We start from the raw sequence: 227,355 nt of genomic DNA, 5'->3' as shown, positions 1-227,355 counted from the left end.
TCCAGAAGCGCAGTATTTCCTTGAAGAACAGAGTGCGGAAGCCGACGGAAACAAAATTCATTGTGCGGCCCCTGATTGTCCGTCGCTGACGATTTGCAAGAAAATATCCTCGAGGTCGGCCTGCTGGAGTTGCATCTCGTCGATGACGGCGCCGCTCTCGCGCAGGCGCCCCAGGATCGGCTCGACTTCCGCATAATCGTTGACGCGCAGGCTGTACTTGTTGCCCGCACCATTGCCGTGTTCGTCATGCGACACCAAATGGCGCAAGTCCTGGGGCAAGTCGCCGCTTTTCAGGTGCACGATCAGCTGCGAACCGGACACGCGGCGCAGCAGCGCGCTCATGGTGTCGAGCGCGACCACCTTACCGGATTTGAGCATCGCCACGCGCTGGCACATGGCTTGCGCTTCTTCGAGGTAGTGGGTGGTGAGGACGACCGTGTGGCCGCCTTCGCGGTTCAAACGCGAAATGAATTTCCACAAGGTCTGGCGCAGCTCGACGTCGACGCCGGCGGTCGGCTCGTCGAGGACGATCACCGGCGGCTTGTGCACCAGCGCCTGGGCCACCAGTACACGCCGCTTCATGCCGCCCGAGAGCGCGCGCATGTTGACGTCGGCCTTGTTGGTCAGGTCGAGGTTGTCCATTACCTCGTCGATCCACTTGTCGTTATTCTTGATGCCGAAGTAACCGGACTGCAGGCGCAGCGTTTCGCGCACGGTGAAGAAGGGATCGAAGACGAGTTCCTGCGGCACCACGCCAAGTTTCTTGCGCGCTTCGCGGAAATCGGTGACGACGTCATGGCCGTGAATGCTCACGTTGCCGACATCTGGGCGGATCAGCCCGGCGATGGTGGAAATCAGTGTGGTTTTGCCGGCCCCGTTGGGGCCCAGCAGGCCGAAGAACTCGCCCTGCTCGATCGTCAGAGAAACGCCTTTTAGGGCCTTGAAGGCCTTGTAGCTTTTCTCGACGCTGTTAATCTGGATCGCTGTCATTCTTCTTCGGGAGACCGAGCGGGGAAACGACCCATTATAGGGGAAATCGGGAATGGAAGAGGCTGGTGGGGTGGCAATCGGTCGACGCATAAACGTAGGGTGGGCGGCTACGCCGCTCACGCGTTCAGCAAGTGGGTGCTAAAACGCAGCGTGGTTTTGCACCCGCCAGTTGAACGCGTGAGCAAGGAACCCGCCCACCCTAGGTGCTCACCCGCGCGCCAGCACCCCGTCGAGCCCGTACAACTGCGTCAGCGCATCAATATTGCCAGGCACATTGATGAAGGTGAGCGTTTGGCCGGCATCGCTTGCGCGGCGCTGCCAGGCGAGCAGCAAGGCCACGCCGGACGAGTCGGCGGTGCGCACACCGCCGAGGTCGAACACGGTCTCGCCGGCCTCGATCGCGACGCAGCCCTGCTCCAGCGCCGCCTGGGCGGTGTCGAAGGTCAGGGCGTCGAGCGACAGCATCGGATTTGCTTCGGCCATGCTTACTTCGGGGCCTTCAGCGGCTTGCTCGCCAGCTGCTTGTTGCGCTCGGCCAGCTTGGCGATCAGGCCATCGACGCCCGACTTGTTGATTTCAGCGGCGAAGGTGCCCTTGTAGGTCTCGACCAGCCACGCGCCGAGCACGTTGATGTCGTAGATCTTCCAGCCGCCGGCGGTCTTGGCCAGGCGATAGTTCAGGGTGATCGGCTCGCCGCGGGCGACGTTCACCTGCGAACGCACTTCGACGTCGGTGTCGGTCGCGGCCGAACGCATCGGCTTGAACTCGACCGTTTCGTTCTTGATCTGCGACAGCGCGCCCGAGTAGGTGTACACCAGCAGCGTGCGGAATTCTTCCGACAGGCGCTTTTGCTGGTCCGGGGTTGCCGTGCGCCAGAAGCGGCCGGCGGCCTGGGCGGTCATTTTCTCGGCATCCACGTGCGGCAGGATTTTCGAGTTGACCAGTTCCATGATGCGGCTGCGGTTGCCGGCCTGGATGTCCTTGTCGGCCTTGACGGTCTCGATGACGTCGGCGCTGATGCGCTTGACGAGCACGTCCGGCGCTTCGGTCTGGGCGCGGGCAGGTGCGGCGATGACGGTGGTGGCGAATGCGATGGTGGCTGCAGTAGCGATGAGTTGGGCGATTGGTTTCATGGGCTCTCTTTTTTGATCGTTTGCGGTAATGTTGGAGTATGCACCGCTTCCAGCCGCGCACGCTCCAACGTCATATCTGCATACAATTCTTACGGTTCGTCTTACTTGGCTGGCGGATTGCTCGCTGGCGCGGGATCGGCCACCACCTGGGTGTTGGGCGCTGCCGGCGCTGCTGGTGCTGCCTGCGCTGGCGCATCCTTGGCCGGGGCCGCTGCATCCTTGGCGGCTGCCGCGGCGTCGTCGGCTGCCTCTTCCGAACGCGCGCTTTCGCCGTCGCGCACCTGGCTCTCGCGGCGCTGCATGTAACCGTCGCGGATGAAATCGTAACGGTCGAGGGCGGCATCTTCGAACAGGTTCGACGCGTCGAGCAGCGCGGCGCGCTTGTCGATCACGCGCGTGCCGATACCGATATTACGCACATTGACCGGGGTTTTATAGGCCCAGATGTCGCCGGCAAAATCGGCCGGCAAGGCGGCGGTATCGCGCAGCGTCGATGGGCCCAGGATCGGCAACATCACGAACGGACCTGGAGGAATGCCCCAGACGCCGAGCGTCTGGCCGAAATCTTCATTGTGTTTCTGCAGTCCCGCTTCCGAGGCGATGTCGAGCAGGCCGGCAAGGCCGAAGGTCGAGTTCAGTGCGAAACGCGTGAAGTCGGTCATGCCGGCTTCGCCCTTGCCTTGCAGCAGGTTATTTACCGAACTCCAGGCATCCGACAAATTGCCGAAGAAATTGCTCACGCCCGTCTGGGCAAAGCTCGGCAGCACCTTCTGGTAGGCGGTGGCGGCCGGCTTCAGGGCCACACGGTCGACCGCATCGTTGAATGCAAACGAGGCGCGGTTGAATTTTTCCAGCGGGTCTTGCGGATTGGCTGGTGTAGCGCAGCCGGCCAGCGTCACGCAGGCAGCCAGGGCCAATGCCAGGCGTGTGCCGCGTGGAGCGGTAGTCGTGTTCTTGCTTTTCATTCGCCTTCCTTTCCTTCGGCCGCTTTGCTGTAGATGAACTGATTGATCAGGTCTTCCAGCACGGTGGCCGATTGCGTACGGTTGATGCGGTCACCGTCGACCAGGTTGGCCGTTTCGCCGCCCGGTTCGATGCCGATATATTGTTCGCCCAGCAGTCCTGCGGTCAGGATCTTGAGGGATGAATCTTTTGGAAATTTGTAGGTCGGGTCCAGGTCAAGCCGGACCATCGCCTGGTAAGTCTTGTCGTCGAAGCTGATGCCGCCGACCCGGCCCACGACGACACCAGCGCTCTTGACCGGCGCCTGTGGCTTCAAGCCACCAATGTTGTCGAATTTTCCGGTGACGGTGTACGTCTCGGCAAATGAGAGCGAGCTCATATTGCCAGCCTGGAGTGCCAGAAACAGGATGGCGGCGGCGCCCAGCAGGACAAACAATCCGACCCAGACATCGATGATTTTACGGTGCATAGTATTTCCTAATATGTAAGCCGTCTGTGCGCGGCCATACCAAAACAATGATTGACTCGGTTGCTACATGAACATCAAGGCGGTCATGACAAAGTCAAGGCCGAGGACGAGCAAGGACGCGATGACCACCGTGCGCGTGGTGGCCCGGGCGACGTCGGCCGGGGTCGGCTTGACGTGATAACCCTGGAACACGGCGGTGAAGGTCACGGCGACGCCGAATACGAAACTTTTGATGATGCTGCTGACGACATCCCGGTTGACATCGACACCGGCCTGCATCTGCGACCAGAAGGCGCCTTCATCGAGGCTGAGCATCTTGACGGCCACCAGGTAGCTGCCCATGATGCCGACGGCGGAAAACACGGCGGCCAGCACCGGCATGGCGATCACGCCACCCCAGAAACGGGGCGCCAGCACACGCTGCACCGGGTTGACCGCCATCATTTCCATGGCCGAGAGCTGTTCGCCGGCCTTCATCAGGCCGATTTCCGCGGTCAGCGAGGTGCCGGCACGGCCCGCGAACAGCAGCGCGGTGACGACCGGGCCGAGTTCGCGGATCAGCGACAGGGCGACCAGGGAACCGAGCTTGTCTTCGGCGCCGAACTGGAGCAGGTTGACGTAGAACTGCAGGCCCAGCACCAGGCCGACGAACAGGCCGGACACGATGGTGATGAGCAGCGAATAATTGCCGATGAAATGGATCTGCTCGGTAATGAGCGTCGGGCGGCGGAAGGCGCCCGGCGAGAACCGCAGCAAATTGAAGAAAGCCCGCGTCGCAAAGCCCAGGCTTTCGATCGATTCGCGCACGGTCGCGCCGGCGCTTTCCAGCAGACGTAGGATACTTGGCAGGATCATCGCTTCGCTCCCAGACCCAGGTCGTCGGCCAGCGACTTGCCCGGATAATGGAAGGGCACCGGCCCGTCCGGCTCGGCATTGACGAACTGTTTCACGTACGGGTCGGTCGACACGCGCAGCTCGGCCGGCGTGCCTTCGGCAACGATCTTTCCGGCTGACATGAAGTAGACGTAATCGGCGATGGCGAAGGTTTCGTTGACGTCGTGCGAGACGAGGATGGACGTGGAGCCGAGCGCGTCGTTCAGGTTGCGGATCAGGCTGGCCGTCAGGCCCATCGAAATCGGGTCGAGGCCGGCGAAGGGCTCGTCGTACATGATCAGTTCGGGATCAAGGGCGATCGCGCGCGCCACGGCCACCCGGCGCGCCATGCCGCCGGAGATTTCGCCCGGCTTCAGTTTCGAAGCATTACGCAGGCCGACGGCATTGAGCTTCATCATCACCAGGTTGCGGATCAGCTCTTCCGACAGATTCGTGTGCTCGCGCAACGGGAAGGCGACGTTCTCGAAAATGGTGAGGTCGGTAAACAGCGCGCCGAACTGGAACAGCATGCCCATGCGCCGGCGCAGCCGGTACAGGCCCTCGGTGTTGAGTTTATGCACGGCCTCGCCGCCGACCCGCACTTCGCCGCGTTGCGGACGGATCTGTCCGCCAATCAGGCGCAGCACCGTGGTCTTGCCGCAGCCGGAGCCACCCATGACGGCAATGAGCTTGCCGCGCGGGAAGTCCATGCGCAGGTTCGACAGGATCTTGCGATCGCCGTAAGCGAACTCGAGATCACGTATTTCTACAAGATTAGGCACAAGGGGGGATAACCGATTTTGGGAATCTCGTATTGTAGTGCAGAAACCACAACGCCTGCTTGGCACACCCTCGTTTTGAAAAGCCGTCCGACGCGTCTCTACAACACAACTAACCGAAAAGTCAGATATTTGGCGCATCCAGGGTGGGCTTTTCAGCCCACGCGCAAGCTAGCGTTCAGTTAGCTTTCCGCGTGGGCGTAAGTGCTCCCTACCTTGGCAATACGGACGAGCCCATCAGGAACTCATCCACCGCCCGCGCACACTGCCGCCCTTCGCGGATCGCCCACACCACCAGCGACTGCCCGCGGCGCATGTCGCCGGCCACAAACACTTTCGGCGCCGAGGTCTGGTAAGCCGTCTCGCCCTCCACCGTCGCACGGGCATTGCCGCGTGCATCTTTCTGCACGCCGAAGGCGTCGAGCACCTGCTGCACCGGCGAGACAAAACCCATCGCCAGCAGCACCAGATCGGCCGGCATCTCGAATTCGCTGCCGGGCACTTCGGTCATCTTGCCGTCCTTCCACTCGACATGGCAGGCCACCAGTTTTTCGACCTTGCCCTTGCTGCCCTCGAGCCGCTTGGTCGCTACCGCCCAGTCGCGCTCGCATCCTTCCTCGTGCGAGGACGAGGTGCGCAGGCGGGTCGGCCAGTAAGGCCACACGAGCGGCTTGTCTTCGAGTTCCGGCGGCTGCGGCATCAGTTCGAATTGCGTCACCGAGGCGGCGCCGTGGCGGTTCGAGGTGCCGACGCAGTCCGAACCGGTATCGCCGCCGCCGATCACGACCACGTGCTTGCCGGTGGCTTTCAGTTGATCCTTGAGCTTGTCGCCGGCATTTACCCGGTTTTGCTGGGGCAGGAAGTCCATGGCGAAATGCACGCCCTTCAGTTCGCGTCCGGGCACCGGCAAGTCGCGCGGCTGCTCGGCGCCGCCCGCCATCACGACGGCATCGAATTCCTGATGCAGATCTTCCGGAAAAATGGTGTCGCGCGCCATGTTGCTGACGGTCGTCGGAAAATCCTTGCCGATCAGGACGCCCGTGCGGAAGACGACGCCCTCGGCCTGCATTTGCTCGACCCTGCGGTCGATCAGGCTCTTTTCCATTTTGAAATCGGGAATCCCATAGCGCAGCAGGCCGCCGATGCGGTCGCTTTTTTCGAACACCGTCACGGCATGGCCGGCGCGCGCCAGCTGTTGGGCGGCAGCCAGGCCGGCCGGACCCGAGCCGACGACAGCGACCCGCTTGCCGGTGCTGACCAGCGCCGGCTGCGGCACCACATAGCCGCGTTCCCAGGCGGCGTCGGCAATCTTGCGTTCGATCGACTTGATGCCGACCGGCTCGTCGTTGATGCCGAGGGTGCAGGCCGCCTCGCAGGGTGCGGGGCAAATGCGGCCCGTCACCTCCGGGAAGTTATTTGTCGAATGCAGGTTGTCGCTGGCCGCCTTGTAATTGTTGTGATAAACCAGGTCGTTCCAGTCCGGGATCATGTTGTTGACCGGGCAGCCCGTATTACAAAACGGGATGCCGCAGTCCATGCAACGCGCGCCCTGCAGCTTGGCCTGGCCATCGCTCAGGGTGATCGTGAATTCCTTGTAATTCTTGACGCGCGCGGCGGGGTCGAGGTGGTCTTCTTCCTGCCGTTCGAATTCCATGAAGCCGGTGATTTTGCCCACGTGTTTTCCTTTTTAGGCCGCGATTTCGATTTTGTCGTTTGCTTCTTCCATGCTGCTGTTGTGCATTTCTTCCAGGGCGCGCTTGTAATCGGTCGGGAAGACTTTCACGAACTTGGCGCGGCTGTTGGCCCAGTCATCCAGGAGCTGGCGGGCGCGCGTGCTGCCGGTGTACTTGAAATGGCGTTCGATCAGGCGGCGCAGGATGGTGTCGTCCGACTCGCGTTCGCCATCGCGCGCCTGGCTGTGCCAGCCGGCCACGTCGCCCTGCTCCTTGGTCCCGAGCACGCGTTCGAGGTTGACCATGGTCGTGTTGCACTTGGCCTCGAATTCGTCCTTCGGGTCGTACACGTAAGCCACCCCGCCCGACATGCCGGCGGCAAAATTGCGTCCGGTTTCGCCGAGCACCGCGACGGTGCCGCCGGTCATGTATTCGCAGCCGTGGTCGCCGCAGCCTTCGACCACCGTCACCGCACCCGAATTGCGCACCGCGAAGCGCTCGCCGGCCACGCCATTGAAATAGGCTTCGCCGGAAATCGCGCCATACAGCACGGTATTGCCGACGATGATGTTGTCCACCGCCCAGCCGCGGAACTCGGTGTTCGGGCGCACGATCACGCGCCCGCCCGACAGGCCCTTGCCGACGTAGTCGTTGCCCTCGCCCACCAGGTCGAGCGTGATGCCGGCAGCCAAAAAGGCCGCCGCCGACTGCCCGGCCGTGCCGTGCAGCTGGATGTGGATGGTGTCGTCCGGCAGCCCGGCGTGACCATAGCGCTTGGCCACTTCGCCGGAGAGCATGGTGCCGACCGTGCGATTGACGTTCTTTACCGGCGAAATGAAGGAGACGCGCTCGCCCTTTTCCAGCGCGGCCCGGGCCTGGGCGATCAGCTTGTGGTCGAGCGCACGGTCCAGGCCATGGTCCTGCTCGCTACTGTGGAACAGATTGCGTGGCAGGTCGTTCTTCGGTTGATAGAAGATGTTCGAAAAATCGAGACCCTGGGCCTTCCAGTGGGTGATCGCCTTCGATTTGTCGAGCAGGTCGACGCGCCCGATCAAGTCGTCGTAAGTGCGGATGCCGAGCTGCGCCATCAACTGGCGTGCTTCTTCGGCGACAAAGAAGAAATAATTCACCACGTGTTCCGGCTTGCCCTGGAACTTGGCACGCAGGATCGGGTCTTGCGTGGCGACGCCGACCGGGCAGGTGTTCAAGTGGCATTTACGCATCATGATGCAGCCTTCGACCACCAGCGGCGCCGTCGCAAAACCGATCTCGTCGGCGCCAAGCATGGCGGCGATCACGACGTCGCGCCCGGTCTTCATCTGGCCATCGGCCTGCACCCGGATCCGGCTGCGCAAGCCGTTCAGCACCAGGGTCTGCTGGGTTTCGGCCAGGCCCAGTTCCCAGGGCGTGCCCGCGTGTTTCACCGACGACAGGGGAGAGGCGCCGGTGCCGCCATCGTGGCCGGCCACCACCACGTGGTCGGCTTTGGCTTTCGAGACGCCGGCCGCCACCGTGCCGATACCGACTTCCGACACTAGTTTCACCGAGATCGACGCGCTCGGATTGGCATTCTTCAAATCGTGGATCAGCTGCGCCAGGTCTTCGATCGAATAGATGTCGTGGTGCGGCGGCGGAGAAATCAGGCCGACGCCGGGCACCGAAAAGCGCAAGGACGCAATGTATTCCGACACCTTGTGGCCGGGCAGCTGGCCGCCCTCTCCCGGCTTTGCGCCCTGCGCCATCTTGATCTGGATCTGGTCGGCCGCGTTCAGGTATTCGGCCGTGACGCCAAAGCGGCCCGAGGCCACCTGCTTGATCTTCGAGCGCAGCGAGTCGCCGTCTTCCAGGGGCATGTCGACCGCGACCCGGTCCGAACCGAGCACTGAGGCCAGCGTCTCGCCCTTGGAAATTTTAATACCCTTGAATTCGTTCAGGTAACGGCGCGGATCTTCGCCGCCTTCGCCCGTATTGCTCTTGCCGCCGATGCGGTTCATGGCGATCGCCAGCGTGGCGTGCGCTTCCGTGCTGATCGAGCCGAGCGACATGGCGCCGGTGACAAAGCGCTTGACGATGTCTTTCGCCGGCTCGACTTCGCCCAGCGGAATCGCCTTGCTTGGATCGATGCGGAATTCGAACAGGCCGCGCAGGGTCAGGTGGCGCCGGCTCTGGTCGTTGATCAGCTGCGCATACTCCTTATAGGTGCTGAAATTGTTGGCACGGGTCGCGTGCTGGAGCTTCGCGATCGCGTCCGGCGTCCACATGTGGTCTTCGCCGCGCACCCGGAAGGCGTATTCGCCGCCGGTATCGAGCGCGTTGGCCAGCAGCGGGTCGGCCCCGAAGGCCAGGCTGTGCAGGCGCAGCGCTTCCTCGGCCACCTCGAACAGGCCGATGCCTTCCACGGTCGACGAAGTACCCCGGAAATATTTATCCACCAGCGATTTGTTCAGGCCGACCACTTCGAAGATCTGGGCGCCGCAATAGGACATGTAGGTCGAAATGCCCATCTTCGACATCACCTTCAATAGCCCCTTGCCGATCGCCTTCGTGTAGTTGTAGGCGGCGACATCGGGCGCCATTTCGTGCGGTAAATGTTGAGCCAGGTCGGCCAGGGTTTCCAGCGCCAGGTAGGGGTGCACGGCTTCCGCGCCATAGCCGGCCAGCAGCGCGAAGTGGTGGGTTTCGCGGGCCGAACCGGTTTCGACCACCAGACCGGTCGAGGCGCGCAGGCCGCGCCCGACCAGGTGCTGGTGGATGGTCGACGTGGCCAGCAGCGCGGGAATCGCCACCAGTTCGTTCGACATGGCGCGGTCGGAGACGACCAGGATGTTGTGGCCCGATTTCACCGCGTCCACCGCTTCCGCGCACAGCGAGGCGAGCGAGGCCTCGATGCCGTCCTTGCCCCAGGCCACCGGATAGCAGATGTTCAGTTCGTAGGACTTGAACTTGCCGCCGGTATGCAGGCTGATATTGCGCAGGCGCGTCATGTCGTCGAAACCGAGCACCGGCTGCGACACTTCCAGGCGCATCGGCGGATTGACGTTGTTCGTGTCCAGCAGGTTCGGCTTGGGACCGATGAAGGACACCAGCGACATCACCATGCTCTCGCGGATCGGGTCGATCGGCGGGTTGGTCACCTGGGCAAACAGCTGCTTGAAATAGTTATACAAAGGTTTCAGCTTGTTCGACATCACCGCCAGCGGCGAATCGTTGCCCATCGAACCGGTCGCCTCCTCGGACAGCACGGCCATTGGCGCCATTAGGAATTTCAGGTCTTCCTGGGTATAACCGAAGGCTTGCTGGCGGTCCAGCAGCGAAATCGCCGCCTTTTCGCCTTGGGCCGGGGCGTGGATCTGTGTGTGCGTCTGTGAGGCGCTCAGCTTGATTTCATTGAGCTTGATGCGCACCGACTTGATCCAGGCTTTATACGGCTTGGCATTCGAATAGGTGTCCTTCAATTCCTTGTCGTCGATGATGCGGCCCGCTTCCAGGTCGATCAGGAACATTTTTCCCGGCTGCAGACGCCATTTCTTGACGATGCGCGATTCCGGGATCGGCAGCACGCCAGACTCCGAGGCCATCACCACCAGGTCGTCTTCGGTAATCACATAGCGCGCCGGGCGCAGGCCGTTGCGGTCCAGGGTGCCGCCGATATGGCGCCCGTCCGTAAATGCCATGGCCGCCGGGCCGTCCCAGGGCTCCATCATCGCCGCATGGTATTCGTAGAAGGCCTTGCGGTTCTCGTCCATCGAGGTATGGTTTTCCCAGGCCTCGGGAATCATCATCATCATGGCCTGGGCGATCGGGTAGCCGGCCATGATCAGCAGTTCGAGCGCGTTGTCGAAGCAGGCGGTGTCGGACTGGCCCTCGTAAATCAGCGGGAACAGTTTCTGCAGGTCGTCGCCCAGCACGGCCGACTTCATCATGCCTTCGCGTGCACGGGTCCAGTTGAAATTGCCCTTCACCGTGTTGATCTCGCCGTTATGCGCAATCAGGCGGTAGGGGTGGGCCAATGGCCATTCCGGAAAAGTATTCGTCGAAAAACGCTGGTGCACCAGCGCCAGGGCCGAGACGCAGCGCGGATCCTGCAGGTCGCGGTAATACACGCCGACCTGGTCCGCCATCAGCAGGCCCTTGTAGACGATGGTGCGCGCCGACATCGAGGGCACGAAGAACTCTTTACCGTGCAGCAGTTTTAAAGCCTGGATGGCGTGGCCCGATGACTTGCGGATCACATACAGTTTGCGCTCGAGGGCGTCGGTGACCATGATGTCCGGGCCGCGGCCGATGAAAATCTGGCGGATCACCGGCTCCTTGGCTTTGACCGTCGGCGACATCGGCATCGCCTCGTCCACCGGGACATTCCTCCAGCCGAGCACGACCTGGCCTTCGATGCGGACGGCACGCTCGATTTCCTGTTCGCAGGCGATGCGCGAAGCGTGTTCCTTCGGCAAGAACACCATGCCGACGCCGTACTCGCCGGGCGGCGGCAATTCCACGCCCGCCTTGGCCATCTCGTCGCGGAAATACTGGTCGGGAATCTGGATCAGGATGCCGGCGCCATCGCCCATCAGCGGGTCGGCGCCGACGGCGCCCCGGTGATCGAGGTTTTTCAGGATCAACAAGCCCTGGTCGATGATCGAATGGCTCTTGTTGCCCTTGATATGGGCGATGAAACCGACCCCGCAGGCATCGTGTTCATTGGCGGGATCGTATAAACCTTGGGCAATCATGGGCGACTCTCCACAGCATTTTCGGGGTATGAAAGTCGAGAATAGTGCAATGCAGCAGAGGCAGCAAGGGAAACAATTAGGGTCGGAGTCGGATTAATATAAAGCCCGCCTCGCAATTAATTTAATGGGGACACAGCCAATTGACGACAAAAACTGGCCAGCTCTTCAATATAAATTCGTTTTCAATGGCATGTGACGGCAGAATCTTGCGGGCGCGTCTCCCAGCCGACAGCGGCTTGCCTCACGGACCGGCGGGTCGTGGCATCGCGCTTGCGCCGGCGACGCTGCGCCGCATCAAAGCGGGTTTGCGGGTGGGGTCTTGAACGGGCGACCGCGCTTTGCGGGCAGAATGCGGCGCTGGGTCTTGCGTTCGAGCTCGCGTTTGAAGGCCTGCGAGCCAAGCGGCTGGCCGCTGTGCACAGAGGCGGCGATCTGCTCGAGTTCATCAAGCGCGATTCCCTGCTGTACCAGGTCGATATAGGCCGCTTCGCGCTGGAAGGGGGTATTCCCGAGCGCCCAGAACAGGGCATGGTCGGTGATGGCGGGGTCGGGCTGCAGGCCCGCGTGATGGGCGTAACTCGACCAGGCGTACTTGCCCGGATCAGAGGCCTGGCCCTCGCGCAGCGGCGCCAGCTCGATGAAGCGGCTGCACATCAGGAAATGGCGGTCGGTATCGACGACGGCGGTGCGGAAACGCCCTTCGAACAGGCCGCCGGCGCGCGCATATTTGCTGTTGTACCAGGGAACGTAGAAGCGGCCGAGCTTTTGCATCATCGCCGCCAGTCCCGCCGCCGTCTCGGGCGTGGCCAGCAGGTGCAGATGACTTGGCAGCAGGACATACGCGTGCACTGCCACGCGGTAGGCACGGCTCGCTTCCCGCAGCCAGCCGAGAAAGCGCGCGTAATCCTCGGGCTCGCGGAACACGGCTTGCCGATCGTTGCCGCGCTGGACGATGTGGTGGGGCTGCTGGGGGAGGATCAGGCGCGGTTGGCGGGCCATGGGGTAGGCAAGAAAGAGGCGGTGAAGCCTATTCTAGCGCGTCGGCCTCACCCTGTCCCCCATTTACGAACCAGCAGCGTCTAGTCGCGCTAGTCACGCCAATATAAACCCGGCCGACAAGCTGTAGCCCTCGCCATAGGCACTGCGTAGCGGCAGTTCCTGTCCCAGCGCCGTGCGCGTTTTCTTGCGCAGGCGGTAGACCAGCATGTCGACCCGGCGGCTGGCGTCGGGATCGTCGCCGCCCATGCCGGCCACGATGGTGGCGCGCGGCACCGGGCGGGTGTTGATCGTCAACAGGTGCAGGAAATTGAATTCCTTTTCGGTCAAGTCGATGACTTTGCCCATCAGCTCGAGTTGGCGTGCGCTCACGCGCAGGGTCCACTTGACCGGCGCAGGCGCCGGTTCGGCCGGCTTCACGCGGCGCCCCAGCGCTTCGATATGGGCAGCCAGTTCCGGAAACTTGATCGGCTTGGTCAAGTAATGGTCGGCGCCCAACTGCAGGCCGAGGATGCGGTTGTCGAAAGCCACGCGCCCGGTCAGCACCAGCAAGCCGATTTCCGGATACAGCTGGCGCATGCGCGGAATGACGGTAAAGCCGTCTTCGTCGGGCAGGCCCAGGTCGAGTACGACCACGGCGGCGGGGGTGCGCGTCAGCGCCGCCCACATTTCGGCGGCCGACGTGGCGACCGTTACTTCATGTTCCAGTTCACGCAAGAACTCGGCCATGTCCCCTGCGTAATCGTTGTTGTCTTCAACAATCAGGATCTGCGTCATCGATTGGCCATCTTCTCTGTTTCAGGTTACCTGTCAATGGTGTCAGGAGTGTTGGCATCAATACCCGCACGGCGACGATTATCACCGCCGCACTGTTTTGGTGCAAGTGCTGCGGGTAGTTTTACTACGCCCGCGACCGGTAACCAGATCCGGAACTCGGCTCCGCCTCCGGCCGGACTGGTGAGGTTCAGGACGCCGCCGTGCACTTCCACGATCGAGCGCGCCATGTACAGGCCCAGGCCGCTGCCCGGCATGCCGCTGGCATTTCTGCCGCGGTAAAACTTGTCGAACACGCGCTCGCGCTCGCCCGGCGGCACGCCCGGTCCGTGGTCGCGCACGCTCAGTTCGAGGCCGCTCGCGGCGAGCCGTCCGCCGAGTGCGATGTTGCCCTCCGGCCGAGAATAGGCGATGGCGTTGTCGACCAATACCTTCAGCGCCAGGCGCAGGCCTTCGGGATTGCAACGCAGGGATTCCGGCAAGTCGCGCGTGCGGATGCTGGCCTGGCGGCCGGCGGCACGCACCTGGGTCGCGCATTCGTCGAGCAACTGGCGTGGCGCGAGCGAAGTCGCCGGACGCTCGCTGCCGATCCCGGCCATGCGTTCAGGCGACAGGTAGTCGTCGAGCATGGCGATCAGGCGGTCGGTGGCCAGGGCAATCTTGCGGTAGCGCGCGCGCCGGCCCTCGTCGGCCTGGCTGCTGGTCGCTTCCAGGCGCTGGATGGCGCCATCGATGGTCGACAAGGGCGTCCGGAATTCATGGTTGAGCATGCTCGCAAAACGTTTTTGCTCGGCTTCGCGCAGGCGCCGCGCCGACAGGTCGCGCAGCAGGCCGACCAGCGCCACCGGCTCGCCCGCGGCGTCGCACATGATCGAAGAAATGATTTCCACCGGAACCGGATAACCCTGGGCGCCGTGCAGCTCGGTTTCGCGCACCAGCCGCAGCCGGCTGCGGTCGCCCGCGCGCAGGCGCCGCAGGCGTTCCGGCAAGCCAAGGCACAGGGTGGCAAGCGGTCCGCCGGCGCCGGGCCGGACCCAGGCCGCCACTTGGTCCGGGGTAGTGCCGAGGAGTTGTTCGATGGAGGGAGTCAAGTAACGCAATTCGCCGCTGGCGCAGTCGATGATGAAGGCGATATCACCGCCAAGCTCGGCAATGACACGGAACTGCTCGGTCATGTCCAGGCTGGCGCTGCCGGAACAGTCCTTACTCGCGCTGCGCTTCATCCAAAACCTTCCATGAATTGTGGAACTGCGCCGACTGGACAGTGGCGCAACGACGGAGTATATCGCCGCGTATGCCTATCTGTATAGGCAGCCTTGGGATTCAGGCAATGTATTAAAGAAGGAAGAGGCGTAAAGACATAAAATTTTGTTAGGCGACTAAGCGCCACGTCAAAATCTTGTTCACAATCCTGGCCCCGCGGGCAGCATTCAGGAGGCTGAGATGATTATCTGCGAGATATTGAACAGAAGGGATGCAAGCTGCGGCAAGGTGGCCGCAACCCGCACTAGATAAGCCTGACCACCGCCCTTATTGCTCTTCCAGCGGCGCGAAGATGGCCTGCAGGTCTTCTTGCGTGAGCGCCATTTTCTGCGATTCGCCTTCGGCCAGGATCGAATTGGCCAGCTCCGATTTTTTCTGCTGCAGCTGCTGGATCTTTTCTTCCAGCGTGCCCTTCGCGATCAGCTTGTAGACGAACACCGGTTTGTCCTGGCCGATGCGCCAGGCGCGGTCGGTGGCCTGGTTTTCCGCCGCCGGGTTCCACCATGGGTCGTAGTGGATGACGGTGTCGGCCGCGGTCAGGTTCAGGCCGACGCCGCCGGCTTTCAGGCTGATCAGGAAGATCGGCACCGCGCCCTGCTGGAAGGCGGCCACCTGGGCCGACCGGTCGCGCGTCTCGCCGGTGAGGATCGCATAGCGGATGCCGCGCGCGGCCAGTTCTTCCTCGATCAGCGCCAGCATGCTGGTGAACTGCGAGAACACGAGAATCTTGCGGCCTTCTTCCAGCAAATCGTCGACCATCTGCATCAGGTCGACCAGCTTGGCGGAGATTGCTGTCGTGTTCTTTTTCGACGGCATCGATTTCACCAGGCGCGGATCGCAGCAGACCTGGCGCAGTTTCAACAAGGCCTCGAGGATGACGATCTGGCTGCGCGCCACGCCCTTGCGGTCGATTTCCTCGCGCACCTTCTTGTCCATCGCCAGGCGCACGGTTTCATACAGGTCGCGCTGGGGGCCGGTCAATTCGACGCGGCGCACCATTTCCGTTTTTTCCGGCAGTTCCTTGGCGACATTGTCTTTCGTGCGACGCAGCAGGAAGGGACGGATCCGTCGGTTCAGCAACATGCGCCGCACCGGGTCGTCCTGGCGTTCGATCGGGTGGCGGAACTGGCTGTTGAAACCTTTTTCCTCGCCCAGCAGGCCCGGCAGCAGGAAATGGAATTGCGACCAGAGTTCGCCCAGGTGGTTTTCCAGCGGGGTGCCGGTCAGGCACAGGCGGTGGCGCGCGTCGAGCGAGCCGGCCGTTTGCGCCGCCTTCGAGCGGGTGTTCTTGATGTAGTGGGACTCGTCCAGGATCACCAGGTGGTAATGGTGCTCGCGCAGCTTTTCTTCGTCACGCGGCAGCAGCGCATAGGTCGTCAGCACGATGTCGGCTTCTTCGATCCGGTCGAACAAATCCATCCGCTCCTTACCCTGCAGCAGCAGCACTTTTAAATCCGGGGTGAAGCGTGCGGCTTCTTCCTGCCAGTTGGTCATCAGGCTGGTCGGTGCGATCACCAGAGCCGGGCTGGTCAGGCGGCCGGCTTCCTTCTCGGTCAGGATGTGCGCCAGCGTCTGCACGGTTTTGCCGAGGCCCATGTCGTCGGCGAGGATGCCGGCCAGGTCGTATTCGCGCAGGAACTGCATCCACGACAAGCCGTCGAGCTGGTAGTCGCGCAGCGTCGCTTGCAGGCCGGCTGGCGCCGCCACCTTTTTCACCGAGCCGAACTGGCTCAGTTTGCGGCCCGTCTCGCGCAGCTGCTCGCCGCCGAACCAGCGCATCTCGACGCCGCGCGCGAGTTCCTCGAGGCGGCTCGCGTCCAGCGTCGACAGGCGCACCCGGTTCTTGATCTTGTCGTTGAAATACAGTTCGCCCAGCGTCGCCAGGATCGGCTTGACGCGCGACCAGGGCAGGGCTACCCGCAGCCCCTCGGGTAATGTTGCCAGCATTTGGTCGCTGTCGCCATGGGCGGCCAGCACGGCCGGGTCAAAATCGGCCGGCGCATTGCGGATCAGTTGCACCAGCACCGGCAGCAGCGGCACGCGCTTGCGATTGACGACGATGCCGAGTTCCAGCTCGAACCAGGCCTTGCCGGCTTCTTCTGGCTCGTCGATCTCGGCATACCAGTCTTCGACCGCGACCACGTCGTAGCGGTATTTGTTCGATTTCTGCAAGTGCCAGCCGGCATCCGACAAGGCGTCCAGCTGGCTTTCGGCAAAGCGCAGCCAGGCGGCCTGGCTTTCCAGCTGCAGCGCGCCGGCCACGCCGGACAGCGGCGTGGTGGCCGGCTTGCGGAAACCGAGCTCGCCGAGTGCGTCGAGCGCGGCGCTTTCCGCAACGGCATCGCGCGCGATGATTTCGGTGACCTCGCCGATCTGGCGCACCACGCGCTGCGACGGATCGAAAGAAATGCGCTGGCCGTCGTAATCAAAGGAGAGCACGGCGAAATCCTGCCAGCGCTGGGCGCCGCTATCGGCCAGGGCCACCGCGTCGAGCAGCAGGAAGGGTTGCGGCTTGACGTCGTCGCGCAGGCGCTGGGTCAGCGGTTGCGGCAGCGGCATCAATTCCTGCAAACCATGGGCCAGCAGCAGTTGCGACACGCGTTTCTTGTCGGTGCCGGTCAGCACCGGGGCTTGCGCCACCAGCGCCTGCAATTCGGCCAGCGAAATATCGACGCCGCCGCGGTTCAGGGCCAGCGGTCCGCAAGACAGGTTGTCGATATACCAGGGCGGATCGGTCGGCAGCATGTAGTCGATCAGGTCGGCGCCCGGGTGGTTGGCGGCGCCGTTCGCCGGTTCCACCGACCAGCCCAGTTTTGACGCACGGCCTTCGTCGCGCCATGCCAGGTTCGCCTGGCGGGTCGGCCCGGCCTGCAGCGGATACACGAGGCCGTTGGCCATGTCGGCCCAGGAATTGGCCCACAGCAGCTTGCCCTGGCGCAGCAGCAAATCGAGCAGGATGGCGCCGACTTTGCCCTTCGGTTCGGTCGCGCTGGTGCTCTGCGAGGAACCGCTGCGCATGGCGATGAAGAAGCGCACCAGGTCTTCGTCCTCGCCCTCGAGGTAGGCCGGCGGCGCGGACAGCAGCGAAAACACTTCGTTGACCGGACTGGCGGCGGCCACTTCGCCGTTCGGGCGCAGGCGTGCCTTGCACAGGCAGACGGCGACATGGCGCCCGCCGCTGGTGGGGGCCATGACGTAGACGAATTTGTACAGGGTCGCCTTGGGATCGGCGATTTCGACATTCAGTTTCGGCTGCGGATGGGCGGCAGCCTCGACCCGTTGCAGCCAGGTCGTCACCGGCGCGGGCAGTGCGGGAGCGCGTGCCGGCGTCGCGCGCGGTGCCGGAGCATCGCCTGCGTGTTCGCGTGGGTAATCAACTGTGTGCATGGGTCTCTGAAGGGTGTATTAAAAAAAACAACAACCACCATTATCTCTCATACGGGCACTTCAGTTTTGTTCGTGATCGCACGTAGCCGAGAAATCTTTACTGTGTGAAATTCTCGCCACGCTGAGCTGTCAAGACTGGCGCTTCGCACAGGTTTGCGTATGATTGCCCGCCTGACTTCCTTAAGCCATTTACGCCATTCACGGATTTGCCCCATGCTGCCTTCTATCGAACAACGCCTCGCCCTCGAACTGGCCGCCCGCCCGGCGCAAGTCGCCGCCGCCATCGCCCTGCTCGACGAAGGCGCCACCGTCCCCTTCATCGCCCGCTACCGCAAGGAAGCCACTGGCGGACTCGACGACATCCAGCTGCGCCTGCTGGAAGAGCGCCTGCGCTACCTGCGCGAACTGGAAGACCGGCGCGCGGCGATCGTCGCCTCGATCACCGAGCAGAACAAGATGACGCCGGAACTGCTGCAACAGATCGCGCTGGCCGAAGACAAGACCCGCCTCGAAGATTTGTATTTGCCGTATAAACAGAAACGCCGCACCAAGGCGCAGATCGCAGTCGAGGCCGGCCTGGCCCCGCTGGCCGAGGCGCTGCTGGCCGATCCGATGCGCAATCCGGAAACCGAAGCGGCGAACTATCTGCGCGAAGCCTTCGCGAATGGCGACGGCGTGAACAACCCCGGCGTGCCGGATACCAAAGCGGCGCTCGATGGCGCGCGCCAGATCCTGATGGAACGCTTCGCCGAAGACGCGACGCTGCTGCAGGCGCTGCGGGAATACGTGGGCGAGCACGGCGTGGTCGAATCGAAGGTCGTCGCGGGCAAGCAGGACGAAGGCGAGAAATTCGCCGATTATTTCGATTATTCCGAGCCGCTCGCGAGCGTGCCCTCGCACCGCGCCCTGGCCTTGCTGCGCGGGCGCCGAGAAGGCATCCTCGACGTCGTGCTGCGCCTCGACACGGAAGTGGAAAAGCCGAAATGGGACGCGCCCCTGAATCCTTGCGAAGGGCGCATCGCTGCCCGCTTCGGCATCAAGGGCCAGGGCCGCCCGGCCGACAAATGGCTGCAGGACACCGCGCGCTGGACCTGGCGCGTGAAAAGCTTCATGTACATCGAGACCGAACTGATGGGCGCGCTGCGCGAAAAAGCCGAGCTCGATGCGATCCAGGTGTTTGCGCGCAATTTAAAGGCGCTGCTGCTGGCCGCGCCGGCCGGCCAGCGCGCCACCATGGGCCTCGACCCGGGCCTGCGCACGGGCGTGAAAGTGGCTGTGGTCGACGCCACCGGCAAGGTCGTCGACACCGCCACGATTTACCCGCACCAGCCGCGCAACGACTGGGACGGCTCCCTGCACGTGCTGGGCCAGCTGGCGGCGAAACACGGGGTATCGCTGATCTCGATCGGCAACGGCACCGCCTCGCGCGAGACCGACAAGCTGGCCCAGGACCTGATCAAGGCGCTGCCGGAACTGAAACTCACGAAAATCGTCGTCTCGGAAGCAGGCGCCTCGGTGTATTCCGCTTCGGAATTCGCCTCGCGCGAATTGCCCGACATGGACGTATCGATCCGCGGCGCGGTGTCGATCGCGCGCCGCCTGCAGGACCCGCTGGCGGAACTGGTGAAAATTGACCCGAAATCGATCGGCGTCGGCCAGTACCAGCACGACGTGTCGCAGACCCAGCTCGCGCGCTCGCTCGACGCGGTGGTGGAAGACTGCGTGAACGCGGTCGGCGTCGACGTGAACACGGCCTCGGCGCCGCTGCTGGCGCGGGTATCGGGGCTGTCGTCCTCGGTCGCGCAGAGCATCGTCAGCTACCGCGACATGAAGGGCGCGTTTACTTCGCGCGCGGCGCTAAAAGCGGTGCCGCGCCTGGGCGAAAAAACCTTCGAACAGGCGGCCGGCTTCCTGCGCGTGACGGGTGGCGAGAATCCGCTCGACGCGTCGGCGGTTCACCCGGAATCCTATCCGCTGGTGCAAAAAATCCTGCTCGACGTAAAACGCGACATGAAGGCGCTGGTGGGCGACAGCGCCCTGATCAAGACGCTCAATCCGGCAAAATATGCCGACGACAAATTCGGCGTGCCGACCGTCACCGACATTTTAAAAGAGCTGGAAAAGCCGGGGCGCGACCCGCGTCCGGAATTTACGACCGCGACCTTCAAAGAAGGCGTGGAAGCGATCAGCGACCTGCGTCCGGACATGATCCTGGAGGGCGTCGTCACCAACGTGGCCGCCTTTGGCGCCTTTGTCGACATCGGCGTGCACCAGGACGGATTGGTGCACATTTCGGCGCTGTCGAATACGTTCGTAAAAGATCCGCACACGGTGGTAAAGGCCGGCCAGGTAGTGAAAGTGAAAGTGCTGGAAGTCGATCCGAAGAGGAAGCGCATCGCATTGACCATGCGCTTGACCGATTCGGCGCCGCAGCCGGGAGCGAAGATCGAGCAGCGTGGCGACCGCACCGATGCCAAACGTCTGAATCAGCACCAGCGCCAGGAACGGCCAGCGGCGAAGGCCGATGCAGGCGGTGCGATGATGGCGGCGTTCGCCAAGTTGAAGAAGTAAGTTTTTACCGGAGTGGACGGCGATGCCGTCCACCGTTCAAGCGGCCCTCACCCAAAGAACGACGCCATCTCCGGCCCGCGCTTGGTCAGCACGCCAATGAAATACAGTCCCAGGCAGGCCATGCCGATATAGTTCATCTGCTTGCGCGGCATCGAAGGCTGGCCGGTCTTCTTGATGTGCAGCGCGTCGCGCAGCAGCACCACCGCATAGATCGTCAGCGCCAGGCCCTTCAGGAACACGCCCAGTCCCTCGCTCGTCAATCCCGCATACAGGTCGTATACGCCGATAAAGCCGAGCACGGCGGCGAGCAAGAGGTTGAAGCCGGCCGAAGGCGCGGATTTGGGAACTTGTTGCATGACGAATCCTGAAAAGTGACAGAAAAGAAACCGCTGGATCATACCGCAATCGCGCCTACCCCGGCAGGCGGGTGCGGCACACCGGCGGCGTCGATTTCTTATAGAATGTCGCCATCTCCCCTAATTCAAACCGAAGGCAAATCCCATGAGCGACGTACAAACCTGGATCAAAGACACCGTGACCAATACCCCGGTCGTGCTGTTCATGAAGGGCACCGCGCAGTTCCCGCAATGCGGCTTTTCGGGCCGCGCCATCCAGATCCTGAAAGCTTGCGGCGTGAATAACATCGCCACCGTCAATGTGCTGGACGATCCGGACGTTCGCCAGGGCATCAAGGATTACTCGAACTGGCCAACCGTGCCGCAGCTGTACGTGAACGGCGAGTTCATCGGCGGCTCCGACATCATGAACGAGATGTACGAATCGGGCGAACTGCAGGCCATGTTCCCGAAGAATGGCTGATAACGGACGGCCGCGCCGGATCGTCGTCGGCATCACCGGCGCGACCGGGGCGGTCTACGGTGTGCGGCTGCTGCAGCGCCTGGGCGCCATCGACGGCGTCGAGACCCACCTCGTGGTCTCGGACGCCGCATCCCTCACGCTGCACCAGGAAGTGGGCATGCAGCGGCGCGAGGTCGAGGCGCTGGCCCATGTCGTGCATAAAAATCGTGAAATAGGCGCGACGATTGCCAGCGGCTCATTCCAGACCGATGGCATGGTGATTGCACCCTGCTCGATGAAGACCCTGGCTGCCGTGGCGCACGGGCTGTCGGACAACCTGGTCGCGCGGGCGGCCGACGTGGTCCTGAAGGAACGCCGGCGCCTGATCATGATGGTGCGTGAAACGCCGCTGAACCTGGCGCACCTGCGCAATATGACGGCGGTGACCGAAATGGGCGCCATCGTGTTTCCGCCGCTGCCGAGCTTTTACCAACGCCCGGCCAGCATCGACGAAATGGTCGATCACACGCTCGACCGCGTGCTCGACCTGCTGGGCATCGAAAATGATCAAGCCCCGCGCTGGCCCGGCATGCGCGACTAGCGCTGCATGTGGTGGTCGCTGTCGGCCTTTTTCAATTCCCTTGCTTCCTCCAGCATCCTGCGCTGGGCAATGCGCTTGCGCATGACCTCAGCGTGTTGAGCGGCCGTCATTGGCGGCGCGGTCATCAGTTCCTTCAGCTGGGCGGTGTTCATGTAATTGCTTTTCATTGGCGGCACAATCCTCGGCTGTAAGACGAATTGATTATGCGCCAGTGAGGGCGATTTGTATCGCCTTATTCGGAGGAAAGTTTGTAAGCAGAAACGCAGGTAGCAAGAAGGATTTCGCTTACTTCTGGGCCGACGGGTGGTTGATCCGTACCAGCATCCGGATGAATTCCCGCGCCAGCTGGCGGTGGTGCTCATCGAGGCGCTGCAGGTCGGCGATCAGCTTGACATCGGCCGATTCGAAACGCGCGCTGGCAGGTTCTCCGCCCTCGCCCGGCGCCTCAGGACCGCCGAAACGCAGCCAGTCGGCGGGCACGCCCAGCCATTGCGCGATCATGCGCAGCTTTTCCTGGGTCGGAATGGCTTCGCCCACCAGCCACTTGCGGGCTGCGTGCACGGTGATCGGCCGTCCCTCGAAGCGAATGTTGAATTCGCGCGCCAGACGGGTCGGGCTGTCCGGCGAGTAATGGGCATTCTTCAGCGCTTGTTGGAGACGCGCGCTAAAGCTCTCACGTTCATTGGTGGAGTTCATAATGTCTGTATTTCACGCTCGACCATAAATATCGGTTGCCTGGCCCTGAAGACCAATTGTGACACTTATTTCGTCATCGCGTAACAAAGATGTGGAAATTGATGAGATTGTGTGCTTGTTGCCGAATCATGCCACAAAATTTCCGCTAAGTACGATTCTATCGTGCTGTACGCAGGTGAATCAGCGTGCGCAAGGGCAAAGGGCTTGCAAATCGCATCAGATCCGCTGGAAACGCAGGATGCCGTCGGCGCCAGCGACGCGTTTCAGTACGCCATCGTTCCACAGTTTATGCAGGTGCGCGAGCGCCTCACCCAGGGCAAAGCTGAGCTGGTGCGCGTCGAGCTGGCGGCGGAACATGATCGGCACGATATCGGCCGCGCTGCGCGCTGCGCTGCAGGCATCGCGCACCTCGGCCAGGCGCGCCACATGGTGCTCGCGCAACTGGGCGATGCGGGTATGCAGGCCACGGAAGGGGCGGCCGTGCGAGGGCAGCACCAGGGTATCCTCGGGCAGGCCGGCGAACTTGTCGAGCGAATCGAGGTATTGCTGCAAGGGGTTGCCTTCGGGTTCGACGGCAAACACGGACACGTTCGTGGAAATGCGCGGTAGAACCATGTCGCCCGAAATCAGTACGTTCAGTTCGTCGCAGTACAGCGCGGCATGTTCCGGCGAGTGGCCGAAACCGGTGATCACGCGCCAGCGCCGGGCGCCGATCGTGACGCTGTCGCCGTCCTGCAGCCGTGTATACGCCGCCGGCACGCTCGGCACCAGCGACGGATAGTAATTGCGGCGGCTGCGCATCTGCTCGAGCATGGCGGGGTCGGTCAAACCGTGGCGCTCGAAGTGCGGGATTGCCGACGGACCGTCGACGCCCGGCAGCGCGGCGGCCATCATGCGCGCAAAACCGAATTCGCCGGCCGTGGTCCAGAACGGCGCTTTGAAACGCTCGCACAGCCAGCCGGACAAGCCGACATGGTCCGGATGGCAATGGGTGGCGAAGACGCGCAGCACCGGTGCGTTTGCCATGAGCTCCGTAAAAATGCTTTCCCAGGCGGCCCGGGTCGGGTCGCTCGCCACGCCGGTATCGATGACGCTGAAACCGCTGCGCCCTTCGCGCTCATCCGCCAGCAGCCACAGGTTGATGTGATCGAGCGCGAACGGCAGCGGCATGCGCAGCCAGGTCAGTCCGGCCGCGACTGCGCGTCCGGCGCCTGGTGCGGGCAGGTCATCGGCGAAGGGATAGGCAAGCTGGGACTCGAGCGGATTCATGTTCGGGCAATCTTTCGTATTCGTGGCAATGCGGGCGCGCTACAATGTGTTTGACGTTGACGTAAACGTTAACCGGGACACACCGCAACAGATTCTAAGCGATTCCGCGATCTGCCACTCTTACCCTGCATTCATGGCCACCACCTATACCATCGCCGAACTGGCGCGCGAATTCGACATCACCGCCCGCGCGATCCGTTTCTACGAAGACCAGGGGCTGCTCAGCCCGAGCCGCGAAGGCGTGGGCGGACGCAACCGGGTGTACACCCCGCGCGACCGGACCCGGCTGAAACTGACCTTGCGCGGCAAGCGCCTCGGCCTGACGCTGTCGGAAATCAAGAGCATCGTCGACATGTACGAGTCGCCGAAAGACTCGACCGCCCAGATCAACCGCTTTTTAGGCGTACTGGCGCACCAGCGCGAAACGCTCGAACAGCAGCGCGCCGACATCGAAATGGCGCTGGAAGAAATTGAAGCCCACGAAGAAGAATGCCGCCGCCTGCTGGCGGATGCCCAGCCAGAATTGACCGACAGCGCCGCCTGAAGCGCGCTGCCCTGCCCCGCACGCATCGGCAGGGTAGACCCCGCTACTTGACGTTTACGTTAACGTCACTCAGGGGTATGATTCGAAGTGATAATTAACCCGTTCACCGGAGACGACATGCTGCATCTTCCAGGCTTGACCTTTGACCATGGCGAAGACATCGCCGCGCTGCGCGAAGCAGTCCAACAGTTCGCCGCCGCCGAAATCGCGCCGCGCGCCGCCGAAATCGACCGCACCGACCAGTTCCCGATGGACTTGTGGAAGAAGATGGGCGAACTCGGCCTGCTCGGCATCACGGTCAGCGAGGAATACGGCGGCGCCGACATGGGCTACCTGGCGCACATCATCGCCATGGAAGAGATCTCGCGCGCTTCCGCCTCGGTCGGCCTGTCCTACGGCGCCCACTCGAATCTGTGCGTCAACCAGATCAAGCGCAACGGCACCGAAGAGCAAAAGCGCAAATACCTGCCGAAACTGATCTCCGGCGAGCACATCGGTGCACTGGCGATGTCCGAGCCGAACGCCGGCTCCGACGTGGTCAGCATGAAGCTGCGCGCCGAATTGAAGGGTGACCGCTACATCCTGAACGGCACCAAGATGTGGATCACCAACGGTCCGGACGCCGACACCCTGGTGGTGTATGCAAAAACCGACCTGGAAGCGGGCCCGCGCGGCATGACCGCCTTCCTGATCGAAAAAGGCTATAAAGGTTTTTCGATCGCGCAAAAGCTCGACAAGCTGGGCATGCGCGGCTCGCACACGGGCGAACTGGTGTTCCAGGACTGCGAAGTGCCGGTCGAAAATATCCTCGGCGGCCTCGGCAAGGGCGTGAATGTGCTGATGTCGGGCCTGGACTTCGAGCGTACCGTGCTGTCGGGCGGACCGCTGGGCATCATGTCGGCCTGCATGGATTCGGTCATCCCCTACATCCATGAGCGCAAGCAATTTGGCAGCGCGATTGGCGAATTCCAGCTGATGCAGGGAAAAATGGCCGACATGTACTCGACCATGATGGCTTGCCGCGCCTATGTGTATGCGGTCGGCCAGGCCTGCGACCGCGCCGACAACCCGGCAGCCATCCGCGCCCTGCGCAAGGACGCCGCCGGCGCCATCCTGTACAGCGCCGAAAAGGCGACCTGGATGGCCGGCGAAGCGATCCAGACCCTGGGCGGCAATGGCTATATCAACGAATACCCGGTCGGCCGCCTGTGGCGCGACGCCAAGCTGTATGAAATCGGCGCCGGCACCAGCGAAATCCGCCGCATGCTGATCGGCCGCGAGTTGTTTGGCGAGACGATGTAAATAACGGGATCGCGCGCGAGACGAACGATGACACAGGTTGCGTTCCCTAAACTGCTCTCTTCCCGGATTGCATTCGACATCGCGCGCACCATCCTCGATGGCTTCGACAAGCACTATCGGCTGTTTCGCGAAGCAAGCCAGGCCGCCCGCCGCCATTTCGAACGCGGCGAGTGGGCCACGGCGCAACAAGCCGCGCGCGAACGCATCGATTTCTACGACAGGCGCGTCGGGGAAGCGGTCGCGGTGCTGGAAAGCACCTACGCGCCGGACGAATTACTCGACGGCGTGTGGCGCGAAATCAAGCTGCACTACATCGGCCTGCTCTCGGGCCACAAGCAGCCGGAACTGGCCGAAACCTTTTTCAATTCGGTCAGCTGCAAGATCCTGCACCGCTCGTATTACCACAACGATTTCATTTTCGTGCGCCCGGTGATCTCGACCGAGTACATCGAGACCGAGGAAGCGCTGCCGACCTACCGCGTCTACTATCCGCAAGCGGACGGCCTGCGCTTCGCCTTGCAACGCATCGTCACGAATTTTCAGTTGAACCTGCCCTTCGCCGCCCTCGAGCGCGACGTCGCCCTGGTCGAGGCGCGCATGGTCGAACATTTCGGCCTCGACCAGGCGGAAGCGAACCAGCAACTGCACGTGCTGTCGAACCTGTTCTTCCGGAACAAGGGCGCCTATATCGTCGGCCGCGCCGTGAATGGCGGGCGCGAATACCCGTTCGTGATTCCCGTGCTGCACAACCGCCGCGGCGAACTCGTGCTCGACACGGTACTGGTCGACGCCGGGCAGATCGCGCTGCTGTTCTCGTTCACCCGTGCCTATTTTTTGGTCGACATGGAAGTGCCGTCGGCGTATGTGCAATTCCTGCGCAGCCTGCTGCCGCGCAAGCCGCGCAGCGAGATCTATACCGTGCTCGGCCTGCAAAAGCAGGGCAAGACGCTGTTCTATCGCGATTACCTGCAACACCTCAAGCACAGTTCGGACCGTTTCCAGAGCGCGCCCGGCATCCGCGGCCTGGTGATGCTGGTATTCGAGCTGCCCTCCTTTCCCTATGTATTCAAGGTGATCAAGGATTTTTATCCGCCGCCGAAGGAAACCACGCGCGCCCAGGTGGAGCAAAAATACCTGCTGGTAAAGCACCACGACCGCGTCGGGCGCATGGCCGATACGCTGGAATATTCCAACGTCGCCTTTCCGCTGGCCCGGTTCAGCGAGGAATTGCTGGCCGAACTCCAGCACCATGCGCCTTCGCTGGTCGAGATCGAAGGCGAGCGCATCATCGTGAAACACGTGTATATCGAGCGCCGCATGGTGCCGCTGAACATGTATCTGACGCAGGCGGAAAAAGCGGGAGATGATGCGCTGATCGAACACGGCATCCGCGAATACGGCAATGCGATCCGCGACCTGGTCGCCGCGAATATTTTTCCGGGCGACATGCTGTATAAAAATTTCGGCGTCACGCGCCAGGGCCGCGTCGTGTTCTACGATTACGACGAGATCGAATACCTGACCGACTGCCAGTTCCGCGACATTCCGGAAGCGCGCAACGAAGAAGACGAATTATCGGCCGAACCCTGGTACCCGATCGGCAAGCACGACGTCTTTCCCGAACAATTCGGTCGTTTTTTGCTTGGAAATAAGAAGATTCGCCACCATTTCATGCAACAGCACGCGGACTTGCTCACGCGCGCCTGGTGGCAGGCGCACAAGGACCGCATCCTGGCCGGCGAGGTCGCCGACATTTTCCCCTACCCGCAGCACATCCGTTTTCATGGCGCGCATGCATGAATGCCGTCTATCCCTCGTTAATCAATCACCCTGTTTGGAGACTTACCCATGAATGATCCAGTCGTTATCGTTGGCGCCGCCCGTACCCCGATGGGTGCGTTCCAGGGCGATTTTTCCTCGAAGAGCGCGAGCGACCTCGGCGCGGTAGCGATCAAGGCCGCGGTCGAACGCGCCGGCGTCGATGCCGAATCGGTCGAGCACGTGTACTTCGGTAACTGCCTGATGGCCGGACAAGGCCAGGCTCCCGCGCGCCAGGCGCTGATCAAGGCAGGCTTGCCGCTGTCGACCGGCGCCGTGACGCTCTCGAAAATGTGCGGCTCGGCGATGCAGGCCGCCATCTTCGCGCACGACCAGCTGGTGGCCGGCAGCGCCGACATCGTCGTCGCCGGCGGCATGGAGTCGATGACGAACGCCCCTTACCTGATCCCGAAGGCACGCGGCGGCTACCGTATCGGCCACGCGCCGATGTTCGACCACATGATGTACGACGGCCTGGAAGACGCCTACTCGCGCAACGAGAAAACCGGCGAAGGCCGCTCGATGGGCACCTTTGCCGAAGAGTGTGTGGCCACTTACCAGTTCACGCGAGAAGAGCAGGACCACTTCGCGATCACCTCGGTCAAGCGCGCCCAGGCGGCCAACAACGATGGCAGCTTCGACTGGGAAATCGCACCGGTCAGCGTCGCCACCCGCAGCGGCGAACTGCTGGTCGAAAAGGATGAAGGCCCGCTGAAAGCCAAGCTCGACAAGATCCCGACCCTGAAGCCGGCATTCAAGAAGGACGGCACCGTGACGGCCGCCTCGTCCTCGTCGATCAACGACGGCGCCGCCGCGCTGGTGATGATGCGTGAATCCAAGGCGAAGGAACTGGGCCTCGCCCCGATCGCCCGCGTCATCGGCCACGCCACCCACGCCCAGGAACCGAACCTGTTCACCACTGCTCCGATCGGCGCGATGCACAAGCTGTTCAAGAAGACCGGCTGGACCGCTGGCGACGTCGACCTGTTCGAGATCAACGAAGCCTTCGCCGCGGTGCCGATGGCCGCCATGCGCGACTTGAACATCGCCCACGACAAGGTAAATATCCACGGCGGCGCCTGCGCCCTGGGCCATCCGATCGGCGCCTCGGGCGCGCGCATCATCGTCACCCTGCTGGGCGCCCTGAAGAAGACCGGCGGCAAGCGCGGCGTGGCCTCGCTGTGCATCGGCGGCGGCGAAGCCACGGCGATGGCGATCGAGATGGTGTAAATATTACGGCGTGGAGTCGGGACTCCACCCTACGGACGTGGTTTTCGTAGGGTGGGCTCTTGAGCCCACGCGGTCGGAACCGAAACAAACCGCAACATCATTCCTGCCGGGAGCACAACCATGCCTACTGCTTTGATCATCGGCGCCTCGCGCGGCATCGGCCACGAACTGGCGCGCCAGTACCGCGCCGACGGCTGGCGCGTGATCGCCACCGCCCGCAAGCAAGCCGACCTCGACGAACTGGCCGCGCTCGGCGCCGAGCCGCTCGAACTCGACGTCACCAGGCTCGAATCCATCGCCGCCCTCGGCTGGAAACTCGACGACGAAAAGATCGACGCCGCCTGGCTGGTCGCCGGCCTCTATGGCCCGCGAGACGACGGTTTTCCCACGCAGGAAGACTTCGACGCCGTGATGCACACGAATGTGCTGGCGGCGATGCGCCTGCTGCCGATCGTGGCGCCGCTGGTGGCCGCCGGCGCCGGCAAGCTGGGCGTGCTGTCCTCGCGCATGGGCTCGATCGGTGCGCGCAGCCACCCGAACGCTTCGCTCTACCGCGCCAGCAAGGCGGCCGTCAATTCCGTGCTGCGCGACACGGCCCTGGCCTGGGGTCCGCAGGGCGCCACCTGCATCGCCTTCCATCCCGGCTGGGTGCAGACCGACATGGGCGGCGCCGGCGCCGATATCACGGTCGAGCACAGCGTGCGCGACTTGCGTGCAACACTGGCGAACGCGCTGCCGGACGCGAACGGCACATTCCTGAACCACGACGGCGCCGCCATTCCCTGGTAAGCCGCATCACAAGACAAACGAGACACCATGATCCTGACCGAAGAACACCAGATGATCCGCGACGCCCTGCGCAGCTATGCCCAGGAGCGCCTGGCGCCGAATGCCGCCCGCTGGGACAAGGAACACTATTTCCCGAAAGAAGAGCTGAAGGAGCTGGCGGGCCTGGGTGCGTTCGGCGTCGCCGTGCCCGAACAGTACGGGGGCGCGGGCCTCGACTACGTGTCGCTGGCGCTGGTGCTGGAAGAAATCGCGGCCGGCGACGGCGGCACCTCGACCATCATCTCGGTCAACAACTGCCCGGTGTGCTCGATCGCCATGATGTACGCCAGCGAAGCGCAGAAGCAGCAATGGCTGGTGCCGCTGGCGCGCGGCGAGATGCTGGGCGCCTTTGCCCTGACCGAGCCGCACACCGGCAGCGACGCCGCCGCCCTGCGCACCACGGCCACCCGGGTCAGTGGTGATGCGGGCGACGAGTACGTCATCAACGGCACCAAGCAGTTCATCACCAGCGGCAAGCACGGCGACGTTGCCATCGTCATGGCCGTCACCGACAAGGCAGCAGGAAAAAAAGGGATCAGCGCCTTCTGGGTGCCGACCGATGCCCCCGGCTACATCGTCGGCGGCCTGGAGCACAAGATGGGCCAGCATTCGTCCGATACGGCGACGATCCTGTTCGAAAATTGCCGCATTCCCGCCGCCAACCTGATCGGCGAAGAAGGCATGGGCTATAAGATCGCCCTGTCGGGCCTCGAGGGCGGGCGCATCGGCATCGCCTCGCAATCGGTCGGCATGGCGCGCGCGGCATTCGACGTGGCGCTGGCATATGCGAAAGAGCGCACCAGCTTCGGCAAGGCGATTTTCGAGCACCAGGCAGTGCAGTTCCGCCTGTCGGAAATGGCGATGCAGATCGAGGCCGCGCGCCAGCTGATCCTGCATGCGGCCTCGATGAAGGATGCCGGCCTGCCCTGCCTGAAGGAAGCGGCGATGGCAAAACTGTTCGCCTCCGAGATGGCCGAGCGCGTCGTGTCGAACGCGATGCAGGTGCTGGGCGGCTACGGTTATGTGGCCGACTTCCCGCTCGAGCGCATCTACCGCGATGTCCGCGTCTGCCAGATCTACGAAGGCACCAGCGACATCCAGAAAATCCTGATCGCCCGCGCACTGTGAAGGAAAACGCGCGACCGGGAGCAGAACCGGTCATCCGCCCGGTGGAACGGGGCGACCTCCCCGCCCTGTTCGCCTATCTCGACGACCACCTGCGCGACAACGGCAAGGACGGTATTGGGCTGTTCCAGCCGATGACGCGTGCCGACTCGGGCTTTCCGATCGAAAAACGGGCCGGCTTCGTGGTCGGCACCGGAGCGGCGCTCTTCGAGCCGGGCTGGCGCCGCGCCTGGTTCGCGCTCGACGACGCCGGCTATATCTGCGGCCACGTCGACCTGCGCGCCCGCCCGGAACAACTGGCGCGGCACCGCTGCCTGCTCGGCATGGGCGTGCAACGCGACCACCGGCGCCAGGGCCTGGGCAGCCGCTTGCTGGCAACGGCGCTGGCCTGGGCCGGCGCGCAGGACGGCATCGACTGGGTCGACCTGGAAGTCATCTCGCACAACCTGGCGGCGCGCCGGCTCTACGAGCGCAGCGGCTTTGCCTTCGCCGGCGAGCTGCCCGACCTGTTTCGCATCGACGGCGAGCAGCTCGGTTATGTGTTCATGACCCATCGGGTCTGAAGTCCCGCTGCCTCAAGGAGCTTCATCATGTTTTCCGGCCTCAGTGCATTTCCTTTAACGCCAATGAATGAGGCGGGTGTCGACGAAGCCGCGTTTGCGGTTCTGGTGCGGCGTCTTGCCGAAGCGCGCGTCGATTCCATCGGTGCACTGGGTTCGACGGGAAACTATGCCTATCTTGACCGTAGCGAGCGGGCGCGGGTGGCCAGGCTGGCGGTGGAGTGTGCCGGCGACGTGCCGGTGATCGTCGGCATCAGCGCGCTACGCACACGCGATGTGCTGGCGCTGGCCGAGGATGCGCAACGCGCAGGCGCCAGCGGCGTCCTGCTGGCACCGATGTCCTACCAGAAGCTGTCGGCCGACGAAGTCTTCGGTCTCTACCAGGCAGTCGCGCCGGCCCTGTCGGTGCCCCTGTGCGTCTACGACAACCCGGGAACGACGCGTTTCGAGTTCAGCGATGCGCTGCACGGCCGCATTGCAGGACTGCCGAATGTCGCCTCGATCAAGATCCCGGGCGTGCCCGCGGCAGCCGGCGCCGCCGCGGCCCGTGTGGATCGACTGCGCAGCCTGATTCCGGCGCATGTCACGATCGGCGTCAGCGGCGACGCCAGTGCGGCAGCGGGCCTGGGCGCAGGGTGCGACGCCTGGTATTCGGTCATCGGCGGCCTGTTCCCGCATACGGCACTGGCCATCACGCGCGCGGCCCAGACTGGCGACGCAAGCCTGGCGGGCCGGCTGTCAGGCCGCTTGCAGCCCCTCTGGGACCTGTTCGGGACATACGGTGGCAGCCTGCGCGTCATGGCCACGGCCTGCGAGCTGCTCGGCCTGGCCACGGGCCCCAGCCTTCCCTTGCCGCTGAAAGCCATCGACGCAGCCGACCGCGCCTGCCTGGCCAGCCTGATGGAAACGCTGGCGCTGGACTGAATCAGCGCACCGCCGGCTCCAGCAGCGTCACTGTCTGCCGCTCGGTATCGAGCCGCGCGCGCAGGCCCACCGGAATCGTGAACTGGTTGCGGATGTGGCCGATCGAATAGCCGGTCACCGCCGGCACTTTTAGGGGCTGCAGGTGGATGTCGAGGGTCTGGTCCAGGCTCAAGGAAATGTCTTCGTGCTCGGGGCCACAGGCCTCGCAGATGCCGACCATCACCGCCGCCGCCTTTGACAAGCCGCCGGACAAATCGAGCTGGGTCAGCCAGCGGTCGATCCGGTAGGGCGCTTCATTGACTTCTTCCAGGAACAGGATGCTGCCCTTGAAATCGGCCGCATAGGGCGTGCCGGCCAGCGCCGCCACCATGCTCAGGTTGCCGCCCATCAGGGTGCCGGTCGCCACGCCCTCGTGCACGGTGCGCATGGCGAAATGCGGCTCCTGCAGCGCACGTTGGCTGTTTTCGAGCGCCATCGAGATCGTGTATTCGGGCTGCGGATCCTGCAGCACCGCCAGCATGTGCCTGGTCGAATAATCGCTCATCGTCGACGAGGCCACCGGGCCGTGGAAGGTCACCAGGCCGGCATGCTTATAGATTGCCAGGTGCAGCGCCGTGATGTCGGAATAACCGAGCAGGATCGTCGGATTCGCGCGGATCAGGGCGTAGTCGAGGTGGGCCAGCAGCGAAATGCAGCCGGAACCGCCGCGGATCGGCCAGATCATTTTTATTTCCGGGTCGGCGAAGGCCGCATGCAGGTCGAGCAGGCGCTGGTGCACGGTGCCGGCATAGTTGCCGTTCACTTCGCGCAAAAAAGCGCCTTCGCGCACCTTGAAACCGAGGCTTTCGATGTTGGCGCGGGCCTTGGCGATCGATTTTTCGGTGGCATAGCCGCCCGGTGCGATCAGGGCGACAGTATCGCCCTGGCGCAGGCGCGGAGGTTTAATCAGGGGAAGTTTCATGCGGGGACGTGTCGAAGGCCGGCGTGGCGCGGCCATGAGCGGCACCGGCAGCAACAGGCCGGCAGCGAGCAGGGAAGCGAAGGCACGGCGGCTGATGGTGTGCTGGGTCGGCATGCAAAGGATCGAACGATAAAAAAACGGCCCGCGTTGTTTCCGCGGGCCGCTCGATTTTACGCGCTAGTGGTGATCAGAAGAACCTGTAGTTCGCGGTCAGCGTGAACGCACGGCCACGCGGATCGGCGACACGCGGCTCCCAGCTGCTGCCGGCGCCCGAGTTGCTGTCGTAGGTGATCGCGAACGGTGGATCTTCGTCCAGCAGGTTTTTCACGCCGGCCGTCAGGGTCAGGTTCTTGATGCCGGTGTAGTTCACGCTGGCGTGGAAGACCGAATACGCATCGACTTTCGGGTTGTAGTTCGACGGCACGACACGGCCGCTCGCCACACCCGGCAGCACCTGGTCCAGGTAACCTGCGCGGTACACGTTCTGCAGCAAGCCGCCCCAGTTGCCGCGCTTGGCGCTGATGTAGGCGGTGTGCTTCCACTTCAGGCCAAGGTCGCCGGTATAGCTGAACTTGCCCACTTCGCTTGCGCCGAATTCGGCATTGCGGGTGGCGCGGGATTTCTTCTCCAGCAGGCGCGAGCCGTCGATGCCGGCGCCCCAGACGGCGCCGCCATAGACGCCGCCGGTACGGGCGCCGAGTTCCAGGCCGCGCGTGATGCGCTCGCCGGCATTGATCCAGCGCTGGTCGACCGCGATCAGCTCGCCGGCCGGGTTACGCAGGAAGGAATCGCCGAACAGGTTGTAGTTGGCCAGCATGGTCGCCAGGTTGAACGAGTCGATCGTGTCTTCCTTGCGTACTTCCCACAGGTCGGCGTTGAACGAGGTACGCGCCATCGGCTCCCACACCACGCCCAGCGAAGCCTGCTTGGCCGTTTCCGGGCCCAGGGTAGCCTTGCCGCCGGTGTAGGTGACAGGGTTGACGGCTTCGCAGCCCGGCTTGGTCGAATCGACTTTCAGGGTCGGGCACTTGGCCGGATCGGCCAGGTCCTTGCCCGCATACGGCGACTCGGTCACGCCGTTGAACAGCTGGTTGAACGACGGTGCGCGGAAGCCCGTGTTGTAGGAACCGCGGAACAGCAGCGAGGCGATCGGCTGGTAGCGGAACGACACTTTCGGGTTGAAGGTGCCGCCGAAGCCCGAATAATGGTCGCGGCGGCCGGCGAAGGTCACTTCCAGGTCTTTCGTGACCGGCACCAGGATTTCGGCATAGATCGCCTTGATGTCGCGGTGCACGTTGTTCAGCGAGTTGGCATCGTCGAACGGCGCGTTCAGGATTGCCGGGCGGGCATTTGCGGCACGGGCGTCGCCGTTGAACTTGTACTCTTCGCGGCGCAGGTCGGTGCCGACCGCGGCCATCACGGAGCCGGCAGGCAGCTTGAAGATTTCACCGGACAGGGCGGCGTCGAACTGGGTCAGGATGGTTTCGCCGCCGTACAGCACGACGCCTTCGGCCGAGGTCGAGCGGATCAGGTCGATCGCTTCCTGGGTCTGGGTTTCGCCAGGCAGCAGGAAGGGGTTGATCTTGCCGGTGCCGAGCGCGTTGGCCAGGGCCAGCGTGTAGTTGTAGCCGGTGCCGAGGGTCGACTGCGATTCGCTCGAGGCGCGCGACAGGCCGACACGGTAGTCGAAGGTGCCGAAGCCGAAGTTCACCGGACCGTCGGCGCCCACCTGCAGGCGGCTGGCCTTGGTTTCGGTTTCGATTTCACGGTTGCCGCAGTCCATGCAGCGCCAGCGGTAGGCGATCGGCAGGCCGCGGTTGGCGGCAATCGTCGGGAACACCGCGACCAGCGCGTTGTAGACGCGGTTGTACTGGGCGCCCGTGCTCGGGTAGAACGAGGTGCCCCCGAAAGTGGTGGCGCCCGGCGAGATCTGATTCGGCGAGAAGCGCTTCGAGACGTCCGTCTGCGAGCCGACCAGTTCGGCGAACAGCTGGTGCTCGCCCAGCTTGAAGGTGGCGCGTGCCAGGCCGTTGGTGCTCTTTACCGGCTGCTGCAGGACGGCGGCGCGGCCGGTGTCCCAGGCGCAGCCATAGGCGGCGCCCGGGCTGTCCCACAGCTTCTCGTCATACGCGCCCATGCCGTCGATGCTGTTGCAGCCGGCGCCACCCGGCAGGTCGAGGATGCTGATGCCGTTATACGAGACGGTGCTGCCCGGCAGGGTCGGGCCGGTGCCGGTGCGCGACAGCAGCGATGGGGCAACCGTGGTGGCGAAGACGTTGGCCGACGGCGAGCCGCGCGTATCGACCGAGACGCCGCGGTCCGGCTGGAAGGTATTGACGAAGTCGCGCTGATCGCCGCGCAGGGCTTCGTTGCGGCTGTGGGCCGCCGTCACCAGGATATTGAAACCGTTGGTGTCGAGGTCGCCGAAGCCGCCGGTCAGCGAGGCGCGGTGGATGTTGCCGCCGCCCGCTTCGGTGATGTCGGTGAAGGCCTGGGCTTCCAGGCCTTCGTAGTTCTTGCGAAGAATAAAGTTGATGACGCCACCGATGGCGTCGGTGCCGTAGATGGCCGAAGCGCCGTCTTTCAGCACTTCGATGCGCTCGACTGCCGCCATCGGGATCGAATTCAGGTCGACTGCCGAGCCCTTCATGCCGTGGGTCGCGACGCGGCGGCCGTTGAGCAGCACCAGGGTCGAGTCGGCGCCCTGGCCGCGCAGGTTGGCCGAGGAAGCGCCGTTATTGCCACGCTGGGCGCCCGTCGTGACGTCGGCGTTCGACGCCAGGTTGTCGGAACCGTTGCCGTTGATGTTCAGGGTCGCAATCAGCTGCTCGGCGGTGACGATGCCCTGCTCTTCGAGCTGCTTGCGGGAGATGACTTCGATCGGCAGCGCGCCTTCCTTGGCGATGCGCTTGATGCTGCTGCCGGTGACTTCGACGCGTGCCATCGGGGTGGCTTGTTGCAGTTCTTGCGCAACTGCCGGGCTGACAGCGCCGATCAGGGCAATCAGATGTGCTAGCTTCTTTAACTTCACGCGTCTCTCCTGGGGAATATTTGCGATCTCGAACAGGTCGCTTTTGTCATCGCAATGTCATTACATTACGGTAAGGTTCGTTCCGAGGGTACGCCCGGTAACAGGCGTCATCCAATGAAATTACCCGCGGGAAGTATAACTTCCCGGAATGTAAAGAGAAGGAATTTTGCTATTTGTTGGGCGCGCTGCGACCTAAGCGTGCTCTTTCTGCCACATCGATGTCGAGATAACGCCAGGGCGTCAATTCCACGGGATGGCGCTTGTAGTTTTTCAGCCACGGGTGGCGGATATCGGCCGAGACCGCATGGGTCAAGGGGACCCAGGGGTTGTAGGCATGGATCAGCTGGTTCATCTCGATGTACAGCTTTTGCCTTGCCGGCCCGTCTTTCAATAGCCGCGCGGCTTCGTAGCGTTCGTTATAGGCGGGCAAGTTAAACCGCGCATAGTTGGCGCGGCCCGCGTTCGGGCCGTAGAGCAACTGGTAAAAATTCTCGCCATCGGGGAAGTCGGCGATCCAGTTACTTTCGAACATCGTCACCTTGCCCAGGCGCGAGGCCTTGATGATCTCGGTTTTCTTGTCCGACCTGAACACCACGCGCAAGCCGATCGCGTTCAGGCATTTTCTCCACAGCTCGTCGCGCAGGCGCCCGCTGACGGTCGCTTCGCTATGCATGGTGAGTAGCAGCGGCTTGCCGTCGGGCGCGCGCCGGAATCCTTCGGCGTCGCGCTTGCCGTAACCGTGACGGTCGAGCAAGGCATTGGCCAGCGCCGGATCGTAGGGCACCGGGCTGCGGTAATCCGGATCGTAGCCGAGCACGTTCGGCGGCAGCGGCGACTCGGCCTTGATGGCAAAGCCGCGTTTCAGCAGCGCGATGTCCTCGGCACTGTTGTAGGCCAACGCGATCGCGCGGCGCAGGGCGATCCGGTCCCGGGTATAGCCGCCGACCACGGGGTCGTTCATGTTCATCCACATGTAATAGGTCTGCAGTACCGGAAAGCGCGCCAATTGCATGCCGCGCGCGCGCAACTCGGGTTTTAGTTGTCCGGCGCGGATCACCATGTCGGTCATCGATTCTGGCACTTGCTCGAGGTAATCGTAGTCGCCGTTCAGCAGTCCCAGCATGCGGCCCTGGAATTCCTCGGCAATCTTGATCTCCACCCGGTCCACGCGCGGCAGGCGTTTGCCCGTCAAGGCGGCCGCGATGGCACGGTCTTGCGGATCGGTGCCGGGCGTGGCCTCGAACACGGCGCTGGAGTCCGGATTGGCCAGCAGCACGATGCGGTCGCTGCGCCGCCATTCGCCGATCATGAAGGGTCCGGTACCGACCGGATGGTTGCCGGCCTGCGCAGGATAAGCCTCGATCACTTCGCGTGCCACCACGCTGGCGGCCGGGGTCGCCATATAAAACAGGAAATTGTTGTCGGGTTCCTTCAGGCGGATGCGCAGGGTATAGCGGCTGGTCGCCTCGAGCCCGGCGACCGGCGTGTCCACACTGAAATTGCTTTTGAGGACTTCGTCGCCGACGATCTTGCTGTCGAACATATACGACCACGGCGACTTCAGGCTCGGGTCGTACAGGCGTTTCAGGCTGTAGACGTAGTCAAGCGCCGTCATCTCGCGCCGTTTGCCCTTGAAGGCCGGGTCCGGCGTGAAAAGGATGCCGGGACGGATGCGGAACGTATAGGTGCGGCCATCGGCGCTCACCTCGGGCATCGCGCTCGCGGTATTCGCGCGCAGTTTGACCGGGCGCGCCAGGTAGTCGTAGCGCAGCAGCGGGTCGAACAGGTTTTCCAGCAGGGACAAGGTGGCGATGTCGGATGCGGCGGCCGGGTCGAGCCCGGTTTCGCTGGTCGACAGGAACACCTGCAGCACTTTTTGCGGCTGCGGCTGAGGCTGTGGCTGTGCAAGGGCAGCGGCAGCAGCGGGCAGGGCCAGGGTCGATGCGAGCAGCAGGAAGGAAAGCGCGGTACGAAGTGTCATGGCTAGGGGTCGTCGATGAGCTTGCGTATCATATGCGCGACAGGTGGAGCGGGCAAACGAAACCTTGGCGCATAAGTTTTACACATGGCGCGAATGCATTCTTTCATCCTTGCAGCTTGCTCTGCGCCTATACTCTCCGCTGCACAATGGTGCGCAGAAATGCCCTGACGCTTCGTCGGCGGCTGGTGACCTGACTCTTGGCATAGAACACATGGCATTAAATTACATCTGGACTGGTTTCTTCCTCGTCGGCTTCGTCGCCGCGCTGGCCCAATGGTTGTTCCTGGGCGACGCCGAGATCTTCAAGCGCGTCGTCGACGGCACCTTTACTTCAGCCAAGATGGCGGTGATGGACATCGCCCTGCCGCTGGCCGGCGTGATGACGCTGTGGCTCGGGATCATGAACGTCGGCGAAAAGGCCGGCGCGATCAGCCTGTTCGCCCGCATCATCGGTCCCTTCTTTTCGCGCATCTTCCCCGAGGTGCCGCGCAATCACCCGGCCAACGGCCACATGGTGATGAATTTTTCGGCCAACATCCTCGGCCTCGACAATGCCGCCACGCCCTTCGGCCTGAAGGCGATGGAAAGCCTGCAGACCCTGAACCCGCACAAGGAGACGGCCAGCAACGCCCAGATCATGTTCCTGGTGATCCAGACTTCGGGCCTGACGGTGATTCCGCTGGCCATCATGGCGCAGCGCGCGATCCTGGGCGCGGCCAACCCGGCGGATATTTTCATCCCGACCCTGATCGCCACCTTCTGCTCGACCTTCACCGCCATCGTCGCCGTCAGCCTGAAACAGCGCATCAACCTGCTCGACCCGGTCATCTTCGGCTGGATCGGCGGCCTGACGGCGGCCATCGCCGGCATGGTGTTTTATCTGACCCACTTCCTCGACCGCTCGCAGATCGGCGAGGTCTCGGTGCTGGTGGCCAACCTGATCCTGTTCTCGATCATCGCCGCCTTCATGACGGCGGCGCTGCGCAAGAAAGTCAATGTGTTCGAAGCCTTCATCGAGGGCGCCAAGGGCGGCATCGAAACCTCGCTGAAGATTATTCCTTACCTGGTCGGCATGCTGGTGGCGATCAGCGTGGTGCGCAATTCGGGCATCCTGGGCCTGATCGTCAGCGGCTTTACCTGGGTGTTCACGCAGCTCGGTCTGCCGACCGATTTCGTCGGCGCGCTGCCGACCGCACTCATGAAGCCGCTCTCGGGCAGCGGTTCGCGCGCCATGATGATCGATGCGATGACGACGTATGGCGTCGACTCCTTCGTCGGGCGCCTGGCCTCGATCCTGCAAGGCGCGGCCGACACCACCTTCTATATCGTGGCCCTGTATTTCGGCTCGGTCGGCATTCGCAAGACGCGCTACGCGATCGGCTACGGCTTGCTGGCCGACTTCGCCGGCGTGGTTGCCGCCATTTTTGTTGCCTACCTCTTCTTTGGTTAAGGAGTACGCATGTTCCGTCACCTCGTCCTCGCTGCCGCCGTCCTTTCCTGCCTGCCCGCCGCCCGCGCCGAGTTGCCGGAACCGGTGCTGCGGCTGCTGGCCGAACACGGCCTGCCGCCCACTGCGGTCGGTGCGCTGGTGCTGCGCGGCGACCAGACCGTGCTGGCGCACGAAGCCTCGCGCCCGCTGCAGCCGGCCTCGACGATGAAACTGGTGACGACCCTGGTCGCCCTCGAACACCTGGGGCCAGTGTTTCGCGGACGCACCGAGTTGCTGACGAATGCAGAAGTGAACAAGGGCGTGCTCGAGGGCGACCTGGTGCTGCGCGGCGGCGCCGACGCGGATCTGTCCGGCGAAGTACTGGAAAGCATGCTGCGCGCGCTCCAGAATGCCGGCATCCGCCGCATCAAGGGCGACCTGGTGCTCGACCGTGCGCTGTTCAACCCGGCGCGCAGCGATATTGGCCTGCCGCCCTTCGACGAGTCGCCGGAAGCCTATTACAACGTCATTCCCGATGCGCTCCTGATCAACAAGAACATGTTGCAGATCGACATGCGTTCGACTGGCAAGCGCATCGCGCTCGACATGCAGCCGGCGCTGGCCGGCGTGACGATCACCTCGAACATGACCCTGATCGATGGCGACTGCGCGAAATGGGAAGACGGCTGGAAACTACCGGAAGCGCTGCGCGGCAAGGACGGCAAGCTCAAGGTGGTGCTCAACGGCAGCTTCCCGATGGACTGCGCCAAAACCAACAGCATCAACGTCGTCGACCGCGACGCCTATATCGACGGCCTGTTCCGCCTGAAATGGAAACAGCTTGGCGGCAAGCTGAGCGGCAAGACGGTCGAAGGCAAGGCTGCGCCCGATGCGCGCCTGCTGGCCGAACACAAGTCGCGCGCGCTGCCGGAAATCGTGCGCGACACCAACAAGCCATCCGACAACGCCCTGGCGCGCACCCTGTTCCTCTCGATGGGTGCATTGGAAGCCGACCCGCTGCTGGGCAGCAAACCCTTGCCGCCGCTGGCCGGGCAAACCACGCACGCCCGCGCCGACGCCGCGGTGCGCAGCTGGATGCGTGCGCGCGGCATCGACGACACGGGCCTGGTGATCGATAACGGGTCCGGCCTGTCGCGCAGCGAGCGCATCAGCCCGCGGCAGATGGGGGACTTGCTGCGCGCCGGCCTGCGCAGCAACTGGGCGCCGGAATTCATGTCCAGCATGCCGATCGCGGCGATGGACGGCACCATGCGCCGGCGCCTGGCTGGCAGCGCGGCTGCCGGCCGTGCCCGTTTGAAAACGGGGACGCTGCGCAATGTCGTGGCGGTGGCCGGTTATGTACCGGATGCAACAGGGGTGCAGCACGTGGTCGTGGCCATGGTCAATGACGAACTGGCCGGCGATGGACGCGGGCGCGCCGTGGTCGATGCGCTGGTCGATTGGGTGGCACGCTCAGGCGCACCGGCGCCGTAAGCTCGACGCAACCACCGAGCTTACCGAAGTTTCCTTGCCTGCTGCGCAATATTGCCGCGTTGGCACGCAAATACAACGCTTATGCTGCACGCGTTGTCCATACAATCGTCAATTGTTACACTCTTTTGTGCACATCGGGAAACATTTCCCGACGCTGCTGTGCGTAGCCGAGGCATTCGCTTCGAACCCAACAAAAAGAGAGAGAACATGACGCGACGACCTGCCTGCCATCCTTTCCGCCAAACCCTCCTCGCGACCGCCCTGCTGGCAGCCCTGGCGCCCGCATCCGCCCAGGAAGCGACCGCTCCTGTCGGCGCCGTCCCCGTGGCCGCGGACGAAGCCAACCCATCGCGCGTGGTGGTGCTCGGTTCGCGCTCGAGCGCCAAGACCGCGCTCGATACCGCCGCGCCCGTGGGCCTGATCAGTGCGAAGGACATGCAGACCGCCGGCCCCCTCGAGCTGGGCAAGCTGTTGCAAACGCTCGACCCCTCGTTCAACTTTTCCACCACGTTCATCAGCGACGGCACTGACATCATCCGCCCTGCCACCCTGCGCGGGCTCGGTCCCGACCAGCTGCTGGTGCTGGTCAACGGCAAGCGCCGCCACCAGCAAGCGCTGGTCAATGTCCAGCAGACGATCGGCCGCGGCTCGGCCGGCACCGACATCAATGCGATCCCGATGTCGGCGATCAGCCACATCGAGGTGCTGCGCGACGGCGCTGCCGCCCAGTACGGCTCGGATGCGATCGCCGGCGTGATCAACATCGTGCTCAAGTCGCAGGTCAAGGAAACCCAGGTCAGCAGCTCGATCGGCACCACCGCCGAGGGCGACGGCGACCTGATCTCGGCCAGCGCGAATACCGGCTTCGGCATCGGCGACGGCGGCTATGTCAACCTGTCGGTCGAAGGCCGGCGCCGCAACGAAACCAACCGCGCCGGCGTCGACACCCTGCGCGTGGATCCGCCGCGCGTGACCCAGCGCATCGGCGACAGCCTGGCCAAGGATGCCTTCTTGTGGGTCAACTCGGCATTGCCAACCAGCAAGGACGGCGAACTGTATGCCTTTGGCGGCGCCTCCAGGCGCACCGGCGATTCGGCCGGATTTTACCGCTCGCGCGGAGACGGCCGCAACGTGCCGTCGGTCTACCCGAACGGCTTCTTGCCGAACATCATCACGACCGTCAAGGATGCCTCGTTTGCGGTCGGCTATCGCCACACCTTCGCCAACGACTGGAAATTCGATGCCAGCGTGAACCACGGGCGCAGCCAGCTCGGCTTCCACGAGCGCGAGTCGATCAACATCAGCTACTGGTACGAACCGCGCCCGGGTGGCGGCATCTATGCCGAATCGCCCCTCGAAGCCGATACCGGCACCCTGAAATTCAACCAGACCACCTTCAATGCCGACCTGCGCGGGCCGATCGAGCTGGGCGGGCGCAAGCTGTCGCTGGCGGCCGGCTTCGAATACCGCACCGACAACTACAAGATCGAGGCAGGCGACCCGGTGTCCTACCAGTATGGCCGCACCAACAATCCGGCCATTCGCATCCTCGACCAGAACGGCGGCATCGCCGCCTCGGGCGCTCAGGGCTTCCCGGGCTATACGCCATCGACCGAAGTCGATGATGGCCGCCACAACATCGCCCTGTATCTCGACGCCGAGCACAACCTCACGGATAAACTGCTGGTCGCCGCTGCGGTCCGCTACGAGAAATACTCGGACTTCGGGAATACCACCACCGGTAAACTCAGCATGCGTTACGACCCGACCCGCATGCTCGGCCTGCGCGGCAGCGTGTCGACCGGTTTCCGTGCGCCTTCGGTACAGCAGAAGTTCTACAGCTCGGTCTCGACCAACCTGAATGCGGCCGGCGTGCTGACCGAAACCCTGACCGCGCGCGAAGGCAGCGCCGTCACCCGCGCCTTCGGCATCGCCCCGCTCAAGGAAGAAACCTCGAAGAACGCCAGCGTCGGCATCGTGCTGCGCCCGCTGCCGAACTTCTCGGTCACGGCCGACCTGTACCGGATCGACATCGACGACCGCATCGTCTTCTCGAGCAATATCGCGCCGGAATCAGGCACCTGCGCCAGCGCCGCCGCCTGCCCGATCCGCGCCATCCTCGATCCGCTGAAAGTCGGCCAGGCCCAGTTCTTCACCAATGCGATCGACACCAGCACGAATGGCTTCGACGTCGTTGCCGAGCACACGACGCGCTGGCCCGGCTCGGCCCTCGTGCTGTCCGGCCAGCTTGGCTTCAACAAGACCGAAGTCAAGGCACGCCGCTCGCAGTCGCCAGTGCTCAGCGGTGCGCAGCTGTTCGACGACGCCCAGGTGACCCTGATCGAACGCGGCCAGCCGCGCCAGCACCATGTGGTTGCCGCCGACTACACCACCGGGCCGTGGAACCTGAATACCCGCGCCAATTACTTTGGCGAAGTGCAGGGACAGGGCTTTACGGCGCCTTTCATCCAGACCTGGGAAGCGAAGTGGCTGGTCGACATGAGCGTGCGCTATGCCTTCACCAAGCGCCTGAGCCTGGCCGTCGGCGCCAACAACCTGTTCGATACCTACCCGACGGAGTGGGACAAGGAACGGGCCGCCCCCTTCCCGCAGCTGGGCTTCACCCACTGCTGGGAAACCTGCCCGATCGGCATCAACGGGCGCCAGATGTACGCCCGCGTCGACTGGGCATTTTAAATCCAGCCTCGGACCGCTCCTTGCCCTAGCTAGCGTACGGCAAGGCGCAGCCCGGGCTGTTTTACAAGGCGCGCACCTGCGGAATGAAACGCAGGTTGTCGAAGATGCCGATGAAGAGCGCATCGCCGTCGTCGAAGCCGGCGGCGGCGCCGCGCAAGGCCGCCAGTTCCGCCGGCAACAGGCGCTGCGTCAGCGCCGTCGTGGCGGCGATGGCGGCATAGGCCAGCGTCAGCGGGTATTCGGCAGTGTTCTTCAGCCCCGCATGTCCCCCGTAGGCAATCCGGTAGATGGCGTCCAGCACCTTCGAGTGCAGGTAGCTGACACCGTCGCGCAGGTCGATCTCGCACGGCCAGTCGAGGTCCTCGCCATCGTAGGATGGCCCGCTGGCGACATACAGGTCGGCGGTGGCGCCCTTGTCGTCGCGGATCGGGTTGAACAGGCCGAACCATAGCCCCTGGTCGCCCGCGCGTACCACGCCCTCGCGCATCGCCGCAGTCATCCAGCCCTTCAGGATGGGCAAATCCGCATCGAAACCGATGCGGCGCATGCGTTCCCAATCCGCGTGCGGAAACTGCCGCTCGCACTCGTCGATGACGACCTGCATGCGCTGCCCGATCGTTTCCCCGGCAGCGATGGCGCCGATCAGCGTTTTATACAATTGCTCGAAGTCAAAAGGTGGCATAGGCATTCCATCAAGTGGGAGGCAGGACCGCAGTCGCTGCGGTCCTGGTCGTTCATGTCTGATCGATGACATCAGGGCCGGGCCGTATCGCCCGAACGCGGCGCGGTGCCGACCGGTTCCATCCAGGGCGCGCCGGCGACGTCGGGCTTTGCTTCCACCAGCGCCACTTGCGCGTTCGTGGATTGGCGGATGGTGCGGACGATGTCAAGCATGGTTTTTTCGACGTATTTTTCGGGCGTGCCGAGCACCATCCCGGTGGCGCGGCGCGGCCAGGCGAGCCAGCCGCCTTCCTTTTTGCTGAAGGCGGCATACATGTCGAGGTGGTAGCCGCTCTTGTACGGATACAGGCAGGCAACCACCTGCACGTCCTGGCTGCCGCGCACTTCCGGCGTCGCCTTTGCGGTCCAGCTGGCGCCGTCGCAATTCGGTCCGCGCGCCGTGCCGGGTGCGTCGGCCAGCTTGAAGCGGCCGGGCTGGTCCTGCCGTTCAGGGGTGTCGGGCAGCGGGGTGGCAAGCGTGGCGTTGCTGAGGTTGCGGCTGACGCCTTCGCTGGCGGCGCGCGCGACCGCCGGCCCGGGGGCATCGGTCTTGATGTCGAATACCCGAACGTATTCCACCGTCCTTTCCTGCGCGGCAAACATCTGGCCGCCCCCCATTGCGCAACCTGCCAGCGCCGACCCCGCGACGGCGGCCACCAATATGCTTTTCATTACGCACCTCTCTTGTCCGTTGGAAGAATCGTTGGTGCGACAGAGAGAAAGGCGGGCTCAGGAGTCAAGTCCCGGCATCAAGCTCTCGTCGGTATTGAGAGATTGTCCGGGGTGCAGAGTGAAGGAAGGCTGAGATAACTCAAGTGTGCGCGTGGGCGCGCGGCGATTTGCCTAGAGAGAGTAAGAGCGCCTGAGAAAGCCCCCAGGGCAAGGCGCATTCGTCGAAGACAGTACGCCAGTACGGCGAGACGGATGCAACGCCGCCATGGGGGTTTTATCAGGCGTTCTTACAGTACGCGGCGGAAGGTGGTGCGTACGCGATCGCGGTCGCCGCAATCGAAATGCCACCACTCGGTATTGATGCCGAGGAAGCCGGCGTCCAGCATGACGCCACGCAGCAGGCGGCGGTTGGCGAGCTGGGCCTGGTTCAATTCTCCGCTCGCGAGAAACTGTTCTTCCAGCGCCGGGTGCGACAAGGCGGTCATGTCGTCGAAACCGGTGCCCATGTCGAGTTCCACGCCGGCGGGGTCGAGAATGGTGAGGTCGAGCGCCATGCCGTACGAGTGGATCGAGCCGCGCGCCGGATCGGCCAGGTACATGCGCAGGCCGGTGCCGTCGAGCGCATCCCAGAGCTGCTGCTGGACGCGCTGCGGGCGCAGGGCGTCCAGCACGAGCAAGGTGTGGCCGGGCGCGCGCGCGGCCAGCGCGGCCACCGCCGCTTCCAGCGCGCTGGCGCAATCGCGGTGCAGCCAGGCGCAGTCGAAGGGCGAATACAGGTCGCGCCCGACAAAATTATTCGTGCCCGCATAGCGCAGGTCGACTGCGATCCCGGCAATCGTTGCCAGGCGCCGGAATTCCGGGCTGGCGGCGATGTCTTCGCTGGCCAGGCCGGGAGCGGCGCTGCCGACCTCCTCCATTACGCGCATCCTCCCTCGAGGCAGGCGCGGGCCGTGGCGCCGATGGCGTTCGCCAGTTCGCGCGCGCCGTGCGACAACGGCGCGTGGTTCGCCGTCAACAGGTAGAGCTGCACCGGCAGGGCCGGCGCCCATTGGCGGCATTGCACTTTCCCGGCCGCGGCCGAGGCGGCCGTGAACGGGTCGAGCACGGCCGTGCCGGCGCCGGCTTCGACCAGCGAACGCGCGATCTGGTAAGTCTGCACCACGGTGCGAAACACGGGCGTGACGCCTTCGGCCTCGCAGGAAGCGACCACCATTTCGCCGAGCGGGTCGTTGTCGGCCAGGCCGATCAGTTCGCCCGTCAGGTCGGCCGCCCCGAAGGGCCGCGCGCATTCGGCCTCGCTCCAGGTGCCGGCCGGCGCCATCACGGTCAGCATGCCCTGGGCGATCGGTTCGGCGACGATGCCGGGGTGGCGCGGGTCTTGCAGCGACAAGGCCAGATCGGCTTCGCCCAGGCGCAGGGCGTTCACGATTTCGCTGGTGTGGTAAGTCGCCAGTTCGCAGCGGGTCTGGGCAAAGTCGCGGCGCCAGGCGGTCATCGCTTGCGGCAGCACGCTGACGGCCAGCGTCGGCGTCGACACCAGGCGCACCGTCTCGACCGCGCGGCCCTTGAGGCTGGCGGCGAGGCGGCGGATGCCCTGCAGGTCGCGATTCAACTTTTCGGTCTCGAGGAACAGGCGGTGCGCTTCCGGCTTCGGATACAGCTTGCCGCGCACGCGCTCGAACAGCGGCATCCCCAGTTGCAGCTCGGCGTGCTGCAACACTTTCGTCACCGCCGGCTGGGAAATGTGGAGCACCTGGGCGGCGCCGCTGATGGTGCCGACTTGCATGATGGCGTGAAAAACTTCGATGTGGCGCAGGCGCATTGCTTCAATCCTTCAACGAGACACCCGCGCAAGGCGCGGATGGGCCGAAGGATACAGGGAAACCGGGACGAGGGCGACCGTCATCGTGTGCCGGTTCAATGCGGGCTGGTGACTGTCGGCGGCGTCACCGACGCAGCCGGCTCCGGCACCGGGGGCACTGGCGGGACGGCCGGCGCCGGCGACACCGGCGGTGTCGGCGGCGTCGGCGGCACGCCCGGATCGAGCGGCACACCCTGCTCCGGCTGGGCCGGCCGGAAGATCGGCAAGGGCGCCGGCGGCACCGGCGGCAAGGGGGCCGTGGCCGGCGTGGTCAGCACTTCCAGGATGGCCGCGGTCTCCGCGTCGCCGTCGCCCGCGAAGTTCGACGGCCGGTATTTCATCTGGAACGCGGCAATCACGGTACGGGTCGCCGGGTCGAAGCTGCCGCTCTGCGCCAGCGCAAAGCCGTGGCTCGCCAGTTTCTTCTGGAACCAGGCCGCGTCCGGGGCCTGGATGTCGAACACCTGGCGTACGGCGGCCACGCGGTTGGCGTCGGGCCAGGCCACCAGGCCGGCCCGCGCCAGCTGGTACCAGGGAAACATCGGCCCCGGGTCCTGCTTGCGCAGCGGCGCGATGTCGCTGTGGCCAAGGACGTTTTCCGGGGCGATCCCGTGGCGCTTCACGATACCGGCGATGAGCGGAATCAGGGTGTCGATCTGCGACTGCGGAAACGGCGGGAAGACGCGGCCATTCGGCGTTTCCTTCCAGCCGGCATTCACGATTTCGATGCCGATCGAGCTGTTATTGAGCTGGGTGTAATTTTTCCAGCTCGAGTTGCCGGCATGGTAGGCGGCGCGCGTTTCGTCGACCAGGCGGTAGACCGTCGGCGTCGGGTCGTCGGTCACCAGGTAGTGCGAGCTGACCTGCTGCTGGGTCAGGATCTTGAGCGAGGCGGGCTTGTCGGCCACCGTGTAATGCAGCACCAGGAAGCGCACGCGGCTGGCCTGGCCGACTGCCGTGTACGTCGTGTCGATGCCATCGTTCGGTGTGGTGGCACAACCGGCCAGCAGGGCAATCAAGAGGGTCACTGCAAGGTTTTTCATCACATGTCCATTTTACTGAGTCTGTTGCTGTTCAAATTCATTTCGGGCCGTCCAGCGCCGCCAGGCGCGCGGCGGCATGGTGGGCACGGGTCGCGGCCTGCTTCAAGCCGGTCCCAGGGGGCAGCGCGGCGCGCATCGCCCCGGCGATCGACGGGTGCAGTGCGGCGGCGCGGCCCGACAGCACCAGCGGACGCGGGCCGAAGCGGCGGATCAGCGCATGGCCCAGGCGCGCCAGTTCGCGGCCGGCTTCCAGCAAAATCGCCGCCGCTGCCGGATCCTGTTCGCAGGTGGCAGCCACGGCCAGCGCCAGCTTGCCGACCTCGCCCCGCTCCTGCCCGTAGATGAACTGGCGCGAGAAGGCCCAGTCCGATCCACCGACATGATCGAACACCGCGTGCGCCAGCGGCGAATCGACCCAGCAGCCGGGCTGCTCGTCTTCGTTGCGCCAGATATGGCGCAGCGCTTCGCGCGCGATCCAGAAGCCGCCGCCGCCATCGTCGAGCACCACGCCACGCCCGCCGGCGCGATGAAATTGCCCGTCAACGTCGATGAAGGCGCCGATCGAGCCGGTGCCAGCATAGACCAGGTAGCCTTCGCCCGGCGCAAAGCTGGCGCGGTAGGCGATATCGATGTCGTTGCAGACGGCAACCGCCTCGGCTGCGATGCCGAGCAACTCGGCGATCCAGCACTGCAATTGCGCGCCGTCGCCGCCGAAACCGGTGAGTCCGGCACGCACGCGCGCCGGCCGGCCATGCGCCAGCACCGCGCGCGCCAGTTCGGCAAAACTGGCGTGGACGCTGGCGCGGCCCTCGGGTGTGCCCATCTGCAGGGCCGACAGGCCGGCGACCGTGCCCTCGGCCAGGATCGCGCCGCCCTGCGCCGCCAGCGCCCAGCGGGTCTGGGTGCCGCCGGCGTCGATGCCGAGGCCGAGGCCGGAGTCGATAGGGGTAGTTACCATGGGACCGTGTTACTTACCCCAGACCAGCAGGCGGTCGCCTTCGATGCCGAGACGATCGACGGCGCCAACGAACACGGCGTCGACCGCGCCGAGGCGGGCATCCTGCTGCAGCGTCCAGTCGGTTGTGGAAGCCGGCACCACATTGAAACGCCATTCATTGCCGTAACGCGCCCACACCGTGTACAGCGCGTTCGCCTTGCCGGGGGCAAGTGTCAAACCGATCCCCGTGCCCTTGCGGCTGGCTTTGACGCGCGGCAGGCCCGGCTTGACGTTGCCCAGCCAGGGCGTGGCCGGCACCAGGGCCGGCGTCGCATAGCTGCCCGTGCGCAGCTGCTCGCTGATGCCTTTGCGGTTCTGCATCAGCGCGACCATGCTGAAGTGGATGTGGCCGGCGGCCTGCGGGCGGGCCCGGGTCGCCTCGATCTGGTCGACGATTTCCTGCGGCTGGTAATCCTTGGTGGGCGCGCCGATGCGGCTGGTGAACAGGCCCGGCCACATGTGGCGGCCCAGCGTGTTCTGGCCGATCCAGTAGTCGAGCAGCACATCATAGGCCTGCGGCTTTTGCGCGCGCGGCCAGTACAGCTGCGGCGCCATGTAGTCGAGCCAGCCTTTTTGCAGCCACAGCTCGGCATCCGCATACAGCTTGTCGTATTGCGAGAAGCCGGCGATGCCGGGCGGGCGCCGGTCGGGACGGCCCAGGCCGAAGGGGCTGATGCCGAAGCGCACCCAGCTCTTTTCGCGGTGGATGCCCGCGTACATGTTCTCGATCAGCTCGTTGACGTTCTGGCGGCGCCAGCCGGCGCGGTCGAGCTTGCCCCCACTGGCGAGGTAGCGCTCCCAGCTCGGCGTGTCCGGGAAATCGAGCTCGGCTGCCTTGGCGCCCGGCTTGCCCGCCGGTGTCCCATCCAGTGCCGCTTCGTTGCCGGCCACCGCGGGCGTCGCTTCGATCGGATACGGATAAAAATAATCGTCGATGTGCACGCCGTCGATGTCGTAGCGGCGCACCACATCCAAGACGACGTCCAGGGTCTGCTTCGACGCCGATTCCTCGCCCGGGTCCATCCACATGAACTTGCCGTAGCGTCGCACCGCCGCCGGATTCGCGCGCGTGATGTGGTTCGGCGCCGCCGGCGAGCGGGCGCCGTCGTGGCGCGCGCGGTAGGGGTTGAACCAGGCGTGCAGCTCGAGGCCGCGCGCATGCGCTTCGCCGACCCAGAACGCCAGGGGATCATACATGGGCTGCGGACCCTTGCCCTGGGCGCCGTTCAGGTATTCCGACCACGGCTCGAGCTGCGACGGATAGATCGCGTCGGCCGACGGCCGCACCTGCAGCACGATGGCGTTCATGTTCATCGCCTTCGCCTTGTCGAGAATGGCGATGGCCTCCGCCTGCTGCTGGGCCGCGTTCAGGTTCTGCCTGCTCGGCCAGTCGATGTTGGCCACGGTGGAGACCCAGGCCGCGCGGAATTCGCGCGGGGCGGCGGGCGGCAGCTTGCCGCTGGCGACGATGGTGCCGCCCGGCGCCGGGACACCCGGTTTGGCGAGCTTCTTCGGGGTCGTACAGCTGGCCAGGAAGCCGCTCATTGCCAGTACGCCGGCCAACGCCAACGCGCGTTTTTTCAGATCAGGTTGCACTACTGCTCCCTCTTTCATAAATCGTTAATCCTTATACTTTGACGAACCACTTGCGCCGCCACATGGCCCAGGCGATGCCGAACATGCAGGCGTTGAACAGCAGCGCGTACAGCAGCGAGGTGTTCACGGCGCCCAGCGGCAGCGCGCGGATCGGCGCGTACAGCATGCGGCCGAGCGCCAGCGTCGTGCCGTCCGGCTGCGCCAGCTTGATAAAGCCGAGCATTTTGACCAGCAGCCCGGAGAACGCGAAGATGAACAGCGCATTCATGCCGTAGATCTGGAACGGGCGCGTCCAGCGCGCTGCCGCCGCGCGCAGCGCCGCATGGGGATTCACGTCGAGCAGCCAGAAGAAGGCGGAGAATACCAGCAATGCCCAGCCCGTCATCAGCAGGCAGTAAGAGGGCGTCCACAGGCTTTTGTTGATCGGCATGAGGATGGCGTCGCAGATCACGCCCAGCCAGACCAAGAGCAGGCCGGCCAGCATCAGCCAGACGGTCTGTTCCATCCGGCTCAGCTTGTTCAGCAAGAAACGCCCGGCCAGCACTCCGAACAGCTGGCTGCACAGGGCCGGCATGGTCGACACCAGGCCTTCCGGATCCCAGGTTTTTGATTGCACCCACATGTGGCCGTCCAAGACCATGCGGTCGACCCAGGCGCCGAAATCCCGCCCCGGTTCCAGCACGCCGGCGCCGATCCCGGGCACCGGGTAGAACAGCATCAGCGCGCTGTACAGGGTCAGCAGGGCAAAAATGATGATCAGTTGCAGGCGCCAGCCGCAATACACGACGATCGGCGCGGCCAGCAGCGTGCACAGGGCAATCCTTTGCAGCACGCCCGGAATGCGGACGGCGCCCCAGTCGAAGCGCGGGATCAGGTTCAGCAGAAAGCCGATCAGGAAGATCAGCAGCGCGCGCTTCGCCAGTTTCAGCAGCAGGCCCGGTTTATTGGCGCCTGCATCGGCCAGCCGTCCCAGCGACAGAGCCATCGACACCCCGCCGATGAAGAGAAAAAAGGGAAAGATCGTGTCCGTAAAAGTCCAGCCATGCCATTTGGCATGGGCCAGTTGCGAATACAGGTGGCTCCAGTCGCCCGGATTATTCACCAGCACCATGGCGGCGATGGTAAAGCCGCGAAAGGCGTCGAGCGAAGCCAGGCGGCCGGGCGTCTGCTTAAGCACCAAATTAAGCACCAATCACTTCTTTCCGAACTCCGGATCGATCTTCACCAGCGCCGCCATGATAAAGGCCGGTATCGTCGCCAGGCAGGTCCAGATGAAGAAGTTTTTATAGCCCAGGTATTCCTGCAGATCGCCGCTCCACATGCCCGGCACCATCATGCCGAGCGCCATCAGGCCGGTGCAGATGGCGTAGTGCGCCGTCTTGTGCTCGCCATCGGCGACCATGATCATGTACAGCATCATCGCCGTGAAGCCGAAGCCATAACCGAACTGCTCGACCGCCAGCGAAGCGCAGATCAGGTAAAAACTCTGCGGCTGGGCCTGCGACAGGTAGACGAACACCAGGTCCGGCAAGTGCACCGCGAACACCATCAGCCACAGGCAGCGTTTCAGTCCAAGGCGCGAAATCAGGTAGCCGCCGGCGAGGCCGCCCAGGGTCAGGGCCAGAATGCCGATGGTGCCGTAGGCAATGCCGTACTGCGCCGTCGTCAAGCCGAGGCCGCCTTCACTGAGCGGATCCTTGAGGAAAGGCGCCACCAATTTCAGCAGCTGCGCTTCGCCGAGGCGGAAGGTCAGGATAAAGCCGAGGATCAGCCAGATGTCGCGCTTGCGGAAAAAGGCGCTGAAGGTGCCGAAGAATTCGCGCAGCGGATTGGCGCCGGAGGCGACGGCATGGTCCGCTTCCGGGCGCGGCAGCACCATCTGGTGCCAGGCAAAGGCGATGGCGAACACGCCCGCCAGCACGAAGAACACGATCGACCAGGCCTGGTGGGTGTCGCCCAGGGTCGTCGCCAGGTAACCGGCCAGCACCACCAGCGGTCCCTGCCCGGCCAGCGTGGCGAGGCGATAAAAGGTGCTGCGCACGCCGACAAACGCCGCCTGGTCCTTCTGGCGCAGGCCCAGCATGTAAAAACCGTCGGCCGAAATGTCGTGCGTGGCCGAGCTGAAAGCCATCAGCCACATGACGGCCAGGCTGACCGCGAAGAAGGACGGCAAGTGCAGTACCGTCCCCACGGCCACCATGGCGGCGGCCACTGCCAGTTGCAGCGTCACCGTCCAGCCGCGCTTGGTGCCGAACATGTCGACCACGGGCGACCACAGCGGTTTGATGACCCAGGGCAGGTACAGCAGGCTGGTGTAGAAGGCGATGTCGGAGTTGGAGACCCCCATGTCCTTGTACATGATGACCGACAGGCTCATCGCGACGACATACGGAATGGCCTGGGCAAAATACAGCGACGGCACCCACAGCCACGGACTTCTCGCTTGCGATTTTTGCATAACTCTTTCGTGTTCGGGCAGGGATGGTGGAGCGGGGCTGGAGCCCTGCCACTCGGGACTCTGTCGCTGTTAGTCGGCTAATGCCTGGCGAACGCTGCCGTGTGCGGATTCCAGCAAGGCCCGAGCCTGTTCGACACTGGTTTTCCGGGACAAGGCGACGATCGCCGTCTTGACGTGGAAATCGCACTGTTCCAGCACGCTTCTTGCCGCCGCCTCGTCGGCGCCGGTAGCGAAAGCCGTCAGGCGGATGGCGCGCAGCACCAGCTTGGCGTTGGTCGCCTTCAAGTCTACCATCAGGTTGCCGTGAACCTTGTTCAAACGCACCATCAAGGCGCTGGAAAAGGTGTTCAGGGCGATCTTCTGCGAGGTGCCGGCTTTCAGGCGCGTGCTGCCGGAAATGACTTCCGGGCCGGTGTCGAGGGTGATGCCGATGTCGGCCTCGCCGGCGACCGGCGCATCCGGGTTGTTCGCAAAGCCGATCGTCAGGGCCCCGGCCGCGCGCGCGGCGCGCAGGGCGCCCAGCACATAGGGCGTGGCGCCGGAGGCGGCGATCAGCAGCACGACGTCGTCCGCGCCGACCTGCACCGAGCGCAGGTCGGCCGCGCCCTGCTCGAGGTCGTCCTCGGCGCCTTCGACGGCGACGAACATGGCGTCGTTACCGCCGGCCAGGAGCGCGATGGCGCGGCCATGCGGCCAGGAAAAAGTGGGATACAGCTCAACGCTGTCGAGCACGCCCAGGCGACCCGAGGTGCCGGCGCCGACATACACCAGGCGCCCGCCCGCTTCCATGCGCGGCAAGGCGGCAGCCACGGCGGCGGCCAGCTGCGGTGCGGCGGCGCGCACGGCATTGACCGCATTGAGCTGGTCGTCCACCAGCACGTTCACCAGTTCCAGGGTCGGATACTGGTCGAGCAGGGTGTGGTCCTGGGACGGGGTTTCGGTGTTGAGCATGGTCGCGTCAATCTCCGGAATTATCAATGAAACCAGTGTAATACCAATCCGGCAAGCATTCCCATGAAAGGAAAGGCCGTCGTTATGACGAAAAGTTATGCTGCCTGTTTATGCTGCTTACTATGCGGGACTACGGCGCAGTTCCGCCACGAAATCATAGTAATCGCTGCGGCAATAGGAATGCGTCAGCTCGACCGCCACGCCCGACTCCAGGTAGCCGACACGGGTGATGAACAGCACGGCCTGCCCTTCCGGCACGCCCAGGCGCGCCGCGAGTTCAAGCGATGCGTTCATGGCGCGGATGTGCTGCAGTGCGCGCACCGGCATCTGGCCGCTGGCGTCGAGGTGGGCGTACAGCGAATTGGCGACATCCTGCGGCTGCGGCAGCACGGAAGCGGGAATCACGCTGGTTTCGTAGGCCATCACGACTTCGTCGGCCAGGCGCAGGCGCTCCAGGCGCGCCACCCGCGCCCCGGGCGACAGGCCCAGTGCCAGTTGCTCGTCGGCGTCGGCCGCCACCACCTCGCGCCGCAGCCAGCGCGAATTCGGCGTGTAGCCGCGCTGCTGCAACTGTTCCGAAAAGCTCGACAGGTTCGACAGCGGCTGCTCGATGCGCGGCGCAATATAGTTGCCGGAGCCGCGACGCCGTACCACCAGTCCCTGCTCGACCAGCTGGTCGATCGCTTTGCGCGCCGTCACGCGCGATACGCCCTGCTGCTCGGACAGGGTGCGCTCCGAGGGCAGCGCCTGGTCGGCCTGGTAGCGGCCGTCGCGCACGTCCTGCACCAGCTTGCGTGCCAGCTGCATGTACAGCGGCGAATTGTCGTTGGCGTCGACCTTGAAGTCGGGAATCGGATTGCTCATGTTCATAATGGGATGGCTCGCGGCCCCAGTGTAAGGCAGAGCGGTTCAGGCAGCCTGAAAATTGTTCCGATATTATCCGTGCTCGGCAACATAAAAAAGTGACAAGGGACTGGCATGAACGGAAACAGGAGAACACTGCTCGGACTGGCCTTGCTGGGCGGGCTGGAGCCGCTGCTGGCGGCAACGCCGTCCTCAAGTGGCGGTCGCAAGGACAGGCTCGAGCGCGAGCTGGCCGCCATCGTCACGGACCCCGCCTGCGAACTGGCCAGCCTCTCGGTGCTGGCGATCCGCAAGGGCAAACTTGCCTACGAGGGCCAGTTCGGCCGGCGCTGGATCGGCAACGGCGCAAGCTCCGATGCTCCGGCCACCCGCGACACCCTGTACCGGATCGCCTCGGTTTCCAAGCTGATGACCACGCTCGGCCTGATGCGCCTGGTGGAAGCCGGCAAGTGCGCGCTCGATGCCGATGTCTCCGCCTACCTCGGTTTCAACCTGCGCAACCCGCATTTCCCGCAGCGCGCGATTACCCTGCGCCAGCTCTTAACCCACACGTCCTCGCTGCGCGACGAAGCCGGCTATTCCTTTCCGGTCGGCAGCGCCCTGCGTGACTTCGTCGTGCCGGGCGGGCGCCTGCACGGCGAGGGCAAGATGTGGGCGACCAACGCAGGGCCGGGCGACTATTTCACTTACTGCAATCTCGGCTGGGGCCTGATCGGCACCCTGATGGAGCGGGTGACGGGCGAGCGCTTCGATCGCCTGATGCAAACGCTCCTGCTGCGGCCGCTCGGGCTGACGGCCGGCTACCATGTCGCCGAATTGCCGGCGCCGGCACAGGCCAAGCTGGCCACGCTCTACCGCAAGCGCACGCTCGACACGGAAAAGTGGGATGCGGCGGGGCCGTGGATCGCGCAGGTCGATGACCTGCGGTCGCGCGCGCCGGCGCCGCCTGCCGGGATCGACGCCTATGTCGTCGGCGACAACGCCACGCCCTTCAGCCCGACCGGCGGCCTGCGCATATCGGCGCACGGCCTGGGGACCGTCATGCTGATGCTGATGAACGGCGGCATGCACCGGGGCCGGCGCATCCTGGCGGCGGCCACGCTCGATCGCATGTTCGCGCCCCAATGGACGGCCGACGGCAAGGGCGGCAACGGCGACACCCTGCACGGCTTGTTTAGCGGCTGGGGCCTGGGCAATGCGCAGTTCCCGGACCAAGCGGGCCGCCGCCTGGTCGAGGGCGGCTTCGATGCCGTCGGCCACCTCGGCGACGCCTATGGATTGCGCTCGATCTTCGCGTTCGACCGGCAACGCAAGAACGGCATGATCGTGCTCGTCGGCGGCAGTTCGAGCGACCCCGAGCTTCACAAGGGGCGCTATTCGGCGCTGGCCCGGTTCGAGGAAGCAGTGCTGAGCAGTCTGTTCCAGCATGCCATCCTCTGAATTCGCATGACTGCCGGTTATGGCGTGGCGTTCCTCTTTCATTGGCCGTATGCGCCCGCGCGCCCTAAGCTGTTTCCTTCGCTTATCGAATAAAAAACCATTGGAGTGCAGCAAGGGATGCAGCAGAAGATGCAGCAAATAAGCGTGATCGGTGGCGGCGTGGTCGGCCTGACCTCGGCCTGGTGGCTGCTCGAGGCCGGCTTCCAGGTGACCGTGCTCGAGCGTGCGCCGCAGGTGGCGAACGGCGCCAGCTACGGCAATGGCGGCCAGCTGAGCTACCGCTATGTCGCGCCGCTGGCCGATGCCGGCGTGCCCCTGAAAGCCATCGCCTGGCTGTTCCAGGAACACGGCCCGCTGCGCTTCAAGCCCGAATTCGATCTGCGCCAATGGACCTGGCTGGCCAGTTTCCTCGGCCAATGCAATAGCGCGGACAACCGCCGCACCACCGCCAAGCTGCTGCAACTGGGCGAACTGTCGCGCGCCGGCATGCAGGAACTCGGGGCGATCGTGGCCCCCGACGATTTTGCCTGGCGCGACGCCGGCAAGCTGGTGGTCTACCGTTCCCCGAAAGTCTTCGCCCAGGCGGCCGCCAAGGCCACCGCCGGCGCCATCTGGAGCGCAGACGAATGCGCCGCGCGCGAACCGGCGCTGGCGGCGGCGCGCGGGCTGCTGGCCGGCGGCATCTATAACAGCGGCGAGGCGGTGGCCGATTGCCACGCCTTTTGCACCGCGCTGGCCGACCGCATCCGCGCCCACCCGCGTTTCAAAGGCTTCGTGCAGGCCGAGGTGACGCGCATCGTCGTTGCCGGCGGCCGGGTCACCGGGCTCGACACGAGCGTCGGCCCGCTCGGTGCCGACGCCTTTGTGCTGGCCGCCGGCATCCAGAGCCGCGACCTGGCTGCCGGGGTGGGCATCAAGTTGCCGTTGTACCCCTTGAAAGGCTACAGCCTGACCGCGCCGATCCGCGCCACCGACACCGCGCCCGACATCAGCGTCACCGACTTCGAGCGCAAGGTGCTGTATGCGCGCATCGGCGACAAGCTGCGCGTGGCGGCGATGGTCGACATCGCCGGCGAAGACTTGAGCCTGCCGCCGAAGCGCATCGCCAGCCTGACGCGCCAGGTCCGGGAAACGATGCCGCACGCGGCCGACTACGACCGTCTTGAAACCTGGGCCGGCCTGCGCCCGGCCACCCCGAACAGCGCCCCGATCATCGGCGCCTCGCCGCTGCCCAACCTGTGGCTGAACGTCGGCCACGGCCCGCTCGGCTTTACCTTCGCCGCCGGCACCGCCCGCGTGCTGACCGACCTGATGCAGGGAAAGGCGCCGCCGTTTGCGCTGGACATGCTGGCGCTGCGGTGAGCATGCGCCTTCCAGTTGCACTGCTTGCCGCGTGCGCGTTGTGGAGTGCCGCCAAGCTGGCCAGCGCCGACCAGGGCTTCCAGATCGTCCTGCCGAGCCAGGCCCTGCCAGCCGAGGTCCTGGCCTCGCTCGACACCCAGCTCGCCATCGTGGCCTCGGCCGGGCTGCCGCCGCAGGTGCTCGCAGCGATGCAACAGACCCCGATTTTCATCGATCCCGCTCTGGACGAGAAACACGGTGTGTTCGTCGTGCGCCGGGGCGTCGGCAGCATTCGTCTGAGCCCGATGGTGTTCTCGGCGAAGCGGCCGATCCTGCTGCATGAATTGCTGCATGCGTATCATTTCAATGTCCTGGGACGAGAGCGGCCTGAAATCGGGCAGGAATACCAGCGCGTAAAAAACAGCAACTTGTTTCCGCCGCGTTTCCAGGATGCGCATTTCCTGAAGAACGACAAGGAGTTCTTTGCCGTTACCGCTACCTTGTACCTGTTCGGGGATCTTCAGCAGCCACCGTTTACTTGCACGGCATTATCGAAGCTGGACATGCGCTACCTGGCATTCCTGAACGCCCAGTTTGGCCCCCATCGATGCCCTGCCCTCGCACAGCGCGGTGACCAGTAACATTGCGCGCAAGGGGGCTGTCCTGAAACCGGAGCTGCCCCATGAAGACTCGCCCTTATCTCCTTAGCGCCGTGGGCGCCCTGATGCTCTCAGTTGGCGCGCAAGCAACGCCAGTCATCAGCCATTTTCCGGCCACCGGCCTCGGCAATTTCCTGGCCGAAAAATTCGACCTCGCCAGCATCCGCAGCTCTTTCGGGCCACGGCGCACGCCCGCAACGCGCACGTTTGCCGACCTGGGGCTTACACCGAGCAAGGCCAGCGACGACAGCGTGAGCTTCGAGCGGGAACACTGGTTTCATGAACTCAGGGTCGTCGAGCGCCGCGACGTCAACGGCGACGGCCTCGAAGATTTGAAGGCCTGCTTCGTCGACCGCGCCCTGGCCGGCCCGACCTACCACGCCACCAGGGCGCTCCTGATCACCCGCTACGGGCCGGACGGGTATGCAATCGCCTTGAGCTTCGATGTCGACGACGCCTGCAGCAAGCCCGCCTACCTGAGCGGCCCGAGCGCGCGCTGAGGCGCCTGCCCTGCCCTGCTACACTGCGGGCCATGTCAAACGAAGAAAATCCGACGCCGCGCCTGCCGCCGCGGCCCCCTGTCCACGGCTCGCCGCAAGAGCTGCACGCCAGAAAGCAGGCGCGCGCAGAAAAGGATGCGCTGGTGCGTGGGGTCAGCTCGATCCACGCGATGCGCGAGGCGATCCGGCATGCCGCGCGCACGCTCCCTGCGCTCACCGACGTGCCGCGCGTGGCCAGCCTCGATGCGGCCGCCTTCCGCGCGCGCGCCGCACAAGGCCTGCCGTTCATGATCACCGGACTGGTACAACGCTGGCCGCTGGCCGCCCTGACGCCGGCGGCGCTGCGCGAGCGTTTCAGCCACCTGCCGGTGCGTGCGCGCGTCGGCGATTACATCAATACCGCATTCGCGCCGGACCGGGCGATGCAGGACATGTCGATGCTGGACTACCTGGAATTGGTGGCGAACGGAACCGAAGGACTGCCGCCCTATCTCGGCAACCTGGAATTGCGGGAATTGAACGGCCTGTGCCACTGGCCCGGGTATTTCAGCAAGATGGGGCCGCCGCGCTTCTGGCTCGGCCCGGCCGGGACGGTGACGCCCCTGCACTGCGACTACGACGACAACATCTTTGCGCAGGTCTGGGGCAGCAAGCGCATTTTTCTGGCGCCGCCGCACCACGATGCCTTTCTCTACCCGAGCGAGGCCAACGCGATCCTGTTCGGCTCGCCCTTCGATCCGGAAGCGCCGGATTTCGAGCGCTTTCCGCTGGCGCGCCAGGCCGCTCTGGTCGAATGCATCGTCGAACCGGGCGACATGCTGTACGTACCCGCCGGCTGGTACCACCAGGTGCGTGCCTTGACTTTCTCGCTGTCGGCCAACCGCTGGGCCAGGGCGATGCCGCTGGCCTTGCACGGCGACCAGGCGCTGCTGCGCCCGCCCGGCTAGCCTTCGCCGGTCAGCGGCCCATGCCGCCGCCGCCCGGACCCATGCCGCCGGGACCGCCAGGGCCGCCGGGACGTCCCATCATGCCCGGCCCCTGGCGCCCGCCGCCGCCGAAGCTGCCGAAGCGGTAGGACAGGCCCACCGTCACCATCCGGCCGTTGGCGTGCGCCACGCTGTATTCGCGCAGGCGCTCGGTCTCGGTGACGATCTCGGTTTTCTGCGAATCGAAGACATCGCGCACGTTCACGACCAGGCTCATCGCCGGGCTGAGGGTGCGGCGGTAGGTGAAATCGGCGGTCTGCACCGGCTGGCGGTAGCCTTCGCCGAACAGGACCTTCCCTTGCGCATTGACCATCAGCTGGAACTGGTTAGTCGGGTTCAACTGGTAGCTGACACGGGCGCGGCCGCTGAGCGAGGTCGCGGTGCGCTTGTCGCCGGTGGTGCCGGAGATGCCGAGAACGTTCTGCTCGGTGTAGGCCAGATTGCCGCTGGCGTTGAGCTGCAGTTTATCGGTGGCGCGGCCGCTGAAGGTGAATTCGAGGCCGCCCGAGCGGCTGGTGCCCTCGTTGTCGCGGGTCGTCAGCAGCACGTTGTCGCCGATGAAGAAGCGGCGCTCGGAAATCAGGTCGCTGTCGCGCCGCGCGTACAGGCGCACGTTGGTGTCGACCTTGCCGAGCTTGGTCTCGACGCCGAGTTCGAGCGAATCGGTATTCGTCGGCCGCAGGTTCGGATTGCCCGACGACACGTTGAAATCGTCGCGGTAGACGACAAAGGGATTCAGGTCGGCCGCGCCGGGCCGGCGTATGCGGCGTGCATAGCTCAGGCGAATGGCGGTGTCTTCCGACCAGTCGTAGCTGAGGAAGGCGCTCGGGATGGCGTCGAAGTAGTCGTTGCTGGCGCGCACATTGGTCGTGACCTGGTTCAGGTCGACGTCGGTGTACTCGCCGCGCAGGCCGCCCTGCACGCCCCACTTGCCCGACAGGCGCAGCTGGTAACTGCCGTAGAGCGCAGCGGTGAGTTCGTCGATCTCGAAGCGGTTGGTGCGGGCGGCGTTGACCGATTCGACCAGGCTGCCGTTGGCGATGTTGATAAACGCGTTGTCGAACACATTGCTGTTGCGCGCGACCTTGTAGCCGATCCGCAGGATGCCGTGATCGCCCGGCCGGTCGTAGTCGCCGGTGAGGTCGATCACGCGCGTTTCGGTGTCGCGGCGCTGGCGCGTCAGGTCGGCGCTGGCGCTGGCCGGGCGCACCGTATAGATGCTCGACTCGCGGCCATCGTTTTCCGCGGTATTGCCGGATACGCGCAGGTCGAGTTTCAGGTTTTCACCTGGCAAGCTTCCCTTGTGGTCGTAACGCGCGCCCAGGCTGTAGTTGCGGTTGCGCCCCTCGCCCTCGGTCGAACGCAGGTATTGGCTGTCGACGGCCCCCAGGACATTCGTGCCGCGATAGCGTTCCAGGCCCTGGCTATCGTTGTTGGTGCCGCCGAGCATGGTGGACAGCGCCAGTACATCCTTCTCGCCGATGTTGTAGCTGAAGGTGCCGTTGACGCCGACGTTCTCGCTCTCGCTCTCGCCATTCGACAGCCGGCTGCTGCTGGCGACGCCGCCGGTGGCGTCGATTCGGTCGCGATCGATTTCGCGGTCGAATTCGTTTTTATTGCGCGACATGTAAACGCCACCCTGCACGCTCATGCGGCCGGTCGTGTAGCTGCCGAAACTGTTGGCATTGAAACGGCCTTCGGTGCCGAGGTTGGCGTTGACCGATGCGAAACCGCCCGGGCGGCGCTCGCGCCGCATCACCAGGTTGATGATCGGGCCACCCCCGCCTTCGTTGCCGAACTGCGCGCCCGGATTATTCAGTACCTCGATCGATTCCAGGTCGCCCGCCGGCAGCGCCTGGATCGCCGCGGCCCGGTTCTCGCCCTGCATCATGGCCGATGGCTTGCCATCGATCAGGATCTGGACATTGCTGCGGCCACGCAGGGTGACCGAACCGTCGGCGTCGACGCCCACCGAGGGCACCTTATTCAGGGCGTCGCCGACCGAATCGGTGGAGGTGGCGGCATCGCTCTTGACGTCGTAGACCTGGCGGTCGATCCGGTTCGAGGAACGGGTGCCGGTGACCGAGACGGTCGCCACGCCCGGCGCAGGCTGGGTAGCGTCGGCAGCGGGCGCAGGCGCCACCGGCGACGGCTGTGGCGACACCGCCACCGGCTGTTGTGCCGGCGCTAGGCTTGCCCGCTGGGTCGATGCTGGCGGCGCAGCGGGCGCCGTCTGCGCGCCGGCTGCTGCCGGCGCCAGCAGCGTACCGGCCAGGACGGGCCCCAGGACGAGGAAACGATGGCGCTGCAGGAGGGACGAAAGGAGGTCGGGGCGGTGGGTCGATATCATGGACAGGCGTTGGCGCTTTGAAAAAGTGAGCGAACGCAATTGTCTCATGTAACTAGTGCAAGGATTCCCCGCGACACGAACGCTCATTATGTCGAGCGTTTCGCGGACGCCTCAGGAAGGGCTGTGCGCCGCCACCCGCGTCAGCCGTATCGTGTATTGCTGCGCCTTGCCGTCGACATCCCAGCGCTGGATTGCTTCCAGCGTATCGGCATCGACCCGCCGCCAGTCGAATTCGCTGGGCGCCTTGAGCGGGGCGAAACAGGCGCTGTCGGCGCCGATCTCGGTGGCGCGCCAGCTGAATTCGCCCCATTCCGACACGACTTCGCCGTTGTCGAAACGGATGGTGCTGCCGTCGGAGTGCTGGTCGAAGCTGTGGTCGGGATAGCGGCGCGAGTGAAACACCCCCGGCTCGGGCCGGACGTATTCTTCAAAAAATTCCTTGCCGTCGGCGCTGACACCCCGCCAGCGTCCTTCCAGAAATCTGAGCTGATCAAAATCGTCGAAGCTGAACATGGCGAGTCCGTCGTGTGGTTGCAAAGTAGGCCAAAGCTACCGGATCGACTATGATTGGGGCGCGCAATTACCAAAAACGCAACATAAACACGAATAGCCCCATGAACCAGTACACGCTCGAACAAAAATTCTTCCTCTTTCTGCTGGCGATCGTCACCCTGGCCTTCGGCTGGATCCTGTTGCCGTATTCGGGGGCGGTGTTCTGGGGCATCGTGCTGGCCATCCTGTTCTCCGGACTGTATCGCCGGGTGCTGGCCATGACCAAGGGCCGGCCGACGCTGGCGGCATTGATCACGCTGGCCTCGATCGTGGTGATGGTGATCCTGCCGCTGTCGCTGATCGGTGTCTCGCTGGTGAACCAGGCATCGACCGTGTATGCCATGATCAGTTCCGGAAGTATCGATTTCGGCATGTATTTCCAGCGCATCATCGCGTCGCTGCCGCAATGGGTGATCACGGTACTCGAGCGCTTCGACCTGACCGATATCGCTTCGCTGCAGGTCAAGCTTCAGCAAGGCGCGGCGCAGGTCAGCCAGACCGTCGCGCGCCAGGCCCTGCACATCGGAGGCATGACCTTCGAGTTCCTGGTCGGCCTGACGGTGATGCTGTATTTGCTGTTTTTCCTGCTGCGCGACGGCCAGGCCCTGGTCAACCGGACCAGGGACGCGTTTCCCCTGAGCACGCACTACAAGCGGCGCCTGTTCAATAACCTGACCACCGTGATCCGCGCCACCGTCAAGGGCAATGTGCTCGTTGCCATTGCCCAGGGCGCGCTCGGCGGCCTGATCTTCTGGTTCCTCGACATCCAGGCGCCGCTGCTGTGGGCGGTCGTGATGGCCTTCCTGTCGCTGCTGCCGGCCGTCGGCGCCGCGATCGTCTGGGCGCCGGTGGCAATGTATCTGCTGGCCACTGGCGATGTCGCAAAAGGTTTGATCCTGATTACCTTCGGCGTGGTCGTGATCGGCCTGGTCGACAACATCCTGCGTCCGCTACTGGTCGGCAAGGACACGAAGATGCCGGACTACCTGGTGCTGCTGTCGACCATCGGCGGCATGGCCTTGTTCGGCCTGAACGGTTTCGTGATCGGTCCCCTGATCGCGGCGCTGTTCATCGCTTGCTGGGACTTGTTTGTATCGACCGAGGAATTTCATCCGAAGTAAGGAAGGCGGTTCGATGCTGCGGTCGGGGTGAAAATGTGACATCATTCCGTACTTAAATGTTTGGTCTGGAATCCATGTTGCCTCCTCCTACTCCTGCTCTGGATTCCGACCCGCATGCCAGTCACGAGACGCGTTATCAGGAACTGTTCGAGCAGGCGCCGACCAGCATCCAGATCCTGGCGCCGAACGGCCAGACCATCCGCGTCAACCGGGCCTGGGAAGAACTCTGGCAGATCTACGACGGCACCGACCTGAAGGCCTTCATCCTCAGCCCCGAATTCAGCCTGCTGACCGACCCGCAGCTGATCGCCAGCGGCGTTGTTCCCTACTTGCAGCGTGCCCTGGCCGGCGAATCGGTGCAAATTCCCGCGATCCGCTACGACGTCGTCGAGCTGGCCGGCGCCGGGCGCGCGCGCTGGGTGACCGCGCGTGCGCATCCGATCAAGGACCGCGCCGGCCGCGTGCTCGAAGTCATGCTGATGCATGAGGACATTTCCGAGCGGGTGGCGGCGGAAACGGCCTTGCGGGCCCGCGAGCAGCGCTTCCGCTCGCTCGTGATGGCGACCTCGCAAATTGTCTGGACCAATACGGCTGACGGCCGCGTGGTCGAGGATTCGCCTTCCTGGCGCGCTTTTACCGGCCAGACTTACGAGGAATGGAAAGAGTTCGGCTGGCTCGACGCCCTGCATCCGGACGACCGCGACAAGACCAGGCGGATCTGGCTCGAGTGCGTGGCGACCCGTTCGGTGTTCCAGACCGAATACCGCCTGCGCAGCGTGACCGGCGAATACCGCTGGACGGCGGTCAAAGGCATTCCCATGCTCGATGCCGACGACGCCATCCGCGAGTGGATCGGCGCCAACACGGATATCCACGACATCGTCATGGCGCAGGCCGAGCTGTCGCAGCGCCTCGAGCGCGAAAAGCGCCATTCGGCCCTGCTGTCGAAAGTGGCGCAGGCTTCGCGTGCACTCGGTACCGCCCTGTCGAGCAAGGATATTGCCGAGGGCCTGGTGGAGGAAGTGCGCGATATCCTCGGGGTGCACCAGGCGGTCGTGTCCGTGACCGAAGAGAACAAATGGCCGCCCTTGTTCAATGCCGTGTCGCTGTCCGACAAGTATGCCGGCTATCGCGGCTATGCCAACAAGGCCGACGGCAGCGGCATTTATGCCCAGGTATGCCGGACCAACAAGCCGATGCGGCTGACGCAGGCAGCGTTGCTTGCTCATCCGGCATGGAAAGGTTTTGGCGCCCATGCGGCGAGCCATCCACCGATACAGGGCTGGCTGGCAGTCCCGCTCATCGACCGCAAGGGCAGGAATATCGGCCTGATCCAGGCATCGGACAAGATCGAGGGCGATTTCACGGAAGAGGACGAAGCGATCCTGGTGCAGCTGGCCTCGATCGTGGCGAACGGCTTCGAAAACGCTAACCTCTACAGTTCGCTCCAGGAACAGGACCGGCGCAAGGACGAATTCCTCGCCATGCTGGCGCACGAGCTGCGCAACCCGCTGGCGCCGATCGCTTCGGCCGCCGAGCTGCTCAAGATCGGCATCGCCAGCGAAGAACGGGTGCGCAAGTCGAGCGAGGTGATCAGCCGCCAGGTAAAACACATGACCTCGCTGGTCGACGACCTGCTCGACATTTCTCGCGTCACGCGCGGCCTGATCCAGCTCGAATGCCAGCCGCTCGACGTCATGGCGATCGTCAGCGGCGCCATCGAACAGTCGCGGCCCCTGATCGAGTCGCGCGCGCATGCGCTGACGGTCGAGCCTGGCCCGGACGGCGTCCAGGTGATGGGCGACCCGAACCGCCTGGTGCAGGTGCTGGCCAACCTGCTCAACAACGCCGCGAAATACACGCCGCGCGGCGGGCGCATCGTGGTGGCGGTCGAAGCAACCGCGGAATCGGCCAGCATCCACATTCGCGACAACGGCATCGGCATCGGCCCCACCCTGCTGCCCCAGGTCTTCGACCTGTTCACCCAGGCCGAGCGCACGCCCGACCGTTCCCAGGGCGGCCTCGGGATCGGCCTGGCGCTGGTCAAGAACGTCGTGGGCCTGCACGGCGGAACAGTCACGGCCCATAGCGACGGGGCGGGGATGGGCAGTACGTTTACGGTCAGGCTTGACACCTTGTAGACCGCCGATACGGCGCTGCCTGTCGAATATTCTTACAGTTGATAAAAAGAATTAAATAGTACTTTTTGTAAACTATTGATTCGAAAGGGGTTTGTTGCGCTGGCACGAGAATTGCTAATAGGAAAATATAATAACCCTAAGGCAACTACCCCATGAACACCTCCTTCATCAGCAAATTCGCCGTCGCTGCAATGCTCCTCCTCTCGGCCACTGCCCAGGCCGGACTCATCGAGCAAGACTTTGCCACGCAAGGCGACGGCATGCTGGTTCTCGACACGGTGACGAAGCGCCAGTGGGTGGATGTCACCAAAACGACGAATGCAAGCGGCGTCAATGGCTTTTTCAACAACTCGATCTTCGCCGGCAAAGGTTTTCAACTGGCGAAAGCAGCGGATGTCACGGCACTGTTCGTCAATGCTGGAGCCGCCAACGTGCGCACTGGCGACAATGGGGATTTCAGCGAAAATAACCTCGATGCGGCGAAGCTCTTCTATTCACTGATGGAGCACACTGCTCCTTACAGCAGCATGGGTAGCAACCGCTGGATGCACGGCTATATCTACTTCAGCGACTCGCAAGCAACAGTTGCCCGCATTGGCGATGGTGATGCTCTGCAATGGAATTACGGCAAGGCCTCATTCGATGTCGGCTCGAATGGTACCTGGGGGCTCAATGACGGTGCAGGCCGACAAATTGGCGTGTGGGCATATCGCGATGCTCCTGCCGAAGTGCCTGAACCTGCATCGCTCGGTTTGCTGGGCCTGGGCCTGGCTGGTCTCAGCCTGATCCGTCGCACAAAGAAATCCACCCGTTAAACGCATTGACTATCGCCTGATCTTCCATCGGCATAGGATGGCTTCGTCTGCGATGAAGCCATCCTGACTATTTGTGGGAACGAAAATCGCGGATAATCCGTTGATGCCGACCCCACACACCTCCCCTGCCTGCCCCTGTGGTGGCGCATCGTTGGATACATGCTGCGGTCCGTTCATCACGGGCGCCGCACTGCCAGACAGCGCCGAAGCCCTGATGCGTTCGCGTTACACTGCCTACACGCTACGCAATGAAACCTACCTGCGCGCCACCTGGCATCCGCGCACCCGGCCCCAGGACGCGATCCTCGATCCGGACGAGAAACTGCGCTGGCTCGGCCTCGAGATAAAATCTGCTTTACGTTTACGTCAACGTAAAGCAGAATCACTGGATCATCCAGAGTGCGACACGGTTGAATTCGTTGCCCGCTTCAAGGTCGGTGGCCGCGCGCAGCGCCTGCACGAAACGAGCCGCTTCCTGCGCGAACCCGATCCGGCCCTGGGCGGCACGCCGCGCTGGTTCTACCTGGACGGCACTTTTCCAGCAAAAAATGAGAGTGCCTGACAAGCCTCAGGGCAAGGCGCGTCGTCGAAGACAGTACACTTGTACGGCGAGACGACGCAACGCAGCCCTGAGGTTTGTCAGGTGCTCGACAAATAAAGAGGACGGCAATGCCCCATATCGAGAGCAAACTCAACCCGCGTGGTGACGAATTCAAAGCCAACGCCGCAGCCATGCAGTCCATCGTGGACGACCTGCGCGAGAAGGTGGCCGCCATCGCCAAGGGCGGCGGCGAAGCGGCCAGCGCCAAGCACGTGGCGCGCGGAAAACTGCTGCCGCGCGACCGCGTGCAGATGCTGCTCGATCCGGGCACGCCCTTCCTCGAGTTTTCCCAGCTGGCCGCCTATGACATGTACGAGGGTGCAGCGCCCGCCGCCGGCATCATCACCGGCATCGGCCGCGTCGCCGGCCAGGAATGCGTGATCGTGTGTAACGACGCCACCGTCAAAGGCGGCACCTACTACCCGATGACGGTCAAAAAACACCTGCGGGCCCAGGAAATCGCCGAGCAAAACAATTTGCCCTGCATTTACCTGGTCGACTCGGGCGGCGCCAACCTGCCGAACCAGGACGACGTGTTCCCCGACCGCGACCATTTCGGCCGCATCTTTTATAACCAGGCGAACCTGTCCGCCAAGGGCATCCCGCAGATCGCCGTCGTCATGGGTTCGTGCACGGCCGGCGGCGCCTATGTCCCTGCGATGAGCGACGAGTCGATCATCGTCAAGGAGCAGGGCACGATTTTCCTCGGCGGCCCGCCCCTGGTGAAAGCGGCGACCGGTGAAGTCGTCACGGCCGAAGACCTGGGCGGCGGCGACGTTCACACCCGGCTGTCGGGCGTGGTCGACCACCTGGCGCAAAACGATCTGCACGCGCTATCGCTGGCGCGCACCATCGTCTCGAACCTGAACCGCACAAAGGTCGTGCAGGGCGCGACCCGGGAAACGGTGGAGCCGAAATATCCATCACAGGAACTCTACGGCGTCATTCCCGTGGACACCCGCAAACCCTTCGACGTGCGCGAAGTGATCGCACGCGTGGTCGACGGCAGCGAATTCGACGAATTCAAGGCCCGCTACGGCACCACGCTGGTGTGCGGCTTCGCCCACATCTATGGCGTCAAGGTCGGCATCATCGCGAATAACGGCATCCTGTTCTCCGAGTCGGCATTGAAGGGCACGCATTTCATCGAGCTGTGCTGCCAGCGCAAGATCCCGCTGGTGTTCCTGCAAAACATCACCGGCTTCATGGTCGGTAGAAAATACGAAAACGAAGGCATCGCCCGCAACGGCGCCAAGATGGTGACTGCGGTCGCCACCGCCGCCGTGCCGAAATTCACGGTCATCATCGGCGGCTCTTTCGGCGCCGGCAATTACGGCATGTGCGGCCGCGCCTTCTCGCCGCGCTTCCTGTGGATGTGGCCGAACGCGCGCATTTCCGTCATGGGCGGCGACCAGGCCGCGTCCGTCCTGGCCACCGTCAAGCGCGACGGCATCGAAGGCCGCGGCGGCCAGTGGACGGCGGATGAAGAAGCCGCGTTCAAGCAGCCGATCAAGGAGCAGTACGAGCACCAGGGCCACCCGTATTACGCCTCGGCGCGCCTGTGGGACGACGGCGTCATCGACCCGGCCGACACCCGCATGGTGCTGGGCCTGGGCTTGTCGGCGGCGCTGAACGCGCCGATCGCGGAGACGAAGTTCGGCGTCTTCCGGATGTAAGGGTCAAAAAAATGAACTATGAAACCCTGAGCATCACGATCGCCGACAAGCTGGCCACCGTCACCCTGGACCGGCCGGATCTGCGCAACGCCTTCAACGAGCAGGCCATTGCCGAGCTGGCGCTGGCCTTCGATGAACTCGGCCGCAACGAGCTGGTGCGCGCGATCGTGCTGGCAGCGAACGGTTCTGCCTTCTGCGCCGGCGCCGACCTGAACTGGATGAAGAAAATGGCCGGCTATTCGCACGAGGAGAACCTGCTGGACGCCGCGCGCCTGGCCGACATGCTGCGCACCATCTACCTGTGCCCGAAGCCGACCGTGGCCAAGGTGCAGGGCGACTGTTATGCCGGCGGCATGGGACTGGTGGCCGCCTGCGACATCGTGGTGGCGGCCGTTGGCGTAAACTTCTGCCTCTCCGAGGTCAAACTGGGGCTGATCCCGGCGACGATTTCGCCGTATGTCATCAAGGCGATGGGGGAGCAGGCCGCGCGCCGCTATTTCCTCACCGCCGAGCGTTTCGACGCCCCGGCAGCGGCGCGCATGGGCTTTGCCCACGAAGTGGTGGAGCTCGATGCCCTCGACGCCACCGTGGCCGGCATCGTCAAGGCGCTGGTCTCGAACAGCCCGAACGCCGTGCGCGAAGCGAAACAGCTGGTGCGCGACGTGGTCGGCGCGCCGGTCACGGATGCGCTGCTGCAGGACACCGCCGGACGCATCGCCGCGATCCGGGCTTCCGGCGAGGGACGCGAGGGCGTGGCATCCTTCCTCGAGAAGCGCAAGCCGGGTTGGTTGAACTGAAAGGAATTGGGACCCATTTTGAAGCACCAGGCATCGCCCAACGCATCGTCCGACTGGATCGCACGCAGCCTGCGCAGCGTGTGGCACCCCTGCACGCAAATGCAGCACCACGAAGAAGTGCCGCTGATCGCGGTCAGCCACGCCAAAGGGCCGTGGCTGTACGACCACGAAGGGCGGCGCTACCTCGACGCCATCAGCTCGTGGTGGGTGAACCTGTTCGGGCACGCCAACCCGCGCATCAACGCGGCCCTGAAAGACCAGCTAGATAAACTCGAGCACGCGATGCTGGCCGGTTTTACCCACGAGCCGGTGGTCGAATTGTCGGAACAGCTGGCCGCCCTCACCGGCCACGCGCTCGGCCACGCCTTTTATGCGTCCGACGGCGCCTCGGCGGTCGAAATCGCGATGAAGATGAGTTTTCACGCCTGGCGCAACGCGGGTGTGACGAGCAAGCAGGAATTCGTCTGCCTGCAGGGCAGCTACCACGGCGAGACCATCGGCGCCTTGTCGGTCACCGACGTGCCCTTGTTCAAGGATGCCTACGGCCCGCTGCTGCGCGCCTCGCACGTGGTGGCCTCGCCCGACGCACGCAATGCGCTCGAGGGCGAATCGGCCCAGGACGTGGCGCGCCGTGCGCTGCAGGATGTCGAAACCCTGTTCCAGGAACGCGGCCGCCATATCGCCGCCATCATCGTCGAGCCGCTGGTGCAGTGCGCCACCGGCATGGCGATGTACGACCCGCTCTACCTGGAACTGCTGCGCGAACTCTGCGACCGCCACCAGGTGCACCTGATCGCCGACGAGATCGCGGTCGGCTGCGGGCGCACCGGCACCTTCTTCGCCTGCGAGCAGGCCGCGATCTGGCCGGATTTCCTGTGCCTATCGAAAGGCATCAGCGGCGGCTATCTGCCTTTGTCGCTGGTGCTCACGACCGACGATATCTATCAGTCGTTCTACAGCACCGACATCACGCGCGGTTTCCTGCATTCGCATTCCTACACCGGCAATGCGCTGGCCTGCCGCGCCGCGCTGGCCACCCTGCAGATCTTCCGCGACGACGACGTGTTGAACCGCAACCGCGACCTGGCGACGCAGCTGACGATCGCCCTCGCCCCGATCGCCGGGCACGAGCGCGCGCATCACTTCCGCCAGCGCGGCATGATCTTCGCATTCGATGCGATCGAGCCCGACCCGGTACGCGCCGCCAGTTTTTCACGCCGTTTCTTCACGGCGGCCGTGGAAAACGAACTGCTGCTGCGCCCGATCGGCCGCACCGTGTATGCGATGCCGCCGTATGTGCTGGGCGAGGAAGAGATCGAGCTGCTCGGCGTGCGCATGAAATCGGTGTTCGAATCGGTGATCGCGAGCTGAGATGGACCTGATCGACAACGTCAACCGCAAGCTGGCCGCGCTCGAAGCGCACAGCCTGATCCGCCGCCGCCGGGTGGCCGACACACCCTGCGCGCCGCGGCAGGTGGTGGACGGACGCGCCATGCTGGCCTTTTGCAGCAACGATTACCTTGGCCTGGCGGCGCACCCGCGCGTGGTCGCCGCCCTGCGCGAAGGCGCCCAGCTCTACGGCGCCGGCAGCGGCGCCTCGCACCTGATCAGCGGCCATGGCCGCGCCCACGCGCTTCTGGAAGAACACCTGGCCGAATTTGCTTCTCCCCATATCGAGGACGCGCGCGCGCTCTACTTCAGCACCGGCTACATGGCCAACCTGGCGACCCTCAGTGCCCTCGGCATGGACGCCGACGCCACCATCTTTTCCGAGCAGCTGAACCACGCCTCGCTGATCGACGGCGCGCGGCTGGCGAAAGCGGATGTCAGCATCTACCCGCATGGTGACCTGGCCGCGCTGGAGGCGCAACTGGCGGCCAGCGGCGCCGCCACCAGGATCGTCGCCACCGACAGCGTCTTTTCGATGGACGGCGACCTGGCGCCGCTGCCCGGTTTGCTGGCGCTGTGCGAGCGCCACGGCGCCTGGCTGGTGGTGGACGACGCCCACGGCTTCGGCGTGCTCGGCGCCCGGGGACGCGGCGCGCTCGAGCATTTTGGCTTGCGCTCGCCGAACCTGGTCTATGTCGGCACGCTCGGCAAGGCGGCCGGCGTGGGCGGCGCCTTTGTCGCGGCGCATGCCAGCGTGATCGAACTGCTGGTCCAGCGCGCGCGGCCCTATATCTATACGACGGCCGCGCCGCCGGCGCTGGCCCATGCGCTGCTCACCAGCCTGGACATCATCGCCAGCGAGGAAGGCACTGCGCTGCGCACGCACCTGGCGTCGCTGGTGGAGCAACTGGGCCTCGCCCTGCAACTGCGGCGCTGGCAGCGTCCGGCCTCGGCCACCGCGATCCAGCCTATCCTCATCGGCGGCAACGAGGAAGCGCTGCGGGTGGCCGCCGCGCTGTATGCCGAGGGCCTGTGGGTGCCGGCGATCCGGCCGCCGACCGTGCCGAAGGGGACGGCGCGCCTGCGCGTGACCTTGTCCGCCGCCCATACCCATGATGAAGTCGCGCGCCTGGCCGCCGCGCTCAACGAACTGGAAGGAGCGTGATGGAAAGCTTCAAGGTCATCAATTTCAATGAGCCGGACGAGCCCATCGTGGAACCGGTCGTTCCCGCCACGCGGCCGCTGCCGGCGGACGAAGAAGTCGAACCCGTGCTGGCGCCTGCCGAAGCGCTGGCCGCCGAAGGCATTCCTTTGCGCTTTTGCTGCTTCGTCACCGGCACCGACACCGAGATCGGCAAGACCCTGGTCTCGAGCGCGATCCTGCACAAGCTGGTCGCACGCGGCCTGCGCGCCTGCGGCATGAAGCCGGTGGCGGCCGGCGCCGAGTGGATCGACGGCGAACTGCACAACGAAGACGCCGACCTGCTGGCTGCCAGCGGCAACGTCCACCTGCCGCCGAACATCACCACGCCCTACCTGCTGCGTGAAGCGGCCGCTCCGCACATCGCGGCCCAGCTGGAAGGCGTGACGATCGAGGCGGTGCCGATCATCGCGGCGTACGCCGAAATCCTGGCCGCGTCCGACGCCGTCGTGGTTGAAGGCGTGGGCGGCTTCCGGGTCCCGTTCAACGACGATTTCGACAGCGCCGACCTGGCCGCGCAGCTGGACCTGCCGGTCATCCTCGTGGTCGGCATGCGCCTGGGCTGCATCAGCCACGCGCTCTTGACGGTGGAAGCGATCGTCGCACGCAACCTGGTGCTGGCCGGCTGGGTCGCGAACACGGTCGACCCGGACATGCGCTTTTTCGACGAAAACATCGCCGCCCTGGCCGCGCGCATCCCGGCGCCCCTGCTCGGCATCGTGCCGCGCCTGGAGCAGCCGACCGCCCTGGACGCGGCCCGATTCATCGACCTCGCGGGACTGCCTGGCTGGCCGTCGACGCGGGCTCTGTAACGTACACAAGCACTACTAAGGACACACCATGAATGCACCGCAAACCGTCGCCCTCCACCGCCCTGGCGCCGCCATCACCGAGCGTCCGGACGCCACCTGGCCGCTGGCCGACGTGCTGGCGCTGTTCGACCTGCCGTTCAACGAGCTGATGTTCCGCGCCCAGCAAGCCCACCGCGTCCACTTCCCGGATGGCGACGTCGAACTGGCGACCCTGCTGTCGATCAAGACCGGCGGCTGCGAGGAAGACTGCGGCTACTGCCCGCAGGCGGCGCGCTACGACACCGGCGTCGAAGCCAAGAAAATCCTCGACATCGACACCGTGTTGGACGCCGCGCGCCAGGCCAAAGCCAGCGGCGCCACCCGCTTTTGCATGGGCGCCGCCTGGCGCAGCCCGAAAGAGCGCGACATGGCCAAGGTCGAAGAAATGGTGCGCGAAGTCAAGGCACTGGGCATGGAAACCTGCGCCACGCTGGGCATGCTGGAAGCAGGACAGGCCGAGCAGCTGAAAGCGGCGGGCCTCGATTTTTACAACCACAACATCGACACCGCGCCGGATTTCTACAACAACGTCATCTCGACCCGCGAATACCAGGACCGCCTCGACACCCTGGGCCGCGTGCGCCAGGCCGGCTTGAAAGTCTGCTGCGGCGGCATCGTCGGCATGGGGGAAACGCGCGAGCAGCGCGCCGGCCTGATCGCGCAGCTGGCGAACATGAACCCGTATCCGGAATCGGTCCCGGTGAACCACCTGGTGCAGGTCGAGGGCACGCCGCTGCACGGCCTGGAGGCGCTCGATCCGATCGAATTCGTGCGCACCATTGCAGTGGCCCGCATCACGATGCCGCAAGCGCGCGTGCGCCTGTCGGCCGGACGGCGCCAGCTGGGCGACGCGGTGCAGGCAATGTGCTTCATGGCCGGCGCGAACTCGATTTTCTATGGCGACAAGCTGCTCACCACCGGCAACCCGGAAGCCGGCGACGACCAGGCGCTGCTGGCCAAGCTGGGCTTGACAACCCGCGCCGCCACCCTGGAATCGGCGCCGAAGGAAAGCTGCGGCTGCTAAGCCCCGGCTATCGACGAACAACAACCCTAAGCGAGACAACACGCATGTTCACCAAAATCCTCATTGCCAACCGTGGCGAAATCGCCTGCCGCGTCGCCGCCACCGCGCGCCGCATGGGTATCCGTACCGTTGCCGTGTATTCGGATGCAGACGCCGGCGCGAAACACGTCGCCGTCTGCGATGAGGCAGTGTGGATCGGCCCTGCCGCCGCCAAGGAAAGCTACCTGCGCGGCGCGAAGATTATCGAGGTGGCGAAAGCGGCCGGCGCCCAGGCGATCCACCCCGGCTACGGCTTCCTGTCGGAGAATGCGGAGTTCGCCGAAGCCGTCGCCGCCGCCGGCATGGTCTTCATCGGGCCGCCGGGTTCGTCGATGCGCGCGATGGGTTCCAAATCGGCCGCCAAGCAGCTGATGGAAGGGGCGAACGTGCCGCTGGTGCCGGGCTACCATGGCGAGAACCAGGACCCCGAGTTCCTGCGGGTCCAGGCCGACGCCATCGGTTACCCGGTGCTGCTCAAAGCCAGCGCCGGCGGCGGCGGCAAGGGCATGCGCGTGGTCGAACGCAGCGAAGATTTCGTCGCCGCGCTGGCCTCCTGCAAGCGCGAGGCGATCAGCTCCTTCGGCGACGACAAGGTGCTGGTCGAAAAATACCTGACCCGCCCGCGCCACATCGAAATCCAGGTGTTTGCCGACACCCTGGGCAACTGCGTCTACCTGCACGAACGCGACTGCTCGGTGCAGCGCCGCCACCAGAAGGTGCTGGAAGAAGCGCCGGCTCCGGGCATGCCGGCGGACCGCCGCGCCGCGATGGGTGAAGCGGCCGTGAACGCCGCGCGCGCCGTCGGCTATGTGGGCGCCGGCACGGTCGAATTCATCGCCAACCAGGATGGCTCCTTCTACTTCATGGAAATGAACACGCGCCTCCAGGTGGAGCACCCGGTCACCGAAATGATCACCGGGACCGATCTCGTGGAGTGGCAGCTGCGCGTGGCCGCGGGCCAGCCGCTGCCGAAAAAGCAGCATGAACTGGGCATCCACGGCCATTCGATCGAAGCGCGCATCTATGCCGAAAATCCGGAAAAAGGTTTTCTGCCGTCGATCGGCACGCTGCGCCACATGGATACGCCGGATGCCGTCAGTTTCGAACTGGGCCGCACGGCGGGCGTGGAACCGGCGCCGGTGCGCATCGATTCGGGCGTGCGCGAGGGCGACGCCATTTCTCCCTTCTACGACCCGATGATCGCCAAGCTGATCGTCTGGGGCGCCGACCGCACCCAGGCGCTGGCGCGGCTGTCGCAGGCCCTGTCCGAATTCCAGATCGTCGGCCTGGCCACCAACATCGCCTTCTTGAAACGCCTGGTCGAAGGCGAGGCCTTCTCCAGCGCCGACCTCGACACCGGCCTGATCGAAAGGAATGGCGCCTCGCTGTTCCCGCCCGTGCGTCCGGCCCCGGCCGGCGCGCTGGCCCTGGCAAGCGTCGCCCTGATCGAAGCGGAAAAGCAGATTTCAAGCGGTGCCTCCGCCAACCCGTTTGATCCCTGGGGCCAGGCTCAGGGCTGGCGCCTGAACAACGATTACCGCCGCGTGCTCTCGTTTGGCGATGAGTACGCCGCCGGGCTGGACGCAGCCAGCTACCAGGTCGGCGTGGTCTACCACCCGCAGGGCTGGGAACTCGACGTGGACGGCATCAAGCAGCCTTTAACGGTGACCGGCCGTGATGGCGCCACCCTGTCGATCCGCCTCGGCGAAGCGTCGATGCACGGCGCGGTGCGCCGCGACGGCGACCTGTTCCACGTGTTCACCAACGGCGAGCATTACGCCCTGGCCTATCACGACCCGATGGCGCATGCCGGCGAGGCGGAAGCCACCGGCGGGCGCCTGACCGCGCCGATGCCGGGCAAAGTGGTCGCGGTGATGGCCGTGGCCGGCCAGGAAGTGAAAAAGGGCGACCCGCTGGTCATCATGGAAGCGATGAAGATGGAGCACACCATCGCCGCGCCGTCGGACGGCCTGGTCGAGGAAGTGCTGTATGCGGTCGGCGACCAGGTGGCCGATGGCGCGCCGCTGCTCGCCTTCAAAGCCGCCTGACGCCGGGGCCCGCCTGATGCGCATCCTCCTGTACCGCGGCGACGGCGTCGTTGCGCCCTGGGCGCAGGACTTCGCGCGGGCGCTGCCGGGCGCGGACATCCTCGGCTGGAAGGAAGGCGAGACCCTGCCTCCCTGCGATTACGCCGTGCTGTGGAATCCGGCGCCGGCCCTGCTGGCACAGCTGGGCGGCGTGAAAGCCGTGTTCCTGATGGGGGCCGGGGTCGATGCCGTTCTAAAATTCGGGGACGCCTTGCCTGCTGTGCCGATCGTGCGCCTGGGCGACGCCGGCATGGCCGTGCAGATGGCGGAGTACGTGGCCTATGCGACGCTGCGCTATTTCCGCCGCTTCGACGAATACGAGGAGCAGGCGCGCCACGGCCTGTGGTCGCCGCTGACGCCGCATGCGAAGGAAGAGTTTACGATTGGCGTCATGGGACTGGGCAAACTCGGTCTGCGGGTGGCGGAAACCATGCGCTCCTTCGGTTTTCCGGTGCGCGGCTGGAGCCGCACGCCCAAGGATGTCCCGGGTGTCGACTGCTTTGCCGGCATGGCCTCGCTCGATGCATTTTTAAGCGGCACGCGGGTGCTGGTGTCGCTGCTGCCGCTGACGCTTGAAACCAGCAACCTGCTCGACCGCCGGCGCCTGGCGACCTTGCCGAAGGGCGCGTATGTCATCAACGTCGCGCGCGGCGCCCAGGTGGCCGAACCGGACTTGCTGGCCCTGATCCGTTCCGGCCACATCGCAGGCGCCACGCTCGACGTGTTCCGCAACGAACCGCTGCCGGCGCCGCACCCGTTCTGGGACGAGCCGCGCATCACGATCACGCCGCACATCTCCGCGCTCACCGTCCGCGGCGAGGCGGTGCGCCAGATCATCGATAAAATCACCGCTGTCGAAGCGGGTCAAGCGGTCGACGACCTTGTCGACCGCACACTGGGATACTGATATGAATAGCCAAGCCAGCTTGCCGAAGAAGGTCAAGATCGTCGAAGTCGGTCCGCGCGACGGCCTGCAGAACGAAAAGGAAACGATCAGCGCCGAAGTGAAAATCGAACTGGTCGACCGCCTGTCGCGCGCCGGCTTTTCGAACGTGGAGGCGGCCTCCTTCGTCTCGCCGAAATGGGTGCCGCAGATGGCCACCAGCAGCGAAGTCATGGCGGGGATCATGCGCCGCCCCGGCACCCTGTATTCGGCGCTGACGCCGAACATGCAGGGCTTCGAGGCGGCCCTTGCCGCCCGCGCCGATGAAGTCGTCATCTTCGGCTCGGCCTCGGAAGCCTTCTCGCAAAAGAACATCAACTGCTCGATCGCCGAATCGATCGCGCGCTTCGAGCCGGTGGCGCGCGCCGCCAAGGCGAACGGCCTGCGCCTGCGCGGCAGCGTCAGCACCGCCTTCGGCTGCCCCTATCAAGGCGACGTGCCCTTGGCAGCCGTCGCCGACGTGGTGCGCCGCATGCGCGACCTCGGTTGCGACGAAATCGACATCGCCGACACCATCGGCGTATCGACCGCGCGCAAGACCCAGGAAGTGATGCTGGCGGCCGCCCGCGAATTCCCGCTGCAGCAGCTCTCGGGCCACTTCCACGATACCTATGGACAGGCGCTGGCCAACATCTACGCCAGCCTGGAAGTGGGCGTGCAGATCTTCCACTCGTCGGTCTCGGGACTGGGCGGCTGCCCGTATGCGAAAGGCGCCACCGGCAACGTCGCCACCGAAGACGTGCTGTATCTGCTGCACGGCCTCGGCATCGACACCGGGATCGACCTCGACCAGGTAGTCGACGCCGGCCAGTTCATCTCGCAGCATCTGGGGAGAAAGGGCGCGAGCCGCGCCGGGAATGCGCTGGCGGCGAAACGCCTGGGATGAACCAAGCAACAAGCCCCGGGTCGAAGCATGTTCGACCCGGGGCTTTTTTGTCAGTCTGCGTCTGCAACAGGTAAACGAAAAAAGCCGACAACTTTCGCTGTCGGCTTTTTTCTCAATGCTGGTCGGAGTACAAGGATTCGAACCTTGGACCCCCTGGTCCCAAACCAGGTGCGCTACCGGGCTGCGCTACACTCCGAAGACAGCAATGATAGTCGACGGCCGGCATTCGGTCAAGGCGGCTGAGAAAAATAGCGGATTTTTTTGGGTCGCTCTTGCGACAGGACGGCGACAGGACAGGGGCATGGTGCATCCGGCAGCGACAGGCATGACGCAACGTATCGGCGCGGGCCTTGCCCTGTCGCTGGCCGCGCATGGGCTGCTGCTTTCCAGCTGGCGCGGCGGCGCGCCGGACCTTGCGCCCGAGGCGCCGCGGCCGCTCGCCATCCGCGTGCAGCCGGCGCCGCCTCCTGCACTCCGTGTCGAAACGCCGGCGCCGCCAGCGGCCGCAGCCGCCGCACCCGCGCGCTCCGTCAAACCGCGCAAGAAGAATCGGGTAATCGCGGTAGCACCCGCACCCGAGGCCCCGGCGAAGCCCGATCCTTTCGTCGTCGAACAGGCGCCGCCAGCGCCGGCGCCGACCGACACCCCGCGTTTCGACCTCGATGCGGCGCGCAAGGCGGCGCGTTCGCTGGCCAATCTCCGCGACCCGGCCAGGGAAGGCACGGCCGTCGCCCAGTTCCCCGAGCCGCCGCTGGAGACCGAAACCCGCGCCGCGCGCGCCATCGGCGCGGCGAAACGGCGCAATTGCAAGGATGGGGTGCCGGGAGGCTTGCTGGCGCCGCTCTTCCTGTTGGCGGACAAGAAGGATAGCGGGTGTAGGTGGTGAAACCCGATCACTCGCCCTTGATCTGCAGCGCCCGCTCATACAGCGCATTCTTCTTGCGCCCGGTAATCTGCGCGGTCAGATTCGCCGCCTGCTTGACGCTGCATTCAGCCAACAGAATGTTCAGGATGCGCTCGGCCTCGGCATCCTGGGCATCGGTTTCGACGGTCGCGCCTTCGACCAGCACCACGAATTCGCCGCGCTCGCGGTGCTGGTCGGCCTTAACCCAGGCCAACGCTTCGGACAGCGGGCAGCGGTGGATTTCCTCGAACATCTTGGTCAGCTCGCGCGCGAACACGACCTGGCGGGTCGGCTCGAAGGCGCCGGTCAGCGCTTCGACGCAATCGACGATCCGGTGCGGCGCTTCGTAGATCACCAGGGTGGCCGCTTCGCGCGCCAGGGCCAGCAATGCCGTCTCGCGCTGCTTCGATTTGGCCGGCAGGAAACCGACAAAGTTGAAACGGTCGTTCACCAGGCCGCTGGCCGACAAGGCCGCGATCCCTGCCGAGGCGCCCGGCAGCGGAATCACGCGCAGGCCGGCCGCGCGCACGGCGTCGACGATCCGCGCGCCGGGATCCGACACGGCCGGGGTGCCGGCGTCCGACACCAGCGCCACCCGTTCTCCGGCGCGCAGGCGGGCGACGAGCTTGTCGGCGACTTCGCGCTCGTTGTGCTGGTGGGCCGCCAGCATCTGCTTGTTCAAGCCGTAACGGGTGAGCAGTGCGCCGGTTTTGCGGGTATCCTCACAGGCGACCACGTCGGCCAGCGCCAGCAGGTGCAGCGCCCGCAGCGTGACGTCGGTTGCGTTGCCGATGGGCGTGGCGACGACGTACAATGTTGCCGTAGGATAAGACTGCTGGGCTGCCTCGGCCATCACCGGCAGCCGCGCAATATCGATGGACTGGCCTGTAAGGTTTTCAGCCACGTTTTCACTCATGTTATCGGTCATCTCGAGGGTGCAATGCACATAAAAATTCTAAAAGGCCTGATCGCAACGAGCGTGCTCGGCTTGCTTGCGGGTTGCGGCAGCACGCCTCTGCCGCCCGATCGCGGCTGCGGTGTACCGGGCGGATTGTGCGCGCCCGCCGAGCCAAACACAAGTGCGCCACGACCCGCCCCAGCGCCTGAACAGAAGCCGTCGGACACGGTCACTTCGCCGGTCGAACTGTACCCGGTGGAGGGCGGATCGGCGGCACGCGCGGCGCCGGCCAACGGCACGGCCCGCATCGCCCTGCTGCTGCCTTTGCAGTCGGGCTCGCTGGTCCAGGCCGCCGAAGCGGTGCGCGCCGGCTTTTTGGCCGGTCATGAACGCGAGCGCGCCGGCATCGAAGTGAACGTCATCGCCAGCGGCGATACGCCTGAATCGACGCTGGCGGCCTACGCCCGGGCCGTCGAGCAGAACGACATCGTCGTCGGCCCGCTGGCCCGCTCCGCCGTCGCCGCCGTCGCTGCGAGTAATGGCGTGACCAAGCCGACGCTGGCGCTGACCCATCCGCAGATCGAACGGCCGCTGCCGCAGCAGATGCTGGTCGTCGGCCTGTCGCTCGAAGACGAAGCGCGCCAGGTAGCCGACTGGGCCGCCAGCGAACACCCGGCCGGGCACGCGCTCGTGCTGGGAGGACCGGCTGCCTGGCAGCAGCGCGTCGCCGGCGCCTTTGCCGCGCGCTGGTCGCGCTTGGGCCACAGCAACGCCACCGTCGAACTGCCGGTACAGGACGGCTATGTCGACGGCAATGCGCTGGCCGAGCTGCGTTCGCGCCTCGCGGTCGACCGCCCGCAACTGGTGTTCGCCGCGCTCGACGCCGGCCAGCTGCGCCAGGTGCGCAGCGCCCTCGGCACCGCACTTCCGACCTATGCGGTGTCGGCCGCCAATCCGGGAGCGACAAAGGGCAATCCTGTTCCGGAACTGGAAGGCGTCCGCCTGCTCGACATGCCCTGGACGACCCAGCCCGACCATCCGCAAGTCGTAAATTATCCACGGCCAGTCCAGGCGCGCCCGCTCGAGGCGCAATCGGTCGACGGTTCGCTGGACATGCAGCGCCTGTACGCGCTCGGCATCGATGCCTTTCGCGTCGCCCGCGAACTGCTGCTGCGTCCCGGCGCGAATTTCGAGCTCGATGGCGTGACGGGCCGCCTCTCGGTGCGCATGACGAATGGCGCCTGGACCCTGCGGCGCGACGAGACTGCCGCCGTCTACCGTGACGGCATCGGTTTCGACGCGGTGCAAATCACCCGCTAAAGGGACATCGCCATGTGGCCGCCGCGCTTGTCCGGAAAGCAGGCCCAGGGCCGCGACTGGGAGCAAGTCGCACTGCGCCACCTGCAAGACCAGGGCCTGGCGCCGGTGGAGGCGAATTTCACCTGTAAAAGCGGCGAGATCGACCTGATCATGCGCGACGGCGACACGCTCGTGTTCGTCGAAGTGCGCCAGCGCGCCGACGGGCGCCATGGCGGGGCCGCCGCCAGCATCACGCCGGCCAAGATCCGGCGCCTGGTGCGCGCCGCCCAGTTTTACCTGCAGCGTTTTCCCAGGCTTCCACCCTGCCGCTTCGACGTGGTTGCCATCGACGCCGGCAAGCTGGAATGGATCCGCAACGCGATCCAGCCTTAACAGTCCCTTAATTGTAAGCATTTCTAAAAACGCTTTTCCGCCACTGCCGGGTACTACACTATAATCTTCGGCTATGAATACTCAACGCATCCTTGCTCACTTCCAGGAGAGCGCCGATCTCAAACTGAGGTCGGCCGCGGCCCTGTCGCAACCTATTTCGCAGGCGATCGAACTGATGTTCGGCGCCCTGTCCAATGGCAACAAGATCCTCGCCTGCGGTAACGGCGGTTCCGCCGCCGACTGCCAGCACTTCGCCGCCGAGCTGGTCGGCCGTTTCGAGCGCGAGCGTTTTCCCTTGCCGGCCATTGCCCTCACGACCGATACCTCGATCATGACGGCAGTCGGCAACGATTACAGTTTCCGCGAGATTTACTCGAAGCAGGTGCAGGCCTTTGGCCAGGCCGGCGATATTCTGCTGGCCATTTCCACTTCGGGCAATTCGGGCAATGTGCTGGCCGCCGTGGAAGCGGCGCTCGAGCGCGAAATGCGCGTCGTGGCGCTCACCGGCAAGGACGGCGGCGCGCTGGCCAAGCTGCTGACCGATGCCGACGTCCACATCAACGTACCGCACAGCCGTACCGCGCGCATCCAGGAAGTGCATCTGGTCGCGATCCATTGCATTTGCGACGGCATCGACGTCGCGCTTTTCGGAGGAGACGAGAATGATTAAACCCGGCCTGAACGCCCACCCGCTGGCGAAAGCCGTCCTGATTGTTGCGCTGCTGGGAACACTGCAAGGCTGCGTGCCGCTGATCGTCGGCGGCGCCGCCATGGGTGCGGCCGCAACCATGGACCGCCGCACGCTGGGCGCCCAGACCGAGGACAAGTCGATCACGGTCAAGGCCGAAGTGCAGGTGCCGAAACTGGTCGGCAGCGCTGGCCACGTGAATATCGCCAGCTACAACCGCAAGGTGCTGCTGACCGGCGAAGTGCGCGACGAAGCCATGAAGACGGCTGTCGAAAACGAGGTGCGCCGTATCGAGGGCGTGCAAGCCGTCATCAACGAACTGGTCGTTGCCGGTCCATCGAGCTATACCTCGCGCTCCTCGGACGCGCTGATCACTGGCAACGTCAAGGGCAGTCTGATCGAGATGAAGACGATTTCGGCCACCTCGTTCAAGGTCGTCACCGAGCGCGGCACTGTCTACCTGATGGGCCGCGTGACCCAGCGCGAAGGCGATCTGGGCGCGAAGATCGCCCAGAGCGTGGCCGGCGTCCAGCGCGTCGTCAAACTCTTCGAGTACATGAGCGAAGAAGAACTGCGCGCGCAATTCCCGAAGAGCACTTCGGTCGCCCTGTAATCGCCGGCGGGACTGCGGTCCCGCTTTTTTTACCTGTCAAGCCATGACCGCTGCCACCCGCTCCTGGATCAAACCCGCCGCCATCGGCGCCGCCGTGCTGGCGCTGGCCGGCATCGGCTATGCCACGCTGGCGCCGGAAAAAGCGCCCGAGGTCACCTTCATCAGCATCGCCGGCGACAAGATCAGCACGGCCAACCTGCGCGGCAAGGTGGTGATGGTCAATTTTTGGGCAACTTCCTGCGTCAGCTGCGTGCGCGAGATGCCGGCGATGGTCGACACCTACACCAAATTCAAGGGCCAGGGCCTGGAATTCGTCGCCGTCGCGATGCAGTACGACCCGCCCAACTACGTCCTCAATTTCACCGAAACGCGCAAGCTCCCCTTCATCGTCGCCCTCGATTCAGGCGGCGACATTGCCCGCTCCTTCGGCGACGTGACCCTGACCCCGACCACCTTCGTGATCGGCAAGGACGGCAGCATCCTCAAGCGCTACGTCGGCGAACCCGACTTTGCCGAAGTGCACGCGCTGCTGCGCAAGGCGCTCGCCGCCAGCTGAGGGACGGCGCGACTCGGCCGTGCTTGTCTTGCCCGCATGACGATCTGACATTAAACTGAAGCTGTCACACCACAGCACGCCTGACTTGCCTCAAGCCTGCAATGTCGGAATCGGCCAAGCTTGATGCGTCCGCTGCCCGAGGACGCGCGGTCATGCTCGCAAAGGAGATGCAATGGGTCACTTTTTCCGCAGGATAGGCATGCTTGCCGCGCTCGCCGGCCTGAGCGCCTGTGCCGGGCCGCAGCCGAAGGCCGTGGCGGTCCTGCACTACCAGCACGTGGCCAATGCGCACGAGATCCGCTTTACCAACCCCATCCCCCTTTCGGGCGCGCTGTACCGCGTCGGCCACCTGTCACCGGTCGATGCCGGCGGCTTCTGGGCCATTTTTGTCGTGTGCAATGTCGACGTCACCCGGCATGCAAGCCGTGGCTTCCATTACAACGTCCACCATTTCCGCGTCAGTTACGATGAGCGCGAATTTGGCGGCCTGCCGCCCTACTCCCTGCGTTACCAGGGGCAAGCCGACCTGAACAACACGGGCGACACCCGGCCCATCCTCGACGCCATTGCCGCCGAAATCCAGGAAGGGCCGCCCGAGCAGATTTTCCAGCGCGGCTTTTACCCGGACCTGAATTACCGCTTCGCCGTGTTCGTGCCCAAGGCGCTCGAAAAGTATGCGGGAGAAGAACTCAAACTGAGCTACAAGGGCCAGCCGGCCATCCTGGTCGGCAACGGCAAAGCGCCGTCGGACCTGCCGGCCGTGGGGGGCACCGCAGCCGGCGTGGCGGCGGCTTGCGTGCCGTCTCCCTAAGTTTATTTAGGATAGAGAATCATTTGAGTGCAGCGGAACAGGGCAATGGTCTTGCCGTTGGCCTCGTTCGTCACCGTCACATCCCACACTTGCGTCGTCCGGCCCAGGTGCGCGGCCGTCGCCACGCAGCGGATCGCGCCTTCGCGCGCGGTGCTGAAATGGTTCGATTTCAATTCAATCGTCGTGAAATTGCTGGCGCCTTCCGGCAGGTTGGCGATGCAGGCATAGCCGGCGGCGGTGTCGGCCAGCGTCACGATGCTGCCAGCGTGCAGGTAGCCGTTCGGCGCCAGCAAGTGCGGCTGGATGGGCAGACGCGCGGCCAGGCGCTGCTCACCGACCTCGAGGATCTCGATGCCGAGGTGGCCGGGCAGGGTTCCGGCGCCGATCTGGTTGAAGGAGGCGGGGGTGTGGTTGGTCATCGTCAGGCCCTGCGTTTTGGTTTGCCGAAGCCGCCCTGGACACCCTGGCGCTTGCGCGTGGCCGCATTTTGCTGCTGCAGCAGCGAATCGACCCGCTCCGAAGCCTCGCGCGCCAGCTTTTGCGCTTCCTCGATGCTCGGGAAGAACTCCGGCTGGCGGTAGCCGAGCCAGGCATAGGCCGAATACATGCGGCAGGTGTCTTCCACCTCCTGCAAATTCTTCCAGAGCAGGCCTTCGGGATGGGGGCTCACGCGGCTGACCTTCTTTTTCGCCAGCGCCAGCGCCCAGTGTTCCCAGGCGCTTTGCAGCATCGGCACCCGGCTCGAGATCGGCACCAGGGAGAGCATGAATTTTTCGGCCACCGTCAGGTCCAGGGTATCGAGCCATTCGGCGCGTTCGTTCTGTTCCTCGGTGATGCGCGGATAAAAGAAGCCGTCCGGCACGTCGATGTTGTGGACGAAGCGCTTCAGCAACTTTACCAGCGAGGTTTCGCCGGTCACCGACGAGATCCGGTGCAGCTGCTCGAGCGAGGGCGCCACCGCAAAGCCGCTGGCCGGCACCGGCGGGATTTTTTCCTTCATCAGCGAGCGCATCACTTCGTGGGTGTCGTCGTCATAGCCGGCGACAAAGCCTTCCTCGTGCACGCCGTAGCGCCCTGCCCGTCCGGCGATCTGCTTGGCCAGCGCCGCCGAAATTTCTTCCTCTTCGACGCCGTTGTACTTGACGGCCGTGGTCATGACGATGCGCGCGATCGGCATGTTCAGGCCCATCGCCAGGGCGTCGGTGCCGACCACGATGTCGGCTTTGCCCTCGCGGAAGCGCTCGGCCTGGGCGCGCCGCACTTCCGGCGACAGGTTGCCGTAGACGGTCGCCACCGACAGGCCCTTTTCGGTGATCATGTCGCGCCACATCAGCACCTCGCGCCGCGAAAACGCGATCACGGCGTCGCCGCGGCGCAGGTTCGACAGTTTGCGCACCGGCCCCGGCTCCATCGCCAGCGGCGCCATGCGTTTTAATATGTGCACCTCGAGCGGCACCTCCAGGCGCTCGGCCAGCGCCTCGATCGCGCGCCGCGCCTCGGGTGCGCCGACCAGGTAGACGGTCGACGCCGGCGCGCCGCACACGGCGGCGGTCCAGGCGGCGCCGCGGTCGCGGTCGGCCAGCATCTGGATCTCGTCGATCACGGCCACTTCGATCGGATTACGGGAGTCGAGCATTTCGACGGTGCTGGCCACATGCGTGCTGCCCTCGGCAATGCGGCGTTCCTCGCCGGTGACCAGGCTGACTTTCAACGGTTCGCCGTGCGGCCGCGCCGCCAGCAGGCGTTCGTAGTTTTCCAGCGCCAGCAGGCGCAGAGGCGCGAGGTAGGCGCCGCTGCCGGCTTTCGCCAACGCTTCCATCGCGCGGTGGGTCTTGCCCGAATTGGTCGGCCCGAGCAGGGCGATGAACTTGCGCTGCATGCGGCTGGCCACCTCGAAGGACTCCGGGTACTCGGCCAGGTTGATGCTTTCCTTGGTGCGCGCGGCATGGCGCTCTTCCTGCTCGCGTTCGACGGCATGCTCGACGCGCTGGCGGATCCGCTCGAAGACGTAGTCGGCCGGCTCCGAGGTTTCCAGTTCATCGAGCACGCCGAGAAAATCGCGCGGGTCAAAACCGGCATCGTCGGCCAGCTCGGCGATTTCGCGGACAAAATCCTCGGTGTCGAGTTCCAGTTCGGCGACGGCCTTGTCGCCGGTGCGCTCCTCGATCAGGTCGCGCCGGGTGGCCAGGTCCATCTTGCGCCACTTGCTCGGTTTGGCCAGCACGCCGCGCGCCGGCACCAGCGCATAGCGCACGCGCAGGCCTTCGTATTTCACTTCGCCGGAAAAGCGCAGGAACACGCGCCCTTCCATCTTGACCAGTTCGATGCCGCGCGCGGCCAGGTTCAGTTCGCGTTCGAGGAAGGCGTCGTCGTCGCCAGTGTCGGAGTCGGTCGCGTCGTAGCGTGGGTTGCTCATGGATGGCTCAAGTATCGTCAAAAATGATGTCTGCTTGCTACAACTATAGCGCGGATGGCGCAGACTTCCTGTTCCGTTCCTTTGGAACAAGCGGGAATAAAAAAAGGCCTCCGCGGAGGCCCTTCCTTGTCGCTGCGCGGCGAATCAGGCAGCCACGCCCGACTCGACACCGGCGCCATGCGCCTGCTGGTCGGCGTGGTACGAAGAACGCACCATCGCACCGACGGCTGCGTGGACAAAACCCATCTCGTAGGCGGCTTCCTCGAACTTCTTGAACTGGTCCGGGTGCACGTAGCGGCGCACCGGCAGGTGCGAGTTCGACGGCGACAGGTACTGGCCGATGGTCAGCATCTCGACATTGTGCTCGCGCATGTCGCGCATCACCTGAAGGATTTCCTCGTCGGTTTCGCCGAGGCCGACCATGATGCCGGACTTGGTGACGGCGTGCGGGTAGAGCGCCTTGAAATCGCGCAGCAGTTCCAGCGAGTGCTTGTAGTCGGCGCCCGGGCGCGCTTCCTTGTACAGGCGCGGGACGGTTTCCAGGTTGTGGTTCATCACGTCCGGCAGGCCATCGGCGAAGATCGCCAGGGCTTTGGCCAGGCGGCCGCGGAAGTCCGGCACCAGCACTTCGATCTTGGTGTTCGGCGACAGTGCGCGGGTTTTGGAAATGCAGTCCACAAAGTGGCCGGCGCCGCCGTCGCGCAAATCGTCGCGGTCGACCGAGGTGATCACGACATACGACAGGCGCAAATCGGCGATGGTCTTGGCCAGGTTGCCCGGCTCATTGATGTCGAGCGGGTCCGGGCGGCCGTGGCCGACGTCGCAGAACGGGCAGCGGCGCGTGCACTTGTCGCCCATGATCATGAAGGTCGCGGTGCCCTTGCCGAAGCATTCGCCGATGTTCGGGCAGCTCGCTTCTTCGCAGACGGTGACCAGGTTGTTCGCGCGCAGGATGTCCTTGATTTCGTAGAAGCGCGAGGAGGCGCTCGCCGCTTTCACGCGAATCCAGTCCGGCTTTTTGAGGCGCTCGGCGTCGGCGATCGGCACGATCTTGATCGGGATGCGCGCGGTCTTGCTGGCGCCCTTTTGCTTGTCGAGGGCGTTGTAGGCAGCGTTCGAGGCAGAATTCAGACCGATGTCGGTTTCGATAGTCATATCGCTTGGGGCCCGGGCGGGCTTCAGTTGAAGTTGTTCGGTTCGGCGGCGTCAGTATTCACAGTGGCAAGATGCCGTATCAGTGCCTGCGCCAATGCGGCCTGCACCCCGGCCAGCGGCGCTTCGACGCCCATGCTACGCATGTCGACGGTGGCCAGGCCGGAATAACCGCAAGGGTTGATCCACGAGAACGGCGCCAGGTCCATTGCCACGTTCAGCGAAACGCCATGATAGGTGCAGCCATTGCCACGCACTTTCAAGCCGAGCGCGGCGATTTTTGCGCCGCGGCGCGGGCCTTCGGCAATATAGATGCCGGGCGCGCCGGCGACACGTTCACCGCCGAGATTATACGCCGCCAGCACCTCGATCACCGCCTGTTCGATTTTCGCCACAAATTGCCGGGCGTAGAGTTTGCCGCCCGGCTTGTTGCGGCGCAGGTCCATCAGCAGGTAAATCACGGCCTGGCCGGGCCCATGGTAGGTTACTTCGCCGCCGCGGTCGGTCTGCACCACGGGAATCGCGTGCTCCGGCACGCCGGGTCCGGCCAGCAGGTGGCCGCGGTCGGCGCCCAGGCCGAGCGTGAACACGGGCGGATGCTCGACGATCCAGAGCTCGTCCGGCGTGTCCGGGGTACGCGCCTCGGTAAATGCGCGCATGGCGGCGAAGGTCGGTTCGTAGTCGGCGCGGCCCAGCTCGCGAACGAGAGGACCGGCTGGGCGGAGCGGGTGCATGCGTATCCGGTCTTACATCACGATCTTGACCATCGGATGCGCCGACAGTGCGCGGTACAGGTCGTCGAGCTGGGTGCGGCTGGTGGCGCGCACGGTGCAGGTCAGGCCGATGTAGTTGCCTTTGCCGGAAGGGCGCACTTCCATGCGGCCGTCGTGGAAGGTCGGATCAAAACCCAGCACCAGCTCGGTGATCGTGGCGGCGAAGGCGACGTGCGACGGGCCCATCACCTTGATCGGGAAGTCGCTCGGGTATTCAATGAGGGAATCTTTCGGGTCCATAGTGCCACTCCAGTGCAAAAGCGCATTGTAGCCAATGCGCGCAGGGTCCGTACTGTTGCCGGCGAGAAGGCACCCATGGCCGGCAGTGCGCCGGCCATGTTTCGTTTCCCCTTACTGCTCCATCTGGCGAACGTTGCCGCGCTCGCGGGGGCCGTCGTCGCTACGCTGGCGCATCCGTTCCTCGCTACGGTGGCGCGGACCGTCGTCGCCACGGCGCATGGTCTGCGGCACCGGCGCCGGCGCCGGTTGCGAGAAGGCTGCCGGCGCCTGGCTGCGGGCCGGTTCCGGCGCCGGCATCGCCCTCGGCGCAGGTGGCGCCACCGCCGCGGGGGCCGCCCGCTGCATCTGCATCTGCGCTTGCATCTGGGCTTGCGCCTGGGCTTGAGCCCGGGCTGCCGCAGCCTCCATGGCCGCGCCGGCGCCACGGTTGCCATCGTCGCGCTGGCGTTCCTGGAAACGCTGGCGGCGCTCCTCTAAGCCGTCGCGGCTGGCGCGCTCCTCGCGGCCACGCGGCTCGCGCTGGAAGCCGCTCGGGGGCAGGGTATTGATGGTCTCCGGCTGGCGCACCAGGCCCGGCTGCGGCAGCGAATTCGGTGCCACCGGCGCGACGGTGACGCTCGGCGCCGGCTGTGCAAGGACGCCAGGCGCGGGGGCAGGGCGGTTCTCGCCACGTCCTGCCCAGCGGCCGTCGCGGCGCTCGCTGTCGTCGGCGCGACCCTCGCGGCGCTCGTCCCGGCGCTCATCCCGGCGCTCATCGCGGCGGTCGGCGCGGCGCTCGTCCTGGGCGCGGTTGATCGCCTGTTGCATGAGGCGTGGCGTCGGCGGCAGCGCCGCCGGGGCGCTGCGCCAAGTGGCGGGCGGCGTCACGCGCGGCTCGCGCGCCACGACGATTTCGCCGCGCTGGCCGAAGCGGTCCTGCGGCACCACGGTCAGGCCGCGCTGGCGGTAGTCATGCCGGCCGTCGTGCCTGCCGTCACGCTTGTCGTCGTGCCTGCGGCCATCCCGTCCATACCAGCTCAGCCGGCGCAGGCGTTCATCGGACAGGCGGTAGCCCGGCACGAAGTGATCGTAAGGAGACAAAGGATACCAGCCCTGCGCGACCGATGGGCGCGAATGGAAATTCAGGTTCCAGCCGGCGCCGCCGACCCAGCCGACCAGGGCCGGCGCCCAGACCGGATGGCGCTCGATGCGACCCGGCGCCCAGGCCCAGCGGTTGTTCAGGTGCACCCAGCGGCCGTAGTGCGAAGGCGCATAGCCCCAGGGCGCGTTGTCGACCCAGGTCCAGCCCCAGGGCGCCAGCCAGGTCCAGCGGCCGTCGCGGTAGGGCACCCAGGTCGAGGCGACGTTCGGCAGCCAGATGGCGCCATATTCGCTGTCGTCGCGCCAGCTGCCGTGGCGGTCGAGCTCTTCATAGCCCGTCATCTCGGCCGTCACATAACGGGTGGCGCGGCTGGCATCGGTCTCTCTGTCGCGCGCGGCCGACCACGCGTCGAAGGTATCGGCCAGGGCTTGCCCCGTACGCAGGTCGTTGCCCTGCATTTGGGCGCTGCGGCCGGCGCGCACGGTGAGGCGCTCGCCGCCGCCTTCGACCACGGCCTGGCCTTCGTAGACATTCACGGTACTGGTGTCAGCTTCGCGTCCGGCATCGACCCGCACCCGGCCCGGTCCCAGCAGCAGCACGCGTGCGTCGGGGGTCGTCAGCTCGAAGCCGGCCGCGACATCGGCGTTGGCGACGCGGATGCTGGCGCTGCCGTAATGCAGGCGCAGGCGCAGCTTGTCGTCGTCGAGCTGCACCACTTCCAGCGCGGAGTCGCCGTCGAGGCGCACCGCGGTCGAGCCGACCCGCCACTCGCTGCGGGCGCCCGCCGCGGTGGCAATCGTGTTGTTGGAAGTAACCGGCCAGTTGACGAGGGCAGCGCTGGCCGCTTCGCCCGGCACGCTGATGCTGACCTGGCCCTGGGCCAGCGACACGCGCCCGACCCGCCCCGGAGGATCTTGCGCCAGGGCGAAAGTGGAAAACGCCGCCAGCGCCAGCAGCGTCGCGGTTTTCATGATGCGCAGTTTCATGGAAGGCTCCAGGCGGTGTCTTTGAATGGGACGGAATGCGTCGACCTGATTACACCGCGCGCAGCCGCGCCAGGCAATCGGGGTTACAGACGGTTGCAACCAGTATAAAACTGATACAAGCCCGGCAGTACGGAATCAGTCTGCAGCCCGCTCGACAAAAAAGAGCATGGAGCCGACGATCACCAGCACCGCGCCAAAAAAGCGGTTCTGGATGCGCACCGCGCGCGGGTCGCGGAACAGGCGCTGCATCGAGGACGCCAGGGTGGCGTAGCCGTGCATCACCAGGCTGTCGATGGTGACCATGGTCACGCCCAGGATCAGCAGTTGCGGCAGCAGCGCGGCATCCTTGGAGATGAATTGCGGCAGCACCGCGACCATGAAGATGATGCCCTTCGGATTGGTAGCATTCGTCAGGAAGCCGGTCAGCACGCGTTTGCGCAGCGAAGGATGGGCGGCCAGGCCGGCGCCGCTGGCCGTGGGGCCGGTTTGCGCCTTCGAGCGCCATTGCGACACGCCGAGCCAGATCAGGTACAGGGCGCCGATCACCTTGACGACGAAAAACGCCGTGGGCGAGGCCAGCAGCAGCGAGCCGACTCCGGCGCCGGCAATCGCCAGCACCAGGATCAGGCCCAGTTGCAGGCCGAAGACGGTGGCGCTGGCCTTCCTGACGCCATACGCCAGCCCATGCGACATCGACAGGACGGCGCCCGAACCGGGGGAAATGGCGATCACGGTGCCCGCGATGACGAAGGCGAACCAGGTGGCAAAACTCATGCGCGGACTCGGGGAAGGCAAATGCAAGGAGCCGGAAGAGTAGCACAAGTGATTTCCACTTGTAATCTCCCGGCGCCCCCCGCCGGTCGCTTTCTCAGGACAGGCTGGTCTCGGCGCCCGGGCTGCCCAGGCGCATGCGCAGCGCCGCGTTGATCAGGGTCTGGTAGCCGGTGCCGCTGCGCTCGGACAGGTTGCGGAACTCGTCGAGCACCTCGTCGTCGAGGTAGATGGTGATGCGCGTCTTGCGCTTCGGCGGACGGGTGCGGCGCACCGGTGCGCTCGCTTGGGGAATGGCTGGCATGGCTTGATTGGTGTTCGGGGTCATCCTGGTCTCCTTCGGCTAGGCGAGGCTGGCGTATCCGCAGCCTTCGATACTGACTATACGTACGCCGCGCAAAACGGGGTGCCGAAAGCGACGAGCTGCAGATTTCCGCGGCTGAAACGCAGTTTCTCGCGCTGAACCGTGTGCCTGCGCCCCCTGCGCTCGGTTAAGATGCTGCCATATTGTCAATCACAGGAGCAGGACCATGGCTGCAGGCAGTTTGCTGGCATTACTCGACGACATTACCGTCGTCCTCGACGACGTTGCCGCCATGACCAAGGTGGCCGCCAAGAAGACCGCGGGCGTGCTCGGTGACGACCTGGCGCTCAACGCCAACCAGGTCTCGGGCGTCGATTCCTCGCGCGAACTGCCGGTGGTATGGGCCGTGGCCAAGGGTTCGATGATGAACAAGGTCATCCTGGTGCCGGCCGCGCTCCTGATTTCGGCCTTCGTGCCCTGGCTGATCATTCCGCTCCTGATGATCGGCGGCGCCTTCCTGTGCTTCGAAGGGGCCGAGAAACTGGCCCACAAATTCCTGACCAGCCCGGAGGAACAGGCGGCCCACAAGGCGGAGCTGGAAGCGGCACTGCTGGGCAAGCAGGACATGGTTGCGGTCGAAAAGGAAAAGATCAAGGGCGCGATCCGCACCGACTTCATCCTCTCGGCCGAGATCATCGTCATCTCGCTGGGCACGGTGGCGCAAATGCCCTTCATGCAGCAAGTGGCGGTGCTGGTCATCATCGCCGTGGCGATGACGATCGGCGTGTATGGCCTGGTCGCGGGCATCGTCAAGATCGACGACGCCGGCCTGTATCTCACCAAGAAGGCGAACAGTGGCGCGCAAGCCCTGGGCCGCATGCTGCTGGCGGCCGCGCCACGCCTGATGAAGCTGCTGTCGATCGTCGGCACCGCCGCCATGTTCATGGTCGGCGGCGGCATCATCAGCCATAACTGGGAACTGCTGCACCATTATTCCGAAGGCCTGGCCGAATGGCTGGGCGAGGTGCCGGGCATCGGCGGCGTGCTGCATGCGATCGGCCCGATCATCTTCGACGCCCTGGTCGGCCTGGCGGTCGGCGCCATCGTGGTGGTAGTGGTGACGCTGGTGAACAAGATGCGCGGCAAGAAAGCGGTGCCTGCCCACTGAGCTGCCTACTGATCGGCGCACTGGACGGTAAGCGATTTAGCTTACTCAATCCTGACGTAATGACAATTGTTGCATTCCGACCTCGTGGACACCTTGCAATTTGACATGTCCCAGGTCGCCCTCCAGACTGATCCGTAGCGCTTGCCGCTCCGCCAATCAACAAGAGGGAAGAAAATGCAGACAAGAACCACGAAGCAAACGGTGTTGGCCCTGTCGATCGCGGCGATGTTTACTGGCACCGCCGGCGCCCAGGAAAGCACGTCGACCGAAGCCAGCGCCGCCACCGTCGTGGTGACGGGCACACGCGTGGCCAACCGCAGCGCGCTCGACACCGCCTCGGCAGTCGACATCATTTCGGCCGAGACCCTGAAAAACACCGGCAGCACCGAGATGAACCAGTCGCTGTCGATCGCGCTGCCATCGCTCAACTTCCCGCGCCCATCGCTGACCGACGGCACCGACACCATTCGTCCAGCCACGCTGCGCGGCATGGCGCCCGACCACAGCCTGGTGCTGGTCAATTCCAAGCGGCGCCACTCGTCTGCACTCGTCAACCTGAACGGCAGCATCGGCCGCGGCTCGGCGGCGGTGGACATGAACACGATCCCGACCGCGATCGTGCGCAACATCGAAGTCCTGCGCGACGGCGCCGCGGCCCAGTACGGCTCGGACGCGATCGCCGGCGTCATCAACCTGCGCCTGCGCACCGACCGCAGTGGCGGCGAAGCGAGCGTGACCTATGGCGCGCGCATCACCGAATACGATCTGATCAACGATGTACCGCCAGCCGGCGGCACCTGGTCCGGCCCGGCGAAACGCGAGCGCACCGACGGCCACAGCACGACGGTGAGCGCCTGGAAGGGTTTGCCGATCGGCGAGTCCGGCCACCTGACTATCGCGGCCGAATACAAGGACCAGGCGCGCACCGAGCGCGGCGGTTACGACATGCGCCAGCAATACCCGCGCCTGGCCAACGGCGCCTTCGACCCGCGCGAAAACACGATCGACCGCTTCAATGCCTGGTATGGCGAACCGGAAATGGAGCAGAGCACCGTGTTCGCCAACGCCGGCAACGACCTCGGCAACGGCACCAAGGTCTACGGCTGGGCCAGCTATCAAAACCGCCAGGCACGCTCGAGCGGCTTCTTCCGTCCGGCCCAGGACGCGCGCAACGTCATCTCGATTTATCCGAACGGTTTCCTGCCTGTCATCGCGCCGATGGTCGACGACTACAGCGCCACCGGCGGCGTCACCTGGACCCTCGGCAACTGGGACATGGACGCTTCTCTCGGCTATGGCAAGAATCGGATGGAGTTCGAGATCCAGAACACGCTCAACCGCTCGATCGGCCCGACCAGCAAGACCGAATTCGCCGCCGGTGGCTTTTCCTACAACCAGGCAGTGCTGAACCTGACCGGCGTGCAGAGGATGGATGTGGCCGGCCTGGCCTCGCCGCTGAACATCGCGCTGGGCACCGAAGTGCGGCGCGAAGGCTACAAATTGTTTGCCGGTGAGCCGGATTCCTACCGCTATGGCGGCCAGGTGCTGGCCAACGGCACCCCGGCTGCACCGGGAGCCCAGGTCTTCCCGGGCTTCCGCCCCGCCAACGAAATCAACACCCACCGCACCGCGGTCGGCGCCTTTGTCGACCTCGAGGCGAACGTCACGCCGCAACTGCTGGCCTCGGTCGCGGTGCGTGCGGAACGCTATTCGGACTACGGCAGCAGCCTGGCCGGCAAGTTCGCCGGCCGCTACGACTTCAGCAAGAGCTTCGCCCTGCGCAGCTCGCTGCAAAACGGTTTCCGCGCGCCGTCGCCGCAACAGCAGAATTTCACCTCGACCTCGACCAATTTCATCAACGGCGTGCCTTTCGAGATCACCACCTTCAAGCCGACCGACCCGGTGGCCGTGGCCCTCGGCGCCAAGCCGCTCGACGCCGAGAAGTCGGTGAACCTGTCGCTCGGCGCAGTGCTGCGTTTCGATCCGGTCAGCGTGACGGTCGACGCCTACCGCATCAAGATGCGCGACCGTATCGTATTGTCCGAGAACCTGACCCAGGCCAACGTGCGTACCTATATCGCCGCCCAGGGTTTCGTGGGCGTGGGCGGCGGGCGCTTCTTCATCAACGGCGTCGATACCACCACCGAAGGCATCGACGTCGTCGTGAACTTGCCGCTCAACGCCGGCACGGCAGGGCGCTTCGACTTCACGCTGGCCGGCAATATCAACAGCACCGAGGTGACCAAGGTACCGGTGACGGCGCAGTTGGCCGCCTTGAGCCCGGCGCCGGTGCTGTTCGACCGGGCCAACATCATCGCGCTCGAAGAAGGGCAGCCGAAGAACAAGCTCAGCGCCAACCTGAACTGGAAGCTGGGCGCGATGGGATTGACCGCCCGCGCCACGCGCTACGGCAAGGTGATGACGCCGGGTACGGTAGCCGCCTTCGACTTCCCGCTCGGCGCCCGTACCCTGGTCGACCTCGAAGCGCGCTATGCGCTGACCAAGAAGATGACCCTGGCCCTGGGCGCGGACAACGTCTTCGACCAGTACCCGGAAACCCAGCCACCGTCGCTGAACACGACCGGCAATACCCCGTTCTCGAACTACTCGGCGTTCGGACGCTCGGGACGGTTCGTGTATGGACGGGTGAATTACGGGTTTTAAGCCGGCATGACCGAGGGTGGGAGGGAAACCGCGGGGCTGCCAGCGCCCACCCCAAGGACTTAAGACCGATGACGGCGCAGGGCGACTGCGCCCAGCGCGAGCCCGATCGCGAAAGCGGCATACACGCCAGCCAGCGACTTCTTCGACAAGCGCATTTCATAGCCGGGGTTCATGCTCTTCGGCGTCAATTTGTAGTCGACCAGGCAGGCAATGGCCGAGGTCGCGGCGGACGTGGCGAGGGTCACGCGCAAATCCTTCTTGTCGAGTTTTTCGCCGGCCAGTTTTTCGAACAGCACCGACCAGAAGGTGGCGCTGACATGGTGGATCGCGTAGCCGGTGACGGTGTACTTCAGCGAGAAGCCGTCGTGTTCGGCGGCCTCGTCGCCCCAGATCCAGTGACTGACGGCGTTCATCGGCGCGTAGGCGCTGCCGGTTTCCGTACGTCCGAGCATGGCCAGCGCGGCCGTCGTTACCAGGCTGGAAGCGGCGCCTGAAACCACGCCGCGTTGCATCGATGTTGTCCAATCTGTCATATTTATTATCCTGTTCAATTCGGGTGGAAAAACGACATGCGGATCTTGCTGACGGGCGCCAGTGGGTTTATCGGGCAGCACCTGCTGCAGGCGCTGCTGGCCGAGGGCCACCACGTCGTGTGCGCGGGGCGCACGGCGACAACGAGTTCCGATCCGCGTTTGAGCCATGTTCATGCTGACTTCGTCAACGATACCGACAAATCCGTTTGGATGGCGCGCCTTTCCGGGGTCGACGCGGTCATCAATACGGTCGGCATCTTCCGCGAGTCCGGGGAGCAGCGCTTCGAGCGCCTGCATGTCGACACCCCGCGCGCGCTGTTCGCCGCCTGCGCCGAAGTACAGCAGGTGCGGATGGTGATCCAGCTCTCGGCACTGGGCGCCGACGCCGGCGCCGACACCCGCTACCACCTGTCCAAGCGCGCCGCCGACGATGTTCTCGCCAGCCTTCCCGTGCGCGCCTGGATCGTCCAGCCCTCGCTGGTGTACGGCAAGGACGGCGCCAGCACCCGCCTGTTCAAGGCATTGGCCAGCATGCCGTTCGCCTTGCGCTTCGGCCGCGCGCCGCAGCTCGTGCAGCCGGTGCACGTCGACGACGTCGTCGGCGCGATCCTCGGCATCCTGCAGGGCCGCCTGCCACTGCCGCCCGGGACCAGCGCGATGCGGGTGCCGCTGGTCGGCCCGCAAGCCCTGCCCTTCACCGATTACCTGGCCCGGCTGCGCGGCGCCATGGGCATGGGGCGGCTGCGCGTGCTGACCCTGCCCGGCGCGCTGGCGCGGCTGCTGGCAACATGCGGGCGCTGGCTGCCCGGCGGCCTGCTCGACGAAGAGGCGCTGCGCATGCTGGACCGGGGCAACACCGGCGACCCGGCCCTGATGATCCGCCTGCTTGAGCGCCCCTTGACCAGGATCGAGCAATTCGTGGTCGAGCCGCGCGCCGAACGCACCCTCGCCAAGCTGGGCTGGCTGCTGCCGACGCTACGCTGGAGCATCGTCGCGGTCTGGATCGCCACCGCCATCGTCTCCTTCGGCCTGTATCCGGTGCAGGCAAGCTACGACTTGTTGGCGCGTACCGGCATCCCGCCATCCTTGCAGCCCTTGATGCTGTACGGGGCGGCCAGCGTCGACCTGCTGCTCGGCCTCGGGATTGCCTTCTTGCCGCGGCGGCGCCTGCTGTGGCTCGCACAATTGGTCCTGATCGGTTTTTACACGGTCGTGATAGCGTTCATGTTGCCGGAATTCCTGTTGCACCCGTATGGGCCGCTGACCAAGAATTTGCCGATGCTGGCCGCCATCTGGCTGCTGTATGAATTGGAAGAGGATAGCTAGTGGATTATGTTGTCGTGAAATGGTTGCACATCCTGTCGTCGACTTTCCTGTTCGGCACCGGGATTGGCTCGGCCTGGTACATGCTGTTCGTGACCATGAGCCGCGATGTGCGCGCCATTGCCGTCGTCGCCCGCAACGTCGTCATCGCCGACTGGGTATTCACGGCCACCACCGCCGTGATCCAGCCGCTGACCGGGTTTTATATGATCCACCTGGCCGGCTACCCCCTGCACAGCAAGTGGATCATGTGGTCGACCGCCCTGTATGTGCTGGCCGGCGCCTGCTGGCTGCCGGTGGTGTGGATCCAGATGCGCCTGCGCGACCTGTCGGCCGAGGCGGCGCGCACGAATGCCGAACTGCCGCCGCAGTACTGGCGCTTTTTCAAAGTCTGGGTGGCGCTGGGGGTCCCGGCGTTTGCCGCCTTCGTAATGATTTTCTGGCTGATGGTGGCCAAACCGATGTAAACCAGGGAGGGAAGAATGATGCGGGCTTACCAGATTCTGCCGGGCGATAACATCGACGGCTTGCAATGTGTGGACTTTCCGGAGCGCGCGCTGGCACTCGGCGAAGTACGGGTGCGGGTGCACGCGGTCTCGCTGAACTACCGCGACCTGATGGTGGCCAGCGGTAATTACCTGGTGAATGTGGATAACCCGATCATTCCCTGTTCCGACGGCGCCGGCGAAGTGCTGGCCGTCGGCCATGGCGTCACCCGCCTGCAGGTCGGCGACCGGGTAAGCGCCTCCTTTTTCCCGCACTGGCAGGACGGACGCACATCCCCGAGCAAAATCCGCCACTCCCTGGGCGGCGACATCGACGGCATGCTGGCCGAGGAAGTCATCCTGCACGAAGACGCGCTGGTCAAGATTCCGCCGCAACTGAGCTATATCGAGGCTGCCACGCTACCCTGCGCCGGCGTCACCGCCTGGAATGCGATTTTCAGGTCGAACAACGATATCCAGCCGGGCGACACGGTGCTGCTGCTGGGCACAGGCGGGGTCTCGGTACTCGGCCTGCAACTGGCGAAAGCGGCCGGCATGCGCACGATCATCACCTCTTCGAGCGACGAAAAGCTGCAGCGCGCGCGCGACCTGGGCGCCCACCACACCATCAACTACCGCGCCATGCCCGAGTGGCAGGAAGAAGTGCTGCGCCTGACGCACGGCCATGGGGCCGACGTGGTGCTGGAAGTGGGCGGGCAGGGCACGATCAACCGCTCGATCGCCGCCTGCGCGATGGGCGGCAGCGTCGCCATCATCGGCGGCGTCAGCGGGTTTGGCGGCGAAGTCAATCCGGCCTCGCTGCTGGCCGGCGCCAAGCGCATGGTCGGGATTTTCGTCGGCAGCCGCACCATGCTGGACGACGTGATGCGCTTTGCGGCCGTGGCCCAGCTCGAGCCCGTGGTCGACCGCGTGTTCACCTTCGATCAGGCGAAAGAAGCATATCGGTACATGGAATCGGGTTCGCACTTCGGCAAAGTCGTGATTGCGGTCGCACCCTGACAACCTCAGCGTCCCTGGAAACGCACTAGCTCGATCTCGAAGAGCTTGGGCCAGAACTTGCCGGTGACGTAAAGCTTTTTTGCTTTGCTGTCGTAGGCGATGCCATTGAGCACCGCGTCGACCGAACTGGTGCCGCGCTTTTCCGGCGGCAGCAGCTTGCTCAGATCGATCCAGCCGGTGACCTTGCCCGACAGCGGATCGATGCGTGCGATGACATCGGTGCCCCAGACGTTGGCGAACAGCTCGCCGTCGACCATTTCGAGTTCGTTCAGCGAGTCGATCGCTTGACCGTCGGCCGTCACCTGCACGCGCCGCACTTCCTTCAGCGTTTTCGGGTCGATCACGCGGATGCTGGCGCTGCCGTCGCTCATGTAGAGCTGACGCGCATCGCTGGCCAGGCCCCAGCCTTCGCCCTCGTAAGGGAAACGCCCCTTGATGGCAAAGGTCTTCGCATCGAACACGTAACCGATATTCGAGCGCCAGGTCAGGCCGAGGATGGTGTCGCCGAAGGCGGTGGAACCCTCGCCGAACACATGCGGCGGCAGATCCGCTTTTTGCAGCACTTTGCCGGTTTTGAGGTCGAGTTTGCGCAGCATCGAGCGGCCGGTAATCCCGGTCGTTTCGAACAGCTGTCCATCGCGGAAAAACAGTCCTTGGGTAAATGCCTGCGGGTCGTGCGGATAAGTGTTCTTGACAACGAAACCGTAGACGGGAATCGCGGCCTGGGTGGCATGGCAGGCACAGCTGGCGAGGACGAGCGCGGCGACGGCGGAGGGTTTCAGCATGGCGGGCTGGCGTGTTGTTCGGATGGGCGACTGTAGCATGAAGGCAGCCGGGCTTGCCTTTCAAAGGTAGGCCAGCAGGCGCCCGCAGCTGATCACGCCCAGCCACAGCAGGATCGACAAGGCCGCCCCGAGGCGGGCTGTCAGCGGCGCCGGCCGCTCGCGGTCCCAGCTGGCGACAGTGCGATACGGCAGCAGGTGGAACACCAGCGCATTCATGCCGGCCGCGGCGATCAGGCCCAGTTTCAGGAGAAAAGCGGGATTACCGGCTAGTTCCACCGGATGCGCCGAAAACAGCAGGAGCCCGGCCGGCACCACCAGCAAGGCGCTGATCAGCGCCCAGCGCAGCAGATGGCGCCCGAGTGCGGCGACCGGCAGCATGCGCGCGCAGCCCAGCACGCGTAGGTCGAACAGCACGACGCTGCCGACCAGCACCGAAAAGCCGGCAATGTGGACGATCTCGACGATCGGATAGGCCCAGGTTGCGGTGCGCATGGCGGCTGACAAGGCGCTGCCGGCCAGCCAGTCCAGCGCACCGGCCTGCATCAGCGCAGCTCCGTGGTCTTGCCCTCGATCGTGATGCGTTCGGCGCGCAGTTCGTCGCCCTTGCTGCGGTGCGGGTAGCCGTGGACGGTGGCTTTCTGGCCGGCCACCAGTTTCGCCGACGGCAGACCGCGGCTTTCCATGCGATACGGCGGCGCCAGCACCACCAGCCAGGTTTTATCGGCCGTTTTCAGGCGCACGTAGCCGTGCGGCTGCTCGTATCCGGCTGTTTCGATGGTGCCCGACAAATCGAGCGGCTTGTCGGCCTGGTATTCGCTCCAGCCGTGGTGGGCCGCCGCGCTGCCGGCGGCGAGGGCGGCGACGGCCGCGAACAGGATCAGGCGTTTCATGTGCTTCTCCCAAGGAAGTTTTTCGTGACACGACAGGAACCGATTCTACGCCCGAATTTTCCGGATGGGCTCATGGCTTGCGCATTTTTGCACGGCCGTCGTCAATCGACCCGGAGCCGGCCAAGCACTTCCAGCTTGTCCTCGCGCAGGACCGTCACCACCATCTCGCCCGGCGCCAGCGACTGCCCGGTGAGCGCGCGGATGTTGACGTCGTGCGTGACCAGCACCAGCGGCGCGGTATCCCGGCGCGCCGCCAGTTTGGCGCGCAGGTCGCGCAGTTTTGCGTCCGAACGCGTGCTGTCTTCGGTGAACATCGAATCGAGGCTCGGTTCGGCCTGCACCCGGCCAAAGGCCAGGCGCGCCGTGTCGAGGCAGCGGCACCAGCGGCTCGACCAGACGGCGCCAGGCTCGATACCCTGCTTTTTGAACGCCGCGCCGATGCTGCGCGCGTCGCGCCGGCCACGCTCCGACAGGTTGCGCTGGGTCGCACACTGGCCCAGCACGAAGCCGGGCGGGTCGCCGATGCCCGGCACCGTTTGCGCGTGGCGCATCAGCACCGTGACCCCGCCGCTGCGCAGGCGCTGCCAGAGCGCGTCCTCACCCGGCTCGGCCGCCCGCGCCGGCAGGCCGGCCAAGCCCAGCACAAGCGCCAACAGCGCCGCTTTCATGAGATCCCGATTTTTCATCAACATACCGTTTAGCTGGTTTATTCTATTTAAACCATATGCATGCTTAATCGAAGCCTTCCAGGACCACCTTGCCGCTGGCCGCGCCGCTCTCGATAAAGGCGTGGGCGCGGCGCAGGTTGGCGGCATTGATCGTCCCGAAATGCTCGGCCAGCGTGCTGCGGATGCGGCCGTCCTCGACCAGCTGCGCCACTTCGTTGAGCAGCAGGTGCTGCTCCTGCAGATCCGGCGTCTTGAACAGCGAGCGGGTAAACATCAGCTCCCAGTGCAGCGAAATGCTCTTGCGTTTCAGGAGGCGCACGTCGATCGGTTCCGGGTCGTCGATCAAGGCCAGCTTGCCTTGCGGCCGGATGGCGTTGGCGAGGGCGGCGAAGTGCTGGTGCGTTTGCGTCAGGCTGACCGCGTAGTCGACTTCGCCCAGGCCCGCCTCCTGCAGGGCCGTGTCGAGCGGGCGGCTGTGATCGATCACGTGGTGGGCGCCGAGGATGCGCACCCATTCCCGGGTCTGCGGGCGCGATGCCGTCGCGATCACGGTCACCCCGGTCAGCTGGCGCGCCAGCTGCACCAGGATCGAGCCGACACCGCCGGCGGCGCCGACGACCAGCAGTTGTTGCCCGTGATGGGCGCCGAATTTCAGGCCCAGGCGGTCGAACAGCAATTCCCAGGCCGTGATCGCGGTCAGCGGCAGCGCGGCCGCTTCGGCGAAGCCGAGCGTGGTCGGCATGCGTCCGACGATGCGCTCGTCCACCAGCTGCAGCTCGCTGTTGCTGCCCGCACGGTCGATGGCGCCGGCGTACCAGACGCGGTCGCCCGGCTTGAACAGCGTCACCTGGGGGCCGACCGCGCGCACGATGCCGCTCGCGTCCCAGCCCAGCACGCGCGCTTCTTTCTGAGGGTCGGGCGGCAGGCTGCGCCGTATTTTGGTGTCGACCGGATTGACGGAGACGGCATGCACCTCGACCAGCAGATCGTGGCCGCTGGCGACCGGGTCGGGCAGCAGGATGTCCTGCAGGGCGGCGGCGTTGTCGGCGGGCAGGGAGGCAAAGGCGGCAATGGCTTTCATGGTTTTCTCTTCTCAATTCGAATGCCGACCAGTGTAGCCACTCCGGCAGGAGCGCGTTGCGCGTTGCGCGCCCGCGCCCCGTCAATTGTGCGCAAGCGCTTGCTGAACGGTTCCATACTGCCGCTGCAGCCTTCGCCTACTTAGCCCACCAGGAGCCATCCGATGAGAGCCAAACAGTCTTCCGCTTCTTCCTACGACGATCTCGGCAAGCTGTTGCTGCGCCTGACCCTTGCCCTGCTGCTGCTGTTCCATGGCGTCGCCAAACTGGTCGGGGGTGTCGGTTTCATCACCGGCATGCTCGAGAAAATGGGCTTGCCCGGGGCGCTCGCCTATCTGGTCTACGTCGGCGAAGTGATCGCGCCGCTGCTGATCCTGGTGGGCGTGTGGACGCGCCCGGCGGCGCTGGTCGTGGCCGGCAACATGCTCGTCGCGGTCTGGCTGGTGCACAGGGCGGAATTGTTCACGATGTCGAAAACCGGCGGCTGGGCGCTGGAGCTGCAGGGCATGTTCTTGTTTGCAGCGCTGGCAGTGGCCTTGCTAGGGGCGGGGCGCTACAGCCTGGGTGGACGCGCCGGCAAGTGGAATTGAAGGCGCGTCAGATGCTGCGGGTCAATGGGGCCTTGCCCGGCGCTGCCTTTTGCGAATCGATCTGGATGAGCAGGCTGACGGTGAAAATGCGGGCAGTCGAAGGGGGAAACGGTTTGGCGGCGCGCAGTGCCGCTTCGGCCGCCGCCTCAAATCCGGGCAAGGGGTTTCCCAGCAGTTTTTTTGTGCGAACTACCTTGCCTTCGGCATCGAGAAACACGTCGTAACTCAGCTTGTAATAGCCCGGTTCGGCGCCGGGCGGGGCTTCGTAAGTGAATGGCGGAAAATGCACGGCCAGCTGTTCCACTGTCGGCGCGTTATGCCTCGCCTTCCTCTCGTCGGCGCGACTGTGCTGTTGGCCGGCTCCCGCTAGCGGCAGCGCAGACTGATGGTCATATAGAAATTGCAGCGACTTGAAGGCCACCGCCACGATCGCGATTTTCACGAGCCAGCGCGCCGCCTTTTCCAGACGGCCCGGCACGCGCGGCAGCTCGGCTTCGTGTTCGGCAATGCTGGCTTCCCAGTACGCGACCTGGTCCGGGTTGGTGACGACGAACAGCAGCGCCGGGAAGGATTCCTGCATGGTGCGCAGCTCGCCCTTGCTCTGGATAATCTCGCGCCGGTCCGCCTGCTGCTCGCGCCGCAGCAGCATGGCGACCCGGTCCTGCACCGAGCGCACCGCGATGGCCTGGCTGTCGAACAGGGCGCGTTCATCGATCGCCGCATTCACCAGGTTGCCGACATCACCGAACAGGGCGAGCCGGCGCCGGTCGCGCGCCCAGTCGAAGGCGGCGACGGCGGCGGGAAACAGGGCTTCGTGGCCGGGACGCCAGCCGCTCCCCAGCAGCTGGACGATGCACCATTCGAACTGGGTGCGCGCGCCGATGTTCACCAATTCGTCGTCGGCGAGGCGTTCGAGCAGCAGCGCATGCCAGGCATCCGGGTCGGCCAGGCGCTGTGCCAGCGCCAGCCCCTCGGCGCCTGCCTGGAAGCGCTCCCAGACGGCGCCGGCCAGCCTTATTTCGTCCAGTTCCGCCGCTTCGCCCGGGTCCTCTTGCTCCAGGCTTGCCAACGGCGCCTTGCCCGCCGGCGTGGCGGCGTGATCGCCGGCCTGCTCGGCTTCCTGGGCTTGCTGCGCCTGCCAGGCAGCCCAGTCCAGCGCCTCCTCGTAGGCTTCGCGCAGCGCCTGGAACCCGGCCGGGTCGAGCGCCTGGTCGACCTGCTTGAGCTTCTTGGCATAGGCGCGCCGGATCGCGCGCGCATCGGCCGCCCCGTCCAGGCCGAGCACTTCGAGGAAGGCGTAGGTGTCGTTCATCGCGCAGTATCCGGGCTCAAGCGTCGGGCAGCAGGAAGCTCTGGTGCTCGAAATAATCGAGCACCCTGGTAAATTCCTCGGCCGCCGGGACGATGATGCGACGGTCCTGGGATTCGAGCGCGCTGTCGAAATCGGTGATCTGCCGGCCCAGCTGCTCGCGCGGCATGCCGCGCAGTTGCTGGTAGAGGCGCTCGCCGCGCGCGAGCAGCGTGCGGTTGCCCATCTGGTCGCGCGGATGGATTTTCAGTTCCGACAGGGCGGTGAAGCGCTGGGCGATCTCGGCCTCGGTCAGCATGCCGGGGTTGCCCTCGATGACGAGCGCATGCACCTGCCCGGTGCGCGCAATGGTCGCCTCGACCTGCAGCAGGCCGTTGACGTCATAGGTCAGGCGCACATCGACCGGATTATCGGCGCAGGGCGCGGGGTCGAGCTTGATGCTCAGCTGGCCCAGCTTGATGTTGTCCTTCGCCATCCGCGCTTCGCCCTGGTAGATGTTCAGCTGGACCTCGGCCTGGTTGTCCTGCACCGGGAAATAGCGTTTCACGCGGCTCACCGGAATGACGGTGTTGCGCTCGATGATCGGGTCGAAATGGCCGTGCGAATAGCGTCCGCCATCCAGGCTCATGGCAGTATCGGTGCCGAGCGAGTAGGGCGCGACGTCGGTCATCACGACTTCGTCGAGCGCGGCGTCGTTCATTTTCAGCCCGGCCTGCACCGCCGCGCCGAGGGCGACGACTTCGTCCGGATTGATGTCGCAGGCGGGGAAGCGCCCGAACATGCGCGCCACCATCCGGCGCACGGCCGGCATCCGGGTGGCGCCGCCGGCCAGTACGATATTGTCGAGCTGGGCGATCGGCAGGCGCGCGTCGCGCAGCGCGCGCTCGACCGGATGGCGCAGGCGTGCCATCAGGTCGGCGCAGCTTTTCTCGAGCGTCGCTTCATCGAGCTCCATGGTGTAATCGGCCTTGCCGTCGCCAACGCGGATGGTGGCCCGCGGCGCGTCGGAGAGCGCACGCTTGGCCAGTTCGACCTGGGCCTGCAGGCGCTGCATGAAGTGGGCGTCGTTCCTGAGCGCACCCGGCACGCCGGCGCTCTCGAAAAAGCGCTCGACCAGGATCGTGACGAAATCCTCGCCGCCCAGGTAATTGTCGCCGGCAGAGGCGCGCACTTCCATCACGTTCTCGAACAGGTCGAGCACGGACACGTCGAAGGTGCCGCCGCCAAGGTCGAAGACGAGGAATCTGGTTTCGCTGTCGCGCTGGTGGATGCCGTAGGCGAGCGCGGCGGCGGTCGGCTCGTTGAGCAGGCGTTCGACCTTCAGGCCGGCAAGCTGGCCGGCCGCGCGCGTCGCCTTGCGCTGGGCATCCGAGAAATACGCCGGCACCGTGATGATGGCTTCCGTGACCGGTTGCCCGAGTGCGGCCTCGGCGTCTTCCTTCAGCGAGCGCAGCACCATGGCCGACAGCTCCTCGGGACGAAAAGCCCGCTTGCCGAGCATGACAGTGCTGTCGCTGCCCATCCTGCGCTTGAAATTGGCGGCGCTGCTGCGCGGATGGGTTTGCAGGCGTTCGCGCGCGGCGCGCCCCACGAGGATCGACCCGTCCTCGTCGACGCTGACGCAGGAAGGCGTCAACACGTCGCCCACGCTGTTCGGGATCAAGCGGGCCGCGCCGTTTTCCCATACCGCGATCAGGCTGTTGGTCGTGCCCAGGTCGATTCCAACGATCATGCTATCCCCGCATTGGCTTGAACATTGCAAAAATGCATCATATCGCAAGCGGACGCGGCATTCCAGCACAAGGTGTTTTCTTTGGAAATCACGCCATCTGCAGCGTGTAGTGGACGTCGTTGCGGTCCTGGCGCTGGGGGCCGTCGACCAGGTAGCTGTCCCAGCCGAGGCGCCCGAGCTTGCTCTCCTCGCGCAGGGTGACCGGGCGCACGTCGGCCGCGCGCAGCACAAGCTCGACTTCGTACTCGAACGATACCCCGGTAAACAGCGTCAGCAGGCTTTGCAGGGCGCGCGCCGCCAGGCCGCCAGGTAAAAAGGCCGTGAAACCGGCATGGTCGAGCGGCCCGATGACGAGGCGCAGGCGCAGATCGCGCTGCCAGACGCGGGCCCCGGCGATGGCGCGCGTGCCGAGTGTGGCGCTGGCGCTTCCCAGTACGGTTTGCTGGGCGAGCGGCATGGCGTACCAGTGGCCGATGAATTGCCGCACTGCGATCTGCTGGCCGAAATAGCCGGACAGCACGCGCGCCATCTGGGCGGCCGATACCGGCCGCTGGCGTAGCGCGGCAGCGAAATAGCCGAGCGATTCGTCGCGCACGGCGCCGTTCTCAAGGGCCGCCAGGCGTGCGCGCAAGGATGGGTGCCCGAGTCCCGCCAGGCCGAGCAGCAGGGGCAGGAAGCTGTCCCTGGCGCCCAGTTCGTATTTCAGGTGCAAGCGGTATTTGCGCCATGCTTCGTAGAACAGCGCCAGGGAACGGTTCGAAAACGTATCAAGGAAGGACCGCGCGCCTTCGTCCTTGTCGTCCAACTGCTGCGCCGCGATCCGTTCGGTGTAGTGCGGCGGCAGCACGCCCTGCCCGCCCAACAAACCCATGAACGAGGGGGTGATGCGAACCCAGCGCAGCGTGTTCGCCCGCAGGGCTGCCGCCAGCGAGGGTGCATCGTGCCCCAGGTCGCGCGGCTCGGTCGTGATGGCTTCGATCTGGCTGGCCGGAAAGCGCAGCGAGGTCGAGTTCTGGAAGCGCAGGAAGTTGGCGACCAGGCCAGCCTGCGGTGCGCCGTGGCGGCGCAGCCAGAGCTCGAACATGCGCACGGCCTGGAAGTACTCGAAACGGTAAGGTTCGCGGAACAGGCGCTCGATTACAGCAGGCTGGAATCGCCGCTCTTGGGGTGGCATGTCAATAATTCTTCTCCGGTTTTGGCCGAGACGATCACGAGTTGGGTAAAACTGTTGGCGTGCACGTAGAGGGCGAGGAAGCGTTCGACGATGTGGGCAAAGGCGTGGATGCCGCTGCCGATAAAGGCTTCCTCGTCGATGCTCAAACGCACCTCGACGCCGCGCACCAGGCAAGTGAAGGGATTGCCGGCAAGCCAGGTGCTGGCGGCCCGGTGCGCGATGGCCTGGATGCCGCCGATCTGGCGCTGCGAGGACGGCGAGCGCGGCAGGTCGTAGAGGGCCAGCATTTCGCGGAAGGCATCGACGCCGCCCTGGGTCAGCGACAGGTGGTTCAGGGCCAGGTGCGAAATCAGGCGCCAGTGGGCGCTGCGGCCGCTGGCGAAGCGGTAGGACCTGGTCGGTTTGCGCAGGAAGCGGATCGCGCGCACGCTCGATCCGCCCTCCAGGAACAGGTCGCCTCCGGCCTGGCCATAGCTCAGCTGTGAAGGCAGGTCGCGGTTCGAGCAGGTCAGCTCCAGGTTCAGGGTATCGGTCTCGACTGCCGCCGGGTCGAAGTCGATATCGACGATGGTGATCTGCGTCTCGAAACCGGGGCTGCGCTCGGACAGCGTTTCGTCGCGCCGCATGGCCCAGTAATGGCCGTGCTGGTCGGGCGTTTGCGCATGCTGCAGCGAGTAAAACGGGCGAAACTCGACGACCGTCTCGCCCTGCGGCGTCTGGCGTACCAGATTGACCGCATCGATCGACTGCACCTCGAAGGCAAAGGCGCGCCGCGCATCGGCCAGGACCGGGTAGCTGGGCGTGGTGTGGGTCAGGCGGATCGGCTCGCCGCGCTGGCGGAACAGGTTGATGACAGGCGTGCATCCCAGCAGCACGTTGTTGGGCGACAGCGTGCCGAGCATGCGCGCCGTGTTCGAGTCGCTGCGGATGCCCTTCAGTATCAAGTGCAGCGTGATCGATGTCGCGCCCGGCGGCAGGGCGGCGGCAAGCATGGCCAGGTCGAGGTCGAAAAAATTGAATTTTTCGGGAAAGCAAAAGTATTCGGTCAGCAGCCGGTAGGCCACATGCGAGCGCGCCGGGAAGTCGATCAGCGCTTCGTCGTCCTCGAAGCCGGCCGGTTTCACGGGGATGCCTGGCAGGGCCAGCCAGCGCCCGTTGCCGTCGGCCTCGGCATACGCCGCCACCGGGCGCATGAAGAGCGCGTCGCGCAGGGCCGCGCAGAACGAGGGCTCGCCATCGATGAAGACGCGCAGGCAAGCCAGCCCGAGCCGGCCTGGCGCGGCCCCGTCGAGGGTCGCCGAGAGCGTCAGGCTGATGCTGGACGTGGCATCGGGCGGTGCGCGCAGCGCGTCGGGCGTGCGCAGGATGTCGGAGAACACGGCGCTCGACATCGCCAGCGGCACGAGCGCGACCGGGTAGACGGTGCGGAAGGTGCAGGCGCCGCCACGCACCGGGCGTGTCGTCAGTTGGGTGCCGCGTGCGATGGTGCCCGCGGCCTGTTGCTGCGCGGCGCCGCCGCCATCGAAGTGCGCGATCGAGCACGAGGGAAACGGCCGCAGGTAGTGCGGATACAGCAGGTCGAACAGCGCCTCGGTGAATTCCGGGTAATCGTCGTCGAGGCGCTTGGCGATGCGCGCGTTGAGCAGGGCGAAGGACTCGATCATGCGTTCGGTATGCGGGTCTTCGCAGACCTCGCCGCTGATCAGGAGCCGGCCGGCGATCTTTGGATAGCGTTCGGCGAATTCGCGCAGGTTGCGGCGCAGGTAGCCGAGTTCGCTTTCGTAATACGGCAGTAATTGTTCCACATTACGCTCCCGCGGGCGCCGGGCGGCCCGCCTTGTTGATGCTGTAGCTCAGCGTCGAGGGCTGCAGGACGGCGTCGAAATTCACCGATTCCTGCGCGCTGTTGAGCACCAGCAGCGCGGTGATCGAAAAATCCAGGCGGTTGACGGCGCCCTCGCGCAGCTCGAGCGCCGCTTTCACATTGCGCAGGCGCGGCTCGTGGCAGGCAATCGTGCTTTCGATGGCGGCGCAGATGGTGGCGCGGTCGGCCGGGCTCGACAGCGACAGGTCGGCGAAATCGCGCATGCCGTAGCTGACCAGCGATTTGCCGCACTCCGGATAGCCGTCCAGCAGGCCGGACGGCAGCACCATGCGGGTATTCAGCAGCGCCTCAAGGTCGCGCGCCACCGCATCTTTCATGTCTTCCAGGGACATGCGCGACACCGCATTGGCGGCGCTGCTGCTGCTGCTGCGCGGCGGCGCCCCGAGCAGGCGGTCGAACAAGCCTGGCGTGAAACCTTTCATGGAGCTCCCTCGTCCGTGGATCGTTTGACGTGCACGCAACAGTGTTACCGGGCGCAGGCAGCCGAACCTTGAAAAAAGATAAGGAAGAGCAAACGCCCGTCATGGCGTTGTGCAATACCGACGTTTGACCCAACGCAAATACCGACGGGGGAAGGCGGTGCTACTGTTTCCGTTGGTAAAAATTGCGCCCAACATCGACTACTTCAGGGATGACCGCCGACATGACGAGCAAAGTACTCTGGGGCGAGGGCCTGCTCCTGCGCCCCCAGCACTTCCAGCGCCAGGACCAATACCATGAGCATTGCCTGCACAAGGGCATCAAGGCAGTGCATCCGTATGCCTGGGGCGTGGAACGGCTGGAAGTCGACCGCGAGGCGCTCGCCAACAATCTACTTCGCATCAACGACCTGGCACTGCGCTTCCAGGACGGCGCGCTGGTCGATGCGCCCGGCACCGACGGCTTGCCGGACACGGTCGACCTGACACTGCTGCAACAGGCGCAGCAAACCGTCACCTATTACGCCGCCTTGCCCGGTTTGAAACCGTTCAGCGGCAATTTCACGCCTGCCGGCCAGCCGGCGCAAACCGTGCGCTTCCTGCAGGCGAACCAGGAAACGCCGGACCTGTACACCCAGGCCGCCCCGGTGCAGCTGGCCTACCTGAAAAAAGCGGTGCGCCTGGTCTCCGAATTCGACCCGCGCGACGCCTATATTCACTTCCCGTTGCTGCGCCTGCGCCGGGCGACGACCGGCGGCTTCGAGCTCGATCCGGCCTTTGTGCCGCCCAGCCTGTCGCTGGGCGCGGCCCCGGTCCTGTTCCAGCAGCTGCGGCGCCTGCTCGACGCGCTGCAGGCCAAGGTCAGCGCCCTGTACGGCCACCATCGCGAGCCCAGCCGCAACGTGATCGAATTTCGCTCCGGCGACATGTCCTCGTTCTGGCTGCTGCACACGGCCAGCTCCGCCTACGCGACGCTGACCCACCATTTTCACCATCCGAGCCTGCATCCGGAACGCCTGTACGAACAATTGCTGGACCTGGCCGGCGGCCTGATGACCTTCTCGAAAAGCTGGACCCTGGCCGACCTGCCCCCTTACCAGCACGGCGACCCCGGCCCCGCCTTTGCAACGTTGCACACGATCATCCGCGAACTGCTCGACACCGTGATCTCATCGAAGTATTTTGCGATTGCGCTGAACGAAGTGCGGCCCTCGTACCACATCGGCGCCCTCGATTCCGGCAAGATTGACGACAAGACCAGCTTTTATATTTCGGTGGCGGCCGACATCCCGGCGGTGCAGCTGGTCGACGTGGTGCCGCTGCGTTTCAAAGTCGGCGCTCCGGACGACGTCGAAAAATTCGTGCTGTCGGCGCTGCCCGGCGTGCGTCTGCAGTACACCCCGCAACCGCCGGCCGCCCTCGCCGTACGGCCCGACACCTGTTACTTTATGCTCGAATCGAAAGGGCAGATGTACGAGCGCATGCTCAAGGCGCAATCGATTTCGATCTATGTGCCGGCGGGGATGAAGGAATTGAAGCTGGAATTGATGGCCGTGGCGGCGTAAATCATGCCCGGCCCCCTCATCGTCCTCGGCGACAAAACCTCGCACGGCGGCTCGGTCATCGAAGCCTCGCCCCACAGCGACAGCGGCGGCAAGCCGATTGCGCGCATGGGCGACAAGACCGTTTGCCCGAAACACGGCCCGAATCCCATCGTCCAAGGCGATACGACCCTGATCGTTGACGGCAAACCGGCGGCCCGCCATGGCGACAAGACCGCCTGCGGCGCCACCCTGATCGCCAGCCAGCAGGCGACAATCGACACCATCTGACGGACGCCGATGACCTCCACCACCGCAACGCCGGGCCGGACGCTGCCCGCCTGGCTGAAAAGCGGCCTGCTGGCCGTCCTCGTTTTCGTCCTCTGCTGGGCGGCCGCCATCGCCTGGTGGCAGTCGGCCAACAGCGAGCCCGGCGCAGCGGACTTGCTGCTGATGCTGCTGGCGCTGCCCTGCGCCCTGCTGTTGCTAATCACGCTGGGCCAGCGCTTCGTGATGCCGCGGCTGGCCGTGCCGGTCGCTGCGGCGGCGACCGCAGCGGCGCCTGCGGCAAGGGCCGCACCGCCATCGACACCGCCGCTGGCGATCCTGGCGACGGCGCTGCGCATGCCGCACGGCGCCTCCGCGGAAGAATTGGCTAGCGCGGTCGCCGAAGGCAAGGCGCGCGCCGACCTGGATCCGGAACTGGTCGATGACATGGGCTTCCCGATCACCGCCGCGCGCAGGGAAGATGCCGCGGATGAAGCCCTGCAGGAAGAAATCCACGATTGGCTCGCCGCCAACGGCATGGCGGACACGCGCTTCAGTGCGGGGCAATGGCGGGCGCTGGTGCTGGGGACGGCCGTCGTGCGCGATCTAGTCAGTTGCGCCGTATCGGCATTGATGCCTGTAGCTGGTCAGCCGCCGATGCTGCGGCTGCTGCCCATCCTGCCTGCCGAGTGGCCTGCCCAGCAGCGCAGTTCGGCCAGCGCGTGGTTCAGCCACCTGACTGTGCAATGCGGCTGGCCGCCGGCGAGCGTGAACTGTGTCGCGGCCAATTCCGCAAGCTGTGCTTTTCAGGCTGCGGCAGCCAGTGCGCACGGCGCCACGCTCGTGATTGCCTGCGAATCGCATATCGACCAGCAGCTGGTGGACCGCTGGGAAAGCGACGGCCTGCTTTTTACGCCGTCGCGCTTGCAAGGCTTGATTCCGGGGGAAGGCGCGGCTGGACTGTTACTGACCGATCTCGGTCTGATGAAGTCGCAAGCAGACGTCGTGTATGCGCTGCTCGATCCGTTTACCGAAACACGGCGTGATGCATCGATCGACGATACCAGGCGTGTCGATACGAAACCGCTCGCTGGCGTGGTCGAACGCGCGTGCAAACACGCCGGCATCGAACTATCCGATATCGGGATGCTCGTCGCCGATACCGGAGAGCGTAGTAACCGGTCACTGGAACTGATGGGATTTGCGTCCGCGACGCTGTCTCATCTCGAGAGCGCGGCCGATATCGCATGCATCGGTGCGGGCAGCGGCACGTGCGGCGCCGTGCCCTACCTGACGGCGCTGGCGCTGGCCCGGCATCATGCACTCGTGCGTGGGGGGCCGGTGCTCTGCATCAGTAACGAAGATGCCCACCATCGCTGCGCGACATTGGTACGCGCAGCGCCTTTGCCAGCGTGAATGTTGACACCCACAGGATGCCAAGCATGAGACTCCCGGTCTTCGTAATATTGATCAGCCTGCATGCAGCCGCTTCGTGCGCGGAGGTGGCTGCTCCGGCAAACGAACCTGTCGCCGGTGCTGCTCTCGACGCACGTATCCAGGCCTTGCTGAAAAAAGTGAAGGGTTCGCTTCGTCCGTTAAAGGCGGGTACGTTCGAGATGGGGGATTGGGGCAACGAACATGGCGTTCCTTATGATTTCGATGCGCACTCACGGCCTCTGCATAAAGTAACGCTGGATGGCTTTTCGATGATGGCCTATAAAGTGACTTATGACGACTTTGATGTGTTCACTGATGCCACAGATAACGAAAGGATCAGCATGGATGCTCAGGGTGTCGAGCATCGAACACCGAATCGCCCTGCCGGAGTAAGTTGGTACGGAGCCAAAGCCTACTGCGGATGGCTGGCAAAGCTGACGAAGCTCCCGTTCGATCTTCCGACTGAGGCACAATGGGAATATGCCGCACGATCAGGCGGTAAAAAAATGTTGTTCGCCACGGATAACGGGAAAATCGAAAGAGGGAGAAATTTTCCTCATAAATGGAAATTTGGCGATCGCGAAACGATCGAAATCGGCGGCTATCCGCCGAATCCGGCTGGGCTGTACGGTATGTCAGAGGATACTAAGGAATGGGTGATTGACTGGTTCGATGCAGACTATTATAAGATTTCACCCAAGCGTAATCCAACCGGTCCTGAGTCAGGCAAAAAAAAGGTAAAGCGCGGCAGTGTCGAAGGTTCCGCTGAAATTTCTGCCATGGTCTTCATGCGAACAGCTGGCTTTCCTCAGCCGTTGCGTACTATCTTTCCAAACGGCCTTGGAAACGGAGAAGCTGAGGTGCCACTTGCTGGCTACTCTGGGTATGAAACCGATAACTTCCGTTGCATCGTTAACAGAAAAGTCTACAAACCTTAAGCTGAGGCGTAGCCCGGATGATGCAATGGAAACTTTGCAATGGTGAACGCGGGCTCATCGTTGCGCAGGAAACCCCGTCCAAGTAGAGGTTCTGCTTGGGCAAGCTGTGCTTCGCAGCGATCAACACAGTTAGAAAATTGAGTACCGTTAACAACTGCACTGATCAGCTGAACCCCTTGATCACGTCCATTTTTGGCGCCTAAAGTAGGATTAATTCGCTCAAGGGTATTAGCGAGTTGACTGCGCGATTGAATAGTCGACAGCAGTTCAGCGATACAAAATGCTCCTATTTTCTGCAAATCATAGCCGTTCCCCTGCTTTGGCTGCATTAATATATCAGCGATACTACTGATCAGTGCTCCACGGGACTCAGGCGGCATGTAGGAGAACCAACCCCAGCCAGACTTCAATTGTTCTTCTATCTTTCTTATCAGCTGTTGCCCGTTTTGTTTTGCATCCTTGACAGCCTCATTGTATCTTTTTCCGATACGTAGAATATCTTCACCTACAAAACTTTCGATTCTGCTTCCCGCAGCAACTTGTAGATAAAGTATCTGGTTGAACACCATGAACGCCCGCTGGGGCATCGTTGCTACCATCTTCTTGTAATCCGCCTGCTTCAACTGGTGCGCAAGACACATGAAAAACTGAGCAATCTGCTCCGTCCCAACTTCGCACGCAACACTTCCGGCTCCGCCCAAACCAAGACACGCACCTGCCTTTGCTGCGATGACGAATCTGCCTTGGCGGTAATCACATTCGAACCCCAGCGTTGCTGCCAAGCCCTGAATTCCGCTCACGCCAACGCTCACTTTCGCGACGTCCACATACGCCGCGATCGCCTTGTTCAGGTCAGGCTTCTTGGGCCCTGCAGGATCGATGATCCCTTCCGGATTCAGCCATTGCAGGGCGCCCGCCAGGTCAATCGACTCCTTCACTCCCGCGAACACATCCACCTTGCCCTTCATTCCAACCTTTGCTGTCGCTCCCACCTTATTCCGAGGCGTACCACGCAGGCCCTGCTTATGCCCGGTAATCATCAAGGCAGAATCAGCCTCCAGCGCGACGCTGGCGCCGGCGATGGCTGACAAGATGAGATCGCCACGCATACGGAAGTAACCCAGGCTTAGGGGCTGCCCTAGCAAATCGGTATCCAGATGCCAACCGGCGGCATGTGGCAGATACAAGGTCGTCTGGACTTTGGCTTCGCCAATGGCAAACGAAGCTTCCGCATTCGCCTTGACGCTGAATTGGGCGGCTTTCGCCGCGCGCTTGAAGCGCTGCTTCCAATTCCTGTCGCGTGCTTCGTAAAAATTGCCTTGGAATGGCATGAAGGTCGCTTCAGCGCCAGCGCCGGCCGACCAGCGCAGAAATTGCGCGTCCGGTTTCAGGTCGATCATTCGCTGCGAATTGTCAGGATCGCGAATGTCTGCGCCCCATAATCCGTCAATGATTTGCTTCTGAGTGCGTTCCAGGACGGCGGTGGCACTCGTGCCCATGACCTTCGCCCAATCGGTCAGGATCCCGCTGAACTGGTCCGCGTCCGCCGGCGCCAGCTTCCATTGTTTGCTGAACTTTGCCTTGTCCTGGGCTTGATTGAGGATTCGGTTTCGGAGTTCCTTCGTGTTCAAGGTCGTGCCGTTGAACAGTTTTTCGCTTGGTGGCCTGGTACGCTCGGCTGAGCCTTCCACCATGTAGACGCGGCGGTCCGCGAGTGCGGTTCGCAGCTTGCTGGCGTTGACGTAGATCGGGGTATGCGTCCTGCCTTCCATGCGCTTCATGGTTAGCGGCACGAGTTCGACCAACTTGCTCGGGTCCACATTCTGACTGGCCAGCGCCTGCACCCGCTCTTTCGCGGCATCGCTTCTTTGTGACAAGGTAAGGAGGGCGGTTTCGAGATCCTTCCTGGCTTGCGCAATGCCGGCTTTTGCAGCGTTTGGCAGTTCGAGCAGCTCTTGCAGCGAGAGCGAGGCGGCAGTCACATCGCGATTTGCCTCCTGCAGCGCTTCGATCGCCATCTTGTTCTGGTGTCCGTCCGCACGACATGCCAGCCATTCATCCGGATACAAGGCAATAAACGAATTGTTTTCCGGCCGGTAAAGGAGAACGCCCTCCGTCGAGGAATGCGGCACTTCCACATACGTCTCTCTCGACGTCGTGGTTGGCGCGGATCTGGCGGCGGCAAGCGTTTCGCTCATTGGATTCCTTCAAAAAGGGAATAACGACGGGACTGCACTGCCGATCTCATTCATCTGCCGGCAAATGCAGGGTGAGCTTCTCGCTGTTTTTGGTAAAAATGCGCTGGGTACGTCCTTGGGCATCGGTGAAACCTTCCAGCTTTACGCCGCTGGCGGACTCCAATCGATAGCGCACGCGGGCCATCGGTTGTCGCGTCTCCTCGTTCACGACAACAAAGGCTTCGTTATAGATGTCTTTCGCCTTCGGCAGATTTGGGGCGCGAACACTACCATCGGCCGGGCCCGTCCATTCTTTCTTGCTTGCCTTGAATTCGACCTTGCCCGGCGCGTGCAGCATGATGTTGCCGCCCTCGAGCTTCAAACAGGCGCCCTGCGCGCTCAAGAGGACGTGCTTTGCGGCGGCGACGACCACTGCCTGGTTGACGCTTGCCACGGTAATGCACTTGTCGGCCGTGACACGGGTGGCACCGGACTGGCTCTGGATACTGAACTTGCCGCTCGCCGCATGCAGTCTGATCCCCGTCTCCTGGTTGGGTTTGTCCCTGGCGCTGGCTTTGCCGTAGGTGAACAGACTGATGCCCGCTTTGACGGCATGGTGCTGACCGCCCTGGGACATGAAATTCAGATCCTGCCCCGCGCTCAAGCTGCTTGTCCTGCCCGCCACAAACACCGCATCGGCCGGCGTGCTTGCCACAATGCCGGCAGGGCTCGACAGTTGCAGGTGCGGCTGCCGGTAGACGGCCGCTTGCGCCTGCCCGCCCTGGAGCACGTCGCCGCTGTGTTTCATTTCCGTCAATGCCGCGAGATCGGCGCACTGCCCTGGTCCCGGCACGGCCTGGTGCTTGCGCGCGGTGTCCGCCAGCGCAGCCTGGAGTTCGCTGGACGCTTCGATTTGCGCATGCGCCTCGCGCGAATCGAGCTGGTTGCCGCTGGCGCCGGACCGCGCGTCGGTGGATAGCAGCAATCCCTTGCCTGCGCGTAGCGCGGCGCTGTGGGCTGTCTTGAGCTCGGCGCCGTAGCCTGTCGGCTGCAGGCGCTGGTTGTCGGTCTGGTGGCGAAGCGTGCCGAGGTTGAGTTCCGCCGTGCCCGTATGGGGCGCGGCATGGCTTTGCAGTGCGATACGCGGCTGGCCTGCACTGTCGTCGAACACGAGCTGGTTGTACGCGCCATTTCCGCTCTGGCTGGTACTCATGCCTTGCGATTTGATTCCGGAGAGCGCGGCTGGGTGCGCATGGGCGCCGCTCTCGCCAGGGAACCATGCCGGGGCGTTGCCGCTTGCAGCGCCGGCACCGAAGGAGCGGCGATTGTGCTGGGCGTCGTTCTCGCCCTGACCGTTGTACACGCTGCCGATGACCACCGGGCGGTCGATATCGCCCTCCAGGAAGTCGACCAGCACTTCGCTGCCGACCCGAGGCACGGCGGCCGCACCCCAGTTGGCGCCTGCGACCGGCGCCAGCGGCGAAGCCACGCGGACCCAGGTGCCCGAGCGATCGTCGGCCGGCGCACCGGTCTGACCGTTTGGCGCCGGGTGATCCAGGCGGCTGTGGCTGCGGTTGTCCGGCGCTGCATTGCGCTGCCAGTGAAATTGCACCTTGATGCGGTTGTCCCGATCCGTATGAATGACGGCGCCGGGCGGACCGACGACGATGGCCGTTTGCTGTCCGCTGACAGTGGGCCGCGGATGCAGCAGAAGGCCATGGCCGTCGGCGCTGCTGCTGCGGTAAGGAATCTCACTGCGAATCGCATCGATCCGGTTGCGGTACAAGGGCCGCTGCGGCATCGTCCTGCTCGACTGCAGGCCGTCGGATGGCTCATCGGCAAAGGTTGGCGCCGTCTCGCTCCCCAGTGCGTGCGCAATTGCCGAGCGCAGCTCCGCACCAAGGTTGTTGTGGGCCAGGTGCAGCACGCGGGTGATGGCAAACCTGCGGCCACCGCCGTCTTGTGCCTGATCCAGCTGCGCCTGGCCATGCAGGACGAAGGTGGTTCCCGGGGAGAAGCTGCGTACTGTCCCGGCGCCGGTATGCCGTTCTGCGCCGACCTGGATTGCTTGCAGCTGATGAGCAACGATGCGCTGCCCCTGGGCACGCGTCGGATACGCATACGCGCCCGGCGTATCGGAGCACAGCGCCGGCGGCGTCCCGGACGCCGGATCGGTGCCGGCGCAGACGAGTCGATCGCTTCGGGAACGGTAGTCCCAGCTGCGCATGCTGGCAGCGCCCGCGACTGCACGGGTCGTGATGCGCCAGCGGTCGATACTGTCTTCGCGCATGACCGCCCCTGGCTGGGTGAAATGGACCTGCGCTTGCACGTTTGGCTGGAACGCGTTGTTGTGGTCGGCAATGACCATGGTATGGCTGCCGGGATCGCGCGCGTTCCCCGTAAGGCGGTGCTCGAAATAAAAGAACAGCCCTTCCTCGTACATCAGGCGCTCGGCAAAGGCAAAGTCCGATTCCTGGTACTGGCAGGTCAGCGAGCGCAGCGGGTAGATGCTGCGGTCGGCGATCTCGTAGCGCCATGCGACAGCAAATGGTCCCTTGGCCTGCAGACTGCCGAACACCGCGTCAAGGATGTCGAAAACGGTCTTGTCCTGGAACATGCGGCTGTCGCGGCCGAGCTTGAGGAAAGCTGACCACGGTTCGAGCGTAAGGGTATAGCGCGCAAACCCGCCGTTCGCGCCGACGCACACGGCGGACGTGACGTGGCCATGAAACGGACGCCATGGCATGCCGGGAGCCGCAGTCAGCAGCTCCAGCAGGACCGGCTGGCCAAGCAGCGATTTCAGGGGGATATGTGCATCGGTGGAGAGGGCGGAAACCTGCAAGGAAAAGCCGCCGCTCAGGCTTTCCTCGCCCCGCATGCACTCGACCAGCAGCGTGTCCGGACCGAGTGGCGTGACCAGGCGCAGCAGGCGGGTATCCTGCGTGAAGCGGGGAAATAATTCGACCACTCGATGCTCCTGTCCAGATGCATGAACGCCGTGATGGCGGTCATCGCAATAAACATGCATTGTTACCCGCTGCCCAGGACCAATTATTGATTAGCAGCAAAATCTGCCTTTTCCCAGCGATGCTCCGACGCCGCCTACACGCAGTCAGCCCATCCTCCTATTCGCATCTCTCCATAAAGGTCTAAGATCGACGTCTCGGTCATCACGCATGAAGGAGGGTCACATGGCAGGAACAAAACACGTCGACACCGGCGAGCGCAAACCGGATGGTGTGAACAAGGGGCCCGATCCGCTGTCGGGCAGGTCGGATTCTGCCGACCCGGATACCGGCCAGCACCAGCAGGACAGCGGCCACTACACCGGAACGCCGACGAGCGGGAATCCCACTGCCGACGCCAGCCGCGATGGCGGCATCGTCCGCTCCACGCCGGAGAGCAATGTCGGGCCGCCAGGCGCGCCGCAAAGCAGCCGCGGCAGCGCGGACAAGCCCGGCGGCGGCGGCACCCGCTGAAGGGGTTTACAGGTAAGGCGCCCTAGTCGAGCGCGAATGCGGCGTCGGCGTAGACCACGACCTGGTCGCGCCCGCCCCGCTTGGCTGCATACAAAGCCTGGTCGGCAGCGTCGATCAGGGCCGGCGCATCGTTCAGCCCATCCGTACTGAAACTGGCCACGCCGATGCTCAGGGTGACATGGCGGCGCCCCGCCGCCGGTGCATGGGCCAGCGCCAGCGCAGCTACGTGGGCGCGGATCGCGTTCGCATGGCCTTGCGCCTGCTCGGAGGAGGTATCGGGCAGGATGGCGGCGAACTCTTCGCCACCATAACGGGCGGCGACATCGGCCGGGCGTTTCAGCATGCCTGCAATTGCCTGGGCCACGGTGGTGAGGCAGGCGTCGCCCTGCTGATGGCCGAAATGGTCGTTATAGGCCTTGAAGGAATCGATATCCATCAGCAGCAGCGCCAGCGTGCCGCCGTGGCGCTGGGCGCGCCGCAATTCGCGGTCGAGCGCCACGTCGAAGCCGCGCCGGTTGGTAATGCCGGTCAGTCCATCCATATACGAGCGGGCGCGCAAGGCTTCGGCATGCTCGAGCAACTGGCGCTCGCGTCCAGTTGCACCGCTGACGTCGCGGATTTCGATCATGCACAGGCGCGCCTTGCCGTCGCTGAACGGCGTCACCGACACCGCCTGGTCGATACGCGCGCCATCGAAGCTGCCCGCTTCGCGCAAGGGAAACGGAGAACGGTCCTGCGACTGCGGGACATTCGTGCTCACGCCATCAAGCAGCGCGGCCAGCACTGCGCTGTCGATGCGCGATCCACGCAGCTCAGGGAACACGTCGAACAGCAATTCTTCGCGCACCCGCGCCGCCGAGCGTCCCGAGCGGGTCACCATCCAGCGGTTCCACAGGACGATGCGGGCATCGGCGTCGAGCACGATGATGCCGCAATTGACGAGGTTGACCGTGTGCGAGGCGAGGGAAGCCGGGGTATCGGGCGGAAGGAGAATCACAGGCGGATCGATGATGGAAACCACCGATCATACTGTAATTTGCACCGTCCTTTCCCGATAGTTTCAGTCCCTTACTGCACCGTCAGCGCCACGTCGTCGACCAGGAAGGTCGTCTGCAGCGACGCGTCCTCGGCGCCGGCGAAGAACACCTGCACGGTCTGCCCTTTATAGGCCGACAGATCGACGCTGCGCTGCACATAGCCGCTTCCCTTGTTCAGGTTCGAATAGGTGACCGGCGTGGCCAGGATGGCGCCGCCGCTGCTGCGGACCTGCAGCTTGAGCGTGTCGTAGGCGGAGCTTGTCGTGGTTTCCGCGCTCGATACGTTCAGCCAGAACGAGAGCGTCGCGCTGGCGGCGCTCGAGGGAATCGTCACCTGCTGGTACAGGTTATCGGTGCGGGTCGCGCCGGAACCGGCAAATTTTGCTTCCCAGGCGCCGCTGCGGGGCGGGGTCGCCGTCGCATTGTTGACGATGCCGCTGCCCCCGCTCCAGGACACCGCGCCCGACTCGAAGCCGGGATTGGCCAGCAGCTGGGTGCCGACGCTGCCGCTGCCGTTACTGATGCTGAAGCTTGCGGCGTTTGAACTGCCGACATTGCCGGCGGCGTCATAGGCCTTGGCCGTGAGGGTGTGGGCGCCGTTGGCCAGGGTGGTGGAGTCGAGCGTCATCGCGTACGGCGCCGTGGTGTCCGTTCCTTTGAGCACGCCATCGACCAGGAACTCGACCCGGCTGACGCCCACGTTGTCGCTGGCCGTGGCCGACAGGGTGATGGTGCCGCTGTTGCCGCTCGTGCTGGCCGACACGGCCGGCGCCGTGGTGTCGCTGGAGGCGGCCGACTGGGTCACCCAGATCGGCGCCGACCACAGGATCTTGCCGTCGCTCTGGGTGATCTTCGCATAATAAAAATGCTGGCCGACGCTGGGGGTAATGGTCGTGCTGGCGCTGGTGGAAAGCTGGGTGACGGTGCCGTTACGCCCCGGGACACCCTCGAACACCGCGACCGACGACACCGTCTTGCCGGAGCTGTTGGCGAAATTCGTCACCAGGGTCAGGGGCCCGCTGTTGCTGATGCGTTCGCCCATCACGCGGCCGTTGGCGGTCAGCACCAGCTGCGAGGTCTTGTCCATCGTCGCGAAGACACGCCGTGCGCGCAGCGCTTCGATGAAACTGGCGTTGGTGAGGGCGGTGCCGGTCGGGATCAGGACGCCCGTGCGGTTGGTGTAGGACGCGCCCCAGTTCGCGCAGTGGTTGTCCTGGTTGGTGGAAAAAGCGACGTGGAAGCCGGCCTCGAGCGCCTTCTTGCAGCCGCTCTCAAAAGTGCTGCGGCCGGTTTCGGTTTCGGTGGTGTTGCTGGAGAAAGCGGAGGTATTCATCACCTCGCACAGCACCATGGCCTGGTCGCCATCGGCCGAGTAACCGAGCGCCACGCCGTTGACCAGGAATTGCCCGCTGCTGTCGGGATGGTTGAACTGGCCGATCCAGCCGCGGTTCTTCATCAGGGTGTACAGCCCGGCGTAGTCGTTCTTGGCCGTAAAGGTGTCGCCCAGCAGCTCGTTGTTGCTGTTGTATTCCCACTCGAGCAGCTCGGGCGAATTCAGGATATTCAGGTGGCCGCCATTGCTGATCACGCCCCACTCCAGGCCGTACACGGCCAGGAAATTCGGGTTGGCGAGATTAAAATCGGCCGCCGCTTTCAAACCCGATTGGTACAGGGATTTGGCGGCCGCCGCGCTGGCGCCCGTGTTGGTGGAACTGGACCCGTCGTACATGTGGTTGTGCTCGGAGGTCAGGAGGATGTCGAGTCCGCGGTTCTTGGCATAGGCAAAGGCGTCGGTCGGTCCGAAAGCGCCCGCTTGCGGCGACTCCGAACTGGTGCAGGAAGCGACCGCGGCGCCGCCATCGCTGTGGTTGGTCTGGCTGTGCAGGTTGGCGTAATACACGGTGTAGGGCAGGGAGGCGGGGGCGGGCGCCGACATCGGCGAGACGCCGCTCACCGCCTCTGGGGCTGGATTGCCGGCGGCAGCTGCGTTGCGCGCGTCCGCGGCATTGCCGGCGCCGGCGGGCAGGGCCTCGAAGGCCGGCATCGGTACGGCGCCGGTGTCGCCGACGGTAATATCCCATGCCTGCTCCACCCGGTGGCCGCTGTCGCCTTCGAGGGCGGCGTCGATCGCCTCGCCTGTCTGCGGAGTGCGACGCAGGCCTGCATCATTCGCCACCGCAAGCATGCGCACCTGATACACGCCGTCGCGCAGGGCCGGATCTTTCAGGCGGCCATTCCAGTTCACCTTGACGCTAAGCGGTTTGCTGGTGAGCTTCTCGAGACCTTGCCAGCGTTCGATAACGCGGCCGGCCGGGTCGGTCAGCTCGAGCCGCCAGGCGATCTCCTGGGCTTGTTCGACGAAGGGGTAGCTGAAGGTCAGCGCAAAGCTGCGGCCCTCTTGCGCTGCCGCCTGCGCCTTGTAGGGCGCATGCAGGGTCGCTTCGAATTCACGATGATCCGTTTCCGAAGCAAAAACCGGTTGGCCGAACCCCATTGCCAGAACCAGCGGCAGCAGTTTCATGGTGCGATGCATGTGACTCCCCTTCTCATTGTTATTAAAAAATGGAAACTCTACGCAGAGTGCATGACACATACATGACAAACAAGCACTTTTCCAGCAGAACTCGACGGTTGCAAAGATGTTCTACAATCCGAGGTGCAGGCTAGCACCTGAGCCATGCGCTCATAGAAAGAGTGGACTACGTGCGAAATTCCGAGATCGGCTCGAATGACAAGGCAAGGAAGCGTGCTGTGAGCAGCCTGCCGGCAGAGCAGCTCAACAGTTCCTGTTTTTGCAGCAGCCTGGACAAGTCAGCCTTGAAGTCGGCGCTGTCCGGAGAACTGCACGACGACAGGCTCTTCAAGCTGATCGAGGAACGCTGCCCCTTCCTGTTCTCGGCACGGCCGGTATTCATTTCCGACACCCAGAGGCACAGGATCGAGGAAGTGGTCCATGCACTCGAGTCCGTCATCCGGCTGCCGGCCTACAGGGCGCGGGTACTAGCCGATGCGCCGGCCATCGCCAGGCTGGCGCCCCCGAACCAGGGCGTCTTTTTCGGCTACGACTTTCACCCGGACGGCACCAACCTCGGCCTCATCGAGATCAACACCAACGCCGGCGGGGCGATGCTGAACGCCGCCATGGCGCGCGCGCACCGAAGCTGCTGTGCGCTTGATGCGCAGCTCGCGCAGTCCATGCTTTCCGGTGCGCGCTTCGAGGAAGAGATCGTACGGATGTTCCGGGCCGAATGGGCCGCGGCAAGGCAGACGGCGCCGCTGCGCACGATCGCCATCGTCGACACGCAGCCCGAGCAACAATATCTCTATCCGGAATTCCTGTTATTTCAGCGGCTCTTCGCCAACCACGGCATCCATGCCCTCATTGCCGACCCGGGCGAGCTTGCTTTTATCGATGGCGCGCTGTGCTTGGGTGCGCTGAAGATCGACCTGGTCTACAACCGGCTGACCGACTTCATGCTCGAGGCGCCGGAATCAAGCGCCCTGCATGACGCATATTCCCAGGACGCAGTGGTCCTCACCCCGCACCCGCAAGCGCATGCTCTCTACGCGAATAAACGCAATCTCACCATCCTGAGCAATGCGGCGGCGCTGGAAGCGCTCGGCGTGCCGCAGGCAAGCATCGACATACTGGTTGCCAACGTGCCGTTCACGGAGAGCGTTACGCCGGCCAACGCCGAACGCTTGTGGGGCGAGCGGCGCCAGCTGTTCTTCAAGCCCGTCGCCGGATTCGGCAGCAGGGCCGCTTACCGCGGCGACAAGCTGACCAAGCGCGTGTGGCAGGAGATCCTGGCGGGCGAATACATCGCTCAGCGCCTGGTCGCACCCGGCGTGCGCGTCTCCGGTACCGCGGACAGTCCCGAAACCTTGAAATTCGACTTGCGCAGCTATGTCTACGACAGCCGGGTCCAATTTACCGCCGCGCGCGTGTACCAGGGCCAGACCACGAATTTCAGGACGCCGGGCGGGGGGTTTGCACCGGTCTACAGTCTGGGGGACGAGGAAGTGGCTGCGGAGTTGAAAACCATTGGTGAAGCTGCTGCGCCGGCCTGAGAGCGTCGATGCAGCGAAGCTGCCGGTGTCGGGTGTGGCCGGCTGTCGAGACCGCGCGGCTGCTCAGCTTGCCGTAGGTCGAACATTTCAGCGACAGATTGATCAACCACAACAATGTGCATGCGCAAGCTCGTAACCTGTTCAGGTTGCCAGAGCGCACCCCGCGCACGAACTGAACTCTCTCGTCAGAAGTCCAGCCCTGGTTTTACCTCAACTAATGGCATGTATGAGCGTAGCCCTCACTACACGGATCACTACCGCATTGGCCCAGTTCTCCAGTACAACTCGACTGTACGCATTCACGCTTCGCGATGACACGACTAACATTTCAGAGGGCCTGCTGGTCGAAGCCTTTACCGCCGACGAAGAGGTGCACGGCATCGGCGGGCGCGATGTCATTGTCGTGTCAACCAATGCACATGTTCCGCTCGAAACGCTGCTCGGCCAACACGCCGCATTGGAAGTAAGCCTTGCCAACGGCACCCGCACCAGTTTTTCAGGCGACATCACCGAGATCGCGATGCTGGGCAGCGACGGTGGGTTTGCGCGCTATCGCTTGCGGCTGTCTCCATGGCTGTGGCGTTTGAGCCAAGTGCGCAACTGCCGGGTATGGCAGGACATGACCGTTATCGATATCGTCGATTCGGTGTTCAAGTCGTATTTACCGCTGGCAAGATGGCGTTGGAGTGATGAGGCAAGGCCCTTCATGAACGATGCAGTGCCGCGCAGCTACTGCTGCCAGTACCGGGAGTCTGACCTGGACTTCGTCCAAAGGTTATTGACAGAAGAAGGCCTCGGCTGGCGTTTTGATCAGGGCGAGGATGACCTCACTGCAGTGCTATTCGCCGACAGCACCCGACTAACGGCAATTCCGGAAGACCCCAGCAGCAAAGCCGACGGTGGGATCCGTTACCACAGTGCTCATGCCTGCGAAGTCCAGGACACTGTGCAGACCTTGCGGTTGCAGCGTACCTTGGGCGCATCGCTCTCCACAGTGCTCAGTTACGACTATCAAACGAAGAAAGTAAAAGCGGCGAGCTCGCCGTCTCTCCTGCGACACGGCAGAAGTCTACCGCCTCTCGAGTCGTTCGACGTGCCTGGACAATATGCCTTCGCCACTTCCGATCAGGCCCGGCGCTACGCGGATATTCAAATGGAAGGACGTGAAGCACGTTCCCAAATATGGAGCGGCAGCTCGACCTTGCGCACGCTGCGTGCCGGCACACGGATGACGGTTCTCGATAGCCCGTTGAAGCAGCTCGGCGATGCGCCCGCATTTACAATACTTCGCGTGGTCAGCGTTGGCGTGAACAATATGCCGCCGGCGGCACAGCACGCATTGGCGGAACTATTTGGACCCATTCCGGAATTGCTGCAGGAAATCGTTCGCAACAACCGGCCGGCCGATTTTTCACTGGCAGTCGAACAGGCCAGGAAAACGGGGTATGCGAACCACTTTGAAGCCATAAGGGCTGAGGTAATCTGGCGCCCCCAATTACTCGGCACCGATGGCCGAAGCCACACTCGTCCTACCGCACCCGGCTCGCAAACCGCAATTGTCATTGGTGCCGATGGCGGCGACTGTCCGAACGGCGCCGACGAGATGTATTGTGACCGGCTTGGCCGGGTGCGGATTCGCTTCCATTGGCAGGAAGGAACTGCTAGCTGCTGGATCCGCGTAGCGCAACGAGCTGCGGGCGGCGGCATGGGCTTTCAGTTCTTGCCGCGTATTGGAACCGAAGTGCTGATGAAGTTCCTGGAGGGAGATATCGACCGTCCGATTATTGTCGGCGCTTTGTATAACGGGCAGGGCGAAGGCGGCGTTGTGCCAACACCAGGAGGGCGCCGAGATCGGGAGAATGACATTTCCTGCTTCGCTGCGGCACATGACCATGCGCCTTCAGCACAAGGCAATCTTGCGGGCGGCAACAGCCCGGTGTGGCACGGCGCTTCCGGCGACAGTGCAGGCCATCGTAACGGCGCGGCCCAATGGGGAGTGCGCAGCAAAGAGTTTGGCGGCGCAGGGTACAACCAGCTCTTGTTCGATGACACCGATGCACAGGGGCGCGTGCAACTCAAGAGCTCTTACGCTGCCAGCGAACTGAATCTAGGCCATCTGATCCACGCTGCCGATAACTACCGGGGCAGTTTCCGTGGCACCGGTGTCGAGTTACGCACGGATGCCTACGGTGCCATCCGTGCCGGCGCCGGCTTGCTCATCACAAGTTACAAGATTCATCATGCTGCGGGCGGCCGCGATCCTGCAGGGGAAAATCCGGCCGGTATCGCGCTGCTAAAGCAAGCCGCGCAACTTTGCGAAGCACTCAGCACTGCCGCTGCCACGCATCAGACAGTTGCCTTCGCAGCCCACGTCGGGACACACGCGCAAGGTGCCAGTGTACTCAATGCCACAGCGCCTCCTCTCCAGGCATTGATGACCGCAGTTTCGGGAGTGGTCAGCGATCAAAGTCTGGAGTCGGCAAACGCCGATGCGGCAGACAAGCTCACCAGCGCTGCCAAAGGCAAACTGCCGCACACGAGCGATGCCATCATCGCGATCTCCGCACAAGCCGGCTTGGCGGTCAGTGCCAGCCGGAGCCTGCAACTGGCGAATGGAGAAACTGTCACGATCATGAGCGGCCAGGACACCCAATTCGTCACGGGCGGCCAGATGCGGATGCATACCGGCCAGGCCATTGGCATCCTTGGTGGTGCCGTGAAGGCCGGGGAAAATAAGCTTGGCTTGCAGCTGATCACCGCCAAGGATGGCATCGACCTTCAGGCGCTCCGGGACACCATGGCAATCCAGGCGCGAGATGAAGTCAATGTGATCAGCGCGAACGCCCACATCGACTGGGCTGCCGCGAAAAGCATCAGCCTGTCGACTGCAGGCGGCGCCAACATCACGATCGAAGGCGGAAACATCACTGTCCAGTGCCCAGGGAAGATCACGGTCCGCGCTGGGAAGAAGAGTTTCACCGGCCCCGCAAAGCTGGACTACCCCCTCCCACGTCTGCCCCGCGAAGTCTGCATCGAATGCCTGTTGAAGGCGCTGAAGGCAGGCAGCGCCCTGTCGCTAAAGTGAGGTGGATGATGTACTTCGCAACTGACGCGTCACATACCACGACTGTCTGTACAGCGCTTGCCGAGAAAATCGGAACGCAGCCTGAGCTCCACTGGTTCGCTCTGGTAGACGGTGCATTCGATCATGGTCGGGCCGGTCTCTCTTTGCCAAACGAACGTCATGCCCTGTATGCCTATGACGACATGTCGGACTTGCTCGCTGCCTCACCCTATCTGATCGTGCTGACCGCGCACGATAAAGCGCGGCTACGACTTGAACTAGCCACATTGATTCGGCACAGGAAGGAAAGGCCGATGCTGAGCTTCATCGGCGCCTCCGCACCCGCATCTGCTATCAACGAGAATTTCCGACTGTTCGCAAGCGCATCGACAGAAGATGAGCAGGATTTTCTTTTGCGATTTGCAGACACGCGTGTGCTGCCCGGAATTCCGAATGCGCTACGGCAGACGTACTGGGACGGGATGACATGCATGCTGTGCGAGTGGATTTTTATCGACCGTGATGGGAAAGCTCAAGCGCTGACGCTGGGTGCAAACCGGGCCCCATTGAAACGCCGTTTTCAACTGTCGCCTGCCGAGTTCGCGACGTTGGTAACCAATAGCGAACCCGACGCGATTATTGACGCAATTGCAGAGAGCAACCCCGAGGCACTTCCTGATGGGCCTCGCGCGGCGATCTATGACAAAGTGGCCGACTCCTGTTCCTTCGCGGGGAAGCACAATGTGCGGGCTTTTCCGGATCTCGTTGCGCTGGCTTATCTGGCGATTTTGAATGGTGGAAAAGGACTGAGGGATCCGAAGCTCAGCGAGATGCTGTTGCGCTCGCAATGGAAGGCAGGAAGTCTGATCAACGACCTGGCCGATTTTGTTGATTGAATCTCTAGACCAACCGCAAGCGAAAGAGTTATTTAGACGAAACGCTACGGTCGAACACTTTTCTTGTTCCACACTCTTTTTGCTCGATCTATCTGGGCTGTGTACTATAGTGATGGAGTTTTCATGAACCCGAGATTATGGACTTCTAGTTTCCTTTTGGCCGTGTCCTCGATTGCATGCTCGGAGGCAAACAAGGCCAGTATTGAGTTGTCGGGATTGAATTATACGAACGCATGGATCACGGCGTTCTCTGTTGATAGTTACCGGGGCCATGGAATTTCACCCAATGGCGGCGGCGGAGCATTTGTGTGTTGCGTCACCATACCGCACAAATGGCATGCTGGCATGAAAGTCACTGTCCGATGGACGGAAGATGAGCGTATTCCCGATTCATGGAAAGAACGCGTCGTGGAGGTACCGGAGTATACCAAGCAAGATATTGGTGCCTTTGCCGTTCACTTCTATCCGGACGATACCGTTAAAGTTCTCGTCACCGCGAAAACAGAAGGCCATCCCGATTATCCGTATCCAAGACCGAACTAGCTATGGCAACGCTCTCACCTCAACTCTTTCCCCCGACGGGCCTCCGCAAACTTAGCCCGAAGGAGATCATACAACGTGCTAAAGCGTCCAATTGCACACTAGAAAACAAAGGACAACCGTCCTGCACGGGGCAGTTAAACGTCGGTATTTTTTTTGATGGTACTGGAAACAATTTAAACGCCGATTACAAAACACCCAAGCCTCAAGAGCGCAAGCACAGCAACATTGTGAAGCTTTTTAACACTTATCCTGATCTAAATAAGGAAGGATATTTTAAGCATTACATTCCTGGTGTAGGAACGCCTTTCCCCGAAATAGGTGATTCAGGGCCTTTTATGGGAGGAGCATTTGGCTGGAATGGAGAGAATAGAATCATTTGGGCATTTACCCGTCTTCTGAATGCGCCGCAACGATACGTGCTCAATAGCGTTCTGTTGAATGATGCTCATTCTGCCACGATCACTAACGACTTGGCGTCAATCACAAGCTCAGCTTCAACTCGCCGCAAGAAATTGAGAGATTGGCAAAAAATGCTTGCGTCCAATCTAAAGGACAAGAAACCACGCATCGAGCTCATCAATTTATCAGTATTTGGCTTTTCCCGAGGCGCCGCGCAAGCTCGGGCCTTTTGCAATTGGTTATTTGAGGTATGCGAGCCGGTTAATGGCGGCTGGGAATTTGCGGGAATGCCGCTCCGCTTAAGCTTTTTGGGCATATTTGACACTGTTGCTTCGGTCGGTATCCCAAACTCGTTTACGAACTCCATCGTCAAAGGGCACCAGTCTTGGGCAGACGATAATATGCAGATACATCCTGCTGTCGAAAAGTGCGTGCACTTGGTAGCTGGACATGAGGTACGTGCTGCGTTTCCCCTCGATTCTGTCCGGGTAGGAAATGTTTACCCTGACAATGCGAAAGAGGTGATGTATCCAGGGTCTCACTCTGACTTGGGTGGCGGTTACGCACCAAACGAAATCGGAATTGCACCGGAAACTGCAAATGAGATGGCCAGAATTCCTGGAGCTCAGATGTATAACGAGGCCCGTTTCGCAGGAGTGCCTATCTTTAGCTGGAATAAATTGCCAGGGCCGTTTCAGGCAGACCTGACAGTGGCGCCATCCACAATCGCCGCTTTCAATGCATATTTAAAGGCCGCTAACATAACAGCAGGGCCAGTAGAGCAGGTGCACCAGCAACACATGAGTTTGTACTTAAGTTACCGGTACAAGTACCGCAACTCCGTCGGATCGCTGCCATTCTATCAGCGCGCATCAACTTCCCATAAAGCCTTTATCAGGGTCACTGCAGATACGTTCAATAAACGCATGCGTGGCTTGATCGGCTATCCCATCCAGCCGTCTGACGAGAATTTTAACTTCGCTGATGCGGTCGCCCAACATCAAAAAATTTCTAAAGCGGCTCGCATGAGGACGCTGGACTCGAAACAAATGGAGCACCTGCTCACGATGGCTGATGCAATCGACCCAAAAAAGTTAAACCCAACCATCGAAGAATTTCTAGGCAACTATGTACACGACTCAATGGCTGGCTTTATCGAAATGGCAGGCGCGGCAACCAATGAGTACGCGATCAATGGATTAGGAATTTTAAAATTTCGTAAGATTTTCAAAGGAAATGACTAGATTGTTGCTGGCACGGGTAAAACCCTAACCTATTGAGCTTTCTAGTAATGCCGATGCGAGGAAACTACTACCGGTGAAAAACACCAAGCGAAATCACCTCGAGGGCAATTTCCACCTTAATGAAGATGCAGGCGATTCTGTCGACGATGTCACCGAGCTGCATTACAAGGTCAATGACGAGCTGCTGGGTTACGCACGACTTCAGTTGCCTGATGCGACTTTGCTCATGCCCGGCGGATCGACCCGTGCTCTATTGACGTTTGTGCGACCTGATCCAATGTTGCCGTTCCTTGAGGTTGGAAGCAAACTCGATGCCTGTTACGGCACGAGAAAGATTGGTACGTTGCACATCACCGGCGTATCAAGGCCGCCCTCCGAAGGTGGTAAGGAGCCATTGGAGCAGACTCAGTCGCAGTCGTCTTCACGGATAGGAGACATAATTTTCATCAGCTTTATTTACCTGATATTCGCAGTACCGACGGTGTATCTGGCAGTCAATGCATACGCTCCTTGCGAGTCGAACTTCGAAGGCGGTTGCAACATGGGCCGCGGGATTATGGCGATAGCTAGTCTGGTGCCAGCGGCCACGGTAGCCATTCTCGGCGTGCTGGTCAAACGACAGATCGACAAGTTCCCCGCGTTGGCCTTTCATATAGCACCCGCGCATAGACTACCGTGGGCGGTCCCTCTTATCTACATTCTCGTTACGCTTCACGCCTTGTTCGGATGACAAGCCACGTGTCCGTCGGCTAAATGCTCTTTTGCCGCGCTGGCTGTCCTGTATGCCGCTTTGCTGGCTTATAAGGCTTCGGACGGGGCGATTACCTGCCCGTTCCGTTTTTTGTGCGTCTATCGCCGCTGCTCCAGGCGATCTGCCTGGCAATAAAGAAATTCAGCCCCGTGAACACGCTAAGGTTGCAGCCCGCCTTCATTAATTTCTTGATCGGCAGTGTGATGTCGCTCGTGATCGTGCTGGTTTGGATATTCTAGGGCTTGGCGGCGATGCCCGGCGGTTTCCATTACCGTTCGCGGGGCTCGCCAATGCGTAAAGCCAGTCGGTCTGGTGACACGACTTTTCACGGTAATAAGGCAGCACTTCCTCTGCGAGCGTAAAAAAAAGCCTAGGCAAATTTGCCCAGGCTTTTTGCTTCAGGCTGCTGACATTTGTCCAGCGCCAGGCGCCGCTTACTCCACCGTCACCGACTTCGCCAGATTCCTCGGCTTGTCCACATCGGTCCCGCGTGCCAGCGCCGTGTGATACGCCAGCAGCTGCAGCGCGCACACGTGCAGGATCGGCGACAGCTCGCCATAGTGTTCCGGCAAGCGGATCACGTGCAGGCCGTCGCCCGAGGTGATGCGCGAGTCGACGTCGGCGAACACGTAAAGCTGGCCGCCACGGGCGCGCACTTCCTGCATGTTCGACTTCAGTTTTTCCAGCAGGGCGTCGTTCGGGGCGATCGTAACGACCGGCATTTCTTCGGTCACCAGGGCCAGCGGGCCGTGCTTCAGCTCGCCTGCCGGATAGGCTTCGGCGTGGATGTACGAAATTTCCTTGAGTTTTAACGCGCCTTCGAGGGCGATCGGGTAGTGCATACCGCGGCCCAGGAACAGGGCGTTTTCCTTGCGTGCAAATTCCTCGGCCCAGGCGATGATCTGCGGCTCAAGTGCCAGCACGGCGGAAATGGCGACCGGCAGGTGGCGCATCTGCTTCAGGTATTTCGCTTCGTCCTCGTCGCTCAGGCGGCCGTTGACTTGCGCCAGCGTCAGCGTCAGCAGGAACAGGGCGGCCAGCTGGGTCGTGAACGCTTTGGTGGAGGCGACGCCGACTTCGACGCCGGCGCGGGTGATGTAGGCCAGTTCGCATTCGCGCACCATGGCGCTGGTCGAGACGTTGCAGATCGTCAGCGTGTGTGGCATGCCGAGGCTGCGCGCATGCTTCAGCGCGGCCAGGGTATCGGCGGTTTCGCCGGACTGGGTGATGGTCACGACCAGGGTTTTCGGGTGCGGCACGCTGTCGCGATAACGGTATTCGCTGGCGATCTCGACGTTGACCGGCACCTTGGCGATGCATTCGATCCAGTATTTCGCGGTCAGACCGGCGTAATAGCTGGTGCCGCAGGCCAGGATCAGGACGCGGTCGATGTCCTTGAAAATGGCATAGGCGTTGTCGCCGAACAGTTCCGGCATGATGCCGGTGACGCCTTCGAGGGTGTCGCCGATGACGCGCGGCTGCTCGAAGATTTCCTTCTGCATGTAGTGGCGGTAAGGGCCGAGTTCGGCGGCGCCGGTGTGGGCGTGCACGGTTTTGACTTCGCGCTCGACCGGGCGGCCTTCGCTGTCGACGATCCAGTAGCGCGCCAGCTGCAGGTCGACGACGTCGCCTTCTTCCAGATAAATGATCTGGTTCGTGGTGCCGGCCAGCGCCATGGCGTCGGAAGCGACAAAATTCTCGCCTTCGCCGACGCCCAGGATCAGCGGCGAGCCCTGGCGTGCGGCGACGACGCGGTGCGGTTCTTCGCGCGAGAACACGGCAATCGCGTAGGCGCCGTGCAGGCGTTTCACGGCTTGCTGGACGGTGTCGTAGAGGTCGCCGTTATACATGTGGTCGACCAGGTGGGCGATGACTTCGGTGTCGGTCTGGCTGGTGAAAACGTAGCCGAGGCCGGTCAGTTCGATGCGCAGCTCGTCGTGGTTTTCGATGATGCCGTTGTGCACCAGGCCGATGCGGGCGTTGTCTTCGGTCGGCGAGAAGTGCGGGTGGGCGTTATGCGATGCCGGGGCGCCGTGGGTGGCCCAGCGGGTGTGGGCGATGCCCGTAAAACCCTGCAGGCCGCTACCGGCAATCTGGGTTTCCAGGTCGGCCACGCGCGACGTGCTGCGCGAACGCTGCAGGCGGCCTTCGACGTGCAGCGCGACGCCGCAGGAATCGTAGCCACGGTATTCGAGACGTTTCAGGCCCTCGATCAGGATGGGAGTGATATTACGCTGAGCTACTGCACCGACGATACCGCACATGGAAGACCTCTATGAGAAAAATTTGCAATAAAAGATATCCTACGGCAATGCGAGAGAAATAAGCTTTCAGAATTCAATGGATTTCGTTATAAAATTTCACAATTAAGAAGCCGTGAAATATTATTTCGTTTTCAGTCAGATATTTTTCTAGGATTTCATGACAATGTCGCTGCCACCTCTGGACGAACTCGATCGTCGCATCCTGAACGCCTTGCAAAATGATGCATCGCATACCAATGCAGAGCTCGCTGAGCTGGTGCACGTGTCGCCGCCGACTTGTCTGCGCCGCGTCAAACAGCTCACCGAGAACGGCGTCATCGCACGCCAGGTCGTCATCGTCGCGCCCGAGAAAGTCGGCGCCCGCCTCACCGCCATCGTCGAGATCACGCTCGATGTGCAGGCGGCCGAGCGGATGGACGCCTTCGAGAAGCTGGCCGCGCTGGAGGCGGCGGTATTCCAGTGCTACCGGGTTGCCCCCGGTCCGGATTTCGTGCTGGTGGTGCAAGTGACCGACATGCCGGCCTACCACGCGCTGGCGCACCGGCTGTTCGCTACCCATGCCAACGTGCGTAACGTGAAAGCCTATTTTTCGACTTTCCGCAGCAAATTCGAGACCCGGATTGCGGTCTGACCCAGCGGCCGGCTTGCAGGCCAGCCTGTGGACAAGTTTGTGGATGAGCTTGTGGAAGCAGGGGGGACAGGCAGTGGACAAGCCTGTGGACACCCCTGTGGTTTGCCTGTTCACAGCCCGTGTATGGGGCAGTGGACAGGCGGTGGATTACTTCTTCGTTTTCACTGGGCGGACCCAGCCTTCGATCGTCATCTGCTTGGAACGCGAGATGGTCAGCTTGCCGGCCGGCGCGTCTTTCGTCAGCGTGGTGCCGGCGCCGAGCGTGGCGCCACGGCCGACGGTGACCGGGGCCACCAGCTGGCTGTCGCTGCCGATGAAGGCGTCATCCTCGATCACGGTGCGGAACTTGTTTGCTCCGTCGTAATTGCAGGTAATGGTGCCGGCGCCGATGTTCACGCGCGAGCCAATGGTCGCGTCGCCGACATAGGCCAGGTGGTTGGCCTTGCTGTGCGCGGCGACCTGGCTGTTTTTCACTTCGACAAAGTTGCCGATGTGGACATCTTCGCCGAGTTCGGTGCCCGGGCGCAGGCGCGCATACGGGCCGATCTGCGACTGGGCGCCGACCACTGCCTCTTCGATATGGCAGAACGGTTTGATGTGCGCGCCGGCGCCGACGCTGGCGTTGACCAGCACGCAGTGCGGGCCCACCTTGACGCCATCGCTGAGCTCGACACGGCCTTCGAAGACGCAGCCGACGTCGATGGTGACATCGCGCCCGCAGATCAGCTCGCCGCGCACGTCGATGCGCGCCGGATCCATCAGGGTGACGCCTTGCTCTAACAGGGCGTTGGCGATGTTGAGCTGGTGGCGGCGCTCGAGCTCGGCCAATTGGACCTTGCTGTTCACGCCCGCCACTTCCCATTCGGCTGTGGCCGACACCGACGTCACCGCCACGCCCTCGAGCACGGCTTTCGCCACGATGTCGGTCAGGTAGTACTCGCCCTGGGCATTCTTGTTCGACAAGGAAGACAGCCAGCGTTTCATGTGGCGGGTCGGGATCACCATGATGCCGCTGTTGATCTCGCGAATCGCCCGTTCGGCCTCGCTGGCATCTTTTTCTTCGACAATGCGCACGATGCGTCCATCTTCGCGCACGATGCGGCCCAGCCCGAAGGGGTTGGCCTGCTCGACGGTCAGAATGCCGAGCTTGTCGAGACTGGCGGCCTCGACCAGGCGGCGCAGCGAGGCCTCGGTAGTCAGCGGCACGTCGCCATACAGCACCAGGGTCGGCACGCTTTCGTCGAGCTGCGGCACGGCCTGCATCACGGCGTGGCCGGTGCCCAGCTGCGGCTGTTGCAGGGCGGTATCGATCGCTACTTGCCCTTCAGCGGCGAGGCCGGCGACCATTTCCGGCACGGCTGCGCCGCCATGCCCGTAAATCACGCATAATTTACTTGGCGTCAAGCCACGGGCCGTATCGATAACGTGCTGCAGCAGCGGCTTTCCAGCCAGCGGATGCAGGACTTTTGGCAGGGCGGATTGCATCCGCTTCCCCATGCCGGCGGCAAGGATGACAACATTCATAAGCCGTACTCAAGAAAAGTTAAAAGATGGAAAAGTTTAGCATGCCTCAACCCCTGTTCCAGCGCACGCGTGCGCTGTTCCTGATCGCACTGATCGCCTTGACGGCTGCCTGCAGCTCGATTCGTCTCAGCTACAACAACGGCGACACCCTACTGTACTGGTGGCTGGACGCATATGTCGACTTTGAAGGGGAACAGTCCGACTGGGTCAAACGTGACATCAAAGAACTGTTTCAATGGCACCGCAAAACCCAGTTACAGGATTATGCGGCGCTGCTGACCGGCTTCCAGCGCCAGCTGGCCGGCAATCCGACCCAGGCCGACTTGCTGACCGGTTACAAGCAAGTGCGCAGCCGCACCGAGACCCTGGCGATGCGCGCCGTGCCCGACATGGTCGACCTGGCGCGCTCGCTCACGCCCGACCAGATCCGCCAGATGGAAGAGCGGTTCAACAAGAAGAATGAGGAATACCGCCGCAAGTTCGTGGGCGGCAGTGTCGAGAAACGCCAGGAAGCGCGCTTCGACAAATCGATGGAGCAATTCAAACTCTGGTTCGGCGGCTTCAGCAACGAGCAGGAAGCGCAGTTGCGCCGCGCCTCGGACGCGCGTCCGCTCGACAGCAACATCTGGCTCGAAGAACGCATCCTGCGCCAGAAAAAAATCCTGGCCCTGGCGCGCAAGGTGCAGCAGGAAAAGCCGAGCAAGGAGCAGACCACGGCCATGATCACGGCGCTGATGCGCGAATTCTTCGGCCGCATGGACGCGCCCGACCGCAAGGCTTTTTATGACAACTACGCCAACAGCACCGCGACCTACATCCTGGCCGCGATCCGCATCGCCACCCCGAGCCAGAAAGCGCACGCCCAGAAACGCATGCAGGGCTGGATCGACGACTTCAACAGCCTGGCCCGGGAAGCGAAATAGCCGTTCTGCTATAGTGCGCGCCATGCAAAAACGACCCCCATCACCACAGGGCCAGCATGGCCGCCCGCGCCTGGCTCCGCAACAGGTGCGCATCATCGGCGGCGCCTGGAAACGGCGCCTGCTGCCGGTGCTCGATGCGCTCGGCCTGCGTCCGACCCCCGACCGCGTCCGTGAAACCGTTTTCAACTGGATCAACCACCAGCTGGGGGGCGACTGGGACAAGGTCGATTGCCTCGACCTGTTCGCCGGCAGCGGCGCGCTCGGCTTCGAGGCGGCCAGTCGCGGCGCCCGCGCGGTAACGATGATCGACTCCCACGGCCCCGTTGTGCGCCAGCTGGAAGCGAACAAGGAGATGCTGAAAGCGGTGAACGTCCATGCGCTGCGCGGCGACGCCCTGGCCCTTGCGCGCGACATGGCCAGCCGTGGCCAGCGCTACGACCTGATCTTCCTCGATCCGCCCTACGGCCAGGACCTGGTCGCGCAAGCGCTGCCGGCCTGCCTGCCGCTGCTGAAAGAGGGCGGCCTGGTATTCGTGGAGGCGGAAGGCGCGCTGCCCTTTGGTGAAGCAGCGCCCGACTGGCTCTCTCCCTGGGAACAACTGCGCGCCGACAAGGCTGGGATGGTCTTTTATCAGCTTTTAAGATTGCACCAAAACAAGGCATCGGCCGGATAATTCCGCCCAATTTGCGGGCACGCAGGGTCCCGTGCAGGGGCGAGTGCCGGATTTTCAGGCATAATGCGCCTTTCTATACAGGTGTATCTCCAGGGAGCCGCAATGGTTGTAGCCGTTTATCCAGGTACTTTCGACCCGCTCACCCGCGGCCACGAAGATTTGGTCCGCCGCGCGTCCGGTTTGTTCGAGACCCTGGTCGTGGGCGTTGCCGACAGCAAGAACAAGAAGCCTTTCTTTTCGCTCGAAGAACGCCTGGAAATCGCCAACGAAGTGCTGGGCCATTACCCGAACGTGAAAGTCGAAAGCTTTTCCGGCCTGTTAAAAGATTTCGTGCGCAAGCACGATGCGCGCGTGATCGTGCGCGGCCTGCGCGCCGTGTCCGACTTCGAATACGAATTCCAGATGGCCGGCATGAACCGCTACCTGCTGCCCGACGTCGAAACCCTGTTCCTGACCCCGTCCGACCAGTACCAGTTCATTTCCGGCACCATCGTGCGTGAAATCGCCATGTTGGGCGGCGACGTCTCGAAATTCGTGTTCCCTTCGGTCGACCGCTGGCTGCAAACGAAAATCGCTTCGCTGGCGCCGCCCCCAGCCTGAACATCCGAGAATTACCCCCGAGAGTAGAGCAGTACCATGGCCTTGTTCATTACCGACGAATGCATCAATTGCGACGTTTGCGAGCCCGAGTGCCCGAACGACGCCATTTCGATGGGCGCGGAGATCTACCAGATCGACCCGCATAAATGCACCGAGTGTGTCGGCCACTTCGACGAACCGACCTGCCAGGTGCTGTGCCCGGTTGCCTGCATCCCCTTCGATCCCGCCTGGCGCGAAACGCGCGATGAGTTGCAGGCCAAGTTCGAACTTCTGACGGCCGCCAGGAACGCCGCCTGAGACCTGCTGGGCGAGGCCCCACGCCGCACGCCAGGCGTGGGCGGCCCTTTGCCGCCCCATGTTAATCTTCCCGGATGGGTGAAACAGACGATCTGGCGACACGGCTACCGAATTCGGTCAACGAAAACCTCGGTACGATTGCCGCGCATTACGAACGCAATGAAGAGCGGGTATCCCGTTCCCAGGCCATTGTCGAGAAATCGAGCCATTATCTCGGCAGCCCGGCTTATGTGGTCGGCAACATGGTTTTCATCGTCTGCTGGATTGCCTGGAACCTGATTGCACCTGGGTTCGGCTTTACCCAGTTCGACGAGCCGCCCTTCTTCTGGCTGCAAGGCTTTATCGGCCTCAATGCCCTGCTGATTTCCACCACCGTGCTGATCCGCCAGAACCGGATGTCGACACTGGCTGAGCATAACGCCCACCTGCATCTGCAAATCAGCCTGCTGGCAGAAGAAAAGGCCAGCAAGATCATCGCCATGCTCGAGGAATTGCGGCGCGATTCCCCCGACGTACCGGATAAAGTCGATGACGAAGCCCACGAGCTGGCCGAGTCGGCCGATACCCACGTCGTGCTGGAAGCGATCGAGCGTCAACACGGCCAGCACGAATCCTGATTCCCCCCATGGTGCTGATGCACCATCGAAATAATCAAGCAATCTTGATTTTCGACAAGATTTCAGTGCTATATTAATATTGCTGCTTTAGCATGTTTAATTGGGGACGGGACTGTCGGGTGAATATCAATAATCTGCGCATCGGCCAGCGTATGGCCATCGGTTTCGGGATTGTCATTTCCTTGCTGGTGATCCTGGCCAGTTTGTCTTACCTGCGCCTGGCTGACCTGGACGCGGAGATGGCGGCCCTGGTCGGCAACGCCGGCGAGCAGGGTGCCGCCGGCGCCGCTCTCGCCGCCGCGCTGGCGCGCACCACGGCAGCCACCCATGACACCCAAATGCTGATCCTGGTGCTGGCCGGCGTCGCCGCCGCCATTTCGCTCGGCGTGGCCTGGCTGACTACGCGCAGCATCCTGCGCCCCTTGCGCCATGTCGTCAAAATCGCGCGCCGCGTTGCCGATGGCGATCTCACCAGCGACATCCGCATCGAGACCCAGGACGAAACCGGGCAGGTGATGCAGGCGCTGCGCCACATGAACGAGAGCCTGCAGCGCATCGTCCTCGATGTGCGCGGCAGTACCGAGGCGATGGCGGCCGCCTCCAGCGAAATTGCCAGCGGCAACATGGATTTGTCCTCGCGCACCGAATTGCAAGCCGCTTCGCTCGGCAACACCGCCGGTTCGATGCGCGCCCTGACCGACACCGTTCAGCAGAACGCCGACAATGCGCGCCAGGCGAATGCGCTGGCGGCCCAGGCCTCGACTGTGGCGGCGCGCGGCGGCAGCGTGGTGGCGCAGGTGGTCGACACGATGGGCTCGATCACGGCCTCGTCGCAGCGCATCGTCGACATTACCGGCGTCATCGACAGCATCGCTTTCCAGACGAATATCCTGGCCCTGAACGCGGCGGTGGAAGCGGCCCGCGCCGGCGAACAGGGCCGTGGATTCGCCGTCGTGGCAGGAGAAGTGCGCAGCCTGGCGCAGCGCTCGGCTGCCGCGGCGAAAGAAATCAAGGCTTTGATCGGCGACTCGAGCGCCAGGGTACGCGAAGGCAGCCTGCTGGTCGAGCAGGCCGGCAACGCCATGCGCGACGTGGTCGACAGCGTGCGCCGCGTCACTGACATCATGGCCGAAATCAGCGCCGCCAGCCTGGAACAGAGCGCCGGCATCGCCCAGGTCAGCCGCAACGTGGTCGACATGGACCTGAGCACCCAGGAAAACGCGGCGCTGGTCGAGGAAGCGGCGGCCGCGGCGGCATCGATGCAGGAACAGGCGGCCCAGTTGGCGCGGGCGGTCGGAATCTTCAAATTGAGAGTGCCGCTGCAGGATGCGAGCGGCGCGGGGCGGCGCCCGCTGGCGCCAGCCGGCTTGCTGGAGGATGCGCGTTAAGGCGAGTTCAGGCGTTCCTGCCTTCCCTTGCGGTTCAGGCAGGAACGCAGGGTCAGCAGCAAGGCATGACGGATACCCGTCAGCAGGGGACGAAAGAAGATCAGCAGGCCTGCCACCAGCGACAGGATCAGGGAGGCGCGCACCAGCTCGGCGATGGAAGGCAGGAGGAAGGACAACTGGACGAGGCTGGCGCTGAGAGACATGATCTTTAAATACGAAATATTGTTTTAAAGAACTATACTGCGTCGCAACATATAAAGCCAATTCCGTTTCGTGATGGGCTTTATATGGATTGTGAATGAAATCGGGTACACTTTACCCGAGACCAATCACGGCGCGCGAGCGCCCAGCGAGCGACACGCCATGAGCTTTTTGACCCTCGACCTGAACCTGCTGCGCGTCTTCGACGCCGTCATGACCGAGCAGAACCTGACGCGCGCGGCCGGCCATCTCGCCATGACCCAGCCGGCCGTGTCGAATGCGATCAAGCGCCTGCGCGAAAGCCTGGGCGACGAATTGCTGATCCGTACCGCCTACGGCGTGAAACCGACGCCGCGTGCCGAAGCCCTGTGGCCGGCCGTGCGGGCGGCGCTGGCATCGCTGGAAGCGGCCGTGATGCCGGAAACCTTCGATGTCTCGAAAGCGCAAGCCACCTTCCGGATGGCAATGGCCGACGCCACCGCCGCCTACTGGCTGCCCTCGCTGATGCGTTCGATCGAGAGCGAAGCGCCGGGTGTCAATATCCGCATGGTGCCGCTGACCACGCGCGAACCGCGCCCGATGCTGCTGCGCGGCGACATCGACCTGGCCGTCGGCTTTTTCCCGGGCGTTGCGGCCCAGTTGTCGTCCGAAACCGGCTCGCCGATTCGCCACGAGCGCCTGTATTCGGGCCATTACGTATGCGTGATGCGCAAGAACCACCCGCTGGTCAATTCGAAACTCGACATCGACACGTATTGCGCGGCGAACCACCTGCTGGTGAGTTTTTCCGGCCGCGCCCACGGCCTGGTGGACGAGGCGCTGGCGCAAATGGGCCGCGAGCGCCGCATCCTGCTGACCGTGAACCAGTTTTTTACCGCGGGACGGGTGGTGGCGAATTCGGATTTGATCACGGTGCTGCCGAAGCACCTGATGGTCTCGACCGGGATGACGGAATCCCTGGTCTGGCGCGAACTGCCGTTTCCACTGCCGGCCGTGCACCTCGACATGCTGTGGCATGAACGCGACGGCCGCAGCCCGGCCCACCGCTGGCTGAGAAGCAACCTGGAAGCGACGGCGGCAACGGCGACCCAGACCAAGGCCGACCGCCAGGCGGCCTGATTACCTGATCGGCAGCTTCGTCGTATTCTTGACTTCTTCCATCACCGCATAGGTGTGCGTTTCGCGCACGCCTTTCTGCAGCAGGGTTTTACCGAGGAATTCGCGGTAGGCCGCCATGTCCTTGACGCGCGCCTTGACCAGGTAGTCGAAGCCGCCGGCCACCATGTGGCATTCCAGCACTTCCGGAATCAGTTGCACGCTCTGTTTGAAGGCGTCGAACACTTCCGGCGTGGTGCGGTCGAGGACGACTTCAATAAACACCAGCAGCGAGACGTCGAGCAGCTGCGGATTCAACTGGGCCGTATAGCCCATGATATAGCCCGACTCGTGCAGTTTGCGCACCCGCTCGAGGCAGGCCGCAGGGGACAGGTTGACCCTTGTAGCGAGCTCGACGTTGCTAATGCGTCCATCGTTCTGCAACTCGGCCAGAATCTTCTTGGAAATCTTGTCCAGCATCCGTCTCTCTCCGACATTAATATTATTTGGTCGAATTCTCGCATCAAAAACTATCTATTGCTAGTGCCCGTTAAAAACAGAATTAATCCAGAAGAAATCCTTTTACAATCAAACGATTGAAGCACCTTCCAAAACGCGCGCCGGCTGCCCAGCAGGTCGGCGCGTTTTGCTGTGCGCCTACCCCTGAGTTCAGGCTCGAATCGACCTTGTAAAGACCCACCATGCAGATCGCCGCCTCCCCGGCCACCACCTTCCTTCCCTTTGACGCTTTTCACTCGGAAATCAAGCAGGCGCAGACACCGCTCCGTGCCGCCATCACCGCCGCCTACCGCCGCGACGAAACCGAGGCCGTGCAATGGCTGCTGGCCCAGGGCGCCCGCCCGAGTGCGGATGCCCGGGCGCTGGCGCACCGCCTGGTCTCGAGCGTGCGTGTGAAACGCACCCGCGCCTCGGGCGTGGATGCCCTGATGCACGAATTCTCGCTGTCTTCGGAAGAAGGCGTGGCCCTGATGTGCCTGGCAGAAGCCCTGCTGCGCATTCCCGACAGCGCCACCGCCGACCGCCTGATCGCCGACAAGATCAGCAAGGGCGACTGGCGCAGCCACCTGGGCGAGTCGCCCTCGCTGTTCGTGAATGCCGCCACCTGGGGCCTGCTCGTGACCGGCAAACTGGTCTCGAGCAACAGCGAACGCGGCCTCGGTTCGGCCATGACGCGCCTGATCGCCAAGGGCGGCGAGCCGCTGATCCGCAAGGGCGTCGACCTGGCCATGCGCATGCTCGGCAACCAGTTCGTGACCGGTCAGACGATTCAGGAAGCACTCAAGAACAGCCAGCCGAACGAGGCGCGCGGCTACCAGTATTCCTACGACATGCTGGGCGAAGCGGCGCTCACCGAAAGCGATGCGCGCAATTACTACGCCTCGTATGAAGCGGCGATCCACGCAATCGGCAAGGCCTCGAACGGGCGCGGCATCAAGAACGGTCCCGGCATTTCGATCAAGCTCTCGGCCCTGCACCCGCGCTACAGCCGCGCGCAATCGGCGCGCGTGATGAGCGAGCTGCTGCCGCGCGTGCGCAGCCTGGTGCTGCTGGCCAAGGGCTACAACATCGGCATCAATATCGACGCCGAAGAAGCGGACCGCCTGGAAATTTCGCTCGACATGCTGGAAGCGCTGGCTTTTGATCCCGAACTGGCCGGTTTCGAAGGCATCGGCCTGGTCGTGCAGGCTTATCAAAAACGCTGCCCCTTCGTGATCGACTACGTGATCGACCTGGCAAAGCGCAGCAGCCGCAAATTCATGCTGCGCCTGGTCAAGGGTGCGTACTGGGATTCCGAAATCAAGCGCGCGCAAGTCGACGGCATGCCGGGCTATCCGGTGTTTACGCGCAAGGTGTACACGGATGTGTCCTACCTGACCTGCGCCGACAAACTGCTGGGCGCGACCGAGCTCATCTACGCCCAGTTCGCCACCCACAATGCGCACACCTTGTCCGTCATCTACACCTGGGCGAAGGAGCGCGGTGTCGAAAACTATGAATTCCAGTGCCTGCACGGCATGGGGGAAACGCTGTACGACCAGGTCGTCGGCAAGGACAACCTCGATAAACCCTGCCGCATTTATGCGCCGGTCGGCTCGCACGAAACGCTGCTCGCCTACCTGGTGCGCCGCCTGCTGGAAAACGGCGCCAACTCCTCGTTCGTGAACCAGATCGTCGACGAAAAAATCGCGATCGACACGCTGCTGAACGATCCCTTCGAGGTCGCGCGCGCCGCCGCCGGCCTGCCGCATACCGGCATCGCCCTGCCGCGCGCCATGTTCGGCGCCGAGCGCAAGAATTCCGCCGGCATCGACCTGACCAATGAAGACGCGCTGCGCGTGCTGGGCGCCGAACTGTCGCGCCAGCGCAGTTACGACGCGACGCCGTTGATTGCCGGCCCGTTCGTCCCGTCCGCCAGGCAAGCCATCACCAATCCGGCGCAATCGGCCGATCGCGTCGGTCATGTGCAGGACGCGTCCGCCCTTGACGTCGACACAGCGCTCCAGGCGGCCACCGCCTTCGCCGGCGCATGGCAAGGCAAGCTCAACACCGAGCGCGCCGCCATGCTCGAGAGAACCGCCGACCTGTTCGAAGAACACTACGCCGAACTGATGGCCCTGGCCGTGCGCGAAGCCGGCAAATCGCTGCCGAACGCGATCGCCGAAATCCGCGAAGCGGTCGACTTTTTACGTTACTACGCGGCGCAGGTGAAGCACGCGCCCCAGGCTGAAGCGCTGGGTCCGATCACCTGCATCAGCCCGTGGAATTTTCCACTGGCGATTTTTACCGGGCAAGTCGCCGCGGCGCTGGCCGCCGGTAACGTCGTCTTGGCAAAACCGGCCGAACAGACGCCGCTGATTGCTTACCGCGCCGTGCAACTGTTTCATGAAGCCGGCATTCCGGCTGCCGCCCTGCAATTGCTGCCGGGCCGCGGTGAAGTCGTCGGTGCCGCCTTGACAGCGGATGCGCGGGTAAAAGGGGTGATCTTCACCGGCTCGACGGAAGTGGCGCAACTGATCAACCGCACGCTGGCGCAACGTGCTGAAAAAGAAGGCATCGATATCCCGCTGGTAGCGGAAACCGGCGGCCAGAACGCTCTCATCGTCGACTCGTCGGCGCTGCCGGAACAGGTGGTGCAGGACGTGTTGAGTTCGGCCTTCGACAGCGCCGGCCAGCGTTGTTCGGCGCTGCGCGTGCTGTTCCTGCAAGAAGACATTGCCGACAAGACGATTCGCATGCTCAAGGGCGGACTCGGGGAACTGCGCGTCGGCAGCCCCGACCGCCTGGCCACCGACATCGGCCCGGTGATCGATGCCGAGGCCCAGCGCAACCTGCTGGCCCATATCGAGCGCATGCGCGCCACTGCGAAAAACCATTTTGCGCTGGAATTACCCAGCAGCCTGGCCGCGCAAGGCACCTTCGTCGCGCCGACCGTGCTCGAAATCGGTTCCCTGGCTGAATTAAAACAGGAAGTCTTCGGTCCGGTGCTGCACATCGTGCGCTACCGCCGCGCCGACCTTGGCAAGGTCATCGATTCGATCAATGCCACCGGTTACGGCCTGACCCTGGGCGTGCATTCGCGCATCGATGAAACCATCGATTTCATCGTCAGCCGCGCCCATGTCGGCAATATCTACGTCAACCGCAACATCGTCGGCGCCATCGTCGGCGTCCAGCCTTTCGGTGGCGAGGGCAAATCCGGTACCGGCCCGAAAGCCGGCGGTCCGCTCTACATCAAGCGCCTGCAGCGCAGCGCGTCGCCGCATTCCGGGCTGGTGCCGGAACAGAACCGGCAACCGTATGCCGCACTGGACGAACTGATGGTCTGGGCGCGCACCCACGGCCATGAACACCTGGTCACCCTGGGCCAGGAATATGCACGTACCCAGCTGAACGGCTTGAGCATCGACTTGCCAGGCCCTACCGGCGAGCGCAACAGCCTCTCCTTCAGCCCGCGCGGCGTGGTGCTGTGCGCGGCCAGGTCGACCGCGGGCATGCTGAATCAACTGGCAGCGGCGATGGCAACCGGCAACCGGGCCCTGGTGCTGGTCACTGGCGCGCTGGAGGTGCCGGACGATTTGCCGCGCGAAGTCAAGGACCGCATCCGTTTCGTCGGGGTGCAGGAAGTGATGCAGTCGGATGTCCAGCTTGCGCTGGTCGAAACCGGCCTGGAAGGCGAGCTGCGCTCGCAACTGGCGGCGCGTTCGGGTGCGATCGTCCCGATCGCCGATACCACGGGTGCGGCGCCGATTGCCCTGTGGCGCCTGGTGGCGGAACGTGCCCTGTGTGTCAACACGACCGCCGCTGGCGGCAACGCAAGCCTGATGACCCTGGGGCTGTAATGATGGTGTAGCTTAATGAGTGAATTCATAAGTCAAAAACGGAGGAAGACATGCTAGTTGGCGTTCCAAAAGAGATAAAAAACCACGAGTACCGGGTCGGCCTGACCCCGCCTTCCGTACGCGAGCTGGTCGCACGGGGGCATGCAGTGATCGTCCAGAAGAACGCCGGCAGCGAGATCGGCCTGCTCGACGAGCAATACCTGGCCGCCGGCGCCTCCATCGTCGAGACGGCGCAGGAAGTGTTCGCGCGCGCCGACATGATCGTCAAGGTCAAGGAGCCGCAGCCGAACGAATGCGCGATGCTGCGCGAAGGGCAAATCCTGTACACGTATTTGCACCTGGCGCCGGATCCGGAACAGACCGCGGCGCTGGTGAAGTCCGGGGCAGTCTGCATTGCCTATGAAACCATTACCGGCCAGGGCGGCGGTCTGCCGCTGCTCGCGCCGATGAGCGAAGTGGCGGGGCGCATGTCGATCCAGGCCGGCGCCGCCCACCTGGAAAAATCGAAGGGCGGCATGGGCCTGCTGCTGGGCGGCGTGCCGGGCGTGGCGCCAGGCCACGTGGTCATCATCGGCGCCGGCGTGGTCGGCACCAATGCGCTGCAGATGGCGGTCGGCACCGGCGCCAGAGTGACCGTGCTCGACAAGAACGTCGACCGCCTGCGCCAGCTCGACCTGGTCTATGGCAACCGCATCGCCACCGTGTATTCGAATGCCCAGGCCATCGAAGAAGCCGTGCTGGCGAGCGACCTGGTCATCGGCGGCGTGCTGGTGCCGGGCGCGGCGGCGCCGAAGCTGGTCACGCGCGACATGATTTCGCGCATGAGAAAAGGCGCGGTCGTGGTCGACGTGGCGATCGACCAGGGCGGCTGCTTCGAAACCTCGCACGCGACGACCCACGCCGAGCCGACCTTCATCGTCGATGGCGTGGTGCACTACTGCGTGGCAAACATGCCGGGCGCCGTCGCACGCACCTCGACCTTCGCGCTGAACAACGCGACCATCGGCCATGCGGTAGCGCTGGCCAGCAAGGGCTGGCAGCGTGCATTGCAGGAAGACGTCCACCTGCGCAATGGCTTGAACGTGGGCTTGGGCAAGGTGACGTACCAGGCCGTAGCGGAAACCCTGGGCTACGCCTACGTGCCGGCCGATTCCCTGCTCGCTTGAGCGCTTTCCATCGGCAGGCAAAAGCGCCTGACGATGTGAAAAGCATACTGCGCGGCCACTGACTTCACAAAACGCATGAAGTCGGTGGCCGCGTTTTCATTGGCATTGTCCGAAATCGTCCGGATCACTCCACAGGGCACGCCAAGCTCGTAACACACCTGGGCCACTGCCGCCCCCTCCATTTCGACCGCCACCAGCCCGGGAAGGGCCTCGCCCAGCCTGTTGATGTGCGCGCGCTCGTTGACGAACTGGTCGCCGCTGGCAACCAGGCCGCGGTGGATCCGCGGTTGCAGCAAGCCGAACACCGTTTTTTCGCGCGCATCGATGGCTGCCTCGAAATCCTCGTCGAGGAAAGCCCGGGCCGCGTCGACCAGGCGCGTGCCGAGCCCGTGGTCGGCCGGGAAATGCGTGATGCCCGTCAGCGGCACTTCGAAGCGCGGAAATAGGGGACTGGCATCCATGTCGTGCTGGACCAGCGATTCGGCCACCACGATATCGCCGACACGCACCGTTTTGTCGCCAGCACCGGCAACCCCGGTAAACAGGATGTGGGTAACACCGAACTTTTCCACAAGCGTGGTGGCTGTGATGGCCGCGGCAACCTTGCCTATACGCGACAGGACGCACACAGCGTCGATTTCCCAGAGCTTTCCGACCCAGTACTCGCGCTGACCATGGATGAGCTTGTAGGCCCCTTCCATGGCTTCCACGAGCCCCTGCTGTTCTTCAGACAATGCACTGATGATCCCGAGACGCATATTTTTTTGTTGACTGGTGTTGGTAGGCTGAAAGCGACTTGTCCTGCTTTTCCGCGCTTTCAGATGTTTACAGTAATAAAGGTATATATAAAACTGGTAGTAGTAGTAAACGCGGGTTTTATTGTGGATAAGATCGGTTTACTCCACAAGATCAACAGTTTAGCTGGCGCCAAACGGGCGGGACAAGGATTGTATCGGCCCGGCACGGAAGGTGGAGAACAAATGCCTTGTCTGCAGTAAACGTGGTTTTGCACATCTGGTGCTGTGGATATGCATGGGTTTGTCCACAGGGCGGATGGGTTTTGCGGCTGGATTTAGGCCCGTACGGCGTGGACTCAGGAGCCTCTCGTGGCCCGGTCCACCCTAGCTCAGTTGAACTTTGCAGTTGTAGGGTGGGCTCTCGAGCCCACGCTGTCGACCAGTTGCACAACCCAGTGGTTCCATGACCACCAGCATTCGCCATTTCTATTTCCTGCCAAACAATTCAGCGCTCAATCAGCCACCGGCCTTCACGTAGCTTTCTTGAACTTCGCCTGGTGCATCTATTTAATAACAAGAGATGTATACAAAACTGGTAGTAGTAGTAAGCATCCCCCTGAACTGTGGATAAGACCAATTTTCTCCACAGGCTCAAGGGTTTACGCGATGTGGGATGTGCCGGACAAGCGCTGTATCGCCCTTGCACGGAATGCGGACAGATTTGTCGCGAGCTTGAACGAAGCCGTTTCTGCACATTTGCTCCTGTGGATATACATGCCTTTGTCCACAGCCGCCTCGAGGCATCAAGCCAAGCAACCGAGGTCTGCACGGAAAAAAAATTTTCGATTTTCTTCGCGTGCCGTTGTTCAGGTTTACAACTTAAGCCTGTATACAAATTTAGTAATAGTGTTAACAACAGCCCTTTTCTGTGGATAAGTCGGTTAACGGATGAGAAATCATCGGCTTACGCGCTGTATAAGCCGGGGTTTGCCCATGTACCGCCGCCTTGGCAAAACTGGACAAGATTTTGGAAGCCGTGCAAAGCCCGGTTTTTGCACAAACGGTACCTGTGGATATCAAGAACCTTATCCACAGCTGGCCCTCTGGCGCGAAGTTTACGATCTGGTAAGCTGCTTTCGTGAACCGACACTGCAGAGCGGAGAAACCATGACATTCGATACGCTGTTCGAAATTCCGGTCATTCAGGGGCCGATGGCCGGGGGCGCTTGCACGCCCGAGCTGGTCGCTGCCGTGTCGAATGCGGGTGGCCTGGGTGCGTTTCCGGGCTCTCTGCTGTCTCCCCAGGCGATCGAGGAGGCGGTCGAACGCATCCGCGCGCTCACCAGCCGGCCCTTCCTGCTGAACTTTTTTGTTCAGAGCACGCCGGCGCCGAGCGACGACGAGGTCGAGCGCGCCGTGGAGTTGCTGCGCCCGGTATGGATTAGCCTCGGCTGGAGCAGCTTGCCGCGGCCGAAAAAATGGAATGAAGACTTTGCGGCCCAGTTCGACACCCTGGTGGCGCTGCGCCCGGCGGCCGCCAGTTTTACTTTCGGCATCCTCGAGCGCGGCCAGGTGGAACGGCTGCATGCGGCCGGCATCCTGGTCATCGGCACCGTGACCACGGTCGAGGAAGCGCTGGCCTGGGAAGCGATCGGGGCGGACGCGGTGGTCGCTTCCGGAGTCGAGGCGGGCGGACATCGCGGCACCTTTATTGGCGGCCAGGAAAATGCCACGCTGACAGCGACAGAACTCTGGCCACGGGTGGCGGCGGCGGTGTCGATTCCCGTGATCGCCGCCGGCGCCATCATGGATGGCGCCGATATCCGGCACGCGCTGGCGCTCGGCGCCCGCGCGGTGCAGATGGGCACTGCCTTCCTGGTCACGGACGAAGCGGCGACGCATCCGGCCTACAAGGCGCGCCTGCTGGCGGGCGTCGGCAGCACGCGCCTGACGCGCAGCTTTTCGGGACGTTATGCACGCGGCCTCGATAACCGTTTCATGCAGCAGATGGCCGCGGTCGAGGCGCAAGTGCCGCCTTACCCGATCCAGAATGCGCTCACCGGCCCGATCCGCGCGGCGGCGGCTGTCAGTGGCGATACCGAATTGATGTCGATGTGGGCCGGCACCGGATTTGCCCGGGCGCGGCCGATGCCGGCAGGGCGCTTGGTGAAATTACTCGCCAGCGAAATGCAGTCCTGACAGGAGTCGCTTGCGTGGAAACGGCCGGAGAATATGACTACATCATCGTGGGGGCCGGCAGCGCAGGCTGCGTCCTGGCCAATCGCCTGACCCGGAACAAAGATGTCACGGTGCTGCTGATCGAAGCCGGTGCGCGCGACGATTACCTGTGGATCCACATCCCGGTCGGCTATCTGCGCTGTATCGGCAATCCGCGCACCGACTGGCTGTTCAATACCGAACCCGATCCCGGCCTGAACGGCCGCGCTCTGATTTATCCACGCGGGAAAGTTCTCGGCGGCAGTTCGTCGATCAACGGCATGATCTACATGCGCGGTCAGCGCGGCGATTACGAGCGCTGGGCCGAGGCCTGCGGCGATTCGTCCTGGGGCTGGGACAAGGTGCTGCCGCTGTTTAAGAAAAGCGAAGACCATTATCGCGGCGCCAGCGAGAACCATGGGGCAGGGGGCGAATGGCGCGTCGAAAAGCAGCGCCTGTCGTGGCAAGTCCTGGATGCCTTCCGCGACGCCCTGGCGCAGGAGGGCATCGACAAGGTCGAGGATTTCAATGGCGGCGACAACGCCGGCTCCTCGTATTTCGAAGTCAACCAGCGGCGCGGCATCCGCCTGAACACCGCGAAAGCCTTTTTGAAACCGGCCGCCGTGCGCCCCAACCTGACCATCATGACCGGCTGCCATGTCGAGCGCCTCATCATCGAGGATTCGGACCAGGGCAAGGTCTGCCGCGGCGTCCAATTCAGCGGCGGCGGGCGCACGTTTACCGCCACCGCGCATGGCGAAACCCTGCTCGCGGCCGGCGCCATCGGCTCGCCCCATCTGCTGCAATTGTCGGGCATCGGCGCAGCAAGCCACCTGCAGCGCCACGGGATCACGCCGCTGGTGGACGCGCCCGGGGTCGGCGACAACCTGCAAGACCATTTGCAGCTGCGCATGGTGTTCAAGGTGAGCGGCGTGAAAACCCTGAACACGAGTGCGAGTAACTGGTTCGGCAAGATGAAGATCGGCCTCGAATATGCCATGTTCCAGAGCGGCCCGATGTCGATGGCGCCGTCGCAGCTCGGTGCGTTCGCACGCTCCAGTCCCGCACAAGCGAGCCCGGACCTGCAATACCATGTCCAGCCGCTGTCGCTGGAAAAATTCGGCGATCCGCTGCACGGTTTCCCCGCGTTTACGGCCAGCGTCTGCAACCTGCGCCCGAGCTCGCGTGGCCACGTGCGCCTGGCCGGCCAGGACAGCTATGCGGCGCCGAAGATCACGCCGAATTACCTGTCGACCGATGACGATCGCCGCACCGCAGCGGCGGCACTGGCGCTGACGCGCCGCATCGTCGCGGCGCCGGCGCTGGCGCGCTACCGGCCCGAGGAATTCAAGCCGGGACCGCAGTACCGCACCGAAGAAGAGCTGGCGCAAGCCGCCGGCCTGATCGGCACCACGATTTTCCATCCGGTCGGCACCTGCAAGATGGGCAAACGGGACGATCCGCTGGCGGTCGTCGACAGCGAGTTGCGCGTCTTCGGCGTCGAACGCCTGCGCGTGGTGGATGCGTCGATCATGCCGTTCATTACCTCGGGAAACACGAATGCGCCGACCATGATGATCGCCGAAAAAGCGGCCGCCCTGATCGCCGCCGCCCGACGCTGATTCCGCCTGTTCTGTCCTGTTCAATTTTGCACAATCGGTGGGCGCCGGTTCCGCACCTGGCGGGCCGTGCGCCGGCCGGCTTGTATTGTCGGCCCCGGCTGAACTGTGTATATTTGATAAGAGTCGCGACTTGGCAGCTGAAACAGACGTTGATTAAGGCACTGGAGAGACGATGGCGGATGTGATTCTTGAAACGAAACGCCTGACCAAGGAATTCAAGGGTTTTACCGCCGTCGACGGGGTCGACCTCAGCGTGCAGCGCGGCCATATCCACGCCCTGATCGGCCCGAACGGCGCCGGCAAGACCACCTGTTTTAATTTGCTCACCAAATTCCTGGTACCGACTTCCGGACAGATCCTGTTCAACGGCCGCGACATCACGCGCGCCCGCCCGGCCCAGATCGCGCGCATGGGCATCATCCGCTCCTTCCAGATTTCCGCCGTGTTTCCCCATCTGACCGTGCTGCAGAACGTGCGCATCGGCCTGCAGCGCCAGCTCGGCACCAGCTTTCATTTCTGGCGCAGCGAAGGCTCGCTGGGGGCCCTGGACGCGCGCGCCATGGACCTGCTGGCCGAGGTCGACCTGGCGCACCTGGCCGACAGCGTCACCGCCGACTTGCCCTATGGCCGCAAGCGCGCGCTCGAGATCGCCACCACGCTGGCGATGGAACCGGAACTGATGCTGCTCGACGAGCCGACCCAGGGCATGGGCCATGAAGACGTGGGCCGCGTGACGGCCTTGATCAAAAAAGTGGCGCAAGGGCGCACCATCCTGATGGTCGAGCACAACATGAACGTCGTGGCCGGCATCTGCGACCACATCTCGGTGCTGCAGCGCGGCGCCGTGCTGGCCGAGGGCAGTTATGCCGAGGTCTCCAGCAATCCGCGGGTGATCGAGGCCTACATGGGCACGCCGGATGGAGTCGAACAATGACGACGGCGGCGCTCGAGATCCGCAACCTGCAAGCCTGGTACGGCGAATCGCACATCCTGCACGGCATCGATGTCTCGGTGGCGCCGGGCGAAGTCGTCACCCTGCTGGGGAGAAATGGCGCCGGGCGCACGACCTTGCTGCGCGCCATCATGGGATTGACCAGCCGCCGCAGCGGTTCGATCCGCATCGATGGCGTCGAATCGATCGGCCTGGCCACGCACCGCATCGCCCACCTCGGGGTCGGCTATTGCCCGGAAGAGCGCGGCATCTTCGCGTCGCTGTCGGCCGAGGAAAACCTGTTGCTGCCACCCGCGCTGGCCGACGCCGGCAACGCGATGTCGCTCGACGAAATCTATGCCATGTTCCCGAATCTGCAGGAGCGGCGCCACAGCCAGGGCACGCGCCTGTCCGGCGGCGAGCAGCAGATGCTGGCGGTGGCGCGCATCCTGCGCACCGGTGCGCGGCTGCTGCTGCTCGACGAAATTTCGGAAGGACTGGCGCCGGTCATCGTGCAGGGACTGGCGCGCACCATCACCACGCTCAAGGCGCGCGGCTACACCATCCTGATGGTCGAACAGAACTTCCGCTTTGCCGCGCCGCTGGCGGACCGTTTTCACGTCGTCGAGCATGGCGCGATCGTCGCCACGGTGGAAGCGCGTGACTTGCAGGAGCGAATGCCGCTATTGACCGAATTGCTTGGCGTTTAAGAAATTTCACCTTAAAAAAACGGAGACACCATGAAACGCACCATCCTCGCCCTTGCCGCCAGCGCCGCCCTTGCCGGCCTCAGCTTGCCCGCCGCCGCCCAGATCAGCGGCGACACCATCAAGATCGGCATGATCACCGACCTGTCCGGCGTGTATTCGGACGTCGACGGCAAGGGCGGCGCCGAGGCCGTGCGCATGGCCATTGCCGACCTCGGCGGCGCGGTGAACGGCAAAAAAATCGAATTCGTGGTGGCCGACCACCAGAACAAACCCGACATCGCCGCCTCGAAGGCGCGCGAATGGTTCGACCAGGGCGGCGTCGACATGCTGATCGGCGGCACCAATTCCGGCGCCAGCCTGGCCATGGCCAAGGTCGCGGCGGAAAAGAAAAAAGTGTTCATTGCCATCGGCGCCGGTTCCGCCCAGCTGACCAATGAACAGTGTTCCCCGTACACCGTGCACTACGCCTACGACACGGTCGCGCTCGCCCGCGGGACGGGCTCGGCCGTGATCCGCCAGGGCGGCAAGAGCTGGTATTTCCTGACCGCCGATTATGCCTTCGGCCATTCGCTGGAAAAGGATACGGCCGAAGTCGTGAAGAAGAACGGCGGCACCGTGGTGGGCAGCGTGCGCCATCCGCTGGCGGCCTCGGATTTCTCTTCCTTCCTGCTGCAGGCGCAGTCGTCCAAGGCCCAGGTGCTGGGGCTGGCGAACGCCGGCGGCGACACGATCAACACGATCAAGGCGGCGCGCGAATTCGGCTTGAGCAAAAACATGAAGATCGCCGGCCTGCTGGTGTTCATCAACGACGTCCACACCTTGGGCTTGCCGGCGACCCAGGGCATGTACCTGACCGACGGCTGGTACTGGGACATGAATCCCGACACCCGGGCCTGGTCGAAGCGGTATTTTGCCAAGATGAAGAAGCAGCCGTCGATGCTGCAGGCGGCCGATTACTCGGCGGCGACCAACTACCTGAACGCCGTCAAGGCGCTTGGCACCGACGACCCGACCAAGGTCATGGCGCACCTGAAAACGCGCAAGATCAACGACATGTTCGCCAAGAATGGCGAGATCCGCGGCGACGGCCGCATGGTCTACGACATGCACCTGATGCAGGTCAAGACGCCGGCCGAGTCGAAATACCCCTGGGATTACTACAAGCGGGTAGCCACCATTCCCGGCGCCCAGGCGTATACGACCAAGGCGGAGACCAAGTGCGTGGCCTGGAAATGACGGCTTGATCGCCCATTGTTCTAGCGTCCATGGAAATCTTCGGAGTCCCCCTGCAAGCCGTGATGAGCCAGCTCCTGCTGGGGCTGGTCAACGGCTCGTTCTACGCCATGCTCTCGCTCGGCCTGGCCGTCATCTTCGGCCTGCTGAACGTGATTAATTTCTCGCATGGCGCGCTGTACATGATGGGGGCCTTTTTCGCCTTTATCGGCGTCACCTCGTACGGCCTGAACTACTGGATGATGCTGGTGCTGGCGCCGCTGGCCGTCGGCGCCTTCGGCATCCTGGTCGAAAAAACCATGCTGCACCGCTTGTACAAGCTGGACCATTTGTATGGCTTGCTGCTGACCTTCGGCATCACCTTGTTGCTGGAGGGCGTGTTCCGCTCCTTCTTCGGCGTGTCCGGCCAGACCCTCGAGGTGCCGGAAGCGCTCAGCGGCGCCACCGACCTCGGCTTCATGATCCTGCCGAACTACCGCGCCTGGGTGGTCGCCGTGTCGCTGACGGTGTGCCTCGGCACCTGGTTCGTCATCGAAAAGACGCGGCTCGGCGCCACGCTGCGCGCCGGTACCGAAAACCCGAAGCTGGTCGAAGCCTTCGGTGTGAATGTCCCGCGCATGGTCACGCTGACCTATGGCTTCGGCGTGGCCCTGGCCGGCCTGGCCGGGGTGCTGGCGGCGCCGGTGATCAACGTCACGCCCTTGATGGGCTCGAACCTGATCATCGTCGTGTTCGCGGTGGTGGTGATCGGCGGCATGGGGTCGATTCTCGGCTCGATCGTCACCGGCCTGCTGCTGGGCGTGATCGAAGGCCTGACGCGCGTGGTGTATCCGGAAGGCTCGGAAGTGGTGGTGTTCGTCGTCATGGTCGTCGTGCTGTTGCTGCGCCCGGCTGGCCTGTTCGGCAAGGAGAAGTGAAGCATGCCTAAAAAGCTCGTGTACGCGCTGGCCCTGGCGATTGCCCTGGCCGCGCCCTTTTTCGGCTATCCGGTGTTCCTGATGAAGCTGCTGTGCTTTGCCCTGTTCGCCTGCGCCTTCAACCTCCTGATCGGGTTTACCGGGCTGCTCTCGTTCGGGCATGCCGCTTTTTTCGGCAGCGCCGGCTATGTCACCGGTTACCTGCTGGCTTCCCGGGGCCTGTCGCCCGAACTCGGCATCCTGGCCGGGGTCGCGGCCAGCAGCCTGCTGGGCCTGGTGGTCGGTGCGCTGGCGATTCGCCGCCAGGGCATTTATTTTTCGATGATCACGTTGGCGCTGGCGCAGATGGTGTATTTCGCGGCGCTGCGCAGTCCGTTCACGGGTGGCGAGGATGGCTTGCAAGGGGTGCCGCGCGGCCGCCTGTTCGGCCTGCTGGACCTGGGCAATGACCTGAGCCTGTACTACCTGGTGCTGGCCATCTGCGCCGCCGGTTTTGCACTGATCGTGCGCATCGTCCATTCGCCCTTCGGACAAGTGCTCAAAGCGATCAAGGAAAACGAGCCGCGCGCCATTTCCCTCGGCTACGACGCCGACCGCTACAAGCTGCTCGCCTTTGTACTCTCCGCCGCCCTCACAGGCCTTGCAGGAGCCACCAAGACGCTCGTGCTGGGCTTCGAGACCCTGACCGACGTCCACTGGACCATGTCGGGCCTGGTGGTCCTGATGACCCTGGTGGGCGGCATGGGCACGATGGCCGGGCCGATCATCGGCGCTTGCCTGATCGTGGCGCTGGAAAACAAGCTGGGCGACTGGGGCGTGGCGCTGGCCGAGCGCACCGGCGTCGCCTGGTTCGGCTCGCTCGGCGAGTCGGTCGGCATGGTGACCGGACTGATCTTTATCGTGTGCGTGCTGCTGTTCCGGCGCGGAATCGTCGGTGAAGCGCAGGCGCTGTTCGCGCGTGGCAGGCGCGGGCGGGGCGGCGACCCGGCATGAAGGAAGAATCGCTGCGGCTGGATGTGAATGGCCTGCGCATGCATGTGCGCAGCGTGGGGCAGGGGCCGGCAGTCGTCCTGCTGCACGGTTTTCCGGATACCCACATGGTCTGGCGCAAGCAGGTGGCGCCGCTGGTGCACGCCGGCTACCGGGTGCTGGCGCCCGACCTGCGCGGCTATGGCCAGACCGATGCCCCGAGCGCGGTATCGGCTTACCGTCTGGAACACGTCTGCAACGATGTGCTGGCCATGCTGGACGCGCTCGACCTGCCGCGGGCCCGCATCGTCGGCCACGACTGGGGCGCGCTCGCCGGCTGGATGCTGTGCATGCAAGCGCCGCACCGCATCGAGCAGTTCGTGGCGCTGTCGGTGGGCCATCCCGCCGCCTTTGCCCGCGCCGGCATCGAGCAGACGCTGCGCAGCGCCTATGCGCTGTGGTTCATGCTGCCGGGCCTGGCCGAGCACTCCCTGCGGGCCGCCGATTTCTACCTGCTGCGGCATTTCACCTCCGACCGCACCCAGGTGTCGTATTGGCGGCGCAGCCTGCTCGAGCCGGGCCGGCTGACGGCAGCCTTGAACTATTATCGGGCCACCCTGCCGCGCGGCCTGGGCTTCGCCACCGGGAGCGCGCCGGTCACGGTGCCGGTCATGGGCGTCTGGAGCAGCCTCGATCCGGCGCTGGGCGAACAGCAGATGGCCGACTCGGCCCGCTACGTCTCAAACAGCTTCCGCTACGAGCGCATCGACGGCGCCGACCACTGGCTGCAGGTCACCGCCGCCGAGCGCGTCAACGCCTTGTTGCTCGACTTTTTTGCAGGCGCCAGGCTATAAGGCGGCGGCGTAGATCGCGTGCGCATCGGCACGGGTCAGTTCGCGCGGGTTGTTGCCGAGCAGGCGAGTCTGCAGCATGGCGTCGTCCGCAAGCCGCTCCAGGTCACTCGACGCGATCCCAAGCTGGCTCAAGGTCGTCTGGATGCCGGTCATGCGCGCCATCTGCTGCATTGCAACAATCAAGGCTTCCGTGCGCGCTTCGGTGCTGCCGCTCGCATCAGGTACGACGACGGCCGCCAGTTCGGCATACAAGGGCGCGGCCACCGGCGCGTTAAAGCGCAGCACGTGCGGCAGCACGAGCGAATTCGACAGACCGTGCGGCACGTGGAAAATGCCGCCGATCGGGTAAGCCAGCGCATGCACGGCGGCCACCGGCGCATTCGAAAACGCCTGCCCCGCGAGGCAGGCGCCGAGCAGCATCGCCTGGCGCGCCGCCAGGTCGTCTCCGTGTTCGCATGCCCGGATCAGGTTGCCCGACAATAAGCGCAAGGCCTGGCGCGCCAGCACATCGGAGATTGGGTTCTTCTTGTGCTTGCTGGTATAGGCTTCGATCGCATGCACCATGGCGTCGATGCCGGTGGCGGCAGTCACCAAGGGCGGCAAACCCAGCGTCGAGGCCGCATCCAGGATGGCGAGGTCGGCGTAGAGCTGGGGCGCAACCACGCCCATCTTGGTGGTGGCGCCGGTGGTCACGATGGCGATGTTGGTCACTTCCGAGCCGGTGCCGGCAGTGGTAGGTATTTGCACCAGCGGCAGCCGCGCTCCCTGTACCTTGCCGATGCCATAGATGTCGGCAATCGGCTGCTCATTGTTGGCCAGCACCGCGATCAGCTTGGCCACGTCCATCGAACTGCCGCCGCCGAAGCCGATCACCAGGTCGATGTTGTCACGCCGGGCAAAGGCGACGGCGTCCATGACGACCGCCTCGGCCGGATCGGCCACCACGCCCGAAAACACGCTGGTGTCGATACCGTGCCGGGCCAGGCTGGCACGGGGGCCGTCGAGCAGGCCGGTGCGCAGGAAACCAGCGTCGGTCACGAATAAGGCGCGCCGTGTGGCGGGAAAGCGCTCGGCGATCAACGCGCCCAGGCGTGCGCTGATGTGGGCTTCGGAAACGATGGTGGCGACGGTGCTGAAGGCAAAGGCGGTCATGGCTGCGATGGGAGTGGAGGGGACGGTTCAGCTTACACCATGGCCGCGCTGCGCTGTCGAGTTGCCGTACAATTTCACCTCTTCAATATTGCGGGGCAAGAGATGATGGACTTCGTATGGCTCGGCGGTGCAGCCTTTCTCGCCGGCCTGGTGGACGCTGTGGTCGGCGGCGGCGGCTTGATCCAGATCCCCGCAATCTTTTCCTTCCTGCCGAAAGAGGTCCCTGCCACTTTATTGGGCACAAACAAGCTTGCGAGTATTTGCGGCACCAGCGTGGCGGCCGTGAATTACGCGCGGCGGGTGCGCGTCGCCTGGAGCGCCGCGGCGCCGGCGGCGCTGGCCGCGTTTGCCCTGTCCTTTGCCGGCGCCTGGACGGTGACCCGCGTGCCTGGCGATTTCGTGCGCTCGCTGTTGCCCTTCGTCTTGCTCGCCGTTGCCATCTATACCTTCCGCAAGAAGGACCTCGGCGCCACCCATGCGCCGCTGCACAGCGGCATGGCGGAACGCTGGTGGGCGGTCGGCATCGGCGCGGCGATCGGTTTTTACGACGGCTTCTTCGGTCCCGGCACAGGCAGTTTCCTGATTTTTCTGTTCGTGCGCTTCTTTGGATTTGATTTCCTCAGTGCCTCGGCGGCGGCGAAGATCGTGAATGTGGCCTGCAACCTGTCGGCCCTGATGTGGTTTGGTTACAGCGGTCACCTGCTATGGCAGCTCGGATTGCTGATGGCCGCCTGCCAGATCGCCGGGTCCCTGGTCGGTACGAAGCTGGCGATCAAGCATGGCAGCGCCTTTGTCCGGAAATTATTCCTGGTGGTCGTGTCCACCTTGATCGTCAAGACCGGCTTCGATGCCGTCGTCACTTGGGCGACCTGAGGCATTGTTTCACGTGAAACATAGTGGAAACCGGCGGCGTGTTTGTACGGCCGCGTGTCCATTGTTTCACGTGGAACATCGCCGGGCGCCGCACTAAATGTGTTCCACGTGAAACAATCGCGCTGCTGTATTTTGGTCGAGCTGGGTCTGGGGCGGCAAAAGATCCTATAATCGCGCATTAGCCTCCTCGCTTTACTCTTCCATCATGCTATTTCCAACTGAATTCGACGTCATCGTCGTCGGCGGCGGCCATGCCGGCACTGAAGCCGCGCTTGCTTCCGCGCGCATGGGGCAAAAGACACTGCTCCTGACGCACAATATTGAAACCCTGGGCCAGATGTCCTGCAATCCCTCGATCGGCGGGATCGGCAAGGGCCACCTGGTCAAGGAAGTCGACGCCCTGGGCGGCGCGATGGCGATTGCCACCGACGAGTCCGGCATCCAGTTTCGCATCCTGAATTCGTCCAAGGGGCCGGCAGTCCGGGCCACGCGCGCCCAGGCCGACCGCATCCTCTACAAGGCGGCAATCCGCTCGCGCATCGAAAACCAGCCCAACCTGTGGCTGTTCCAGCAGGCCGTGGACGACCTGATGGTCGAAGGCGACCGGGTGGTCGGCGCCGTCACCCAGATCGGACTGCAGTTCCGCGCACGCGCAGTGGTGCTGACCGCCGGTACTTTCCTCGACGGTAAAATCCACGTCGGCTTGCAAAACCATACGGCCGGGCGCGCAGGCGACCCGGCGGCGGTGGCGCTGTCGACCCGTCTGAAAGAATTGCAGCTGCCGCAAGGGCGCCTGAAAACCGGCACGCCGCCCCGCATCGACGGGCGCAGTATCGATTTTTCGGTGCTGGCCGAGCAGCCGGGCGACCTCGATCCGGTGCCGGTGTTTTCCTATATGGGCAATGCCGCGATGCATCCGCGCCAGGTGCCATGCTGGGTCACGCACACGAATGCGCAAACCCACGACATCATCCGCAGCGGCCTCGACCGCAGCCCGATGTACACCGGCGTCATCGAGGGCGTCGGCCCGCGCTATTGCCCATCGATCGAAGACAAGATCCACCGCTTTGCCTCGAAAGATTCGCACCAGATCTTCCTCGAGCCGGAAGGCCTCACGACCCACGAGATCTACCCGAATGGGATCTCGACCAGTCTGCCTTTCGACGTGCAGATCGCCCTGGTGCGCTCGATGAAAGGCATGGAAAACGCGTTTATTTTGCGACCCGGCTATGCCATCGAGTACGATTATTTCGACCCGCGCGGGCTGAAATCCTCGCTGGAGACCAAGGCCATCAAGGGCCTGTACTTTGCCGGCCAGATCAACGGCACCACCGGCTACGAAGAAGCGGCGGCCCAGGGCCTGCTCGCAGGCATCAACGCGGCGCTGCAAACCAAGGGGCAAGAGGCCTGGACCCCGGGCCGCTCGGAAGCCTATCTTGGCGTGCTGGTCGATGACCTGACCACCCAGGGCGTACTGGAACCCTACCGCATGTTCACCAGCCGCGCCGAATACCGTCTATCGCTGCGCGAAGACAATGCCGACATGCGCCTGACGGAAATCGGCCGCAGGCTCGGCGTGGTGGGCGACGCCCAATGGCAGGCTTTCGACACCAAACGCGAGGCGGTCGCACGCGAACTCGAGCGCCTGCGCTCGACCTGGGTCAATCCGCGCATCCTGGCCGCCGCCGAATCCGAACGCGTGGTGGGGCAGGCGCTCGAGCGCGAGTACAACCTTGCCGACCTGCTGCGCCGTCCGAACGTCGGCTACGAGGTCTTGATGACGATGACCGGCAGCGACGGGCAGACCCTGGCCGGCCCCGGCGTCGACGATCCGGCCGTCAGGGAACAGGTCGAAATCCAGCTGAAATACGCCGGCTACATCGACCGCCAGGCCAAGGAAGTCGAACGTCACGACCACTACGAAAACATGAAATTGCCGGACAACCTGGACTATCTGGAGATTGCCGCGCTATCGATCGAAGTGCGCCAGAAGCTGGATAAACAGCGTCCGGAAACCCTGGGCCAGGCCTCGCGCATCTCGGGCATTACCCCGGCGGCGATTTCGCTGCTGCTGGTGCACCTGAAAAAGCGCGGCGCCAAGGGTTTTAGCGCCACCCCAACCGAGGAGACCGCACAGTGAAGGGTTTCGATCGCGCTGTGCTGGCGCAGGTGCTGGACGACGGCATCGAGGAGATGGGCCTGAATATCGGGCCCGAGCAGCGTACCCAGCTGATGGATTACCTGGCCCTGATGGCCAAGTGGAACAGCGTCTACAACCTGACCTCCTTGCGCGACCCGATGCAGATGGTGACCCACCACCTGCTCGATTCGCTGGCGGCGGTGCCGGCCTTTTTTGCCGCGCGCAATGTGCTCGACGTCGGGGCAGGGGGCGGCTTGCCGGGCATCGTGCTGGCGATTGCGCGCCCCGACATGCACGTGTCGCTGATCGACACCGTGCACAAGAAAACGGCGTTTTTAAAGCAGGTGAAAGCGGAACTGGGGCTGGCCAACGTCACCGTGTACACGATGAAGGTACAGGAGCTGCAGGCCGGGCCTTTCGACGTCATCACCTCGCGCGCTTTTGCCGACCTGTCCGATTTCGTCAACTGGTCCGGGCACCTGCTGGCCGAGGGCGGGCAATTCATTGCTTTAAAAGGGGTGGCGCCGCCGGAGGAACAGGAGCGGCTTCCCGGGGCGTGGAAAGTGCAGGAATTGCGGCCTTTGAGGGTGGCAAAACTGGAAGCGGAGCGCCATCTGGTGTTCATTCAAAAAGCAGCGTAACAAGATTAACAAAATAAATGATTTATACCGTTACAACCGATTAAACGGTTTATTCTGTTTAAAAGATATGAGCGGTATAACTTGATGGTGCAGTATCCGGACAAGAATAAATGGCAAAAATATTTTGCGTTGCAAACCAGAAGGGCGGCGTCGGCAAGACGACCACCAGTGTGAACCTGTCGGCAGGTCTAGCCAAGCTGAACCAGCGTGTGCTGCTGGTCGACCTCGACCCTCAGGGCAATGCGACGATGGGCGCCGGCATCAACAAGGCGTCCCTGAAAGCGTCGACTTACCAGGTGCTGCTCGGTGAGGCCGAGGTGGGGCAGGCGCGCATGCGCTCCGAGGCCGGGCGCTTCGATGTGCTGCCGGCGAACCGCGAACTGGCCGGCGCCGAAGTCGAGATGGTCGAGCTGGACAACCGCGAGCGGCGCCTGAAGGATGCGCTGGCCCAGGTCGATGCCGACTACGATTTCATCCTGATCGACTGCCCGCCGGCCTTGTCGATGCTGACCCTGAACGGCCTGTGCGCCGCGCATGGCGTGATCATCCCGATGCAGTGCGAGTACTACGCGCTCGAAGGCCTGTCGGACCTGGTCAACACGATCAAGAAGGTGCATGCGAACCTGAACACGGATTTGAAGATCATCGGCCTGCTGCGCGTGATGTTCGATCCGCGCATGACCCTGTCGCAGCAAGTCTCGGCCCAGCTCGAGCAGCACTTCGGCGGCAAGGTCTTCAAGACCATCATCCCGCGCAACGTGCGCCTGGCCGAAGCGCCGTCCTACGGCATTCCCGGCGTTGTCTTCGATCCGGCATCGAAAGGCGCGCAAGCCTATATCGCGTTCGGGGCCGAAATGGTCGAGCGCATCAAGACGATGTAATTAGCAATGTAATCAGAAAGAGTTATCCACACATGGCGACGAAAAAACTCAAGGGCCTCGGCCGCGGTCTCGATGCACTGCTCGGGGGCGACATGGACCAGGCGCCGGTGGCGGGCGCACCTTCCGTGCTGCCGGTCGCGCAACTCCAGCCCGGCAAATACCAGCCGCGCACCCGCATGGACGAGGGCGCGCTGAACGAACTGGCGGCGTCCATTAAAAGCCAGGGCGTGATGCAGCCGGTGCTGGTGCGCCCGGTTGCGGGCGGCGAGGCAGGGCAATATGAAATCATTGCCGGCGAACGGCGCTTCCGCGCGGCGCAGATCGCCGGCCTGATGGAGATTCCGGTGCTGGTGCGCGACGTCGACGACCAGGCCGCCGCGGCGATGGCCCTGATCGAGAACATCCAGCGCGAAGACCTGAACCCGCTGGAAGAAGCGCAGGGCATCGCGCGCCTGATTTCCGATTTCGACTTTACCCACGAGCAGGCGGCCACCGCAGTAGGACGCTCGCGCAGCGCGGTGTCGAACCTGCTGCGCCTGGTGAACCTGGCCGGGCCGGTGCAGACCATGCTGATGGCGGGCGACATCGACATGGGCCACGCCCGTGCCTTGCTGTCGGTCGACAGTGCCAGCCAGATCACGCTGGCGAACCAGGTCATCGCGAAACGGCTGTCGGTGCGCGAAACCGAAAAGCTGGTCGCCCGCGCCCTGGAAGAAGCGGCCAGCGGCGTGCAGCCGCCGCGCGTCAAGGACAAGTCGGGCGACATCGTGCGCCTGGAAGAAGAGCTGTCGGACAAGCTGGCCACGCCGGTGGTGTTCAAGATGGGGCCGAAGGGCCGCGGCCAGATGATCATCGATTTTGCCGACCTCGACATCCTGGAGGGCGTGCTGTCCCGGCTGCGCGCGTAAGCAGGGCCCGGCCACGGGCAGATGCGGAATGGCAACAGTAAAACTACGGTATGCCCAAGTGTGACCTCGGGCGCCGGCTCGGCCTGCAAATAGCAGGGATTACCGGGCAATCGGCGCGGTTTCACGTCACATTTCCAGCCGCAATGCATACTCCTGTACAACTGGAATCGTTTGACTCCCGAGGCCTAAGGAACTTATAATCCCGCTGATTCATGTAATTACCACACCGTAACGCGGTTCCATTGGCCAAGGCGAAAGAATAAAAATGTTGCGCCTGGTCTCCCTGCAAGCGATCGCAACAGCGATGGTCGGCGTCCTCGCCGGCCTGCTGGGGGGATGGTCTGCGGCCTTTTCGGCGGTACTCGGCGGAATTTGTTGTGTTGTCCCGAACGCCATCATGGCGGTACGACTGTTCGCCGGCGCAAGCAAGCCTGGCGGGGCCAACCCTGCGACATTTTTCATCTGGGAATTTGTAAAGATTGCACTGACGGTCGCCCTGTTGGGGCTGGCCGCGACGCTGTACCGCGACCTGAATTGGCTGGCGCTCCTCGCCGGCTTCATCGTGGCGCTAAAAAGTTACATATTCTTATTATTTAGGCACTGATATGACGACCACCGTAGAAGGCGCAGCACAGCACGCGCCCACCGCATCAGAGTACATCAAGCACCACCTGGGTCACCTGTCGAACCACCACCAGAATGGCCCGGTCGACTTTTCCGTGATCCACTACGACACCATGTTCTGGTCGATCGCGATGGGCGTGCTCGCCCTGCTGGTGATGTGGTCGGCGGCGCGCAAGGCGACTTCCGGCGTGCCGGGACGTTTCCAGGCCGCCGTCGAGATCCTGGTCGAAATGGTCGACAACCAGTCGAAAACCATCGTCCATGGCGACCGCAGCTTCATCGCCCCGCTGGCGCTGACCGTGTTCGTCTGGGTTGCACTGATGAACTCGCTGGACTTCCTGCCGGTCGACCTGTTCGCGGCCGCCTTCGGCGCCCTTGGCGTCGAGCACCTGTTCCCTTACCACCGCGTGGTCCCGACCGCCGACCTGAACGGCACCATCGGTATTTCGCTCGGCGTGCTGATCCTGATGATCTATTACGGCATCAAGATCAAGGGCCTCGGCGGCTGGCTCCACGAATTGTTCGCGGCACCGTTCGGCATCTACATGGCGCCATTCAACCTGCTGTTGAACATCATCGAATACGCAGCAAAAATGGTTTCGCTCGGTATGCGACTGTTCGGCAACATGTTTGCCGGTGAGCTGCTGTTCCTCTTGATCGCTTTGCTTGGCTCGACCGCAACCGTCTTCGGTTTCGCCGGCCAGGTGATTGCCGGCTCGATCTGGGCGATCTTCCACATCCTGATCGTGTTCCTGCAGGCATTCATCTTCATGATGCTGACGCTGGTCTACCTCGGTCAGGCCCACGAAGGCCACTGATCGGCGCCGCAAGCATCGAACAAGATAGTGGTTGTAACGAAGTTGTAATTTTTTAATCTAGTTCTTAATTTAACTTTTTGGAGTAAACATGACTGACCTTTCTTTTGTTGCACTGGCTTGCGGTTTGATCATCGGTCTGGGCGCTATCGGTGCTTGTATCGGTATCGCCATCATGGGCGGTAAATACCTCGAAGCTTCTGCACGTCAGCCAGAACTGATGAACACCCTGCAGACCAAGATGTTCCTGCTGGCTGGCCTGATCGACGCGGCATTCCTGATCGGCGTCGGTATCGCCATGCTGTTCGCATTCGCGAACCCGTTCGTCCCAGTCTAAGACGACGCATCTCAGGTTTTGAAGGGCCGAACCATCACGGTTCGGCGTCCGTTTTTGTGAGAAGGAAAATACCGTGAACCTCAACGCAACTCTGTTTGCACAGCTCGCCGTCTTCCTCGTCCTGGCGCTCTTCACGATGAAATTCGTGTGGCCGCCGCTGATGAAAGCGCTCGACGAGCGCGCCGACAGGATCGCCAACGGCCTGGCCGCAGCCGACCGTGGCAAGGCCGACCTCGCCGCCGCCGAAAAGCGCGTGCAGGCCGAACTGGCCAGCGCCCGTGACGAAGGCCAGAAACGCATCGTCGACGCCGAAAAGCGCGCCGCGATGATCATCGACGACGCCAAGAAGAGCGCCGCCGAAGAAGCCGCCCGTATCGTTGCCGCCGCGCGCGCCGACGCCGAGCAGCAAGTGACGCGCGTGCGCGAAGAACTGCGTGGCCAGGTGGCCGCATTGGCCGTCAAAGGCGCCGAGCAGATCCTCAAGCGCGAAGTGAATGCAGATGCGCACGCCGCCCTGCTGACGCAACTGTCGGCCGAGCTGTAATCATGGCTGAACTCGCAACCGTCGCCCGTCCCTACGCCGAAGCGCTGTTCCGCGTTGCGCAGTCCGGCAACCTGGCAGCCTGGTCCGAACTGGTGTCCGAACTGACCCAGGTCGGCGCCAACCCTGATGTGCAGGCGTTTGCCGCCAACCCGAACGTGACCGCGCGTGATCTCACTGCAACCTTGACCTCGCTGGTCAAGTCGCCGATGACGCCCGAGGCCGCGAACTTCCTGCAGATGCTGGCCGAAAATGGCCGCATCAGCCTGCTGCCGCAGATCGGCGCCCAGTTCCAGGTGCTGAAGAACGCCCAGGCGGGTGCCGCCGACGCAGACATCGCCAGCGCCTTTGCACTGTCCGATGCCCAGGTCACGCAACTGGTCGGCACGCTGGAAAAGAAATTCGGCCGCAAGCTCAACCCAACGGTGACCGTGGACCCGTCCCTGATCGGTGGCGTACGCGTGCTGGTCGGCGATGAAGTGCTCGATACCTCGGTGCGCGCCAAGCTGCAGCAGATGCATGCTGCGCTGGTCGCGTAAGATCGCATCGAACTTTCCACGCATTGCCGGCATCTCACGCCTTGCCCACGCATCAAGAACTTATTAGGAGTTAGCACTCATGCAACTTAATTCATCTGAAATCAGCGAACTGATCAAGAGCCGCATCCAGGGCCTCGAAGGTTCGACTGACGTTCGCAATCAAGGCACGGTGATCTCCGTGGCCGACGGTATCTGCCGCATCCACGGTCTGTCGGACGTGATGCAGGGCGAGATGCTGGAATTCCCTGGCAACACCTTCGGCCTGGCGATGAACCTCGAGCGCGACTCGGTCGGTTCCGTCATCCTGGGTGCTTACGAGCACATCTCGGAAGGCGACACCGTCAAGACGACCGGCCGCATCCTGGAAGTGCCGATCGGTCCTGAACTGCGCGGCCGTGTGGTCAACGCACTGGGCCAGCCGATCGACGGCAAGGGTCCGATCGCCACGACCCTGACCGCGCCGATCGAAAAGATCGCGCCAGGCGTGATCGCCCGCGAATCCGTGTCGCAGCCTATGCAGACCGGCATCAAGTCGATCGACGCGATGGTGCCGATCGGCCGTGGCCAGCGCGAGCTGATCATTGGCGACCGCCAGACCGGTAAATCGGCTGTCGCTGTCGACGCCATCATCAACCAGCGCGGCCAGAACGTGACCTGCGTGTATGTTGCGATCGGCCAGAAGGCGTCGACCATCAAGAACATCGTGCGCTCGCTCGAGCAGCACGGCGCGATGGAATACACCATCGTCGTCGCCGCGTCGGCGTCGGAATCGGCCGCCATGCAGTACATCTCGGCATACTCCGGCTGCGCGATGGGCGAATACTTCCGCGACCGCGGCGAAGACGCACTGATCGTGTACGACGACCTGTCGAAGCAAGCCGTCGCTTACCGCCAGATCTCGCTGCTGCTGCGCCGTCCACCAGGCCGCGAAGCCTATCCTGGCGACGTGTTCTACCTGCACAGCCGCCTGCTCGAGCGCGCAGCACGCGTGAACGCCGACTACGTGTCGAACTTCACCAACGGCGCCGTGACGGGTAAAACCGGTTCGCTGACCGCACTGCCGATCATCGAAACGCAAGCGGGCGACGTGTCCGCCTTCGTGCCGACCAACGTGATTTCGATTACCGACGGCCAGATCTTCCTGGAGACCTCGCTGTTCAACGCCGGTATCCGTCCTGCGATCAACGCCGGTATCTCGGTGTCGCGCGTCGGTGGCGCCGCCCAGACCAAGGTCATCAAAAACCTGTCGGGCGGTATCCGTACCGACCTGGCGCAGTACCGTGAGCTGGCCGCGTTCGCGCAGTTCGCCTCGGACCTGGATGAATCGACCCGCAAGCAGCTGGACCGTGGTGCGCGCGTGACCGAGCTGCTCAAGCAGCCACAGTACTCGCCGCTGTCGATCTCGCTGATGGCCGCATCGCTGTTCGCCGTCAACAAGGGTTATCTGGACGATATCGAAGTCAAGCAGGTGCTGCCGTTCGAAGCCGGCCTGCATGGCTACCTGAAGACGAAACAGGCTGCGCTCCTGTCGAAGATCGAAGAAACCAAGCAACTGGACAAGGACGCCGAAGCAGCACTCGCCGCCGCCATTGCTGATTTCAAAAAATCCGGCGCATTTTAATAATGGATAATTCGGCGCCGCTGTTGCAGGGCGGCGCCGGATGACCGGAAGGAGTTAGGACTCATGGCAGTAGGCAAAGAGATTCGTGGCAAGATCAAGAGCGTAGAGAATACGAAGAAGATCACCAAGGCGATGGAAATGGTCGCCGCATCGAAAATGCGCAAGGCGCAGGAACGCATGCGGTCGGCACGTCCCTACAGTGAAAAAATTCGGAACATCACCGCCAATCTGGCCGGCGCGAACCCGGAGTACACGCACGTGTTCATGGCGCAAGCCAAGAACGTGCAGGCAAAGGCAGTGGGCTTCATCGTCGTCACGACCGACAAGGGTCTGTGCGGCGGCATGAACACCAACATCCTGCGCCAGGTCACGGTCAAATCGCGCGAACTGGAAGCGGCGGGCAGCCGTGTCGAGGCTGTCGCCATCGGCAACAAGGGCCTGGGCTTCCTGAACCGTGTCGGCGTCAAGCTGGTGTCGTCCGCGACCCAGCTCGGCGACACGCCACACCTGGACAAGCTGATCGGCCCGATCAAGGTCATGCTCGATGCATACCAGGATGGCCAGCTCGACGCTGTCTACCTGTGCTACACCAAGTTCATCAACACGATGAAACAGGAACCGGTCGTTGAGCAATTGCTCCCGCTGCCGGCCAAGCACATGGAACAGGAAAAAGGCGCGATCTCGTGGGATTACATCTACGAGCCGGAACCGCAAGTCGTGATCGACGAGCTGCTGGTGCGTTATGTCGAGGCCCTGGTCTACCAGGCCGTCGCGGAAAACCTGGCGTCCGAGCAATCGGCACGCATGGTCGCGATGAAGGCGGCAAGCGACAACGCAGGCAGCGTCATCGGCGAGCTGAAGCTGATCTATAACAAGACCCGCCAGGCAGCGATTACCAAAGAACTCTCCGAAATCGTCGCCGGTGCGGCAGCGGTTTAAACGACAAGTAATTAACTATATCTGAAGGAACGAACATGGCTGATGGCAAAATCGTTCAGTGTATCGGCGCAGTGGTTGACGTGGAATTCCCACGTAACGCCATGCCGAAAGTTTTCGACGCACTGAAAATGGCAGGCTCCGAACTGACCCTGGAAGTACAGCAGCAGCTGGGTGACGGCATCGTCCGCACCATCGCGCTGGGTAGCTCGGAAGGCCTGCGTCGCGGCATGATGATCCAGAACACCGGCGCCCCGATCATGGTGCCAGTCGGCACCGCGACCCTGGGCCGCATCATGGACGTGCTGGGTAACCCGATCGACGAATGCGGTCCGGTCAGCCATGAGCGCATGGCATCGATCCACCGCACCGCTCCTGCATACGACGAACTGTCGCCATCGCAAGACCTGCTGGAAACCGGCATTAAGGTCATCGACCTGGTCTGCCCGTTCGCCAAAGGCGGTAAAGTCGGCCTGTTCGGCGGCGCCGGCGTCGGCAAGACCGTCAACATGATGGAACTGATCAACAACATCGCCAAAGCGCACTCGGGCCTGTCCGTGTTCGCCGGCGTTGGTGAGCGTACCCGCGAAGGTAACGACTTCTACCACGAGATGGCGGACGCCAAGGTCGTCGACCTGGAAACGCCTGAAAACTCGAAGGTCGCGATGGTCTACGGCCAGATGAACGAGCCGCCAGGCAACCGCCTGCGCGTCGCGCTGACCGGCCTGACGATGGCCGAAGCCTTCCGTGACGAAGGTAAGGACGTTCTGTTCTTCGTGGACAACATCTACCGCTTCACCCTGGCCGGTACCGAAGTCTCGGCACTGCTGGGCCGTATGCCGTCGGCGGTGGGCTACCAGCCTACCCTGGCCGAAGAGATGGGCCGCCTGCAAGAGCGCATCACCTCGACCAAGACCGGTTCGATCACCTCGATCCAGGCCGTCTACGTCCCTGCGGATGACTTGACCGACCCGTCGCCGGCAACCACCTTCGCCCACCTCGATTCGACCGTCGTTCTGTCGCGTGACATCGCCTCGCTGGGTATCTACCCTGCGGTCGATCCGCTCGACTCGACCTCGCGCCAGCTGGACCCGCTCGTCGTCGGCCAGGAACACTACGACACCGCGCGCGCCGTCCAGGGCACCCTGCAGCGCTACAAGGAACTGCGTGACATCATCGCGATTCTGGGCATGGACGAACTGGCGCCGGAAGACAAGCTGCTGGTCGCGCGCGCTCGCAAGATGCAGCGTTTCCTGTCGCAGCCGTTCCACGTCGCTGAAGTGTTTACCGGCGCACCAGGCAAGTACGTTTCGCTGAAAGACACGATCAAGGGCTTCAAGATGATCGCGTCGGGCGAACTGGACCACCTGCCGGAGCAGGCGTTCTACATGGTCGGCACCATCGACGAAGCGATCGAAAAAGCCAAGAAACTGGCTGCCTAAGTCCACTTCTCAACCTGAAGGACACACATGGCAAACACATTTCACGTTGACGTCGTCTCGGCCGAATCTTCGATCTTTTCGGGCGAAGCCGAGTTCGTCGCGTTGCCGGGTGAGTCGGGCGAGCTGGGTATCTACCCGAAGCACACCCCGCTCATCACGCGGATCCGTCCGGGTGCCGTACGCATCCAGACGACCGGCGGTGGCGAAGAGTTCTTCTTCGTCGCCGGCGGCATCCTCGAGATCCAGCCGAACGGCGTGACGGTCCTGGCCGACACCGCCATCCGCGGCGCCGATCTCGACGAAGCCAAAGCGCTGGAAGCCAAGCGCGCGGCCGAAGAGCTGATGCAGTCGCAGGACGCGCAGATCGACTACGCGAAAGCGCAAGCCGAACTGGCTTCGGCCATCGCGCAGCTGGCGGCAATCCAACGATTGCGCGCACGCGGCAAGTAAGCATCAAGCAGTAACTGCAGTAGATTAAAAGGCAGCCGTGAGGCTGCCTTTTTTCTTTTATTGACGCTGCGTAATCCTCTTAATAATTTATGCATTTAGGGTAACTGCATATTATTGACTTCGAGTTACATTTTCTTCTTGTCAAGTGTAAGATACATCTGGAACTGCGTTGCGTTGATCACCGCTTCGGTCACACAGCCGGGTCCACAATGTCAATTTCGGAGACTATAATGCCTGATATCAAAGACCAGAAGCTTCTATATCATCTAACCTGCTTAGACAACATTGCATCGATTTTACACATGGGCTTGCTTCCTCGAGCTCAAGTGCAAAGCTTTGCAGACGTTGCGAATCCGGACATAATACAAAACCGGGGCGACTATGGCCTTGAACGCTATGTTCCGTTTCACTGGTTTGCTCGCAACCCCTTCGACGGACGCGTTCAGCACGATCATCCGCAGAAGACATTCGTTCTGATAGCTGTTCGCCGGACTCTAGCGCAAGCAGAAAATTGGCCAATTATCGCGCGGCACCCATTGGCGAACGGTGCTCCGGAGTTGTTGAATTACCAAGAAGGTATCGCTTCGATTGACTGGGATACAATGAACCGTCGGGACTATCATGACAGCGATTGTAAGAGTGTCTGCATGGCCGAATGTCTCTCTCCTCGTCCCGTAGCTCCTAAAGATTTCTTTAGGGTATATGTGCCTTCTGACGCAGTAGCACAACAGGTCCGCGGAATTGTAAACCGACTAAATTTGCAGTTAGAAGTTGACGTAAACTCCGGAATGTTCCTCCAATAATGTATAAAAATTTAAATCCACAAAAGGCCTTACTTTGGCGAATAGTCCATAAGGATAACCTTTTATGGATTTTGAGAAATGGCCTACAATGCGCCAACTCGTCGACCCTTTCGCCGAATTACGTAAATATTGGTAACGCGGACCTTATCGATAAAAGACGAAATCGTGTTGTGCCTATCGACCCGGGAGGGACCTTAGCAGACTACGTTCCGTTCTATTTCACGCCTTTTTCTGTGATGATGATGAACATCCACTCCGGGCGTAGCGTGGTGAAGCGCAGCAACAATGAGATTGTAATTCTGGTAACAAGCTTGAATCGTGTAAACGCTCTTAACTTGCCTTTTGTATTCACGAATGCACATGCGTATCCGTCTTGGACAAACTATTATTCTGATCTTGCTAGCTTGAACGAGATAGATTGGGGAATTCTGCAAAATCGGGATTTTCGTCGTGATCCTGAGGATCCGCGGAAGGTGGAGCGTTATCAAGCTGAAGCATTGATTTTTAGGCATCTGCCAGTAGATGGTTTACTCGGAATTATTTGTTATACCGATGAACTAAAGAGTGAGCTCGACGCTCAAATAGCACATATGGATTTGAACTTGGCAGTCCATGTAAGAAGGGAATGGTACTTCCAATGATCAAGTTCACATCAGGAAACTTGCTTGAATCCGATGCAGAAGTTTTAGTGAATACGGTTAATACTGTCGGTGTTATGGGCAAGGGTATTGCTCTGATGTTCAAAGAGCGTTTTCCAGAAAATTTCAAGCGATACGCTGCTGCATGTAAAGCAAAAGAGGTGAATACTGGAAAGATGTTCGTCACTGAGGTAGGTGAACTTCATGGACCGAAGTGGATAGTTAATTTTCCGACCAAAAGACATTGGCGAGCCGACTCGGAACTGAACTGGGTTAAAGAAGGACTGTACGATCTTCGGCAGTTCCTTATAGAGCAGAAGGTGAAATCGGTAGCTATACCGCCTTTGGGCGCAGGAAATGGTGGACTCGATTGGGCAGAGGTAAAGCCTTTGATTGAGGAAAGCCTTTGCGATCTAGAGGTCGAGATTTTGGTATTTGAGCCGACAGATAAATACCAAAATGTGGTGAAGAAATCTGGCGTAGAGAAGTTGACTCCTGCGAGGGCTCTAATAGCTGAACTTGTCCGCAGATACTGGGTGCTTGGAATCGAATGCAGTTTGTTAGAAATCCAGAAACTAGCTTGGTTCTTAGAGCGTTCGATCGAAAGGGATAATCCCGGCGATAACCCGTTAGATCTACAGTTTGTTGCTCATCGATACGGCCCATACGCTAACCGTCTTGAACACTTGTTGAACAATTTAGACGGAAGCTATCTTCACTGCAATAAAAGAATTAGTGACGCCGACCCCCTTGAAGTTGTTTGGTTTGATGAGCAAAAACGTGACTTCGTCCAGGCGTATTTGGGCAGCGAGGCACGGCGATATCACTGCGCGCTTGAGTCCACTTCAGAGTTAATTGATGGGTTTGAATCTCCTTTTGGACTAGAGTTGCTTGCGACAGTTGACTGGTTGCTGTTTAAAGAAGGGGTCGAACCAAATCTGAATGCGGTCCGGCAAGCACTTGAGCAGTGGCGAGGCGGCGAGAAGGCCGCAGAGCGTAAGTTGAGACTTTTTGATGATCGCGCTCTTACCATAGCTCTGGATAAGCTTAGAGCAAGCCATCTGTTCGCGCATATTAACTAGCGTTACAACATTCGTCGACATTCATTCCAAGACTTCTGCGTGTTGAGCAGGCCGTTGAAGAGCTGATCCAGTCATAGCACGTAGAGGTCGATTACAGGCGAAAGCGGTGGCTCGTGCAGCGCTTCAGTCCGGCTGCAACTAAGTCTTCAAACCGTGACGACAATGCTGAGCTGAGCCTACGTCGTTTTATTCAACTTACCAGTCCTAGGAATCTACGGACGACTTTTGAGGCGCAGCGCGACCTGTTCTTTGAAATAGCCGCTCTGCACATACCGGTACAGGTTCGCCCCCGGGCAGACAGTTTTATCGGAATGGTCGCGGTGGCTGGCGATGCGCTCGACCGGCACCTTGTATTTGGCGGCCAGCATCGCCATCACGTCGACTACGGCTTTCAGCTGGGCCGGGTTCGGTTCGACTTCCTCGAAATTGCCGACCACTTCGATCAATGCATGGCCGCTCGGGTCGTATTCCGTATTCGTGTCGCCGGCATAGGCGATGTCGCGCCCGGCATAGGTGCGGCCTTCCAGGTCGATGATGTAGTGGTAGGGGATGTCGAGCCAGCCCTTGGTGTTGCGCGACCAGGTCTGCAGGTTGCGCAGGTACTGGCGCGGGTCGGTGCCGGGTTTGAACGGCTCGCCCTGGTGGTGCAGGGTGATGTGGGTGATGGCGTGGCGCCGGGCACGGCTGGCGTCGGCCGGCGTGCCGCCCCAGTCGGCGACGGCGACGACGGGGACGTCGATTGTCTTGGGCGTAACCGCGCAGCCGGCGACGGCCAGGGCGAAGAACAGGGGAGCGATCAGTCGAGGTAAGTGTGCGAGGTGCATGGCGGGATTCACGGATGAGGTAAGGCGCCATCTTTCCACAGTTACGCCGGTTCGTGCAAATGACTTGAAGCACGCGTATTGACGAACGAAACGATGCAAACCTGTTAAGCTGACGGCGAACCCGAATCCTGCGAGCGCCCATGAGAACGATTCCGCAAATCCTGCAAGACAGCAAAACCATCGCCGTCGTCGGCCTGTCCAACAAGCCCGAGCGGGCCAGCTTCGGTGTCGCCGAATACCTGCAACAGCAGGGCTACCGCATCCTCCCCGTGAACCCGCAATACGCGGGCGACGAGATCCTGGGCGAGCGCGTGCATGCCAGCCTGCAGGAAGCGGCCGATGCGATTGCGCCGAGCGGCCAGCGCATCGACATCGTCGACTGCTTCCGCAAGTCGGAAGACATCCTGCCGATCGCGCGTGACGCCATCACGATTCGCGCCGGTTGCCTGTGGATGCAGCTGGAAATCGAACACCAGGCCGCTGCCGACATGGCGCGCGCCGCTGGCCTGGACGTGGTGATGAACCACTGCCTAAAAATTGAGCACCGCAAGCTCGCCGCTTGATTCACTTACTGGACCCATCATGCTGAAAACCGCCCTGTTACCTTTCGCCCTGCCTTTCGCCCTGTTCGCCGCCGTTTCCTCGGCGGCCGCGCAACCGGCCGGCGTCGTGCCGCACCGTCCCGTGGTCACCGCCGGCGCCACGCCGGTGGTCTGCCCGGCCCTGCTCAAGCAGAACTTCAAGCGCCTGCAGGACGAAGCGCCGCAAGACCTCTGCCAGTACGCCGGCAAGGTGGTGCTGGTCGTGAACACGGCCAGCTACTGCGGTTTTACCAAACAGTATGAAGGCCTGGAAAAGCTGTACGCGAAATACAATCCGCGCGGCCTGGTGGTGATCGGCATCCCGTCGAACGATTTCAAGCAGGAGTCGGCCAGCACCAAGGAGATCGCGGACCTCTGCTACAACACCTATGGCGTCAAGTTCCCGATGTTCGCGCCGATGGTGGTCAGCGGCGCCAACGCCAATCCGCTGCACGCGGCGCTGGCCAAGCAGACCGGCCAGGAACCGAAGTGGAATTTCGCGAAATACCTGATCGGGCGCGACGGCAAGATGGTCGAGCATTTCCCGAGCAAGGTGACGCCGGAAGATCCGCAACTGGTCGGGAAGATCGAAAAGGCCTTGGCTTTGTAAAAAGCAGCCTTACAGGTAGGCGTGCAGCGGCCCGCGCAGGGCGTTGCACACCACGATGCCTTCGGCGCGCTCGAGCATGGCGCGCGTGATCACGCGTTCGCTGGCATCCCAGGCGGGCGCGGCCAGCATCACGGCGCGCATCACACCGGGCAGCAGCCCGCAGGACAGCGGCGGCGTGAACCAGCGCCCGCCGATCAGCACGAAGACATTGCTGCGCCCCCCTTCCGTCAATTCCCCCCGCTCGTTGAAGAACAGGGCGTCGAAGGCGCCTTGCGCTTCGGCCTCGCGCCAGGCGGCGTCATAGTTCCCCCGGACCGACGTCTTGTGGCGCAGGAAGACGTCCGTCGAATCGGTCGCCGTGTCGGCCAGCAGCAGGCGTACCGGATCCTGCAGCGGCCTTAATGCCGCGCTCGTGACCGTGAGGTGGTCATGCGCATCGAGCGCCAGGCGCAGGCGGTGCAGGCTGGCGTCCTGCGGCAGGCCGAGGCAGGCGTCGATTACCAGGGTGCGCGCGGCATCCTGGTCGAACGGGCGCTTGAAATACGTGCAGGAAGCGGCAATGCGCGCCAGATGCGCGTCGAGGTGGCGCGGGCCGTCGCGCCAGGACGCCTTGATGGTCTCGAACAGCTCGAATTCGTTGCTCAGACTCGTGAGGAAGCGCGCCTTGAGCTGGCATTCGGCGTATTCCGAGGCCGGCTCGCTGTCGAAGACGATGCCGGCGCCGACGCCCAGTTCGCCGCGCCGGCTGGCGCCGCCCGGCCCGAGAGACAGGGTGCGGATCGGCACCGACAGGCAGAAGTCGCCAAAGGCGCGCTCATCCCGGGGCGGGTCGAACCAGCCGATGGCGCCGGTGTACACGCCGCGCGCATCCGGCTCGAGTTCGTCGATGATTTCCATGGTCCGCCGTTTTGGCGCGCCCGTGATCGAACCGCAAGGGTAGAGCGCGCGCAGCACCTCGGCCAGCGTCGCATCGGCGCGCAGGCGCGCCGTCACCGTGGAGGTCATCTGCAGCACGGCGCCGAAGCGCGTCACGTCGAACAGTTTTGGGACGGCGACGCTGCCGGTGTGCGCGATGCGTCCCAGGTCGTTGCGCAGCAGGTCGACGATCATCAGGTTTTCGGCGCGGTTTTTCGTATCCAGCGCCAGGGACGCGGCGCGCTTGGCGTCGGACGTCTCGTCCTCGCCGGCCGGGGCCGTGCCCTTCATCGGGCGCGCCAGCAGGGTCCCGCCCGCTTCTGCCGCGTCATAGCGCACGAACAGTTCCGGCGACAAGGACAGCACGGCGCCGCCGTCGGGCAGGCCGATCAGGGCGCCGTAGGGCACCGGCTGGCGCGCGCGCAGGCGCGCGTAGAGCGCGAAGATGGAACCGAAAGCATCGAAGCGCAGGCGGTAGGTGTAATTCACCTGGTAGGTGTCGCCGGCGGCGATGTAGTTGCGGATGCGTTCGATCGATTCCACGAAGCGCGCTGCGTCGACGTTCGCTGCAACGCCGCCGATGCCGGCCGGGATGGCGGGCGCGCCGGCGGCGCGCGTGGCCACCCAGGACGCCGCCCCTTGCGCCGTCATGCGCTCGCAGCGTTCGAACAGCAGCACTCGGGCCAGCGGGCCGTCCAGCGGTTTGGCTGGCACGCCGAGCAGGTGCGCACCCAGTTCATACGACAGCAGCGGCACCGCGTACAGGCCGCGCGCCAGGGCCGCTTCCAGCTCCGCCAGCACACCGTCCCAGCCGGCGCCGTCGACACACTGCAGCGTGCCCGCATGGCCCGTGTACAGGCGCGAGCGCGCCTGCGCATGCCCCTCTGGGCTCGCATCGTCGAGCAATGCAAAGACCGTGTCCATGGGAGCCTCAGGCCGCCAGCAGCAGCGACAATTGTACGCCGCTGCCTTCGGACGGGTTCTGGCGGAAGCCGCTCTTGACGTAGCGGTGCCAGCGCCCGGTGACATAGCTCACCAGCAGGCTGGCGCGCGCCGGCACCTCGTCCTCGATGCCGTGGCCCTGGGTCACGGCCAGGCGCAGTGCGCCCTTGCAGGCCAGTTCGACCCTGTCGTAGAACAGGTTCATGCGCGCTTGCAGGCGTTCGTCTTCGCCGACCAGGGCGTCGCCGATCAAGACCCGCGTCATGCCGGGATTGCTGGTGGCGAAAGAGAGCAGCATGGTGAGGATGGCACGGGCCTGGTCGACCCCGCGCTCTTCCTTTTCGACGATCTGGTTGATGACGCCGAACACGCTCGCCTCGATGAAGTCGAGCAGGCCCTCGAACATCTGCGCCTTGCTGGCGAAATGGCGGTACAGCGCCGCCTCCGACACCGCCAGGTGCGCCGCCAGGGCGGCAGTGGTGATCTTGTCGCCTTTCGGCTGTTCGAGCATGGCCGCCAGGGCCTGGAGGATTTGCAGTTTACGCTGGCCCGGCCTGGTGCTTGCCATGGGATCCCGAAGGTGAGTTGGTGAGTGAACGCGGATAATCAGCGCAGCCGGTGCAGCTGCTTCGGCAGCTGCCGCACGGATTTTACTTTGACATCGACATAGTCGGGGCGAATCAATCGCCGCGGCCGCGCTTGGGCCAGGGCGCTGCGTTCCCCGCTGCGCAGGTATTGCGTCACCCACACCGTCGACAGGCCCAGTTGGCGCGCGCTTTTCAGGTTCATCAGCGTGTCTTCGACCAGCACGCAGTCGCGCGCCGCCACGCCATGGCGGCGCAGCAGGCGCGCCAGCATCAGTTTCGACGGTTTCGGGCGCAGCTGGCCATGCACCCGCATCTGCTCGATGGCGATGTGGTGGGCGAAATGGCGGTGCAGGTCCAGGTGCCGCACCACGTGGCGCGAATAATCCCGCGGCGCATTCGTCAGCAGGATCTTGCGGCCCGGCAGGCGCCGCAGCAGGCGGCCCAGGCCGGCTTCGGAGCGCATCATGGCGCGCAGGTCGTGCAGGCTGTGGGTCTCGTGCAGGAAGTGCGGCGCGCTGACGCCGTGGTGGCGGATCATGCCGAGCAGGGTGGCGCCGTAGCGCTTCCAGTAGCCCAGGCGCGCGCTATCGATGCGCTCCTGCGTCACCGGGTTGACGCCGTCGTGCAGCACGCGTGCGATGTACGCGTTCATGTTGGCGCTGATGGCCGGGAAAATCGCGTGCGAGGCGTCGTGCAGGGTATTGTCGAGATCGAACAGCCAGACGAGCTTGGAGGGATTATGATTTGGCACGGTTCCAGACACGGAGAAAAAGTATGCGACGTCCGATTATAGTAGTGTTCCTTAGCCTGTTCCTGATGGCGTTCCAGGCGCTGGCGGCCGAGCGCGGCGCCCTGTTCCAGGTGACGGGCCAGGACCACACGCTCTACCTGTATGGCACCGTCCACGCCGGCCGCGCCGACTTCTATCCGCTCGAGCCGCGCATCCGCGCCGCGATGGCGCAAGCAAGGACGCTGGCGCTGGAAATCGATGCGGCGCGCGACCCGGCCGCGATGCTGGCGGCATTCCAGCAGCACGGCATGTTCGCCGCCGCCAGCCCGGGCATGGCCGGCTTGCCGGAGGCGCGCCGCCGCCGCATCGAGGGCGGCCTGAAGGCGCAGGGCGTCGACCCGGCTGCCGTGGCGCGCATGCGGCCCGGGATGCTGACGATGATGCTCGCCCTGGTCGAGATTGGAAAACTTGGCTACGACCCGGCGCTCGGCGTGGACAGCCATCTGGCGCAATTGGCGCAGGGCGGCAAAACCCGCATCGTCGAACTGGAATCGGTGCAGTACCAGGCGGCGCTGCTGAACCGCTTGCCGCTTGTGGACCAGTGGAAGCTGCTCGAAGAAACGCTGGAGAACATGGCATCCGGGCGCCAGTTGCGCGAGGGGCGCGAGCTGTTCGACGCCTATGAGCGCGCCGACCAGGTGGCGCTGGACCGGATCGCCCTGCGCGTCGACCAGGATGACAGCTTCACCGGAAAATTCATGCGCGACGTGCTGCTCAAGGAGCGCAACGGCCCGATGGCGGACAAGGTGGCTGCGCTGCTGGCGCGCGAGAACAATGCGGTGGTGGCGGTGGGACTGTTGCACCTGCTGGGAAAAAACGGACTGCCCGAATTGCTGCGCCGGCGCGGCGTGAAGGTGGAGCGTCTGTACTGAGGGAGGCAATGCAGGGGGAGGGAGATGGTGCCCTTTACGTGGATTGAACACGTGGCCTCTCCCTTACCAAGGGAGTGCTCTACCACTGAGCTAAAAGGGCGGTACTGATCATGACGGCATGGACGCCGTCACAAAGTTTTAGTGCGAGCGGATCATAGTGCCAAAAGCCTGTTCGGTCAAGACTTCCAGCAATAAAGAGTGCTCGATGCGGCCGTCGATGATGTGCACCGTGTTCACGCCCGACTTGGCCGCGTCCAGCGCCGACGAGATCTTCGGCAGCATGCCGCCGGAAATCGTGCCGTCTTCGAACATCTCGTCGATCTCGCGCGCCGACAGGTCGGTCACCAGGTTGCCGGCCTTGTCCTGCACGCCGGCGATGTTGGTCATCATGATCAGCTTTTCGGCTTTCAGAATTTCCGCGATCTTGCCGGCGACGACGTCGGCGTTGATGTTGTAGGCTTGCCCGTCCTGGCCGAAGCCGATCGGCGAAATGATCGGGATGAAGGCGTCGTCCTGCAGTGCTTTCACGACCGCCGGATTGATGGCGTCGATCTCGCCGACGAAGCCGATGTCGACGAATTCGCCCGGCTTTTCCTTGTCCGGCATGCTCATCTTGCGGGCGCGGATCAGGCCGCCGTCCTTGCCGGTCAGGCCGACTGCCTGGCCGCCGTAGTGGTTGATCAGCATGACGATGTCCTGCTGCACTTCGCCGCCCAGCACCCACTCCACCACTTCCATGGTTTCTTCGTCGGTGATGCGCATGCCTTGCACGAACGTGCCCTGCTTGCCGATTTTTTTCAGGGCGTTGTCGATCTGCGGACCGCCGCCGTGCACCACGACCGGGTTCATGCCCACCAGTTTCAGCAGGATGACGTCGCGCGCGAAGCCGTGTTTCAGGCGTTCGTCGGTCATGGCGTTGCCGCCGTATTTGATGACGATAGTCTTGCCGTGGAAGTTGCGGATGTAAGGCAGCGCCTCGGCCAGGATCTGCGCCTTGATCTGCGGCGAGACCTTGGTCAGGTCATTGTTCTGGTCTTCGGCCGGCAGGGTGGTCAACTGAACGTTCATGGTGAGTCCGAAATGAAAGTGGCGCAGATTTTACAGGCAATAAAGCCGCCTTTGGGGGCATTATGCAGCAATCTTGTTGTATTTTATGGCCAGATTGACTGGAGGTAGCCGCAATGAATGCTGCAGCGATATTACACATGACGAAGGCTTCATGTCGCCGGGGTGCGCCATGAGCCTCTGTTCGCGCTGCGGGGCCAGCTTCGGCTGCGCCATGGCCGATGGCTCCGCCGGCCCCTGCTGGTGCACGGAATTGCCCGCCGTCGTGGCGCTACCGCAGGCGAATGCGGCGGGTGAGGCCGCCGCCTGCTGGTGCCCAACCTGCCTGCGCGGCCACATTGCCGAAGCCGGCATGCCGGCTCCCGGCTCGCCGCGGGAGTAAGCCGCTGCGCTTAACGATGCGTGGCAAAAAAGCGCATCATTTCGCGGCTGGCGTCCGGTCCCTTGCCATCGGTATAGGTACCGCGCGCGCTGCCGCCGGACCAGGCATGGCCGGCGCCGTGGATGACCCAGTGTTCGCCCTGCACCTTGCCGTCGGCCCGCTTGTGCATGGTGCGGGTAAAGGCGTGGCCGTCCGGCACGCGGCCGGGCTCGACCGCCATGGCGTCGGATGCGTCGCGCGCATGCACCATCAATTCGTCGCCATTGGTCGGGTGCACGGTGTGGTCGGCGTCGCCATGGAAGACGATGATCGGGATCGACTGGCCCGGTTTGTTCTGGCGCTGCAACTGGCCTTTCATGGCCGCCAGCGCCGACGGCAGGTCGTGCGCCGAGCCGAAGGGCAGTCCCGAGTGCACGCCGACGGCCGCATACAGTTCCGGATACAGCGTACCCATGATGGTGGCCATCGCGCCGCCGGCCGACAGGCCCGCCACATACACCTGGGCCGGGTCGATCCGGTGCTTGCCCATGACTTCGCGGGTGATGCCGGCGATGATCGACGGCTCGCCCTGGTCGCGCTTCTGGTCGACGTCGCTGAACCAGTTCCAGCAGCGCGAAGCATTCGCCTGGCGCGATTGTGCCGGGTAGACGACGAGGCAATTGAGTTCCTCGGCCAGCACGTTCATCTGGGTGCCGTGGGCGAAGTCGTCCGGGTCCTGGGTGCAGCCGTGCAGCATTACTACAAGCGGTGCGGGCTCGCCCTGGTAGCCGCTCGGCACATACAGTTTATACGTGCGGGTGCCGGCGCTATTCGTAAAACTGCCGTCGCTGAAGCTGCCGGGCAGGGCGACCGCCGGTTCGTTCGCGGCGGCGCCGGCGCCACCGAAATTGCGGCCCAGCTTGGCCAGCATCTCGGCCACGTCGGGCGGCATCCCGGCCGAGGTGGCGCCGTTTGCCTGCGGCATGCCGCGCATCTGCTGCTGGGCCGCCTGGGTCAGGGTTGCCGCGTTTTTCAGGGCATCCTGGATCACCTTGCTGGTGTCGAGCGGGGTGTGCGCGCCCGTCTGCTTGCCCATCAGTTTTTGAGTTGCCGCTCGCATCTGCGCCAGCAGTTTACTATTCATGTTCATGTTCAGTTTCATGTGCTTTTCCTTAGCGTGTTTGGTGAGTTAGCGAATGCGCTCTGCCAATGCGGCTTTTACGGCGCTGCTTGCATGCAGCGCCCCAAGCACCGAAATCGATTCAATCGTTGCCAGCGCCAGTTCGACGCTGACGTCGTTGGCAATACTGGCCATGCCGAGGACCTGGATCTGGAGCCGGACGCCTGCCTGCTGCGCCGTTTCCAGGTCGGACCGCGAATAATGGTGCAAGCCGAGCACCAGGCTGCGGCGGGCGACCGTCTGCCGCACCACCTCGGCATGGGTATTCAACTGGTTGCGGATCGCCGTTCGGATCAGGTCGGTTCGGTTGCTATAAAAACCCTCGCTCACCAGCAGGTCGATCTGGCCCAGGTCGATCATGCCCAGGTTGATCGTAATTTTTTCCGAATCGGCCAGCTTTTGCCGTGGCTCGTTCGTGGTCATACTGTCTCCCGCCATCCTTACGCCATCCTTTCAAAACCATCCTGTTACCATCCACATGGATGGTGAAACCCTGTGGCCAGTGTACCCGTCCCAGATCAGGCGTCAAGCGCGATCCGATTGAATCAGGTAATCTATTTCTCCATGAGTCCAGAATGTCAACCCGGCCTGCGCTTCGAATGGCAGTACACCGTCCCGCCGCGCGCCACTGTGCCGCAGCTTTATCACGACACCCCGTTTTGCCGCGACATGCCAGAGGTGCTGGCGACCGGCTACCTGGTCGGCATGATGGAACTGGCCTGCGTCCACGGGATGCTGCCTTATCTCGACTGGCCGCGCGAACAGAGCCTGGGCACGATGGTCGACTTTCGGCACCTGGCGCCGACGCCGCCCGGCATGACCCTGCGCATCACGGGTGAAGTGGTGGAAGTCGAGGGCATGCGCGTGCGCTTTAAAGTCGAGGCCTGGGACGATGTCGAGCGCATCTGCGAAGGCACGCACGAGCGTTGCGTCATCGATACGGCGCGTTTCAATGCGCGCGTGGCGCGCAAGAAGGGGGACGTGGCATGACGATGCCACCTGAACTGCAAACGCCGGTACCGTCGCCCTGCATCAACCTGTGCGAGATGGACAAGGCGACCGGCCTGTGCCGCGGCTGCCTGCGCACGATCGACGAGATCGTCACCTGGGGCGGCGCCGGCGACGACTATAAACGCGCCGTCTGGCTCGACATCCGGCGGCGCGAGTCGGAACTCGACTTCGGCTAAGCGATGGCATTCTCGCTGCCGGCCACGATGCAGGTCTTCGAGCGCGGCTGGCTGTCGTCGAACAACGTCCTCTTTATTGGTGACACCGGTAGCGACACTGCCCTGGTCGACAGCGGCTACCTGACCCACGCGCTGCAAACGCTGGCGCTGGTGCGCCATGCGCTCGGCGACCGCCCGCTCGCGCGCCTGCTCAATACCCACCTGCACTCGGACCATTGCGGCGGCAATGCGCTGCTGCAACAGGCCTATGCCTGCCACACGGCGATCCCTGCGTCGGACGCGCACAAGGTTGCGCACTGGGACGAAGACGCGCTCAGCTATCGCGCGACCGGCCAGCAGTGCGCCCGTTTCGGTTTCGACGCGGTGTTGCATCCAGGCGAGCGCCTGAGGCTGGGCGACTTGCCCTGGGAAGTGCTGGCCGCCCCCGGCCACGATCCGCATGCGCTGCTCCTGTATTGCGCCAGCCACGGCATCCTGATTGCCGGCGATGCGCTCTGGGAAAACGGTTTCGGGGTGATCTTTCCCGAGCTGGCCGGGGAGCCGGGTTTTGATGAAACGCGCGCAACGCTCGACCTGATCGCCACGCTCGATGCGCGCGTCGTGATTCCGGGCCATGGGCGGGTGTTCGGCGAGGTCGACGCGGCCCTGGCGCGGGCGTATTCGCGGCTCGACTACCTGGCCTCGGATCCGCGCCGCAATGCGGAAAATGCGGTCAAGGTGATGCTGAAGTTTTTATTGCTCGAGCGGCAGGCGATCGCGCTGCGTGCGCTGCCCGCTTTGTTCGCGTCGATTCCGGTGGTGGGCAGCGCGATGCGCCTGATGGGGCAGGAGGTATCGGCGGATGATCCTTACACCGCGCTCGCCACCTGGGCGGTGTCTGCCCTGGTCCGCGCCAAAGCCGCCCGCATCGAAGGCGTTTACCTGGTCGACGCCTGAATTGGAGCAATTTAGAACAATCGATCTAGCACGGTCGTGCTTTTTTGATCCTATAATCAGGCAGACCGTCCCGACAACCACCGCCGAAAGCCGTCCATGCCGCTGCCCTCGATACTGCAAAACCTCTCCTTACCCGTCATCGCCTCGCCGATGTTCATCGCCAGCGGTCCGGCGCTCGTCGCGGCGCAGTGCAAGGCCGGCATCGTCGGCTCCTTCCCGGCCCTGAATGCCCGTCCGGCCGAGCTGCTCGACACCTGGCTGAGCGACCTGCAGCGCGAACTGGCCGATCATGCGGCGGCAAACCCCGGCGCGCGCATCGGTCCGATCGCGGTAAACCAGATCGTGCATGCGTCGAACACGCGCCTCGAGCACGACGTCGAGGTCTGCGTCAGGCACCAGGTGCCGATCATCATTTCCTCGCTGCGGGCGCCGCCGCAAGAAATGCTCGACGCCGTGCACAGCTACGGCGGCATTGTCTTGCACGACGTGGTGTCGATCCGCCACGCACACAAGGCGCTGGAAGCCGGGGTCGATGGCCTGATCCTGGTGGCGGCCGGCGCCGGCGGCCATGCGGGCGCGCTGTCGCCATTCGCGCTGGTGGGAGAGGTGCGCAAATTCTTCGACGGTCCGCTGGCGCTGTCGGGCGCGATCGCCACCGGCGACGCCATTCTCGCCGCACAGGCCATGGGCGCCGATTTCGCCTATATCGGTTCGCGCTGGCTGGCGACCCAGGAATCGAATGTCAGCGCGTCCTACCGCGAGGCCATCGTCGAATCGAGCGCGGCCGACATCGTCTACACCAACCTGTTTACTGGCGTGCACGGCAACTACCTGAAAAAATCGATCGTCAATGCCGGACTCGACCCGGAGGCGCTGCCCGAATCCGACAAGAGCAAGATGAGTTTTGGCGACGGCACGGCGAAAGCCTGGCGCGACATCTGGGGCGCCGGTCAGGGCGTGGGGCTGATGGACGACGTGCCGACCGTGGCCGGGATGGTCGAGCGCCTGCAGCGCGAATACGCGGCGGCGCGCACGCGTATCGGCTTGCGCTAAGTACTCGACCAGAAATAAACGTGAATTTTGGCAAACAGAACCGGAGGCAGCGCAAGGCGGTGAGTGCGCCGCAGTGCGAGCACTGCAAGCGCGAGCCAACGCAGCGATGCGCCGGTTATGGCAGCCAAAAACACGTTTATTTTTGGGTAAGTACTTAAGGCCGGTTCAGGAAGCTTTCACATCCGGAATCGGATACTCCGGCGCCGGGTCGGCGGTATTCAAATCTTCCTGCCGGATCGCGTACAGGGCCGGCAAATTGCGCCAGTAACCGTAGACGTCCATGCCGAAGCCGACCACGAAGGCGTTCGGCAAGGTGACGCCGACGATGTCGGCCTGGACCGGCTTGCTGCGGTTCAGATCCTTGTCCGCGAACACGGCAATGATCACCTCGGCCGCGCCCATGTCGAGCAGGCGCTGCTTCACATGGGCCAGCGTTTCGCCTTCGTCGAGGATGTCGTCGACCACGACGATGGTGCGTCCGGCCACGTCCTGGCGCGGGATCACTTTCCACACAATTTCGCCGCCGCGGTCGTCGTCACCATAGCGGCTGACGTGGATGTAATCGAATTCGAGCGGGAAGCCGAGCTGCGGCAGCAGGGTGCCGGTGAACACGACAGCGCCGCCCATGACGCCGAGGATCAGCGGGAAGGTGGTATTCCCGGCAGCGCCGAAGCGTTCGTTCAGGACGTCTGCGACATGCCGCACGGCGGCCTGCACTTGGTCGGGGCTGACGATCTGGCGCGCGTTGGCCAGCAGCGCACGGGCGCGGGTGTGGTGGAAGTCTTGCATGATTATCGTTCTAGGTATGTTCCAGGATTGTCTCAGTGTCGATTATGCGGCAACTTTGTAACAAACCTACGCGCGCTTGAATTTCTTATGGAACATGGCTCCGGTTGCTCGATGGCCTGATGATGTTTCTACGCAAGATTCGTCCGCGCCATTGTCCGTGTTTGCGGCGTATCATACGTGGCTTGAATAACATCGATGTCAGCCCTGCCCATGAATGAATCCAGCATGCAGTCCCGTGCGGGCCGCGCCGCGCGCCTGGAACAGCTGCGCGCCGCCATGGCACGCCACGCGATCGACGCCTTTGTCCTGCCCTCGAGCGACCCCCACCTGTCCGAATACCTGCCGCGCCGCTGGCAGGGACGCGAATGGATGTCCGGCTTCACCGGGTCGGTCGGCACCTTCATCGCCACGGCCGACTTTGCCGGCGTCTGGACCGATGGGCGCTACTGGACCCAGGCCGAGACCGAACTGGCGGGATCGAACATCGCGCTGATGAAGATTCCGTCGGGCGCCAGCCTGCTGCACATCGACTGGCTGGCCGAGACCATGCAGCCGGGCCAGACGGTGGCGGTCGACGCCCGGGTGCTGGGCCTGGCCGTGGCGCGCCTGTTGAAGAACGCCCTGGAGGCACGCGGCATCCTGCTGCGCACCGACCTCGACCTGCTGGACGAAATCTGGGGCGACCGTCCCGGCTTGCCGACGGACCCGCTCTACGAACACACCGCGCCGCACGCGACGCTGTCCCGCAGCGACAAGCTGGCCGCCACCTGCGCCGCGATGGAAGCGCTGGGCGCCGAGCGCCATTTCATGTCGACGCTCGACGACATCGCGTATTTGTTCAACCTGCGCGGCGCCGACGTCCCCTTCAATCCGGTGTTCGTGGCGCACGCGCTCCTTGCGCGCGACGGTGCGACGCTGTTCGTGGCCGACGGTAAAATTTCCGGGCCGCTGCGCGCGCAACTGCTGGAACAGGGCGTCAGCCTGGCGCCGTATGACGGGGCCGCGGCGGCGCTGGGCGCGCTGCCACCGGATACGTCGCTGCTGCTCGACCCGCGCCGCGTCACCGCCGGCATGCGCGCCGCGGTGCCGCAGAGCGTGCGCGTGATCGAGGCGATCAACCCGACCACGTTTGCGAAATCGCGCAAAACCGAGCTCGAGGCCGCCCACGTGCGCGCCACCATGGAGCAGGACGGCGCGGCGCTGTGCGAATTCTTCGCCTGGCTGGAAAACACGCTGGCCGACCCGGGGCGCGAACCACTGACAGAACTCCTCATCGACGAACAGATTACGGCCGCACGCGCGAGAAGGCCGAATTTTGTCAGCCCGAGCTTCGGCACGATTGCCGGCTTCAATGCCAACGGCGCGATCATGCATTACCGCGCCACGCAAGCGTCGCACGCCGTGATCGAGGGCGACGGCCTGCTCCTGATCGATTCGGGCGGCCAGTACCTGGGCGGCACCACCGACATCACGCGCGTGGTCCCGGTCGGGCAGATTACGCAGGATCACAAGCGCGACTTCACCCTGGTACTCAAAGGGATGATGGCGCTCTCGAACGCCCGCTTCCCGCGCGGCACCCGCGCACCGCTGCTGGACGCCATTGCGCGCGCGCCGATCTGGGCTGCGGGCATCGATTACGGCCACGGCACCGGCCATGGCGTGGGTTATTTCATGAACGTGCACGAAGGACCGCAAGTCATTTCGCCCACCGCCGCGCCCGACCCGCACACGGCGATGGAACCGGGCATGATCACCTCGATCGAGCCGGGCATCTATAAACCGGGGCGCTGGGGCATCCGCATCGAAAACCTGGTGCTCAATGTTCCCGCCGATAGCGGAGAATTCGGCGACTTCCTGCGTTTCGAAACCCTGACCCTGTGCCCGATCGACACCCGCTGCCTGGATCTGGCGCTGCTGCACCCGCATGAACTCCAGTGGCTGAACGGCTATCACGCCCAGGTGCGCGAACGCCTGCTGCCCCATGTCGCCGGCGCCGCGCGCGACTGGCTCGTATTGCGTACCCAGGAGGTCTGAGATGGTGTCCGCCCGCTCCACCCGCGCCAGCTCCGCCGTCGATCGCTTGAAACGCCGTACCGGCGCGAGCGGCTACTCGATGGCGCGCACCGCCGACGGCTTGTTCTACCTGTCCGAGACGCCCGGTTCGCCGCCCTTGTGCGCGCCGCTGGAACTCGACGACTTCGTCCAGTTCGTGAATAAATTGGGGCCGCAGGAGGTCAAGCGCGTCAGCAAGTACGACGTCGCCTTCGAAAAGCAGCTGGTTCGCAAGAAGACGCCATGACGTCCCTGGATTATCTGTCTCCCTACTGGTCGCCGACCGAAATCGCCACCAATGCCGTGATCCTGCTGCACCTGGCCGGCGCGCTGCTGCTGGGCCTGCTGGTCGGCTACGAGCGCTCGTATCACGGCCGCGCCGCCGGCATGCGCACCTATGGACTGGTGTGCATGGCCTCGTGCGCACTGACCATCGTCAGCGGCTATCCCGAAATGTGGTTCGGCGGCCAGACCGGCGCCATCGGCGTGGTCGACCCGACCCGCGTGATGCAGGGCGTGGTGACCGGCATCGGTTTTCTTGGCGCCGGCGTCATCATGCGCGACGGTTTTAATATCAGCGGCCTGACGACGGCCGCCTCGATCTGGAGTTCGTCCGTGATCGGCATCCTGGTCGGCGTCGGTTTTTATCTGGCGGCGATGGGCCTGGCGTTTTTCTCGGCCATGATCATGATTTACCTGAACAAGGTCGAGGCGGTGCTGCCTTCGCGCCGCGCGGTCGCGGTGATGCTGCGCTTTCGCAAAGACTTCCTGCCGCGCGAGGAGGGCTTGCGCGGGGCGGCGCTCGAGCGCGGCTACACGATCGCCGGCAGCTCGCTGACGATCTCCAGCACGCCCGGCGGCCAGGAATGGCGTTTCGTCGCCATCGCCCTGTCGCGCCATAACCGCGCCACGCTCACCGAACTGGCGGCCGAATTATCGGCGTTTGAGGGTGTCGAAGGTTTCCAGCTCTCGCACGCCCGCAATTAAAATGAATTCAAGACTGGGATAGCACGACATGACGCCTCAAGATGTACTCGATTTCTGGTTCCTGCCACGCGACCATGCCGATTATGGCAAGCCGCGCCCGGAGTGGTTCCGCAAGGACCCTGCCTTCGACGCCGAGATCGCCGGCCGCTTCGGCGCGCTCATCGGCCAGGCGGTGGCCGGCGGCCTGCGCGAATGGGATCTGCAAGGCCCCGAAGGCAGGCTTGCGCGCATCCTGGTGCTCGACCAGTTCACCCGCAACGCCTACCGCGACAAGCCGGAAGCCTTTGGCGGCGACTTGCTCGCCCTGAGCGCCGCCGTCGACCTGGTCGACAGCGGCGCCGACCGCCAGCTCACGCCGCAGGGACGCGCCTTTGCCTACATGCCTTTCGAGCATGCCGAGGATGCGCGCATGCAGGAACGCTCGGTCGAGCTGTTCGCGCGCCTGGCCGCCGAACATGAGGGGTTTGTCGAGATGCTCGACTATGCGCACCGCCACCGCGGCGTGATCGCGCGTTTCAAACGCTTCCCGCACCGTAATCCGATCCTCGGGCGCGCCTCGACCGCCGACGAGCTGCACTACCTGGGCCAGCCCGGCGCCGGGTTCTGATGGCCGCAAGCCTGCCTACCCTGAACATCGTCGGCGCCGGCCAGGTCGGCCGTGTGCTGGGCCGGCTGTTTGCCGGCGCCGGCGTGTTCGAGGTGCAGGATGTGCTGACGCGTTCCCCGGCCAGCGCCGCGGGAGCGGTGGCCTTCATCGGCGTCGGCCGCGCCGCCGGTTCGCCCGGCGAGCTGCGCCCGGCCCGCGTCTGGATGCTGGCCGTCGGCGACGACCAGATCGGCCCCGTGTGCACGGCGCTGGCGGGAGCCGGCCTGCTTGCCGGTGCGGTCGTGTTCCACTGCAGCGGCGCCCGCTCGTCCGACGAGCTGCGGCCGGCCAGCGCGGCCGGCGCCCATGTCGCCAGCGTGCACCCGGTGCGCAGCTTCGCCGATCCCGGACTGGTTGCTGCCGCCTTCGATGGCACCTGGTGCGGCATCGAAGGAGACTGCGCTGCGCTGACGTTGCTGGCGCCGGCCTTCGAGGCCATCGGCGCGCGCCTGGTCGCCATCGACCCGGCCGCCAAGACGGTGTACCACGCCGCCTCGGTGTTCGCCTCGAACTACCTGGTGACGGTGCTCGATGCGGCGCTGCGTGCCTATATGGCGGCCGGCATGCCGGAAGCGGCGGCGCGCGCGCTGGCGCAGCCGCTGGCCAGCGAAACCCTGGCCAATGTGTTCCGGCTCGGACCCGCTGCCGCCCTCGGCGGCCCGGTCGCGCGCGGCGATGTCGCCACCGTGGCGCGCCAGCACAAGGCGCTCGCGGCCTGGGACGCGCCGACCGCCGCGCTGTACGACGCCCTGGTCGAGGCCACCACGGCGCTCGCGGCCCGCAAGCGGCGCGGCGAAGAATGAACCGGTTGTTCCCCATGAAAGGAGGACGACGATGATGTTGACTGCCTGGGCCACGCTGGCCATTCTCGGCGTGTATTTCTGGACCGGCGTCATGGCCGGCTGGGCCCGCGTCAAATACAAGGTGGCGGCGCCAATGATGGATGGCCCGCCGGCTTTCCAGAGCGCGCAGCGGGTGCAGGCGAATACCCTGGAACAGTTGCCGATCGTGCTGGCGCCGCTCTGGCTGTGCGCCTTCTACCTGGGCGACACCTGGGCTGCGGGCGGCGGCATGCTCTGGTGCGGGGCGCGCATCCTGTACGCGCTCGGCTATTACCGCGATCCGGCGCGGCGTGAAGCGGGCTTTGTGCTGGGCATGCTGGCCTGCGCGCTGCTGGTCGGCGGCGCCATCGTTGGGCTATTGACACAGTAAATAATGCCCTAAAGCAAATTTTCTCTATCTAGGAATCGACAAAGTTCCCGAAGGGCAATAAGCTCTCCTGTGGAATCCGTCAGGTCCGGTGACTGGAGCGCGTCGCGCCCGGCCGGTTCGCTGCGTAGGAGGCAACATGCTGTTTTTGAAGAGTACCGCGACGACCAGGGCGCCGGGCATTTATGAAGTCGACGTGGCCGCCAAGCCGCCTGGCAAAACCTTTGGCGTCTACCTGGCCACCGATCCGGACCATCCGCCGCAGTCCGTCCTCGACGCGCTGGCCGCGCTCGGCTTCAAGGGCAGTTACCAGAAAAACTACACGCACCGCGACGGCGGCCGCGTGCTCGACCTGCATTTCGAGAAAGACGGCACCGATTTGTTCAAGGGCTGGAAGCCGGAAGAATGCAGCGCCAACCTGGCCGCGCTCGACAGCCTGTTTGCCAAGCTGGACGTCACGCTTACGCCACGGGTGATGACGATGGCCGAGGCCTACGCCTGAGCTCCTTCATGGCGGGTCGTCCTGCTGCCTGACGCATGGACCTGTTCGACTCCCCCGGCACGCTCGTGCCGATTTCCCTGCCCGACGCCGACCTGGCCTGGTTGGCCCAGCTGGCGCTGGCCTGCCCGAACCAGGAAGTGTTCGCGCGCCTGCTGGCCGAGACGCCCTGGCGTGCCGAAACGGTGCTCGTGTATGGCAAGCGCCATCCGCAGCCGCGCTTGAGCGCCTGGTATGGCGACGCCAGCTATACCTATTCCGGCCTGCGCCTTGAACCATCAGCCTGGACGCCCCTGCTGCTGGAACTGCGCGCCGCGGTCGAGGCAGCCTGCGGGCAGCGCTTCAACAGCGTGCTGCTGAACCTGTATCGCAACGAGCGCGACAGCATGGGCATGCACAGCGACGACGAGCCGGAACTGGGCCCGGCGCCCGTCATCGCCTCGCTCAGCTTCGGCGCCACCCGCACCCTGGTGCTGCGGCACAAGCGTGACAAGCAGGTCCTGCGCCTGCCCTTGACCGATGGCAGCCTGCTGCTGATGGCCGGCGCCACCCAGCAGAACTGGCTGCACGGCATCAACAAATCCACCCGTCCCCTTGGCGCGCGCATCAACCTGACATTCAGGTATATCGCTTAATTTTGCGGCATCGTAGGCGATCCTGGCCTTAAAATAACTGAACCATTAGTCAGTTATGTTACATTCGCTTACGAATCTTACGGAAAACCGACTGTGCACCTACCTGTGGCAATGCTATCTTGGACACATCGCGATTCATTGCGCATCGCGAGCCAGTCCACAACGTCATAAAGGATTCTCGTATGAAAAAGCTTATTTTTGCACTGATTGCAGCAAGTACCGCGATGGCAGCCGCCCAGGCCCAGAACATGACGCCACAGCGTGCCTACATCGGCGCCGGCGTGGCCACCGTCGAGAGCGATTATTCGATTCCCGGCGCCACCAATGTCACCAGCAGCGGCTACAAGGGTTCCGGTAAAGTCTTCGGCGGTGTCGAACTCGACCAGACCTTCGGTGTCGAAGCCGGCTACACCGACTTCCGCAAGTCGCGCGCCAACTACAATCGGAATAACGTGAATGGCGTTGCTGTCACCGACGGCTACGGCGCTTACGTGGCCGGCAAGGCGACCATGCCGCTCAACGAGCGCACCGGTCTCTACGGCAAGCTGGGCGTTGCCCACACCAAGCGCGAAATGACCGCCAACACCCCGGGCGTTGCCCGCAAACTGAGCGATAACGCCGTGTATGCTGGCGTCGGCCTGCAGCACGCCGTGAACGAGCAAGTCTCGCTGATCGCCGAGTACGAGCGCTACGGCAAGAAGGCGGACTTTGGTCCGAAGCCGGACGTCCTGACCATCGGCGCCAAGTACAACTTCTAAGCAATTAATTGCTGTCGTAAAAAAAAGGGCCTGCGGGCCCTTTTTCTGTTGTTCTACTGGATAGGCGGCAGCGCCCCGATGCTTGCCGGCCGCGCCATCGCCCAGGGCGGCAAGACCGGCGCCATGTCCGTCTCGCGCGCCGTCAAGCCCGAAGAGACAAAGCGGTGCACCGACGACCAGGGCCAGTCGCAAGCGGATGGGCACAGGCCGTGGCGCACCGGGTTGGTGTGCATGTAGTCGATCAGTGCGGCATAGTCGGCGTCGCCGGCGACGCGGAACTCCTGGTACTGGCGTTCCCAGATGGCGCCTTCAAGCGCGGCGCCGGCGCCGGGGAAAGACTTGCGCAGGGCTTTCGAAAACGCGATTTTTACCGCGCGCCAGCGGCTCGAGCAGTCGTGGTCGCCCGGCGGCAGCGTCCACATCGCGTGGGCATGGTCGGGCAGCACAACCCAGCCGTCGACATGAAACGGGCGCTTTACCCGTGCCTGGCGGATGGCTTCGCCGAAGGCGGAAATATGGTCGGTCAACAGGGTGCTGCCACGGTCGAGCAGACGGACCGTGAAGAAGAAGGTTCCACCAGGAACCCGATTGTCGCGGTAGTGGGTCATGGGCAAAGTGTGCCAATCGAGGAGGCTCGCCATGTCGATTGGCGCAAAAGGGAGGCAGGAACTATTTGCCTCATCAGCAATCGATTCTACACACGACTTTTCATCGACCGCGTTCCATTTCCGCGCGAAAATTAAACCCGACCGTGCGCGCAAAAAAAAGCCCGGCATTGCCGGGCTTGCGCTCCCAAAAGAGCATTCTCGCGCAACGCGCTGGTAACAATCAGGTCGTCAGCGGCTTGTAGCGAATCCGCTTCGGCTTGGCGCCTTCTTCGCCGAGGCGTTTCTTCTTGTCGGCTTCGTATTCCTGGTAGTTACCGTCGAAGAAGGTCACCTGCGAATTGCCCTCGAAGGCCAGGATGTGGGTCGCAATCCGGTCCAGGAACCAGCGATCGTGCGAAATGACCATCACGCTGCCGGCGAATTCCAGTAAGGCGTCTTCCAGCGCGCGCAGGGTTTCCACGTCGAGGTCGTTCGACGGTTCGTCCAGCAGCAGGACGTTGCCGCCTTGCAGCAGCGTCTTTGCCAGGTGCAGGCGTCCCCGTTCGCCACCCGACAGGTTGCCGACGATCTTGTTCTGGTCCGAACCCTTGAAATTGAAGCGGCCCAGGTAGGCGCGCGACGGCATTTCGAAACGGCCGACGCTGAGCATGTCGGCGCCGCCGGTGACGTCTTCGAACACGCTCTTATTGTTGGCCAGGTCGTCGCGGTGCTGGTCGACCAGCGAGATGCGGGCCGTCTGGCCGATGGCGACTTCGCCGCTGTCCGGTTGTTCCTTGCCCGAAATCATCTTGAACAGGGTCGACTTACCGGCGCCGTTCGGGCCGATGATGCCGACGATGGCGCCAGGCGGCACGGTAAACGACACGTTGTCGAGCAGCAGGCGGTCGCCAAAGGCTTTCGAGACGTTCTTGAATTCGATGACTTCGTTGCCCAGGCGTTCCGCGACCGGAATAAAGATCTCCTGGGTCTCGTTGCGCTTCTGGTATTCGAATTCGGACAGTTCGTTGAAGCGCGCCAGGCGTGCCTTCGATTTCGCTTGTCGCGCCTTTGGATTCTGGCGCGACCATTCGAGTTCCTTCTGCAGCGCGCGCTGGCGGGCCGACTCGGTCGACTCTTCCTGCTTCAAACGCGCCTGCTTCTGGTCGAGCCAGGAGCTGTAATTGCCTTTCCACGGGATGCCCGAACCGCGGTCCAGTTCCAGGATCCATTCGGCGGCATTGTCCAGGAAGTAACGGTCGTGGGTGATGCCGACCACGGTGCCCGGGAAGCGCAGCAGGAATTGCTCGAGCCACTCGACCGACTCGGCGTCCAGGTGGTTGGTCGGCTCATCGAGCAGCAGCATGTCGGGCTTGGAGAGCAGCAGTTTGCACAGCGCCACGCGGCGCTTCTCGCCACCCGACAAGACGGCGATCTTGGCATCCCAGGGCGGCAGGCGCAGCGCATCGGCAGCCATTTCCAGCTGCAGGTTCAAATTGCCGCCATCGGACGACGAAATGATCGATTCCAGGCGTTCCTGCTCCTTGGCGAGGGCGTCGAAGTCGGCGTCTTCTTCCGCATAGGCGGCGTACACGGCTTCCAGCTTGGCTTGCGCCTCGAACACTTCACCCAGGCCCGATTCGACTTCCTGGCGCACGGTCTTTTCCGGGTCGAGCTGGGGTTCCTGGGGCAGGTAGCCGATGTTCAGGCCCGGCATCGGGCGTGCTTCGCCCTGGATGTCGGTATCGATGCCGGCCATGATTTTCAGCAAGGTCGACTTGCCCGAGCCGTTCAGGCCCAGCACGCCGATCTTCGCACCCGGGAAGAAGGACAGCGAGATATCTTTCAGGATCTGGCGTTTCGGCGGGACGATTTTGCCCACGCGGTTCATGGTATAGACGTAATTGGCCATTTTTTTTGTCAGTAGAAAATCAAGGTGCACAGGATACGATAGAAGGGCCCCGGGGGGCACCCCTTAGCAGAACTTACTGCGAAACTTTTGGCTGCGGCGCCGGACCGGCCGCAAGCGTGGCGCGGCGATGGCGCAGCAGTCCCTCGCCCGCGAACAGCAGCAGCGCGGTCCAGATCAGCACGAAGCCGACCAGGCGGTCCGCCGTGAACGCTTCCTTGAACAGCAGCACGCCGAGCAGGAATTGCATGGTCGGCGACAGGTATTGCAGCAAACCCAGAATCGACATCGGAATCTGGCGCGCGCCGCTGGCGAACAGCAGCAGCGGGATCGCCGTGATCGGCCCGGCCGCGACCAGCAGCAGGCGCGTCGTGTCGGAGGGGGTATTTACGAAGGTGTTCTGGCCGTTGACGGTTAAATAGACCAGATAGGCGGCGGCGATCGGGAACAGCACCATGGTTTCGAAGGACAGGCCTTCGAGGGGACCCAGTGCCGCGGTCTTGCGCAGCAGGCCGTAGGCGCCGAAGGAGGCGGCCAGGAACAGGGCAATCCAGGGCACCGTGCCGGTCTGCCAGGTCAGCCAGGCCACGCCGAGGGCGGCCAGGCCGATCGCCGTCCACTGCACCGGGCGCAGGCGCTCTTTCAAGATCAGGTAGCCCAGCATGATATTGACCAGCGGATTAATGAAATAGCCGAGGCTGGCCTCGATCACATGGCCGTTGTTGACCGACCAGATATACACCAGCCAGTTTGCGCTGAGCAGCACAGCCGAGGCGACGAAGCTCCAGAACACGCGCGGCTGGCGCACCTGCCCGAGCCAGCGCCACTGGCGCCGCAATCCCAGCACGATCAACAGGAAGGCCAGGCACCACAGCACGCGATGCGCCAGGATCTGCAGCGCCGGCACGTCGTTCAAGGCGTGAAAGTAAATCGGGAACAGGCCCCAGCACAGGAAGGCCAGGGCGGCGGAAAGGATGCCGGTACGCATGGGGAAAGGGAGAATGGGGAGGGAGCGCATTATCTCCGATATGGCAGGGCCCTGCTGGCGCAGCTCTCATTTGCAGAGGTGTATGATGCCTGACGAAATCTACTTGCTAATTTGTTCTCGATCTTTTATGGTGCGGTGCACAAGAACCCAGGAATGGTGCAATTTTGACGTCTGATAATAAAAAGAGCGGCATCGCGGCACTGACCCTGTCCGCCGTCGGTATCGTGTATGGCGACATCGGCACCAGCCCCCTGTACACCCTGCGCGCCATCTTCGACCCCGAACACGGCCTGGCGCTGACGACGCCCAACATCCTCGGCATCATTTCCCTGATTTTCTGGAGCCTGACGATCATCGTCTCGCTCAAGTACGTGACGCTGGTGCTGCGCGCTGATAACCGCAGCGAGGGCGGCATCATGGCCCTGATGGCGCTGGCCCTGAACTCCGTCACGCGCTATTCGCGCTGGCACTTTCCGCTGCTCGTCATCGGCGTGCTCGGCGCCACCATGTTCTATGGCGACAGCGTCATCACCCCGGCCATTTCCGTGCTGGGCGCGATCGAAGGGCTGGAAGTGGCGGCGCCCGGCATGAGCCATTACGTGGTGCCGCTCGCCATCGTCGTGCTGGTGGCGCTCTACAGCGTGCAGCGCCACGGCACCGCCGGCATCGGCCGCTTTTTCGGGCCGGTGATGCTGGTCTGGTTCCTCAGCCTGGCCGCAATGGGGATCGTCAACATCATCGCGTCGCCGGTGATCCTGAACGCGCTCAATCCCTGGCATGCGCTGCGCTTCATGCTCGAGAATCAATTCCTGGCCTTTGTTGCCCTCGGTGCGGTGGTGCTGGCCGTGACCGGCGCCGAAGCGCTGTATGCCGACATGGGGCATTTCGGCAAGCGCCCGATCCGCCTGGCCTGGTTCATGATCGCCTTCCCGGCGCTGACGCTGAATTATCTCGGCCAGGGCGGCTTGCTGATCGCCGACCCGAGCGCGATCGACAATCCCTTCTTCCACCAGCTCGGCACCTGGAGCGTGATTCCCCTCGTGATCCTGTCGACCATGGCCGCCGTGATCGCCTCGCAGGCGACGATTTCCGGCACCTATTCGATGACCAAGCAAGCCATCGCCCTGGGCCTGTTGCCGCGCATGCGCATCCTGCACACCTCGGAAAGCCAGATCGGGCAAATCTATATTCCGGCCGTGAACTGGCTGCAGCTGGCCGTGGTGCTGATTGCCGTGATCGGCTTCGGTTCCTCGGAGGAGCTGGCCGGCGCCTACGGCATCGCCGTCACCGCGACCATGATGGCCACCACCATCCTGACCTTCTTCGTTACCCGCTACCGCTGGAAACTGCCGCTGGTGCTGTGCTTCGGCGCGACCGGCTTTTTCCTGGTGATCGACATCATGCTGTTCTCGTCGACGGCCTTGAAGCTGTTCCACGGCGGCTGGTTCCCGCTGCTGCTGGGCGCGGTGCTGCTGACCGGCATGCTGACCTGGAAGCGCGGCCGCGAGCTGGTCTTCGAGAACCTGGAAAAGCACGCGATTCCGCTCGACGCCTTTTTGCAATCGCTGTTCGTGGGGCCGCCGACGCGCGTGCACGGCACCGCGATTTTCCTGCGCGGCGAAACCGACGGCGTGCCGCATGCGCTGCTGCACAACCTCTTGCATAACAAGGTGCTGCACGAGCGCGTGGTGTTCCTAACGGTGCACATCAAAGAGGAACCCTGGGTGCTGCCGGAAGAGCAGGTGCAGGTGATGGAGCTGGGCCACAACTGCTTCCAGCTGAACGTGTATTACGGGTTCAAGGACGAGCCCGACATTCCGGGCCTGATGGCCTATTGCGCCGAGCTCGGGCTGCCCTTCGAGATGATGGAGACCTCGTTCTTCATCGCCCGCCAGACCGTGGTTTCGGCGCCCGGCGGCGGCATGTCGCCATGGCGCGAACACTTGTTCGTGACGATGTCGCGCAATGCGCGCGGCGCCGCCGACTATTACCAGATCCCAACCAACCGCGTGATCGAACTCGGTACGCAAGTCGAGATCTGATCACGCAGCTAACTGATTATCCTGTTGAGAGAATTGTCGATGCAAATGAAACTGAGCTTCCTCGCCGCCGCCTGCGCGGCCGTCCTGAGCCTCTCCGCCTGCGGCGGCGGCGGTGACGACAACGGTGCGGCACCCATTGCCGTCGCCAGCCCGGCGTCCCTTGGCAGCACCGACAGCGTCGTCGGCACCGGCGCCACCGCAGCGGTGGGAAACCGCATCACGGTCGCCTACACCGGCTGGCTGTACAGCACCAGCGCGGCGAACAACAAGGGCACGCAGTTCGACAGCGGCACCATCACCTTCACGCTCGGCCGCGGCGAAGTGATCCCCGGCTGGGACCAGGGCCTGGCCGGCATGAAGGTCGGCGGCAAGCGCACCCTTGCCATTCCCGCCAGCCTGGCCTATGGCAGCAGCGGCAGGGGAGCGATTCCGCCGAATGCCGGGCTGGTGTTCGACGTCGAGCTGATCCGCGTCGAGTAATCTAGCGCAGCATGTCGATGTGCATGATGCCGTCTTCGTCGTAGGGCGCGGAGACGGTGTCGAAGCCGAAGGCCTGGTAAAACGCTTCCAGGTATTGCTGGGCGCCGATGCGGATGCGGTGGCCCGGATGCAGCTGTTCGGCGTACTGGATGCCGTGCGCCAGCAGTTCGCGGCCGACGCCGCCGCGGCGCGCGTCGTTCGTGGTCAGGACGCGGCCGAGCGACATCTCGGTGTATTTCGCGCCCGGCGCCAGGCAGCGCAGGTAGGCCACCAGCACGCGCCGCCCGCCGATCTCGCGCCAGCCCAGCAGGTGGTGCGCATCGAGGTCGTAGCCGTCGATGTCGGGGTAGAGACAGGCCTGCTCCAGGATGAACACTTGCTGGCGTTGGGCCAGTACTTCGTACAGCTCGGCGCCGGAGAGTTCGGCGAAGCTGCACCATTGCCAGTCGATCGAAGGGGTTTTTTGCATGATTGTTGAGGTTTAATTCGTTGTTTCGAAACCTTCGAGCACGTTGACCAGGTTCGTGCCGACGTCCGCCGCTGCGTGTCCGCCTTCGAACACGAAGGCGGTCGGCAGGCCGAGCCAGGAGAGGCGTTCGCCAAGGCGCAGGAAGTCGCCGCTGGCCAGGCCGAAGCCGGTATGTCCCGCGCCGGTGTCGATGCCGAGCGAGACCACCAGCGCGTCGGGCGCAAACATGCCGAGCCGGAGGCAGGCCGTTTCCAGCGCCGCGAACCAGTGCGCAGGGGACGCGCCGCGCGCCAGCGGTAAATTGATGTTGTAGCCGAGGCCCTCGCCGGCGCCGGTTTCGTCCAGGTGGCCTAGATAAAACGGGTAGTCGCTGCGCGGGTCGGCGTGGAGTGAAATAAACAGCACGTCGCTGCGGCCATAGAAAATGCCTTGCGTGCCGTTGCCGTGGTGGTAGCCGAGGTCGAGGATCGCGACGCGCCGCATGCCGTCGTCGAGCAGGTGCTGGGCGGCCAGCGCCGCATTGTTCAGGAAGCAGCCGCCGCCGAAAAAATCGGCGCCGGCATGGTGGCCGGCGGGACGGGTCAGCGCAAAGCTGCCGCGCTGACCCAGGCGCAGCGCGTGCGCGGCGTTGATGGCGCAGTCGGCGCCGGTCTTGGCGGCGTTCCAGGTGCCGCTGCCCAGGGGTGTGGCATCCATCGAATACAGGCCCAGGCGGGCCTGGAAATTGTCCGGCTCGAGGTCGCTGCGCAGGGTGCGGATCGGCCAGTTGGAGGCGGCCGCGTCGCGCTCGAGGTTGCCCGGGTCGAGCGCGGTCCACTCGCTCCAGGCGCTGCGCAGGAAATGCAGGTAACGCGGGCTGTGGATGCGTTCGAGCGAGACCAGCGAGGCGCGGTGCGGGGTCACGATCTCGCCCAGGCCGCGGCGCTGCAGTTCGCTCAGGACCAGGCTTACTTGTTCAGCTTGCTCGACTTGCCCGCGGTGCTGGGCATGGTGTTCATTATAAAAAGTGAGCAAGGCAGCCCCGGTGCAGGATTATTGATTACCGCACAGTGTACTGCTGTTATAAGCGGCAACGAAATCATCGAAACCCACCGTGTCGCTGCTCTCGATGATCGCCTGCTGGGCCAGCGAGTCGGCGGCCTGTTCGGCGAACGCCGCTTCCTCGGCCGGCATCAAGGGGCTTTCGCGGAAATAGGCGGCGTGCAGTTCGCTCTGGCGCAGCCCGAAAGCGGCCGCCGAACCGAGGGCGCGCACTTCTTCCAGCACGCGCGCCGACGGCGTTCTGGACGGGTCGGCGACCTTCGCCTTTTGCAGCGCCAGCGCCGCTTCGTGCACGCCGGACTCGTTGTGCTCGGCGTCGAGCAGGCGCGCCAGCGGGCGGATACGCTCGATCAGCTCGTCGGCCCAGGCCTGCAGCGGCACTTCCTCGCCGTCGCGCGTCAGCGTCAAGCCCGGACGCCGGCCTTCCTTGACGGTGCGGGCGAAATTGCGGGCGTGGATCTCGCCTTCGGCCGCGCTGATCATCGGGCTGGCGTCGAGCGCGCAGAAAAGTAAAAAAGCGTCGAGGAAGCGGCCGGTTTCGATGCCGATGCCGATCGGCTCGAAGGGGTCGACGTCGAGGCAGCGCACCTCGATGTATTGCACGCCGCGGTTGCACAGCGCCTGCACCGGACGCTCGCCGGTGCGGATCACGCGCTTCGGGCGGATCGTCGAATAGTATTCGTTCTCGATCTGCAGCACGTTGGTCGACAGCTGGATCCATTCGCCGTCGCGCTTGGTGCCCAGCGCCGCATACGGCGCGTAGGGGCGGTTCACCGCGTCCATCAGGCTGGTGACATAGCTTTCCAGGCTGTTCTCGTGCGGGCGCAGGCCGGACTGGGCGTCGTTCTGGTAACCCAGGTCGCTCATGCGCAGGCTGGTCGCATACGGCAGGAACAGGGTGTCCTCGGACAGCGTCTCGAGCGCATGCGGGCGGCCGCGCAGGAAGCTTTTGGTGAGCGCCGGCGAGGCGCCGAACAGGTACATCAGCAGCCAGGCATGGCGCCGGAAGTTGCGGATGGTGGCGATATAGCTTTCGGACTGGAAGTCGCGCAGCGCATTGCGGCGCTCCTCGGGAATCCCGTCGTTTTCGCGGATCACCTGCCACAGCTGTTCCGGCAGCGAATAGTTGTAGTGGATGCCGGCGATGCACTGCATCGCCTTGCCGTAACGCAGGGCCAGGCCGCGCCGGTACACGTGCTTGAGCATGCCGATATTCGACTTGCCGTACCAGCCGATCTCGATGTCTTCCTCGGGCGGCAGCTCGCCCGGCATCGATTCGCTCCACAGCATCTCGTCGCCCAGCTTCGCATACGCGAAACGGTGGATCGCATCGAGGCGGTGCAGGGCCAGGCCGATGTCGTGCTCGGCCGGCGTGATGAATTCGAGCAGCGCTTCGGCGTAGTCGGTGGTGATCTGCGGATGGGTCAGCGCCGAGCCAAGCTGGACCGGATGAGGCGTGCGCGCGAGCCGGCCCTCGCGGTCGATGCGCAGGGTTTCGCGTTCGATGCCGCGCAGGCCCTGGCCAAGCAGGGCGCGGTGGGCGTCGTCGTCCAGCAGGGCGAGGCGACGGGTCAGTTGGTTCGACACGGGTGTTTCCTTTCTTATACTGCTCTATCAATTGGTGCAGAGAGTAACCGAAAATGCGCCGGCGTGTCGGCGGCCGGCCGATTTCTGATGGGCTGCCTGCGGGGCCGCCCAGGGCTCAATCGGCCTTGCCGGCGGCAGCGGCGGCCGGCTTGTCGGGCGCGGGCAGTTGCGCTGCCAGCCAGGCCTCCATTTCGCGCTCGAGCAGCGCCAGCGGCAGCGCGCCATTGCCCAGCAGTGCATCGTGGAAGCGGCGCGGATCGAAGCGCTCGCCGAGTGCGCTCTGGGCGCGCTCGCGCAAGGCCTGGATGCGCAGCTGGCCCGCTTTATAGCTGAGCGCCTGCGCCGGTTCGGCGATGTAGCGGTCGACCTCGATTTCGTTGTCCGGCGCGGCGTTGGCAGTATTCGCATTCAGGTAGTCGATCGCCTGCGCGCGCGTCCAGCCGAGTGCGTGGATGCCGGTGTCGACCACCAGCCGTGCGGCGCGGAACATGTCGTCGTTCAGGTAGCCGAAGCGCGAAAACGGATCGCGGAACAGACCCAGCTCCGGCCCCAGGCCTTCGGCATAAGTCGCCCAGCCTTCGCCGAAAGCGTCGTCCCAGCGGTGGCGCCGGAAGGCCGGCAGCTCGCGCAGGGCCTGGGCGCGCGCCACCTGCAGGTGGTGGCCGGGCAGCGCCTCGTGCAGCGCCAGGGTCTCGACTTCCCACAGCGGGTGGGCGGCGAGGCGCCCGGTATTGACCACCAGCGCCGCGCTGCGCCCAGGCGTGCCGGCTTCGTAATAGGCCGCCACCTGCCCGGCCGCGCCAGGCTGGCCGAGCCGCTTGACGCCGATCGGGTCAAGGGGAATCGTGCCGAACAGCGCCGGCAGGCGCGCGCTGGCGCGCTCGATGACGCGGCGGTAGCGGCCCAGCAGCAGCTCGGGGTCGCGCGCGAACAGGCGCCGGTCGCTGCGCGCAAAAGCCAGGAACTGCGGCAGGCTGCCTTTGAAACCGGTACGCCGGATGACCGGGAGCATGGCGGCGCGGATGCGCGCCACTTCCTTCAGGCCGAGGGCGTGCAGTTGCGCGGGCGTCATTTCGCTGCCGCTGGCGCGGCGGGCGAGGAAGGCGTAATAGCCGGGACCGCCCGGCAGGCTGCCCGCGCCGGGCGCCTCGCGCGCCGCCGCCAGGTAGTCGGTGCGCACGAAGTCTTCCAGCTTGCGCAGCGCCGGCGCCGCGCTCTCCGTCAGCGCGGCCCTGCCGGCGGCGGCCAGTTCGGCGCGCAGTGCCGGCTCGATGGCGGCGGGCATGCGTTTGAAAGGCGCCGCCAGCGGGCCGTCCTGCAGCCTGGCGCGCATCGCGCGCAGCAGCTCGGGTACGGCGCGCACGCTCGATTTCGGCGCCGTCCAGCCGGTGCGCATGCCTTCTTTCAGCTGCTCGATCAAGCCGTCGGTGTGCGCCGGCAGCGCCTGCAGGCGGGCGATGTAGTTGCGGTAGTCGACAGCGGTGGCGAACGGCGTTTGCGCCACCAGCCGCGGCAGGCGTACGTGCGGGCCGTCCCAGGCAGTGATCGGCTGCGGGTCGAAAGGGTGGAAGGCCAGCAGGGCCAGCTGGCGCTCCTTGTCGAAGATGAAGAGCTCGAGCGAGAGCCGCTCCTGCGCGCTCAAGGTCTCGCGCTCGATGGCGCGTGCTTCCTCGAGCATGGTTTTTGCAGTGTCGCGTGCGGCGCGGCTGGCGGCCAGCGAGGTGTCGGACAGGCGGTCGTTATGGCGCCGCTCGCCGAGCGTGGTCGCGAATTCGGGGCGCGTCTGCAACTGCCATTGCCAGTCGCGCTCGAACAGGGCCGCGGCCTGCCCGGACGCATCCTTGTCCTGGGCGCCCGGTGCGGGGCCGTGGAACAGGGCAGTGGTGAGGGCGAGGAGGGCGAGGTGGCGTCGCATCGGGCCTTAATCCCGCTTGCCGCCGCTGACGCGTTCGATGCCGCCGAGGTCGCGCCAGCTTTGCACCTGCGTGTAGCCGGCCTCCAGCAGCAAGTCGCGTACCGCCGCGGCCTGGTCGTAGCCATGCTCGAGCAGCAGCCAGCCGCCGGCCGCCAGGTGGCGGGCCGCACCCTGGATAATCGTGCGCAGCGCCGACAGGCCATCGGCGCCATCGGTCAGCGCGCCATTCGGCTCGAAGCGCAAATCTCCCTGCGCCAGGTGTGCGTCGCCGGCCGCGATGTACGGCGGGTTCGAGGCGATCAGCTCGAACTGCTCCGCGCCTAGCGCCGCGAACCAGTCGCTGCGGAGTAAGCGTATTTTGGCCCCGTTGGCGGCGGCATTCGCTTGCGCCACCTCCAGCGCCGCGTCGCTGACGTCAAGCGCCGTGACCTGCGCGTCGGGCCTGGTATGGGCGATGGCGACGGCAATGGCGCCGCTGCCGGTGCCCATGTCGAGCAGGCGCGCGCCGGGAGTCAGGCGTTCCAGCGCCAGTTCGACGATCAGTTCGGTATCGGGACGGGGAATCAGCACCGCCGGGTTGACCTGGAAGGGCAGGCCAAAAAATTCCCGCTGGCCGACGATATAGGCGATCGGTTCGCCGTTCAGGCGCCGTTCGAGCAGGCTGGATAACTGCGCCGTTTCCGCTTCGGTCAGCACGCGCTCGGAGCCGGTGATCAGCCCGACCCGGGTGAGGCCCAGCACCTGGCACAGCAAGATGCGGTTTTCCAGCGCCTCCAATGGCAGGCCGGCCTGCAGCGCACCGACCGTGGCGCCGGCGGCGAGCTTCATCGCGCCCGGCGCGCCGACACCAGCACCCAGACCAAGGCCAGCGTCAGCAGCACGAACCAGACGGCCGACCACTGCGGGATCGACAGGCCGAACAGGGTGTCGCGCGCGTCCTGGCACAGGCCCTCCGCGCGGAACATCCAGGGCAGGAATTCAGCCGTCGGGATTTTGTTCAGCGTCGTTTCCATCGGATCGATACCGCAGGAAAAGCCGGGATTGGCCAGCACGTACAGGTGCTTGCCGACCACCCCCAGGCCGCCCAGCGCGGCCAGCAGGGCGACCGCGGCGCCGGCGCGCAGCTTGCCGGAGAGCGCCCCTGCCAAGGCGGCGATGCCGACGCCCAGGAACAGGTAGCGCTGGATCACGCATAAGGGACACGGCATCATGTCCTTCGCATGCTGCAGGTAGAGGGCGGCGCCGATCAGGGCGAAGCTGACGAGGGCGATGGTCAACAGGGCGGAGCGGGAACGGGGCATCTCGATGGGGCTTTCGTGGTCAGGGAGCAAACAATGGAGGATTCTCGCACACCCCGGCGGCGGCGTTCAATCGGCCAGCGCCGCCAGCAATTCCGCCTGGTGCTCGGCGGCCAGCGCGTTGGTCAGATCGAGCAGGTCGCCGTCCATGATGAAATCGAGTTTGTACAACGTCAGGTTGATGCGGTGGTCGGTCAATCTCCCTTGCGGGAAGTTGTAGGTGCGGATGCGCTCGCTTCGGTCGCCCGAGCCGATCAGGCTTTTGCGGGTGGCCGCTTCCTGCGACTGCTGCGCGCGCAACTGCACGTCCTTGATGCGCGCGGCCAGCACCTTCATTGCTTGCGCCTTGTTCTTGTGCTGGCTGCGGTCGTCCTGGCATTCGACCACGATCCCGGTTGGCAGGTGCGTCAGGCGCACGGCCGAATCGGTCTTGTTGATGTGCTGCCCGCCGGCGCCCGAAGCGCGGTAGGTGTCGATGCGCAGGTCGGCCGGGTTGATGTTGACGTCTTCGACTTCGTCGGCCTCGGGCATCACCGCCACCGTGCAGGCCGAGGTGTGGATGCGGCCCTGGGTTTCGGTGGTCGGCACCCGCTGCACGCGGTGTCCGCCGGACTCGAATTTCAGCTTCGAGTACACGCCGTTGCCGATCACGCGCACGATCACTTCGCGGTAGCCGCCCAGGTCCGAACTCGACTCCGACACCATCTCCACTTGCCAGCGATTGCGTTCGGCAAAGCGCGTGTACATGCGCAGCAAATCCCCCGCGAACAGGGCCGACTCGTCGCCGCCGGTGCCGGCGCGGATCTCGAGAAAGATGTTGCGCTCGTCGTTTTCGTCCTTCGGCAGCAGCATCTTTTGCAGGTCGAGGTCGAGCGCGGCCAGGCGCGCCCTGGCCGACTCGATTTCTTCCTGGGCGAACTCCTTCATTTCCGGATCGGCCAGCATTTCCTGGGCGGCGGCGATGTCGCCGTTGGCGTCCTGGTACTGGCGGTAGAGGGCGACGAGGGGACCGAGTTCGGCATGCTCGCGCGTCATCTTGCGGTAGTTGTCCATGTTGGCGGTGGCGCCTTCATGGGTCAGCAGTTCGTCGATCTCGACCAGGCGGTTGGCCAGTTGGTCCAGCTTGGCCAGCATCGATGGTTTCATAGGCTATTCGGGCAGATAAGGAGGGCAGGGAGGCGCGCGGGCGCCAGGATGCGCCGGGGGCGGCGCCATGCGGGATAAAACCGCTAACGGCGGGTGCGGAACAGCTGCGGCAGCAGGCTGGCCAGGCGCGCGCGTTCGTCGCCCTGGGCGCGGTGCAGCGCCTGCTGCGGGCCGTGCAGGAACTTGGCGGTCAGGCCTTTCGACAGCGCTTCCAGCACCGCCTCCGGATCTTCGCCCCTGGCCAGCAGCCGGCGCGCGCGCTCGAGTTCGGCCATGCGCAAGGCTTCGCTCGACTCGTGCAGTTCCTGGATGACCGGCACCACGGCGCGGTCGCCGACCCAGCTCATGAAGGACTGGACGCGGGTGTCGATGATGGCTTCGGCCTGGGCCACGGCGGCCTGGCGGCTTTCCATCCCGGTCTGCACCACTTGCGCGAGGTCGTCGACGGTGTAGAGAAAAACGTCGTCGAGGCGGCCGGCTTCGGGTTCGATGTCGCGCGGTACCGCCAGGTCGACCATGAAGATCGGGCGGTGGCGGCGCGCCTTGATCGCGCGCTCGACCAGGCCCAGGCCGATCAGCGGCAGGGTCGAGGCGGTGCAGGAGACGACGATGTCGAACTGCGCCAGTTGCTCGGGCAGGTCGGCCAGGCGCATCGCGCGCCCGTTCAGGCGCATGGCGAGCGACTCGCCGCGTTCCATCGTGCGGTTGGCGATGGTGATGGATTTCGGGTGGTGCGCGGCAAAATGGGCTGCGCACAGTTCGATCATTTCGCCGGCGCCGATGAACAGCACGTGCTGGTCGGAGATGCTGTCGAAGATGCGCTGCGACAGGCGCACCGCTGCGGCGGCCATCGAGACGCTGTTGGCGCCGATCGAGGTAGTGCTGCGCACTTCCTTGGCCACCGCGAAGCTGCGCTGGAACAGCTGGTGCAGGTAGGTGCCCAGGCCCCCGGCCTGTTCGGCGGTGCGCACCGCGTCTTTCATCTGGCCGAGGATCTGCGGCTCGCCCAGCACCATCGAATCGAGCCCGGAAGCGACGCGGAAGGCATGGCGCACGCAATCGCCCTGCGGCAGCATGTACAGGTGCGGCCGCAGTTCGGCGAAATTCAGGGCGTGGTAATGGGCCAGGAACTGGGCCGAGGCATCGAGCGGCTCGGGCACGCCGCTCGCGGCATACAGTTCGGTGCGGTTGCAGGTGGAGAGGATGGCCGCTTCGTCGCTGCCGCGATGCTCGCCGCCGCCGAAGCGGCCGAACCATTCGCGCGCCGACCCGACCGCGCGACCGAGCTGCTCGGGCCCGAGCGCGAGCTGCTCGCGCAGCGAGACCGGTGCGGTCGTGTGGTTCAGGCCAACAGCAAGGAGTTGCATTCTGGAGGGGAAAGGAGGGCGGCGTATGTGCACATTATACCTGCATGCCCCCCTGCCTTACATCATGCCCAGTTTTTCCAGCCGATAACCGTAGCTGTACACCGGGACCAGGCGGAAGCCGTTTTCCGGACGCAAGCTGAGCTTGTTACGAACGCGGGACACGTGGGTATCCATGGTGCGCGAGGGCACGGCCGTTTCGCGTACCCATACCGCCTCGTGGATATATGCGCGCGACAAGGGGCGGCCGATATTCCGGAAGAACAGCAGGGCCAGGTAAAACTCTTTCTGGGTGACGTCGATGACGCTGCCGTCTTTTAACAAACGGCCCGGGCGCGTCTCGAAGACGTAGGGGCCGAACTGCAGCTGCTCGGTGCCTGCCTGCGACGGATAGGCGCGCCGCAGCAGGGCCGAGACGCGCGCCACCAGTTCGCCGCGGCGCAGCGGCTTGACGACGTAATCGCCGGCGCCGGCCAGCATGCCGGCCACGATATCGTCCTCGGCCGAGCCGCCGACCAGGAACATCGCCGGCGCGTCGGGCGCCATCTTTTCCTTGGCGCGGCGCAGGATGTCGGCCGCTTCGGGGTCGCCCGCCGGCCAGTCCATGATGAGCAGGTCGGTGCTGTCCTTGCGCATTTGCGCCAGCATGTCCTTCCCGTTGTCGAAGAAATGACAGGTGTGGCCAGCCGCAGTGAGTACCTGGCAGATCAATTCTGCTTGACTACGGTCATTATCTAGGACGGCTATTCTCATGGAGGGCACGTAAGTGTTAAAGTCATACTGTAGGACCACTCCTACACTGTTAAACCGACTATAGCAGACTTTTACAAAATAATGCTACTCGTAAACTTCCATTTTTGATCGAAACTATCCTGTATCACAGCAGGATAGAAAAGTTTTGATATCGCCTAGCCCGGTGCATGCTCAATTTCGACAGTTCTCGATGTAGGAGTGTAGCTTGCCCTGATGCGGCTGAAATGCAACATCCGAAACAAAAAAACAACACAGTTTGATAACGAAAATGCGCTGTGGGTAATATTGAGTGACTGGTACGGGGGTGCTGCGGGAGGGGAGGGGGAAAAGCAAACGGCAGCGCTGGGCGCGCTGCCGTCGGGCTGGACTACGGAAGGGAAGGCCGGATCAGGCGTCCGGCAGCACCACGTTGACGTCAAGCACTTCCAGGTTGCCCTGGCGGTCGAGCGAGATCTTGATGTCGTCCGCGTTGACCTTGGTGTACTTCGAGATCACTTCGATCAGTTCGCGGTGCAGCGCCGGCAGGAAGTCGGGGCCGGTGCGGTTGGTGCGTTCACGTGCGATGATGATCTGCAGCCGTTCCTTGGCCGCGGTCGCGCTCTTCTTCTTTTCGGGGAACAGGAATGAGAGCAAGGCCATGTCATTTTGTCCCAAAAATACGCTTCAGCAGGCCCGGCTTTTCATAGGACGTGAAGCGCAGCGGGCGCTCCTCGCCCAGGAAGCGGGCAACCACGTCCTCGTAGGCTTCGGCCACGTCGGTCCCCTTGAAGTGGATCGCCGGATTGCCCTGGTTCGAGGCGTGCAGCACCGATTCCGATTCCGGGATGATGCCGATCAGCGGAATGCGCAGGATTTCCTGCACGTCCTGGTAGGACAGCATTTCGTCGTTTTCCACGCGCTTCGGCGAATAACGAGTGATCAGCAGGTGCTCCTTGACCGGCTCGCCGCCGGTCTGGGCACGGCGCGACTTGGCCTGGATGATGCCCAGGATGCGGTCCGAATCGCGCACCGACGACACTTCCGGGTTGGTCACGATCAGCGCCTCGTCGGCAAAGGTCAGCGCCATCAGCGCGCCATGCTCGATGCCGGCCGGCGAATCGCAGATGATGAACTCGAAATCCATCTTGACCAGTTCGTTCAGCACGCGCTCGATGCCGTCTTCCGACAGGGCGTCCTTGTCGCGCGTCTGCGAGGCCGGCAGGATGTACAGGTTTTCGCAGTGCTTGTCCTTGATCAGCGCCTGGTTCAGCGTCGCCTCGCCATTCACCACGTTCACCAGGTCGTACACCACGCGCCGTTCGCAGCCCATGATCAGGTCGAGGTTGCGCAGGCCGACGTCGAAGTCCAGCACGGCGGTCTTGTGGCCGCGCAGGGCCAGTCCAGTCGAAAAACTCGCGCTCGAGGTGGTTTTACCCACGCCGCCCTTGCCGGACGTCACAACAATAATTCTTGCCACAAAAATGTCCTTTACAGTAACTGGTCAGTGCCGGGATTACATGCGGTTCGAAACCGGAGTCAGCGATGATATATCGAGCCGGTCGCCAACCAGTCGAATTTGTGCCGGCTGGCGTGCCAGCTCGGCCGGGAAACCGTCGTCGAAGGTGCGGTACACGCCTGCGATCGACACCAGTTCAGGTTGCAGCGACAGGCCGAAGATGCGCGACTCGGCATTCCCCGACGCGCCCGCCAGCGCCCGGCCATGCATCGGCGCATACACGTGGATGCTGCCGTCGGCAATGATTTCGGCGCCATTGTTGACGGCTGCCGTGACGATCAGATCGCAGCCGCGCGCATACACGCGCTGGCCGGCGCGCACCGGGGTGTCGACCACCATCGCCGGCAGCGCCATCGCGGCCGGGGCCGGCTGGGGCTGGGCGGCGGGGGCCGGCGCCGGCGTCGCCACAGCGCTCGCCGCCGTCGCCGCGGCCACATCTTCGCGTGCGCGCTGGCCATTGCCGTCGTCGTCGAGCGCCAGGCCCAGGGCCTTGACGGCCTCGGCCATCTGCGGCGTCGCGCCGCGCACGGCCACTGCGTTCAGGCGGTATTTCTTGAGCAGGTCGACCAGCGCGCGCCAGTCGATATAGCCGCGCTCGGCTGCAATGGCGCCGACGTCGATCACCGCGAATTCATCTTCAAAGAAATCCGAGGTGCCACCGGTCATCTGCTGGAGCGCCGCATCGATGGCAATCGTGTCGCTCGAGTGCAGGATCGCCGAGATGGCGACGACCGTGGAGATCTTGATTTCGATGGGCAATGAAGACGGGGTTTTCGACATAAACAGTTCAGGTTGGATTAGCCCGTGCATTCTACTGTGAAATTTGCTGAAAAGGACAGCACACGTCTAATCATTCCTGGGGGCAATAATAGAGTGTTTCGTTCCGTATTTTGCCCGCCATGGCTGTTTGGAAACCCTCTGTCAACGCTGCGGAGATACAGGTTGTTTTCTGTGAATAAGCTGATAAGATTGACTTCGCTCAAACGCGCACGTGGGCTCGAAATTACCATGCGGGTTTCTGCCGCACCGCTATCAATCCTGGCCAAGCCAGACACCGGAGACAGCAATGGAAGACGTCGTCATCGTAGCCGCGGGCCGCACCGCGGTCGGCAAATTCGGCGGGTCGCTCGCCAAGATTCCCGCCGCCGAACTGGGCGCGCAGGTAATTCGCCAGTTGCTCGCGCAAACCGGCATCGACCCCGCCAGCATCAGCGAAGTGATCCTCGGCCAGGTGCTCACCGCCGGCGCCGGCCAGAACCCCGCACGCCAGGCCGTCATCAAGGGCGGGCTGCCCGACATGGTGCCGGCCTACACCATCAACAAGGTCTGCGGCAGCGGCCTGAAGGCCACCCACCTGGCGACCCAGGCAATCCGCTGCGGCGACGCCAGCATCGTCATCGCCGGCGGCCAGGAAAACATGAGCGCCTCGCCGCACGTGCTCAATGGCTCGCGCGACGGCTTCCGCATGGGCGACGCAAAACTGGTCGACACCATGATCGTCGACGGCCTGTGGGACGTCTATAACCAGTACCACATGGGCGTCACCGCCGAGAACGTCGCACGCAAGTACGACATCTCGCGCGCCGAGCAGGACGAGTTCGCGCTACAGTCGCAACTGAAGGCAGAGGCTGCGCAAAAGGCGGGCAAATTCAAGGATGAAATCATTCCGATCGAAATCCCCTCGAAAAAGGGCGCCGTCGTGTTCGACACCGACGAATACCCGAAGCTCGGCAGCACCATCGAGGCCCTGTCCAGCCTGCGCCCGGCATTCAACAAGGAAGGCAGCGTCACCGCCGGTAACGCTTCCGGCCTGAACGACGGCGCGGCCGCCGTGATCATGATGAGCGCCTCGAAAGCGCGCGAGCTGGGCCTGACCCCGCTGGCACGCATCAAGGCTTACGCATCGTCGGGCCTGGACCCGACCATCATGGGCATGGGCCCGGTATCGGCCTCGCGCCTGTGCCTGCAAAAGGCCGGCTGGACCCACGACCAGGTCGACCTGATGGAAATTAACGAAGCTTTTGCGGCGCAGGCGCTGGCCGTGAACAAGGAAATGGGCTGGGACACGTCGAAGATCAACGTCAACGGCGGCGCGATCGCCCTCGGCCACCCGATCGGCGCGTCCGGCGCGCGCGTGCTGGTGACCTTGCTGCACGAAATGAAGCGGCGCGACGCCAAGCGCGGCCTGGCCAGCCTGTGCATCGGCGGCGGGATGGGCGTGGCGCTGGCGGTCGAGCGCGACTGAAGAACAAAAGAAAAGCTTTTTTACGCACGTATCGGGGCCTTGAGAAACCGTAGCGAGCGGAAGGAGTGTTGCTCGAGTCACCAAGGTGTCGCGGCTGTACGCATGTACAGCGAGCATCGCAGAGCGATAATCCGACGCGCAGTAGGTTTATCAAGGGCCCAACCACATAAAAACAGAGGAGATGACAATGGCACGAGTAGCACTGGTAACTGGCGGTATGGGTGGGCTGGGCGAAGCAGTTTGCATCAAGCTGGCGGCGCTCGGCTACACGGTCGTCACGACGCATTCGCCGGGCAGCGGCAAGGTGGACAGCTGGCTGGCATCGATGCGCGAGCAGGGCTTCAACTTCAAGGCCTATCCTTGCGACGTGGCCGACTACGAGTCGGCCCAGGCCTGCGTCAAGCAGGTCGAGCAGGAAGTCGGCCCGGTCGATGTGCTGGTAAATAACGCCGGCATCACGCGCGACATGACCTTCAAGAAGATGGACAAGGTTAATTGGGATGCCGTCATCAAGACCAACCTCGACTCCGTCTTCAACATGACCAAGCCGGTCTGCGACGGCATGGTCGAGCGTGGCTGGGGCCGCATCATCAACATCTCGTCGGTCAACGGCCAGAAGGGCGCCTTCGGCCAGACCAACTACTCGGCAGCCAAGGCCGGCATGCACGGCTTCACCAAGGCGCTGGCGCTGGAAGTGGCGCGCAAGGGCGTGACCGTCAACACCATTTCGCCAGGCTATATCGGCACCAAGATGGTGATGGAGATCCCGTCCGAAGTCCTGGAAAGCAAGATCATTCCGCAGATCCCGATGGGACGCCTGGGCAAGCCCGATGAAGTCGCCGGCCTGGTCGCTTACCTGTCGTCGGACGAAGCCGCCTTCGTTACCGGCGCCAACATCGCCATCAACGGCGGCCAGCACATGTCCTGAGGCAGTCTTGCCGCATCCGAAAGCACTGCCGCGGCAGTGCTTTTTTTATGGTGTGCGCCCCTGACACACGCGAACGTCCGGCCCCCGCCGCCGTTTTTTTGTATCCTGAGGGCTGATCCACTTTGATGACGCCCATGACCATCGATTCCAGCGCCGCCGTGCTCCAGCTACCGAAGGAGTTGCGCTACGAGCATTTCATTCGCCGCGTGGCCGACAGCGGCCGGGTATGGGGCCTGTACCGCGACGGCTGGGCCATCGGCAAGACCGACGACGGCGCCCTCGTGTTCCCGATGTGGCCCACGAACGAACTGGCGCAGCAATGCGCGGTGCTCGAATGGGACGGCTATGCGCCGCACGAATTCGACTTGCAGGAGCTGCTCGACGATTTATTGCCGCAGCTGGAAAGCGACAGCATCCTGCCCGGCATCACCTATACGCCCGACGAGTACGGGTTGACCCCGTCGCACGAGCGCTTGCGCAGTGACCTGCGGGCGCGCCAGCGCCAGGGCAATTAACTAGAGAGAAAGGCGCCATGCACACCCTCCCGCACGACGGCCTGGCCCTGGCCTGGCTCGACGAACAGCTGTTGCAGCCCGGCGTCAAAGGCTTGCCGATCACGGAAGCGCTGCGCCAGGGCGCGCTCGGCCTGCAGGGCTGGAACCTGCTGCATGGCGACGCCAGCTTCCCGGTAGCGATCCTGAAAACGTCGAGCCTGCTGCACAACCTGGCCTGGATGCGCAGCTTCTGCGAGCGCCATGGCGTCACGCTCGCGCCGCACGGCAAGACGACGATGAGCCCGCAGTTATTCGCCGCCCAGCTGGCCAACGGGGCCTGGGGCATCACGCTGGCCACCGCTACCCAGGTGCAGGTGGCGCACCGTTTCGGCGTGCGCCGCGTGCTGCTGGCAAACCAGCTGGTGGGACACAGCGACATCCGCTCGGTGCTGGCGCTGCTGCGCGGCGACCCGGATTTCGAGTGCATCGTGCTGGCCGATTCGCTGGCCGGGGTGGCGCGCCTGGCCGATGCCGTCGGCCTGCACCCCTTGGCGCGGCCACTGCCGGTGCTGGTCGAGCTGGGCCTGGCGGGCAAGCGCGCCGGTTGCCGCACGCCTGAGGAAGCGATTACCGTGGCACGCGCCATCGCCGGCGCGCCCGGCTTGCAGCTGGCCGGCTTCGAAGGCTATGAAGGATTACTTGTCTCGGACGACCGCGGCGCCGACCTGCAGGCGGTCGACGCCTTCCTGGCGCAGCTGGTGGCGCTGGTGCAAGGCGCCGACGACGAAGGATTGTTTACGGGCAGCGAAATCATCCTGTCCGCCGGCGGCTCCTCCTATTTCGACCTGGTGGCGCGCCGTTTCGGTCAGGTCGGCAGCGAGGCTGTTGGATTGTCGCGGCCCTTACGCGCGGTGCTGCGCAGCGGCTGCTACCTGACGAGCGACCATGGCACTTATCACCGTCATTTGCAGGAACTCGACGCACGCGAAGGCGCGCGAGCGGGTGGTGGCTTGCGCCCGGCCCTGGAGGTCTGGTCGATGGTGCAGTCGCGCCCGGAACCGACGCTGGCGATCCTGACGATGGGCAAGCGCGACGCCTCCTACGATGCCGACCTGCCGATTCCGCTGGTGTATCACCGTCCCGGCCCCGGCACGCCGCACCGCTTGCCGGACGGCTGCGCGGTCTTCAAGCTCAACGACCAGCACGCCTATTTGCGGCTGCCGGAAGGGCATCCTGTCTGCGCCGACATGAACGTGGGGGACCTGGTCGGCTGCGGCATCTCCCACCCTTGCACCACCTTCGACAAGTGGCCGCTGCTGCTCTGCGTCGACGACGATTACCAGGTGCGCGGGGCGATCAATACCTGCTTCTGAGACCGCCCGCCGCTTCTGAAAGCGTGTGGCGGTAAGCTACAATCCTTGCTCGATCTTCGAGAGAGCCGCCATGCCCGCCACCCCGCCGTCGCTGTTCCCACCGATACAACCTGTCCGCCACGGCATGCTTCCCGTCGACCAACTGCACACGCTCTACTGGGAAGAGGTGGGCAATCCGAACGGCATCCCGGTGGTGTTCCTGCACGGCGGGCCGGGCGCTGGCCTGTCGCCCCAGCACCGGCGTTTCTTCGACCCGCAAGCCTACCGCATCATCCTGTTCGACCAGCGCGGCGCCGGCAAGTCGACGCCGCTGGGCGAATGGCGGAGCAACACGACCCAACTGCTGATCGAGGACATCGAACGCCTGCGCACGCTGTTCGGCATCGACCGCTGGCTCGTCTTCGGCGGCTCCTGGGGCTCGACGCTGGCACTGGCCTACGGCGAGGCGCATCCCGAGCGCTGCCTCGGCTTCGTGCTGCGCGGGATCTTCCTGTGCACGCCCGCCGAAGTCGACTGGTTTCTGCATGGCATCGAGTGGTTTTATCCGGAACTGTACGAGGAATTCGTGGCCCCGATCCCGATCGCCGAACGCGACCAGCTGCTGCAGGCCTACACCCGCCGCCTGCTGAGCGACGATCCCGCCGTGTACTGGCCGGCCGCGCGCGCCTGGAGCCGTTTCGAGGGCCGCCGCGTGTTCCTGCTGCCGCAAGAAGAAGAGCAGCCGTCCGATACGCTCGATCTCGGGGTCGGCCGGCTCGAGGCCCACTACATGGCAAACGGCGCCTTTCTGTCCGAAGACCAGCTGGTGCGCAATATCGGGCGCATCAACCACTTGCCCGCCGTGATCGTGCAGGGCCGCTATGACGTGATCTGTCCGCCGCTGTCGGCGCACCGGCTGCACGCGGCCTGGCCGGGCGCGCAACTGCGCATGGTGCCGGACGCCGGCCACGGCGCACTCGAGCTCGGCATCGCGCGTGCGCTCGTCGGCGCGACCGATGCGTTCAAGCGCTACGGCCGCTTCGATTGATGCCGGCGCCGCGCGATGCCGAAAAGAGCGGCTGCTACACTATGCCTGACACCTATCCAACACCCAACAACGTGTTTTCATGAATATCCAGATTAGCGACATCGGCCACATGATCCAGCTGGCGATCGCGCCCGTCTTCCTGCTGACGGGCGTGGCGACCAAGCTGACGGTGCTGACCAATCGCCTGGCGCGCATCATCGACCGCACCCGGGTGCTGGAAGACCGCCTGCGCATCGCCGCCAACGACGAGTACACCGGGGAGCTCGAAACCCTGTACACGCGTTCGCACCTGATCAACTACGCGATCACCTCGAGCACCTTCTGCGGCCTGCTGGTCTGCCTCGTGATCGCCATGCTGTTCCTGGGCGACAGCGCCAACATCAAGCTCGATCAGTACATCGCCGCCTCCTTCGTGATGGCGATGTTCGGCCTGATCTTCAGCTTCGTTTTTTTCCTGCGCGAGATTTTCATTTCCTCGCGCTTCATGCGCATCCGCCACGGGGCCAGCCTGGCGCCGGGCGAGCGCCGCACTTAACTTCAGAAATCGGGTAACACATGCACGACTACCAGCGCCCTCCCACCCTGCACCGTTACGGCATGCGCGACGAGCTCGAACAGGCGCTCGGCGCCGGCCAGTTCCGGCTGACGCCAAGCAACGGCTTTTTGACCGTGTCGTTCTCGCGCGCCTGGAGCAAGAACCTGTTCGAGGTGCTGGGACCGGCCGACTGCTGCCTCGTGATCCACAACACCGAGCTGTTCGGCGAGCGCCTGCACCGCGCCGTGCAGCGCGCGCTGCCGAACTGGGCCGGCATCGACGGCGCCGTCGAATACGGCAGCCGCTCGCCGCTGGGCGCCGCCTTTACCGGCAGCCGGGCCCAGGCCCAGGAACAGGAGTGGCGCTTCGCCTGGCGCTCGATGTCGCCCAGCGCCAGCCTGAATCCCGTGACGGTACGCATCGGCAGCATCGAGCAGTTCGCGGAATTGCGCGCGCCGGAGAGTTACCTGGTGTGATGACGCCTACTGCCTACCCCCACCTGCTCAGCCCCCTCGACCTCGGCTTCACCACGCTCAAGAACCGCGTGATCATGGGCTCGATGCATACCGGACTCGAAGACCGTTTTTATAACTACGGAAAACTGGCCGCCTTCTACCGCGAACGCGCGGCCGGCGGGGTCGGCCTGATCGTCACCGGCGGCATTTCGCCGAACCGCCAGGGCTGGCTGCTGCCGCTGGGCGGCACCCTGAATGTTATCGGCGACGTGCCGAACCACCGCCGCGTCACCCGCGCCGTCCACGAAGAGGGCGGCAAGATCCTGATGCAGATCCTGCACGCCGGCCGCTACGGTTATCAGCCGTTTGTCGTGTCCGCCTCCGCCGTCAAATCGCCGATCTCGCCGTTCAAGCCGAAGGCGCTCACCGAAAGCGGGATCGAGTCGACCATCGCCGCCTATGTGCGCTGCGCCAAGCTGGCCAAACTCAGTGGTTATGACGGCGTCGAAGTGATGGGCAGCGAGGGGTATTTGCTGAACCAGTTCCTGTGCGCGCGCGTGAACCAGCGCACGGACCGCTGGGGCGGCCCGATCGAGAACCGGATGCGCCTGGCGCTCGAGGTCGTGCGTCGCATCCGCGCCGCCGTCGGCCCGGATTTCATCATCATGTACCGCCACTCGGTGCTCGACCTGGTCGAGGGCGGCAATACCTGGGACGAGGTGATCACGGTGGCGCGCGCGCTCGAGGCGGCCGGCGTGACCATCCTGAATACCGGCTATGGCTGGCACGAGGCGCGCATTCCCACCATCGTCACCTCGGTGCCGCGCGCGGCCTTTGCCAGCGTCGCGGGGAGACTGCGGCGCGAAGTGGGCATCCCGGTAGTGGCCTCGAACCGCATCAACATGCCGTTTGAAGCCGAAGACCTGCTGGCGCGCGGCGACGCCGACATGGTGTCGATGGCGCGCCCCTTCCTGGCCGACGCCGCCTTTGTCGCCAAGGCCGCCGCCGGCCGCGCCGACGAGATCAATACCTGCATCGGCTGCAACCAGGCTTGCCTCGACCACACCTTCGCGAATAAACGCGCCAGCTGCCTGGTCAATCCGCGCGCCTGCCACGAGACCGAACTGGTGTATGCGAAGACGGATAAACCGCGCCGCATCGCCGTGGTCGGCGCCGGGCCGGCCGGGCTGTCGGCCGCCACCGTCGCCGCCGAGCGCGGCCATATGGTGACGCTGTTCGAATCGTCCAGCCAGGTCGGCGGCCAGTTCAACATCGCCATGCAGGTGCCCGGCAAGGAAGAATTCGCCGAAACCATCCGTTATTTCACCCGCAAGCTGGGCAGCACCGGGGTCGACGTGCGGCTCGGCCAGCGCGTCACGCGCGACGCCTTGTTGGCGGAAGGCTTCGACGACGTCATCGTCGCCACCGGGGTGCGGGTGCGCATGCCGGCCATTCCCGGCATCGACCATCCGAAAGTGCTGTCCTATCTCGACGTCCTGCGCGACAAGGTCCATGTCGGCAAGCGGGTGGCGATCATCGGCGCCGGCGGCATCGGCTTCGATACCGGAGAATTCCTGCTGCACGATCCGGCGCACCCGCTGCCGCAGCCGGTCGCCACCTGGACGGCGGAGTGGGGCGTCGACCTGAATGCGACGGTCGAAGGGGGACTGGTGGCCCCACGGCCGGCGCCTCCCTACCGCCAGTTGTACCTGTTGCAGCGTAAAAGCACGCGCCCGGGCGCCGGCCTGGGTAAAACCTCGGGCTGGGTGCACCGGGCGGCCTTGACACGCGGCGGCGTGCAGATGCTGGCGGGGGTGCAGTACGACCGCATCGACGACGCCGGCCTGCACATCACGGTGGGGGGCGAGTCGCGCCTGCTGGAAGTGGACCATGTCGTGGTCTGCGCCGGGCAGGACAGCCTGGACGAGCTGACCGCCGGCGCGGCCAGCGCCACTACCTTCCACAAGATCGGCGGGGCGGTGCTGGCGGCGGAGCTGGATGCGAAGCGGGCGATTCGGGAAGGGGCGGAGCTGGCAGCGCGTTTGTGATTTACTTTTTACGCACCACCACGCAGCCGATCGAATACCCGGCGCCGAACGAGCAGATCACGCCATGCGCGCCGGCCGGCAGGTCGTCCTGGTGGGTGTGGAAGGCGATGATCGAGCCGGCCGACGAGGTGTTGGCATAGGTGTCAAGGATCACCGGCGCTTCGTTCGGTTCGGCATCGCGCCCGAGCAGGGTGCGGGCGATGAGCAGGTTCATGTTCAGGTTGGCCTGGTGCAGCCAGTAGCGCGACACCTGGCCGATCTCGAGCCCGGCTTTTTGCACGGTCTCGCGGATCATTTCGGCGGCCATCGGGCACACTTCCTTGAACACCTTGCGGCCCTGCTGGCGAAACAGCTTGTCGTCCTTGCCGGCGCCGGCTTCGTCAAAACGGTTCATGAAACCGAAATTGTTGCGGATGTTATTCGAAAATTTGGTTTTCAGCTTCGATTCGAGGATCTCGAACTGGTGGTCGCCGACGGCCGTATCGGCCGCTTCGATGACCATCGCGGTACAGGCGTCGCCGAAAATGAAGTGGCTGTCGCGGTCGCGGAAATTCAGGTGGGCGCTGGTGATTTCCGGGTTCAGCACGAGTACCGCGCGCGCCTGGCCGGTCTGCACCGCGGCCATCGCGGTCTGGATGCCGAAGGTGGCCGACGAGCAGGCCACGTTCATGTCGAAGCCATAGCCCTCGATGCCGAGCGCTTCCTGCACCTCGACCGCCATTGCCGGGTAGGGGCGCTGCATGTTCGAGGCGGCGACCAGCACCATGTCGATGTCGGCGGCCACGCGCCCGGCGCGCGCCAGTGCATCGCGCGCCGCGGCCACGCAGATTTCGGCCTGCAGCGACAGTTCGTCGTCGGCGCGCTCGGCGATGCGCGAGGTCATGCGCGTCGGGTCGAGGATGCCTGCCTTTTCCATCACGTAGCGCGACTTGATGCCCGAGGCTTTTTCGATGAAGCCGCTGCTCGACGGTTCGAGGGCGACCACGCTGCCGGCGGCGATCGCCTCGGCATGCTCGGCGTTATACAGCTGGACATAGGCATTGAACGCCGTCACCAGCTCATCGTTCGAGATCGAATGGGGAGGCGTAAACAGGCCGGTGCCGCTGATGACGACAGGTTTCATTTTCAGGACTTTCAAAGACGATGAGGGAACAATCCCCGGTGGATGACGGCGATTCTACACAATTGGCCGGGGCCTGGGAATTGTCGGGAAGGCCATCACCCGCTCAGGGTTGGCGCGCCAGGGCGGGTTCTGCCGGGCGCTTCGACAGCTGTACCGGTTGCCCCTTCAGGTGCCGCAGCGCCTGGGCCAGCTGGAAGTCGCCCGCGCTGCCATAGTCGAGCGGAACGCTGTCGCGCGCGGCGTCGAGCAGGGCGATCTGCTCTTCGATGTCGTCCGGCCGCGTCTTCTTTTCCTGGGCGTTGTCCCCGAGCAGGTGGTGCTGCAGGTCGGCCTCGCGCAGGCGCAGCGCGTTCAGGCCATCGTTATCGACATTTTCGTCGACGGCGACGTCGGGGACGATGCCGCGCGCCTGGATCGAGCGCCCGAGCGGGGTGTAGTAGCGCGCGGTGGTGAGTTTCACCGCTGCGTCGCGCCCGATCGGGCGGATCGTCTGGACCGAGCCCTTGCCGAAAGTCTGGCTGCCGACGATGACGGCGCGCTTGTGGTCCTGGAGCGCGCCGGCGACGATTTCGGAGGCCGAGGCCGAACCGGTATTGACCAGCACCACCAGCGGCAGCGTTTTGAAGATGGCCGGAACGCTGGACAAGGGATCGGGTCCGTTGCGCAGCATGTAGTGCTCGGGCCGGCCATAGTAGCGCCCTCGCGATTCGGGCAATTGCCCATTCGTGGAAACGATTTCCACCCCGTCCGGCAGGAAGGCGGCGGCGACGCCGATCGCGCCCTGCAGCAGGCCGCCGGGATCGTTACGCAGATCGAGCACCAGGCCTTTCAGGTTCGGTTCCTTGCGCGCCAGTTCGGCCAGTTTGGCGGCCATGTCGTCGACCGTCGGCTCCTGGAACTGGGCGATGCGCAGCCAGCCATAACCCGGTTCGACGATTTTCGCCTTGACGCTTTTCTGGACGATTTCCTGGCGCTCGACGGTCAGCACCAGCGGCTGCGGCAGATTCTGGCGTGCGATGGTAAGCGTGACGCGGGTGCCGGGCGTGCCGCGCATGCGCTTGACCGCTTCTTCCAGGCCGAGCCCGCGCACGTCGATGCCCTCGATGCGGGTGATCAAATCTCCCGCGCGGATGCCGGCGCGTTCGGCCGGCGAGTCTTCCATCGGCGTGACGATTTCGATATAGCCCTCGTCGCTCTCGCCGATCTCGATGCCCAGGCCGACGAACTTGCCCTCGGTGCCTTCGCGCAGCTCGCGGTAGGCGGCCGGGTCGAGGTAGGCCGAGTGCGGATCGAGGGCGTCGACCATGCCGCTGATGGCATCGGTCAGGAGCTTGGCGCCCGCCACCGGCTCGACGTAGTCGGACTGGATGATGCCAACCACCTTCGCCAGTTGCTGCAACTGGTCGAGCGGCATGCTCGGCTCGACCGGTTTATAGGCGAGCGCGGAAAACTGCATCGTGACGGCGACGCCGGCGACGACACCGACGGCGAGCAGGCCGGTATTCTTGAGAGTGGAGGCCATAGATCCTGGTGGTGGCGCACGCATGAGATAGCGCGCAACCAGTATAAACCCGAATCGGGCAGCCCCGTGGTGGCGCTGCCGCAAACCGGCGCCACAATCCAGGACGGGTAAATCGGGCTTCCGCCGTTGCGGATAAATTTTTGCAACACTCCCTCTCGACGGATCGGCACGGATCGGGCATGCTTGCAGGATGCCTGCAAGCCGTATTGCGCACGATCAGTCTGTAATGACAAGTGTTCGACGCGGCTGTGGCCAAGTAACAATTCTGTTGGTGCGCATGGGCAAGCGGTTGTGGCCCGGTGCGCGTTTTCTTTCGGCAAACGAGGACTTCCCTTGAAACCTACTCTTCTGAGCACCCTGATCCTGTCCGCGGTGGCGAGCTTCGCCCACGCGGCGGCCCCCGCACCGCAAGCGGCCAAGCCTGGCCAACCGATCTCCGGTATCGACACCCAGTACATCGATCCGTCGGTGCGTCCGCAGGACGATTTCTTCAGCCACCTGAACGGCAAGTGGCTGAAGGCGACCGAGATCCCGGCGGACAAGGCCAGCCACGGCACCTTCATCCAGCTGCGCGACGACAGCCAGACGCAGGTGCGCGCGATCATCGAGGCGGCCCAGAAGGACCCGTCGAAGAAGACCGGCACCGACGTCCAGAAGATCGGCGACCTGTACGCCAGCTTCATGGATGAAGCGCGCCTGGAAACGCTCGGCGTGAAACCGCTGTCGAGCGAGCTGCAGCGCATCCGCACTCTGAAGGACAAGAAGGCGATTCCTGGCCTGGTGGCCCACCTGTCGAAAATCGGCGTGTCGTCGCCGTACGGCATCCGCGTCGGCCAGGATGCGCGCGCCTCCACCAAGTACGCCACCTACATCGGCCAGAGCGGCCTTGGCATGCCGGACCGCGATTACTACCTGAATCTCGACGACAAGAAGATGGCCGATACCCGTACCAAGTACGAGGCGCATGTGGCCAAGGTCCTGACCCTGGCCGGCGAGAAGAACGCCGCCGCCCAGGCCAAAGCCATCGTCGACTTCGAGACCGAACTGGCGAAAGTGCAGTGGACCAAGGTCGAGAACCGCGACCCCGTCAAGCGCTACAACAAGATGAGCGTGGCCGAGCTGGCCGCGCTGGCCCCGGGCTACGACTGGAACGCGGCGCTGGCCGCCGCCGGCGTCGGCAAGAAGCTGGACTACGTCATCGTCGCCCAGCCGAGCTACCTGACCGGTTTCAACGAGGTGCTGGCCAAGACCGACCTGGCGACCCTGAAGTCGTATTTCGAGTGGCACCTGCTGCGCGAATACTCGCCTTACCTGTCGAAAGCCTTTGTCGACGCCAACTTCGCCTTTTACGGCACGGTCCTGACCGGCACCACCGAAAACCGTCCGCGCTGGAAGATCGGCACCTCGCTGGTCGAAGGCGCGCTGGGCGAAGCGGCCGGCCGCCAGTACGTGGCCCAGCATTTCCCGGCCGAGCGCAAGGCGCGCATGGAAGAACTGGTGAAGAACGTCACCGCCGCCTACAAGCAAAGCATCGACGAACTCGACTGGATGACCCCGGCCACCAAGGTCGAAGCCCAGAAGAAACTGGCCAAGTTCGTGCCGAAAGTCGGCTACCCGAACAAGTGGCGCGACTACTCGAAGCTGACCATCCGCAAGGATGACCTGGTGGGCAACGTCAAGCGTGCGTCGGAGTTCGGCTACAACCGCAACATCACCAAGCTGGGCATGCCGATCGACCGCGAAGAGTGGGGCATGACGCCGCAGACGGTCAACGCCTACTACAGCAGCTCGATGAACGAGATCGTGTTCCCGGCCGCGATCCTGCAGCCGCCGTTCTTCGACATGCGCGCCGACGACGCCGTCAACTACGGCGCCATCGGCGCCGTGATCGGCCACGAAATCGGCCACGGCTTCGACGACAAGGGCAGCAAGTCCGACGGCGAAGGCAACCTGCGCGACTGGTGGACCAAGGAAGACCGCGAAGCGTTCCAGAAACGCGCCGACATGCTGGTCAAGCAGTACAACGGCTACAGCCCGCTGCCGGGCTATAACGTCAACGGCGAACTGACCCTCGGCGAAAACATCGGCGACCTGTCCGGCCTGGCGATTGCCTACAAAGCCTACAAGATCTCCTTGAATGGCAAGCCGGCGCCCGTGATCGACGGCCTCACCGGCGACCAGCGCTTCTTCATGGGCTTCGGCCAGGTGTGGCGCTCGAAGATGCGCGAAGCCCAGCAGATCGTGCAAGTGAAAACCGACCCGCACTCGCCGGGCCAGTTCCGCGCCAACGGCACCGTGATGAACCACCCGGCCTTCTACGAAGCCTTCGGCGTGAAAGAAGGCGACAAGATGTATCTGGCGCCGAAAGATCGCGTCAAGATCTGGTAAAGTCGTCGATCGGCTGGACAGAAAGCGTGCGCATGCAGCTGTATGCATGACATGCATATGTCCAGCCGGGGCCTCGCATGCAAGCCGGCGCCATGAGCGCCGGTTTTTCATCTGGTTGACCAAACATAAACGGACAAAAGAGAGAGAGACATGAAAAAACAATATCTGCTGAGCGCACTGACGCTGGCCCTGGTTTCCAGCGTGGCCCAGGCAGCGCCTGCCGCCGGCGCCGCCGGTGCGACCGCGAAGAGTGCCAAGGCGCCCGTGCTGTCGTCCGGCGTCGCCACCGAATACATCGAGCCTTCGGTGCGTCCGCAAGACGACTTCTTCGAATACCTGAACGGCAAATGGTTGAAAAACACCGAGATCCCGGCCGACAAGGCAAGCTGGGGTTCGTTCATGCAGCTGCGCGAAAACACCCTGCCGCGCCTGCGCGGCATCATTGAAAAATCCGCCGCGACCAATGGCGCCGCCGCCACCGACGCCCAGCGTATCGGCGACTTCTACGCCAGCTTCATGGACGAGGCGCGCCTGGAAACCCTGGGCGCCACGCCGCTCCAGGGCGAACTGGCGAAGATCGCGGCAATGAAGGACAAGTCCGAGCTGCCGGCGATGCTGGCGCGCCTGGGCAAGATCGGCGTCGGCGTGCCTTTCGATTTCGCCATCCACCAGGACAACAAGGATTCGACCAAGTACGTGGCCGACATCATGCAGGGCGGCCTGGGCATGCCGGACCGCGACTATTACCTGAAGGCGGACGACGCCAAGCTGGCCGCCACCCGCGCCAAATACCAGCAGCACGTCGAGAAGATGCTGGTGCTGGCCGGCGACCGCAACGCCGCCGCCAACGCCAAAGCGATCGTCGACTTCGAAACCGAGATCGCCCGCGTCCAGTGGACCAAGGTCGAACTGCGCGACCCGGTCAAGGCCTACAACAAGGTCAACCTGGCCGACATGGGCAAGACTGCGCCAGGCTTCGACTGGAAGGCCTGGTTCGATGCCGCCGGCCTGTCGAGCAAGGCCAGTTACGTCATCGTCAGCCAGCCGACCTACCTGAAATCCTTCGTCGAGGTCTCCAACAAGACGCCGCTCGACACCTGGAAGGCTTACCTGTCGCTGCACCTGATCGAATCCTACGCCAGCTTCCTGTCGAAGAAATTCGTCGACGAGCGTTTCGATTTCTACGGCACCACCCTGTCGGGCGTGACGGCAATCGAACCACGCTGGAAGCGCGGCGTGAGCATCGTCGAGCGCACCCAGGGCGAGTCGCTGGGTAAACTCTACGTGGCCGAATACTTCCCGGCCGAGCACAAGGCGCGCATGGAAAAGCTGGTGCAAAACCTGCTGGCCGCCTACAAGCAAAGCATCGACAAGATCGACTGGATGAGCCCGGCAACCAAGAAGGAAGCGCAAGCCAAGCTGGCCAAGTTCACCCCGAAGATCGGCTACCCGAACAAGTGGAAGGATTACTCGGCACTGATTGTCAAGCGTGACGACCTGGTCGGCAACGTGATGCGTTCGCGTGTGGTCGAAGCCGACCGCGAGATCAACAAGCTGGGCAAGCCGATCGACCGCGAAGAGTGGGGCATGACGCCGCAGACCATCAACGCCTATTACAACCCGGAGATGAACGAAATCGTGTTCCCGGCCGCGATCCTGCAGCCGCCGTTCTTCGACGCGAATGCCGACGATGCGGTCAACTACGGCGGCATCGGCGCCGTCATCGGCCACGAAATCAGCCACGGCTTCGACGACCAGGGCGCCCAGTACGACGGCAACGGCAACCTGCGCGACTGGTGGACCGCGGCCGACCACAAGAACTTCAAGGCCAAGGCCACCCAGCTCGTCAAGCAGTACAACGCCTACAGCCCGCTGCCGGGCTACACCGTCAACGGCGAACTGACCCTGGGCGAAAACATCGCCGACAACTCGGGCCTGGCAATCGCGGCGAAGGCCTACCAGCTCTCGCTCAAGGGCAAGAAGGCGCCAGTCATCAATGGCCTCACCGGCGAGCAGCGCCTGTACATGGGCTGGGCCCAGGTCTGGCGCGAAAAGATGCGCGAGCCGGCCCGCATCGCCCAAGTGAAAACCGACCCGCACTCGCCGGGCCAGTTCCGCGCGAATGGCACCCTGATGAACCAGCCGGGCTTCTACGAGACCTTCAAGGTCAAGCCGGGCGACAAGATGTATCTGGCGCCGAAGGATCGCGTGATTATCTGGTAATGCGTCGTTGACATGATAAAAAAACCCCGCCAGTCAGATGAACTGACCCCCTAAAGTTGGACGGTTAAGTTCGCTAGGCGGCCAAGGGCTGGGTTCTGTATTGCACAGGACTCAGCCCTTTTAGTTTCATCTTGATGCGGTCGTGATTGTAGTAGTGGATGTACTTCCTGAGGCCGGTTTGCAGTTCGT

General features: G+C 63.8%; 211 protein-coding genes and 2 tRNA genes (1 of these 213 only partly in view). 121 read left to right on the top strand and 92 right to left on the bottom strand.

Annotated elements, in window-relative coordinates; genetic code table 11:
* The 14 genes from AC56KZ_RS13590 to AC56KZ_RS13525 all read right to left on the bottom strand — a co-directional run.
* Nucleotides 1–61, bottom strand: partial view of an ABC transporter permease gene (locus tag AC56KZ_RS13590; protein ID WP_497162705.1) — the 5' portion only. The gene continues 707 nt to the left of window position 1, outside the view; the window shows 61 of its 768 coding nt (coding positions 1–61); it begins with the start codon at nt 59–61; its stop codon lies beyond the left edge, outside the window.
* Complete coding sequence (locus tag AC56KZ_RS13585) at nt 58–990, bottom strand: ABC transporter ATP-binding protein (RefSeq protein WP_497162704.1); 933 nt, start codon at nt 988–990, stop codon at nt 58–60. Before AC56KZ_RS13585 ends, AC56KZ_RS13590 begins: the two co-directional genes overlap by 4 nt.
* Before the next feature lie 207 nt (nt 991–1,197).
* Nucleotides 1,198–1,473 carry an STAS domain-containing protein gene (locus AC56KZ_RS13580; RefSeq protein WP_497162703.1) on the bottom strand — a complete coding sequence of 92 codons (276 nt, stop codon included), beginning with the start codon at nt 1,471–1,473 and terminating at the stop codon, nt 1,198–1,200.
* A 2-nt stretch (nt 1,474–1,475) separates the two neighbouring features.
* Complete coding sequence (locus AC56KZ_RS13575; protein WP_497162702.1) at nt 1,476–2,123, bottom strand: MlaC/ttg2D family ABC transporter substrate-binding protein; 648 nt, start codon at nt 2,121–2,123, stop codon at nt 1,476–1,478.
* 101 nt (nt 2,124–2,224) lie between these two features.
* Complete coding sequence (locus tag AC56KZ_RS13570) at nt 2,225–3,088, bottom strand: MlaA family lipoprotein (protein ID WP_497162701.1); 864 nt, start codon at nt 3,086–3,088, stop codon at nt 2,225–2,227.
* The gene (mlaD, locus tag AC56KZ_RS13565) at nt 3,085–3,555 is read right to left on the bottom strand and encodes an outer membrane lipid asymmetry maintenance protein MlaD (RefSeq protein ID WP_497162700.1); all 471 of its coding nucleotides are present in this window, start codon (nt 3,553–3,555) and stop codon (nt 3,085–3,087) included. The genes AC56KZ_RS13570 and mlaD overlap by 4 nt, the downstream gene beginning before the upstream one ends.
* A gap of 63 nt (nt 3,556–3,618) precedes the next feature.
* Nucleotides 3,619–4,410, bottom strand: coding sequence for a lipid asymmetry maintenance ABC transporter permease subunit MlaE (mlaE, locus tag AC56KZ_RS13560; RefSeq protein WP_497162699.1), 792 nt, complete (start codon nt 4,408–4,410; stop codon nt 3,619–3,621).
* Nucleotides 4,407–5,210: an ABC transporter ATP-binding protein gene (locus AC56KZ_RS13555; RefSeq protein ID WP_497162698.1), complete on the bottom strand. Its 804-nt coding sequence runs from the start codon at nt 5,208–5,210 to the stop codon at nt 4,407–4,409. Before AC56KZ_RS13555 ends, mlaE begins: the two co-directional genes overlap by 4 nt.
* Nucleotides 5,211–5,418: 208 nt before the next feature.
* The gene (locus tag AC56KZ_RS13550; protein ID WP_497162697.1) at nt 5,419–6,882 is read right to left on the bottom strand and encodes a glutamate synthase subunit beta; all 1,464 of its coding nucleotides are present in this window, start codon (nt 6,880–6,882) and stop codon (nt 5,419–5,421) included.
* A gap of 12 nt (nt 6,883–6,894) precedes the next feature.
* The gene (locus AC56KZ_RS13545; protein ID WP_497162696.1) at nt 6,895–11,610 is read right to left on the bottom strand and encodes a glutamate synthase-related protein; all 4,716 of its coding nucleotides are present in this window, start codon (nt 11,608–11,610) and stop codon (nt 6,895–6,897) included.
* Nucleotides 11,611–11,904: 294 nt separating this feature from the next.
* Nucleotides 11,905–12,609, bottom strand: coding sequence for a transposase (locus AC56KZ_RS13540; RefSeq protein WP_497162695.1), 705 nt, complete (start codon nt 12,607–12,609; stop codon nt 11,905–11,907).
* Between the two features lie 93 nt (nt 12,610–12,702).
* Nucleotides 12,703–13,383 (bottom strand): response regulator transcription factor, encoded by a 681-nt coding sequence (locus AC56KZ_RS13535; protein ID WP_497162694.1) that lies wholly within the window; start codon nt 13,381–13,383, stop codon nt 12,703–12,705.
* 26 nt (nt 13,384–13,409) lie between these two features.
* Complete coding sequence (locus tag AC56KZ_RS13530; RefSeq protein ID WP_497162693.1) at nt 13,410–14,603, bottom strand: PAS domain-containing sensor histidine kinase; 1,194 nt, start codon at nt 14,601–14,603, stop codon at nt 13,410–13,412.
* Nucleotides 14,604–14,910: 307 nt separating this feature from the next.
* The gene (locus tag AC56KZ_RS13525) at nt 14,911–18,030 is read right to left on the bottom strand and encodes a DEAD/DEAH box helicase (protein ID WP_497162692.1); all 3,120 of its coding nucleotides are present in this window, start codon (nt 18,028–18,030) and stop codon (nt 14,911–14,913) included.
* Between the two features lie 213 nt (nt 18,031–18,243).
* Here AC56KZ_RS13525 and AC56KZ_RS13520 point away from each other — a divergent pair, with 213 nt between their 5' ends.
* Nucleotides 18,244–20,601 (top strand): Tex family protein, encoded by a 2,358-nt coding sequence (locus tag AC56KZ_RS13520; RefSeq protein WP_497162691.1) that lies wholly within the window; start codon nt 18,244–18,246, stop codon nt 20,599–20,601.
* A 47-nt stretch (nt 20,602–20,648) separates the two neighbouring features.
* On the opposite strand, the gene AC56KZ_RS13515 is transcribed toward AC56KZ_RS13520, so the two are convergent.
* Entirely contained in the window at nt 20,649–20,957 is a 309-nt protein-coding gene (locus AC56KZ_RS13515; protein WP_497162690.1) for a hypothetical protein, read from the bottom strand.
* A 145-nt stretch (nt 20,958–21,102) separates the two neighbouring features.
* On the opposite strand from AC56KZ_RS13515, the gene grxD reads away from it, so the two are divergent.
* Together grxD and AC56KZ_RS13505 are read left to right on the top strand one after the other, a co-directional pair.
* A complete protein-coding gene (gene grxD / locus AC56KZ_RS13510) occupies nt 21,103–21,420 on the top strand; it encodes a Grx4 family monothiol glutaredoxin (RefSeq protein ID WP_497162689.1) in 318 nt (105 codons plus the stop codon).
* Complete coding sequence (locus AC56KZ_RS13505) at nt 21,413–22,000, top strand: UbiX family flavin prenyltransferase (RefSeq protein WP_497162688.1); 588 nt, start codon at nt 21,413–21,415, stop codon at nt 21,998–22,000. The genes grxD and AC56KZ_RS13505 overlap by 8 nt, the downstream gene beginning before the upstream one ends.
* Here the strand turns inward: AC56KZ_RS13505 and AC56KZ_RS13500 are convergent.
* The 3 genes from AC56KZ_RS13500 to AC56KZ_RS13490 form a co-directional block, all read right to left on the bottom strand.
* Nucleotides 21,997–22,167, bottom strand: coding sequence for a hypothetical protein (locus AC56KZ_RS13500; protein WP_497162687.1), 171 nt, complete (start codon nt 22,165–22,167; stop codon nt 21,997–21,999). The genes AC56KZ_RS13505 and AC56KZ_RS13500 overlap by 4 nt on opposite strands.
* A gap of 118 nt (nt 22,168–22,285) precedes the next feature.
* The gene (locus AC56KZ_RS13495; protein ID WP_497162686.1) at nt 22,286–22,696 is read right to left on the bottom strand and encodes a hypothetical protein; all 411 of its coding nucleotides are present in this window, start codon (nt 22,694–22,696) and stop codon (nt 22,286–22,288) included.
* A gap of 216 nt (nt 22,697–22,912) precedes the next feature.
* Nucleotides 22,913–23,965: an MBL fold metallo-hydrolase gene (locus AC56KZ_RS13490; protein ID WP_497162685.1), complete on the bottom strand. Its 1,053-nt coding sequence runs from the start codon at nt 23,963–23,965 to the stop codon at nt 22,913–22,915.
* A 133-nt stretch (nt 23,966–24,098) separates the two neighbouring features.
* On the opposite strand from AC56KZ_RS13490, the gene AC56KZ_RS13485 reads away from it, so the two are divergent.
* The 8 genes from AC56KZ_RS13485 to AC56KZ_RS13450 all read left to right on the top strand — a co-directional run bounded on the left by AC56KZ_RS13485 (nt 24,099) and on the right by AC56KZ_RS13450 (nt 32,296).
* Nucleotides 24,099–24,509, top strand: a complete 411-nt coding sequence (locus AC56KZ_RS13485) for a MerR family transcriptional regulator (protein WP_497162684.1) — start codon at nt 24,099–24,101, stop codon at nt 24,507–24,509.
* A gap of 117 nt (nt 24,510–24,626) precedes the next feature.
* Complete coding sequence (locus tag AC56KZ_RS13480; RefSeq protein WP_497162683.1) at nt 24,627–25,811, top strand: isovaleryl-CoA dehydrogenase; 1,185 nt, start codon at nt 24,627–24,629, stop codon at nt 25,809–25,811.
* A gap of 27 nt (nt 25,812–25,838) precedes the next feature.
* A complete protein-coding gene (gene aceK, locus AC56KZ_RS13475; protein ID WP_497162682.1) occupies nt 25,839–27,611 on the top strand; it encodes a bifunctional isocitrate dehydrogenase kinase/phosphatase in 1,773 nt (590 codons plus the stop codon).
* Between the two features lie 48 nt (nt 27,612–27,659).
* The gene (locus tag AC56KZ_RS13470) at nt 27,660–28,859 is read left to right on the top strand and encodes an acetyl-CoA C-acyltransferase (RefSeq protein WP_497162681.1); all 1,200 of its coding nucleotides are present in this window, start codon (nt 27,660–27,662) and stop codon (nt 28,857–28,859) included.
* 120 nt (nt 28,860–28,979) lie between these two features.
* Nucleotides 28,980–29,648 (top strand): SDR family oxidoreductase, encoded by a 669-nt coding sequence (locus AC56KZ_RS13465; protein ID WP_497162680.1) that lies wholly within the window; start codon nt 28,980–28,982, stop codon nt 29,646–29,648.
* Nucleotides 29,649–29,675: 27 nt separating this feature from the next.
* Nucleotides 29,676–30,815 (top strand): acyl-CoA dehydrogenase family protein, encoded by a 1,140-nt coding sequence (locus AC56KZ_RS13460; RefSeq protein ID WP_497162679.1) that lies wholly within the window; start codon nt 29,676–29,678, stop codon nt 30,813–30,815.
* A 41-nt stretch (nt 30,816–30,856) separates the two neighbouring features.
* A complete protein-coding gene (locus tag AC56KZ_RS13455; protein WP_497162678.1) occupies nt 30,857–31,375 on the top strand; it encodes a GNAT family N-acetyltransferase in 519 nt (172 codons plus the stop codon).
* A gap of 27 nt (nt 31,376–31,402) precedes the next feature.
* Nucleotides 31,403–32,296 carry a dihydrodipicolinate synthase family protein gene (locus AC56KZ_RS13450; protein ID WP_497162677.1) on the top strand — a complete coding sequence of 298 codons (894 nt, stop codon included), beginning with the start codon at nt 31,403–31,405 and terminating at the stop codon, nt 32,294–32,296.
* A gap of 1 nt (nt 32,297) precedes the next feature.
* Here the strand turns inward: AC56KZ_RS13450 and AC56KZ_RS13445 are convergent, their stop codons facing one another.
* From AC56KZ_RS13445 to AC56KZ_RS13435, 3 genes are all read right to left on the bottom strand, one after another.
* Nucleotides 32,298–33,371 carry a S66 peptidase family protein gene (locus tag AC56KZ_RS13445; protein ID WP_497162676.1) on the bottom strand — a complete coding sequence of 358 codons (1,074 nt, stop codon included), beginning with the start codon at nt 33,369–33,371 and terminating at the stop codon, nt 32,298–32,300.
* 73 nt (nt 33,372–33,444) lie between these two features.
* Complete coding sequence (locus AC56KZ_RS13440) at nt 33,445–36,288, bottom strand: TonB-dependent receptor domain-containing protein (RefSeq protein ID WP_497162675.1); 2,844 nt, start codon at nt 36,286–36,288, stop codon at nt 33,445–33,447.
* A 169-nt stretch (nt 36,289–36,457) separates the two neighbouring features.
* A complete protein-coding gene (locus AC56KZ_RS13435) occupies nt 36,458–38,269 on the bottom strand; it encodes an ABC transporter substrate-binding protein (RefSeq protein WP_497162674.1) in 1,812 nt (603 codons plus the stop codon).
* 211 nt (nt 38,270–38,480) lie between these two features.
* Between AC56KZ_RS13435 and AC56KZ_RS13430 the strand changes: the two genes are divergently transcribed.
* The 3 genes from AC56KZ_RS13430 to AC56KZ_RS13420 all read left to right on the top strand — a co-directional run bounded on the left by AC56KZ_RS13430 (nt 38,481) and on the right by AC56KZ_RS13420 (nt 43,889).
* Nucleotides 38,481–39,719: a nucleoside recognition domain-containing protein gene (locus AC56KZ_RS13430; RefSeq protein ID WP_497162673.1), complete on the top strand. Its 1,239-nt coding sequence runs from the start codon at nt 38,481–38,483 to the stop codon at nt 39,717–39,719.
* 9 nt (nt 39,720–39,728) lie between these two features.
* Nucleotides 39,729–41,192 carry a D-alanyl-D-alanine carboxypeptidase/D-alanyl-D-alanine endopeptidase gene (gene dacB, locus AC56KZ_RS13425; protein WP_497162672.1) on the top strand — a complete coding sequence of 488 codons (1,464 nt, stop codon included), beginning with the start codon at nt 39,729–39,731 and terminating at the stop codon, nt 41,190–41,192.
* Between the two features lie 207 nt (nt 41,193–41,399).
* Complete coding sequence (locus AC56KZ_RS13420; RefSeq protein WP_497162671.1) at nt 41,400–43,889, top strand: TonB-dependent receptor plug domain-containing protein; 2,490 nt, start codon at nt 41,400–41,402, stop codon at nt 43,887–43,889.
* 61 nt (nt 43,890–43,950) lie between these two features.
* Here AC56KZ_RS13420 and AC56KZ_RS13415 read toward each other — a convergent pair whose 3' ends face one another.
* The 11 genes from AC56KZ_RS13415 to AC56KZ_RS13365 form a co-directional block, all read right to left on the bottom strand.
* Nucleotides 43,951–44,571, bottom strand: coding sequence for a hypothetical protein (locus AC56KZ_RS13415; protein ID WP_497162670.1), 621 nt, complete (start codon nt 44,569–44,571; stop codon nt 43,951–43,953).
* Nucleotides 44,572–44,642: 71 nt separating this feature from the next.
* Nucleotides 44,643–45,281, bottom strand: a complete 639-nt coding sequence (locus AC56KZ_RS13410; protein WP_497162669.1) for a hypothetical protein — start codon at nt 45,279–45,281, stop codon at nt 44,643–44,645.
* Between the two features lie 287 nt (nt 45,282–45,568).
* Nucleotides 45,569–46,207 carry a M15 family metallopeptidase gene (locus tag AC56KZ_RS13405; protein ID WP_497162668.1) on the bottom strand — a complete coding sequence of 213 codons (639 nt, stop codon included), beginning with the start codon at nt 46,205–46,207 and terminating at the stop codon, nt 45,569–45,571.
* Nucleotides 46,198–47,103: a LysR family transcriptional regulator gene (locus AC56KZ_RS13400; RefSeq protein WP_497162667.1), complete on the bottom strand. Its 906-nt coding sequence runs from the start codon at nt 47,101–47,103 to the stop codon at nt 46,198–46,200. Before AC56KZ_RS13400 ends, AC56KZ_RS13405 begins: the two co-directional genes overlap by 10 nt.
* A 95-nt stretch (nt 47,104–47,198) precedes the next feature.
* Nucleotides 47,199–48,185 carry an N-acetylmuramoyl-L-alanine amidase gene (locus tag AC56KZ_RS13395; RefSeq protein ID WP_497162666.1) on the bottom strand — a complete coding sequence of 329 codons (987 nt, stop codon included), beginning with the start codon at nt 48,183–48,185 and terminating at the stop codon, nt 47,199–47,201.
* A 37-nt stretch (nt 48,186–48,222) separates the two neighbouring features.
* Nucleotides 48,223–49,143, bottom strand: a complete 921-nt coding sequence (locus AC56KZ_RS13390; RefSeq protein ID WP_497162665.1) for an N-acetylglucosamine kinase — start codon at nt 49,141–49,143, stop codon at nt 48,223–48,225.
* A 9-nt stretch (nt 49,144–49,152) separates the two neighbouring features.
* Nucleotides 49,153–50,778 (bottom strand): glycoside hydrolase family 10-like protein, encoded by a 1,626-nt coding sequence (locus AC56KZ_RS13385; protein WP_497162664.1) that lies wholly within the window; start codon nt 50,776–50,778, stop codon nt 49,153–49,155.
* A 31-nt stretch (nt 50,779–50,809) separates the two neighbouring features.
* Nucleotides 50,810–51,955: an acyltransferase family protein gene (locus AC56KZ_RS13380; RefSeq protein WP_497162663.1), complete on the bottom strand. Its 1,146-nt coding sequence runs from the start codon at nt 51,953–51,955 to the stop codon at nt 50,810–50,812.
* Between the two features lie 15 nt (nt 51,956–51,970).
* Nucleotides 51,971–53,236: an MFS transporter gene (locus AC56KZ_RS13375; protein ID WP_497162662.1), complete on the bottom strand. Its 1,266-nt coding sequence runs from the start codon at nt 53,234–53,236 to the stop codon at nt 51,971–51,973.
* 69 nt (nt 53,237–53,305) lie between these two features.
* Nucleotides 53,306–54,187, bottom strand: coding sequence for an N-acetylmuramic acid 6-phosphate etherase (gene murQ, locus AC56KZ_RS13370; protein WP_497162661.1), 882 nt, complete (start codon nt 54,185–54,187; stop codon nt 53,306–53,308).
* A 120-nt stretch (nt 54,188–54,307) separates the two neighbouring features.
* Nucleotides 54,308–55,051: a GntR family transcriptional regulator gene (locus tag AC56KZ_RS13365; RefSeq protein ID WP_497162660.1), complete on the bottom strand. Its 744-nt coding sequence runs from the start codon at nt 55,049–55,051 to the stop codon at nt 54,308–54,310.
* Between the two features lie 114 nt (nt 55,052–55,165).
* Here AC56KZ_RS13365 and AC56KZ_RS13360 point away from each other — a divergent pair, with 114 nt between their 5' ends.
* The 5 genes from AC56KZ_RS13360 (at nt 55,166) to AC56KZ_RS13340 (ending at nt 59,938) form a co-directional block, all read left to right on the top strand.
* Nucleotides 55,166–56,491 carry a serine hydrolase domain-containing protein gene (locus AC56KZ_RS13360; RefSeq protein WP_497162659.1) on the top strand — a complete coding sequence of 442 codons (1,326 nt, stop codon included), beginning with the start codon at nt 55,166–55,168 and terminating at the stop codon, nt 56,489–56,491.
* A gap of 129 nt (nt 56,492–56,620) precedes the next feature.
* Nucleotides 56,621–57,853 carry a D-amino acid dehydrogenase gene (locus AC56KZ_RS13355; RefSeq protein ID WP_497162854.1) on the top strand — a complete coding sequence of 411 codons (1,233 nt, stop codon included), beginning with the start codon at nt 56,621–56,623 and terminating at the stop codon, nt 57,851–57,853.
* The gene (locus AC56KZ_RS13350) at nt 57,850–58,473 is read left to right on the top strand and encodes a hypothetical protein (RefSeq protein ID WP_497162658.1); all 624 of its coding nucleotides are present in this window, start codon (nt 57,850–57,852) and stop codon (nt 58,471–58,473) included. Before AC56KZ_RS13355 ends, AC56KZ_RS13350 begins: the two co-directional genes overlap by 4 nt.
* Before the next feature lie 41 nt (nt 58,474–58,514).
* Nucleotides 58,515–58,991, top strand: coding sequence for a hypothetical protein (locus tag AC56KZ_RS13345; RefSeq protein ID WP_497162657.1), 477 nt, complete (start codon nt 58,515–58,517; stop codon nt 58,989–58,991).
* A gap of 32 nt (nt 58,992–59,023) precedes the next feature.
* A complete protein-coding gene (locus AC56KZ_RS13340) occupies nt 59,024–59,938 on the top strand; it encodes a cupin-like domain-containing protein (protein ID WP_497162656.1) in 915 nt (304 codons plus the stop codon).
* 10 nt (nt 59,939–59,948) lie between these two features.
* Here AC56KZ_RS13340 and AC56KZ_RS13335 read toward each other — a convergent pair whose 3' ends face one another.
* Nucleotides 59,949–62,327 carry a TonB-dependent receptor domain-containing protein gene (locus AC56KZ_RS13335; RefSeq protein ID WP_497162655.1) on the bottom strand — a complete coding sequence of 793 codons (2,379 nt, stop codon included), beginning with the start codon at nt 62,325–62,327 and terminating at the stop codon, nt 59,949–59,951.
* A 111-nt stretch (nt 62,328–62,438) separates the two neighbouring features.
* The gene (locus AC56KZ_RS13330) at nt 62,439–62,840 is read right to left on the bottom strand and encodes a hypothetical protein (protein WP_497162654.1); all 402 of its coding nucleotides are present in this window, start codon (nt 62,838–62,840) and stop codon (nt 62,439–62,441) included.
* 101 nt (nt 62,841–62,941) lie between these two features.
* Between AC56KZ_RS13330 and AC56KZ_RS13325 the strand changes: the two genes are divergently transcribed.
* The 13 genes from AC56KZ_RS13325 (at nt 62,942) to AC56KZ_RS13265 (ending at nt 78,450) form a co-directional block, all read left to right on the top strand.
* Nucleotides 62,942–64,000, top strand: a complete 1,059-nt coding sequence (locus tag AC56KZ_RS13325) for an AI-2E family transporter (RefSeq protein WP_497162653.1) — start codon at nt 62,942–62,944, stop codon at nt 63,998–64,000.
* A gap of 74 nt (nt 64,001–64,074) precedes the next feature.
* Nucleotides 64,075–66,141 (top strand): PAS domain-containing sensor histidine kinase, encoded by a 2,067-nt coding sequence (locus AC56KZ_RS13320; protein WP_497162652.1) that lies wholly within the window; start codon nt 64,075–64,077, stop codon nt 66,139–66,141.
* Nucleotides 66,142–66,293: 152 nt separating this feature from the next.
* Nucleotides 66,294–66,956: a PEP-CTERM sorting domain-containing protein gene (locus AC56KZ_RS13315; protein WP_497162651.1), complete on the top strand. Its 663-nt coding sequence runs from the start codon at nt 66,294–66,296 to the stop codon at nt 66,954–66,956.
* Nucleotides 66,957–67,059: 103 nt separating this feature from the next.
* The gene (locus AC56KZ_RS13310) at nt 67,060–67,518 is read left to right on the top strand and encodes a YchJ family protein (RefSeq protein WP_497162853.1); all 459 of its coding nucleotides are present in this window, start codon (nt 67,060–67,062) and stop codon (nt 67,516–67,518) included.
* A 107-nt stretch (nt 67,519–67,625) separates the two neighbouring features.
* On the top strand, nt 67,626–69,233 hold the full coding sequence (locus AC56KZ_RS13305) for a carboxyl transferase domain-containing protein (RefSeq protein WP_497162650.1): 1,608 nt from the start codon (nt 67,626–67,628) through the stop codon (nt 69,231–69,233).
* A gap of 11 nt (nt 69,234–69,244) precedes the next feature.
* On the top strand, nt 69,245–70,030 hold the full coding sequence (locus AC56KZ_RS13300) for an enoyl-CoA hydratase/isomerase family protein (protein ID WP_497162649.1): 786 nt from the start codon (nt 69,245–69,247) through the stop codon (nt 70,028–70,030).
* A gap of 18 nt (nt 70,031–70,048) precedes the next feature.
* Nucleotides 70,049–71,401: an adenosylmethionine--8-amino-7-oxononanoate transaminase gene (gene bioA / locus AC56KZ_RS13295; RefSeq protein ID WP_497162648.1), complete on the top strand. Its 1,353-nt coding sequence runs from the start codon at nt 70,049–70,051 to the stop codon at nt 71,399–71,401.
* A 1-nt stretch (nt 71,402) separates the two neighbouring features.
* Nucleotides 71,403–72,584, top strand: a complete 1,182-nt coding sequence (bioF, locus tag AC56KZ_RS13290) for an 8-amino-7-oxononanoate synthase (RefSeq protein WP_497162647.1) — start codon at nt 71,403–71,405, stop codon at nt 72,582–72,584.
* Nucleotides 72,584–73,432, top strand: a complete 849-nt coding sequence (gene bioD, locus AC56KZ_RS13285) for a dethiobiotin synthase (RefSeq protein ID WP_497162646.1) — start codon at nt 72,584–72,586, stop codon at nt 73,430–73,432. The genes bioF and bioD overlap by 1 nt, the downstream gene beginning before the upstream one ends.
* A 28-nt stretch (nt 73,433–73,460) precedes the next feature.
* The gene (gene bioB / locus AC56KZ_RS13280; protein WP_497162645.1) at nt 73,461–74,495 is read left to right on the top strand and encodes a biotin synthase BioB; all 1,035 of its coding nucleotides are present in this window, start codon (nt 73,461–73,463) and stop codon (nt 74,493–74,495) included.
* A gap of 44 nt (nt 74,496–74,539) precedes the next feature.
* Nucleotides 74,540–76,582 (top strand): acetyl/propionyl/methylcrotonyl-CoA carboxylase subunit alpha, encoded by a 2,043-nt coding sequence (locus AC56KZ_RS13275; RefSeq protein ID WP_497162644.1) that lies wholly within the window; start codon nt 74,540–74,542, stop codon nt 76,580–76,582.
* 16 nt (nt 76,583–76,598) lie between these two features.
* Nucleotides 76,599–77,528 (top strand): 2-hydroxyacid dehydrogenase, encoded by a 930-nt coding sequence (locus AC56KZ_RS13270; RefSeq protein ID WP_497162643.1) that lies wholly within the window; start codon nt 76,599–76,601, stop codon nt 77,526–77,528.
* Nucleotide 77,529: 1 nt separating this feature from the next.
* The gene (locus AC56KZ_RS13265; RefSeq protein WP_497162642.1) at nt 77,530–78,450 is read left to right on the top strand and encodes a hydroxymethylglutaryl-CoA lyase; all 921 of its coding nucleotides are present in this window, start codon (nt 77,530–77,532) and stop codon (nt 78,448–78,450) included.
* A gap of 119 nt (nt 78,451–78,569) precedes the next feature.
* Here AC56KZ_RS13265 and AC56KZ_RS13260 read toward each other — a convergent pair.
* Nucleotides 78,570–78,646 (bottom strand) — tRNA-Pro (locus AC56KZ_RS13260).
* Nucleotides 78,647–78,775: 129 nt separating this feature from the next.
* On the opposite strand from AC56KZ_RS13260, the gene AC56KZ_RS13255 reads away from it, so the two are divergent.
* Nucleotides 78,776–79,336 carry a hypothetical protein gene (locus tag AC56KZ_RS13255; RefSeq protein WP_497162641.1) on the top strand — a complete coding sequence of 187 codons (561 nt, stop codon included), beginning with the start codon at nt 78,776–78,778 and terminating at the stop codon, nt 79,334–79,336.
* A 7-nt stretch (nt 79,337–79,343) separates the two neighbouring features.
* Here the strand turns inward: AC56KZ_RS13255 and rsmI are convergent, their stop codons facing one another.
* Nucleotides 79,344–80,207, bottom strand: coding sequence for a 16S rRNA (cytidine(1402)-2'-O)-methyltransferase (rsmI, locus tag AC56KZ_RS13250; RefSeq protein WP_497162852.1), 864 nt, complete (start codon nt 80,205–80,207; stop codon nt 79,344–79,346).
* 87 nt (nt 80,208–80,294) lie between these two features.
* On the opposite strand from rsmI, the gene AC56KZ_RS13245 reads away from it, so the two are divergent.
* The 6 genes from AC56KZ_RS13245 to AC56KZ_RS13220 all read left to right on the top strand — a co-directional run bounded on the left by AC56KZ_RS13245 (nt 80,295) and on the right by AC56KZ_RS13220 (nt 84,612).
* Nucleotides 80,295–81,572: a penicillin-binding protein activator gene (locus tag AC56KZ_RS13245; protein ID WP_497162640.1), complete on the top strand. Its 1,278-nt coding sequence runs from the start codon at nt 80,295–80,297 to the stop codon at nt 81,570–81,572.
* Nucleotides 81,573–81,584: 12 nt separating this feature from the next.
* Nucleotides 81,585–81,944 carry a YraN family protein gene (locus tag AC56KZ_RS13240; RefSeq protein ID WP_497162639.1) on the top strand — a complete coding sequence of 120 codons (360 nt, stop codon included), beginning with the start codon at nt 81,585–81,587 and terminating at the stop codon, nt 81,942–81,944.
* A gap of 73 nt (nt 81,945–82,017) precedes the next feature.
* Nucleotides 82,018–82,614 carry a phosphoheptose isomerase gene (locus AC56KZ_RS13235; RefSeq protein ID WP_497162638.1) on the top strand — a complete coding sequence of 199 codons (597 nt, stop codon included), beginning with the start codon at nt 82,018–82,020 and terminating at the stop codon, nt 82,612–82,614.
* Nucleotides 82,607–83,245: a BON domain-containing protein gene (locus AC56KZ_RS13230; protein WP_497162637.1), complete on the top strand. Its 639-nt coding sequence runs from the start codon at nt 82,607–82,609 to the stop codon at nt 83,243–83,245. Before AC56KZ_RS13235 ends, AC56KZ_RS13230 begins: the two co-directional genes overlap by 8 nt.
* A 43-nt stretch (nt 83,246–83,288) precedes the next feature.
* Nucleotides 83,289–83,801, top strand: coding sequence for a peroxiredoxin family protein (locus tag AC56KZ_RS13225; protein ID WP_497162636.1), 513 nt, complete (start codon nt 83,289–83,291; stop codon nt 83,799–83,801).
* A 172-nt stretch (nt 83,802–83,973) separates the two neighbouring features.
* Entirely contained in the window at nt 83,974–84,612 is a 639-nt protein-coding gene (locus AC56KZ_RS13220; protein WP_497162635.1) for a hypothetical protein, read from the top strand.
* 2 nt (nt 84,613–84,614) lie between these two features.
* On the opposite strand, the gene AC56KZ_RS13215 is transcribed toward AC56KZ_RS13220, so the two are convergent.
* The 8 genes from AC56KZ_RS13215 to AC56KZ_RS13180 all read right to left on the bottom strand — a co-directional run bounded on the left by AC56KZ_RS13215 (nt 84,615) and on the right by AC56KZ_RS13180 (nt 92,359).
* Nucleotides 84,615–85,031, bottom strand: a complete 417-nt coding sequence (locus AC56KZ_RS13215; RefSeq protein WP_497162634.1) for a PaaI family thioesterase — start codon at nt 85,029–85,031, stop codon at nt 84,615–84,617.
* A gap of 2 nt (nt 85,032–85,033) precedes the next feature.
* The gene (locus tag AC56KZ_RS13210; RefSeq protein WP_497162633.1) at nt 85,034–87,028 is read right to left on the bottom strand and encodes a helicase-related protein; all 1,995 of its coding nucleotides are present in this window, start codon (nt 87,026–87,028) and stop codon (nt 85,034–85,036) included.
* A gap of 144 nt (nt 87,029–87,172) precedes the next feature.
* Nucleotides 87,173–88,183 (bottom strand): lipoyl synthase, encoded by a 1,011-nt coding sequence (gene lipA, locus AC56KZ_RS13205; protein WP_497162632.1) that lies wholly within the window; start codon nt 88,181–88,183, stop codon nt 87,173–87,175.
* Nucleotides 88,184–88,206: 23 nt separating this feature from the next.
* On the bottom strand, nt 88,207–88,914 hold the full coding sequence (gene lipB, locus AC56KZ_RS13200; RefSeq protein ID WP_497162631.1) for a lipoyl(octanoyl) transferase LipB: 708 nt from the start codon (nt 88,912–88,914) through the stop codon (nt 88,207–88,209).
* A 12-nt stretch (nt 88,915–88,926) separates the two neighbouring features.
* The gene (locus AC56KZ_RS13195; protein ID WP_497162630.1) at nt 88,927–89,193 is read right to left on the bottom strand and encodes a DUF493 family protein; all 267 of its coding nucleotides are present in this window, start codon (nt 89,191–89,193) and stop codon (nt 88,927–88,929) included.
* Nucleotides 89,194–89,304: 111 nt separating this feature from the next.
* The gene (locus tag AC56KZ_RS13190; protein WP_497162629.1) at nt 89,305–91,260 is read right to left on the bottom strand and encodes a DUF6600 domain-containing protein; all 1,956 of its coding nucleotides are present in this window, start codon (nt 91,258–91,260) and stop codon (nt 89,305–89,307) included.
* 135 nt (nt 91,261–91,395) lie between these two features.
* A complete protein-coding gene (locus AC56KZ_RS13185; RefSeq protein ID WP_497162628.1) occupies nt 91,396–92,034 on the bottom strand; it encodes a LysE family transporter in 639 nt (212 codons plus the stop codon).
* Nucleotides 92,035–92,128: 94 nt separating this feature from the next.
* Nucleotides 92,129–92,359 carry a BrnA antitoxin family protein gene (locus AC56KZ_RS13180; protein WP_497162627.1) on the bottom strand — a complete coding sequence of 77 codons (231 nt, stop codon included), beginning with the start codon at nt 92,357–92,359 and terminating at the stop codon, nt 92,129–92,131.
* Nucleotides 92,360–92,561: 202 nt separating this feature from the next.
* On the opposite strand from AC56KZ_RS13180, the gene AC56KZ_RS13175 reads away from it, so the two are divergent.
* Both AC56KZ_RS13175 and AC56KZ_RS13170 read left to right on the top strand, forming a co-directional pair.
* The gene (locus AC56KZ_RS13175) at nt 92,562–93,503 is read left to right on the top strand and encodes a DUF808 domain-containing protein (RefSeq protein WP_497162626.1); all 942 of its coding nucleotides are present in this window, start codon (nt 92,562–92,564) and stop codon (nt 93,501–93,503) included.
* A 174-nt stretch (nt 93,504–93,677) separates the two neighbouring features.
* Nucleotides 93,678–96,167, top strand: coding sequence for a TonB-dependent receptor plug domain-containing protein (locus AC56KZ_RS13170; protein ID WP_497162625.1), 2,490 nt, complete (start codon nt 93,678–93,680; stop codon nt 96,165–96,167).
* 59 nt (nt 96,168–96,226) lie between these two features.
* Here the strand turns inward: AC56KZ_RS13170 and AC56KZ_RS13165 are convergent, their stop codons facing one another.
* Nucleotides 96,227–96,700 carry a hypothetical protein gene (locus tag AC56KZ_RS13165; RefSeq protein ID WP_497162624.1) on the bottom strand — a complete coding sequence of 158 codons (474 nt, stop codon included), beginning with the start codon at nt 96,698–96,700 and terminating at the stop codon, nt 96,227–96,229.
* 36 nt (nt 96,701–96,736) lie between these two features.
* Here AC56KZ_RS13165 and AC56KZ_RS13160 point away from each other — a divergent pair, with 36 nt between their 5' ends.
* From AC56KZ_RS13160 to AC56KZ_RS13150, 3 genes are read left to right on the top strand one after another with little or no spacing between them, the layout of a single operon-like run.
* A complete protein-coding gene (locus tag AC56KZ_RS13160) occupies nt 96,737–98,026 on the top strand; it encodes an SDR family oxidoreductase (protein WP_497162623.1) in 1,290 nt (429 codons plus the stop codon).
* Nucleotides 98,026–98,490, top strand: a complete 465-nt coding sequence (locus AC56KZ_RS13155) for a DUF2269 family protein (RefSeq protein WP_497162622.1) — start codon at nt 98,026–98,028, stop codon at nt 98,488–98,490. Before AC56KZ_RS13160 ends, AC56KZ_RS13155 begins: the two co-directional genes overlap by 1 nt.
* Nucleotides 98,491–98,508: 18 nt before the next feature.
* The gene (locus tag AC56KZ_RS13150; protein WP_497162851.1) at nt 98,509–99,528 is read left to right on the top strand and encodes a zinc-dependent alcohol dehydrogenase family protein; all 1,020 of its coding nucleotides are present in this window, start codon (nt 98,509–98,511) and stop codon (nt 99,526–99,528) included.
* A gap of 5 nt (nt 99,529–99,533) precedes the next feature.
* On the opposite strand, the gene AC56KZ_RS13145 is transcribed toward AC56KZ_RS13150, so the two are convergent.
* The 5 genes from AC56KZ_RS13145 to AC56KZ_RS13125 all read right to left on the bottom strand — a co-directional run bounded on the left by AC56KZ_RS13145 (nt 99,534) and on the right by AC56KZ_RS13125 (nt 102,952).
* The gene (locus tag AC56KZ_RS13145) at nt 99,534–100,313 is read right to left on the bottom strand and encodes a glutaminyl-peptide cyclotransferase (RefSeq protein WP_497162621.1); all 780 of its coding nucleotides are present in this window, start codon (nt 100,311–100,313) and stop codon (nt 99,534–99,536) included.
* 60 nt (nt 100,314–100,373) lie between these two features.
* Nucleotides 100,374–100,856 carry a DUF6644 family protein gene (locus tag AC56KZ_RS13140; RefSeq protein WP_497162620.1) on the bottom strand — a complete coding sequence of 161 codons (483 nt, stop codon included), beginning with the start codon at nt 100,854–100,856 and terminating at the stop codon, nt 100,374–100,376.
* Entirely contained in the window at nt 100,856–101,203 is a 348-nt protein-coding gene (locus AC56KZ_RS13135; protein WP_497162619.1) for a DUF6152 family protein, read from the bottom strand. Before AC56KZ_RS13135 ends, AC56KZ_RS13140 begins: the two co-directional genes overlap by 1 nt.
* Nucleotides 101,204–101,304: 101 nt before the next feature.
* A complete protein-coding gene (locus AC56KZ_RS13130) occupies nt 101,305–101,889 on the bottom strand; it encodes a histidine phosphatase family protein (RefSeq protein ID WP_497162618.1) in 585 nt (194 codons plus the stop codon).
* 46 nt (nt 101,890–101,935) lie between these two features.
* The gene (locus AC56KZ_RS13125) at nt 101,936–102,952 is read right to left on the bottom strand and encodes a zinc-binding alcohol dehydrogenase family protein (RefSeq protein WP_497162617.1); all 1,017 of its coding nucleotides are present in this window, start codon (nt 102,950–102,952) and stop codon (nt 101,936–101,938) included.
* A 162-nt stretch (nt 102,953–103,114) separates the two neighbouring features.
* Between AC56KZ_RS13125 and AC56KZ_RS13120 the strand changes: the two genes are divergently transcribed.
* Nucleotides 103,115–103,540, top strand: a complete 426-nt coding sequence (locus tag AC56KZ_RS13120) for a DoxX family protein (protein WP_497162616.1) — start codon at nt 103,115–103,117, stop codon at nt 103,538–103,540.
* 7 nt (nt 103,541–103,547) lie between these two features.
* Here the strand turns inward: AC56KZ_RS13120 and AC56KZ_RS13115 are convergent, their stop codons facing one another.
* The 5 genes from AC56KZ_RS13115 to tssE all read right to left on the bottom strand — a co-directional run bounded on the left by AC56KZ_RS13115 (nt 103,548) and on the right by tssE (nt 110,062).
* Nucleotides 103,548–104,852, bottom strand: a complete 1,305-nt coding sequence (locus AC56KZ_RS13115) for a hypothetical protein (protein WP_497162615.1) — start codon at nt 104,850–104,852, stop codon at nt 103,548–103,550.
* A 16-nt stretch (nt 104,853–104,868) separates the two neighbouring features.
* A complete protein-coding gene (locus AC56KZ_RS13110) occupies nt 104,869–106,581 on the bottom strand; it encodes an Hsp70 family protein (RefSeq protein WP_497162614.1) in 1,713 nt (570 codons plus the stop codon).
* Between the two features lie 88 nt (nt 106,582–106,669).
* Nucleotides 106,670–107,755, bottom strand: coding sequence for a type VI secretion system baseplate subunit TssG (gene tssG / locus AC56KZ_RS13105; protein ID WP_497162613.1), 1,086 nt, complete (start codon nt 107,753–107,755; stop codon nt 106,670–106,672).
* Nucleotides 107,719–109,560, bottom strand: coding sequence for a type VI secretion system baseplate subunit TssF (gene tssF, locus AC56KZ_RS13100; RefSeq protein WP_497162612.1), 1,842 nt, complete (start codon nt 109,558–109,560; stop codon nt 107,719–107,721). Before tssF ends, tssG begins: the two co-directional genes overlap by 37 nt.
* A 1-nt stretch (nt 109,561) precedes the next feature.
* Nucleotides 109,562–110,062: a type VI secretion system baseplate subunit TssE gene (tssE, locus tag AC56KZ_RS13095; RefSeq protein WP_497162611.1), complete on the bottom strand. Its 501-nt coding sequence runs from the start codon at nt 110,060–110,062 to the stop codon at nt 109,562–109,564.
* Nucleotides 110,063–110,283: 221 nt separating this feature from the next.
* Here tssE and tssK point away from each other — a divergent pair, with 221 nt between their 5' ends.
* From tssK to AC56KZ_RS13075, 4 genes are read left to right on the top strand one after another with little or no spacing between them, the layout of a single operon-like run.
* Nucleotides 110,284–111,624, top strand: coding sequence for a type VI secretion system baseplate subunit TssK (gene tssK / locus AC56KZ_RS13090; protein WP_497162610.1), 1,341 nt, complete (start codon nt 110,284–110,286; stop codon nt 111,622–111,624).
* Nucleotides 111,625–111,627: 3 nt separating this feature from the next.
* Nucleotides 111,628–111,891 (top strand): PAAR domain-containing protein, encoded by a 264-nt coding sequence (locus tag AC56KZ_RS13085; RefSeq protein ID WP_497162609.1) that lies wholly within the window; start codon nt 111,628–111,630, stop codon nt 111,889–111,891.
* A gap of 9 nt (nt 111,892–111,900) precedes the next feature.
* Nucleotides 111,901–113,283, top strand: a complete 1,383-nt coding sequence (locus tag AC56KZ_RS13080) for a hypothetical protein (protein WP_497162608.1) — start codon at nt 111,901–111,903, stop codon at nt 113,281–113,283.
* A gap of 26 nt (nt 113,284–113,309) precedes the next feature.
* On the top strand, nt 113,310–114,242 hold the full coding sequence (locus AC56KZ_RS13075; protein WP_497162607.1) for a formylglycine-generating enzyme family protein: 933 nt from the start codon (nt 113,310–113,312) through the stop codon (nt 114,240–114,242).
* On the opposite strand, the gene AC56KZ_RS13070 is transcribed toward AC56KZ_RS13075, so the two are convergent.
* Together AC56KZ_RS13070 and AC56KZ_RS13065 are read right to left on the bottom strand one after the other, a co-directional pair.
* The gene (locus tag AC56KZ_RS13070) at nt 114,239–116,440 is read right to left on the bottom strand and encodes a hypothetical protein (protein ID WP_497162606.1); all 2,202 of its coding nucleotides are present in this window, start codon (nt 116,438–116,440) and stop codon (nt 114,239–114,241) included. The genes AC56KZ_RS13075 and AC56KZ_RS13070 overlap by 4 nt on opposite strands.
* 46 nt (nt 116,441–116,486) lie before the next feature.
* A complete protein-coding gene (locus AC56KZ_RS13065; RefSeq protein WP_497162605.1) occupies nt 116,487–119,387 on the bottom strand; it encodes a type VI secretion system Vgr family protein in 2,901 nt (966 codons plus the stop codon).
* 223 nt (nt 119,388–119,610) lie between these two features.
* Between AC56KZ_RS13065 and AC56KZ_RS13060 the strand changes: the two genes are divergently transcribed.
* A complete protein-coding gene (locus tag AC56KZ_RS13060) occupies nt 119,611–119,898 on the top strand; it encodes a hypothetical protein (protein ID WP_497162604.1) in 288 nt (95 codons plus the stop codon).
* A 22-nt stretch (nt 119,899–119,920) separates the two neighbouring features.
* Here AC56KZ_RS13060 and AC56KZ_RS13055 read toward each other — a convergent pair whose 3' ends face one another.
* Together AC56KZ_RS13055 and AC56KZ_RS13050 are read right to left on the bottom strand one after the other, a co-directional pair.
* Nucleotides 119,921–120,895 (bottom strand): diguanylate cyclase, encoded by a 975-nt coding sequence (locus AC56KZ_RS13055; RefSeq protein WP_497162603.1) that lies wholly within the window; start codon nt 120,893–120,895, stop codon nt 119,921–119,923.
* A gap of 71 nt (nt 120,896–120,966) precedes the next feature.
* Nucleotides 120,967–123,468, bottom strand: a complete 2,502-nt coding sequence (locus AC56KZ_RS13050; RefSeq protein WP_497162602.1) for a CehA/McbA family metallohydrolase — start codon at nt 123,466–123,468, stop codon at nt 120,967–120,969.
* A gap of 218 nt (nt 123,469–123,686) precedes the next feature.
* Between AC56KZ_RS13050 and AC56KZ_RS13045 the strand changes: the two genes are divergently transcribed.
* The 6 genes from AC56KZ_RS13045 to AC56KZ_RS13020 all read left to right on the top strand — a co-directional run bounded on the left by AC56KZ_RS13045 (nt 123,687) and on the right by AC56KZ_RS13020 (nt 131,882).
* Nucleotides 123,687–125,006 (top strand): hypothetical protein, encoded by a 1,320-nt coding sequence (locus AC56KZ_RS13045; RefSeq protein WP_497162601.1) that lies wholly within the window; start codon nt 123,687–123,689, stop codon nt 125,004–125,006.
* A gap of 226 nt (nt 125,007–125,232) precedes the next feature.
* Nucleotides 125,233–128,091, top strand: coding sequence for a type VI secretion system Vgr family protein (locus AC56KZ_RS13040; RefSeq protein ID WP_497162600.1), 2,859 nt, complete (start codon nt 125,233–125,235; stop codon nt 128,089–128,091).
* 5 nt (nt 128,092–128,096) lie between these two features.
* Nucleotides 128,097–128,966, top strand: a complete 870-nt coding sequence (locus tag AC56KZ_RS13035; protein ID WP_497162599.1) for a DUF4123 domain-containing protein — start codon at nt 128,097–128,099, stop codon at nt 128,964–128,966.
* 123 nt (nt 128,967–129,089) lie between these two features.
* Nucleotides 129,090–129,509 carry a DUF3304 domain-containing protein gene (locus AC56KZ_RS13030; protein WP_497162598.1) on the top strand — a complete coding sequence of 140 codons (420 nt, stop codon included), beginning with the start codon at nt 129,090–129,092 and terminating at the stop codon, nt 129,507–129,509.
* A 2-nt stretch (nt 129,510–129,511) separates the two neighbouring features.
* Nucleotides 129,512–131,152: a T6SS phospholipase effector Tle1-like catalytic domain-containing protein gene (locus AC56KZ_RS13025; protein ID WP_497162597.1), complete on the top strand. Its 1,641-nt coding sequence runs from the start codon at nt 129,512–129,514 to the stop codon at nt 131,150–131,152.
* Nucleotides 131,153–131,225: 73 nt separating this feature from the next.
* Nucleotides 131,226–131,882, top strand: coding sequence for a hypothetical protein (locus tag AC56KZ_RS13020; RefSeq protein WP_497162596.1), 657 nt, complete (start codon nt 131,226–131,228; stop codon nt 131,880–131,882).
* A gap of 455 nt (nt 131,883–132,337) precedes the next feature.
* On the opposite strand, the gene glmS is transcribed toward AC56KZ_RS13020, so the two are convergent.
* Entirely contained in the window at nt 132,338–134,167 is a 1,830-nt protein-coding gene (glmS, locus tag AC56KZ_RS13015; RefSeq protein WP_497162595.1) for a glutamine--fructose-6-phosphate transaminase (isomerizing), read from the bottom strand.
* Between the two features lie 163 nt (nt 134,168–134,330).
* On the opposite strand from glmS, the gene AC56KZ_RS13010 reads away from it, so the two are divergent.
* Complete coding sequence (locus AC56KZ_RS13010; protein ID WP_497162594.1) at nt 134,331–134,798, top strand: Lrp/AsnC family transcriptional regulator; 468 nt, start codon at nt 134,331–134,333, stop codon at nt 134,796–134,798.
* Nucleotides 134,799–134,945: 147 nt separating this feature from the next.
* On the opposite strand, the gene glmU is transcribed toward AC56KZ_RS13010, so the two are convergent.
* On the bottom strand, nt 134,946–136,322 hold the full coding sequence (gene glmU / locus AC56KZ_RS13005; RefSeq protein WP_497162593.1) for a bifunctional UDP-N-acetylglucosamine diphosphorylase/glucosamine-1-phosphate N-acetyltransferase GlmU: 1,377 nt from the start codon (nt 136,320–136,322) through the stop codon (nt 134,946–134,948).
* Between the two features lie 41 nt (nt 136,323–136,363).
* Here glmU and AC56KZ_RS13000 point away from each other — a divergent pair, with 41 nt between their 5' ends.
* The 6 genes from AC56KZ_RS13000 (at nt 136,364) to AC56KZ_RS12975 (ending at nt 140,820) form a co-directional block, all read left to right on the top strand.
* Complete coding sequence (locus tag AC56KZ_RS13000) at nt 136,364–137,245, top strand: DUF6279 family lipoprotein (RefSeq protein WP_497162592.1); 882 nt, start codon at nt 136,364–136,366, stop codon at nt 137,243–137,245.
* A gap of 22 nt (nt 137,246–137,267) precedes the next feature.
* Nucleotides 137,268–137,918: a 16S rRNA (guanine(966)-N(2))-methyltransferase RsmD gene (rsmD, locus tag AC56KZ_RS12995; protein ID WP_497162591.1), complete on the top strand. Its 651-nt coding sequence runs from the start codon at nt 137,268–137,270 to the stop codon at nt 137,916–137,918.
* A gap of 102 nt (nt 137,919–138,020) precedes the next feature.
* Entirely contained in the window at nt 138,021–138,518 is a 498-nt protein-coding gene (gene coaD / locus AC56KZ_RS12990; protein WP_497162590.1) for a pantetheine-phosphate adenylyltransferase, read from the top strand.
* 36 nt (nt 138,519–138,554) lie between these two features.
* Nucleotides 138,555–138,815 (top strand): YfhL family 4Fe-4S dicluster ferredoxin, encoded by a 261-nt coding sequence (locus AC56KZ_RS12985; protein ID WP_497162589.1) that lies wholly within the window; start codon nt 138,555–138,557, stop codon nt 138,813–138,815.
* 74 nt (nt 138,816–138,889) lie between these two features.
* The gene (locus tag AC56KZ_RS12980; protein ID WP_497162588.1) at nt 138,890–139,432 is read left to right on the top strand and encodes a DUF1003 domain-containing protein; all 543 of its coding nucleotides are present in this window, start codon (nt 138,890–138,892) and stop codon (nt 139,430–139,432) included.
* A gap of 119 nt (nt 139,433–139,551) precedes the next feature.
* Nucleotides 139,552–140,820 carry a methyl-accepting chemotaxis protein gene (locus AC56KZ_RS12975; RefSeq protein ID WP_497162587.1) on the top strand — a complete coding sequence of 423 codons (1,269 nt, stop codon included), beginning with the start codon at nt 139,552–139,554 and terminating at the stop codon, nt 140,818–140,820.
* Here the strand turns inward: AC56KZ_RS12975 and AC56KZ_RS12970 are convergent.
* Complete coding sequence (locus AC56KZ_RS12970) at nt 140,817–141,023, bottom strand: hypothetical protein (protein ID WP_497162586.1); 207 nt, start codon at nt 141,021–141,023, stop codon at nt 140,817–140,819. The genes AC56KZ_RS12975 and AC56KZ_RS12970 overlap by 4 nt on opposite strands.
* A 160-nt stretch (nt 141,024–141,183) precedes the next feature.
* Here AC56KZ_RS12970 and AC56KZ_RS12965 point away from each other — a divergent pair, with 160 nt between their 5' ends.
* Entirely contained in the window at nt 141,184–142,140 is a 957-nt protein-coding gene (locus tag AC56KZ_RS12965; protein WP_497162585.1) for a LysR family transcriptional regulator, read from the top strand.
* Here AC56KZ_RS12965 and AC56KZ_RS12960 read toward each other — a convergent pair whose 3' ends face one another.
* Entirely contained in the window at nt 142,141–142,596 is a 456-nt protein-coding gene (locus AC56KZ_RS12960) for an Lrp/AsnC ligand binding domain-containing protein (protein WP_056340766.1), read from the bottom strand.
* Nucleotides 142,597–142,817: 221 nt separating this feature from the next.
* On the opposite strand from AC56KZ_RS12960, the gene putA reads away from it, so the two are divergent.
* Together putA and ald are read left to right on the top strand one after the other, a co-directional pair.
* Nucleotides 142,818–146,477, top strand: a complete 3,660-nt coding sequence (gene putA / locus AC56KZ_RS12955; protein WP_497162584.1) for a trifunctional transcriptional regulator/proline dehydrogenase/L-glutamate gamma-semialdehyde dehydrogenase — start codon at nt 142,818–142,820, stop codon at nt 146,475–146,477.
* Nucleotides 146,478–146,527: 50 nt separating this feature from the next.
* On the top strand, nt 146,528–147,643 hold the full coding sequence (ald, locus tag AC56KZ_RS12950) for an alanine dehydrogenase (protein ID WP_497162583.1): 1,116 nt from the start codon (nt 146,528–146,530) through the stop codon (nt 147,641–147,643).
* Here the strand turns inward: ald and AC56KZ_RS12945 are convergent.
* Nucleotides 147,613–148,401, bottom strand: a complete 789-nt coding sequence (locus AC56KZ_RS12945; protein WP_497162582.1) for a 5'-methylthioadenosine/adenosylhomocysteine nucleosidase — start codon at nt 148,399–148,401, stop codon at nt 147,613–147,615. The two genes, ald and AC56KZ_RS12945, sit on opposite strands and share 31 nt — an antisense overlap.
* 1,146 nt (nt 148,402–149,547) lie before the next feature.
* On the opposite strand from AC56KZ_RS12945, the gene AC56KZ_RS12940 reads away from it, so the two are divergent.
* The 8 genes from AC56KZ_RS12940 to AC56KZ_RS12905 all read left to right on the top strand — a co-directional run bounded on the left by AC56KZ_RS12940 (nt 149,548) and on the right by AC56KZ_RS12905 (nt 157,833).
* Nucleotides 149,548–150,579 (top strand): NAD(P)H-dependent flavin oxidoreductase, encoded by a 1,032-nt coding sequence (locus AC56KZ_RS12940; protein WP_497162581.1) that lies wholly within the window; start codon nt 149,548–149,550, stop codon nt 150,577–150,579.
* Nucleotides 150,580–150,593: 14 nt separating this feature from the next.
* Complete coding sequence (locus tag AC56KZ_RS12935) at nt 150,594–152,219, top strand: GMC family oxidoreductase (protein WP_497162580.1); 1,626 nt, start codon at nt 150,594–150,596, stop codon at nt 152,217–152,219.
* A gap of 172 nt (nt 152,220–152,391) precedes the next feature.
* Entirely contained in the window at nt 152,392–153,153 is a 762-nt protein-coding gene (locus tag AC56KZ_RS12930) for an ABC transporter ATP-binding protein (RefSeq protein ID WP_497162579.1), read from the top strand.
* Nucleotides 153,150–153,860 (top strand): ABC transporter ATP-binding protein, encoded by a 711-nt coding sequence (locus AC56KZ_RS12925; RefSeq protein ID WP_497162578.1) that lies wholly within the window; start codon nt 153,150–153,152, stop codon nt 153,858–153,860. The genes AC56KZ_RS12930 and AC56KZ_RS12925 overlap by 4 nt, the downstream gene beginning before the upstream one ends.
* Nucleotides 153,861–153,890: 30 nt before the next feature.
* Entirely contained in the window at nt 153,891–155,096 is a 1,206-nt protein-coding gene (locus AC56KZ_RS12920) for an ABC transporter substrate-binding protein (RefSeq protein ID WP_497162577.1), read from the top strand.
* Nucleotides 155,097–155,125: 29 nt separating this feature from the next.
* Complete coding sequence (locus tag AC56KZ_RS12915; protein WP_497162576.1) at nt 155,126–156,010, top strand: branched-chain amino acid ABC transporter permease; 885 nt, start codon at nt 155,126–155,128, stop codon at nt 156,008–156,010.
* 3 nt (nt 156,011–156,013) lie between these two features.
* Nucleotides 156,014–157,003 (top strand): branched-chain amino acid ABC transporter permease, encoded by a 990-nt coding sequence (locus tag AC56KZ_RS12910; protein WP_497162575.1) that lies wholly within the window; start codon nt 156,014–156,016, stop codon nt 157,001–157,003.
* A complete protein-coding gene (locus AC56KZ_RS12905; RefSeq protein WP_497162574.1) occupies nt 157,000–157,833 on the top strand; it encodes an alpha/beta fold hydrolase in 834 nt (277 codons plus the stop codon). The genes AC56KZ_RS12910 and AC56KZ_RS12905 overlap by 4 nt, the downstream gene beginning before the upstream one ends.
* On the opposite strand, the gene AC56KZ_RS12900 is transcribed toward AC56KZ_RS12905, so the two are convergent.
* A complete protein-coding gene (locus tag AC56KZ_RS12900; protein ID WP_497162573.1) occupies nt 157,828–158,985 on the bottom strand; it encodes an iron-containing alcohol dehydrogenase in 1,158 nt (385 codons plus the stop codon). The genes AC56KZ_RS12905 and AC56KZ_RS12900 overlap by 6 nt on opposite strands.
* 102 nt (nt 158,986–159,087) lie before the next feature.
* On the opposite strand from AC56KZ_RS12900, the gene AC56KZ_RS12895 reads away from it, so the two are divergent.
* The 17 genes from AC56KZ_RS12895 (at nt 159,088) to darG (ending at nt 174,256) form a co-directional block, all read left to right on the top strand.
* Nucleotides 159,088–159,858 carry a sulfite exporter TauE/SafE family protein gene (locus tag AC56KZ_RS12895; RefSeq protein ID WP_497162572.1) on the top strand — a complete coding sequence of 257 codons (771 nt, stop codon included), beginning with the start codon at nt 159,088–159,090 and terminating at the stop codon, nt 159,856–159,858.
* Between the two features lie 205 nt (nt 159,859–160,063).
* Nucleotides 160,064–161,998, top strand: coding sequence for a tRNA uridine-5-carboxymethylaminomethyl(34) synthesis enzyme MnmG (gene mnmG / locus AC56KZ_RS12890; protein ID WP_497162571.1), 1,935 nt, complete (start codon nt 160,064–160,066; stop codon nt 161,996–161,998).
* Nucleotides 161,995–162,639, top strand: a complete 645-nt coding sequence (gene rsmG / locus AC56KZ_RS12885; RefSeq protein ID WP_497162570.1) for a 16S rRNA (guanine(527)-N(7))-methyltransferase RsmG — start codon at nt 161,995–161,997, stop codon at nt 162,637–162,639. Before mnmG ends, rsmG begins: the two co-directional genes overlap by 4 nt.
* Nucleotides 162,640–162,749: 110 nt before the next feature.
* Nucleotides 162,750–163,520, top strand: coding sequence for a ParA family protein (locus AC56KZ_RS12880; protein WP_497162569.1), 771 nt, complete (start codon nt 162,750–162,752; stop codon nt 163,518–163,520).
* Nucleotides 163,521–163,552: 32 nt separating this feature from the next.
* Entirely contained in the window at nt 163,553–164,428 is an 876-nt protein-coding gene (locus tag AC56KZ_RS12875) for a ParB/RepB/Spo0J family partition protein (protein ID WP_497162568.1), read from the top strand.
* A gap of 265 nt (nt 164,429–164,693) precedes the next feature.
* Complete coding sequence (locus tag AC56KZ_RS12870; protein WP_497162567.1) at nt 164,694–165,032, top strand: ATP synthase subunit I; 339 nt, start codon at nt 164,694–164,696, stop codon at nt 165,030–165,032.
* A gap of 1 nt (nt 165,033) precedes the next feature.
* Nucleotides 165,034–165,870, top strand: a complete 837-nt coding sequence (gene atpB / locus AC56KZ_RS12865; RefSeq protein ID WP_497162566.1) for a F0F1 ATP synthase subunit A — start codon at nt 165,034–165,036, stop codon at nt 165,868–165,870.
* Between the two features lie 88 nt (nt 165,871–165,958).
* Entirely contained in the window at nt 165,959–166,204 is a 246-nt protein-coding gene (atpE, locus tag AC56KZ_RS12860) for a F0F1 ATP synthase subunit C (RefSeq protein ID WP_183554857.1), read from the top strand.
* A 73-nt stretch (nt 166,205–166,277) separates the two neighbouring features.
* Nucleotides 166,278–166,748 carry a F0F1 ATP synthase subunit B gene (locus AC56KZ_RS12855; protein ID WP_497162565.1) on the top strand — a complete coding sequence of 157 codons (471 nt, stop codon included), beginning with the start codon at nt 166,278–166,280 and terminating at the stop codon, nt 166,746–166,748.
* A 2-nt stretch (nt 166,749–166,750) separates the two neighbouring features.
* Nucleotides 166,751–167,284, top strand: a complete 534-nt coding sequence (locus AC56KZ_RS12850; protein ID WP_497162564.1) for a F0F1 ATP synthase subunit delta — start codon at nt 166,751–166,753, stop codon at nt 167,282–167,284.
* A gap of 79 nt (nt 167,285–167,363) precedes the next feature.
* Nucleotides 167,364–168,905: a F0F1 ATP synthase subunit alpha gene (atpA, locus tag AC56KZ_RS12845; RefSeq protein ID WP_497162563.1), complete on the top strand. Its 1,542-nt coding sequence runs from the start codon at nt 167,364–167,366 to the stop codon at nt 168,903–168,905.
* 63 nt (nt 168,906–168,968) lie between these two features.
* Nucleotides 168,969–169,844, top strand: a complete 876-nt coding sequence (atpG, locus tag AC56KZ_RS12840; RefSeq protein WP_497162562.1) for a F0F1 ATP synthase subunit gamma — start codon at nt 168,969–168,971, stop codon at nt 169,842–169,844.
* 35 nt (nt 169,845–169,879) lie between these two features.
* Nucleotides 169,880–171,283 (top strand): F0F1 ATP synthase subunit beta, encoded by a 1,404-nt coding sequence (atpD, locus tag AC56KZ_RS12835; protein ID WP_497162561.1) that lies wholly within the window; start codon nt 169,880–169,882, stop codon nt 171,281–171,283.
* Between the two features lie 27 nt (nt 171,284–171,310).
* Nucleotides 171,311–171,733 carry a F0F1 ATP synthase subunit epsilon gene (locus AC56KZ_RS12830; protein WP_497162560.1) on the top strand — a complete coding sequence of 141 codons (423 nt, stop codon included), beginning with the start codon at nt 171,311–171,313 and terminating at the stop codon, nt 171,731–171,733.
* Nucleotides 171,734–171,963: 230 nt separating this feature from the next.
* A complete protein-coding gene (locus AC56KZ_RS12825) occupies nt 171,964–172,536 on the top strand; it encodes a DarT ssDNA thymidine ADP-ribosyltransferase family protein (RefSeq protein WP_497162559.1) in 573 nt (190 codons plus the stop codon).
* Nucleotides 172,536–173,177 (top strand): type II toxin-antitoxin system toxin DNA ADP-ribosyl transferase DarT, encoded by a 642-nt coding sequence (gene darT / locus AC56KZ_RS12820; protein ID WP_497162558.1) that lies wholly within the window; start codon nt 172,536–172,538, stop codon nt 173,175–173,177. Before AC56KZ_RS12825 ends, darT begins: the two co-directional genes overlap by 1 nt.
* The gene (gene darG, locus AC56KZ_RS12815; protein WP_497162557.1) at nt 173,174–174,256 is read left to right on the top strand and encodes a type II toxin-antitoxin system antitoxin DNA ADP-ribosyl glycohydrolase DarG; all 1,083 of its coding nucleotides are present in this window, start codon (nt 173,174–173,176) and stop codon (nt 174,254–174,256) included. Before darT ends, darG begins: the two co-directional genes overlap by 4 nt.
* A 212-nt stretch (nt 174,257–174,468) precedes the next feature.
* Here darG and AC56KZ_RS12810 read toward each other — a convergent pair whose 3' ends face one another.
* Nucleotides 174,469–175,080 carry a peptidoglycan recognition protein family protein gene (locus AC56KZ_RS12810; protein ID WP_497162556.1) on the bottom strand — a complete coding sequence of 204 codons (612 nt, stop codon included), beginning with the start codon at nt 175,078–175,080 and terminating at the stop codon, nt 174,469–174,471.
* A 140-nt stretch (nt 175,081–175,220) separates the two neighbouring features.
* On the opposite strand from AC56KZ_RS12810, the gene AC56KZ_RS12805 reads away from it, so the two are divergent.
* Nucleotides 175,221–175,643 (top strand): CoA-binding protein, encoded by a 423-nt coding sequence (locus tag AC56KZ_RS12805; RefSeq protein ID WP_497162555.1) that lies wholly within the window; start codon nt 175,221–175,223, stop codon nt 175,641–175,643.
* 19 nt (nt 175,644–175,662) lie between these two features.
* Nucleotides 175,663–176,271, top strand: a complete 609-nt coding sequence (locus tag AC56KZ_RS12800) for a glutathione peroxidase (RefSeq protein ID WP_497162554.1) — start codon at nt 175,663–175,665, stop codon at nt 176,269–176,271.
* Between the two features lie 9 nt (nt 176,272–176,280).
* On the opposite strand, the gene pabB is transcribed toward AC56KZ_RS12800, so the two are convergent.
* From pabB to AC56KZ_RS12785, 3 genes are read right to left on the bottom strand one after another with little or no spacing between them, the layout of a single operon-like run.
* Complete coding sequence (gene pabB / locus AC56KZ_RS12795; RefSeq protein WP_497162553.1) at nt 176,281–178,110, bottom strand: aminodeoxychorismate synthase component I; 1,830 nt, start codon at nt 178,108–178,110, stop codon at nt 176,281–176,283.
* Between the two features lie 7 nt (nt 178,111–178,117).
* Nucleotides 178,118–178,696: a nucleoid occlusion factor SlmA gene (gene slmA, locus AC56KZ_RS12790; RefSeq protein WP_497162552.1), complete on the bottom strand. Its 579-nt coding sequence runs from the start codon at nt 178,694–178,696 to the stop codon at nt 178,118–178,120.
* 38 nt (nt 178,697–178,734) lie between these two features.
* The gene (locus AC56KZ_RS12785) at nt 178,735–179,466 is read right to left on the bottom strand and encodes an HAD-IA family hydrolase (protein ID WP_497162551.1); all 732 of its coding nucleotides are present in this window, start codon (nt 179,464–179,466) and stop codon (nt 178,735–178,737) included.
* A 23-nt stretch (nt 179,467–179,489) separates the two neighbouring features.
* Here AC56KZ_RS12785 and AC56KZ_RS12780 point away from each other — a divergent pair, with 23 nt between their 5' ends.
* Nucleotides 179,490–180,377, top strand: a complete 888-nt coding sequence (locus AC56KZ_RS12780) for a TraB/GumN family protein (protein WP_497162550.1) — start codon at nt 179,490–179,492, stop codon at nt 180,375–180,377.
* Nucleotides 180,378–180,402: 25 nt separating this feature from the next.
* Here AC56KZ_RS12780 and AC56KZ_RS12775 read toward each other — a convergent pair.
* A tRNA-Thr gene (locus tag AC56KZ_RS12775) sits at nt 180,403–180,477 on the bottom strand.
* A gap of 38 nt (nt 180,478–180,515) precedes the next feature.
* The gene (gene argB / locus AC56KZ_RS12770) at nt 180,516–181,445 is read right to left on the bottom strand and encodes an acetylglutamate kinase (RefSeq protein ID WP_497162549.1); all 930 of its coding nucleotides are present in this window, start codon (nt 181,443–181,445) and stop codon (nt 180,516–180,518) included.
* Between the two features lie 169 nt (nt 181,446–181,614).
* Between argB and AC56KZ_RS12765 the strand changes: the two genes are divergently transcribed.
* Nucleotides 181,615–181,824, top strand: coding sequence for a cysteine-rich CWC family protein (locus AC56KZ_RS12765; RefSeq protein WP_497162548.1), 210 nt, complete (start codon nt 181,615–181,617; stop codon nt 181,822–181,824).
* Between the two features lie 10 nt (nt 181,825–181,834).
* Here the strand turns inward: AC56KZ_RS12765 and AC56KZ_RS12760 are convergent, their stop codons facing one another.
* Together AC56KZ_RS12760 and AC56KZ_RS12755 are read right to left on the bottom strand one after the other, a co-directional pair.
* Nucleotides 181,835–182,965, bottom strand: a complete 1,131-nt coding sequence (locus tag AC56KZ_RS12760; RefSeq protein ID WP_497162547.1) for an extracellular catalytic domain type 1 short-chain-length polyhydroxyalkanoate depolymerase — start codon at nt 182,963–182,965, stop codon at nt 181,835–181,837.
* 27 nt (nt 182,966–182,992) lie between these two features.
* Entirely contained in the window at nt 182,993–183,406 is a 414-nt protein-coding gene (locus AC56KZ_RS12755; RefSeq protein WP_497162546.1) for a CopG family transcriptional regulator, read from the bottom strand.
* A 141-nt stretch (nt 183,407–183,547) separates the two neighbouring features.
* Here AC56KZ_RS12755 and AC56KZ_RS12750 point away from each other — a divergent pair, with 141 nt between their 5' ends.
* The 4 genes from AC56KZ_RS12750 (at nt 183,548) to AC56KZ_RS12735 (ending at nt 186,159) form a co-directional block, all read left to right on the top strand.
* Nucleotides 183,548–183,973, top strand: a complete 426-nt coding sequence (locus AC56KZ_RS12750; protein ID WP_497162545.1) for a thioesterase family protein — start codon at nt 183,548–183,550, stop codon at nt 183,971–183,973.
* Nucleotides 183,974–183,975: 2 nt separating this feature from the next.
* Nucleotides 183,976–184,170, top strand: a complete 195-nt coding sequence (locus AC56KZ_RS12745) for a DUF1289 domain-containing protein (RefSeq protein WP_497162850.1) — start codon at nt 183,976–183,978, stop codon at nt 184,168–184,170.
* A 3-nt stretch (nt 184,171–184,173) separates the two neighbouring features.
* Nucleotides 184,174–185,106 (top strand): MBL fold metallo-hydrolase, encoded by a 933-nt coding sequence (locus AC56KZ_RS12740; protein ID WP_497162544.1) that lies wholly within the window; start codon nt 184,174–184,176, stop codon nt 185,104–185,106.
* 96 nt (nt 185,107–185,202) lie between these two features.
* Nucleotides 185,203–186,159, top strand: coding sequence for an NAD(P)H-dependent flavin oxidoreductase (locus tag AC56KZ_RS12735; RefSeq protein WP_497162543.1), 957 nt, complete (start codon nt 185,203–185,205; stop codon nt 186,157–186,159).
* 165 nt (nt 186,160–186,324) lie between these two features.
* On the opposite strand, the gene AC56KZ_RS12730 is transcribed toward AC56KZ_RS12735, so the two are convergent.
* Nucleotides 186,325–186,948, bottom strand: coding sequence for a hypoxanthine-guanine phosphoribosyltransferase (locus tag AC56KZ_RS12730; RefSeq protein WP_497162542.1), 624 nt, complete (start codon nt 186,946–186,948; stop codon nt 186,325–186,327).
* Between the two features lie 210 nt (nt 186,949–187,158).
* On the opposite strand from AC56KZ_RS12730, the gene AC56KZ_RS12725 reads away from it, so the two are divergent.
* The 9 genes from AC56KZ_RS12725 (at nt 187,159) to AC56KZ_RS12685 (ending at nt 193,734) form a co-directional block, all read left to right on the top strand.
* On the top strand, nt 187,159–188,982 hold the full coding sequence (locus tag AC56KZ_RS12725) for an aminopeptidase P family protein (protein ID WP_497162541.1): 1,824 nt from the start codon (nt 187,159–187,161) through the stop codon (nt 188,980–188,982).
* Nucleotide 188,983: 1 nt separating this feature from the next.
* Nucleotides 188,984–189,247 carry a hypothetical protein gene (locus tag AC56KZ_RS12720; RefSeq protein WP_497162540.1) on the top strand — a complete coding sequence of 88 codons (264 nt, stop codon included), beginning with the start codon at nt 188,984–188,986 and terminating at the stop codon, nt 189,245–189,247.
* The gene (locus tag AC56KZ_RS12715; RefSeq protein ID WP_497162539.1) at nt 189,244–189,987 is read left to right on the top strand and encodes an MgtC/SapB family protein; all 744 of its coding nucleotides are present in this window, start codon (nt 189,244–189,246) and stop codon (nt 189,985–189,987) included. Before AC56KZ_RS12720 ends, AC56KZ_RS12715 begins: the two co-directional genes overlap by 4 nt.
* A 28-nt stretch (nt 189,988–190,015) precedes the next feature.
* Nucleotides 190,016–190,594, top strand: a complete 579-nt coding sequence (locus tag AC56KZ_RS12710; RefSeq protein WP_497162538.1) for a DUF924 family protein — start codon at nt 190,016–190,018, stop codon at nt 190,592–190,594.
* Complete coding sequence (locus AC56KZ_RS12705) at nt 190,594–191,436, top strand: Rossmann-like and DUF2520 domain-containing protein (protein ID WP_497162537.1); 843 nt, start codon at nt 190,594–190,596, stop codon at nt 191,434–191,436. The genes AC56KZ_RS12710 and AC56KZ_RS12705 overlap by 1 nt, the downstream gene beginning before the upstream one ends.
* Before the next feature lie 31 nt (nt 191,437–191,467).
* A complete protein-coding gene (locus AC56KZ_RS12700; RefSeq protein ID WP_497162536.1) occupies nt 191,468–191,845 on the top strand; it encodes an MAPEG family protein in 378 nt (125 codons plus the stop codon).
* A 136-nt stretch (nt 191,846–191,981) separates the two neighbouring features.
* Nucleotides 191,982–192,344 (top strand): hypothetical protein, encoded by a 363-nt coding sequence (locus tag AC56KZ_RS12695; protein WP_497162535.1) that lies wholly within the window; start codon nt 191,982–191,984, stop codon nt 192,342–192,344.
* A gap of 35 nt (nt 192,345–192,379) precedes the next feature.
* The gene (locus AC56KZ_RS12690) at nt 192,380–192,976 is read left to right on the top strand and encodes an alpha-ketoglutarate-dependent dioxygenase AlkB family protein (RefSeq protein ID WP_497162534.1); all 597 of its coding nucleotides are present in this window, start codon (nt 192,380–192,382) and stop codon (nt 192,974–192,976) included.
* Nucleotides 192,977–193,158: 182 nt separating this feature from the next.
* The gene (locus tag AC56KZ_RS12685; protein WP_497162533.1) at nt 193,159–193,734 is read left to right on the top strand and encodes a porin family protein; all 576 of its coding nucleotides are present in this window, start codon (nt 193,159–193,161) and stop codon (nt 193,732–193,734) included.
* A 53-nt stretch (nt 193,735–193,787) separates the two neighbouring features.
* Here AC56KZ_RS12685 and AC56KZ_RS12680 read toward each other — a convergent pair whose 3' ends face one another.
* Entirely contained in the window at nt 193,788–194,342 is a 555-nt protein-coding gene (locus tag AC56KZ_RS12680) for an REP-associated tyrosine transposase (protein ID WP_497162532.1), read from the bottom strand.
* 31 nt (nt 194,343–194,373) lie between these two features.
* Here AC56KZ_RS12680 and AC56KZ_RS12675 point away from each other — a divergent pair, with 31 nt between their 5' ends.
* Complete coding sequence (locus AC56KZ_RS12675) at nt 194,374–194,559, top strand: hypothetical protein (RefSeq protein WP_497162531.1); 186 nt, start codon at nt 194,374–194,376, stop codon at nt 194,557–194,559.
* Between the two features lie 3 nt (nt 194,560–194,562).
* On the opposite strand, the gene ettA is transcribed toward AC56KZ_RS12675, so the two are convergent.
* Both ettA and rarD read right to left on the bottom strand, forming a co-directional pair.
* Complete coding sequence (gene ettA / locus AC56KZ_RS12670; RefSeq protein ID WP_497162530.1) at nt 194,563–196,230, bottom strand: energy-dependent translational throttle protein EttA; 1,668 nt, start codon at nt 196,228–196,230, stop codon at nt 194,563–194,565.
* A 73-nt stretch (nt 196,231–196,303) separates the two neighbouring features.
* Nucleotides 196,304–197,215 (bottom strand): EamA family transporter RarD, encoded by a 912-nt coding sequence (gene rarD, locus AC56KZ_RS12665; RefSeq protein ID WP_497162849.1) that lies wholly within the window; start codon nt 197,213–197,215, stop codon nt 196,304–196,306.
* A gap of 164 nt (nt 197,216–197,379) precedes the next feature.
* Here rarD and AC56KZ_RS12660 point away from each other — a divergent pair, with 164 nt between their 5' ends.
* Both AC56KZ_RS12660 and AC56KZ_RS12655 read left to right on the top strand, forming a co-directional pair.
* Entirely contained in the window at nt 197,380–199,257 is a 1,878-nt protein-coding gene (locus AC56KZ_RS12660) for a potassium transporter Kup (protein ID WP_497162529.1), read from the top strand.
* Between the two features lie 39 nt (nt 199,258–199,296).
* Nucleotides 199,297–199,737 (top strand): FKBP-type peptidyl-prolyl cis-trans isomerase, encoded by a 441-nt coding sequence (locus tag AC56KZ_RS12655; RefSeq protein WP_497162528.1) that lies wholly within the window; start codon nt 199,297–199,299, stop codon nt 199,735–199,737.
* Nucleotide 199,738: 1 nt separating this feature from the next.
* On the opposite strand, the gene AC56KZ_RS12650 is transcribed toward AC56KZ_RS12655, so the two are convergent.
* From AC56KZ_RS12650 to minC, 12 genes are all read right to left on the bottom strand, one after another.
* Nucleotides 199,739–200,206, bottom strand: a complete 468-nt coding sequence (locus tag AC56KZ_RS12650) for a GNAT family N-acetyltransferase (protein WP_497162527.1) — start codon at nt 200,204–200,206, stop codon at nt 199,739–199,741.
* A gap of 12 nt (nt 200,207–200,218) precedes the next feature.
* On the bottom strand, nt 200,219–201,220 hold the full coding sequence (locus AC56KZ_RS12645; RefSeq protein WP_497162526.1) for a histone deacetylase family protein: 1,002 nt from the start codon (nt 201,218–201,220) through the stop codon (nt 200,219–200,221).
* 18 nt (nt 201,221–201,238) lie between these two features.
* Nucleotides 201,239–202,834, bottom strand: a complete 1,596-nt coding sequence (gene gshA, locus AC56KZ_RS12640; protein ID WP_497162525.1) for a glutamate--cysteine ligase — start codon at nt 202,832–202,834, stop codon at nt 201,239–201,241.
* 115 nt (nt 202,835–202,949) lie between these two features.
* The gene (locus AC56KZ_RS12635; protein ID WP_497162524.1) at nt 202,950–204,749 is read right to left on the bottom strand and encodes a DUF885 domain-containing protein; all 1,800 of its coding nucleotides are present in this window, start codon (nt 204,747–204,749) and stop codon (nt 202,950–202,952) included.
* Nucleotides 204,750–204,755: 6 nt separating this feature from the next.
* Nucleotides 204,756–205,577, bottom strand: a complete 822-nt coding sequence (gene prmC, locus AC56KZ_RS12630) for a peptide chain release factor N(5)-glutamine methyltransferase (protein WP_497162523.1) — start codon at nt 205,575–205,577, stop codon at nt 204,756–204,758.
* Nucleotides 205,574–206,050: a disulfide bond formation protein B gene (locus tag AC56KZ_RS12625; RefSeq protein WP_497162522.1), complete on the bottom strand. Its 477-nt coding sequence runs from the start codon at nt 206,048–206,050 to the stop codon at nt 205,574–205,576. The genes prmC and AC56KZ_RS12625 overlap by 4 nt, the downstream gene beginning before the upstream one ends.
* A gap of 66 nt (nt 206,051–206,116) precedes the next feature.
* Complete coding sequence (gene prfA, locus AC56KZ_RS12620) at nt 206,117–207,193, bottom strand: peptide chain release factor 1 (RefSeq protein ID WP_497162521.1); 1,077 nt, start codon at nt 207,191–207,193, stop codon at nt 206,117–206,119.
* 83 nt (nt 207,194–207,276) lie between these two features.
* Entirely contained in the window at nt 207,277–208,560 is a 1,284-nt protein-coding gene (hemA, locus tag AC56KZ_RS12615) for a glutamyl-tRNA reductase (protein WP_497162520.1), read from the bottom strand.
* A 57-nt stretch (nt 208,561–208,617) separates the two neighbouring features.
* Nucleotides 208,618–209,310 carry a response regulator transcription factor gene (locus tag AC56KZ_RS12610; protein ID WP_497162519.1) on the bottom strand — a complete coding sequence of 231 codons (693 nt, stop codon included), beginning with the start codon at nt 209,308–209,310 and terminating at the stop codon, nt 208,618–208,620.
* A gap of 387 nt (nt 209,311–209,697) precedes the next feature.
* Complete coding sequence (minE, locus tag AC56KZ_RS12605; protein ID WP_193687891.1) at nt 209,698–209,949, bottom strand: cell division topological specificity factor MinE; 252 nt, start codon at nt 209,947–209,949, stop codon at nt 209,698–209,700.
* A 1-nt stretch (nt 209,950) separates the two neighbouring features.
* Nucleotides 209,951–210,766, bottom strand: a complete 816-nt coding sequence (gene minD, locus AC56KZ_RS12600) for a septum site-determining protein MinD (RefSeq protein ID WP_497162518.1) — start codon at nt 210,764–210,766, stop codon at nt 209,951–209,953.
* Nucleotides 210,767–210,802: 36 nt separating this feature from the next.
* Complete coding sequence (gene minC / locus AC56KZ_RS12595; protein ID WP_497162517.1) at nt 210,803–211,585, bottom strand: septum site-determining protein MinC; 783 nt, start codon at nt 211,583–211,585, stop codon at nt 210,803–210,805.
* A gap of 286 nt (nt 211,586–211,871) precedes the next feature.
* Here minC and AC56KZ_RS12590 point away from each other — a divergent pair, with 286 nt between their 5' ends.
* The 8 genes from AC56KZ_RS12590 (at nt 211,872) to AC56KZ_RS12555 (ending at nt 219,910) form a co-directional block, all read left to right on the top strand.
* Nucleotides 211,872–213,050, top strand: a complete 1,179-nt coding sequence (locus AC56KZ_RS12590; RefSeq protein WP_497162516.1) for an acetyl-CoA C-acetyltransferase — start codon at nt 211,872–211,874, stop codon at nt 213,048–213,050.
* 187 nt (nt 213,051–213,237) lie between these two features.
* Entirely contained in the window at nt 213,238–213,978 is a 741-nt protein-coding gene (gene phbB / locus AC56KZ_RS12585; RefSeq protein WP_497162515.1) for an acetoacetyl-CoA reductase, read from the top strand.
* 134 nt (nt 213,979–214,112) lie between these two features.
* Entirely contained in the window at nt 214,113–214,493 is a 381-nt protein-coding gene (locus AC56KZ_RS12580) for a DUF2750 domain-containing protein (RefSeq protein WP_497162514.1), read from the top strand.
* 17 nt (nt 214,494–214,510) lie between these two features.
* Nucleotides 214,511–215,845 (top strand): amino acid deaminase, encoded by a 1,335-nt coding sequence (locus AC56KZ_RS12575; RefSeq protein ID WP_497162513.1) that lies wholly within the window; start codon nt 214,511–214,513, stop codon nt 215,843–215,845.
* A 70-nt stretch (nt 215,846–215,915) separates the two neighbouring features.
* A complete protein-coding gene (pip, locus tag AC56KZ_RS12570; RefSeq protein ID WP_497162512.1) occupies nt 215,916–216,872 on the top strand; it encodes a prolyl aminopeptidase in 957 nt (318 codons plus the stop codon).
* A 79-nt stretch (nt 216,873–216,951) separates the two neighbouring features.
* Entirely contained in the window at nt 216,952–217,407 is a 456-nt protein-coding gene (locus AC56KZ_RS12565) for a DUF2721 domain-containing protein (RefSeq protein WP_497162511.1), read from the top strand.
* Between the two features lie 20 nt (nt 217,408–217,427).
* On the top strand, nt 217,428–217,883 hold the full coding sequence (locus tag AC56KZ_RS12560; protein WP_497162510.1) for a hypothetical protein: 456 nt from the start codon (nt 217,428–217,430) through the stop codon (nt 217,881–217,883).
* The gene (locus AC56KZ_RS12555) at nt 217,883–219,910 is read left to right on the top strand and encodes an oxidoreductase (protein WP_497162509.1); all 2,028 of its coding nucleotides are present in this window, start codon (nt 217,883–217,885) and stop codon (nt 219,908–219,910) included. Before AC56KZ_RS12560 ends, AC56KZ_RS12555 begins: the two co-directional genes overlap by 1 nt.
* A gap of 1 nt (nt 219,911) precedes the next feature.
* Here the strand turns inward: AC56KZ_RS12555 and AC56KZ_RS12550 are convergent, their stop codons facing one another.
* Nucleotides 219,912–221,033, bottom strand: coding sequence for a beta-ketoacyl-ACP synthase III (locus AC56KZ_RS12550; RefSeq protein ID WP_497162508.1), 1,122 nt, complete (start codon nt 221,031–221,033; stop codon nt 219,912–219,914).
* 103 nt (nt 221,034–221,136) lie between these two features.
* Nucleotides 221,137–222,555 carry a S41 family peptidase gene (locus AC56KZ_RS12545; RefSeq protein WP_497162507.1) on the bottom strand — a complete coding sequence of 473 codons (1,419 nt, stop codon included), beginning with the start codon at nt 222,553–222,555 and terminating at the stop codon, nt 221,137–221,139.
* A 333-nt stretch (nt 222,556–222,888) separates the two neighbouring features.
* Between AC56KZ_RS12545 and AC56KZ_RS12540 the strand changes: the two genes are divergently transcribed.
* Nucleotides 222,889–224,943 carry a M13 family metallopeptidase gene (locus AC56KZ_RS12540; protein ID WP_497162506.1) on the top strand — a complete coding sequence of 685 codons (2,055 nt, stop codon included), beginning with the start codon at nt 222,889–222,891 and terminating at the stop codon, nt 224,941–224,943.
* 150 nt (nt 224,944–225,093) lie between these two features.
* Entirely contained in the window at nt 225,094–227,166 is a 2,073-nt protein-coding gene (locus AC56KZ_RS12535) for a M13 family metallopeptidase (RefSeq protein ID WP_497162505.1), read from the top strand.
* A gap of 73 nt (nt 227,167–227,239) precedes the next feature.
* On the opposite strand, the gene AC56KZ_RS12530 is transcribed toward AC56KZ_RS12535, so the two are convergent.
* The coding region (locus AC56KZ_RS12530; protein ID WP_497162848.1) for an IS3 family transposase at nt 227,240–227,355 on the bottom strand (116 nt) is incomplete at its 5' end.

The sequence above is a fragment of the Telluria sp. LT2P34 genome (genome assembly GCF_059685915.1).
Note: the sequence above shows the minus strand (reverse complement) of the source record. Positions and strands in the feature narration are given on the sequence as shown.

Coding starts and splice junctions, on each gene's coding strand:
- AC56KZ_RS13585 (WP_497162704.1), bottom strand. CDS start 990: ATGACAGCGATCCAGATTAACAGCGTCGAGAAAAGCTACAAGGCCTTC.
- AC56KZ_RS13580 (WP_497162703.1), bottom strand. CDS start 1,473: ATGGCCGAAGCAAATCCGATGCTGTCGCTCGACGCCCTGACCTTCGAC.
- AC56KZ_RS13575 (WP_497162702.1), bottom strand. CDS start 2,123: ATGAAACCAATCGCCCAACTCATCGCTACTGCAGCCACCATCGCATTC.
- AC56KZ_RS13570 (WP_497162701.1), bottom strand. CDS start 3,088: ATGAAAAGCAAGAACACGACTACCGCTCCACGCGGCACACGCCTGGCA.
- mlaD (WP_497162700.1), bottom strand. CDS start 3,555: ATGCACCGTAAAATCATCGATGTCTGGGTCGGATTGTTTGTCCTGCTG.
- mlaE (WP_497162699.1), bottom strand. CDS start 4,410: ATGATCCTGCCAAGTATCCTACGTCTGCTGGAAAGCGCCGGCGCGACC.
- AC56KZ_RS13545 (WP_497162696.1), bottom strand. CDS start 11,610: ATGATTGCCCAAGGTTTATACGATCCCGCCAATGAACACGATGCCTGC.
- AC56KZ_RS13540 (WP_497162695.1), bottom strand. CDS start 12,609: ATGGCCCGCCAACCGCGCCTGATCCTCCCCCAGCAGCCCCACCACATC.
- AC56KZ_RS13535 (WP_497162694.1), bottom strand. CDS start 13,383: ATGACGCAGATCCTGATTGTTGAAGACAACAACGATTACGCAGGGGAC.
- AC56KZ_RS13530 (WP_497162693.1), bottom strand. CDS start 14,603: ATGAAGCGCAGCGCGAGTAAGGACTGTTCCGGCAGCGCCAGCCTGGAC.
- AC56KZ_RS13525 (WP_497162692.1), bottom strand. CDS start 18,030: ATGCACACAGTTGATTACCCACGCGAACACGCAGGCGATGCTCCGGCA.
- AC56KZ_RS13520 (WP_497162691.1), top strand. CDS start 18,244: ATGCTGCCTTCTATCGAACAACGCCTCGCCCTCGAACTGGCCGCCCGC.
- AC56KZ_RS13515 (WP_497162690.1), bottom strand. CDS start 20,957: ATGCAACAAGTTCCCAAATCCGCGCCTTCGGCCGGCTTCAACCTCTTG.
- grxD (WP_497162689.1), top strand. CDS start 21,103: ATGAGCGACGTACAAACCTGGATCAAAGACACCGTGACCAATACCCCG.
- AC56KZ_RS13505 (WP_497162688.1), top strand. CDS start 21,413: ATGGCTGATAACGGACGGCCGCGCCGGATCGTCGTCGGCATCACCGGC.
- AC56KZ_RS13500 (WP_497162687.1), bottom strand. CDS start 22,167: ATGAAAAGCAATTACATGAACACCGCCCAGCTGAAGGAACTGATGACC.
- AC56KZ_RS13495 (WP_497162686.1), bottom strand. CDS start 22,696: ATGAACTCCACCAATGAACGTGAGAGCTTTAGCGCGCGTCTCCAACAA.
- AC56KZ_RS13490 (WP_497162685.1), bottom strand. CDS start 23,965: ATGAATCCGCTCGAGTCCCAGCTTGCCTATCCCTTCGCCGATGACCTG.
- AC56KZ_RS13485 (WP_497162684.1), top strand. CDS start 24,099: ATGGCCACCACCTATACCATCGCCGAACTGGCGCGCGAATTCGACATC.
- AC56KZ_RS13480 (WP_497162683.1), top strand. CDS start 24,627: ATGCTGCATCTTCCAGGCTTGACCTTTGACCATGGCGAAGACATCGCC.
- aceK (WP_497162682.1), top strand. CDS start 25,839: ATGACACAGGTTGCGTTCCCTAAACTGCTCTCTTCCCGGATTGCATTC.
- AC56KZ_RS13470 (WP_497162681.1), top strand. CDS start 27,660: ATGAATGATCCAGTCGTTATCGTTGGCGCCGCCCGTACCCCGATGGGT.
- AC56KZ_RS13465 (WP_497162680.1), top strand. CDS start 28,980: ATGCCTACTGCTTTGATCATCGGCGCCTCGCGCGGCATCGGCCACGAA.
- AC56KZ_RS13460 (WP_497162679.1), top strand. CDS start 29,676: ATGATCCTGACCGAAGAACACCAGATGATCCGCGACGCCCTGCGCAGC.
- AC56KZ_RS13450 (WP_497162677.1), top strand. CDS start 31,403: ATGTTTTCCGGCCTCAGTGCATTTCCTTTAACGCCAATGAATGAGGCG.
- AC56KZ_RS13445 (WP_497162676.1), bottom strand. CDS start 33,371: ATGCCGACCCAGCACACCATCAGCCGCCGTGCCTTCGCTTCCCTGCTC.
- AC56KZ_RS13435 (WP_497162674.1), bottom strand. CDS start 38,269: ATGACACTTCGTACCGCGCTTTCCTTCCTGCTGCTCGCATCGACCCTG.
- AC56KZ_RS13430 (WP_497162673.1), top strand. CDS start 38,481: ATGGCATTAAATTACATCTGGACTGGTTTCTTCCTCGTCGGCTTCGTC.
- dacB (WP_497162672.1), top strand. CDS start 39,729: ATGTTCCGTCACCTCGTCCTCGCTGCCGCCGTCCTTTCCTGCCTGCCC.
- AC56KZ_RS13420 (WP_497162671.1), top strand. CDS start 41,400: ATGACGCGACGACCTGCCTGCCATCCTTTCCGCCAAACCCTCCTCGCG.
- AC56KZ_RS13415 (WP_497162670.1), bottom strand. CDS start 44,571: ATGCCACCTTTTGACTTCGAGCAATTGTATAAAACGCTGATCGGCGCC.
- AC56KZ_RS13410 (WP_497162669.1), bottom strand. CDS start 45,281: ATGAAAAGCATATTGGTGGCCGCCGTCGCGGGGTCGGCGCTGGCAGGT.
- AC56KZ_RS13405 (WP_497162668.1), bottom strand. CDS start 46,207: ATGCGCGTAATGGAGGAGGTCGGCAGCGCCGCTCCCGGCCTGGCCAGC.
- AC56KZ_RS13400 (WP_497162667.1), bottom strand. CDS start 47,103: ATGCGCCTGCGCCACATCGAAGTTTTTCACGCCATCATGCAAGTCGGC.
- AC56KZ_RS13395 (WP_497162666.1), bottom strand. CDS start 48,185: ATGAAAAACCTTGCAGTGACCCTCTTGATTGCCCTGCTGGCCGGTTGT.
- AC56KZ_RS13390 (WP_497162665.1), bottom strand. CDS start 49,143: ATGGTAACTACCCCTATCGACTCCGGCCTCGGCCTCGGCATCGACGCC.
- AC56KZ_RS13375 (WP_497162662.1), bottom strand. CDS start 53,236: ATGCAAAAATCGCAAGCGAGAAGTCCGTGGCTGTGGGTGCCGTCGCTG.
- murQ (WP_497162661.1), bottom strand. CDS start 54,187: ATGCTCAACACCGAAACCCCGTCCCAGGACCACACCCTGCTCGACCAG.
- AC56KZ_RS13365 (WP_497162660.1), bottom strand. CDS start 55,051: ATGAGCAATCCGATTCCCGACTTCAAGGTCGACGCCAACGACAATTCG.
- AC56KZ_RS13360 (WP_497162659.1), top strand. CDS start 55,166: ATGAACGGAAACAGGAGAACACTGCTCGGACTGGCCTTGCTGGGCGGG.
- AC56KZ_RS13355 (WP_497162854.1), top strand. CDS start 56,621: ATGCAGCAAATAAGCGTGATCGGTGGCGGCGTGGTCGGCCTGACCTCG.
- AC56KZ_RS13345 (WP_497162657.1), top strand. CDS start 58,515: ATGAAGACTCGCCCTTATCTCCTTAGCGCCGTGGGCGCCCTGATGCTC.
- AC56KZ_RS13340 (WP_497162656.1), top strand. CDS start 59,024: ATGTCAAACGAAGAAAATCCGACGCCGCGCCTGCCGCCGCGGCCCCCT.
- AC56KZ_RS13335 (WP_497162655.1), bottom strand. CDS start 62,327: ATGATATCGACCCACCGCCCCGACCTCCTTTCGTCCCTCCTGCAGCGC.
- AC56KZ_RS13330 (WP_497162654.1), bottom strand. CDS start 62,840: ATGTTCAGCTTCGACGATTTTGATCAGCTCAGATTTCTGGAAGGACGC.
- AC56KZ_RS13325 (WP_497162653.1), top strand. CDS start 62,942: ATGAACCAGTACACGCTCGAACAAAAATTCTTCCTCTTTCTGCTGGCG.
- AC56KZ_RS13320 (WP_497162652.1), top strand. CDS start 64,075: ATGTTGCCTCCTCCTACTCCTGCTCTGGATTCCGACCCGCATGCCAGT.
- AC56KZ_RS13315 (WP_497162651.1), top strand. CDS start 66,294: ATGAACACCTCCTTCATCAGCAAATTCGCCGTCGCTGCAATGCTCCTC.
- AC56KZ_RS13310 (WP_497162853.1), top strand. CDS start 67,060: ATGCCGACCCCACACACCTCCCCTGCCTGCCCCTGTGGTGGCGCATCG.
- AC56KZ_RS13305 (WP_497162650.1), top strand. CDS start 67,626: ATGCCCCATATCGAGAGCAAACTCAACCCGCGTGGTGACGAATTCAAA.
- AC56KZ_RS13300 (WP_497162649.1), top strand. CDS start 69,245: ATGAACTATGAAACCCTGAGCATCACGATCGCCGACAAGCTGGCCACC.
- bioF (WP_497162647.1), top strand. CDS start 71,403: ATGGACCTGATCGACAACGTCAACCGCAAGCTGGCCGCGCTCGAAGCG.
- bioD (WP_497162646.1), top strand. CDS start 72,584: ATGGAAAGCTTCAAGGTCATCAATTTCAATGAGCCGGACGAGCCCATC.
- bioB (WP_497162645.1), top strand. CDS start 73,461: ATGAATGCACCGCAAACCGTCGCCCTCCACCGCCCTGGCGCCGCCATC.
- AC56KZ_RS13275 (WP_497162644.1), top strand. CDS start 74,540: ATGTTCACCAAAATCCTCATTGCCAACCGTGGCGAAATCGCCTGCCGC.
- AC56KZ_RS13270 (WP_497162643.1), top strand. CDS start 76,599: ATGCGCATCCTCCTGTACCGCGGCGACGGCGTCGTTGCGCCCTGGGCG.
- AC56KZ_RS13265 (WP_497162642.1), top strand. CDS start 77,530: ATGAATAGCCAAGCCAGCTTGCCGAAGAAGGTCAAGATCGTCGAAGTC.
- AC56KZ_RS13255 (WP_497162641.1), top strand. CDS start 78,776: ATGACGCAACGTATCGGCGCGGGCCTTGCCCTGTCGCTGGCCGCGCAT.
- rsmI (WP_497162852.1), bottom strand. CDS start 80,207: ATGGCCGAGGCAGCCCAGCAGTCTTATCCTACGGCAACATTGTACGTC.
- AC56KZ_RS13245 (WP_497162640.1), top strand. CDS start 80,295: ATGCACATAAAAATTCTAAAAGGCCTGATCGCAACGAGCGTGCTCGGC.
- AC56KZ_RS13240 (WP_497162639.1), top strand. CDS start 81,585: ATGTGGCCGCCGCGCTTGTCCGGAAAGCAGGCCCAGGGCCGCGACTGG.
- AC56KZ_RS13235 (WP_497162638.1), top strand. CDS start 82,018: ATGAATACTCAACGCATCCTTGCTCACTTCCAGGAGAGCGCCGATCTC.
- AC56KZ_RS13230 (WP_497162637.1), top strand. CDS start 82,607: ATGATTAAACCCGGCCTGAACGCCCACCCGCTGGCGAAAGCCGTCCTG.
- AC56KZ_RS13225 (WP_497162636.1), top strand. CDS start 83,289: ATGACCGCTGCCACCCGCTCCTGGATCAAACCCGCCGCCATCGGCGCC.
- AC56KZ_RS13220 (WP_497162635.1), top strand. CDS start 83,974: ATGGGTCACTTTTTCCGCAGGATAGGCATGCTTGCCGCGCTCGCCGGC.
- AC56KZ_RS13215 (WP_497162634.1), bottom strand. CDS start 85,031: ATGACCAACCACACCCCCGCCTCCTTCAACCAGATCGGCGCCGGAACC.
- AC56KZ_RS13210 (WP_497162633.1), bottom strand. CDS start 87,028: ATGAGCAACCCACGCTACGACGCGACCGACTCCGACACTGGCGACGAC.
- lipA (WP_497162632.1), bottom strand. CDS start 88,183: ATGACTATCGAAACCGACATCGGTCTGAATTCTGCCTCGAACGCTGCC.
- lipB (WP_497162631.1), bottom strand. CDS start 88,914: ATGCACCCGCTCCGCCCAGCCGGTCCTCTCGTTCGCGAGCTGGGCCGC.
- AC56KZ_RS13195 (WP_497162630.1), bottom strand. CDS start 89,193: ATGGACCCGAAAGATTCCCTCATTGAATACCCGAGCGACTTCCCGATC.
- AC56KZ_RS13190 (WP_497162629.1), bottom strand. CDS start 91,260: ATGAAACTGCGCATCATGAAAACCGCGACGCTGCTGGCGCTGGCGGCG.
- AC56KZ_RS13185 (WP_497162628.1), bottom strand. CDS start 92,034: ATGAGTTTTGCCACCTGGTTCGCCTTCGTCATCGCGGGCACCGTGATC.
- AC56KZ_RS13180 (WP_497162627.1), bottom strand. CDS start 92,359: ATGACCCCGAACACCAATCAAGCCATGCCAGCCATTCCCCAAGCGAGC.
- AC56KZ_RS13175 (WP_497162626.1), top strand. CDS start 92,562: ATGGCTGCAGGCAGTTTGCTGGCATTACTCGACGACATTACCGTCGTC.
- AC56KZ_RS13170 (WP_497162625.1), top strand. CDS start 93,678: ATGCAGACAAGAACCACGAAGCAAACGGTGTTGGCCCTGTCGATCGCG.
- AC56KZ_RS13165 (WP_497162624.1), bottom strand. CDS start 96,700: ATGACAGATTGGACAACATCGATGCAACGCGGCGTGGTTTCAGGCGCC.
- AC56KZ_RS13160 (WP_497162623.1), top strand. CDS start 96,737: ATGCGGATCTTGCTGACGGGCGCCAGTGGGTTTATCGGGCAGCACCTG.
- AC56KZ_RS13150 (WP_497162851.1), top strand. CDS start 98,509: ATGCGGGCTTACCAGATTCTGCCGGGCGATAACATCGACGGCTTGCAA.
- AC56KZ_RS13145 (WP_497162621.1), bottom strand. CDS start 100,313: ATGCTGAAACCCTCCGCCGTCGCCGCGCTCGTCCTCGCCAGCTGTGCC.
- AC56KZ_RS13140 (WP_497162620.1), bottom strand. CDS start 100,856: ATGCAGGCCGGTGCGCTGGACTGGCTGGCCGGCAGCGCCTTGTCAGCC.
- AC56KZ_RS13135 (WP_497162619.1), bottom strand. CDS start 101,203: ATGAAACGCCTGATCCTGTTCGCGGCCGTCGCCGCCCTCGCCGCCGGC.
- AC56KZ_RS13130 (WP_497162618.1), bottom strand. CDS start 101,889: ATGAAAAATCGGGATCTCATGAAAGCGGCGCTGTTGGCGCTTGTGCTG.
- AC56KZ_RS13125 (WP_497162617.1), bottom strand. CDS start 102,952: ATGAAAGCCATTGCCGCCTTTGCCTCCCTGCCCGCCGACAACGCCGCC.
- AC56KZ_RS13120 (WP_497162616.1), top strand. CDS start 103,115: ATGAGAGCCAAACAGTCTTCCGCTTCTTCCTACGACGATCTCGGCAAG.
- AC56KZ_RS13115 (WP_497162615.1), bottom strand. CDS start 104,852: ATGAACGACACCTACGCCTTCCTCGAAGTGCTCGGCCTGGACGGGGCG.
- AC56KZ_RS13110 (WP_497162614.1), bottom strand. CDS start 106,581: ATGATCGTTGGAATCGACCTGGGCACGACCAACAGCCTGATCGCGGTA.
- tssG (WP_497162613.1), bottom strand. CDS start 107,755: ATGCCACCCCAAGAGCGGCGATTCCAGCCTGCTGTAATCGAGCGCCTG.
- tssE (WP_497162611.1), bottom strand. CDS start 110,062: ATGAAAGGTTTCACGCCAGGCTTGTTCGACCGCCTGCTCGGGGCGCCG.
- tssK (WP_497162610.1), top strand. CDS start 110,284: ATGACGAGCAAAGTACTCTGGGGCGAGGGCCTGCTCCTGCGCCCCCAG.
- AC56KZ_RS13085 (WP_497162609.1), top strand. CDS start 111,628: ATGCCCGGCCCCCTCATCGTCCTCGGCGACAAAACCTCGCACGGCGGC.
- AC56KZ_RS13080 (WP_497162608.1), top strand. CDS start 111,901: ATGACCTCCACCACCGCAACGCCGGGCCGGACGCTGCCCGCCTGGCTG.
- AC56KZ_RS13075 (WP_497162607.1), top strand. CDS start 113,310: ATGAGACTCCCGGTCTTCGTAATATTGATCAGCCTGCATGCAGCCGCT.
- AC56KZ_RS13070 (WP_497162606.1), bottom strand. CDS start 116,440: ATGAGCGAAACGCTTGCCGCCGCCAGATCCGCGCCAACCACGACGTCG.
- AC56KZ_RS13060 (WP_497162604.1), top strand. CDS start 119,611: ATGGCAGGAACAAAACACGTCGACACCGGCGAGCGCAAACCGGATGGT.
- AC56KZ_RS13050 (WP_497162602.1), bottom strand. CDS start 123,468: ATGCATCGCACCATGAAACTGCTGCCGCTGGTTCTGGCAATGGGGTTC.
- AC56KZ_RS13040 (WP_497162600.1), top strand. CDS start 125,233: ATGAGCGTAGCCCTCACTACACGGATCACTACCGCATTGGCCCAGTTC.
- AC56KZ_RS13035 (WP_497162599.1), top strand. CDS start 128,097: ATGATGTACTTCGCAACTGACGCGTCACATACCACGACTGTCTGTACA.
- AC56KZ_RS13030 (WP_497162598.1), top strand. CDS start 129,090: ATGAACCCGAGATTATGGACTTCTAGTTTCCTTTTGGCCGTGTCCTCG.
- AC56KZ_RS13025 (WP_497162597.1), top strand. CDS start 129,512: ATGGCAACGCTCTCACCTCAACTCTTTCCCCCGACGGGCCTCCGCAAA.
- glmS (WP_497162595.1), bottom strand. CDS start 134,167: ATGTGCGGTATCGTCGGTGCAGTAGCTCAGCGTAATATCACTCCCATC.
- AC56KZ_RS13010 (WP_497162594.1), top strand. CDS start 134,331: ATGTCGCTGCCACCTCTGGACGAACTCGATCGTCGCATCCTGAACGCC.
- glmU (WP_497162593.1), bottom strand. CDS start 136,322: ATGAATGTTGTCATCCTTGCCGCCGGCATGGGGAAGCGGATGCAATCC.
- AC56KZ_RS13000 (WP_497162592.1), top strand. CDS start 136,364: ATGCCTCAACCCCTGTTCCAGCGCACGCGTGCGCTGTTCCTGATCGCA.
- rsmD (WP_497162591.1), top strand. CDS start 137,268: ATGCAAAAACGACCCCCATCACCACAGGGCCAGCATGGCCGCCCGCGC.
- coaD (WP_497162590.1), top strand. CDS start 138,021: ATGGTTGTAGCCGTTTATCCAGGTACTTTCGACCCGCTCACCCGCGGC.
- AC56KZ_RS12985 (WP_497162589.1), top strand. CDS start 138,555: ATGGCCTTGTTCATTACCGACGAATGCATCAATTGCGACGTTTGCGAG.
- AC56KZ_RS12980 (WP_497162588.1), top strand. CDS start 138,890: ATGGGTGAAACAGACGATCTGGCGACACGGCTACCGAATTCGGTCAAC.
- AC56KZ_RS12970 (WP_497162586.1), bottom strand. CDS start 141,023: ATGTCTCTCAGCGCCAGCCTCGTCCAGTTGTCCTTCCTCCTGCCTTCC.
- AC56KZ_RS12965 (WP_497162585.1), top strand. CDS start 141,184: ATGAGCTTTTTGACCCTCGACCTGAACCTGCTGCGCGTCTTCGACGCC.
- AC56KZ_RS12960 (WP_056340766.1), bottom strand. CDS start 142,596: ATGCTGGACAAGATTTCCAAGAAGATTCTGGCCGAGTTGCAGAACGAT.
- putA (WP_497162584.1), top strand. CDS start 142,818: ATGCAGATCGCCGCCTCCCCGGCCACCACCTTCCTTCCCTTTGACGCT.
- ald (WP_497162583.1), top strand. CDS start 146,528: ATGCTAGTTGGCGTTCCAAAAGAGATAAAAAACCACGAGTACCGGGTC.
- AC56KZ_RS12945 (WP_497162582.1), bottom strand. CDS start 148,401: ATGCGTCTCGGGATCATCAGTGCATTGTCTGAAGAACAGCAGGGGCTC.
- AC56KZ_RS12940 (WP_497162581.1), top strand. CDS start 149,548: ATGACATTCGATACGCTGTTCGAAATTCCGGTCATTCAGGGGCCGATG.
- AC56KZ_RS12930 (WP_497162579.1), top strand. CDS start 152,392: ATGGCGGATGTGATTCTTGAAACGAAACGCCTGACCAAGGAATTCAAG.
- AC56KZ_RS12925 (WP_497162578.1), top strand. CDS start 153,150: ATGACGACGGCGGCGCTCGAGATCCGCAACCTGCAAGCCTGGTACGGC.
- AC56KZ_RS12920 (WP_497162577.1), top strand. CDS start 153,891: ATGAAACGCACCATCCTCGCCCTTGCCGCCAGCGCCGCCCTTGCCGGC.
- AC56KZ_RS12915 (WP_497162576.1), top strand. CDS start 155,126: ATGGAAATCTTCGGAGTCCCCCTGCAAGCCGTGATGAGCCAGCTCCTG.
- AC56KZ_RS12910 (WP_497162575.1), top strand. CDS start 156,014: ATGCCTAAAAAGCTCGTGTACGCGCTGGCCCTGGCGATTGCCCTGGCC.
- AC56KZ_RS12905 (WP_497162574.1), top strand. CDS start 157,000: ATGAAGGAAGAATCGCTGCGGCTGGATGTGAATGGCCTGCGCATGCAT.
- AC56KZ_RS12900 (WP_497162573.1), bottom strand. CDS start 158,985: ATGACCGCCTTTGCCTTCAGCACCGTCGCCACCATCGTTTCCGAAGCC.
- AC56KZ_RS12895 (WP_497162572.1), top strand. CDS start 159,088: ATGATGGACTTCGTATGGCTCGGCGGTGCAGCCTTTCTCGCCGGCCTG.
- mnmG (WP_497162571.1), top strand. CDS start 160,064: ATGCTATTTCCAACTGAATTCGACGTCATCGTCGTCGGCGGCGGCCAT.
- AC56KZ_RS12880 (WP_497162569.1), top strand. CDS start 162,750: ATGGCAAAAATATTTTGCGTTGCAAACCAGAAGGGCGGCGTCGGCAAG.
- AC56KZ_RS12875 (WP_497162568.1), top strand. CDS start 163,553: ATGGCGACGAAAAAACTCAAGGGCCTCGGCCGCGGTCTCGATGCACTG.
- AC56KZ_RS12870 (WP_497162567.1), top strand. CDS start 164,694: ATGTTGCGCCTGGTCTCCCTGCAAGCGATCGCAACAGCGATGGTCGGC.
- atpB (WP_497162566.1), top strand. CDS start 165,034: ATGACGACCACCGTAGAAGGCGCAGCACAGCACGCGCCCACCGCATCA.
- atpE (WP_183554857.1), top strand. CDS start 165,959: ATGACTGACCTTTCTTTTGTTGCACTGGCTTGCGGTTTGATCATCGGT.
- AC56KZ_RS12850 (WP_497162564.1), top strand. CDS start 166,751: ATGGCTGAACTCGCAACCGTCGCCCGTCCCTACGCCGAAGCGCTGTTC.
- atpA (WP_497162563.1), top strand. CDS start 167,364: ATGCAACTTAATTCATCTGAAATCAGCGAACTGATCAAGAGCCGCATC.
- atpG (WP_497162562.1), top strand. CDS start 168,969: ATGGCAGTAGGCAAAGAGATTCGTGGCAAGATCAAGAGCGTAGAGAAT.
- atpD (WP_497162561.1), top strand. CDS start 169,880: ATGGCTGATGGCAAAATCGTTCAGTGTATCGGCGCAGTGGTTGACGTG.
- AC56KZ_RS12830 (WP_497162560.1), top strand. CDS start 171,311: ATGGCAAACACATTTCACGTTGACGTCGTCTCGGCCGAATCTTCGATC.
- AC56KZ_RS12825 (WP_497162559.1), top strand. CDS start 171,964: ATGCCTGATATCAAAGACCAGAAGCTTCTATATCATCTAACCTGCTTA.
- darT (WP_497162558.1), top strand. CDS start 172,536: ATGTATAAAAATTTAAATCCACAAAAGGCCTTACTTTGGCGAATAGTC.
- darG (WP_497162557.1), top strand. CDS start 173,174: ATGATCAAGTTCACATCAGGAAACTTGCTTGAATCCGATGCAGAAGTT.
- AC56KZ_RS12810 (WP_497162556.1), bottom strand. CDS start 175,080: ATGCACCTCGCACACTTACCTCGACTGATCGCTCCCCTGTTCTTCGCC.
- AC56KZ_RS12805 (WP_497162555.1), top strand. CDS start 175,221: ATGAGAACGATTCCGCAAATCCTGCAAGACAGCAAAACCATCGCCGTC.
- AC56KZ_RS12800 (WP_497162554.1), top strand. CDS start 175,663: ATGCTGAAAACCGCCCTGTTACCTTTCGCCCTGCCTTTCGCCCTGTTC.
- pabB (WP_497162553.1), bottom strand. CDS start 178,110: ATGGACACGGTCTTTGCATTGCTCGACGATGCGAGCCCAGAGGGGCAT.
- slmA (WP_497162552.1), bottom strand. CDS start 178,696: ATGGCAAGCACCAGGCCGGGCCAGCGTAAACTGCAAATCCTCCAGGCC.
- AC56KZ_RS12780 (WP_497162550.1), top strand. CDS start 179,490: ATGCGACGTCCGATTATAGTAGTGTTCCTTAGCCTGTTCCTGATGGCG.
- argB (WP_497162549.1), bottom strand. CDS start 181,445: ATGAACGTTCAGTTGACCACCCTGCCGGCCGAAGACCAGAACAATGAC.
- AC56KZ_RS12765 (WP_497162548.1), top strand. CDS start 181,615: ATGAGCCTCTGTTCGCGCTGCGGGGCCAGCTTCGGCTGCGCCATGGCC.
- AC56KZ_RS12760 (WP_497162547.1), bottom strand. CDS start 182,965: ATGAAACTGAACATGAACATGAATAGTAAACTGCTGGCGCAGATGCGA.
- AC56KZ_RS12755 (WP_497162546.1), bottom strand. CDS start 183,406: ATGACCACGAACGAGCCACGGCAAAAGCTGGCCGATTCGGAAAAAATT.
- AC56KZ_RS12750 (WP_497162545.1), top strand. CDS start 183,548: ATGAGTCCAGAATGTCAACCCGGCCTGCGCTTCGAATGGCAGTACACC.
- AC56KZ_RS12745 (WP_497162850.1), top strand. CDS start 183,976: ATGCCACCTGAACTGCAAACGCCGGTACCGTCGCCCTGCATCAACCTG.
- AC56KZ_RS12740 (WP_497162544.1), top strand. CDS start 184,174: ATGGCATTCTCGCTGCCGGCCACGATGCAGGTCTTCGAGCGCGGCTGG.
- AC56KZ_RS12735 (WP_497162543.1), top strand. CDS start 185,203: ATGCCGCTGCCCTCGATACTGCAAAACCTCTCCTTACCCGTCATCGCC.
- AC56KZ_RS12730 (WP_497162542.1), bottom strand. CDS start 186,948: ATGCAAGACTTCCACCACACCCGCGCCCGTGCGCTGCTGGCCAACGCG.
- AC56KZ_RS12725 (WP_497162541.1), top strand. CDS start 187,159: ATGAATGAATCCAGCATGCAGTCCCGTGCGGGCCGCGCCGCGCGCCTG.
- AC56KZ_RS12720 (WP_497162540.1), top strand. CDS start 188,984: ATGGTGTCCGCCCGCTCCACCCGCGCCAGCTCCGCCGTCGATCGCTTG.
- AC56KZ_RS12715 (WP_497162539.1), top strand. CDS start 189,244: ATGACGTCCCTGGATTATCTGTCTCCCTACTGGTCGCCGACCGAAATC.
- AC56KZ_RS12710 (WP_497162538.1), top strand. CDS start 190,016: ATGACGCCTCAAGATGTACTCGATTTCTGGTTCCTGCCACGCGACCAT.
- AC56KZ_RS12705 (WP_497162537.1), top strand. CDS start 190,594: ATGGCCGCAAGCCTGCCTACCCTGAACATCGTCGGCGCCGGCCAGGTC.
- AC56KZ_RS12700 (WP_497162536.1), top strand. CDS start 191,468: ATGATGTTGACTGCCTGGGCCACGCTGGCCATTCTCGGCGTGTATTTC.
- AC56KZ_RS12695 (WP_497162535.1), top strand. CDS start 191,982: ATGCTGTTTTTGAAGAGTACCGCGACGACCAGGGCGCCGGGCATTTAT.
- AC56KZ_RS12690 (WP_497162534.1), top strand. CDS start 192,380: ATGGACCTGTTCGACTCCCCCGGCACGCTCGTGCCGATTTCCCTGCCC.
- AC56KZ_RS12685 (WP_497162533.1), top strand. CDS start 193,159: ATGAAAAAGCTTATTTTTGCACTGATTGCAGCAAGTACCGCGATGGCA.
- AC56KZ_RS12680 (WP_497162532.1), bottom strand. CDS start 194,342: ATGACCCACTACCGCGACAATCGGGTTCCTGGTGGAACCTTCTTCTTC.
- AC56KZ_RS12675 (WP_497162531.1), top strand. CDS start 194,374: ATGTCGATTGGCGCAAAAGGGAGGCAGGAACTATTTGCCTCATCAGCA.
- ettA (WP_497162530.1), bottom strand. CDS start 196,230: ATGGCCAATTACGTCTATACCATGAACCGCGTGGGCAAAATCGTCCCG.
- rarD (WP_497162849.1), bottom strand. CDS start 197,215: ATGCGTACCGGCATCCTTTCCGCCGCCCTGGCCTTCCTGTGCTGGGGC.
- AC56KZ_RS12655 (WP_497162528.1), top strand. CDS start 199,297: ATGCAAATGAAACTGAGCTTCCTCGCCGCCGCCTGCGCGGCCGTCCTG.
- AC56KZ_RS12650 (WP_497162527.1), bottom strand. CDS start 200,206: ATGCAAAAAACCCCTTCGATCGACTGGCAATGGTGCAGCTTCGCCGAA.
- AC56KZ_RS12635 (WP_497162524.1), bottom strand. CDS start 204,749: ATGCGACGCCACCTCGCCCTCCTCGCCCTCACCACTGCCCTGTTCCAC.
- prmC (WP_497162523.1), bottom strand. CDS start 205,577: ATGAAGCTCGCCGCCGGCGCCACGGTCGGTGCGCTGCAGGCCGGCCTG.
- AC56KZ_RS12625 (WP_497162522.1), bottom strand. CDS start 206,050: ATGCCCCGTTCCCGCTCCGCCCTGTTGACCATCGCCCTCGTCAGCTTC.
- prfA (WP_497162521.1), bottom strand. CDS start 207,193: ATGAAACCATCGATGCTGGCCAAGCTGGACCAACTGGCCAACCGCCTG.
- hemA (WP_497162520.1), bottom strand. CDS start 208,560: ATGCAACTCCTTGCTGTTGGCCTGAACCACACGACCGCACCGGTCTCG.
- AC56KZ_RS12610 (WP_497162519.1), bottom strand. CDS start 209,310: ATGAGAATAGCCGTCCTAGATAATGACCGTAGTCAAGCAGAATTGATC.
- minE (WP_193687891.1), bottom strand. CDS start 209,949: ATGGCCTTGCTCTCATTCCTGTTCCCCGAAAAGAAGAAGAGCGCGACC.
- minC (WP_497162517.1), bottom strand. CDS start 211,585: ATGTCGAAAACCCCGTCTTCATTGCCCATCGAAATCAAGATCTCCACG.
- AC56KZ_RS12590 (WP_497162516.1), top strand. CDS start 211,872: ATGGAAGACGTCGTCATCGTAGCCGCGGGCCGCACCGCGGTCGGCAAA.
- phbB (WP_497162515.1), top strand. CDS start 213,238: ATGGCACGAGTAGCACTGGTAACTGGCGGTATGGGTGGGCTGGGCGAA.
- AC56KZ_RS12580 (WP_497162514.1), top strand. CDS start 214,113: ATGACCATCGATTCCAGCGCCGCCGTGCTCCAGCTACCGAAGGAGTTG.
- AC56KZ_RS12575 (WP_497162513.1), top strand. CDS start 214,511: ATGCACACCCTCCCGCACGACGGCCTGGCCCTGGCCTGGCTCGACGAA.
- pip (WP_497162512.1), top strand. CDS start 215,916: ATGCCCGCCACCCCGCCGTCGCTGTTCCCACCGATACAACCTGTCCGC.
- AC56KZ_RS12565 (WP_497162511.1), top strand. CDS start 216,952: ATGAATATCCAGATTAGCGACATCGGCCACATGATCCAGCTGGCGATC.
- AC56KZ_RS12560 (WP_497162510.1), top strand. CDS start 217,428: ATGCACGACTACCAGCGCCCTCCCACCCTGCACCGTTACGGCATGCGC.
- AC56KZ_RS12555 (WP_497162509.1), top strand. CDS start 217,883: ATGACGCCTACTGCCTACCCCCACCTGCTCAGCCCCCTCGACCTCGGC.
- AC56KZ_RS12550 (WP_497162508.1), bottom strand. CDS start 221,033: ATGAAACCTGTCGTCATCAGCGGCACCGGCCTGTTTACGCCTCCCCAT.
- AC56KZ_RS12545 (WP_497162507.1), bottom strand. CDS start 222,555: ATGGCCTCCACTCTCAAGAATACCGGCCTGCTCGCCGTCGGTGTCGTC.
- AC56KZ_RS12535 (WP_497162505.1), top strand. CDS start 225,094: ATGAAAAAACAATATCTGCTGAGCGCACTGACGCTGGCCCTGGTTTCC.